The following is a 230,686-nucleotide window of genomic DNA, read 5'->3' as shown; positions in this document are numbered from 1 at the left end:
GGAGGGCGGCTCGGACGTGCTCCGCCTGGCCCTCGAAGCGGCCCGGCGCGACGCGCCGGACAAGGCGCAGCTCGCGCGTCTCGCGGCGCGGCTGCCGCTCCACCCTCCGGGCGGACCGGGAGGCGGCAAGGACCCCGGCGGCCCCGCGGGCGGCGGTGGACCGGCGACCGGCGGCGGCGCGGGCGCCCCGGCGACCGGCGCCGGCGTGAGCGCCCCGGCAACGCACGCTCCGGCGGGGATCGCCGCGACCGGGGCTGTCGCACCGCCGTCGGTGCTCTCCGGCCTGGCGGTCGGCGCGGCGCTCGGCGTCGTCCTCGTCGGGGCGGTGTGGCTCATGCCGTCGCGCTCGCAGCCGCCGCCCGCCGCGCCGCTGGCGCCGCCCGGCGCGGCGGTGGTCGCGGCCGCAGCCACGGCGGGGGCCGCGGCGGCGTCCGCCGCGGGGGCGCCGGAGGTGCCCGCGGAGGCGCCCCCCGCTGCGGAACCGCCGCGCGCGCGTGCTCCGGAGCCGCCGCGCGCGCGCGCGTTCGCCGTGACGAGCGGCGCGCCGCTGCCCGCGCGCGCGTTCGCTGTGACGAGCGGCGCGCCGGCGGCGGGCGGCTCGGCGCAGGCGGCGCTGCCCGACGCGGAGACGGAGCTCGGCCTGCTGCAGCGCGCGCAGGAGGCGCTCGCGGCGCGGCCTGCGGAGGCGCTCGCGCTCGCCGACGCCCACCTCGCGCGCTTCCCGGGCGGCGCGCTCGCCCAGGAGCGCGAGGTGATCGCGGTCGGCGCCCTGAAGGCGCTCGGCCGGGGCGGCGAGGCGCTCGCGCGCGCGAACCGCTTCGTCGCGGCGCACCCGAGCTCCGCCTACCGCCGCAGGCTCGAGATCCTCGTTCCGGAGCTGAGAGGCGCGCAGCGGTGAAAGCAGGCCGCGGGCTGCCGTCGCCCCGGCGAGGCCAGGGCGCTGATCGGTGGATCTCTCGAGGTCCCCGGCTCGCGGCGTTGCCACACCGGACGCCGGTTGTAACGACTGCTCTGCTCGCGGCAAAGGCGGCTTCATCCACGGCACGGTCGAGCTCGTGGGCATCGATGCCGCGGAGCTCGTGGTGAAGCTCGAGGGGACAGACACCTTCGACATCGACGTCAGCGGCGTCCACGACGCGCTCCGCTGCCCCTGAGCGCCGCTCGCCGCTCCTGCGCTGCGGCTCACCGTTCTCGCCGGCGCGGCCTCGAGGGGATCCAGCGCCACCGCCTTGTTCAGGCCCACCGTCGTACCCGAACGAAGATCGATCAGGAGATCATAAAAACAGACGAACGACGCCATTCATGGAATGACAACGGGCTGCGCTGACAGGCCCGGGGAGATACGAATGCGACGCCTCGTGAACACATCCATTTCATTGTTCTTTGGGCTGATGATGCTCCAGACCTTCGGCGCCGGATGCACCGCCCTGGTGGAGGTCGGCGATGACAGCGACGACGGCGGTCAAGAGGCCGGGCCCGAGGAGGACGCCAATGGGACCGGCAGCGGCGGCGTCGGCGGCAACTCCAGCACCGGGGGCGGCTCGTCGGTCGGGAGTGGCGGCGACTCCAGCACCGGGGGCGGCTCGTCGGTCGGGAGTGGCGGCGACTCCAGCACCGGGGGCGCCTCGTCGGTAGGCGCCGGCGGTTCCGCCTCGACCGGGAACGGCTCCGGGCCGGCGACGGCCGGCGCGATCGCGCTCTTCAGGAATGAGTTCCCCGGAGAGTACGGGAGCAGTTCGTCCGCCGGGCCGGGCACTTCTCCGGACGATCTCTTCATCATCTTCGGCTCCCCGGTGAGCCTCTGCTCGGATCCATCCGGGACCACCGGCTGCGACAACTGGCAGCTGGGCATCAGCATTCCCCCTGCGCTGCAGGTGCCCGGCATCATCGATCTGAGCGCGCCGGAGGTGTTGTACTCGTACTACACGGTGACCCGCTCTGACAGGGGCGACGGCTGCTGGTCGGGCGACGGCTCCTTCAGGTCCGGCACGATGGAGATCGTGAGCATCGACGCCGCGGAGGTCGTGGTCCGGCTGAGCGGCACCGATACCCACGACATCGACGCCAACGGCGAATACACCGCTGCTCGATGCCCCTGACGTCGCTGGCTCCGTGACGGAGAAGAATCCTCTCGTTGAGGGTCTGGCGATTCCCAAGCGAACGAGACGTCCGCTCATTTCGATCTACGTCACGAGCTGATCGACGTTCCTGCGCGGTGGTTCAGCCGTGCGCGGCGCGCAGCTGCGCGCGGACAGCCGACGGCGTCGCCCCGGTCTCGCGCCGAAACGCGCGCTGAAACGCCTGCACCGTGGCGAACCCGACCGCGTGGGCGATCTGCTGGTTCGACAGCGTCGTCTCGCGGAGCAGGCGGCGCGCGTGCTCGGTGCGCAGCGTCGCCCGGTACGCCATGGGCGGCGCGCCCGTGGCCTCGAGGAACCGCCGGGCGAGCGTGGCGCGCGAGACGCCCACCGTTCGCGCCAGGGTGTCGACGTCCCACGCGCGCGCCGGGTCGTGCACGAGCTCGGCGATCGCGCGGGCGACGACGACGTCCTGCGTGGCGCCGAGCGCGGCGAGCTTCGCGGGCTCACGGTCGGCGAGCAGCCGCACGAGCTCGATGAGGATGAGCTCGAGCCAGCGACGGCGAGCCAGCCCCGCCCCCGGGCGCGTCTCGTGCAGCTCGCTCCGCAGGCGCGCCAGCGCGTCGGCAAACGAGGGCCGCGCCTCGACGGCCCGCGCGCCGGCGTGGATCACCGTCGGCAGGACCTGCAGCAAGGGGGCAAGCGCGTCGTGCTCGAACCGGAACACCCCGCACAGCGCGCGCGCCGTGGTGGCGCCGCGGCCGAGCACGCGCTCGCCGTCCTCCTCTCGCGAGACCTCGAGCCACCGGTCGAGGAGCACGGGCTTCGCCCTCGCGTCGCCGTGGTCGACGCGGTGCCCCACGTTCGGTCGCACCAGCGCCACGTCGCCCTGGTAGAGCGAGACAGCCTCTCGCCCGGCGCGCAGCACGCAGCTCCCCTCGGTCACGTGGTGGAGCACCAGGATCGGACGCGCCGGAAGCTCGAGCGCCCAAGCCCCTCGCGCAGCGGTCCGGCAGACGAGCTCGGACGAGAGTTTTGCCAGGAAAAATCGGCTAGATAGCGGATCATCCTGGTACATGGCGCGAGCCTAGCGATGATCCAGAGCGCGCGCAACGTGAGCGTCTGGGGACATTCGTTGCGCGCGCCGGCCACAGCGGGCGCGTCCGCCGAGGGCTACATCCAGCCCATGAACAACGCCGCTATCGCTTCCTCCGCCTCGTCCCTTCCGTCGCGCCGCCTCGGCGGCGCGGGCATCGCCACGCTGCTCACCGGCCTCACGCTGTGCTTCATCGGCGCGCGTTTCCTGGTTGTCCCCGGCGCCGCGGCTGCGGCCTTCGGCGTGCCGCTCGCTGGCCTCGCCGCGTACGCTGTCGCCAAGGGAGTGCGCGACCTCTCCGTCGGCGCCTTGCTCATCGCCTTCGCGCTCCTTGGCGAGCGGCGCGCCGCGGCGCTCACGCTGCTCCTCGGCTCCGTGATCCCCGTCGTCGACGGAGCCATCGTGCTCGCGTGGCGCGGCGCTCACCCGGGCTACCTCGCGATCCACTGGGGCACCGCCGTGTTCTGCATCGCGCTCGGCGTGCTGCAGCTCCGCCGCCGTGCGTGACCCTACCAGGTGCTTGAAGGAGTCCCATCGGGGCGATCGTTGATCACAGGGAGCGAGCGCCGAAATGCGGAAGTCGTACAACGCAGCACACGTCTACATGATCGTCGGAGTGGTCTCCGGGCTGTTCTACCGGGAGTTCACCAAGGTCAATCACTTCACCGGCGAGACCCAATTGGCCCGCGAAAACCTCGGCCTGAACCGTCGCGGCGCGTAGGTAAAAGAAGCCGGATCGCTGCGCGAGGAAGTGTGGCGCGGCGAACCGATGTGGCGGGACCGCGCGCGTCGCGACGCCTCGTTCATGGGTCGAAAGAGCGGCCCCGCGCGGCGCAGAGCGCGAAGAGGGGCGCAACAGACGCCGCGCCTGCGTTTCGGAGCGGGCTCATCGCCCGCCTTCGCGGGCTCTTCTGGCTTCGCAGGGCGCGGTCCGATGCGCCTCCGCGCCAACGTGGGCGGCTTTCGGACGCGAGCACCCCCGCGTACTTGACCGTGTGAAAGCGCGGCGGCGGGACGCCGGTTGCGAGCCGGCACAAGAGCGAGAGCCGGCGACGGCATCGTCCTGCCGGTCTACGCACGCATCGACTGGGCTTCCCTCATCCGCCGCGTCTATCTGGAGGATGTGCTCGCGTGTCCGTGCGGTGGGCGCCGGCGGCTCGTCGCCGACATCGGTCAACGTGCGCAGCGCGAAGCCATCGTGGCGATCGTGACCCATCTCGGCATCCCCACCGAGCCGCCGCCCATCGCCAGGGCCAGAGACCCGTCGTTCGACGCGGCGTGAGCCTCTCGGCCTCGTCCGTCCGCGTGCCGCTCGCGCGTGGCCGTTGGCCAACCTCTGCCCGCAGCTCGACCCCACGCGAGCGGCGCCCTCGTTCTTGGGCCTTTTCGTGCCACGCACATCCCCGAGCGCCAGCCCGCGTTGGTGGCCCGCGCCGTTCTGCCTTTCGTGATCCGGCCGGCTCGTTCTAGCCTCCCCGCTCCGGGACGTGTCGGGGATGCTGCGCTCGTTCGACTACGTCGGCGCCTCGGCGCTCCGGGACAACCGCGTCCGGCCGGAGGACGTCGCGGTGCTCAAGCCGTGGACCGACGCCTGGGTGGCCTGGGTCTCCGCGAGCTACCTCGCGGGCTACCTGGAGACGATCGCGCGCGCACAGGCCACCGCAGAGGCGCGGACCGACGAGACGGCGCCGTTCGTGCCCGCAAACGACGCCGACACGGTGCTCCTGCTCGACTTCTACATGCTCGAAAAGTGTATCTACGAGGTCAGCTACGAGCTCAACAACCGGCCCGACTGGCTGGACATCCCGCTGCGGTCGCCGCCTGCAATATCGGGGCGCTCGCCTATCGGATCGGCGACGCGCCTGCTGCCGTGCGCTGGTTGTCGCTCTGCAAAGAGATCATGCGGCCGCCGAGCACGCCGGAGGAGCGCGACCTGTACGAGTCGCGGATCTTCGACCTGGCGCGCGCGCGCCAGCTCGTCGGCGAGCTCCGCATCGTCATCCCTGCCGGGGCTACCTGCGCCATCGACGGCGAGCAGGTCGCGGTCGAGCGCGACAAGCCCATTCCCGTCGACGCGGGGCGCCACGCCGTGGTGGCGACGCTGAACGGCGCCGCCGTCCGGGTCGAGGCCGCCGGCACGCTCGGGTTTGCGCTCTTCACACACCCGCGCGCCGAGATCACCGCGTCCACCACCGGCATGACGCTCCGCGGGGTGTGGTGATCCTGGTCCCCCGCTGAGCGCGCCGGCGCGCTGGACGAAGCGGGATGCGCCGTTATCCTCGAGGGCTGGTGGGGCGATGATCCGGCTGGAGCTCGCAGGCGCGCATACGCGATTGCACTCGACCTTGTGCGGCGCATGCCCGCAGGGGGCGACCGGCTGCTGCGCCAGCCCGCCGGGGGTCGAGTGGTCGGACATCGGGAGGATCGTGTCGCTCGGCGGCGCAGGCTGGCTCCTCGCTCAGATGACGGCAGGCAACCTGCGCCCCGGTCGGCGCGGCCTGCTCATCCTGCGCGTCGAGCCCCAGGGCAGCGACGGCCACGCGCTGCCGAAGAGGTGTGCTTTCCACGGTCCCGAGGGCTGCACCATCCCGCCGCAGCGGCGCGCGGCGACGTGCAATTACTATGTCTGCGACGACGCCTTCGCGCACGGGGGCGAGCCTCGCGGCGCCCCTGAAGCGCTGGCCGGCCGCAGGGCCCATGACGCGCTCGTGGACCTCTATGGGGGCTGGGATCTCGAGCTCGCCGATCGCATCCGTGCAGGCTGGCCAGACGGCCCTCCCTGGACCCAGGATTTTCTCGCCTGGCTCGGTCGAGAATACAATCGTCTCGCTGCCAGGGCAGCCTCCTCCACGCCGGCGCTGAGGGCTGGATAGCCCCGCCGCGCGCGCCGGAACGCTGAGACGGAGCAGCAGGATCACATTTTTCGATAATCGTCGCAATTCCGTTACCGAATAGGTGCTCGATGCGAAATTTTTTGACGTAGCTGCTTGGACGCTCGCCGTGTTAGGACATCCTCGTGCCCTCGATGGCTTGGTGGCGTCCGGGGGGCAACTGCCTGCCCGCTCGGGTCGCGCCGAGAAAAGGAGACTTATGTCACGGTGGTTGAAGCTCTCATTGGTCGCCCTTGGCGCCAGCGCTCTCTTGGCCGCGTGCGGGGATGACGGCGACTCGCCCGCTGGTTCCACCAGCACGTCGAGCGGCGCGAGCACGTCGTCCACGACCGGCTCGGGCGGCGGTGATGGCGGGAACGGCGGCGGCGGCGACGGCGGCGGCGGCGACGGCGGGAACGGCGAGGGCGGGAACGGCGAGGGCGGGAACGGCGGCGGCGAGGGCGGGAACGGCGGCGGCGAGGGCGGGAACGGCGGCGGCGCGTCCCTGCGGGCCGAGGCGGAGATCCAGGGGTTGAACTCGAGCGGCCTGACCGGGGCCGCGGCCTTCACGCAGGTCGGAGAGGAGGTGACGCTCACCATCACGCTGTCAGGCTGCCCTGCCGGCGAGCACTCCGCTCACATCCACGAGAACAAGAGCTGTGGCAGCAACGGTAATGATGCGGGCGCCCACTGGGTGCCCAACGGCGAAGGACTCGGCAGCTTCGCGTGCGATGCGAGGGGCCAGGGCACGCAGACGGTCAAGCGCGGGACCGACGTCTGGACCGTCGGCGACGGCGCGGACACCGACGTGACGAAGTACGCGATCGTCGTGCACGCCGCGGCAGACCCGGCCGCGGGCGGCCGCATCGGCTGCGGCCTCATCGAGCTGGAGTAACCCTCCGCGGAGCTCGTCTATCCGGACCCGCCGGGGGGCGCATCGGCCCCCGGCCGGCGCGCTCTCCCTGGGCTCGGGGCCGCTCGCGCCGTCCGTACACACTCAGCGTGGGACTCGGCCGCGCCGGATAGGGCGCTCCAGACACGAAAACCGCCATGGCGCCACGCGCGCCAAGAGAACCGAGATGATCCTCTTCTTGGCGTCCATGGCGCCATGGCGGTTCAATCTCTCCTCGCAGGAGCACCGCGAACCAGAGCGCAGCGCGGGCTTCCCGGGGCTGTCTATTTGGAGGATGTGCTCGCGTGTCCGTGCGGTGGGCGCCGGCGGCTCGTCGCCGACATCGGTCAACGTGCGCAGCGCGAAGCCATCGTGGCGCTCCTGACCCATCTCGGCATCCCCACCGAGCGGCCGCCCATCGCCAGGGCCAGAGACCCGACGAGGCGGAGGCGCTCGTCGACGAGCTCGACGACGAGTCGCTCGAGGAAGCGGTGGCCGAGCTCCGCGTACTCACAGGCATGACGACCTGGGCTTCTGCGGCGGGTGGGTGCGCTCCGCGCCCCCGTCGTGCCGCCCCCGCGAATCGTGATGAGTGGCGTATCCGACGCCTACCCCGCCGCGTCGAGGAGACCGAGGCAGGAGCGTGAAGGCTCCACACCGGAGGACCGCGCGGGCGGGTCTCCACGCCTCCGAGCGCGCGAGAGCGCGGCGGACCGCACGCCAGCGCCGCGGCGCTCACGCCCTCGCGACGGCACGGTGACGAGATGCACAGGATGCATGACGGACATGCAGTATTCGATTTGGAAAATGTATTTACAATGATCCACATGTCCGTCGAATCTACGCTGGGCGCCGCGTGCCCGCGGGCGAGCTGGCTCGCCGCGATGGGCATTTCAATCCGTACGCCCGCCCTCCGCGCGCGCTGGGCCCAGCATCTCCGAGAAAGGCAGTATGTTGGACAACAGCATCTCGTCGACGCACGTCACGTCTCGTCGCGCCCGGCGCGCCGCCCGCCACGGCGACGCGCTGGCCCTCTTGCTCCTCGGGGCTATCGGCCTGATCGTCGGGTGCTCCGACGACGAGCTCGCGCTCGAGGCCCCGGTCGAGACCTCCGCTCAGGAGCTCACAAGCATCCCCACTATCCCGGACGAAGCTCTCCAGAAGACCCTGGCGCCCCTCCGAGCGCTCGAGATCCCTGGCAGGGTCTACATGAAATCCGTCGAGGAGACGTTCTCCGGCTCGGGGACCTTCTCGCAGGTCGTTCACGTCTATCAACCAGACGCGAACGGAGAGAGGATCCGGTTCGAGCTCGCCGCGAAGACAGCGGCGGGACAGGTGGACACGAGCCACAGGTTCGAGTCCGCCAAGGTCACCTCGCGCCCGGGAGAGCCGGACCAGACCCAGCAAACGCTGTCGAACAGCAGCGGCCAGCAAGTGTACGAGCTCTCCAGCTCACGCCAGGGCTGGTATCGCTTCGAATTCACGTACGTCGCCCCGAACGCGGGCCGCACCCAGAGCTTCAAGGCCACGGACGTCTCCGGGAACTCCCTGAAGATCGTCTGGGTCGACCCCCCGAGCGCCGCCGTGCAGGTCCGCGCCAAGGTCGCCGTGGACAGCTCGGCGTCCCAGGTGTTCCTCAAGGGAGGCGCTTACCGGAACACCGATTCCAGCCAGTCCGCCTATGCCGACAACGTCAAGCTGAACGGCAACCTGCTCTATCGCCGCGGGTTCGATCAGGGCCGCTACAACTTCCCGCTGGGGCAGCTGAACGCAGCGGAGCACACGCTCGAGTTCTCGCTGGCCGCGAGCGGCTACAATCCTGCCAAGTTCTGGTTCGGCGTCAGCGAGAAGAGCTTCGCGCCGGCGGGCACCAAGACGAGCTGGGACCGAGTCCAGTTCCTCTACCACGGCGCGATGCGCACGGGCGACTATGACGCCTGGAGCGAGGGCGTGGCCTTCGCGCAGGGCGCCACCGTCGTGAACGGCGTCCGTCCTCCGCCCGTCCGCCGCGGCACGACGTTCGCGGTCGCCGTCGAGGACTCGAGCCTGAACGGCGCCGCGCAGAACGCGACGCTGCGGGTCATCTCGAACGCCACGGGCGCCGAGGTGTCCTGGGCGAAGTCTCTGCCCGCCGAGGGCGACTACACGGGAGGCATCTTCACGAGCGGCGCGTTCTCCAGCCGGAGCCGCGAGCACTGGCGGATCACCGTGCCGAGCGACGCGCCCATCGGACGCTACCTTGTGCGCGCCTTCGCCCCATCGGGCACCCGGATCGGTCAGGACGTCGTGTTCTACGTGATCCACAACCCCTATCCGCTCGTCGCCAGCGGGGCCATCTCCAAGGCAGAGCTCGAGACGTATGGCTACGACGAGGACGAGGACGGCGTCAATCTGAACGGCGGGTACGGCACCGATCAGGACAACATCCGCGATCACTTCACGGTGCTCTACGAGTGGTCGCCGCCGTACGCCGTGTACCCGAAGCTCACCGCGGCGTTCCGCCGGACGACAGACGAGTCGAAGTTCTCGTTCCTGGATCACGCCGTGGCGGCAGCGCAGGGGACCACGAGCGAGTTCGAGACGATGCGCCGGCTGTATCGCCTCGTCACGCAGCGATACCGGTACAGTCAGGCGACCAACCAGGGCGATGTATCGTCCATCTTCCTGAGCGATGGCCTGGATCCCGCTGAATCGCTCCAGTACGGGAAGCCGGGCTCGCAGCTCAGCTGGGACGACGGGGTGATGGGCGCCCAGTGCTACGACTACGCTCCGGTCCTGGCGGCCATCGCCCGCAGCGCCGGTGTCCTTTCCCGGGTCGTGTCCAGCCAGGGCTTCCTCGGCGGCTGGGGGAACCATTTCTTCACGGAGGCGTACACCCCGGGCGTGCCCCATCACGGCGGCAAGCAGCAGAACAGCAGCTCGAGCCCGAACAGCGACACAAGTCCCTGGTACGTGTTCGATGCGACCAATCCGGATGCGTCCGGCAACACCCCGTATCAGTATCTCTGGGAGCGCTACTCGGAGGGGATCGCGCCGCAGGCGCAGTACGGCAAGGCGACGTTCGTGCTCTCGGGATACAAGCCTCTCGGCACGACGACCAACACCGTCACCTGGGATCCGCTGGGCCCCACGGACGATATAGGCGCGGACGACGTCCTGTCCCTGCAGGCCCAGTACGAATCCGGACCGGACTTCTGGCTGACGCAGAGCGGCGTCACGGGCTTCCTCGGGCGCGGCGAGAAGGACGTCTATCGCATCAGCAAGGCGACCACCGGGGCAAGGGCGGTCTCCGTCAGGACGGCGCCGGGCGGCGGGAACACCCTGCAGCCCGTGCTCTGCGTGGGGCCCTACGTCGATCCCAACGGCCCTCCCGTCGAGAGCGAGCCCGGCGTGGCGCCCAGGTGGGCTGCCTCCGTGCCGGTGCGTTGCGCGGATCGGGCGACGACCTATCCCCTTCCCGAGGGGGAGTCGTACGTGGTCGTCTTCCACGACCATGGTCAGCCGGATGACGCCTACCCCGACCAGAACGACAGGCTCAAGCTGGGAGACTCTGTCCAATACGTCCTGGATCTTCAGTACTGAACCTGCCGAGGCCCTCCCGTCGTGGCGGAGCGCCGCCCTCGTTCTTGGGCCTTTTCGTGCCCCGCGCATCCCCGAGCGCCAGCCCGCGTTGGTGGTCCGCGCGGTTTTGCTTTTCGTGATCCGGCCGGCTCGTCCTAGCCTCCGTCATCTGCCCACCGATGATCTACGGGCGGGGGACGGGATTGAAGCGCGACTCCGCCGGCGTCACGCAGCGGGAACCGCACGGGCTCGCGCCCCCGCGCGCCTCCTCCCGGGCCTATTTGTAAAGAATCTTTAAAAATGGAGCTCCGGGCCGCGCCGAACGTTGAACATCGTTTTTGTTCAGCTACATCATCGGTCGCCTGAGGTCGCTCCTGGCACCGCCTGACGCCCCCAGCGCGCGGCCTCGCGCGCCGGGCGGCGAGGGCTGCCTCCCCGGCGGTTTCCCCGCCGGGGCGTGGCTCACGAGGTCCACGCCGCACCGCCGGGCGGCTCGGATGGCTCCGCGACCACAGCTGAAGAGTGGATGAAACGCGCCGCTTTCCTGCTCGTGGCCGCTCGCCACGGCCGGGCGCTGCGCTTGTAACGGAGAAAGCTTGATGGGACGCTCGAAGATGGGGCTGCTGCTCGCGTGCGGGGTCGGAATGGCGCTGTTCGCCGGGGGGTGCTCGGAGGCAGAGGACGAGATTCCGGAGCCCCTCGACGAAGCTTCGCAATCGCTCGCCCTGGCGGATCGGCTCGCTGAATGCGCGCAGGATCCGCGCGTGGTCGCCGGGCTCGTCTCGCAGGACATCTGCGCGGGCGCAGGTGTCTTCTTCCACGAGACGTTCGAGGGCAACGGCCGCACCTGCGGCACCTGCCACCCCGTGGCCAACAACACGACGCTCGACGTGCCGTTCATCCAGGCCCTCGACCAAACCAACCCCAATGACCCGCTCTTCGTGTTCCGGCAGGTGCCGGAGCTCGCCGAGCTCGAGACCTCGGATCTGCTGGACGACGCGGCCATCCTCGAGAACGTGGACGGCTTCGCCGATCCGACGCACCGGTTCGTCTCGCGCGGGGTGAACCACGTCCTCTCGCTCAGCACCAGCATCCGGGCGGATTCGGGGGACGGCACCACCAATCCCCCCACGGAGCGGACCGGCTGGGGCGGGGACGGCTCGAGCGACGGCACGCTGCGCGGCTTCCTCAAGGACGCGATCACCCAGCACTTTCCCAAGCGCCTCGCCCGCGAGCCGGGCGTCGATTTCCGGTTGCCGACACCGGAAGAAGAGGACGTGACCCTGGCCTTCCAGCTCAGCCTGGGCCGGCTGAACGAGCTCGATCTGGCGAGCGTTCGCCTGTTCGACGCGGAGGCGGAGGACGGCCGGCAAGCGTTCATGGACCCGAACCGCGGCCGCTGCAACTTGTGCCACCACAACGCCGGCGCGAACTTCCAGGACACCGGCAACAACCGCAACTTCGACACCGGCACGCGCACCAAGGGGTCGCCGCTCAACGGGGGCAGCTTCGGGGGCGAGTTCCTCGCGGACGGCGGCTTCGGCGGGCGAGACCTGCCGGCGCCCAACTTCGACGCCACGGGCATCGGCTTCCCCAACTCGTTCGGCAACGGCACCTTCAACCCGCCGCCCCTCATCGAGGCCGCGGACACGCCGCCCTTCTTCCACAACAACCTGCAGATCAACGACAAGGCGGATCCGGGCCTCACCGACGCCGTCACGTTCTACGCCTCGACGCCCTTCCTCTTCTCTCCCGCCGCCCAGGAGCTCGAGCAGCGCTTCGGGACGCCGCTCAACCTCGTGCCGCTCGACGCGATCGCCATCGCTCGCTTCCTGCGCGCGCTGAACGCCGCCTTCAACGCCGACATCGCGAAGCAACGGCTGGACGCCGCGCGGGTGCTCGTCGACCAGTTCGCGAACACGCGCGCCGACGTGCAGCAGAAGCTGATGGAGCTCGCCCGCGTCGAGATCGACGACGCCATCGAGGTGATGGCCCCGATGACGCTGTATCCCGCCGCGGCGCAGCAGCTCGACCTCGCGCGCGCCGAGATCGCCCAGGGCCTCGCGGCGAGCTCAGCGGTCGAGCGCCGCAACCGCATCGTGAACGCCACCGCGCGCGTGACGACCGCCCGGGCCCAGTTCGGTCAGAACATCACCTTCGTGCTCGGCCAGGGCAACCTGATGTACTGAGCGCGGCCGTGGCGCCGCGCCCCCGCGCCGCCACGCCCTCCCGCCCACCGAAGAGCCCGTCACCCGTCGGGAATGACAGCGGCGCCCTCGTTCTTGGGCCTTTTCGTGCCCCGCGCATCCCCGAGCGCCAGCCCGCGTTGGTGGCCCGCGCGGTCCTGCTTTTCGTGATCAGGCCGGCTCGTCCTGGCCGCCAGGCGATGGCCGCGCTGCCCATCGCCTTTCGCCCGATCATCGCGTCAGAAGACGTAGACGCTCTTGGGAACGAACGGCAGCGGGCTCAGGCCGCTCTCCCCGTAGACGGGGTACGGGTAGCCGATGCAGTTCTCGTTCTGGAAGATCGCGGCGCCGGCGCCGTTGGTGTTGTAGGCAGAATGTGCCCTTCCCTCCCAGCCGTGCTCCGGAAGGTTGACGCACGTGCCCACCTGCGGGTTCAGCGCCCGGACGTTGAAGATTTCCCCGCCGTAGCCCTCCTCCTCGAACAGGCAGAGGACGTTGTCGAACGGGCAGGGAATGGGGTCCTCCTGCGCCGAGGCCACCTCGGGGAGCAGCAGGCCTGCCCCCGCGAGGAGGCCGACGCCCACCAGGGCACGCAAGCCCAGGGAGCGGGACGGAGTGAAACGACGGAGCTTCTGAACGTGCTGGAGCAAGTGCATGTGGTTTCCTCCTCCTGCCCACCCACGGGCAGGTACTGCGGAGGGACCTAGCACCGGAGGCTATTCACGCATCCCCGTCTTCGACTGTTGTTAACATGATTTAGCATAAGAACCACGCGGGCTCGCATGTGCCTGGAATCTTTCATCCATCCCGGATGGCGGCTTCATCGACATGGAAGTTCTTGTGGCGCCTGCCTCGAACTCGTTGCATGGGCGGCACGCGAGGCACACGTTCTCGTCGATCGAGGCCGCAGGGCGCGGAGAGTTCTGACTGCTCCGTCGCAAGCATCGCATCGTGGACCTCGACTTGGCGCGCTTCTTCGATACCCTCCGGCACGACCGGATCTTGGAGAAGGTCGCGCGACGGGTGCTCGACGGTCGGCTGCTCGCGATGATCAAGCAGTTCTTGAAAAGCGTGGGCGCTCGGGGTCTGCCCCAAGGCTCCCCGCTGTCCCCCTTGCTCGCGAACTTGGCGCTGAACGACCTCGATCACGCTCTGGACCGAGGACGCGGCTTTCTCACGTATGTGCGTTACCTCGACGACATGGTCGTGTCTCGGCGAGCTAGCCTCCGGCCCCACCGTGACGAGCAAGCGTGGCATGTCACGGTCGCACCGTGACGAGCAAGCGTGACATGTCACGGTCGCACCGTGACGAGCAGGCGTGACATGTCACGGCCGTCTGCGTGACGCGCGCGGCCCGCGGTGGCCTTCGCCGCTCGCGAAGGTCAGGGCTCCCGCGCCGTCGACGAGCGCCATTCGGCTGGAATCGCCGCGTCCCCGCGGGGGACAGGGCCTCGCTCCGGCGCGGAGACGGCGGCGGAGAGCGCGCTTCCTCCTGGTATGCGCGTTGCTCTACGGGGCTCCCGGACGGTGCGGGGCACCAGAGTCGCGCCGCCTCAGCCGGGATAACGGCGGGAGCGAACGCCTTTCCTTTCGCCGGCCCTGCGCGAGCTCGACGAGCTCATGGCCGCGCCGTGAGAAACCAACCCGAACAAGAGAGACCGGAGAGACCCATGAACACCACGGTTCGAACGTTGCTGCGCGGCGCGGTGGCCGCCTCCATAGCGCTCGGCGCGATGCTGTCGGCCAGCCCTGCCAGGGCGGCTGCGAGCTGCTTCGTCGGCTTCGACGATTTCGATGCGCTGAACGGCATGTGGGCCGACGCGAGGGCGACGTTCACGTATGAGACGGGGTACGCGGACGGCCACCTCGTTCCCTGCGAGGAAGCGGAGGGCTCGTGCTGGACGTATCGCCAGTATTGCGAGGGCCTGCAGCAGAACGCCAATTACATCAACGTGGAGGACGAATCGGGGTACGGTCACTACCACCTGTCCTTCACCAACCCGGGCTTCACGGGGTGTGGCTTCGTCGACCCCGGCGACGGCCAAGGGCCGGGGACCGCCAAGCTGATTGGCGGTGCGTGCGGAATACCGAACTGGCCGGCGGAGCCGCGCAAGCTCCAGTCCCACGTCGCGGACCAGTGGATCAAGGTCTGGAACGGGACCAACGAGAGCTTTCCGCGGCCGTTCAGGATGTCGACCATCACCGTGGGGGACATGCCCATTCAGCTCTGGTACCGCAGGTTCAGCGACGGGCAGTGGTTCGTCTATGAATCCCTGGCGGCAAACACGATCCACACGCTGTTCATGGATTACTCGACCGAGGTGTTCTTCAAGGCTGCCAGCGAAGATGCCGTCGGTCCTTACACGATCTGGAACTTCGAGGTCACCGCCCTCTCTTGAGGCCAGCCGGGCCTCACGACCCCGGACGCTCGACCGCCCGGCCGCGCAACGTGATGGTCGTCGAGCTGCAGGGCAACCTCGTGAAGCACATCGACTTCGGCCTCGCGATCGCGCGCTCGGGCACCGGCTCGCCGTGGAGTTCTACCTGCACGCGGCGGAGCAGGCGCTCGCCGGGAGCGACCCGGCCGCCGCGCACGCTCGCGGACCGGGGGCTCGCCCTGGGCGCGGAGCGGGACGTCGAGGCGGTGCTCCGCGGGATCCTGGAGGGGGCGTCCCGCGCGCTGGGCGTGGCGGACGAGCGCGCCGCGCTCTCGTCGCGCTCGTGAGCGCTCAGGGCGACCGCTTCCGCGGCCGCGGGATGCCGTACTCGTCGATGCGGTTGATCAGCGTGCGCAGCGAGATGCCGAGGAGCTTGGCGGCGCGCGTCTGGTTGCCCGCGGACCGCTCGAGGGCCTCGATGACGCGCTGCCGGTCGGCGGCCTTCATCTCGAGCCGGAGCCTCGCCAGGGCGTCGCCGCTCGGCGGCGGGGCGTCGGACGGCGGCAGCCCGGCGCCGCTGGGAGGGGGCGCGGCGCCGCTGGGCGGCGGCGGGGGGATGGCGCCGCTGGGAGGGAGCGCGGCGCCGCTGGGCGGCGGCGGGGGAATGGCGCCGCTGGGCGGCAGCGCGGCGCCGCTGGGCGGCAATGGCGGCGGCGGGGGGATGGTGCCGCTGGGCCGCGACGCGGCGCCGCTCGACGGGGGCGCGGCGCCGTTCATCAGGTGCGGCGGCAGATCGGCGGGCAGGACCGATTCCCCCGCGCACAGGACCGCCGCGCGCTCGATCACGTTGCGCAGCTCGCGCACGTTGCCCGGCCAGGCGTAGGCCTCGAGGGCGGCGAGCGCCTCCGGCGAGATGCGCGGCGCGCCGCGCTGGTCGAGCTGCCGGCACGCCTCCTCGAGGAACCTGCCGGCGAGCGGGCCGATCTCGGCGACCCGCTCGCGGAGCGGCGGGACGACGAGGGAGATGCCGTTCAGCCGGAAGTAGAGGTCCTGGCGGAAGGCGCCGCGCGCGATCTCCGCCTCGAGATCGCGGTTGGTCGCCGCCACGAAGCGGAGATCGAGCCGGCGGGGGGTGCGGCCCCCGATGCGGAGCACCTTCCGGTCCTCGAGGACGCGGAGCAGCTTCGCCTGGAAGGCCAGGGGCAGCTCGCCGATCTCGTCGAGGAACAGCGTGCCGCCGTGGGCCGCCTCGAGCAGGCCGGGGCGCGCGTGGCTGGCGCCCGTGAAGGCGCTCTTCTCGTGGCCGAAGAGCTCGCCCTCGAGGAGCGACGGCGGCAGCGCGGCGCAGTTCAGCTCGACGTAAGGCCCGCTCGACCGCGGGGAGCGCGCGTGGAGGGTCCGGGCGAGCACCTCCTTGCCCACCCCCGTCTCGCCCAGGATGAGCACGCTGATGGGGCTCCGCGCGGCGCGGGCGGCCTGCTCGTAGAGCGCCAGCATCGCAGGGGCCAGCAGCACGATGTCCGCGGGCGGCTTTCCGCGGTCGGGCTCCTCGGCCGCCCCGCCGGGCGCGCGGCCGACGACGACGGTGGTCGCGCCGAGGTTGAAGCGCTCGCCGACGCCGACCTCGGCGCTCTCCCGCGAGAGGCGCCGCAGGCGGTGCGTGCGCGCCGTCAGCGCGCGGGCCTGCGGCTCGCCGACGAAGGTGCCGTTGGCGCTCCCGAGGTCCTCGATCCGGAGCGGCGGGCCGACGTGGAGGAGCGCGTGCCGGCGCGACACCGAGCGATCGTCGATCCGCACGTCACACCCCTCGTCGCGGCCGAGGACGACGCGGCCGTGGGGCGGCAGCGGGGCGAAGGTGATCGTGTTGCCGGCCACGATCGCGAGCCGGAGCGTCGTCGCGCAGGAGCCCTGCACATCGCTGCCGGGAAAGCCTTCGTCCACGAGCACATCCTACGCGGCGCCGCGCGCCGCCGTGCGCTGGTTTGCAGCTGGTTTGCACGAATCATGCAAAACCGTGCAGAGCGCCAGGGCCGCGCGGCCGATCGTGCAGGCGGGTGCACGATCGGCGCACCGGCCCGCCGGCGCCCTCGCGCGGCGGCGCCGCGAATCGCTGGGTCCGCTGCTCGGCACGCCTCCTGCTGTCCAGGAATTCGGGCGCTCGCGAGCGTCGATGGCGACCTCAGCGACGGCGCGCGAAGGCGCGCCCGAGCGGGCTCTGCAGCGGCACGACCCGCCCCCTACGGATCACGGATCAGGAGTGAGCATGTGCACCGAGCATGGATTTTTGAATCGCAGACGCCTTCTCCAGGGGCTGGGCCGTACGGCGGCGGTGGCCGCGTTCGCGCCGGCGGTCCTGTCGGCCAAGGTGGCTGAGGCGCACATCCAGACGACGTACGAGCAGCTCGTCCCTGGGCTGCCCGAGCGCGTCGGCCTGTGCTCGGAGCGCATCGAGGACGTCTTTGCGCGCATCCAGCGACGGGTGACCGACGGCCTGTTCCCGGGCGCGGTCGCCCTGGTAGCGCGGCGGGGGAGGATCGTCGGGCACCGGGCGTTCGGCTCCCGGGTCCGCGGCGCGGACGAGCCGATGACGCTCGACACGCTGTTCGACCTGCTCTCCATCACCAAGGTCCTCGCGACGTCGACGTCGGCGGTGATCCTCGTGGAGGACGGCGTGCTTCGGCTGAACGATCGGGTGGCCGATTTCATCCCGGAGTTCGCGGCGAACGGCAAGGAGGCCATCACGGTGCGCGACATGCTCCGGTACACGGCCGGCTTGCCGCTGGACAGCCAGTTCCTGGACGACCCGGACGCCGAGCGCGTCTGGCAGCGCATGGCGGAGGCGCCGCTCGAGTACGTCCCTGGCACGCAGGTGCTCTACAGCGATCTCACCTACCGCCTCCTCGGGCGGGTGATCGAGGTCGCCTCGGGCATGGATCTCGACGCCTTCGCGAAGGCGCGCATCTGGGGCCCGCTCGGCATGAGCGACACGACCTTCAACCCGTCGGCGGACCTCATCTCGCGGACCGCGGCCACGGGCTACTCCGAGCTCCGGGGGAGGGTGCTGCGCGGCGAGGTGCAGGACGAGCAGGATCACGCGCTCGGCGGGATCGCCGGCTGTGACGGCGTCTTCTCGACGGCGCGGGACATCGCGGTGTTCTGCCAGATGATCCTGAACGGCGGCAGGTACGGCGGCGCCCGCGTCCTGAGCCGCCAGGCCGCCGCCGCGATGGTGAGCAACCAGACGCCCCAGGTGAAGGCGTCGGAGACCGACGTATCGCCGATAACGAACCTCCTGATGACGCCCAAGGGCTATGGCTGGGAGCTCGCGACCCACCGCTTCTCCAACGGCGGGTCGCGCCTCTCGAGCGGCTCTTACGGCAAGGCGGGCGGCACCGGGTGCTTCCTGTGGATCGATCGCCGCCGCGAGCTGATCGGGGTCATCTTGACGAACCACGGCGTGCCGACGCCGTTCGATGAGATCGGCTGGAACCGGATGCTCGACGCGGTCGGGAACGGGGAGTTCTTCGACGGGATCGTCAACGCCGTCATCGACGACTGAGCCCGGCGTCGGTCGGTACGGGGGGCGCCGTCACACGGTGATGACGATCTTCCCGCGCGCTCTCCCCTCGCCGAAGTAGCGGAACGCGTCGGGGACCTCGCCGAGCGGAAAACAGCGATCGATGACGGGGCTCAGCTTGCCCGCCTGGAACAGCTCCCCCAGGGCAGCGAGGTCGTGGTTCGCCTTCGCTGCCAGGAGGCGCATCTTCTTTTGCTCGCTCCTCGATATCCACGGCCCGACGAGCAAGAGCTGAAAGATTCGACCGATGGAGCCCCCGAGCATCACGTAGGTCCCCCCTCGGTTCAGCGCGCGCGCGTAGTCGAACATCGAGCGGTGCGCCGCGGCGTCGAGGATCAGATCGTAGGTCTTCCCGCCGGCCGTGAAGTCCTCTTTCGTGTAGTCGATGACCTCGGCTGCGCCGGCCGAGCGCATCGTCTCCAGCTTCTCCGTCCGGTCCACGCCGGTGACCTCGGCGCCGAGCGACGCGGCGATCTGGATGGCGAAGGTGCCGACGCCGCCGCCTGCGCCGTTGATCAAGACCTTCTGCGCGGGCCGGAGCCCTCCCTCGTCGCGGAGCCCCTGAAGGGCCATCGCGCCTGCCTGAGGGAGGGCCGCGGCTTGCTCGAACGTCATCCCGGCCGGCTTGGGCGTCAGCGCGCTCTCGCGGGCGCGCGCGTACTCGGCGAAGCCGCCCCAGCCACACTGGCAGAGATCCCCGAACACCTCGTCACCGGGCCGGAACCGGGTCACGTTCTTGCCGACCGCCTCCACCCGACCCGCGATGTCCGCGCCCGGGACCTTGTGCTTGGGCCTGAGCAGCCCCCAGAAGCGAAACAGCACAGGCGTCCCGGTCACGAGATCCCAGTCCCACGAGTTCACGGAGGCCGCGTGGACCCTCACCAGGACGTCGTCGTCGCCGATCTCGGGCCTCGGGATCTCCTCGAGCCGCAGGACGTCGGGTGAGCCGTATCGGTCGTAGACAATCGCCTTCATCTCGTCTCCGCGGCGTTCCCGCGGCCCCTCAGGCTCACCCGAGCGCCGCGCGGCGCGGCCTCACTTGCCGCAGCCGACGCGCTCGGAGTGGAGCGCGAGGTCGTCGTACCACATGGTCTTGGCCCCGCCGTGGTACTTCTCGAACCCGAACTTGAAGAGCTTGTAGTCGTACGGGCCCCAGTCCGTGACGTGCATCGCGTTGACCTCGGTGCCGTCCACGAACACGCTCACCGAGCGGCCCGGCCCGTCGTAGTGGAACTCGAGGCAATACCAGGTGTTCGCGACGAGCTTCACGCCGCCGCTGCACATGTACATTCCGCCGTTCGAGAGCATCTCTTTGTCGTCGCTCCTGCGGTTCAGCTCGAGCTGACACTGGTGCTCGCCGATGCGGATCTGCTCGCCGTTGTTGGGATCCCCGTTGCCTTCCGCGGCCGCGACATACGTGTTGTGGCCCATCTGGATGTCGGTGGCGCTCTTGAGGTAGACCCTGCCCCAGAAATTGCTCGGCACGGCCACGCCGAGCATCTGGCTGAAGTCCGTGCCCGAGACCTTGACGGAGCGCGTGCCGCTGTGACCGGTGCTGTCCAGCGTCACGAACTCGCTCATCCTCGGCCGCAGGTACTCGGGGAAGAACTGGATCTCGGAAGGCAGCGAGCCGCCCTCGAAGTCGGAGCAGAAGATGCTGCACCCGCCGGGATCCGTGCCGCCGGTCGCCGCCGTGCTGGTCGTCGTGTCGCCGGCTCCGGTGCTCGTGGCGCTCGTGGTGACGTCGCCTGAGCCGCTGCTCGTGGCGCTGCTGCTGGTGGCGCCGCCCGAGCCGCTGCTCGTCGTGGCGCTGCCGCTGCCGCTCGTGGCGCCGCCGCCGCTGCCGCTGGTCGCGCCGGGGCCGGAGGAGGTGCTCCCGGGGCCCGGGCCCGCGGCGTCGTCGCCCGACCCGCCGGCGCCGCCGGCCCCGGAGCTGGATTCGCCGCCGCACGCGGCCACGGACGCGAGCGTGTACATGGCAAAGAAGGCAAAGGAACGAGCCGAGAAGGACATACTGGAAGATCTCCTCAAGAACGGGCGCAGAACGGCCCAAGCGATGCGCGCGATTCTATCAGTGAACCCTGCGCGTGTCAGGCAGAACCGGAGGAGTGCGCCGAGGCCAGCTCAGGCCTGCCGGAGCCCCATGGCGCGCCCGACCCCATCCCGGTACGCCAGCCAGGCCGCGTGCGCTGCGGCCACCGCGGACGCGACCGCGTCCGCCATCGGGCCCTCGTCCGGCACGTGCCCCAGCACCATCTCCCACGCGTCCCGCCGGTGCCCTCCTTCGACCGCCCGGTGCGCCCTCGCCAGGCGCATGCGCTCGGGCGGACACCCGTAGTGCCGCACCATCGGGTGCGCGCGCAGCGCCTCCTCGATCGGCGGCGCCTCGCGCTGCCCGAGGAGCTCCGCGCGCTCGTGCACGCTGCCCTCCACGAAGATGGTCAGCACCGCCGCGCCCACGACCCACGGCGGCGCCGCGCTCGCGCGGTCGAGCAGCGCCCGGTAAGCGTGGGCCTCGGGCTCGAGCGGGATCGACTCGTCCTCGATGGCCGCGCGCGGGATGCCCAGGCCGTCGATCATCTCCAGGAAGAGCGCCGGGTGCGACACGCCCAGCGAGAGCTTGCCCGTCTGCTCTTCGAAGAGGTTCTCGGCGAGGGCGCTGCGCACCGCGGCCGGCGGCGACTGGCCGAGCACGCGCGCGAGCAGCACCGGGAAGTCGCGCACGTAGACCCGGTATTCGTGCCTGAAGTGAACCGCGAGCTGGTCTCGCGTGAGGCCGGGGCCGGTGAGGTGCGCCCAGGCCCAGTGGTTCTTGCGGTCCATGATCGCGAGCAGGCGCTCCTGAAGACGACGCGTCATGCGGCAGCTCCTCGGCAAGGGGTGAGCCTTGGTTGTACAGCACCGACGGCGTCTGCCCAGCGCCGTCGTCGCAGGTCGCGCGGAGGGCGGCGCGCCGCCAGGGCAGGGCGGGGAGGAGCTCGAGAGCCTGGGGCGCTCGTGCGCCGTCCTTGTCACAGATCGCCCGCTCCGGCCGATGACGCGCCATGAGCTCACGTTCCTGGGGATTCGTCGCCGCGGTCACCCTCGTGGCTTGTGGCTCGCAAGGGCCTGCTCCGCGCGAGAGCCGCCACGCGTCGGCCGCTGGGCCTGGACGCGCAGAGGCGCCCGCGCCGCTCCCCGCGCCCGCGCCTGCTGCTCCGGCGCCTCCTGCCGAGCCCGCCATCGCACTCGCGTCCGCCGATCCGATCGTCGCCCGCGCACGCCTCGAGGTCGCCCGCGGCGTCACCTACGATCCTGCGTGGGTCGCGATCGGCTACCCCAACGGCGATCCGGCCCCCGATCGTGGGGTTTGCACCGATGTCGTCGTCCGAGCCGTCCGCGCTGCGGGCATCGATCTCCAGGAGCAGATTCACGAAGACATCCTCGCGCGCCGGGCGGTCTACACGACGGTCGAGCGTCCCGATCGCAACATCGACCATCGGCGCGTCGGGCCGATGCTTACCTACCTGCGCGCCCACGCCACGTCGCTCCCCAGGACGTTCGACAAGGCCGCGATGAGCACCTGGGAGCCTGGCGATATCGTGGTCTGGGCGCTCAAGCCGTGCCCTTCGTGCACGCCGGATCACGTGGGCATCGTCAGCGATCGCAAGGGGCCGCGCGGCGTCCCGCTCGTCCTCCACAACATCGGGCCGACGCCGAGCGAGGAGGATGTACTCGACGCCTGGACCGTGCTGGGCCACTTCAGGCTCCGTCTGAGCCGCTCAGGGACAGGCAACAGAGCAAGAGAGAGTGCACAGGGAGACGGGGAGACGGGGAGGAGAGAGAGATAGACAGACCAAGGTGGAGAGGCGAGAGGTGGGGATCATCCTTCGAGCCCGCTCGCCGCCCGGCATCGCTGCCGCCCGAAGCCGCCGGCGCCGAGCCTGATGGTTCGAACGGCTGACCCCCATCTCTCACCTCCCCGCCTCCCCGTCTCCCTGTGAATCTCTCCTTCTTCCTCTCCTCCCAACAATTTTTTCGCCCCCCGTATCCTCCCGGCCGCGCCGTTCGTCGGTGGGCCATGACGACGACACCCCCGACCGAACGACGCCTCTACGTCTCCATGATCACGTCCCTCGACGGCTACATCGAGGGCCCGGGCCGCGAGCTCGACTGGTTCCAGGACGGCAACCCGCAGTTCGAGCGGTACTGCGACGAGATGATCGACTCCGTCGGCATGGCCGTGTACGGGCGCACCTCCTACGAGCTCATGCTCCAGTACTGGCCCGACGCCGAGGCGCGCCCGCGCTCGCCCCAGGACCTCGCGTTCGCGCGCAAGATGAACGCCCTGCCCAAGGTCGTGCTGTCCCGGACCCTGACGCACGCCGCGTGGGCCAACACCCGCGTGGCCCGTGACCCCGAGGAGATCGCCGCGCTCAAGCGGCAGCCCGGCAAGCCGATCGTCGCCTGGGCCGGCGCCGCCCTGGTCTCGACGCTGATCGAGCACCGCCTCGTCGACGAATTCCGCCTGATCGTGCACCCGGTGGTGCTCGGCGGCGGCACGCCGCTGTTCGCGCGCCGCGACCATCGCCTCTCGCTGCGGCAGATCCGGACGCAGAACCTGGGCGGCGGGCTGTCGGTCCTGTGCTACGAGCCGGTCTGGTCATGAGCGACGAGCCGCGCGACCTCGGCGAGCTGAGCAATGACGTGAAGGCGTCATGGCAGCGGTTCCTCGACGTGTTCGAGCCGCTCCGGCCCGAGCTGTACCGTTACTGCCGCTACCTGACCCGGAGCCCGTGGGACGCCGAGGACCTGGTGCAGGACACCATGGCCCGCGGCTTCGTCACGCTCGGCACGCTGTTCCACGAGGTGCCCAACCCGCGCGCCTGGCTGTTCCGGGTGGCGTCGAACCTCTGGATCGACCGCGCCCGGCGGCAGCGGCTCGAGCGCGACGCGCTCGGCGAGCCCTCGGCAGCACACCCGGCGCCAGGGCACGCGCCCGACGAGCGGGCGTCGCGCGAGGCCGCCGGCACCCTGGTCGCGCACCTGTCGCCCCAGGAGCGCGCGGCGGTCGTGCTGAAGGACGTGTTCGATTTCTCGCTCGAAGAGGTCGCCGCGTCGCTCTCGACCTCGGTCGGCGCGGTCAAGGCGGCGCTGCACCGCGGCCGCGGCAAGCTCGTCGCGCCCGAGGCCGACGAGCCCCGGGCGCCCGCGCCGGGCGTGCTCGACGCCTTCTGCGCCGCCTTCAACGCCCGCGACCTGCCGGCCCTGACCTCGCTGCTCCTCGACAGCTCGATCACCGAGATCGTCGGCGTGGTGACCGAGTACGGGCGCGAGCCCCCGGCCGATCCGCGCACCGGGTCGTTCGTCGGCAGCCTCTCGCCGATCACGACCACCGACGCCGGCGGGGTCGACGCCCGTCACCTGGTCGGCTACCTCGGCGGCCCGCCGCGCTGCGAGGTGCGCGAGCATCGCGGCGAGCTCTTGCTGTTCTTCTGGTTCGATCACGACACAGGACCCGCGGTGCGCACCGTCTGGACCGTCGAGACCGACGGCGAGCACATCGCCCGCATCCGCAACTACTTCTTCACCCCCGATGTGATCGCCGAGATCTGCCGCGAGCTCGACGTGCCCTTCCGCACCAACGGCTACCGGTACTGGATCCACGGGTAGCGCCCGGTCGCTCAAGGACGAAGGACCACGGCGGGGTGAGCGGCTGTCCACCGAGAGCACGTGGGGATACCCGGGAACGGCGATTTCGCCGCGGCGGCGTCCTCACATAGGCGGGTGAAGGTCGGGTCGCCGGTGCCGCCGGGCGTCGCCCTAGGAGCCGAGTCACGACATGTCGCCTGGAGGGGCTCACCTGTGACGTGGTTCACGTCCGCCGAGATGTCAGTCCGGGCTGATCTTGACAGGTCAGATGGAATGAGGTGTCCTGTCCCAGGGGCAGGCGTCGTCGAGGGCCGCCGGTCTGACCGGGCGGTATCAGGGGGGATCCATGAGGGTCGTTATCAAGCAATCGACCGAGACACGAACCGGCATCTCCGTCGTGAAGACCGCGGGGGCCATCGATACGTTCAACATCCTCGGCCGCCGCATCCATACGATCGAGAGCGCCTATCGCGATCAGCGCATCCTCATCCACCGGTGGTTCGGTGAGGTCTTCGATGAGGAGATCAAGGAGATTCTCGGAGGGCACTTCGTGGAAGCCTTCGTCGAGAGCAAGTGCACAAAGATCCTCGCTGACCTGAGCCAGTGGGCCGCGAGCTGGGACGGCGTCAACGATTACCTGCGAGACGACGTGATGCCGCGGCTCTTCGCAGCCGGCCTGCGGCACCTGGCCGTGTTCGTCAAGCGAGACGAGAGCATGGAGGACGACGCCAATCGATTCGCGCTGGAGCGATTCGCGAACGAGATCGACAACGTGAACGCCTCGTTCTTCTCCGAGCAGAATGCCATGGAATGGCTGAGGACGCGCGGTTGAGCAGCGCGATGAACGCTGAGCGAGGGGCGCCGGGATGCAGGAGCACAACGATATAGCACGCAGCGAGGCCGCTCCTGGGCACAGGCAGCCGGACCGCTCACTGGCGAGGCTGGGCGAGATGTTCGATCAGCTTCGCGACGCCGTCATTGTCTATCGACTCGACGGCTCCGTCGCTGATTACAACGCCCGCCTGCTGGAGATGTTCGAGGTCGGGCACGAGGGCGTGCGCCTCTTCGAGGTCGTCGAGGGCAGCGCCGGCGTCGCTCATCCGCTCGATCCGCTGCGCAAGCTCTGGCCCGAGCTGCTGAGCGACGTCCACAAGAGCTTCGAGTGCCGTCCCCGTACGCTCCAGGATGGCAGCCTGCTCCACGTGGAGTGCTACGCTCGCAAGGTGGATCTCGCGTCGGACCAGGCGATCCTCGTCGATATCCACGACGCGGCGCGGAGGCGGCGAGCCGAGGAGGCTTTGCGGGAGAGCAAGCGACAGCTCGAGCAGCTGGTCCTGAGCCGCACGGCGGCGCTGCAGGAGAAGATCCGGCTGATCGAGGAGCAGCAGGAGGCGCTGTTCGCGCTGTCTACCCCGGTGATCCAGGTCTGGCGGGGCATCCTCGTCCTGCCGCTCGTCGGCACGGTCGACTGCAGGCGCTCGCAGCAGATCATGGAGAGCGTGCTGTCGAGCATCGTCAGGACCGCGGCGCGGGAGTTGATCATCGATATCACCGGCGTGCCCTCGGTGAGCGACGAGGTCTCCCGTTACCTGCTCCAGACCATCGGGGCAGCGAGGCTCCTCGGCGCGACCTGCTCGCTCACCGGGATATCGGCGGAGGTCGCGCGATCGCTTGTCGCTCTCGACGTCGACTGGTCGTCCCTGCGGATCAGCGGGACCCTCCAATCGGGTTTGCAGGCCGCGATCGCGCGGGTCTGAGCGGGGTGCTGTGAGGCCCCCTCGCCCGCGTCGGATCGGGCTGCCCCGCCCTCATGCCTGAGAGCGCCGGCGCTGGGGATCCGCCTCTACCGAGCGGCCAGTTCGCGTCGCTCATGAACAGCGGAATCTCGGTGCTGGGAGCGGGCCCCGGACGCAAGGGGAGCACGACCCATGAGGCCAACGGACGAGCCGAGAAGTACGCGCTGGAGATCTCCCCGACAAAGAGCGCAGAATGGCCCGGGCGATGAGGGCGACCTCCCGATCTGGCTTCAGGCTCACCAGCCGCCGCGTCGCGAGGCGCCACGAGGCCCTCGGCCGCATCTTCGGAGGCCTCGCGCTGCTCGCGATCGCGGGGCCCTTCCTCGTCAGCGTGATCGCCTCGGTCCTCGCAGGCGTGCTCCACGATCCGAGCCTCGGCAGGTTCGCGGTCAGCGCTCTCTTCCTGACCCTGCCCGGCGTGCTCGCCGCCTTGGGCCTCTCCTTCTTGAGCGCCCTGTTCGCCACCACCGCCGTCGGCTGGAAGGGGCCGGCGCATGTGGCCGCCGACGCGGCCGGGCTGCGCTTCACCTACGGCGCCGTGAAGCGATCGATCCCGCGCACCGACATCCGCTCTGGCCTGGTCCTGTCGGATCCGCACGTCCGCGTGGAGCTACGCCTGCGCCGCGGGCAGGTGCTCGAGGTGCACGTCGCGCGCGAGGAGGAGGGCGCGCGCCTGCTCGCCGCCCTCGGGATCGGCCCCACGGAGCGGCGCGTCGCTGTCTCGCTCGGCGGCGTCCACCGCGAGCTCGCGGCCGGCTGCGTCGGTGTGCCGGTCTTCACGATCCTCTGGCTCATCGTGATCTCGGCGCTCACCAGGCCGCTGTCGAACGCCGGCAGCTTCTGGCCGGTCGTCGCGTGGGCCGCCCTCGCCCTGCTGTCGACGTGGCTCCTTCGCCGCGCTGCGCGCAGCACCCAGGTCGTGGTGGGCACCGACGGCGTGCGCGTCGAGCGGCCTTTCTCGACCGTCTGGATGCCCTACGCCGAGCTCGCCGCGGTCCGGACGCTCGGTGATCGGCTCCTCCTCCTCTCCCGCCGTGGCACCTCGGTCGTGCTCAGGACAAGGGACACCCTGACCGAAGCGCTCGCGCAGCGCATCCGCGATGCGCACGAGGGCGCCGTCGGCGGCGCTGCGCCGCGCGGCGCCGAGGCGCTGGAGCGGCGCGGCCGCGAGCCCGCGGTCTGGCGCGAGGACCTCCGCAAGATGCTCGCCGGTGGCGACTACCGCGCCGCCGGCCTGACCCCCGAGGACGCGCTCCACGCCCTCGACGACGCCAGCGCGCCGCGGGATCGCCGGGTGGGCGCCGCCCTGCTTCTGCGCGTCGCCGGCTACCCCGACGCGCAGGAGCTCATCCGCGTCGCCGCCGAGGGCACGGCCGACGATGCGTTGCGCGCGGCGCTCGAGCACGCCGCCGAGGAGGAGGTCGACGACGCGGCGCTCGCGCGGGCCCTGCGGTGAGCGGCGCTGCGGTGAGCCACTCTGGGCCATGCGCGGCGGGCGGCGCTGTAGAAGGCGTGATTTCCAGGGATATCCGGCGGTAGCGAGATGGCACATGTCCTGCACGCTGCCGTCAGCGGAGGTGTTCATGTCACGTAACTTTCTTTCGGACGATGCAGCCTTGTTATCGCCGCTGCCCACGCCGCCGCCTCGGACGGCGGCCCTGGTGCAGCGGGTGTCTCGAGCGGCTGTAGCGGCGGCTGCCGTCTTCGTGGTCGCCTGTGGTCCTCCGGGCGTGGACGAGGGAGAGGATCCGGTCGATCAAGGCGAGATCATCCCGCCGATGCCGCCGCCGCCGGACGGGGAAGAGGGGGAGATCATCCCACCGATGCCGCCGCCGCCTCCGGACGAGGAGGTCATCCCGCCGATGCCGCCTCCTCCGGACTGCGAGGGCGGCGAGATTGTCCCGCCGATGCCGCCGCCGGACGGGGAGGAGGGGGAGATCATCCCGCCAATGCCGCCGCCGCCGCCGGACGGGGAAGAGGGGGAGATCATCCCGCCGATGCCGCCGCCGCCGCCGGACGGGGAAGAGGGGGAGATCATCCCGCCGATGCCGCCGCCGCCGCCGGACGGGGAAGAGGGGGAGATCATCCCGCCGATGCCGCCGCCGCCGGACGGGGAAGAGGGGGAGATCATCCCGCCGATGCCGCCGCCTCCTCCCCCGTGCAAGTGAGGCGCTCGATCGTCGCACCGTTGCGCTCCCCAACATCGTGAGGTCGAAGATGGGCGAACAGGAACGCGAGCTGGAAGTTGCGCCCGAGTGGTGGCGCTGGGCCACGGAGAACCTGCTGCGCGGCGTGCCCGAGGGCGTGATCTCGGAGCAGCTCCAGGCGGCCGGCGTCAGCAGCGCACAGGCCGGAGAGCTGCTCTCGGCCATCGTCCGTTCGCCCATCTTCGTCGCCGCTCGGCCCTTTGCCAGGTCGGCGCGGCGGCACGAGATGCTGGCGCGGCTCCAGCAGCGAATGGCGTCGACCGCCTGCGACCCGACGGGGATTCCGCGGCGCTCCGGCGTGTCTGGCGAGGAGCTCCGCGACGTCTATGTCGCCGGCAACATCCCGGTCGTCCTGACCGACGTCGTGACCCGCTGGCCCGCCTTCGGCCGGTGGACCCCGGCGTACCTCTCCGAGCGCTTCGGCGATGTCGTGGTCGACGTCACGACAGGACGCCAGAGCGATCCCGACTACGACATGCACGCGGCGCGGCACACGGAGAGCACGCCGCTGCGCGACTTCGTCGCGCGCATCGTCGGCGCAGCGCGCGAGGAGACGAACGACTTCTACATGGTCGCCAACAACCGCGTCCTCGAGCGGACGAGGCTCGGCGCGCTGCTGGACGACGTGGTGCTCCCGGACGGGTACTGCGCCGCGCAGCGGCTGCTGGGCGCCTCGGCGCTCTGGCTCGGCCCTGCGGGGACCGTCACGCCGCTGCACTACGACACGTCCAACATCCTGTTCGGGCAGGTGTACGGCAGGAAGCGTTACCGCATGATCGCGCCGTTCGAGACGTCGCTGTTCGACGGCGCACGCGCGATGTACGCCGATCGGGACCCGGAGCGAGGCTCGATGGCCCCGGTGCTCGTGAAGGACGTCGTGCTCGAGCCGGGCGAGGCGCTCTTCATCCCGGTGGGCTGGTGGCACCACGTCCGCGCGCTCGACGCCAGCATCAGCCTGGGGATCAACAGCTTTCCGTTCCACAACAACTTCGACTGGTACCGGCCGAGCAACATCGGTTAGCGAGACGCTCGACCATCGCCGAGGCCACCCGGCCCTGGTTCGAGGCGCACCCGCTGGCCAGCTGGGCGGCGGCCAGCCGCTGAGACCCCGCGCGCGGGACGCGGTGCGGCGCCCCGGCGCTGGAAATTCTGCGAAATGCGGACGCTCGGACTCGGCGAGCGTCGCCGTGGCGCCGTGCCTGCCGCGCAGTAGACTGCACGGTGAAGGCAAAGGGGGTTGGCTCGAGGAAGCCCTCGGTGCCGCCCGATGGGTACACGTGCCGCCCAACCCGAAATGTGCTCTTGCGGCCGAGACACCCGGGCAAGCGCGAGCCGGACACGCGCACCTGCGGATCCTGGCAAAAGCCGCGAGTCGGCTCGTCCTCTGCGACGAGCCTTCGGCTCTCCTCGGATCCCTCTTCGAGGAGCTGGCAAACGACCTCGGCGTCGAGCTCTACTTCAATTACATGATCGGCGACGAGCCGAATACCCTCGTCCTCGAGTCGGCCGCGGGCATCTCGCCCGAGGACGAGCGGCGATATCGGACGATCAGGTTCGGCCAGTTCATGTGCGGGACCGTGGCTGCGACCCGGACGCCCCTCATCGCCTTCGATCTCCAGCGCTCGAGCCTGGAATGCGGGGCGGAGCTGAAAAAGGCGGGCGTGCAGGCCTATGCGGGATATCCGCTCATCTCGCACGACAGACTGCTCGGGACCCTGGCCTTCGCCACGAGCAAACGCTCGCACATGAACGCCGACGAGCTCTCGCTCATGCAGACGCTCAGCGTGCAGGTGGCGGCCGTCCTCGAACGCAATCGCCTCTGCCGGAGCTTGCGCGCGAGCGAGCAGGCCGCGCAGCGCCACCTCGCGCTCCTGCAGAACGTGTACTCGACGGCCCCCGTCGGCCTCTGCTTCCTCGACCGGGATCTCCGGTACGTGAGCGTCAACGAGACGCTCGCGCGCATCACCGGTCGGCCCATCTCCGAGCACATCGGCCGCACGCTCGGCGAGTTCATCCCCGAGGCCACGCCTTTCAAGGACCTCTGCAAGCGTGTCCTCGAGACGGAGCAGGAGGTGACGAATTGCGAGCTCCGGGTTGCGCGGCCCGAGGGGGACCACCATTGGCTGGTCAGCGTCCACCCCGTGCGCGACGAGGCGGGCACGATGCTCGGCATCAACGTCGTGGTGCAGGAGGTGACCGAACGAAAGCGGGCCGAGCAGGCGCTGCTCGCGAGCGAGCAGGCGCTCCGGGAGGCCGATCGCCGCAAGGACGAGTTCCTGGTGATGCTCGCCCACGAATTGCGCAATCCGCTCGCGCCCATCCGGACGGCCATCCAGGTCCTCGACATCACCGGCGGCGACGCGCCCGAGGCCGTCCGGACGCGCGACATGATCGCGCGCCAGGTGGCGCACATGGCTCGGATGATCGACGACCTGCTCGACGTGTCGCGTGTCGCCCGGGGTAAGATCGAGCTGCGAAAAGAGCCCTGTGATCTCGCGCGGATCGTCCGTCAGGTCACGGACGATTATGCGCCGAGCTTCCAGGACAATGGCATCGAGCTTCTGGTCTCCCTCCCGGACGAGCCGGTCTGGGCCGCCGGGGATCACACGCGCCTCGCGCAGGTCATCGGCAACCTCCTGCACAACGCGCTCAAATTCACGGACGCGGGGGGCCGGGTGGTCGCCTGCCTGGAGGCGGATCCGGCGACGAACACCGCGGTGATCGTGGTGGAGGATTCGGGGATCGGCATGGATCCATCGATGATCCCGCGCGTCTTCGAGACCTTCAGCCAGGCCGACAGCAGCCTCGATCGACGGCGCGGCGGCCTCGGCCTCGGGCTCTCGCTCGTGCACAGCCTGATCGCGATGCACGGCGGATCCGTCGAGGCCCACAGCGAGGGCCCCGGGCGCGGATCGACCTTCCGCGTCCGATTGCCGCTCTCCTCCACGCCAGTTCCTTCCATCCGAGGGCCGGAGCCCGTCCGGCCTGCGACCGCGTCGCGGGAGGAGTCGCTCCGGGTGCTCGTGGTCGAGGACAACCTCGACACGGCGGACATCCTCAAGCAATTGCTGGCCCTCCTCGGGTATCAGGCCGAGGTCGCGTACACGGGCCCCGCGGGGCTCGCCATGGGGCGCACGCTCGCGCCCGACGTGGTGCTCTGCGACCTCGGATTGCCGGGGATGGACGGGTATGCCCTCGCGCGGGCGCTGCGCGCCGATCCCGCCACGGCGGGGGCCTACCTCATCGCTCAGACCGGGTACGGCCACGCGGAAGATCGCCGCCGCGCCCGGGAGGCGGGGTTCGATCTGCACATGACGAAGCCGATCGATCCCACGGAGCTCGAGCGGGTCCTGTCCTCCGTCGGCACCCGCGCTTAGCACTACTGCGGGAAGTTGCCCCGGATCGGCAGAAAAACCGCCATGGCGCCAAGGTCGCCAAGGGGAGAGAGGACGCGCCGTCTCGGCATTATTTCCTACCATTCCTCGGGTTTCTTGGCGTCATGGCGGTTCGCTTCCCCGTCCGACTTCCCGCAGTAGTGCTAGCCCGCCCGCTTCAGGCTGCGGGGAAACGAACGCGCAGCGAGCTCGGCCCGCGGTCCTGCAGGTTCGAGCCGGCGTAGCTCAACGTCGGTTCGGCGAGCTCCCAGCGCGGCAGCGAGAGCAGGGCGCGCACCGACTCCTCCACTTCCATCCGGATGAGCGGGGCCCCGGGGCAGTAATGAGCGCCGCTCCCGAAGGTCAGGTGCCGGCTCTGCTGCCGGGTGATATCGAAGCGGTCCGGCTCGGAGAACAGCCCGGGATCGCGGTTCGCCGCGGCGATCATCGCGAAGACGAACTGCCCCTCGGAGACCCTGGTGCCCCGGATCTCCGTGTCCCTCGCGCACATGCGGCTGAGGGAGAGCACGGACGGCTCGAAGCGCAGGCTCTCTTCGACCGCGCCGCGGACGAGGCCCGGCGCCTCACGGAGCTTCGCGAGCTCGGCGGGGTGGTTGAGGAGCGCGAGCACGGTGTTCGCGATCTGGTTCACGGAGGTGACGAATCCCGCGGCGACCATCTGGAAGCATTGCATGGCCGCCTCGCCCGCAAGCTCGGTGTCTCCGCCTTCTGCCTCGATGAACCTGCTCGCGACGTCTTCGCCCGGCGCCTTCCGGCGCTCCTCGACGAGCCGCATCATGTAGTCGACCATGTCGCAGCAGCTCTGCTTCACCGCCCGCTTCTGCTCCTCCGAGGTGACCCCGCCGCCGGCGAGCTTCAGGAGGTCCGTCGACCATCTCATGAACTGCGGTCGATCGGCCTCAGGTATCACGAACATCTCGGCGAGCGTGTTGAGCGCGACCGCCTCGGAGAACGCCGAGACGACATCCATCTCGCCGTCGCGCCGCGCCTTCTCGGCGGCGCGCTGCACGAGCCCCACGACCCGCGGGCGCATCCACTCGACGGCCGACGGAGAGAACCCTTTCATGATGAGCTGTCGAAGCTTCGTGTGGCGCGGCGGGTCCTGAAAGAAGGCGAGCCGCGACAAGGAGTCGAACGTTTTTCTCGAGAGCTCGTCCTCGCCGAGCATGCCGAGGCTGCCGAGGATCGCCGTCGCCCGCCGCGCGGTGAAGCTCGGGTCCTTCACGAGCCCCTCGATATCGGCAGGAGCGGTGATGAGGAAGCACTGCAGCGGCTCGAAGAAGTAGACCGGCGCCTCGGTGCGGAGCCGATCGAGCGTCGGGAATGGATCGGCGAAGAAGCGCTCGCTCGTGAGGTCGAAGCCAGAGGTGACGGCCATGGTCCTTCTTTCCTTGTGGCGCTCGTGGCGCGGCGGAGATCCACGGCCAGGCTAGGGTATCGCCGCGCCGCCGTGAAGCGCCCTGCCCGCGCGTCAAACGCCGCGCGACGGCGGCCGAGGTGGGCGCGCGAGGCTCCTCGACGCCGCGGCGCAGCTCGACGACCCCGCGCGGCGCGCGCGGTCCCTCGAGCGCGTCGAGGAGAACGCCCGCACGCTCGAGCTCGCGCGGGCGTGGGTCGACGAGGGGAGCGCCGTCGCATGAGGTGAGGAGCCGTTGCCTCGTCGAGGAGAAGCGTTGTTCCCGGAGAGGCGCCGCTTCACGCCGTCGCCGGGAGCACGACGATGTCGGCGGCTCGGCCTGAGCGGGGCGCTTCCCGTGATCGGGCCGCCCTGATACGGTGGGGCCCCTCAAGGAGGAGCTAGCCTGATGGTCGCCATCAACGAAGCACGCGTGAAGGAGAGGTACGGCCGGCTGCCGAGCTCGGACGAGCAGGCGCTCTCGTACCTCAAGGCGCTCAAGGTCATCGTCGGCGCCGACGGGGAGATCCCCGAGGCCGAGCTCAAGGCGCTGCGCAAGGGCATGCAGCGCCTCGGGCTCCCGGAGTCGTTGACCCGCGAGGTCGAGGGCTTCGACTTCCGCAGCGGGAAGCTCGAGGTGCTCCTGCCCGGCTTCAAGAAGGGCGGGCTCCGCGCGCGCATGCTGCTGCGCGACGCCATCGAGGTGGCGCGCGCCGACGGCACCTACGCGGAGGCGGAGAAGGCCGCGGTGGCCAGGGCGGCCGCGCTGCTCGGCGTGGAGCAGGCGACGGTGAAATCCATCGAGGCGCTGGTCGAGCTGGAGCACGCGGCCAAGCACCTGCGCAAGGCGCTCTTCCCGAAGAAAGAGAAGTAAGCCGCGGATGGATGCCTCGGCGCGACCCCGGCTGACCTCGCGCCAGCTCGGGCTGGTCAGCGCCATCACCCGGAGCCCGCGCCTGAAGCGGGCGCTGGTCGAGGCCACGGAGGCGCTGCCCGAGGGCGCGGTGGTGCGCGTCGGCGGGCGGTTCCTGCGGGTCGGCGGCGCGCTGGGCAGCGGCCTCGTGGGCGTGGTCTACGAGGCGCGCTGCCTGGAGACGGGCGCCCGGCTCGCGTACAAGCGGTCGCGGGCGGGCGTCGCCTTCTTCCGGGAGGCGCTCCGGGTGGAGGCGCTCTCGGCGCGCCGCGCGGCGGCGCTCCGCGCGCTCCGGCCCGCGGCCATCGTGGAGACCGACGCGCGCGGCATCACCAAGGAGCTCTGCGCCCGGCCCACCCTGCAGGCGGAGCTGCTCGCGGGCGAGCTGGATCCGGCGCGGCGCGCCGCGCTGGTCGAGGCGCTCGGGGAGGCGGGGGATCTCTTCCGCCGCGAGGGGATCCTCCTCGATCTTTCCCCGAAGAACCTCTGCTGGGACGACGGGTGGGTGCTGCTCGACACGGGCCCCAAGCTGCAGCGCTCGGACCTCGTGGGCGTGCTGGAGCGGCCCGCGTGGTCGACCTACGTCGCGCACGCGCGCCGGAAGCTCGCCGCCGGCCCATCGGCCCCGTCGGCGGTCGCGCTGCCCGGGGGGCCCGAGCCGCCGCTCGCGGCGCGGCGCTGGGCGTTCGTGCGGGATCTGTGGCGGTGGTTCCCCGTCGATCCGGCGCCGGACGTGGCGTCGTTCCTGGTGATCGTCGACGACGATCACGCGGACGACGAGGCGGTGTTCCTGACCGACGAGGCGGACGGCCGGGTGGTGCCGGCGCCGGGCGCGGACGCGCGCCTCGCCGGGAGCGCGCTCGTCCGCCGGTGCGCCGAGGAGGCGCCGGACCGGCCCTTCCGGCCGCGCGGGGAGGCGCCGCTTCCGCTCCCGCTGGCGGCGCCGGTCGTGGATCTCCCGTCGCTCTCGCGCGAGGTGGCGCCGGCCTTCGCCGGGCGCGCGCTGAAGATCGCGGTCGCGCCGGGCGCGCCGCTCGCCGCGCCGACGCTGCCGGTCGGGCGCTACGCGCACTGGCGCGATCTCGCCGCCGCGGACAGCGCGCTGCGGCCCACGGACATCTTCACGCACGAGGTGCTCGAGGGCTCGCGCGCCCTCGCCGAGCGCGTGTTCCGGGCGCGCGGCGCCCGGCGCGTCGACGTCCCGCTGCCGCGCTCGGACGGGCCGTTCGCGGAGCTCACCTGCATGCAGGTGGGCGAGGCCCGGCGGGCCATCGTGCTCGTGCCCGGCTTCCGCGCCGGCCCGGACGCCGCGGCGGCGCTGGTCTCGGCGCTGGCCGAGCGCGGCGTCGCGGGCCTCTATGCGATCGCGTACGTGGGCGTGCGCAACCCGCGCGGCCAGCCGCTCGTGACGAGCGGCCGCTGGGAGGCGATCTTGCTCTGGAGCGCGATCGACCACCTGTGCGCGCGGCTGGGCGCCGGCAGCGCCGCGCTGCTCGCGGCGTCCCACGGCAACTTCGGCGCGATGATCGTCGCCGGGCTGCACCCCGCGGTCGACTGCCTAGCGCTCGACTCGCCGATCGAGCGCCCGCTCGATCTGCCGGCGAGCTTCGGCGCGCTGCGGGGCGTGCCGGCGTCCGCGATCCATGAAGAGCTCGCCGCGCACCACCTCCCGAGCGAGCCGGTCTCCTTCCGGATCCCCGACCGGCCCGGGCTGCGCGTGCTGACGCTGCGGCCGCGCGAGGACGCGTTCGCGCGCATCTGCGGGGGGCTGGAGGGCGGGGAGGTGGTCGTCTACGACGGGGGGCACGCGGCGACGATGCGCCACGACAGCGCGGAGCGCGGGGTTCCGGCGGTGTGCGTGGAGCGGATCGCGGGGCTGCTCGGGCCAGGATGACTGCGCGTTGGCAGGGGTCGGCCCTGGGCGGTTCGATGGTGCCGCACCCGCCAGGGTCCCCACGAGGGGCGTAGACAGCTCCCCCAGGCCGAAGAAGTGCGCCAGCGCGTACAGGCCCGAGCCGCTCACCGGGGGTGGCCGGCCGGGTGCTCCTGGTTTGACGGGGTGTTCAAGAACGGATCCCAGTCGCCCCCCGGATCATGGTGTTCGATCGCCGTGAGGCGATGTGCGCCGGGTCGTCGAAGCTGGGCGGCGGATCGACCGGGAACTGGTCATTCGATGTCATCGCCCACGGCAGCGCGGTCTTGGCAGGTGGCTGCTCGACGAGGAACATGGCTGCTTCTTGGGGGAGGACGACGGGAATCGAGCTGGAGCTGAATCTGGGGCCGCATGCGCGAAAGATGAAGATACGGCTGTCGGTGAGCGACACCGGCCCTGGAATAGACCGCGCGGCGATTCTCGCCGCTGCCACGCGCGCCGACGTGGCAGGACGATGCTCGAGCTCAGCTGCGACACCGCGCGAGGAGGGAGCGGCTACAGGCGAGGCGGCTGTGCAGGTGGCGGGAGCTTGGCCCATGGGCTCTTGGCTACTGTAGGCCGAGCAAGAACTCCTGTATGCGGGCCGATACCACGCCCCCTGCCTCGAGGAGCATCGCGTGGCCTGTGCGGAGCACGATCATCCACTCGGCACCCGGAATGAGGCGGCGCAACGCGTCGAGATCGGCCCGCAGGGCCATCACGTCGCGCTCGGGCGCGATCACCAGGACCGGCACCCGCACCTGGGGGAGGACGTCCGACGCGCGTGCCTCCATCAACGACCGCAGAGACTCCCAGTAAGCGCGAAGGTCCATGGTCCCGACGGCGCGGAGGAAATGCTCCAGCTCCTCGCGAGGCGCCTCGGGCCCGAAGACGCCCGCGGCCTGGCCCAGGGGGAAGAGGGCCTTGGACGCCGTGACGCGGCGCACGACCGGCGCAATACGAGGGACGATGGGGGCCGCCGTCCGTAGCGCCACACGGAGGGCCGCGCGCGCGCCGGGGATCCGGAAGGCGGCGTTCGACGCGTAGGGGTGATCGGCGCCGCCGGCGATGAGCACCATCGCGCGCACGAGATCAGGGCGGCGGCGGTAGAGCTCGAGCAGCACCGTGACGCCCATGGAAAAGGCGATGTGCACCGGCGCGCCGGCGAACGTACTACGAGCACGGACCGCCTCCGTCACCCGGAGAAGGTCGTCTGCGTGGGTCGGAATGGCGTAGTCGCCCGAGCGCGCCGTCTCGCTCTGCCCGTGGCCCCGGTAGCTCCAGTGGACCAGGTGGGTCGTCGTTGCGAGCGCGCTGACGAGGTGCTTCCAGAAGTTCTCCGTCGTGCTGAGGCCGTTCGTGAGGACGACAGGCGCTCGATCCCGCAGCTGCACCTCGTCGCCTGGGCGCTGGTGCGTGTGCCACGCGATGCGCGTCCCATCGCTTGCAACGATGTGCCGGAGGATCGAGCCTTCCATGATCGGAATGGACGGTAGCATGCGCGACCTCGCGACCAGCGCGCGACAGGTCAGCGTTCCACCTGCTCGGAGGTCACGCGTGAACGGCCTCGGGCGTCCCCGGGGCCGTGATTCAGCAGCCAGCGCTGCCGCTCGTGGTCCCCGCTACCGCGCCGGGCTGATGGTCACCTTCAGCATCTGGTTGGCCGCAGGATACAGATAACCGTCATCGACGGAGCGCACCCGGTCCGTGGGATCGTCGGCGCCCATCTGCGGCCCGGCCTGGCGCGGCGCCTGGTCGGGGCCCACGCCGGGCCACTGGTTGGCCTCGGTGCCCGCGTCCCAGATCGAGACCTGGTCGGAGACATCGCCGCTCAGCGGCTCGCCGCTCGCGTCGAACAGCGCGATCCCCTCCTCGCTCGGGGCGAAGAACAGATCGTTCGATTGCCCCAGCATCGACGCGAAGCTCAGCCGCTCGCCGGGCCGCGCGGTCACCCTGAAGCTGAACTTCGCGCCGGGCAGCAGCGGCCCCGGCATCGAGGCACCCGCGGGCGTGTCGTAGACCAGCACCGACGAGAGCCCGCTCTCGCCCCCGACCTCGGCCTCCAGCGACTCCGCGAGCGTGGTCGGGTTCCCGTCCTCGGCCAGCATCTCGAGTCCCTTGCTCCGGTCCGCCTCGCCCGACCTGAACAGCGGCGCTGCGGCCCCGTGCACCACCGCGACGCCCGGCGCCGCCGGCGAGGTCAGCCCCGCGCGGGGCATGACCCCCTCGTGCAGCATCATCGGGTTCCCGTCCTCGGCTTGCGCCTCCAGCCCGTTACCGGGGTACGCCTGCCCGACCGTGAACAGCGGGTTTTCCATCGTGTGCACCACGAAGAGCCCCGGCGACAGCGGCACGGCGGCCGGCTCCCCGCCCTCGGGCATCAGCGTTCCCACCTCCGACATGTTGGTGATCCGGATCGTGAACTCATTGCCCGGCTCCGGCGTCACGATCACCTGGATGACCTCCTCGACCGCCGGGTAGGTATAGCCATCCTGGACCAGCCGCACCGTGTTGTCCGGGTCCTTGGCGCCCGTGTTCGGGCCGCTCTGCCGGGGCGCCTGGTTCGGCCCCGCGCCCGGCTCCTCGTTGGCCTCGCTGCCTGCGTCCCACAGCAGGACCTGGTCGGTCACGTCCCCGCTCACCGGGCTGCCCGCCTCGTCGTAGAGCGCGATCCCGGCGCCATCGGGCGCATAGAACAGATCATTCGACTGCCCGAACATCGTCGTGAACGACAGCCTGTCGCCTGGCAGGGCGCCGACGCGGAACTCGAAGCTCTTCTCTGGGAAGAGCGGTCCGGGCATGCTCTCGCCCACGGGCGTGTTGAACACGCCGGCCACCCGGTAATCCCGCGCGGGCGTCACGTTCTCGATGGTCACCTCGAAGCTCGTGGCCGCATCCCCGGCAGCAGATCCGCCGGCGCCTCCCCCGCCCATGCCGCCGGCGCCTGTGGTATCGCCGCCTCCGCCATCGCTGCAAGCAGCGGCGAGGGTGAGGACAAGGGACATGGCCGACAGCGTGCGACGCCGAATCTTCATGACGATCCTCCAGAAGCAGTGAATGAGATGACGCGAACTGGATCGCCCCCGCCGCGGCGAGCGGCGTGCAGCGATCGTTCCTCCAACGCGCGCTGGAGACCGGAGCGGCCGCGGGCGCCCGCGTCGGCCCGCGATGGCCAGTGGCGCGTGGTTCGAGGGTGCTACGCGGGCGGGTGCAGATCGGTTTCGCGACCCTCGCACGCGCCTGCACGATCGCGCTCGGGAAGAATTGTTCAGCGCGGCCGTCGGTCGCCTCGAGCGCGTGGGCGCCTCACTTCGGACTCCTCTGTGATCGGCCCGGCGGCGCCCCGCTCGGCACGCCCGCAGCGCTGGCGAAACCGCGGCTCGCGTAGAGGGGTCAGCACGCCCGCAGCTTTCACCCGATCGCCGCGAGCGTGGCGCTCGGGCGCCGGCACAGGCGGCGGCACCGGCGCGGGCAGCAGCAGCAACGCGGGCGGCAGGGCCTCGTGGGCCGGGGGCGTGACCTTCGTCCATACCGGAGATCACAAGGCGGCCGGTTGGGCTCGCGTCGGGCCACACCGGAAGAGGGTTCAGCCGCCCGCGTCCCGTGTAGCCATTGAGAATTGTCAAAGTCTCCGCCGTTCGTTCCTCCGCGCCAGCGCCGTCGCCCAAGAACTTCCCCGGTTCCGCGCTCACGGCAGGCCCCCGGCGGCTTGGCACCACCTCACACGCAGCCACGCAAACACCTGGGCGACGAGCCGCTACACATCCGGAGCGCCTCCTGGGCTAGGGTAGCGATCCCTGGACCGAGGCGACGCCCCGCGCACCCCCGCCCAGCGCTGCGAAGGAGCCCCCGATGAGCCGTTACGCCGACCATGAACCCGCCTGCGTGGACTCGTCCGCGAACGCGATCGAGCTCGTCATCGACGCGCGCGCCCGCGATCTGGGCGGCTTCTCCGTGCGGCGCGTGCTGCCGTCGGTCCGCCGCCGGCTCGTCGGCCCGTTCGTCTTCTTCGACCACATGGGCCCTGCGCGCTTCGCGGTGGGGCAGGGCATCTCGGTGCGCCCGCACCCGCACATCGGGCTCGCGACGCTGACGTACCTGTTCGAGGGGGAGATCCTCCACCGCGACAGCCTCGGCACGGCGCAGCCGATCCGGCCGGGCGACGTCAACTGGATGGTCGCCGGGCGCGGCATCGTCCACTCCGAGCGCGGTAACCTGGCGCACGAGGCGCACCTCCACGGCGTCCAGTGCTGGCTCGCGCTGCCGATGGAGCGCGAGGAGGACGCGCCCCGCTTCGAGCACCACCCGGCGGCGACGATCCCCGTCGTCACCCGGGACGGCGCCGTGCTGCGCGTGATCGCGGGGGAGGCCTACGGCGCGCGCTCGCCGGTCGGCGTCCTGTCGCCGACGCTCTACGTCCACGCGGAGCTCGACCCGGGCGCGACGCTCCCGCTGCCCGAGGAGCACGCGGCGCGCGCGGCCTACGTGATCGACGGGTCGGTCGGCTGCGAGGGCCAGCGCTTCGGCGAGGGGACGATGCTCGTGTTCCGCGCCGGAGCGCAGCCGGAGCTCCGCGCGCTCTCGCAGAGCCGCGTGATGCTCCTCGGCGGCGCCGCGCTCGACGGCGACCGCCACATCCTGTGGAACTTCGTCTCGAGCTCGCCGGAGCGCATCGAGCGCGCGAAGCAGGACTGGAAGGCAGGGCTCTTTCCCAAGGTGCCGGGGGACGACATCGAGTTCATCCCGTTCCCCGACGGGTGAGGGGGCGCGAGCGCCGGAGCGGCGCTCTCAGGCGCCGCGTTCGAGGGAGCCGGAGCGGCGCGCTCAGGCGCCGCGTTCGAGGGAGATAAACGGGCCATGTTGAACGGAGCTTGTTATTGCGGTGCCGTGCGCTTCGAGGTCGACGACGCGTTCGGCTACGCCTTCTACTGCCATTGCTCGAGGTGCCGGAGGCGCACCGGCGCCGCCTGCGCCGCCATCGGCGGGATCGAGATCGACAGGCTCCGCGTCACCGCGGGGCGGGAGCACCTGCTCCGGGTCGGCGAGTCCGAGGACGGGTACCGCTGCGTCTGCCAGCAATGCTTCTCGCCCGTGTACGACGTCGTCCGCGAGCAGCGGTTCGCGCACGTGCAGCTCGGCACGCTCGACGGTGCGCCGGCGAAGGGGCCCGATCACCACATCCACGTCGGCTCGAAGGCGCCCTGGCATCAGATCACGGACGCCTTCCCTCAGTTCGAGGAGCTGCCGACGTAAAGCGCGGCCCGACCGGACCCGGGATCCCGCCGGCCGCCGCCCCGGAGCTCGCGCGACTACATTTGTAGTTGACGGACGGCCGCCCATGAACGACACTTGTCGTCGTGGGAACCGAAGCGCTGACCGATCTGCAGCTCGCGGTGATGAAGGCCCTCTGGGCCGTCGGGGAAGGCACCGTCGGGGACGTCGTCTCGGCGATGGCGGAGGACGGGCGGGAGCTCGCTCCCACGACGGTGGCGACCTTGCTGCAGCGGCTCAGCCAGCAGGGGTGGGTGGAGCGCAAGAGGTCTGGCAGGCAGTTCGTGTACCGCGCGTCGGTCGACCAGAAGGAGGCGGCCAGGGGCGTGCTCCACCGCGTGCTGCGCTCGTTCTTCGGCGGCAGGGCGTCGGCCCTCACCGCGCAGCTCCTCGAGTCGGAGCAGCTCAGCCCTGAAGAGCTCGAGGAGATGCAGCGGCTGATCAAGGAGAAAGGCGCGTGATCCTGGCGCTCCACCTGCTCGCAGGGCCGGGCGCCTGGCCCGGCATGGCCGCCCTCTGGCTGGCGCTGCTGCTCACCTCTTCGGTCCACGCCGCGGTGTGGACCGGGGCGGCGGCGCTCCTGGCTCGACGGAGATCCCTCTCGTCCTCCACGCGGCACCTGCTCTGGAAGATGGCGCTGTTCGGTCCGCTCGCGACACTGCTGCTCGCGGCGGCGATGTCATGGGGCTTCGAGCGCGCGCCCGGCGACACGGCATCTCCTGGAGAGATCGCCGTCCTGTCGCTCGAGGACGCCCCCACGCCGGCGGTCCTCGATGCCGCGCCGGAGGCCGGCTCGACCAGGGAGAGCGCCGGCGCCGGATCACCGGCGTGGCGCGCCGGGGGAAGCCAGGGGTGGAACCTGCTCGCCGCGTGCACGGCCGGAGCGGCCGCGCTGGGGCTGCTGCGGTTCGCCTCGTCGGCGCTGTTGCTGTGGCGTGGGCTCCGCGGGCGCAGGGAGGTGCAGGACGCGCGGCTGCTCCAGCGGCTCGAGCGGCTGCGCGCCCGGATCGGACTGCGCCGGGTCGCGCTGACGGAGAGCGCCGGTGTCGGCAGCCCGCTCGTCATCGGAGCCTCCGAGATCTGCGTCCCGCTGGCGAGGCTCGCCGCCCTCACCGACGCCGAGGTCGACGCCGTGTTCGCGCACGAGCTGGCGCACCTCGAGCGCCGCGACGGGCTCTGGTTTCCGGCCGCAGGCCTCGTGCAGTCGGTCCTGTGGGCGCATCCTCTCGTCCACTGGGCGTCGTCCCGCTTCCGCCAGACAGCGGAGCTCGCCTGCGATGATCGCGCCGTCGAGCTCACGGGGGATCCCCTCGGTCTGGCGCGCGCGCTGGTCCAGGTCGCGTCGGGCGCGTCGCTCGCCCCGCGGCGCGCGCTGGTCCCGGCCATGGCGCGCTCGGCGGGCGCGCTCCTTCCGCGCGTCAGGCGCCTCCTGGATGCGGGGAGCCGGGCGCGATCCACGCCGCGCCCTCGGGGCCGGCGGCGGGCCATCGCCAGCCTCGCCGCGGCCGGCGTAGCGGCTGCGGGCCTGAGCGTCCAGGTGGCGCGCGCGCGGCCGCCGGTGCTCGCGTCAGGCGCGGGCGGCGCGCTCGCGCGGGATCGTGGCGCTGCCCTCGACGCGACGGCATCGCCGCCCGACGCGGCCGCGGCGAGCGAGCAGATGGTCGAGCTCGCGCGTCGTGAGAGGGAGATCGAGGCGCGTCTCGAGGAAGCGGTGCTCCTCCCCGACGCGCAGCGCGCGGACACCCAGGCTGCCGTGCGGGTCCTCGAGCTGCGCCAGGAGCTGAGGCACGCGCGCGCCGCGAAGGCCTGGATCGAAGAGCGATTCGTCGACGAATGGACAACATGGGAGAGGCGCCCGCGGGCGTCCGGCAGCGCGCCTCGGTAGCGCGCTCCGCACACCGCACGGGCCTGTCCAGAGCAGGCCGAGGAATCCCCCTCATTTTGCCGCCGTTTTCAGCGGGGAAATTGAACAGGGAGGCGGGGAGGCAGGGAGTATTGTGAAGATTTTCCTCCCCGTCTCCCCGCCTCCCTGTGAATTTTCCGAAGAAACTGAGGGGATGTCTCGGCAGAACAGGAGCTGACATGTCGATCATGAACAGGACGCCGAGCGCGCGGCGCTCGGCGCGTGCGGGGTTGACCGCCCGGGCTCTGTGCGCGGTCGCGACGATGGGGCTGACGGCCGCCGGCTGCGCGCGCGCGGAGGTCGTCACCCTGGAGCGCACGGGACAGCCCATCACCGTCCACAGGCCAGCGCTGTATCCGGAGACGATCGAATTCGACGGCAGCCGAGGCAAATTCCTTGTGAGCTCGTTCAGGGAGGGCGCGATCTACGCGGTGGACGGCGATGGCGGCGTCTCCCGTGTCGTCGACGACCCACGCCTCTGCTCGGTGCTCGGCATCGCGGTGGACGTCGAGCGGGGGCGGCTCTGGGCGGTGAGCTCCGATCTCGGCGCGAGCATCAAGCCATCTGCCGCGGGGCCGAAGAACCTGGCCGCCGTGGGCGTCTACGATCTCTCCACGGGCAAGGCCATCCACTACGTGGATCTCGCGCCGCTGTCCCCCGGCGCTCACCTCGTGAACGGCATCGCCCTGGACTCGGCCGGCAACGCCTACGTGACCGACAGCTTCTCGCCGACCATCTACAAGGTCGATCCGCAGGGAAACGCGGCCGTCTTCCTGCGGGACGAGCAATTCACCGGCGATGGGATCAACCTCAACGGGGTGGTCGTCCACCCCGATGGCTATTTGCTGGTCGTCAAGAAGAGCGATGGCAGCTTGTTCAAGGTGCCGCTCGCGAACCCCTCGCGGTTCGCCAGGGTCGATGTCGCCGAGCGGTTCGTGGGCGGCGACGGGCTGACCCTGGTGGGGAAAAAAGATCTCGTGGTCGTCGCGAACCAGGCCGCTGGCGTCGCGTCGAACGCCGCGTTCTCGCTGTCGAGCGAGGACGGCTGGAGCACCGCGAGGTTGCGCGCGGTAGAGCGGCTCGGCGACGTCTATCCGACGACCGGCGTGCTCCGGGACGGAAAGCTCTATGTCATCTACAGCAAGCTGAACGAGCTCATCCAGTCGTCACCGGAGCAGCGAGAGCGGCTGCGGGTGGAGGCGACGATCCAGCAGATCGGCAGCGCAGCGCTGTAGCCGCGGCGCGCCTCGCGGCCGGATCGAGGCGGGCAGGGTCCTGCGGGGCGCGCCTTGCGGCGGCGTCAGGGCTGGTCTTCGCCCTGGCCTTGGCCGTCGTCGGTCTTGCCGAGATCGGGGCATTTCTGCGCGATGAGGTCACACGCCGCGACGGGGGCCTCGAGCGCGCTCGTCGCGGAATCGCAGCTGAGCGCTCGGACCTTCTCGGCGTTCGCCAGCATGCACGCCTCGTACTCGGCCACCGTCGCGGTGCAGCCGACGCGCGACTCGGCCGGCGGCAGACAGCTCGCCGTGGCCGTCTCGTCCGCTCGCGCCGGCGGCTGCTGGCCCTCGGCCAGGCACTTGTCCCTCACGACGGTGCACACCTGCCCGACCGTGGACCACAGGAGCCCGACGAACTCGCAGGTATCCTGCCTGGTGAGCACGAGGTTCGGCGTGAGCGACTGGCACGTGGTGCCTTCGTCCGCGGTCGTCAGGTCCTTGAGTTGCTTGCTGCTCAGCGCGGCGGGGATCGGAGCGGCCGCCACGTCCTTGCCGCCCCAGAGGACGAGCGACAGGAAGGCCGAGAGTGCTCCGAGTCGAATCAGTCGATTCATTCGTTCTCTCCCTTGTACGAGCGGCCGGCTCCGGCCGCGGACGGGCTCGGAGCAACCGACGTACCCGCACCCGCGTTGTGCACGACGGGGCCGCGCGGGTCTCCGTCGCCGCCCGCGGCGCGACGAACGAGGACCATGCGCTCGTGGGTCTTCCAGCCTTCCCCCCTTCGCGACCGCGCGCTCTGGCGAGATCCCATCCAATCCACCCTGGCCGCCTGTCCTTCGGTGTGGGTGCGCGCGCGCTCGCCGGCGCGGGCAGGATGGGTACAGGGCCGCTCGCCCTGCCATGGCGGCGGCGGGCTTACAGGGGACGGCGCTCTGGCGCTCGGACGAAGCGGGTCGGACGACGTGAAGTCGAGCCATCCGGCGCAAGGACGCCAGGGAGAGAAAATCCTGGCTCTCCTGGCGTCCCGGTGAACTCCTGGTACTGACGAATCATCTCATTGGGTCGGCATTGTAGCGGAATATGGAACAGGGAAGCGGAGAGACAGGGAGTTTTAAAAAATTACTCCCCGTCTCCCCGCCTCCCTGTGAATATTCCCGGAAGATTCGAGGGGGATGCTTCAGCTCCCGGCACGCGCTGCCGCGCCGGAGCGAAGGGCGGCCGGGGGAGGGGCCTTCAGAAGAGGTCCCGCTCTCCGCCCGGATACACGAAGGAGCTGCGGGGCGAGTACCACGAGGCGCTCTTCACCACCTGGATCGGGCTCCCGGGCCGCAGCGCGTACACCGGGTGATCCTTCGCGAGGAACTCGACGGCGAGGAGCTCGTACGGGTCGGCCATGTCCGCGATATAGGGGTAGTTGCCGGCGACGAGCCGTCCGTCGACCTTCGTCACGTAGGCGAGGTGGCCGCGCGCGACCACGCCGATCTTGTTGCCGACGAGCGCCGTGGTCCGGATGATGGGCACGCCGTCGACCGAGGTGGTCGCCACGAGCTCTCTGCCGTGCAGCTCGAGCGTCGTCGCCCCGGGCGACGCCGGCACGCCGCGCTCGCGCACGTACCGGCGCACCGTCTCGGAGGAGTTGACGTAGTGCGTGAAGAACCGGGCCGGGCTCGCGCCGTCGGGCGTCGTGTGATCCGCGAGATCCAGCCCCAGGTAGGTGAGCGAATAGGCGCCGAAGCCGGAGGTCTGCTCCGGTTTGTCGACCACGTACTGGTTCATGTAGATGGCCTTGTTCTCCGCCGGCCTGATCCCGTCCGGCAAGAGCGCCGCGGCGGCGGCCGGATCCGCTGGGACCCAGCTCGAATAGAGCATACGGCTGTCGATGACCATCTGCGGCGCGGCGAGCTTCGACTCCGACATGGTGCTTTCCTTCTCCCCCCGGGAGACGAGCAGTATCACAACTCGGCGCCCCACGACGCACGAGGCGCCGGGCCGACCCCGCGGCGAGCGCCGCAGCGCCCGGGCCGCTACTGGACGAGCGAGCAGACGTAGAACCGCTTGTTGTCGCAGTAGTCGCCGCTGCACTCCACCGCCGTGATGAACCGGTTCGTGCCGAAGTGTACGTACCACTCCTCCTCCGACAGCCAGTCCGACCAGGAGCAGCCCGTGAGGCGCCCAACCGCAGGTTTGGTGCACTCCAGCGAGATCTCGTCGCAGTAGCTGTCCGCGCAATCGATGCCCGTCACGATGCCCTTGCTCCCGCGGCCACCGAAGCAGTAGCGCACGTTGTCGCCGAGCTCGAACGCCTCGCAGCTGCCGCCGCTCGGGCCGTCCGAGCACACCAGCTCGCCGAGATCGCTGTCCCCCTCCTCGGAGAAGTAGCTCGTCCAGTACCTGGTGGAGATGTCCAGAGAGCTCCAGGAGGGCAATCCATTGCAGTGCAGCGCGACCTCGTCGCAGTAATCCCCCCAGCACGCGAAGCCGGTGGCGGCCTCGGGGCCGGGACAGTAGGCGGGGGCGTCTTCTTCCGAAACGTAGCCGGTCCAGCCAGCCTGGGCGGGAGAGGCCGCCGCGATCGACGCGAGCGCAACACAGCCTCCGAACAGCAGGGCGATCTTGTTCATGACAGCAAGCTCCTTTCTCTGTCGTGTCGGCAGGGCGTCGTCGGGCGGGCATCGGCCGGAGGATTCCGGCCAGACGTGCGTGGGTCGGGAACCTCCACGCGGCCTCGCCGTCTGCGTTCGAGCGCCTGCTGGCGACGTCGAATAGCAACCGATGCGCCACGCGCCGCGGGCGCGCCGGGCGCCGGCGTTCACGGGGGTGCAGGAGGAGATGCGCGCGGCGCGCGGCCAGCACCTTGAGCCAGCGTTGCGCAACTCGAGCGTCATCGGCCCGAGCTGGTTCGGTCGGACGATGGTATGGTAATTTTCCGGTAAAGCTGTAAGAAGAACAATCGACATCGACCCGTGCCCAAACCGGGACCCCTGCGGTCTCTCCAGGTCGAAGGGGCCAGCGAAGGCGGGTCCCCCTCTGGGGCGCCGCGCTGCACCGAACGGCGGGCGTCCCGCCGTGCATCCAGGAGAGCTCCGTCGGCGGCGCGACCGCACCACGGCGGTGACGGCGCGCGCTGCGCGCGGCGTCCTCTCGCGGATGGCTGGTTTGCTCGTTCACCATGGCTCGTTGTTCTTTTTCCAAGGAGAAATGTCATGAACTTTCGTTCGATGCTCTCTTGTGCTCTTCCGCTCCTGCTCGCCGCGTGCGGCGACCCCCAGGTGGGCTCCGAGTATCCGGGCGAGGCTCTGCTGACGGTCGAGGGGACGATCGTCAATGAGCTCGACGTCGCGCCTGCGGGGCCGGTCGACGCCGTGCTGGTCTGGAACACGGTACACGGCTCCAGCGATGTCGAGAGCTTCCCCGCCCGCGCGGCGGTGACCGGGAGCTTCCCCGCGAGCTTCACGCTGTCGATCCATGAGCCCCCGCAGGAGATCGCGCTCAACGATTTCAGCAAGGAAGGCCTCGTCGACACCCGGGTCGGCATCGCCACCATCGAGGCGGCGCTCGACGAGGCCTCCGCCGGGGAGGGCACCTCGCTCGGCGTCGATGAGGACCATGTGATCGTGTACGTCGAGAGCGAGATGGCCGAAGACGGCTTCTGGTCGAAATTCTTCGGAGGGCAGCTCTCCCCCGGATTCCACGTCATGGATGTGTTCCGCCGCGAGGGCGAGGTGGACGCAGAGCTGCAAGCGGCCTTCGACGCCTGCGACGCCGCGGCGACGACGGAGGCGGAGCACAAGGCCTGCTACGGGTATGACGCGAAGATCAAGATCCGTCCCTCCGCCGGCGGGTCGAGCACGATGCTCACCGTCCGGATGGCGCCCTCCGAGGATTTGACGTCCCCCGACTGGCACTGATCGTGGTACACGCTGGGACGTGGAGGATCGCGAGGCGCTGGTGTCGCTGATCGAGGCGGCCTACCGGCAGCATGGGCACATCGTGCTGCGCCGGGCGCGGCGGCTCCTCGGGAACGAGCAGGAGGCGCGGGAGATCCTCCAGGATGTCTTCGCCTCCCTGCTCGGCGAGCCCGGGCAGCTCGACGGCAAGGGCCCGATGGTGGGCTGGCTCTACGGCGCCACCACGCACGCGTGCCTGAACCGCATCCGCGATCACAAGAACCGGCTGCGGCTCCTCGACACCCACGTTGCACCCCTGCAGCAAGAGAGCGCGGCGGCGTCCGCCGAGAACGCCCTCCTCACGCGGGAGCTCCTCGCGCAGCTCCCGGGCGACCTCGCGCAGGTCGCCGTCCACTATTACTCCGATGAGATGACCCACGAGGAGATCGCGCGCGTGATGGGCTGCTCCCGCCGGCACGTCGGCAATCTGCTGGAGCGGCTGAAGGCCACGCTCTCCGACCGGATGAGAGAAGGGAGTTCGAGTCCATGACGCCAGCGCGACCCGAAGGGTGCCTCTCGGAGCTGAAGCTCGACGAGCTCATGGCGGGCCAGCTCGACGCGGCCGCGGCGCAGGAGGCGAGCGCGCACGTGGCTGGCTGTTCGCGGTGCTCGGCGCGGCGCTCCGAGATGGAGGCGGCGCGGGCCTCGTTCGCGGCGTCGGCGCCGCCCCTGCGGCTCGCCCGCGGCGCCTCCATCTCGGAGCGCCGCGCCGTGGCGAAGGTCCGCCCGCCGCGCCGATGGCTGGCGCCCGCGGCGGCGAGCGCGCTCGCCGCGGCGGCGGCGGCGCTCTTCTTCTTCCGCTTCCACGCCGCGCCGGAGGGACGAGACGCGGAGATCCCCGGAGAGCGCATCAAGGGAGCGGAGCACATCGGCTTCTACGTCAAGCGCGGCGGGAGCGTCCTGCCCGGCGGCGCCGGCGAGAGGCTCCATCCAGGCGACGCGATCCAGTTCACGTACTCCAGCGCGGAGGCGCGATATCTCGTGATCCTGAGCGTCGACGGGGCCTCCCAGGCGAGCGTCTATTACCCGAGCGGTCCTGTCGCGGCGCGGATCGAGCCGGGCCGGGAGGTCCTCCTCCCCCAGAGCACGGTGCTCGACGGCACGCTCGGCACCGAGCGGATCTTCGGGCTGTTCTGCTCGGAGGCGATCGCGGTCGAGCCGCTCCGGGCCGCGCTCGCGGCGCACCCCGACGCGCCGCCCGCCCCGCCGGGCTGCGACGTCGACGCGCTCACGGCGGAGAAGGTCGCGGCGTCGCCGTGATCCGCCGTCGCAGAGCGGCGCTCGCCGCCGCGGCGTGCGGCCTGGCCGCCGCCGCCGCCGCGGCCCCGGCCGAGGCGCGCATCGAGCGCTTCGCGGTGCTCATCGGCAACAACGCCGGAGAGAAGGGCGAGGTCGAGCTCCGGTACGCGGAGGACGACGCGTCGAAGATGTACGACGTGCTCAAGGACCTCGGCGGCTTTCCCCCGGCGAACCTGGTGCTCCTGCGGAGCGAGGGCGCGGAGACGGTCCGGCGCACGCTCATCACGATGAACGACCGTGTCCGCGCGGCCATCTCGAGCCCGGACACCGATGTCCTCTACCTCGTCTATTACTCCGGCCACGCCGACGCGAACGCGCTTCACCTCGGGCCGACGCCGCTCTCGCTGACGGAGTTCGAGCAGCTCGTCCGCGGCTCGGCGGCCTCGGCGCGGCTCTTGATCGTCGACTCGTGCCGGTCCGGGGCGCTGACGCGCGTCAAGGGCGGCACGAGCGCGCCCCCCTTCGTCATCAAGCTCGATCAGCGGCTCGCCGGGCAAGGGATGGTGACGCTCACGTCGAGCTCCGGAAACGAGGACGCTCAGGAGTCCGATGAGCTCAAAGGGTCGTTCTTCACCCACGCGCTCGTCTCGGGGCTGCTCGGGACGGCCGACGCGGATCGAGACGGCGCCGTCTCCCTCGAGGAGGCGTACCGCCACGCGTACGAGAGCACCTTGCGCGCCACGAGCCGCACGTGGGCCGGGGCGCAACACCCCACCTTCCGCTACGACCTCCGCGGCCAGGGCAAGCTCGTCCTGACCGAGCTGCCGGTCCATGCGTCGCTCCGGGGCGTGCTCCGATTTCCTGCCGGCAGGGCCTACCTCGTGATGCGAGACTCCAGCGAGGGCGCGGTGGTGGCCGAGGTGGGGGCGAGCGACGCGACGCGGACCGTCAGCCTGCGCCCTGGCCGTTACTTCGTGCGGGGGCGAGGCCCCGACTTTCTCCTGGAGGGGAGCGTCGACGCCGGGGCCGGGCAGACGATGGATGTCGGCGACGAGCGATTGAGCCGCGTCATGTTCGCCCGGCTCGTGCGCAAGGGCGGCGGCGTCCGCGAGGTCGCGCACGGGCCGGTGGCGGGTTATCAGCTCAGGACGCCCCTTGTCCCCGGGGATTCGCTCTGTCACGGCGGCTTCGTCGGGTACGGGATCGAGCTCCAGCACCTCGGCGTCGCGCCCCGGCTCAGCGCGTGCCGCAGCGCCTTCCAGAACGAGCACCTCACGGCGAGCGATGATGAGCTCGGCCTGGACGTGCGCCTGTCCCGCTCCTGGGACCTTCCCGTGATCAGCCTCGGCGTCGGGCTGAACGTCGGCCTCGCCGTCATGAGGCAGCGGTTCGAGACCGCCGGGCGCGCGCCCGACCGCCATGGCCTGGCAGGGGCGTTCGGCGTCGATACAGGGGTGAACATCGATCTGCCGGAGGGCTTCTACCTCGGTGTCGAGGCGGCGGCGCAGACGTACGTCTTCAAGCAGCAACGCGCGGGCAGCGACGAGGGCGAGGTCGGCCCCGCGGTGGCCATGCGGCTCCGCGTGGGCGTAGGCATGAGCCTTTGACGCGGGGGGAGGATGACCGGCTCCAGCTCGAATTCGCAGCCACGCTGTCAGGCGGTGCCAATCGATCCTCATTGCTAGATGCGCACCGCAACAACGAAAGGCACGGTGCTTCTGAGCCTGTGTTCGTGTGGGCCATCAAGCAGCCCGCGCCCGATCAGCCTCGCGATCCGCAATGGCGTCCCCTCGATCTCGAGCGAGACGTTTTCGAATCATGGGACGATCCGAACCACGCATGCGCGCCCAACGTCAACAACCAATCAAGGCATCGAAGGGGCCACGCATCCAGGAGCTGATCCGCGTCGCGACCCGAGGCGACGCCGCGCCGCTGGACGGCGCCCGCGGATACGGCTAGCTCGAGGCCATGAACCTCACCAACGTCATGCGGGAGCTCGCCGCGCTGAGCAACGAGAAGATGCGCGAGGTCAACGCACGCGCCGGAGACGCCCACGGCGTGAACCTCACCCAGCTCCGCGCGCTCGCGAAGCAGCTGAAGGCTGACCACGCCCTGGCTGGCGAGCTCTGGCGCACCGGGGACCCCGACGCCCGCCTCCTGGCGACGCTCGTGTTCAAGCCAAAGGCCTTCTCGGCGGACGAGCTGGACGCGATGGTCCGGGAGATCGGCTACCCCAAGCTGCTCGACTGGTTCATCGTCAACGTCGTAAAGGCGTCGCGCCACGTCGAGGAGCTGCGTGTCCGCTGGAAGGACTCCGCGAGCGAGCTGGTCGGGCGCGCCGGCTGGAGCCTGACGACGGACCGCGTCGTGAAGAGCCCAGCCGGCCTCGATCTCTCCGCGCTGCTCGACCAGATCGAGGCGGAGATGAAGGCGGCGCCGGGCCCGAAGCAGTGGTCGATGAACCACTGCCTCGCCGAGATCGGCATCCACAACCCCGGGTTGCGCGCCCGCGCAGTGGCCATCGGCGAGCGGCTCGAGGTGCTCAAGGACTACCCGGCGTCGCCGGGCTGCACGCCGCCATTCGCGCCAGTCTGGATTGCGGAGATGGTGCGGCGGCAGAAGGCGGCGAAGACGCGGGGCAAGTGAGGGGGTCGGCTCGCCCCGCTCCCGATGGCGTGAAATCCGCATGCTCCGCGCTCGCGCTCGGCTCGCCGCGAGGCGCGACGCGACGGAGGACAGCAGAACAATCCAATTGCAATAGGAGCAGACTGCGCCGGGGGGAAGGATGAACCCGCACTCCCGTGCTGGATGATTCCATGATGTGCTGTCAGACCATCGCGCGCCGGCATCGGGCGCACGGAATTGGTGCGGACAGATATTGCGCCTTGCGATGCTGCACACTAGACTCCAGCCAACGAGATGCAGTCACGGGGTAGGTGACTTGAAACGCCGTCTGTGACGAGCTGATCGCGTGCTCCTCGTGACTGGTGTGACGCTCGTGCTGGCGTTCGCGGCCGACCCGACGCCGGAAGGAGCGGACGAGGCAGGCGAATGGGCAGCCAGCTCGACGTCTAAACACGGCAGCTCGACATCTGCACAAGGGAATCAACTTCTACACGTGAGGGACCGAGCGAGTGCTCGCGCTGCAGCGGCCCATGGCGCGATCCGGCTTGGTATCGATCAGCCGCGTTGCAGCGTGCCGTCGCAGGCGAGTCGACATCTCCCAATCGGATTGCCCTCCTTTCTTCCTCGAAGCGGACGAGCCGCTGGAAGGCATCACACCCACAACAGCAAAAGGATGGAGAACATGCGAACACGGTCATTGGCAACAGCGTTCCTCGCGTGCGTCGCCCTCGCCAATGCGAGCTGCGTGATGGACGCGCCGGACGGAGATGAGTGGGACAGCACCGAGGAGACCGGTGACGCGACGTTGGCCTCGACGGTGTCGGGCTGGACGGGGTGGTCGTCGGGGAGCTGCGGAGTCGGTGGATGCACCCCTATCGTCTCGCCCACGTGCGCGAGCGGGAGCTTCGCGACCCGCTGGGAGAGCAATTCGTCTCGCTCCCAATTCCGGATCTACTGTACGCCCGGTCCATCGTCCACGACGAACCACGTCTGGACGACCGATTGCCCCAGCGACAAGGTCGCGACGGGGGTCCAGTGCGTCACGAGCAGTGGCCAGGGATTCTGCTCGCCGGCGACGGTCCGGTGCAGCACGCCCGTGGGGACGGGTTGGGGTACCGGCTCGCCGTCGTCCCAGAGCCCGACCACGATAGGGACGAATCGATACCAGTGTCCCGATACAGACGTCACGGGGTATGGATACGTGGACCGCATCAACTACACGGGTGGGGTTTGCGGCACGCTGTGGGGGCCGCTCCCCTGATGCGACCTCCGGCCGTTCCCGTCGAGCAGGTCCCTGCCGCGTTCACGGCTGACCGGCGCGCCCGCCGGTAAATGCTGCTGGGGCGCAGCGCAACCAGCCCTCGACCTCTGGCAACGACGGCGGGCCTCTCCTGGCCGCGCCGAGCCGCCGCTCGACCCGCCTCATTCGGCTCGATACCGGCGCACGTCTCCGCCGCTCGGTGAGCGCCTCGCCGGCTGCTAGGATCGCGGGCGTCACCGTGAACGATCGCCGCGAGAGCTTCCAGGCCATTCCCCACGACGAGATCCAGAGCGCCGAGGACCGGTCGTGGACCGATCGGCTCCTCGGCTGGCTGGTGCTGCCCGAGCTCCCCGATGCCGAGCGGGACGAGATCGCGACGACCCTGGCGCGCGTCGAGGACCCCCGCGCGGCGGCGCGGCTCATGCGCATCGTGGAGGCGCGCGAGCTACCCGAGGCGGCGCGCGAGGCTGCGGGCGCGATCCTGAGGGGCGCCGGGAATCCGCCGGACGGCGCCTGGCTCAGGGCCGCCTGGGCGGAGGGCGACATCGTGCTTCGCCGTCACGCGCTGCTCTTCATGGAGCGCGCCGAGGCGGACCTCGTCGAGCCGGTCGCCCGGGATTCCGCGCACCCGCTTCACAAGGAAGCCATACAGGCCCTCGCGCTCGGCTTCTCGGAGCCGCGCTTCCAGGCGCTGATGATCGCCGCCCTCGGGCACCCCGACGCGGGTATCCGCAAGGTCGCCGCCGACGCGCTGGTATGGGACGAGCCCGTCGCGGCGGAGGCGCCGCTCCTGCGCGCCGCCGCGGATCCCGCGGTCGACGTCGCCGTCGCTGCGCTGGAGACGCTCCACTATTACCCGAGCCGGCGCTGCCTCGATGCGGTCGCCGCGCTTTGCGGGCACCCTGAGGAGCGGGTGCGCGCCGCAGCGGCGGCGTGTGCTTTCGAGATCCGCGAGGGGAGGTTCCGGTGGGCGCTCGAGCGCGCCGAGCCGGCCGAGCGGCGGTTTCTCCTCGCGTGGATGGAGCCGGTCCGGCATCTCCTTGGCGTCCTGGGAGACGATGACGCGTCGGAGGCGGACGATCCCGCCGCGCGCGGCCGGATCTCGCCCGGCGGCGATCACGGATCGGGGGCAGATCTCGAGATGGCCGAGCTCCTCGCGCTCTATGCCGATCTCGACGGCTGCTGGGCGGAGAGGAAGCATCGGTTCGCGGACCGCTTCCGAGCAGCGGGAGTTGCGGCGGATCGCGGCGCAGCGGCGGCGTTCCTGGCGGCGCATCCGGATCCCTGGATCCGCGAGCGATCCACGTCGCTCCTCGCCGCGTGGGACGAGCAGGAGGCCCTCCTCGGGCTCACCCGCGATCCTGCCTTTCACGTCAGGAAGAGCGCGATGTACTGGCTCGGCGAGCTCTCTGCGAACCGGGCCCTCGCGGGGCCCGCCTGGGAGCACCTCGGTGAGCTCGGGACGACAGGTACGCATGCGCTCGAGACCCTGAACACGTACGTGGCCCATGCGCTCAAGGACGAAGCCATCCCCCGGCTGCTCGCGCTGGCGCGCAGCGACGAGCGCGAGCCGGTCCGGTGCGGCGCTGTCGACGCGCTCGCGAAGCTCGGCGCGCACGCCGAGGTCGAGGCGCTCCTCCCGTTGCTCGCCGAGCCGCCGCAGGTTACCTGGGCGGTTCACGTCGCGCTCCTCTCCGCGTGCGAGCGTCTCGGTCTCCACCCGGGACGGTGCGACGCGCTCCGCGAGGTCGACAACCTCGATGTTCAGCTCGCGCTCGCGCCCTGGCTGCGGACGCCGACGACGCTCAGCGGTCGGGCGCGCCTGCGCAGATCCAGTCGATGATCGTCTTCATGTCGGCCTCGGGCAGCGGCGCGCCCGGGGGCATCTGGATCTCGGCATCGCCGCACAGGCCGGTGCCGTTCAGCTTGTTGATGAGATAGCTGCTGCTGGGCATGAACGGCCTCACGAGCACCTGGTCGCCGGAGCAGCGGCCGGCGTCCTGACTGACGAGCTCGCCGACCGCCGCGCTCGCACGGAGGTCGAGCCCGCCGGCCGGCGTGCTGGCGTTGCCATGGCAGTACTCGTTCGAGCAGCTCCGCTCCAGGATGGGTTGCACATCGGCGAAGGTCGCCGTCGCCGTGCCGCAGGCGGGATCGAGCGGCGGCGCGCCGCCTGCGCCTGCGGTGGAGCCGTCGCCGCCCGCGCCTGCGGTGGTGGTGGAGCCGTCGCCGCCCGCGCCTGCGGTGGTGGTGGCGCCACCCTCGCCGCCCGCGCCTGCGGTCGTGGAGCCGTCGCCGCCCGCGCCTGCGGTGGTGGTGGCGCCGCCCTCGCCGCCCGCGCCTGCGGTCGTGGCGCCGCCTTCGCCGCCCGCGCCGCCAGAACCAACGGTGCCCGTGGCGCCGCCGTCTCCCTCGCCACCTTCACCGCCGCCGCCGCCGGTCGCCGCGGCGCCGCCCTCGCCGCTGCTCGCCGAGGAGCTCGCGGATGCGCTTGAGCCATCGCCGCCGTCGACCGATACGAGCGCGGGCTTCTCGGCGCCGTCCGCGCAGAACCCCCACGACGCCGTGGCGCCCGGGCTCAGCGTGCCGTTGTAGCCCTCATTGACGGCGCGCAGCTGCCCATCGGACGGCGTGACGCTGGCGGTCCACGCATGGCGCAACGACGAGCCGTTGAGCGCCACAACCACGCCCCAGGCGGTGGTGGTCCGGTCGGTGCTCTTGTTCCTCACCGTCACAAGCGCGCAGTATCCAGATTGCCACTGTGCCGGAACCGTGAGCTCCGCCTCCATCGTGCCATCCAGGCTGCTCAACCCCGAGACGAGGGAATCGCTGCGCTCGTCGTGCAGAGGCCCAGGGCTGCAGGCGAGCAAGAAGCATGCAAACGAAGCGAAGCAATGTCCAAGAAAGCGAGTTGTACGCATCAAATTTCTCCAAGCAAGATCAAGTGAGTCGCAGGGTTCCGTCCAATATGAATAAGTGAATCAGGGCGTGCCCGCGAGCTCCGTTGATCGATTAGGTGAAGTCGTCATTCCCGGCAAGCATTACTTTGATCGCGGCTGTGTCCGCCGATCGGCGCCCGCCGCATGCGACGATGACAATGTGGTCGTCGGGGCGCTCGTCGCGTACAGGCGGTCTCATCGATTCATCGCTCCGGCAGGCTGTGCAATGAAGGTGGCCACCTCGACGCATGGATAGGCGATCGAACGAACATCGCCTCTCCAGGAGGGGAGCCCGATCGTCCGATGGATCGTCGGTCAATCGTCGTGTGCGGCGTGGCGGCGCGACTGGATGAGAGCGCCGGACCATCCGTGATGGCGAGGAGGCGGGGATCTCGGCGGCTGGCGCGCTCAGGGGCGGGAACGACGGCCCTTGCGCGCCGGGCGCTGCGCGTTCATGCCGGCAGAAAGGCCTGCTTCGAGGAGAGGAGCGCGTCCATCAGGGCCTCCCGCTCGGCCGTCGGCTGCGCCGCGACCCGCTCCCACGCTTCCCTGCGGAGGCTCGCCTTGGCGAGGCGGAACGCCGCGGCGGGGCGGCCGCACGCCGTGGCGAGGAAGCGACGCGCGTCCTCGAGCGGCTCGGCGGAGAGCGCGTCGCCGACGCCCATGTCGAAGAGGCTCGCGGGGGAATGGAGCTCCGCGCCGAAGACGAGCCTCCGGAGCGCGCGGGCGGGAGAGGCGGTCCGGGCGATCTCGAAGGCGACGCGCGGGAAGGCGATGCCCACGGCGAGCTCGGGGAGACCGACCTTGTAGTCGCCGGCGCCCAGGGCGAGGAAGTCAGCGCACATCGCGAGCAGGAGCCCGCCCGCGATCGCATGGCCGTGAACGGCGGTGGCGAGCGGCTTCGGAAAACGGAAAGCGGCGCCGAAGGCGGCGTCGAAGTCGTCGAGGAAGCTTCCAAGCCCCTCTCGATCGAGCGACGCGACCTCGCGGAGATCGAGACCCGCAGACAGGCAGTTGCCGGCGCCGCGGACGAGCACGCCGCGCGCGGCGTCGTCCTCCGCAAGCCGCTGGAAGACGTCGGCCAGCTGGCGGAGCACCGCCTGGTTCATGGCATTGACCTTCGGTCGGCTCAGCGTGACCTCGGCGATGCCGTCTCTTGTGAGCACCTCGACGAATTGCATGGCGAGACGATCGCGCAGAGACGAGCGCGGCGCAAGCTCGCGCGCCCTGGCGCCCGGGCCGCGGCCCGCGGTGATCAGGCTGCGTGTGCGAGATCGCAAGCGATCCCTCCTGCAAACGCGGCGCTCTATCGACAGATGATCCATGCAACGAAGGGTTGCTTTCACTCCACAGCCACCCTGAGCGGACCTGTCAGAGGTCCCAGACGAGCGAGACGGGCACGGCGCGCTCCGCATCTCCTGCAAAATTTCCGTGCTGTAACCGCGCAGTTCCAGCACCCGGTCGTTCTTGACGCGGGATCGCGGTGAGCCCAACCTCGCGGCATGCGGAACCCGTGGTGGGTGGGCGTGTTTGCGGCGATTGCGCTCGCGTCGGCCTGTGGGGCCCGGGATGCGCTCGACATCGAGGGACCGTCGGCGGATGAAGGCGAGGTCGGATCGACGGCAGGGGCTGGCGGTGCCGGCGCCACGTCATCGAGCTCGGGCGACCCAGCGATCGGCGCGAGTGCCAGTTCAGGCGGTCAATCCTCGGGAGGTGGGCCGGGCGAGCCGGGCGTCGGTGGCGCGGGGGGCGCGGGGGGCGCGGGTGTCGGAAGCGCGGGTGCCGGTGGCGCGGGTGCCGGGGGCGCGGGGGGCGCCGAGCAGGGGTGCGACCCGGCCCGCGTGGAAAGCGGCACCTGGAATGTCAATCGCCAGGAGGATCTCGAGAAGCTGCGCGGCGTCACCGTGCTCAATGGCAGGCTCAACATCGGCGGCGAGGTCTCCGACCTGTCCCCGCTCGCGTGCCTGACGAGGATCTCGGGCCGCCTCGTGATCAGCGACACCAGCCGGCTGTCCAGCCTGAGCGGGCTCGACTCCCTTTCCTTCATCGGGGCGCGGCTGGAGGTGGCGCGGAACGCGTCGCTGCTGCGTCTCGGCGGGCTGCCGAGCCTGCAACGGGTCAAGGGGATCATCGAGATCCGTGAAAACCCGATCCTCGAGAGCGTCGCCGGCGTCGGGTTGACCTCACATGAGGTGCATGTGATCGACAACGATGCGCTCGATTCCTTGTCAGGCTTCGAGAGGCTCGAGGAGGGGGTGCTGTTGATCCAGGGCAATGACCAGCTCGTGTCGCTGGACGGGCTCCAGGGCCTCCGCCGGGGGACGCTCCGCCTTGTCGACAACGATGCGCTCCTGTTCTTGCCAGGCGTCGAGAATTTCGAGTCGGGGGAGCTCTGGATCGAGGGCAACGACGGGCTTTCGTCGCTGCGCGGGGTGGTGAGCCTGCGCCGCGGGCAAATCAGCGTGATCGACAACGACGCGCTGACCAGCCTCGACGGCCTCGGGGCCGTCGAGGAGCTCGATGTGCTCGACATCTCCGGGAACGACGGGCTCGTCAAGCTGGACGGTGCCTCGCGGCTCACGGCCGTCCAGAACCTCATGTTGGCGGAGAACCCGCAGCTGAGCTCGCTGAGCGGCCTCGACCAGCTCCGTCGTGCGGGATCCATCTCCATCGCTCGGAACGAGCGTCTCCGGGACCTGATCGGGCTCGGGGGGCTCGAGAACGTCGACGGCCTCATCATCACCGGCAATTCATCGATGGTCACCCTCACGGGCATGTTCTCGCTCCGTGGTGTCCTGAATGCCTATATCGAATCGAATCCCGAGCTGGAGATCGCCGACGCTCTCGCGTACATTGGCTCGGACTCGAGCGAAGTGCAGTCGCTTTATTTCACCTCCAACCCCAAGCTCACCAGGATCGATCTCGGCGGCCTGACGCGCCTGCGAGAGCTGTTCATCACCGATTGTGGCTCCCTGGCGGACCTGTCCGACCTCGCCGGCGTGACCGAGCTGTCGGTGCTCTCCCTGGGCCATAACGCCGGGCTCGTGAGCCTTACAGGCGTGGAGCAGATCTCGGATCTCTTTCTGCTGTCGATCGCGTACAATCCCCGGCTCACGGATCTGCGGCACCTGAGCGGCCTCCGCAACGTCCGAAACGGGATCGAGATCGTCGGTAACCCCGCGCTGACCAGCCTCGACGGGCTCGGTTCGTTCAGCGAGGGCGTCGGCGTGACCGATGTCGTGACGCTCGAAGGCAACGAATCGCTCGTGGACATCGACGCGCTACGTGGCCTGGTCCGCGTGAGCCAGCTCGTCATCAAGGACAACGACGCGCTGCTCGGGCTGACCGGACTCGAGGGCCTGGCTGATCTCGATAGCCTCATCGTCGAGGGGAACCGCTCGCTCGCGACGCTCCGCGGCCTGGGCGCCCGAACGGTCAATGGTTGGATCGAGATCATGGGCAACGAGAGCTTGCCGAGCTGCGAGGTCGATGCGTTCGTGGAGCGCCTCGACTGGGTGCCCGAGAGCGTGCGCGAGGAGGACAACGGCACCGGGACCTGCTCGCCCTGAGCCCGCGGGGAGCCCGCCGCCGCGCGAACGACGCGAGCGCGCGCCGGGCTCGGACGCGCGCAGCGGCGCTTCGCAGCGGCGCTGCGCTGGCGGGATCAGCGGGCCGCGAGGCTCCGCATGCAGAACTTGAGGGCCTCGCGCAGGGTGGCGTGCGTGCCGAGGGAGCGCAGATCGACGTCGAGAGAGGTCATGGTGCGCGCGACCGCGGGGCGGATGCCGGTGACGATCGGCCGGACGCCCAGGAGCTCGACGGCGCGCATGATGCGGACGAGGTGGTCGGCGACGGCCTCGTCGATGGTCTCGACGCCGGTGGTGTCGAGGAGGGCGAAGCGCACATCGCCGCGCGAGACCGCGTTGAGAAGGCTCTGCATCAGCTCGCTGGCGCGCTCGCCGTCCAGGGCGCCGATGAGCGGCACGGCCAGGACGCCATCCCAGACCTGGAGGATGGGGGCGGAGAGGGCGTGGATGACCTCGCGCTGCTGCTCGATGAGGGCGCGCTGCTCCAGCATCCGCTCCTCCTGCTCGCGCTCCCGCGCGGCATAGAGCACGCCCAGCTCGGCGTGCGCCGCGCGGAGCTCGGCCGTGCGGGCCTCCACCTTGTCCTCGAGCTGGGCGAAGAGGCGGGCGTTCTCCAGCGAGACGGCGACCTGCGAGGAGAGCAGGCCGAGGAGCTCGACGCGATCGTGCGTGAAGACCGCGCTGGCGAGCGCGTTCTCGAGGTAGACGATCCCGAGGACGCGCCCCTGGTGGAAGATGGGCGTCGCGAGGAGCGATCGCGGCTGTACGGCCTTGATATAAGGGTCGGATCCAAAGGCGGGATCGCTCGGGGCGTCGGCCATGACGACGCTGTCCTCGGTCCGCGCGACATACTGGACCACGCTGGCGGCCAGATCGGAGCGGGAATCCAGAGGGGTCGAGGCGATCCGCTCGACGCCGCCGGCGATGTCGCCGGCGGCCTCGATGGTGAGGCGCCCGTCGTCCTTCAGGATCAAGAAGCCGCGGCGCGCGCCGGCGCTCTCGAGCATGATGCGCATCAGCGCCTCGAGCAGCCGGGACAGGACGATCTCCCCGGCGAGGGCCTGAGAGGCCTTGAGCACGCTGCGCAGGTCGAGGTCTTCCCTGACGCCGGTCCTTGCGCCGGTAGGGGCGGGCAGCAGCACGAGATCGGGATGGTCGCGCTCGAGGCGGGCCATGGCGCTCGCGGCGCCCCAGCGCGCATACTGGGCGTGGGCCTCGGTCATGTAGGCGCGCGCGCTCGTGGTCCTGCCGAGAGCCAGGTAGCAGCGCGCGCAGAGCTCGTTGCCGAGGGCGCTGTCGTGGAGATAGCCGCCCTCGACAGCCGCGCGGATGCCCTCGTCGTAGAGATCCAGCGCCTCTCGCCTGTCGCCGCTCACGCGCGCGAGCTCGGCCGCGAGCAGGAGGTGGCGGTGCCTCATGTTGTCGGGCGCATGGCTCGCCCAGAAGGCGACCTTCTCGCCGAGGGCACGGGCCTTGTCGAGATACCGCTCCCGGGTCTCCGGATCCGCGCTGTCGGCCGCCTGGACGAGGGCGACGCCGCCGTAGAAGTGGAACGGCGGGTTGCCCTGCCAGCCGGCGATCCCGATGATGGTGGGGTTCGCCTCCATCGCCAGCGCGGCCGCCCCCGCGTAGTCGCCCTGGAACACGCGCAGGAAGAGGCGGTAGAAGATGGTGAAGAAGAGCGAGGCCTGGTTGTTGACCTGCACCGCGCTGTCGACGAGCTCTTTGATCTGGACCCACTCGCCGGCCAGCTCCGTCGGCCCAGGATCCGGGCTCATGAGGTTCTCGCAGATCTGGCCGACGCAGGAGACCATCCAGGTGATGAAATTCCACCTGTCGAACTTCCTGATGGGCAGCAGCGACTGCGATTCGGCCTTGATCTCGGCGAGGGGGCGGCCGAGCAGGAGGGTCGCCGTGTTCGCGTTGGTCATGCAGTAGAAGGTCCAGACGTACTGTCCTGTCTCCAGGCCGGCATGGATGCCGGAGAACAGGACCTCTCGCCCCTTCTCGTAGCTCGTCTGCCAGTGCATGACGAACGCGCCCCACATGCAGGCGAGGATCGGGTCGTTCCGCTTGTCCGGATAGCGCCGGAGGATCTCGCCCGCGGCTTCGCCGAAGGCGTAGCCGAGCGGGATCCGGCCGCTGACGCACAGGATCTGGCCGAAGACGACGTAGGCGAAGACCGAGCTTTGCGAGACGCCGTATTGCACGGTGTCTCGCAGGATCTTCATCACGCAGAAGCCGAAGTTGTTGCTCGCGAGGAAGTAGCAGGACGAGATCATCTCCTCCAGCACGCTGTGCAGGACGGCGACCTCGGGGTCGGCGAGCCGCGGCAGATCGCAGAGCGACTCCATCGATCGGCCGTCGAGGAACCTGAGCGTCGCCTCGACGTCGCCGGCGACCGCCTCGTCTGACGGGAAGGGCGGGAGATCGATCCCGAAGGCGCGCAGGGCCACGAGCCCCTCCTCGAGGGCGGCGTGCAGATCGGCCTTGAGGATGTGGACCCGCACCTTGAGCCCGTGGGCCCGCGTCTTGTCGAGCCGGCTCCTCGCGTGGACCACGGCCCCTTCCAGCGTGGGGAGGGCGTCGTCCGGGCGGCCGGAGAGCCCCTGCATGAGGCCCATCTTCGTGGTGAGCGCGAAGCTGAGCTCGTACTCCGTCGCCCACGGATCGCCGGGGAGCCTGGCGATGCCCTCGGCCAGGTACTTGAGCGCGGCGTCGAACGCCGCGCTCTCCTCGGCCCGCTCGGCCGCGGCGAGGTTCATCCGCGCGAGATCGACGCGGGCCGCGGGGTCCTGGATCAGGTCGCCGGCGAGGTTCAGGTGGTTCACGACGTCGAAGAGAGAGCGCGCGTCGGACCCGAGCTGCTGCCGCAGGAGCACCCCGATGCGGTGGTGGAGCCCCGGCCGCTCCTCGACGGGGATCATCGCGTAGGCGGCCTCCTGGATCTTGTCGTGGACGAAGCGATGGCACGCGCCGTCGCCCGTGATGAGCTCTTCCCTGAGCGCCGGCTCGACGCGCCCGTAAAACTCGTCGATGGAGCACTCGCTGACGGTCGAGAGCGTGCCCAGATCGAAGCGGTTGCCGAGGGCCGCAGCGAGCCTGAGCGCGTCCTGCGCGGCGGGGGGCAGGCGGCGGATGTTGCTCCCCATGAGGTCGAGGACGTTATCCGTGTACTCGAGGGCGCGTATCGCCGCGAGATCCCACGACCAGCGGCCGGCCTCATCGAAGGACAGCGCGCCGCTGTCATGGATCGATTTGAGGAAGCGCTTGATGAAGAACGGGTTTCCGCCCGTCTTCTTCAGCACGAGGGCCGCGAGCTGCGCGCAGTCCGAGCGCCCGAGGCTGTCGCTGATGAGCGCCTTGACGTGCGGGAGCTCGAGCGGGGTGAGCACGATGGGCTCGATCTCGACGCCGCTCTTCCGGAGCTCCTCGACGGCGCGGATGAAGGGGTGCGTGGGGCTCACCTCGTTGTCGCGGTAGGCGCCGCAGAAGAAGAAGGCCCCGAGCCCCTCGGCCTCGAGCAGCGCGTTGACGAGGCTCAGGCTCGCGGCGTCGATCCACTGAAGGTCGTCGAGGAAGAGGACGATGGGGCGCCCCTGCCCCGTGAAGACGGAGACGAAGCGCTGGAAGGTGAGGTTGAGGCGGTTCTGCGCCTCGACGGGGCCGAGGGAGGGCACCGGCGGCTGCTCGCCGACGAGGAACTCGAGCGCGGGGAGGACCTCGCAGATGACCTGCGCGTTGCTCCCCAGCCCCTCGATCATCGCCGCTCGCCAGCGCGCGATGCGCGCTTCGCTCTCGGACAGGATCTGCCGGAGCAGCGCGTCGAACGCCTGGAGCACCGGGCCGAGGGGCCGGTCCCGATTGAACTGGTCGTACTTGCCGGTGATGTAGTAGCCCTTCTCGCGCGCGAGGGGCTTCAGGATCTCCTGCACCAAGGATGACTTCCCGATGCCGGAGTAGCCCGAGACGAGGACGATCTTGCGCGTGCCGCCCAGGACCCCGAAGAACGCCTCGGTGAGGCGCTCGATGCTCTCTTCGCGACCATAGAGCTTCTGGTGGATCTGGAGCATGTACGCGGCGTCGCGCTGGCCCAGGTCGAAGCGATCGAGCTGGGCATGGTCGAGGCGCCGCCGACACTCGTGAAGATCGGCGAGGAGGCCGCTCGCGGATTGATAACGGTTCTCCGCGTTCTTGGAGAGCAGCTTCATGACCACATCGCCGAGCGCGGCGGGCACGGCGGCGTTTCGCGCCGCGGGGTGCTCGGGGATGTGGGCGATGTGGGCGTGGATGAGCTCGAGCGGATCGCTCGCCTGGAAGGGGACGGCCCCGGTGAGCATGCGATAGTAGAGCACGCCGAGCGAGTACAGATCGGAGCGGTGGTCGACGCTGCGGTTCATCCGGCCGGTCTGCTCGGGCGAGATGTAAGGGAGCACGTCGGAAATGACAGCATCGCTGTAGAGCGACTCGCGCTCCCGCGTGACCGCGGCGTCGACCCCGTAGTTCAGGATCCGGGCCTGACCGTCGCCAGAGACGAGGAAGCTCTTCGGCCTGACGGCGCCGTGCACGATCCCGTGCCCGTGCAGCACGCGCACCGCCTCGGCCATGGAGATGGCGAGCTCGAGGCACCTGTCGACGTCGAGGCTGCCGCACGCCGCGAGGTAGTTCTCGAGCTCGTCGCCGGCGGTGTCCTTGAGGACGAGGACGAGCTCCCCGTCATGCTCCTCCAGGCCGTAGACCTTGACGACGCGCTCGGACTCGATTCGCGCGATGTGCTTGTATTCGTGCTTGACGCGGGCGCGGTCCACGATGCGCGACCCGCCCGCGCCGAGCACCTTGAGCACCACGGGGGCGCCGTCGTTCTCACGGACGGCGCGGTATCGGGCGGAGTCGCCTTTCGGATCGAAATGGCTGACGGAGTGGTAGCTGGGTAGAGTGAGCATCACCGAATCGCAGAGGTGCCGCGCTGGCCGGCAGGTGCTTGGAGGGGAGACAGCGACCCTCCCTCACCGTGCTGGCGGGCGGCAGGGCAGTAGCGGTCTTGCCACGACGAGAGCCGAAGGTGGCTGACGGAACGAAGGCAGGAAATAGCAGAGCCTGCTTCGGCGTTTATCGGAGCCAGTCGACCCCCCCGAACTCCGAGTCATCAAAAAAATTATCACAGCGCCAGCGCGCCGGGCAAGGGCGACGGAGCGAGGGAGGTGCTCGCGAGCGCTCCTGCTCCTAAGGCTCGCCGGGCATGACGGGGCGTCGCGGGCGAGCCGGCCCAAGATCGCGCCGCCGTTTCCCGTGGCAAAGCGCGGTCCTTCGGACAACATCATCAATCGGCCGGCGCCTCGGGTCGCTCCGGCGCTCGACCCTCTCCACATATGTCCGATAGCCCACGTTACCGCGTACTGGAAGTGCTGCACCGAGGCGCGGATACGATCCTCTATCGCGCGAGACGCGAGGAGGACGGCCTGCCGGTGGTGCTCAAGGCCCTGCGGCGCGACCACGCGAGCCGGCGCGCCCTGGGGCGCCTGCAGCACGAGCTCGAGATCGCCAGGGCGCTCGAGTCGCCGGTCGTCGTCAAGGCTTACGGGATCGAGACGTTCCGCGACCAGGTGACCCTGGTCCTGGAGGACTTCGGTGGCCGCTCGCTCGACCGGGGCCTCGGCGGCCCCATGCCGATCGAGCGCTTCCTGCCCCTGGCCATCGGCTTCGCCGGCGCGCTCGCCGAGCTGCACCGGCGGCACGTCATTCACAAGGACATCAAGCCCCAGAACCTGCTCCACAACCCCGACACCGGGGAGGTGAAAATCACCGATCTCGGCATTGCCTCCCTCTCGCCCCGCGAGGCCGAGGAGCTCGCACACGACGGGCTCATCGAGGGCACGCTCGCGTACATGGCGCCCGAGCAGACGGGCCGCATGAACCGCTGGATCGACGAGCGCACCGACCTTTACTCCCTCGGCATCACCTTCTACGAGATGTTGACCGGCACCTTGCCCTTCCATGCAAGCGACCCCGTCGAGTGGGTCCACTGCCACATCGCCCAGGCGCCGCGGCCGCCGCACGCGCTCGTCCCCTTGATTCCCCTGCAGCTGTCCGCGATCGTGCTCAAGCTGCTCGCCAAGGCCGCCGAGGCGCGCTACCAGAGCGCGCTCGGCCTGCGGTACGACCTCGACCGGTGCGTCGGCCGGCTGCGCGCGAGCGGCACCATCGAGGCCTTTCCGCCCGGCCAGCGCGACGTCCCCGCTCGGTTCCAGGTCCCGCAGCGGCTCTACGGCCGCGAGCGCGAGCTCCAGGCCTTGCTCGCCGCGTTCGGTCGCGTGGTCGCGAGCGGCCGGCCCGAGCTCGTGCTCGTGTCGGGCTACTCGGGCATCGGAAAGTCGTCGCTCGTCGCCGAGCTGCGCAGGCCCATCGTGCGTGAGCGGGGCTTCTTCCTCTCCGGCAAGTTCGATCAGCTGAAGCGCGACATCCCCTTCCACGCCTTCATCCAGGCCTTCCGGGCGCTTTCGCGGGAGATCCTGTGCGCGAGCGAGGAGCAGGCCGACCGCTGGCGGCAGCGCCTCCGCGAGGCGCTCGGCCAGAACGGCGGGTTGCTCGCCGACCTGCTCCCCGAGCTTGCGCTGCTCCTCGGCCCCCAGCCGCCCGTGCCCGAGCTCCCGCCCGCCGAGGCGCAGAGCCGGCTGCACGCGACGCTCCATCGGTTCGTCGCGGCGTGCGCCCAGAAGGAGCACCCCGTCGCGCTGTTCCTCGACGATCTTCAGTGGGCCGACGCGGCCAGCCTCCAGCTGCTCGAGCAGCTCGCCACCCGCGCCGACGCCGCGCACCTGCTGCTGATAGGCGCCTACCGCGACAACGAGGTCGGCCCCACGCACCCGCTCCGGCTCACGCTGGCCGAGGCGCAGAAGCAGGGCGTCCCTGTCGACGACATCGCCCTCGCGCCGCTCTCCCCCCCCCACGTCGGCGCCCTCGTCGCCGAGGCGGTCCACGCCCCGGCCGCGCCGCTCTCCCGGCTCGTCTACGAGAAGACCGGAGGCAACCCGTTCTTCGTGCTCCAGTTCCTCATCACCCTGCACGAAGAGGGGCTCATCACCTTCGACGCCGACGAGGGCGCGTGGCGGTGGAACCTCGCCGCCATCCGCGACCAGGGCTTCACCGACAACATCGTCGAGCTGATGGTGGGCAAGCTGAAGCGGCTCCCCGTTCCCACGCGCGACGCCCTCAAGCTCGCCGCGTGCCTCGGCAGCAGCGCGGACCTCGACGCCCTCGCGATCGTCGCGAGCCGCCCGGCGGAAGAGCTCCGCGAGGCGCTCGAGGAGGCCGTGCGGGAAGGGCTGCTCGTCTGCCGGAGAGGGTCCTCCTACCGCTTCCTCCACGACCGGGTGCAGCAGGCCGCTTATTCGCTCATCGCGGCGGGACAGCTGCCCGAGGTGCACCTCCGGATCGGCCAGCTGCTCCTGAAGGCACGGCGCCCGGAGGAGCGCGAGGACGCGCTCTTCGACATCGTGGACCACCTCAACCGCGGCGCCGTCCTCCTGCGTTCCCAGGCGGAGCGCGACGAGCTCGCCGCCCTCAACCTCCGCGCCGGCAGGAAGGCCAAGGCCGCCGCCGCCTACCAGTCCGCCGCAGCCCTCTTCGCCGCCGGCATAGCCCTCCTCGCGAAAGATCCCCGCGAGCGCTGGGAGACCCGGTACGAGCTGACCTACGACCTGAGCCTCGAGCGCGCGCGCGCCGCGTACGTCACCGGCGGTTTCGAGGAGACCGAGCGGCTCCTCGAGGAGCTCTTGGAGCACGCGAAGACCAAGATCGAGCGCGCCGCCGTCGTGGAGCTCGCGGTCGTCTTCTACCAGACCCGCGGGCGAAGCGACCACGCCGTGGAGATCGGGCTCTCGTGGCTCCGCACCTGGGATATCGATCTTCCTCCCCATCCCACCGAGGCACAGGTCACAGAAGAGATCAAGAGCGTCTGGCAGGCCCTGCGCGACCGTGCGATCGAGGATCTGCTCCACCTGCCCCCCATGGAGCACCCGGCGAGCAAGCTCCTGATGGCCGTGCTGCACGGCGTGGCCGGCCCCGCGATCTTCGTGGACCAGGACCTCCACTGCCTCGCCATCGTTCGCATGGTGAAGCTCAGTTTGCGCCACGGCAACGCCGAGAGCTCCGCCCATGCCTATGCGGCCTTCGCGCGGATGCTCGGCCCGCGGCTCGGGCGATACCGGGAAGCGTACCTGCTCGGAAAGGTCGGCCACGACCTGGCGGACAGGAGCGGCCTCCTCACCATGAAAGCGCTGGTGTTCACCCTCTTCGGCCAGCACGTCGTCTTCTGGACACGCCACTACCGAGAGACAACTCCGTACACGCGCGCCGGTTTCAGCGCCGCGGTCGAGTCCGGCGACCTGAACATGGCGTGTTTCAACTGTATCTGGGCCCCGCTGTTCCAGCTGCTCTCCGGCGGGCCGCTGGAGGACGTGCTCCACGAGGTCGAGGAGCGCCTCGGCTTCGTGCGCAGGACGCGCTACGCGTTCGCGCACGGACCCCTCCTCAGCGGCCACGCCATGATCCAGACGCTGCGAGGGAGGCCGGTCGGCTACGCGACGGTGGACGGCTCTGATCTGGCCCCGTCGGCCTTCGAGGCGCGGCTCGACGAGGGCGACCTGCGGGGCGCTCGCGGCCTCCATTACAGCATGAAGGCCCAGGCGCTCTTCGTGCTCGGCCCGCCCGGAGAGGCGCTCGCCGCGGCGACGCGCGTGATCGTCGACCACCCCCTCAGGACCGAGCCCTCCGCGCTCATCGCCGAGAACTGCTATTATTACGCGCTGGCGCTCGCGGCCGTCTCGTGCGACGCGCGCGCGCCGCACGTGCAACACGGGGCGTGGCCATCCCCGGCAGAGGAGCTCCCCGCGGGTCTACTCGACAGCGAGCGGCAGCTCGGCGAGTGGGCCGCGAGCTGCCCCGACAACTTCTTCCACAAGCACGCCCTGATCCGCGCCGAGATCGCCCGGCTCCGCGGGCAGGAATCGGAGGCGATGCGGCTTTACGAGCAGGCCATCGCGTCGGCGCGGGAGGGCGGCTTCGTCCAGCACGAGGCCATCGCCTGCGAGCTCGCCGCTGGGTTCTACCGCGCTCGCGGCCTGCCCACGCCCGCCGACGCCTACCTGCGAGACGCCCGCGCCGCCTACTTTCGCTGGGGCGCCCACGCCAAGGTCGAGCAACTCGACCAGCGCTATCCCCACCTCGTCGAGCGCAGGCCGATCGCCCCCACCGTCACCTTCGCCGTCCGGGCCGAGCAGTTCGACGTCCTGTCCGTCGTCAAGGCCTCTCAGAGCATCTCCGGCGAGCTCAAGCTCCCGCGCCTGCTCGAGATGCTCCTGCGCACGGTGATCGAGCACGCAGGTGCCGAGGAAGGCTATGTGCTCCTGAGCCGGGAGGATCGCATGTCGGCCGCGGCGGCGATCGCCGCGTCCGGGGGCGCGGCGCGCCTGTTCGATGCGGGCGAGGCGCCGGGGGCGCTGCCGCAATCCATCCTCAACTATGTCCTCCGCAGCCACGAGCGCGTGCTGCTCGACGACGCCACGGTCAGGCACACGTTCTCCGAGGACGAGTATTTCACGGAGAAGAGGCCGAGGTCGGTGCTGTGCCTCCCGATCATGCGCCAGGCCCGGCTGCTCGGCATGCTCTACCTGGAGAACGGGCTCGTGGCCGGCGCGTTCACCCCAGGGCGGCTCAGCGTGCTCGAGCTGCTCACCTCGCAGTCGGCCATCTCGCTCGAGAACGCCATGCTCTATGCCAAGGTCGAGCAGGAGAACGCCGAGCGGCGGCGGGCGGAGCAGGCGCTGAAGGCCAACCAGGCGACGCTGCAGGCCATCGTCGACAACTCCGCCGCGGCCATCTACCTCAAGGATCGCGAGGGCCGGTATCTGCTTGCCAACCGCCAGGCGGGCAACCTCTTCGGCCTGCCGAGCGATGAGCTCCTCGGAAAGACCGACGCCGAGCTCTTTCGCAATGCGAGCGTCGAGGTGCTCCAGACCAACGACCGGCGGGTGCTCGACGCGGGCGAGCCGCTGGAGTTCGAGGAGGAGACGCTGATAGAAGGCGATCAGCGCACCTTCCTGTCGGTCAAGTTCCCTCTCGGCGAGGAGGTCATGCCCGGCGTCCTTTGCGGCATTTCCACCGACATCACCGAGCGCAAGCGGGCCGAGATCGCCGAGCGCTTCCTCGCCGAGGCGAGCCGCAAGCTGATGGCCCTCGGCTACGGCGCGACCCTCGAGAGCGTGGCGCACCTCGCGGTCCCCGAGCTGGCCGACCGGTGCGTCATCGACGTGGACCTCGCCCAGGGCACCCCTGGATCCACGGTCACCGCGGTCACCGCGGGCGTGCCGGCCGAGCTCGCCGGCGCGGTGGTCGAGGCGCTGCGGCCCCTGGCAGCGACCGCGCCGGACCGGCTCGAGGTGGGCGACGTCCGCGTGGTGCCCCTCCTCGAGCGGCTCGGCGTTCACTCCTTCCTCCGCGTCCCGCTCCTCGCGCGCGACCGGCGCTTCGGGGTCATGACCCTGCTGGCGACCGCGCCCCGGCGCCGCTATGGCCGCGCCGACCTGTGGCTCGCCGAGGAGCTGGGCAGCCGCGCCGCGCTCGCCCTCGACAACGCGCGCCTGTTCGCCGAGGCCCAACAGGCGATCGAGCGCCGGGACGAGTTCCTCCTCGTCGCCTCGCACGAGCTCAAGACCCCGCTCACCTCGCTGAAGATGCAGGCCCACCTCCTCGCGCGGCTCTTGCCTCGCTACCGGCGCGCGGAGATCGCCCCGGAGCGCATCGACGTCGCGCTCCAGGTCCTCGATCGCCAGATCGCGCGGCTCGCCCACCTGGTCAACGAGCTGCTCGACGTCACTCGCCTGAACGCAGGCCGGCTGACCCTCGCGCGCGCGCCGGTCGACCTGGCGGCCCTGGCGCGCGAGGTCGTCGAGCGCATGCACCAGCAGCTCGACGACGCCCGCTGCCGCACCGAGCTCGAACTGGACGAGCCCGTGATTGGAAGCTGGGATCCTTCTCGCATCGAGCAGGTCCTCATCAACCTCCTGTCCAACGCGATCAAGTACGGCGCCGGAGGCCCCATTCACGTCGCCGTGCGCGGCGAGGGCGATCGCGCGTTGCTCGTCGTCCGCGATCACGGCATGGGCATCGCCGAGGCCGATCAGGGCCGGATCTTCGAGCGCTTCGAGCGCGCCGTCTCTGTCCGCAACTTCGGCGGCCTCGGCCTCGGCCTCTACATCGTTCGCTTGATCGTCGCGGCCCACGGCGGCACCATCCGCGTCGAGAGCGCGCCAAGCGCAGGTGCCACGTTCATCGTCGAGCTCCATTTGCTCCCGGCCGAGGCCGAAGCGGACGCGGCGACCGACGACCAAGGCGCCCTGCTCCCACCGGCGTAGGGCGGACGCTTCCCTGCGAGGATGCTGCGCATCTCCTGGTGCCCAGCGGAGGACCGTCAAGTTGCCCATCGCGCTGACCTTGAGTCAGCGATTCAGCGTCTTCAAGGAGTGAGGGGGCGGCGACGCGGAGCACACGTGACGCGTAGGACGCCTGTGCATGCCCTCTAGGGAACTGCGTAGGACGGATCGCCCGCGAGCACCCTGGCGAGCAGACCGCGCACCTCGAAGCGCTCGCGGCACAGGTCGAAGGGGAAGTTGAGGGTGCCGGCGCGGCAGACCGGAATGCCGATCGCGGCGTCTGCTTCGGGGCCGAGGAGCTCGATCAGGGGGGCCAAGCCCGGTGTGTAAGCGTAGGAAGCGTCGCGGTGCGAGACGGCTCGGAGGAAGATCAAAGGGGCGCCGGCAGCCCAGAAACGAATGAACCCGTCCTCCGAGGAGGAGGCGAGCGCCTTGCCGTGCGGCGAGAACGCGACGGCCGTGACGGCGCCCGTGTGCCCCTCGAGTCGGCTCATCTGCGCGCCTGTCGCGATGGTCCAGAGGCGCACGGTCTGGTCGGTCGAGCCCGAGGCGAGGGTGGTGCCATCCGGCGAGAACGCGATGGTCGTGACGTCGCCCGTGTGCCCTTTGAGCTTGCGCTTCTCGCGCCCTGTCGCGGTGCTCCAGAGCCGCACGGTCTCGTCCGCGGAGCCCGAGGCGAGGGTCTGGCCGTCCGGTGAAAATGCGACGGCCGCGACCGAACGGGTGTGCGCTTCGAGCTTGCGGTTCTCGCGCCCTGTCGCGGTGCTCCAGAGCCGCACGGCACGATCCTCGGCGCCCGAGGCGAGGGTCCGGCCGTCCGGCGAGAATGCGACGGACCGAACCCAGCCATCATGCCCTTCGAGCTTGCGCATCTCGGCGCCTGTCGCGACACGCCAGAGCCGCACGGTCTCGTCCCAGGAGCCCGAGGCGAGGGTCTTGCCGTCCGGCGAGAACGCCACGGTGATGACTGGCCTGGTGTGCCCTTCGAGCTTGCGCATCTCGGCGCCTGTCGCGACATTCCAGAGCCGCACGGTGTGGTCGAACGAGCCCGAGGCGAGGATCTTGCCACCTGGCGAAAATGCGATGGATTTGACGTCGCTCGTGTGTCCTTCGAGCCTGCGCATCTCACCTGTCGCGACATGCCAGAGCCGCAGGGTGTTGCCCTCGGAAACCGAGGCGAGGGTCTTTCCATCGGGCGAGGACGCGAAGGACCTGAACGGTTCCGTCTGCGCTTCGAGCTTGTGCATCTCGGCGCCTGTCGCGACATGCCAGAGCCGCACGGTCCTGTCCATGGAGCTCGCGGCGAGGGTCTTGCCATCGGGCGAGAACGCGAAGGAGTCGACCGGCTTCGTGAGCCCTTCGAGCTGGCGTACCTGGGCCCCTGTCGCGACGTTCCAGAGCCACGCCGTCTGATCGTCGGAGCTCGAGGCGAGGGTCTTTCCATCGGGCGAGAACGCGACGGATCTGACGTTTTCCGTGTGCCCCTCGAGCTTGCGCTTCTCTGTTCCTGAAGCGACATTCCAGAGCCGCACGGTATCGTCCCAGGAGCCGGAGGCGAGGGCCTTGCCATCGGGTGAGAACGCGACGGAGGTAACCGCTCGGAGGTGCCCTTTGAGAGCGCGCGTCTCGGCCCCCGTCGCGACGTTCCAGAGCCGCACTGTATGGTCCCAGGATCCCGAGGCGAGCGTCCTGCCATCGGGCGAGAACGCGACGGAGTCGATGAGGCTCTTGTGCCCTTCGAGCGCGTGCAACTGGACCCCTGTCGCGACGTTCCAGAGCCGCACGGTCTGGTCCATCGAGCTCGAGGCGAGCGTCTTGCCGTCGGGCGAGAACGCGACGGATCTGACGTCGTCCTTGTGCCCTTCGAGCGCGCGTATCTCGACCTCTGTGGCGAGGTCCCATAGCCGGACCGTGTTGTCGATGGAGCCCGAGGCGAGGGTCTTGCCGTCGGGCGAGAACGCGAGAGAGGCGACCGTGTCGGTGTGCCCGGCGAGCTGCGCCGTCTCTTGAAGGTTCAGGGCCTGATCCCTGATCGACACGAACGTGCCGGTCGCGATGGCAAGCCAGCGCCGATCCCTGCTCCACGCGACCGCCAGGGTGCCGTCCAGAGATCCGATCGGCAGGTACGGGACGACCTTCTTTCCAGCCACCTCCTCCAGCTCCACGAGCGCCCTGTCGAACAATCGCTGTGCCCCCGCCGCATCTCCGGTCTCCTTCGTCACGAGCCCGGCGGACCAGAGCGCTCGCCCATTCGGCCTGTACAGCGACCAGGCCTCCAGGAATCCCGTCCTCGCCGCCTCGTACTCCTTGCCCTCCCACGCCGTCGTTGCCGCGGAGTAGGCCCTGCGCATCGCCTCTTTCGCCTTGTCATCGAAGGTCTTGCCCTCTTCCTCGGCGATCAGCTTGCGCGCGTGCTGCGCCGCGACCCGCGTCGCCGGCGTCGCGCCCGCGCTGGCGTCGATGGCGTCGGCGACCTTGCGCGCCTCGTCCCCTCTCCGGAGCTCTGCGAGCGCCGTGACCAGGGCCGCCCACGTCTCGCCCGCGCTGCTCGGGCACTGCGCATCCGCGCGCTCGATCACGCGCACGGCGCGATCGAGCCTCCCCTGCTCGAGCAGCCCTGGCACACGGGCGCGCTGCTCGGCCGCCATCTCACAGGGCGACAGCTCCGGAGGTTCGGGTGGAGCGGAGGCGGACGCGCGCGCAGGCGGCGGCGTCGTGACGACGGCAAAGGCGGCCGGAGCCTGCGACCGGCTCGCTCTGCCATCACCGGAAGCGCAGGCGCAGAGCGCGGCAGCCGCGAGACACGCCAGGACGGGGGGCACCAGCGCGCGAGTCGGGCGAACCACGCTGGCCAGCGTAGACCCCCGGGGCACATGCCGTCGGAAAAGCTGCCAGCGCGGGAGCCCCATGCGAGGGCCGAGCACCCCGCTGTCGACCTGGCCACCATCCCTCGATGCGATCATCGAGCCGTGCAACCGACCCCAGCAGTTCCGTGAGCCCGTCCCTCCCGCAACGGGCGCCGCAGCGCCGCCGTGCAGCCCGCCGCGGTCCGCCATCAGGACGAACGCGCGTGCCACCGCTGTCGCATCTCCTCCTCTCTTCTGCTCCGCCAGTGCTCGACTCCACCCTCCCTCACGCTCACGCGCCTCCCGCGCCGCCGCCCGCGACGATCGGGCCTCCCGCCCGAGCCACGGCCCCGTCGCCGAGCCCATTTACCCAATTTGGGAAACGCTCCTGTTACCTTGGGCAGCGCTCCGCAGCGCACTGCGGGCGCAGGTTCGACGGAAGCGCCGGCACGCCGGCCCCTTGCACCACCGCCAGCCGAGGTCCGGATCCACATGCAGCAGGACACGAAGAGCGCGCGCGTCTCGTTCCGTATCGACAACCTCGAAGCCGCGCTCGAGCAGGGGATCGACAACGAGGCGGCCGCGCTCGACGTGCTCGTGGCCGCGGCGGCCAAGGGGAGCCTGCACCCCGAGCTCTGGGCGAAGCTCCACGAGACCTCCGCCCGCCACGACCGGTTCTCCGAGCTCGCGTTCGCCTACGAGCGCCTCGTCGGCGAGCGGCGGTTCGGGATGCTCCCGCAGGCCGCCCAGGCCGAGGTCCTCGTGCGCGCCGCCGAGTTCCTCGCCGACTCCTTCGGCGACCCCGGCGGCGCTCGCCCCTACCTCGAGCGGGCGCTCTCCGTGCTGCCCTCGCACCAGGAGTCCTTCTTCCGGCTCGAGCGCATCCTCCAGGAGGCGAACGAGCCGGCGAAGCTCGCGGACCTCTACGCCCTCGCGGCGGGCCACCGCCCGGACCGCGCCGAGCAGCTGTCGCTGCTCCGCCGCGCGTTCGAGCTCGTCGACGTCAACGGGAACGGCGCGAGCGACGAGGAGCGCGCGATCAAGCTGCTCCAGCAGATCCTCAAGGTCGACCCCGCCGACGCCTCGGCGCGCTGGGAGCTCGAGGCGCGCTACGCGCGCGCCGGGCGGCACCAGGAGATCGCGAGGATGCTCGAGCAGGCGCTCACCGCGGAGGCGCCCCCGCCCGACGCGCTCGAGATCCGCGCGCGGCTCATCGATCTCTACAGCGGCCCGCTCAAGGAGATCGAGCGGGCGCTGCCGCACGTCGAGGAGGTGCTCGCGCAGAGCCCGGGCCACGAGGCCGCCCTCCGCGCCGGTGAGGCCCTGCTCGCGCGCAAGACCGTCCTCGTGCGCGCGGCCGCGGCGCTCGAGGCGGCCCACGCGCGCCGCGGGGACGCCCCGGAGGCGGCGCGGATGATGGCCCTCCAGATCGAGAACCTGCGCGGGCCGCGCCGCGTCGAGGTGCAGAAGCGGCTCGTCGAGCTGCAGTTCCAGCGGCTCGGCGATCTCGCGTCGGCGTTCTCGCTGTCGGAGCAGATCCTCGCGGTCGACCCGTCCGACGAGGCGGTGCGCGAGCGCTTCGTCGCGCTCGCGTCGGCGCTCGACCGCCAGGCCGACGCGGCGCGCGTGCTCGTGCGCGCGTCGGCCGGCGCCAAGGACAAGCCGCTCAAGGCCCGCATCGCCGCCGAGCTCGGCGAGCTGTACGAGGGCCTCGGGGACGGCAGGAAGGCGCGCGCGTCGTTCCAGCAGGCGCTCGACGGCGAGCCCGACGACGCGGCCGCGCGGCGCGCGGCCCGCGGGCTCGCGAAGCTCTGCGAGCGCGAGCGCGACGCGCGCGGGCTCGCGGGCGCGCTCGAGCGGCTCGCCGAGGCCGAGCCGGAGGCCGAGGCGCGCGAGGCCGCGGCGGAGCGGCTCGCGCGGCTCTACGAGGAGGAGCTCGGCGACGCCGCGGGCGCGATCGCGGCCTACCGCAGGCTCGCGGAGCCGGGCTCCTCGCGCGAGCCGGGCGCGCTCGCCGCGCTCGAGCGGCTGTACGAGGCCACCTCGGCGCACGAGGGCCTCGCGTGGGTCCTCGAGCGGCGCGCCGAGGCGGAGCCGGACCGCCGCGCGGCGCGGGAGCTCGCCTTCCGCGCGGCCGAGCTGCGCACCCGGCTCGCGGATCTGCCCGCCGCCGTCGCCGCCTGGCGCCGCTACCTCGCGGCGTTCGGGCCGTCGCGCGAGGCGCACGCGCGGCTCGTCCCGCTGCTCGAGCAGGAGCGGCGCTGGGCCGAGCTCGAGGCGCTCCTCGAGGCCGAGGCGGAGCTCGCGGCCGGGCAGGACCGCGCCTCGGTGCTCGCCCGGATCGGCGCGATCCGCATGGCGCGGCTCGACGATCCGGCCGGCGCGATCGCCGCGTACCGCGAGGCGCTCGCGCTCGATCCGACCGACCGACCGAGCCGGCTCGCGGTCGAGAAGATGCTGGGCGCGCCCCCGGGCAACAGCGCCGCCGGCGCGGAATCGTCGCGGCAGAGCTCCCACCTGCTGCTGACCGACGATCAGCGGCTCGCGGCCTGCGCGGTGCTGGAGCCGATCGCGCGCGCAGAGAAAGCGGCGCCGCTGCTCGTGCGCGTGCTCGAGACGAAGGCGGAGCTCGGGCCCGTCGCGTGGGCCCCCGGCGCGTCCGCGCCGACGCCGGCCGACGTGTCGGGCAGGCTCGCGGCGCTCGAGGAGGCGGCCTCCGTGGCCGAGCGCGAGCTCAGGGACCCGAAGAAGGCGCTCGATCTCTCGGCGCGCGGGCTCTCGCTCGCGACCGCGTACGCGCCGGAGCGGCTCGCGCGGTGGGTCGCCGAGGTCGAGCGGCTGACGGAGCACGGCAGCGAGTCCGCGCGCCGCGCGCCGGCGCTCGCGGGGGCGCTCGGGGATCGCGCGGTGGACAGCCCGGCGCTGTCGCACCTCGCGCGGCGCGCGGGCGAGGCGCTGCTCGCGAGCGGCGACGTGACGCAGGCGCTCGCCCTCTACCGCCGCGCGCTCGCCTTCGAGCCCTCGTCGCTCGATCTCATCGCGCGCGTCGACGCGCTCCTGCGCGAGCAGGGCAGCCCCGAGGAGCGGCTCGCGCTCTACCGCGAGGCGCTCGCGCAGCCGTGCGCGCCCGCGCGGCGGCGCGAGCTCCTGCACGCGATCGGCACCATCCAGCGCCGCGACGTCGGCGACCTCGCCGGGGCGGCCGCGACCTACCGCGCGGCCATCGAGGACGACGCGGGCGACGACGCGGCGTACGAGGCGCTGCTCGATACGTACGCGGCGGGCGGCGCGTGGGGCGCGCTCTACGGCGCGCTGGCCGAGCGGCTCCCGGGCGTGGCGCCCGACGCGCGCGTCGCCCACGAGCTGCGCATGGCGGACGCGGCCGCGAGGGGCGGGGAGGTCCCGAGCGCGGTCGCGCACTACCGCGCGAGCCTCTCGAGCGGCGCGGCGCTCGACGGCGCTGCGCTCGCCGCGATGGAGGCGCTCGCGCTGTCCGCGGGCGACCCGGCGCTGCTCCGCGAGGTGCTCGAGCGGCGCGTCGCCGCCGCGGGCGATCCCCAGGACGAGGCGCTCTGGCTGGAGCGCCTCGGTGAGCTCGCGGCGTTCGGCATCCGCGCGCCCGACGCGCCCGACGCCGCGCGCGCGGCGGACGCCCCGGCGGCGCAGGCCGCTCCGGGCGACCTCGACGCCGCGGTGACGGCCTGGCAGCGCGCCGCCGGGCTCGCCGAGGGGCCGCTCGCGGATCCGGAGCGAGCGCAGAAGCTCTACGAGCGCGTGCTCTCCGTCGCGCCGAAGCACCGCGACGCCGCCGCCCGCCTCGCGGCGCTCTACCGCGGGCAGGGGGCCTGGGCCCGGCTCGCGGCCGTATGCGAGGTCCTGCTCGACACCGCGGCGTCCGACGACGAGGCGCTCGCGGCGCTCGCGGCGCTCGAGGACGCGGCGATCCGGGCGCGCGCGACGTCGCGCTTCGTCGACGCCGCGCTCGATCTCCGCGATCGCATGAGCGCCGAGGGGGAGGGGGGCGCGGCCGCCGGCAGGGCGGCGGCGCGCGCCCGGGCGATCGAGGCGGCGCTCGCGCGCGTGCTCGCCGCCGATCCCGAGCGGCAGGACGACGCCGCGTCCGTCTACCGGCGCCTGCTCTCGCCCCAGGACGACGGCGACGCCGCGCTGGGCGCGCTCGACGCCGCCGCCCTGGAGGCGTTCCGCGCGTTCCTCGCGCAGAGCCCCGACACGCTCGCGCGCCGCGTGGACCGGCGCTGGCTCTTCACGCTCCTCGTGGAGCGCGGGCGCGAGGGCGAGCGCCCGAGGGCGCTCTCCGCGTGGGCCGCGTGGGAAGAGGAGATCGGCAACCGCGCGGCGGCCGCGGCGCTCTACGCCCGGCTGCTCGAGGCGGATCCCGAGAACGACGACGCGCTCGCGGCGCGGGGGCGCCTCCTCGCCGAGGTGGGCGATCACGAGGGCGCGGCGGAGGTGCTCGCTGCGCGCCGCGACCGGAGCCAGGGCAGCGCGCGCGTCGCGCTCGACGTCGAGCTCGCGACGCTCCTCTTCGATCGGCTGGATCGGCCGGCGGACGCGCTCGACGCGGTCGCGCCCGCGATCGAGGCCGGGACGATCGAGCCCGCGGTGATCGAGATCGTGCAGCGCGCGCTCGGGCGCCCCGAGACGCAGGCGCGCGCGGCGCTCCTCCTCGAGCGCGCGTGCGACGCGCTCGACGATCCCGAGGCGCGCGTCGCGCTGCTGGAGGCGCTCCTCGCGAGCTCGCCGGCGGACGCCGCGCCGGGCGCCCTGCTCGACGCGGGCAGCCTCGCGGCCGCGCAGCGCGCCGCCGTCCGCCGCGGCTGGTTCGAGCGCCTGCTCGATCACCACGACCACGACGCGCCGCGCGGCCTCGACGTCGCCCTGCGCGCGGTCTCCGAGCTGCCGGGCGAGCTCGCCCTCTGGGATCGGCTCGAGGAGCTCGGCCGCCGGGCGAAGCAGCCCGAGCGCGTCGCGGCCGCGCACGCCGCGGCGCTCGACGCGGGCGCGGCGCTCCCGCCCGACATCGTCGAGGAGATCGGCCGGCGGGCCGTCGAGCACCACGAGGAGTGGTTCGACGCGCCGGAGGCCGCCCTCGCGCTGCTCCGCCGGCTCGTCGAGCTCGTGCCTGGCTCGCTCTGGGGCTTCGAGCGGCTGAAGCTCGCCTACAACGCGGCCGAGCGCTGGGAGGACCTCTTCGCGCTCTACGACGCGATGCTCGAGCGCACCTCGGCGGCCGACGAGCGCGTCTTCCTCCTGGAGGACGCCGCGGCCGTCGCGCGTGACCTCGCCGGCGACGGCGAGCGCACGATGCGCTACCTCGAGCAGCTCCTCCCGCTCCAGGACGACGCGCGCACCCGCGCCGCGCTCGAGCGGCTCTACGAGCGGCACGGCAGGCACCGCCCGCTCATCGATCTCCTGTCGGCCGAGCTGCCGAGGCTCTCCGGCGACGCCGCGGATCGGCTCCGCGAGCGCGTCGCGCTCCTCTGGATCGAGGGCGTCGGCGACGCCGCGTCGGCGCTCCCCGTGGTCGAGAAGCTCCTCGACGCGCCCCCGGAGCCGCGCGCCGCCCGCGCGGCGCCGCGCCCCGTCGACGCCTTCGCGCTGCTCGAGCGGATCCTCGGGGGGCTGCCGCCCGAGCAGGCGCCCGCCGGCGAGGCCGGCGCGCTCGCCGCGCGGCAGCGGTCGGCCGCGCTGCTCGCGAAGCACTACCGCGAGGAGGCGAGGCCCACCGACCTCGTGCGCGTGCTCGAGATCCAGCTCGAGGGCGCCGACGTCGGCGACCGCCCGGCGCTGCTGCGCGAGATCGTGCGGCTCCGCCGCGACGCCCTCGGCGACGAGCCGGGCGCGTTCGCGCGGCTCGCCGAGCTCGTCGAGCTCACGCCGTCGGAGGCCGGCGATCGCGCGGAGCTCGCCGAGCTCGCCGAGCGCCTCGGCCGGCACGACCGCCTCGCCGAGGTCCTCGCCGCGGCCGAGCCGCGCGCCGGCGACGCGCGGCAGGCGCTCTCGCTCGTGCGCGACGCCGCGCTCCTCCGCCGCGACCGGCTCGGCGACGCCGACGGGGCGATCGCGCTCTTCCGCCGGCTCTTCTCGCTCGCCGAGGCGAGCGGCGACGCGGAGTCCGCGCGGGACGCCGCCCGCGCGCTCGATCGGCTCTTCGCGGAGGGCGACCGCGTCGCCGAGCGGTGCGACGTGCTCGACACGCTCGCCGCGATCGAGACGGACCCGGCGGCGCGGCGCGAGGCCCTCGGCGAGCTCGCGCGGCTCGCCTCCTCGTGGCTCGGCGACGAGGCGCGGGCGATCGCGGCGTACTCGGCGCGCCTCGTCGACGACCGCCAGGATCTCGCGGCGCTCGACGGACTCGCGGCGCTGCTCGAGGAGGGCGGGCGGTACCGCGAGCTCACGGCCGTGCTGGAGCGCCGCGCGGCCGTGCGCGGCGGCGCGGGCGGCCGGCGCGATCTCGGGCGCGTCGCGCGGCTCTTCGAGCGCGAGCTCGGCGACGCCGACGAGGCCATCGCCACCTGGCGCCGCATCCGCGAGGAGCTCGCGCCCGACCCGGAGAGCGGGGACGCGCTGGCCGCGCTCTACACGCGCGCGGAGCGCTGGGGCGACCTCGTCGCGCTGCTCGAGGTCGAGGCGTCCGCGGCCGGCGCGCTCCCCGGCGGGGCGGGCGCGGCGCGCAGCGTGGAGCTCTTCCAGCGCCTCGGCGACACGCACCGCGATCGCACGCTCGCGTGGGAGCTCGCCGTGAAGGGCTACCGCCGCGCGCACGAAGCCGAGCGGGACGCGCGCCGCGCGGGCGTCGAGGGCGGGGGCGGGGAGGGCGAGTGGGGGGCGGCCGAAGGGGGCGAGCGGGACGCGCGCTCGCCCGCGCCGCGCGCGGGGCTCGAGGAGCTGCTCCGCCGCATCGACCCGGCGTCGGCCGAGCACCGCGGCGCGCTGGTCGCCGCCGTCGGCGCGTTGCTCGAGATCTGCGCCGACGCGGACGACTGGCGCGGCCAGATCGCGCTGCTCGAGCCGCGGCTCACCGCGGCCGGGACGGACGCCGAGCGGGTCGCCATCCTGAAGGCCTCCGCGGCGCTCCTCGAGGAGCGAGGCGACGATCGGGAGGGCGCCTTCGAGCTCGCCTTCCGCGCGTTCCTCCTGTCGCCCGGCGCCGAGCCGCCCGAGGGCCTCCTGCGGCTCACGGACCTCGCGGGCCGCTGGCACACGATCGCCGACGCGCTGCCCGAGCTCGAGCGCCGCGGCGACGTCCCTGCCGCCACGCTCCGCGACCTCACGGCCCGCGTGGGCCGCTGGCACCGCGACGCGCGCGCCGACGAGGACGCCGCCGAGCGCGCGTTCGAGCGCGCGCTCCTCCACGACCCGGCGAACCGCGCGATCCTGCTCGATCTCGCGGAGCTCCTGCGGCGGCGGCGTGGGCCCTCGCTCGTCCCGACGCTGCTCCGGCTCGCCGCGGCGACCGGGCACGACCTCGCCCTCTACCGCGAGGCCGTGGAGGCGGCGCGCGACGCGGGCGACGCGGCGCGGGCCCGCGAGATCGCGGCGGAGCTCCTCGATCTCGCCGTGCAGCGCCTCGTCGACGAGGAGGAGCAGCCCCCTGCGCCCGGCGCGTGGCCGGCCTCGCGCGCCGCCCTCTGGGCGATCGACGCGCTCGTCGGCATGCTCGCGGGCGCGGGCGACAGGCCGCAGATCGTCGCGCTGTGCCGGCGCGGCGCCGCGCTCCCGTTCGCGTCGAGCGAGCGGCGCCGGCTGCTGCGCGTCGCCGCCGAGGCGGCGGAGCCCGGCGAGGCGATCGCCCTCTACGGCGGGCTGTTCGCGGACGATCCGACGGACGAGTCGGTCGGCGAGAGCCTCGCCGCGCTGCTCCGTGCGGCCCGGCGGCGCGAGGAGCTCGTGCGCCTGCGCGAGCTGCAGATCGAGGTCTCTGGCGATCTCGAGCGCCGCGTCGCGCTCCGCTACGACGCCGCGGAGCTCCTCGCGGACGCCACGCGCGCGTCCGAGGCGATCGCGCTGCTCCGCCGGAACCTCGCGGAGAGCCCGGGGCACGGCGCGTCGATCGACAGGCTCGCCTCGCTCCTCGAGGCGGGCGGGCTGCACCGGGAGCTCATGCTGCTCCGCGAGGAGCAGGCGGCCGCGCGCGGGTCGGCGGACGCCGGCACGGCGGCCGCCGAGCTCTGGCTCCAGGCGGCGTCCCTCGCCGAGCACGAGCTCAACGAGCCCGAGCGCGCGATCGTCAGCTACCGCCGCGCCGCGGACATCGGGTCCGTCGAGGCGCTCGACGCCCTCGCCCGGCTGCTCGCGCGCCGCGGCGAGCACGCAGCCGCCGCCGAGGCGCTCGAGCGGCTCTGCGCCGGCGCGGCGCCCGAGGAGCTGCACCAGGCGGCGCTCCGCCTCGCGGACGCGTACCTCGCCGCCGGCGAGCCCGATCGCGCCCGCGCCGCCTTGGAGCGAGCGCTGCCCCGCGCCGCGCAGCCCGCGCCGCTGCGCGAGCGGCTCGCGTACCTCTACCGCGCGTCGGGCGCGTGGAGCGCCCTGGCCGCGCTCATCGCGGGCGACGCCGCGCGCGCCGACGAGGCGCCGGCCCGGCTCTCGCTCCTCCGCGAGGCCGCGGACCTCTACCTCACGCGCGGCGGCTCGCCCGCCGCCTCGATCCCGCTGTTCGACGAGGCCATCGCGCTCGCGCCGGACGACCTCTCGCTGCGCCTCGCGCGGAGCCGCGCCCTCTCCGCCGCCGGCAGGACCGACGACGCGACCGCGGCCCTGCGCGGGATCATCGCCGACTTCGGCGCCCGCCGCCCCAAGGAGCGCGCGCTCGTCCACTACGAGCTCGCCCGCGTCGCGCTCGCCACGGGCGATCGCGCCCGCGCGATGGCGGAGTTCGACCTCGCGCTGCGCGTCGACCCCGCGCACCCCGACGCGCTCCACGGCCTCGCCGGCCTCGCCCTCGAGGACGGCCAGCTCGAGCGCGCGCACCGCGCCTACCGCGCGCTGCTGCTCGTCGCGCGCCGGCCCCGCGACGAGGGCGAGGGGCTCGTCGGCGCGCGGCGCAGCACGATGCCGCCGATGCGCTCCAGCGTGGGCCTCCCGCCTTCCACCTCGTTCAGCCGGGCCGAGGTCCTGCTCGCGCTCGGCGAGATCGCGCGCCGGCAGGGGGCGCCCGAGCGCGAGGCGGAGTACGTCGAGTCCGCCTTCGAGGCGGCGCGCGAGAGCGACGCCGAGCACGAGAAGCTCCTCGCCGCGCTGCGCGCCCGCGGGCGCCACGACCTGCTCGCGCGCGCCCTCGAGGCGCGGCTCGCCGGCCCTGCCGAGGGGCCCGCCGAGGACGCCGCCGCGGCGCTCGGCGAGCTCGCGTCGCTCTACGAAGGCCCGCTCGATCGCCCGGAGCTCGCGCTCTCGGCCCGCCTGCGCGCCCTCGATCTCACCCCGGGCGCCGGCGCCGCGCACGACGCCGCCCTCGAGCTCGCGCGCCGCTCGGGCCAGATGCAGCGGTACCTCGATCTCGTCGAGCGGCTCGTCGCCCGGGCGGCCTCCGAGCCGTACGAGGTCGCGCTCCTGCTCCGCTTCGGCCGCGCCCTCGAGCTCTCGCCGGCCGATCAGGAGCGCGCCGCGGCCGTCTACCGCCGTGCGGAGGCGAAGATCGCGGCCGGCGCGCCGCCCGCGGGCCGCGACGCGGACGCCGACATCGAGCAGCTGTGGAGCTCGCTCGAGGCCATCTACGCGCGCCTCGGCGATCGCGCCGCGCAGGCGGACGTGCTCGGCAAGCGCATCGGCCTCGCCGACGCGCCGGCCGCTTCCACGGGCGGCGCGGATCGCGCCGGGCCGCGGTACCGCCTGGCCGCGCTGCTCGCCGCGGACGCGGCGGACGTCGATCAGGCGATCTCGCTCCTCGAAGAGGCGCTCGACCTCCACGCCGATCCGGACCGGGCCGAGGCGATCCTGCGCGACGCGCTCCGCACCGATCCGAGGAACCCGCGCGCGATCCGCCTCTTCGAGCGCCTCGCCCGGCAGAGCGGGCGGCCGCGCGCCCTCGTGGACGCGCTGCTGCTCCTCGCCGAGATCGAGGGCCCCGGCGTCCTCGAGGAGGCCGTCCGCACCGCCCGCGCGCTCGGCGATCGCGGGCTGGCCGAGTCGATCCTGCTGCGCATCGTCGGCTCGGGCGCGCGATCTTCGTCCGGTTCGTCCGATTCGTCCGATCCGTCCGGCTCCGCGTGGGCGCTCGTCGCGCTCGCGGAGCTCCGCGAGGAGGCCGGCGATCTCGCGGCCGCCGCGTCGCTCTGCGAGCGCGCCGCGCGCGCCTCGGCGCCCGAGGAGGAGCGCGCGCTGCTCCTGCACGCCGCGGAGCTCGCCGCCGGCCCGCTCGCCGACCTCTCCCGCGCAGCGCGCCTCTACGAGGAGCTCCGCGCCCGCGAGCCCGCCGAGCGCGAGATCTGGACGCCCCTCGCCGGCGTGTACCGGCGGAGCGGCGACGCCGCGCGCCTCTCCGCGCTGCTCGAGGAGACGGCGCCCCTCGTCGACGATCTCTCCGAGCGCTGCGCGCTGCGCCTCGAGCGCGCGCGCCTCCTCGCGCGGGAGTCGCCGGAGGAGGCGGCGGTCCTGCTCCGCGACATCCTCGACGAGGATCCGACCCAGGTGGAGGCCGCCATCCTCCTCGCCACCATGCTCGAGGAGGCCGGCCGCACCGACGAGCTCGGCGAGCTCTTCGCGCAGCAGCTCGACGCCGCCAAGGATCGCGCGGACGTGGCGTCGATCGCGTCGATCTCGATGCGCCTCGGCGCCCTCCTCGAGCAGCGCGGCGACGATCGCGGCGCGCGCGACGTCTACCTCGGGGCCGCGGACTGGGACGGCGCGAACCGCGACGTGCTCCGCGCGCTCGTGCGCCTCAGCCGGAAGCGCGACAACGCGGACGACCTCATCGACGCGCTCGAGAAGCTCCTGCGCACCGAGCAGGGCGCCGAGGCGGCCCAGCTCGCCCTGGAGCTCTCCGAGCTGCACGGCGCGCGCGGCGACGACGCCGCGGCGGAGGCCGCCCTCAAGGCCGGGTACGCCGTCTACCCCGCGAACGACCGGCTCCGCGAGGAGCTCGCGTCGCGCTACGCGGCCCGCGAGGCCTGGCACGCCCTCGCCGAGCTCCACGTGCTCACGGCGCACGGCGCCGACGGCGACGAGGCGCGCGTCGAGTCGCTCTGCCGCGCCGCCGAGATCCTCCGCGATCGCGCGGGCGACGCCGCGGCGGCGGCCGAGCTCCTCGAGCGCGCCCTCCGCGTCGCGCCCGGGGATCGCGACGTCTTGATCGCGCTCATCGACGCGTGCGGCGCGGTCTCCGATCACGCCCGCGCGGCCCGCGCGCTCACGGCGACGCTCGAGGCGAGCCCGGACGACCCGTGGCTCTACCGCGCGCGGGCCGAGATCCACGGCGCGCTCGGCCAGGGCGACCGCGCCGTCGCCGATCTCGAGCGCGCCTACGCGCTCGGCGGCGCCGAGTACGCCAGCGAGCTCGTCGCCGAGCTCGAGCGGGCGCTCGGGCGCGCGGCGGCGCGGTCCGCCGAGGCCGAGGCCGCGGGCGCGCCCAGCGAGGCCGCGGCGGAGGCGGCGGGCGCCGCCTCGCCGCGCGCGCTCCGGCTGCGCCTCGCCGAGATCCTCGCGCGCTCGGGCGACGTCGAGCGCGCGCGCGCCCACCTCGGCGATCTGCTCCACGCCGACTCCAAGGACCGCGCCGCGCTCAAGGCGCTCGCCGGCCTCGAGGAGTCCGCCGCGCGGTGGGACGCCGCGAGCGCCGTCTACCGCAGGCTCATCGCGCTCGAGGAGGGCGACGCCCTCGTCGCCACGGCGCTCCTCCTGGCCGGCGCCTGCGCGCGCGCGGGCCACCTGGGCGACGCCCGCGGCGGGCTCGAGCGCGCGCTCCGCGCCGCGCCAGGCAACGCCGAGATCCGCGACCGCCTGCGCGCGCTCTACGCCGAGATCGGCGCGAACCGCGAGCTCGCCGCCATCACGCTCGAGGACGCCGCCGCGGCGTCCGACGTGGCCGGCCGCTTCACGCTCCTCGTCGCCGCCGGCCGCCTGCTGCTCGACGTCGGCGACGCCGCGCAAGCGGCCGCGGCGCTCCGGGAGGCGCGCTCCCTGCGCCCCGAGGAGAACGAGGTCGCCCTCCTGCTCGTGGACGCGCTGATCGCCGCGGGCGACTCGAGGGAGGCGCGCGCGGTCACCGCCGAGCTCATCGTGGCTGCCAAGGGGCGCCGCTCGCGGCACCTCGGCGCCGTCTACCACCGCGTCGCGCGGATCGAGGACGCCGAGGGGAATCTGCACGAGTCGCTCACGGCGCTCACGAGGGCGCTCGAGAACGATCCTCAGAACGGCGAGATCGCCATGGAGCTCGGCGAGAGCGCGCTCGGGCTGGGGGAGGAGGACATCGCCGCGCGCGCTTACCGCGCGGTCACCCTGATGAAGATTTCCCCCGAGCCCGGCGAGGGAGGCACGACGCCCGCCGCGCGGGCGCTCGCCTATTACCACCTCGGCGCGATGGCGCTCGCGGCCGGCGACCGCCGGAAAGCGCGCCTGATGCTCGACAAGTCCGTCTCGGAGGACGGCTCGCTCGAGGCAGCCCGGGCGCTCCTCGACGAGCTGCGCGCCGGCTGAGGGCCTGTCCCGCGCGTCTCCGCGGGTATGCCCAGGTCGCGGCGGCCGCCTCCGCGGCCGCCCCAGGCGGCGCGCGCAGGACGTGGAGCGCGTAAAACCGCGCGACTCCAGGCGTTTTTTGACGCTCTCCGGACCGCGACGGCGCCGCGCCGCCGCCCTTCCCGGCGGCTGGTTCCCCCTCTGGCGCGCCGCTCCGGCGCGGTCTTTCAGGGGTCCGCGCGATGCCCCGTCTCAGAAATCGCTATTTCTCCCCGCATTTTTGTCTTTTTTTGTCCTGTGCCGTGTGTAAGGTTCACTGAGGCTGTGCGCGGCGAGGTGTCGCGCGCGAGCTCATGTCCGAGGAGAGTGCCATGGCAAGTAAGAAGACGGCCGGGGGCGGCGCGAAGAAGACGTTGAGCAAGAGCGGCCTGATCCAGGCCATCACCGAAGCTGCCGGTGATGAGCTGAGCCGCAAGCAGGTCAAGAACGTTCTCGAGTCCCTCATCACGATCGGTCATCGCGAGCTGAAGAAGTCGGGCGTGTTCACGCTCCCCGGCTTCGCGAAGTTCCGGGTGGTCAAGCGCCCTGCGACGAAGGCGCGCCAGGGGATCAACCCGTTTACCAAGCAGCCGATGACCTTCGCCGCGAAGCCGGCGAGCAAGTCGGTCCGCGCTCGGCCGATCAAGGCCATCAAGGACGCGCTCCTGTAGTCTTACGGGATCTCCCAGCGGAGCGCAGGGCGGCCACGGCGACGTGGCCGTTCTTGCTCCATGGCCCCGGCGCGCCATCGCCGGGGCGGCGGTGGGCGTCCAGCGCGCGCACCGGGGGGCCCGCGCGGCGCGCCGGCAATGCGCGCTGCCGGGGGGCCCGGGCGGCTCGACGCCGCCGCCGCCCCCGCGGCGAGGTCAGCTCACTTCTTGCGGCTGTAGGCCTGCGCCGCCACCGGTCCCGAGCCGGTGCGCGCCTTGACAACCAGCTTGGCCGTCGCCGCGATGGGGAACGGCCATTGGTAGCAGCTCTGCTTGGCTCCGATGGCGGCAGTCGGGCCGGTGTCGGAGTCGACAGCGAGCACCGGTTTCAGGTTGAACGCAGCGAGCCCTGGCTGTCCTCCGGCGTTCAGGTCGATCTCCAGCTGGATGTCCACCTCGGTGACGGTGGGGAGCGCCTGCGCCAGGAACGTGTAGCAATTGCCCGGCTGGAGCATGAAGGTCTGCCCAGAGGCCGTCTGTCCCTCGGGCACCACGCTGCAGACGGGCGCCCCTTCCGGCTGCATCTTCGGCGCCTCGCCGGCGGCGCGACCCTGGAACATGGTGGTCATCGCGAGCGACTGGACTCCATCGCAGGGCGCCACCGTGGGCACCGCGACCGGGGGCAGGCCGGCGTCCGGGGGCGGCACGGACGCTGTCGGCTGCGGGGGCGGCGGCGTCCCCGCGTCCGGGGCGTCGTCCGCGAACTCCGACTCCTTGCTGCTGCCGCCGCAGCCCAGCGCTGCCACCGACAGCGCCAGGAGCACTGCTGAACCCAACGACCTACCCGTCACCGTCATCTGCGGCCTCCTCGCGCACAGCCCTGCCGCATGCCGCGGCCCCTCGTTGGGACAGCTGTGCTCGCGGCGCTCATACACCCGCCAGGGGGCGGGGGCTATGCGCGAGGCGTCTTGCGCGGCTGCGCCGGCGGCGCAAGCCCGCTGGCAAGCCGGCGCGAGCGTCCGAGTGTTCGCGCCGTCCCGCCGCTCAGCCGCCGGGCTCGCCCACGAACTCGCGCAGGATGCACATGCGCGCAATGAGCAGCGCCTCGGGTCGGATCGCCTGATCGAGGTACGCGGCGGAGTTCGCCTCCACCAGCGACTCGCGCAGCATCCCCTGCTCCAGGAACGTGACCGCGCGTCCGAGGTGCAGCCGCGCCCTGTCGGCCGCGAGCCCCATGCCGGCGCTCGCCAGCATTTCTCGTTCCAGGAACCACTGAGCAAACTCTCCGGGACGATCGAGCTTCGCTCGGGAGCCGTGGTCGGTCATGCCGTAGGCTACCTCACTTTTTGACCCGAGCCAGCCGCGCCTGGCCGCAATAACCCGGGAAATCATGGCAGAAGCAGCATCAATCCGTCGGATGGGCGCGATGAAAGCGAGGGCGTGCCACGTCCAAAGCGACATCCGGCGGACGGACCTGGAGCCCGGTTGAGCGGGCTTCGGGGGGGCGCGCCGGGGAGCTCCCGCGAGCGACCCGTTGCGTCGCGAGCCCGTCAGTGAGATTGAACGCGGCGTTCTGCCGGAAATTCGAGGAGGTTCTTTTGCTCCGTACGATTGGCGTCCTGTCCGCCCTGGTCCTCACCGCCGCCCTCGCTGCTGGTTGTCAACAGCGGGAGGCATCCACGCCGCCGAGCTACGCGAACCAGCCCCCGCCCGGCTACTACCAGCAGCCCGGGTATCAGCAGCCGGGGTATCAGCAGCCCGGCTACCAGCAGCCGGGGTATCAGCAGCCCGGGTACCAGCAGCCCGGGTACCAGCAGCCGGGGTACCAGCCTGCTCCGACCCAGCCTGCCCCCACGCAGCCCGCCCCCACGCAGCCTGCCCCGACGACGACGCAGCCTGCCCCGACGGCGCAGCCTGGCGGCTTTCCCTGGCCGTTCCCGCTCCCTGGCCAGCAGACCACCGGCGGGCAGCAGCCGGCCCCGAGCGGCGGGAGCAGCTCCGGCAGCGCGTCGGCGATCGATCCGAACCTCGCCTCCGCCGCGACGATCCCGCTGAACAACCTCGCTGCGACCGAGGCGCCCGGCATGACGAAGGAGGGAGGGCCGATCGCGGGGCAGTTCAGCGCCGGACAGACCCTCGAGCAGCAGATCCAGCTGATGCCCGGCAAGTGCTACACGATCGTCGGCGTCGGCGCGGGGATCACCGAGCTCGACATCAGCCTCGTCGCGCTGACCCCGATCCCGATGGGCTCATCGGTGCTGGCGCAGGACAACTCGAGCGGCGCGAACGCCGCGCTCGGCGGTCGGGGCAACTGCTATCGCTGGTCGCTCCCCGTCGGCATCAACGCCAAGTACATCGTGAAGGCCACCTCCGGATCGGGCGTCGCCGCCGCGCAGCTCTACGTGAAGTGACGGCGCCAGGACGCCGAGGACGCCAGGAGATCGCTCTCCCCGGCGTCCTCGGGTATCGGCCACAAAAGCGCCGAGGACGCCAGGAGATCGCTCTCCGTGGCGTCCTCGGTCGCAGCGCCGTGGCTCGCCGCAGGGCCGGCTAGAGCCGGATGCCGGGCGCCGGGAAGCCGCGGCAGAGCTCCGCGACCTCGGCGGCGATGCGCGCGATGCGCGCCTCGTCGTTCACGTTCTGCGCCACCTCATCCATCCACGCCGCGAGGCGCTCCATCTCGGCGACGCCCATCCCGCGCGACGTCACCGCCGGCGTGCCGATGCGGAGCCCCGACGGGTCGAACGGCTTGCGCGGATCGAACGGGATCGAGTTGTAGTTCGCCACGATGCCCGCGCGATCGAGCGCCTGCGCGTACGGCTTGCCCGCGATCCCCTTCGGCGTCATGTCGATCAGCAAGAGGTGGTTGTCGGTCCCGCCGGTGATGAGCCGGAAGCCGCGCGACTCCAGCGCGCGCCCGAGCGCCTGCGCGTTCACCACGATCTGCTTCGCGTAGGCCCGGAACCCTTCCTCCGAGGCCTCCTTCGCCGCGACCGCGATGGCCGCGGTCGTGTGGTTGTGCGGGCCGCCCTGGAGGCCGGGGAACACCGCCTTGTCGATCGCGCCCGCGTGCTCCTTCTTGCAGAGGATCATCGCGCCGCGCGGGCCCCGGAAGGTCTTGTGCGTCGTCGACGTCACCACGTCGGCGATGCCCACCGGCGACGGGTGCACCCCCGCGGCCACGAGGCCCGCGATGTGCGCGATGTCCGCCGCCAGGATCGCCCCCACCTCGTCGGCGATCGCCCGGAACGCGGCGAAGTCGAGCGTGCGCGGGTACGCCGTCGTCCCGCACCAGATGAGCTTCGGCCGGTGGGCGCGCGCCAGGTCGCGGACCTGATCCAGGTCGATGCGGTGATCGCTCTCGCGAACCCCGTACGGGACGCTCTTGAAGTACTTCCCGGTGATGCTCACCGACCAGCCGTGGGTCAGGTGCCCGCCCGCCGGCAGGCCGAGGCCCATGATCGTGTCGTTCGCCTGCGCGAACGCGAGGTAGACGGCCAGGTTGGCCGGGCTGCCGGAGTAGGGCTGCACGTTCACGTGGTCGGCCCCGAACAGCTTGGCCACCCGCGTCCGCGCGAGCTCCTCGACCACGTCGACCTGCTGCTGACCCTCGTAATACCGCTTGTGCGGGTACCCCTCGGAGTACTTGTTCGTCAGCACCGAGCCCGTCGCCTCGAGCACCGCCCGAGACACGTAGTTCTCGCTCGCGATGAGCCGGAGCGTGTCCGCTTCCCGCCGCTCTTCCAGGCGGATCAGCTCGGCGATCTCCGGATCGACCTCGTTGAGTGCCCGCAGGCCCTGCACTTCGCTTGTCGCGCTCATACCTCGAACTCCCCGCGTGTGAGGATGTCGGTGACGCGCCAGAGGAACGAGTTCGCCAGCACCCCGTCGATGATGCGGTGGTCGTACGACAGCGCGAGGAACATGACCGGATGGATCGCGATCGAGTCCTCCTTGTCCTTCGTGACCACCACGACGCGCTTCTTGATCTCCCCCATCCGGAGGATGCCCACGTTCGGCTGCGAGATGATCGCGCCGCCGAAGAGGTTCCCCTTGAGGCCGGGGTTCGAGACCGTGAAGGTCGTGTTCGCGAGATCGTCGGCCGTGATCTTGCCGGACTTCGCGCGCCCGGCCAGCTCGTCGATGCTCCTCGCGATGCCCCGCAGCGACAGCTCGTCCGCGTGCTTGATGCTCGGGACGATGAGGCCGCCGGGCGTGTCCACCGCCACGCCGAGGTTGACGTCGCGCAGCACCACGTACGAGTTCTCGAGCACTCGAGCGTTGAACTCCGGGTGCTCGCGCAGCGCGCGGACGGCCGCGGCGCAGATGAAGGACAGGAACGTCAGCGACACGCCCGCCCGCTTGAACTCGTCCTTGTGGAGGTCGCGCAGCTTCGACGTCTCGTGCAGGTCGACCTCGGCGACCGTCACCACGTGCGGCGACGTCACCTTGGAATAGACCATGTGGTCGGCGGTGATGCGGCGGCGCCGGCTGAAGGGCACCACCTTGTCGCCGGGCTTCGGGGAGTAGGGCGGCACCTTGTACGCGCCGTACCCGACGCCGGGCACCGGCGGCACGAACCCGCCGCTCGCCTGGATGAGCTGCGAGAGCTCCGCGGCCGCGCTCGCCGGCTGGGCCGCCGCGCTCGGCTGAGGCGCCGGCTCGGCCGACGCGCCGTGCGCCGCGCGCATCACGTCGTCGCGGGTGATCCGGCCGTGATCGCCTGTCCCGTGCACGTCGCGCAGGTCGACGCCCGACTCGCGCGCGAGCTTCTTCGTCGACGGGCTCGTCAGGGGGCGGGCGCTCTCGTCGTGTCCGTTGCTGCCGGGCGCCGGCGCGGCGGGCCGCGCTTCGGACGCCGCCGGCGCCGGCGGCGCGCTCGCGCGCTGGGCCGTCGCCTGGGCCTCGCCCTGCGCCGTCTCGTCGATCCGACAGAGCAGACCTTCCTTGGCGACGACGGTGCCCTCGGCCACCGCGATCTGCGAGACACGACCCGCGACGGGCGCCGGGATCTCCGTGTCGGCCTTGTCGGTCGCAACCTCGAGCAGCGGCTGCTCGCGCTTGACGAAATCGCCCTCGCGCACGAGCCACCTCGAGACGGTTCCCTCGACCACGCTCTCACCGAGCTGTGGCATGCGGACTTCGACCATCGCTTCTCGCGCCTCCAACGCGCGCCGCCGTGAGCGCCCGTTTCACCTCTCCGGGCAAGGCGGCACGGTCGTATACGCCGCCCGCCCTTCGAGAGCAACGACACAGTGTTCGTCCGGTGTGTATCCTTTTTGTGGGTCGCGTCGGCGCGTTGGTTGCGTCGGTCTCGGCCACGGCGAGCCGCCTCCACCGAGGCCAGGGCGGCTGGAATCGTATGTCGACGCACGTAGACGCTGGCGGGCCCCAGCCGGTACAAGGGCCCCGTGCGTGACGCCGCGCCGGATGCGACCGCAGCCCCCGCCCCCCTGGCCCCCTCGAGCGAGAGCGCGCGCGAGCTCCTCGCCGCCGGGCCGCCGCGCGTCGTGGGGGCGCGGGCGATCCGGGCGGCCTCGCTCGGCGTCATCGCGTTCCTGCTGCTGCAGGTGCTGACCTACGGCTTCGGCCGCGATCAGGGCATCTACGCCATGGTCGCGCGCGCGGTGCTCGACGGCGGCATGCCTTACCGCGACGCGTTCGACTTCAAGCCGCCCGGCATCTTCCTCATCTACGCGCTCGCCCGCGCCCTCTTCGGCCCCGCGCAGTGGGGTATCCGCGTCCTCGAGGTCCTCGGCCTCGCCGGCATGTGCCTCGCGATGGCGTCGCTCGCCGCCCGCCTCTTCGGCGACCGGCGGATCGGCGTCGTCGCCGCGGCGCTCGCCGTGCTGGTGCACGCCCAGCTCGATTTCTGGCACACGGCGCAGCCCGAGTCGTTCGGCGGCATGCTCACCATCGCCGCGCTGCTCGTGGCCACGCCGCGCGGCCGCGACGGCGAGCCGCGCCCGGCGCCCCGCGGCGCCGCGCTGGTCCTGTCGGGCGCGCTCTTCGGCGCCGCCGGTCTCCTCAAGCCGCCCCTCGCCGGGGGCGGCGTCGTGCTCGCGGTCGCGCTGGCCGCGCCCGCCCTCGCCGAGCTCGCGCGGCGCGCCTCGGAGCGGGCCGCCGTGCAGCGCTGGATCGGCGCCGGTCCGACCGCGCTCCAGGGCGAGCCGGCGCGCTCTGCGCCGCCTGCGCCCGGGCCGGTCCGCTCGACGGCGGCCGCGCTCCTCTGGGCGGCGCTCCGGCCCGCCTTGCTCATCGCGCTGGGCGGCATGCTCCCCGTGCTCACCTGCGCCGCCTGGTTCGCCCTGAGGGGCGCGCTCGGCGATCTGTGGGAGGTCCTCTTCGTCTTCACGCCGCACTACACAGCGCTCGGGTGGCGCGGCGCGAGCGTGCTCGGCATGGCGTGGTACGGCGCCTGCGAGTGGCTCGTCCACTACTCCGGCCCGCTCGCGTTCGGCCTCGCTTGCCTGGTCGCGCTGCACCCCGAACGCCACGAGCGGGCGGGCGTGGCGCTGCTCTCGGGCGTGATCGCCATGCACCTCGTCGGCGTCGTGATGCAGGCGAAGTTCTTCCCCTACCATTACGGCGCGACGTGGCCGCTCACCGCGATGCTCGCCGCGCTCGGCCTCTGGAAGGCGTGGCAGCGGTGCACCCGGTCCGGCGCGAAGGCGGCCGCGGCGGCGCTCCTCGCGGCGCTCGTCGCGACCGCCTTCGCTCGCTCCGCGACCAAGGACGTGGCCGACGACTACATCGAGCGCTGCGCCAAGCGGATCGCGGTGCTCGCCACGGGCGCGAGGGACCAGGCGCGCCTCGACCGCCTCGCGTCGGTCGCCGACGTCAACGCCGCGGCGAACCGGGAGGTCGCCATGTGGCTGCGCGAGCGCGTCGCGCCGGGGCGCCCCGTGTTCGTGTGGGGCTTCGAGCCGGTGATCTACGACCTCGCCGATCGCCCGCCGGCGACGCGCTACCTCTACAACGTCCCGCAGCGCGCGGCGTGGGCCCGGCAGGAGGCGCGCGACGCGCTGATGCGCGACCTCGCCGCGAGCCCGCCGGCCGCGATCGTGGTCGAGCGCCACGACGTCTTCCCCTCGGTGACCGGCGACGTGATCGACTCGCGCGGCACGCTGAACGGGTTCCCTGAGCTCGCGGGGCTCATCGAGGAGCGCTACGAGCTCGCCGCGAGCATCGAGGATTTCGAGATCCACCTCGAGCGCTGAGCCCCGGAGCCCAGCGCCGGGCGGCGGCGGCGCGGCGCGCTGCCAGCTGCGCCGCGCCTTCAGGGGCAGGGGAGGGTGTTGGGCCTGCGAGGGGTGGGCGCCGCCGCCCCGAAGCGGCGGCCGTCGCGGAGGCCGTCGGCGCAGCGCTGGATCGACTGCGCCTGCGACAGCGCGGAGGTCGCGCCCTCGTTGACCTGGACGCGCCCCGGAGCGCTGGAGATCAGTGAGCTCAAGAGCTGCGTGTCCGGCTCGGCCGCCGGTCCGTAGACAAGCGCGTCGATGAGGTGCGCCGCCGTGGCCGGCGTGGACGTGGGGAACTCCGCGGGCAGCCCCTGGTACAAGGCGACCGCGTCCGGGCCGTTCTGCAGGGTGTTGGTCGGGAATACGAGGGTGGGCGTCGGTTCGACGCCGCTGGTGCCGACGAGCAGGAGCCCGCCCACGTCCGTCGTGCCGTCGAGCTCGATCGCGCGGTAGGAGCCGTCGGTGGCCCCGCTGTAGAGCACGAGCGTGTAACCGGCGAGGCTCGCGTACCGCCAGCCCGTGCTGATCTCGATGAACTCGAGCACGTCACCGCTGTCCGCCGTGTCGGCGTCGACCTCGTTGATCTGGAGCTGGATCACCGTCACCGGGAACGACGTCCACCGCGCCCCCGGCCGGTTCACGACGATGTCCCCCGGGCCGATCGGCGTCGCGCCCGAGAGCGCGGGGATCGTGATCTGCGTGTCGGAGTCGATCGTGAAGGGCTGCGCCGCGAAGCCCACGGTCACCCCCGTCGCCCCGGTGAAGCCGGAGCCGGTGAGCACGAGCGCGCCGCCGACGGCGATGATCGGATAATCGACGGAGGTCACCCTGGCCGGCGCTCCGCACGCAGGGCAGGCGCTGCCGCCGCAGTCGATGCCGCCCTCGTCGCCGTTGTGCAGGCCGTCCTCGCACGAGGCGGCCTGGCAGACGTAGGCGATGCAGACCTCGGTCGGGCAGTCCGAGTCGACGAGGCACTGCACGCAGACCCCGGCGGGGTTGCACCGCCCGCCGTCGGCCAGGGAGCACCAAGTGCCGGCCTCGACCGGGTCGTTGATCGGCGAGCCATCGCGGCAGGAGTCGACCGTGCACTGGCTGTGGTCGTCGCGCAAATCGTCGTCGTCGTCGACCTCCGTGACCGCGCCGTCACCGTCGCAGACGCGTTCGCGACAGTCGCCGGCCATCTGCACCTTCACGGGCGTCCCCGAGGCCACGGGCTCGGTCGCGCATCCACCGTCGATGCACCTCGCGATCGCGCACTCGCTGTCAGGCGCGGGGCAGTCGGCGTCGCCGGTGCACGGGACGCTGCCGCCGCCGCCGCCGGAGCCGTCGATGCCGCCCGCTCCGCCGTCCCCGCCGGCTCCAGCGTCGCCTCCGTTGCCGCCGTTGCCATCGACTCCGCCGGCGCCACCGTCGCTCCCGCCGTTGCCACCGCCGGAGCCACCATCGCCACCGCCGGAGCCACCATCGCCACCGCCGGAGCCACCGCCGCCGTCGCTGCTCCCGCCGCCGCCGTCGCTGCTCCCGCCGCCGCCGTCATTGCCGCCGGAGCCACCGCCGCCGCCCCCTCCGCCCGTTCCTCCCTGTCCGCCGCTCCCTCCCGTGTCCTCATTGATGAGGCCGCGATCGGGCATCGTGGCCACCTGGCAGCCCGCGGTGGCCACCAGCGAAATGCTCAACGCGAGCGCGGATCCGTAACGATTCGATCTCGAAGTCATTGACCACCTGTGTGCAGATTGGCAGGGCGCTCGGGCTCTCGACGCTTCCCGCGCTGCCCCGCGCGCAGGAGCGAGCGGGAGGGCGCATCCTAGACGCACGGGACGCCTGAAGAAAGCGCCGCACCGCCGCGCACCGGTCCGGATCGCGCTGGCTCGGCGGGCGCCGCGCTGCGTCTGCTGCGCAGCAGCTGTCCTCGCGCGCTCCCTCGGCCGGGCAGGTGGGGAGCAGCCCGCTGGCATGCTCGTTGATGGGTCCCGAGTGCGGGTATGCGCTCCGCGGCGAGCGGGGGCGAGCATGGCGCCCGGTCGCGGCGCGGCGACCGAGGAGCAACGAGCATGCGGATCGCGATCGTTTCCACCCCGTTCATCCGGGTGCCTCCCTCCGGGTACGGCGGGACCGAGCTGTTCTGTCACGAGCTGGCCGAGGGGCTGTCGGCGCGTGGACACGAGGTCACGCTCTTCGCGACGGGAGATTCGGTGGTCACCTGCCGTCGCCGGTCCCTTTACGGGAGCCCGAGCTGGCCTCCGGCGCCGGAAGACGAGGTCAACCACGTCGCCTGGGCCTTCTCGGAGATCGCGCGCGAGGACGGGTTCGACGTGATCCACGTGAACAGCCCGATCGCCGTCCCGTTCACCCGCTTCGTCCGCGTCCCGGCGGTGCACACCCTGCACCACGCGCCCTGCGGCGAGAGCTCGCGCATCTACGCGCGCCACCCGGAGGTCGCGTACGTGGCGATCAGCGCGCGGCAGCGCGCCCTGGAGATCCCGCTCCCGCGCTCGTGCGTCATCCATCACGGCGTCACGCCGGCGCGTTATCCGCCGAGCCTGAGCGACGAGGGCTACCTCGCCCACCTGGGCCGTTACGCCGAGGAGAAGGGGACCCACCTGGCGCTCGACATCGCGAGGGCCGCGGGCCTGCCGATCAAGCTCGCGGGCCGCGCGCACCCCAAGGACCGGATCTATTATCTCCAGGAGGTCGCCCCGCGCCTCCGGGAGAGCGGGATACCGGACCTCGGGGAGATGGGCCACGATCGCAAGGTCGCGCTCCTGCGCGGGGCCCGCGCCGTCCTCTGCCCGCTCCAGTGGGAGGAGCCGTTCGGGCTGATCGCCATCGAGGCCATGCTCTGCGGCACCCCGGTGCTCGGCTTTCGCCGCGGCTCCTTCCCCGAGATCGTCGACGAGGGCGTCACCGGCTACCTGGCGCCGCCGGGCGACCTGTCGCGCCTCGCCGCGCTCGCGGCGGGCCTGGCCCGCTTCGATCGCGCCGCCTGCGCGCGCCGCGCGCGCGAGCGCTTCAGCAGCGCCGTGATGGTGGGCAAATACGAGGAGCTCTACCGGACCGTGACCGGCCCGCGGCGCGCCGAGGGCTCCCGGGCGGCGTGACCGCCGCGCGGGAGGTCGAGGGGCTCAGTTGACCTGGGGTGGGATGGCCACCTGGCACTCGTTGGCTGGCGTCATCCATTTGATGGCGTTCAGCCAGAAGCGCTCGACCTGATACTCGGGATGATCGACCCACTCGGTGTTGTAGGTGATCCACTCGTCGCCCCAGACCAGGACCCGGCCATCGCCGACCTCCAGCGCCTTCAGCACGTCGTTGCCGTCGCCGGTCGCCAGCGTGGCGCCCTCGCCGACCACCGGGTAGCCGGTGTCCACGCCGACAGCCTCGATCCCGTCGAGCACCGGATGCCCTCCGCTCCACTCCGTGATGGGGACCGTGGCGCCGCCTCGCCTCGGGAGGATCTGCGCTTCGTCGTAGCCGACGCCGAGCGGAGCGAGCAGCGTGTTGACGTTCTCGCGCTCCTCGGTCTGGCCGTACCCGATCAACGTCATGAGGCCGCCGCCCTTCGAGAGCCAGTCGCGGAGCGCCTCGACCTCGGCGTCCGAGTACGTGCGCCCGATGTCGCTCACGTCCTGGATGACGATGACCTGGTGCTTTGCGAGCTCCTCCGCGGTGAGCTCGGCGCCGTTCAGGCCCACGGCACCGTTGATGCTGCGCTGGTTCAACCAGGACTCGAAGACGTCGCCGTCGCCCCACCGGCCCGGCTCGCCCAGCGTGGCGATGCGGAGGCAGTCGCAGACGCCGTCGCCGCCGACGTCGACGTCGTCGACGATGCCATTGCCGTCGTTGTCAAGGCCATCGCAGGTGTCCTCGTTGCTGGGCGTGCCGCTCCCCGAGCTGCTGTTGCCGCTGCCGGCGCCCGTGGCCAGGCTGCCGAAGTCGTCTCCGCCGCTGCCCGCGGCCACGCCGCCGAGGTTGTCTCCGCCGCTGCCCGCGCTGCCCGCGCTCCCCGAGCTCCCCGTCGTGCCGCCGCTGTCCCCGGCGCTGCTGGGGCCGTCATCGCTGGAGCACGCGGCCGCTTGCAGCGCCGCAGCGATGCACGCGACCCGCAGCAGATGTCCGACCGGAACCCGACCGAAGGACGACAGGCGAGATCTCGAGTTCATGGCTCTCTCCAAGAAGTTAGGCGTTGATGGCGGCGGACCGTGACGAGCCGCCGAAAGCACCAGAGCGAGGCTTCATGGTGTCTTCCGGGCGGGGCTTTGCGCAACGCGAAATAGCGGTTCTCATGACAGACATTTGGGTCGGCCGTGAGTGCCATGGCCTCGTGGTGTGGCGTCGCACCGTGAAGCACTGTAAATTTCAAGCCCGACGCGGCCTTCGAGAGAGCTCGCGCCCAGGACCTCGTCGTCCAGGTTCATTCATGGTCGCGCGTCTCCGGTAGGCCCCCTCCCAGGGGGCCGGGCAGTTCAGCGGGACCTCACGCCCGACCAGGAAGAACCTGGCCTCGCGCCGCCAGGGCTCCGCTCAGGGTTGCACGAGCTCGACGCCGCTGAACTCGATGGGAAAGGTGATGACGGTCGTCACCCCGCCTTGCGGCGAGGGGAACTGCATCTTCTCGAAGGTATCGGCCACGCAGCGATCGACCTGCTGATTCTTCGCCGTCGACCTCACCACGTCAGCTTTGTTCACCCTGCCGGTCGGACCGATGGTCGCCTTGACGGTCACCTTCCCCGTGAACTTCGGCGAGCTCTTGACGCCGATCTTGTAGCACTCGTCGAACAGCTCGCCGTGCTTCTCCACGACGTCGCGGACCTGCGATTCGGAGATGTTGCCCCCCAGCGTGCCGGTCGCGGTGGCCGCGCCGGGCCTCACGTTGCCGTCCGGTCTCGAGGTGGCTGGCGGCGGGGGCGCCTCGACCGGCGTCGCCGCCGCGGGGGCCTGCGCGTCCGGCGGGGGCGCCGCGGGCTTCGGCTCCGGGGGGGCCGAGGTCGTCGGCTCCGGGGACGCCGAGCCGGTCGGCCCCTCCGACGCGGGCTGCGCCGGCGACTGGGCGGCTGGCGGCGGAGCGCCGCAGCCCGCCGCGAGCGCGAGGATCAGAACCAACCCTGTTCGGCGAGAGCTCATGCCCGAAGGTAAAACCCGAACGCGGGGCCGTGTCCACGGGGATAGCGGCGTGTGCTCGCTCAGCGCAGCCGCAGGACCTCGACCTCCGACGCGCCGCCGCGATCCACGAGCTTCGGCGCGCGGCCGCGCCCGCGCGCCGTCATGGACGCCCAGAACACCTCCGTCCCTGGCCGCTTCTGGATCGGCACCGGATCGGCATAGAGGAAGCCCGTCCTCCAGCGCTGCGGCGAGATCGCCGTCGGCGGTCCGACCTCGCGGACGACCGGGTCCGCCATCGTCGTGGACAGCGGGGCGCGCTCGACGACCCGGGAGCGCACCGCGAGCGCCACGTCGCTCGCCGCCGGGCCCCCCGCGCGCACGAAGATCGTGAGGAGCGAGCGGGCGCCTTCGTGGAACGTCGTCCCGAGCAGCTCCGTGCCGTCGTCGAACCGCGCCTCGATCGGCGCGAGCGCGGCGCGGATCTCCGCGAAGAGCGCCGCCGCGCGCGCGCCGTCGCCCGCGCCGAGCGCCATGTTGTGCGCGATCCGCTTCTGCTCCAGCGTCTCCGGCGGCGCGGCCGGCGGCTCCGCCGGCTGTCCGAAGTGCGCGCGGAGCTCCCACGTGAGGAACGGATCCGGCACGATCTCGCGCTCGGGCTCGGTGCCCGAGACGAGGTACCAGGCGAGGGGCCCCGGCTCTCGCTCGCGGAACGAGAACGCCTCGATGCCGCTCGCCGAGAGGGTGCGCGCCCCGGCGCCCGCGCCGAGCGCCCAGAACGGGCCCACCGCCGTCACGTCGAAGCGCTGCGCGAGGCTCGCCTGATCCCGGTCGAGCATGAACCGCGTGTCCACGAGGTAGGCGCCGCGCGGCGGCGCGTCCTTCGGCGGGGGTCGGTTGGGCGTCACGACGCGCCCGCCGAGCGCCCAGACCTGGGCCCAGGTGGCCTTCATGCTCTCGTGCATCGCGACGGGCGCGTCGGTCGGCGCCCCCGGCAGCCTCGGCGCGAGCCATCGCAGGAACGCCGTCTTCGCCCCGTCGGAGTCGATGAGGTGCCCCCGCTCGTTGAAGCGCCCGCCTGTCTCGCGCGCATAACGCAGCGCCGGGAGCCCGTCGCGCAGGATGGCGGCGAGCGGCACGAGCCACAGCGCGAGCGCCGCGAGCGCCGGCCCGCCCGACGGCGCCGCGAGCGCCGGCCCGCCCGGCGGCGCGTCGAGCGCCGCCCCGCCCGGCGGCGTCGCGACCCGGGCGGCTCGCCGCGCGGCGGCGGCGCGCTCCAGGAGCGCCGCGCCGGTGTCGACGAGGGCGGCGGCGGCGAGGGCGAAGTAGGCCGCGAAGTAGTGCGGCCAGAAGATGTGGATGTCGGCGCCTTGCCGGAAGACGACGTACTGCACCGCCGCGGTCGCGAGGTAGAGCAGCGGCAGCGCGTCGTGCTCGCGCCGGAGCAGGACGAGCCGCGCCGCGCAGACGATCGCGGCGAGCTTTCCGGCGGCGATGGCGATCGGCGTGAACGAGAGCTCGAGCCAGTACCGCCGGCTCTCGAGCACCCTGCCGAGCGGCTCGGCGTTCCCCGAGGAGCGGAGCCCGTAGCTCGTCAGGAGGTCGCCGAGCTTGCCGGCATGCTGGAAGAGGGCCAGGTAGAGCGCGGCCGTCAGCGCGGCGAGCGAGGCGGTGAGCACCCACCACGCGGCGTAGCGCCGCTCGGGGAGCGGGCCGAAGACGCGCCTCGGGAGCAGGTAGGCCCGGATCGCGCCGAACGCGAGCAGCCCGCCCGTGAGCACGAACGCGGGCCAGTCGGCGTGCATCCCGAGCGCGAGCCCGAGCGCGCTCACCGCGAGGTAACGGCGCCTGGATGTCTGTAACAGGCGGACGTAGCCGAAGAGCCCGAGCAGCGTCCAGGCCATGACCGGGACCTCGAGCGCGTTGAAGTTCGCGAACGAGAGCGTGATCGGCAGGACGACGAACGACGCCGCCGCGGCGGCCCCTGCGGCGGGGCGGTAGACGCTCCGGCCGAGGGCGTAGAGCAGGGGCGGCGTCGCGGCGCTCAGGAGGACGGCGGGCAGGCGGCAGATCACGTCGTGCCGCCCGAAGACCTTCATGAACGCGGCCGTCGTCCAGAAGATCCCCCAGGGGTGGTGGCAGTAGTACATCCCGGGCGCTGGCCGGCTCGCTGTGTATTCCCACACGGGTCCGGGGATCTTCCAGCGGAGCATGTTCTCCGCGATGATCCCGACGCTCGCCGACGACGCGTAATGTCCGGCGAGGACGGGTCCGAACATCTCCCACGCCGCCGCGAGCGCGAACCACGCCGTGGCGAGCGCGGTGACGGCGAGCGCCGCGCGGGCCTCGCGGCGGGACGCGGCGGGGAGGCCGCGCAGGTCGGTCGGATGGGGGGCGAGGCGCGTGGGCAGCAACGTGGGCGCAGCCTATCTCGGCGGCGGCGCCGCGCGGGCAGGCGAAGCGCCGAGGGGCGAGCGCCGCGCCGCTGCGGCGCGGGTCGATGCGCGCGCCCCGGTCGGGTAGGATGGGGCATGTCGACCGAGGCGCACAGGCAGGTCCATCGGCGGGCGCACCGTGACGGCAAGGAGCGTGATCCGACGTTCTATCCCGTGGAGAAGAAGATGGGGGAGGACTCCCTTCAGACGTGGATCGTGGAGCTCCTCCGTCCTCTCATCGAGCGCTGGTACGAGGCGCTCGGTCGGCCGAGGTTCGTGGGGGCAGACCAGTTCATCTATTATCGGCAGTTCGATCCCTCCAAGGTCGTGGCCCCGGACGTGTACGTGCTCCCTGGCGTGCCGCCGGGCCGGCGCGTGCGGAGCTGGAAGGTGTGGGAGACGGGCATCGCCCCGAGCTTTGCGCTCGAGGTCGTCTCGTCCGACGAGCCTTACAAGGACTACGTGGACGCGCCCGAGCGCTACCGGGAGCTCGGGGTGAAGGAGCTCGTGATCTTCGATCCCGACTGGGAGCGGGGCCGCGATCGGGTGCGATGGCAGCGCTACCGGAGGCTGAAGACGCGCGGCTTCGTCCGGGTGGAGACGACGAACGTCGACCGGATCCACGCGCGCGTGCTCGGCTGCTGGCTGCGGGTGATCGGCGCGGGCGAGGAGGCGCGCCTCCGGCTGGCCACGGGGCCCGAGGGCGAGGAGCTCTTCCCGACCGCCGCGGAGGCGGAGCGCGCGGCGAAGGAGGCGGAGCGCGCGGCGAAGGAGGCTGCGCTGGAGCGCGTGGCGGCGCTCGAGGCCCAGATCGCGAGCGCCGCGGGGGCGAGGGGCAAGGGACCCGGGGCGCCATGAGCCTCGCGCGGCCCGCGGCCGTTCAGGCCCGAGCAGCGTCACCCGCGGAGGGGGGCCGGCACATCGCGACCTCTCCAGGCGGGCATCCGAGGCCGCTTTTCTGGTTCAGGATCGACCGAACCCGCCTCGGGGAGGGGAGCCGGCACATCGCGACCTCTCCAGGCGGGGAGCTGAGGCTCCGTTTTCGGTTCCAGATCGACCGAACCCCCCTCGGGAGGGGGAGCCAGCACATCGCGACCTCTCCAGGCGGGCATCCGAGGCCTCGGCTCGGCTCCGAGATGGTAGCTTCCCGCCACCTTGGGTACCCCGTCCCCTCCGGCGGAGCCTCTGGCGGCGCCCGCTCCCGCGCGCCACGCGCTCTCCGGCCTGCTCCGCCGCGCCGCGGGCGCCGCGCGCCGCGCGCTCTCTGGCCTGCTCCGCCGCGGCGCGTGTCGACCGCGCGCCGCGCGCCGCGCGCCGCTCAGCGCGGCGCTCGCCCTCGTCGTCGTCGCCGCGTCCGTCTATGTGATCGCCGTCCCGCTCGCGGTCGTCCGCTATCCGCCGATGACCGATCTCCCGTTCCACGCGGCCGAGACGGCGGCGTTCAGGCACTACCTCGACCCGGCGTGGCACTTCCGCGAGCAGTTCACGCTCCAGCCGCTCGCCGTCCCGTACATGTCCATGTACGCGCTCGGCGCCCTGCTGATGCTCGTCTTCCCTCCCGTGGCCGCGGTGAAGGTCGCGGCGGCGGCGATGCTCGCGCTCCTGCCCGCGGGCCTCGCCGTCCTCTTTCACGGCCTGAAGCGGAGCCCGCTCCTCGGCGTCCTCGGCCTGCTCCTCGTCTGGTGCAACCTCACCCACTGGGGCTTCCTCAACCACATGGGCGCGCTCGGCCTCTTCGCGATGGTCGTCGGCCTGACGCTCCTGCTCCTCGATCGCCCCTCGCGCGGCCGGCAGATCGCGCTCGCGCTCGCGCTCGTCGCGCTGTTCTTCACGCACATCTTCCGCTTCCCGTTCGCGCTCGCCGCCGTCGTCGGCACGGCGATCGTCGTCTTCCCGGCGACGCGGCGGCTCCGCCCCATCGCGCTCCCGCTCGCGCCCTCGCTGGCCCTCTTCGCGGCGTGGCTCGTGGTCCGGACCGACACGCTGCACGCGGCGCCCATCGCGCCCGCGCTCCACTGGGAGCGGCTCGGCGAGGTCCCGTCGCTCCTCTTCACGAGCTTCACCGACCCCGCCGAGGCGGCGGCGGCCGGCCGGGCAGCGCGCTTCGTGCTCGCCGCGCTGCTCGTTTGCGCCGCCGGCGCCGCCGCACGGCTCGCCGGCGCCGGCACCGATGCGGCGCGCTCACCCGCAGGCGCCAGCGCCGATGCTGCGTGCTCACCCGCCGGCGCCGGCGCCGGCGCGGCGCTCTCGCCCGCGGTGGACGCGCCGCAGTGGTCCTTCGCGCGCCTCGCCGCCCTCGCCCCGGTCGCCTGCGCGATCGTGTTCCTGGGCCTGTTCCTGAGCCTGCCGCTGCAGATCGGCCTCTGGTGGTACGTCTACCCGCGCGAGATCGTCGCCGCGCTGTTCCTGGCCCTCGGCGCCTTCCCGGACCTGCCGCGATCACCCTGGCTCAAGGTGCCGGCCGTGCTCGCGCTGTCGGCCGCCGCCGTCTCCCTCGGCGCCGTGGTTCGCGACAACTACCGCCGATTCGACCAGAGCACGCGGGACTTCGACGCCATCATCGCCCGCGTCCCGCAGGCGCCGAGGCTGCTCTACCTCGTCTTCGATCACGGCGGCTCGACCCGGACGACGACGCCGTTCATCCATCTCCCCGCCTGGGTGCAGGCCACGCGAGGCGGCTGGCTCAGCTTCCACTTCGCCGTCTGGGATGCCTCGCCCGTCGCCTACAGGCCCCGCGAGGAGCCGGGCGCCGTCGTCCCGCCGCCCACGCCGCTCCGGTGGGAGTGGACGCCGGAAAAATTCGACGTGCGCCGCCACGGCGCCTTCTTCGACTGGTTCCTCGTCCGCCGGCGAGCGGGGGCGAATCACCTCTTCGCGAAGGACCCGAGCATCGTCGCCGTCGACCACGTCGGAGACTGGTGGCTCTACCAGCGCAGCGGTGCGCCCTAGCCGGCACGCCGGCTCCGACTTTGGGTTACGATGTCGCCCATGCGCACCTCGACTGCGTCTCCCCTCGTCGCCGCCGGCCTCGCCCTCCTCGCCGTGTGCACCTGCGGCTCCGAGGACCCCGTGGGCCCTGGCGGCGCGGAGGGCGGCGGGCTCCCCGCCGGGCCCGTCTGCTCGGAGCCCACGCCGGTGCCCTGCGAGGACGAGGTCTTCCAGCAGATGAACCTCCAGGACACCGTGGCGCCCGGGGAGATCCTCAACGAGCAGGACGGCGCTGGCATCCGCTCCATCGTCGACGCCACCGCGGGCGGCCCCTTCGCTTCTGAGCCCGACGCCTACGTCTATGCCCGGTTCACGGACGCCGGCCTCGAGAAGGTCGAGCTCTCCGACGAGGCAGCGCTCGAGTCCATGGACTGGGACATCGCCTTCCGGCGCTACATCGTGCGCATCAACAGCGGCCACTCCGGGCCGTCCTGCGTCACGGCGGCGCGGCTCCCGGGCACCCCGGACTACGATGGGATCGCGGAGGCGCCCGGCGAGCCGAGGCTCCGCAGCGACGAGTATTTCACCGAAAGCTGCGAGCTCATCCCCGACGGCTCCGGGCTGGACTCCCCGGCGACGGCGCTCTCCGGCTACTGGACCTACCCCGGGTGCGTGAAGATGACCGGCCTCGTCTACGTGCTCCAGCTCGCCGACGGCCGGAGCCTCAAGCTGACCGTCACGCACTTCTACAACGAGCAGACGCAGGCGCAGTGCCAGGAGACCGGGATGGTCCCGATGGAGGACACCGGCTCCGCCAACTTCCAGATCCGGTGGGCGTTCCTGCCGTGACGCGGACCGCCGGCGCGGTGCCCGCGTGGCGCGGCGGCCTGGGCCGCGCCGCGGCCCCATGGCGCCGCCTGGGCCGCGTGGCGGTCTGGCTCGCGCCGACGCTCGCGGCCTCGCTCGCGCCGGCGCTCGCCGGCTGCGGCGCGGACGACACGGCCGCGCCGCCGCTCGACGGGCCCGCCGCGGCGCCGCTCGAACGGCCCGACGCGCGCGGCACGAGCCTCCAGTTCCGGTTCGATCCGGACGACGTCGTCGAGACCTTCGCGTCGGCGTCCGGGAGCTTCCTCGTCCATTTCGCGCGCGAGGGGCGCTGCGCGGTGCCCGCCGAGGACGGCGACGCGACGGGCGTCCCCGACTTCGTCGAGGAGGTCGCCGCCGTCTACGACGAGGTCATCACCCACTACCGAGACGTCCTCGGCTTCCGGCCGCCGAGGAGCGACGAGGACCTGCCCGACAACGGCGGCGACGGCCGCTTCGACGTCTACCTCGTCGACTTCGCCGGCGTCGGCGACGGGGCGTTCCGGGTCGACGCCTGCGCCGAGGACGCCGGGGACCGCTGCGCCGGCTTCATGACCCAGGAGAACGACTACAGCGGCTACGGCTATCCGTCGACGCTGACGGCGAACCGGATCCTCGGCAGCCACGAGCTCTTCCACGCGGTGCAGGCGGGCTACGACCACGGCCAGGACACGCTGATCACGGAGGGGACCGCGGTCTGGGCGACCGAGTCGTTCGACCCCTCGCTGAAGGACTTCGAGGGCTTCGTCGACGGCTACCTCGCGAACACGGATCGGTCGCTCGACGTGCCCTTCACCGGCCCTGTGGACCCCTTCAGCTACGGGAGCGCGCTCTTCTTCCAGTTCCTCGAGGAGCGCTTCGGAGACGGCACGGTCCGCGCGCTCTGGGAGCGCCTCGAGGACGGCGCGAACGGCGAGGCGGATCCGGTGTGGTTCGAGCAGCTCGACCCCTTGCTCTCGTCGCGGGCGCAGGCGACGTTCGCCGAGGCGTTCGTGGAGTTCGCCGCCTGGAACCTGCTCACCGGATCGGCCGCGGATCCCGAGCGCTCCTACGCCGCCGGGTCCGGCTACCGCGGGCTCGCCCCGGAGGAGGTCGCCGCGCCCTACGCGGACGGGCTGCGCGTCTTCCACGCGTCGGCGCAGTACTTCAGCGTCTCCCCCGCCGGGCGCGCGACCATGACGGCCGCGCTCCCGGCGCCCGCGGACGATCCGGCGCAGCTCTCCGGCCTCGCGCTGCTGCTCGCGGCGCGGCGCGGCCGCGTGTACGGCGAGGTGGTGCGCGCCGGCGACGTCGCCTCCGGCGCGGCGCTTGTCGATACGGCGGGCGCCGATGACCTCGCCGTGATCGTGGTGAACGGCCTGCAAGAAGGCGAATCGCGCAAGCCGACGCTGTGCATCGGCACGCCGGACGAGGTCGCCGCGTGCCGGGCCGCCGCGGAGGGCGCCGGCGGTGGTGGCGGCGGCGCCGGCGGCGAGGCGCCCGCCGAGGGCGCAGCGGGCGGCGTCGACGACGTCGGGTGCGGCTGCCGCGTCGTGGCGCCGGCCGCCGCGGCCGCGAGCTCCTCCGCGTCCTTCGGCTGCGCGCTGGGCGCCTCGTTGCTCGCGCTGGCCGCGCGCCGGCGCAGGCGCTGAGCGGGGGCTCACGCGCCGGGCGGCGCGCTCGGCGGCGGCGCGCCGCGCGGCGCTCGGTGAGGCGCGTCACCCGGCGAGCGCTCTCCCGCGCCGGCCCCGCGAGCGCTCGCCGTGCCGTGAGCCGGATGCGCTAGCCTGCGGGAGATGAGCGAGCCCCGTTCCGAGGACGCATGCCCTTTCCTCCGGGAGGACGCCGACGGCATTCTTTGTTTCGCCATCGAGGGCGACATCTCGGACGAGATCGCGCGCTCTCTCTGCGCCGTGTTCCGGCGCGTGTCGGACAGCGGTCGCGAGGTCTTCGTGCTCTCCGACGCGCGCCGCGTCGGGACCCTGACGGCGGCGGCGCGCAGCGCGCTGGCGGAAGAGCTGCGCGGCGTGCGCTTCAGCGGGGTCGCGGTCTTCGGGGCGAGCTTCTCCCTGCGCGTCGTGACCACGCTCGCCTCGAGGAGCGTGCAATTCTTCACGGGCGAGGTCTATCCGCTGGCGTTCTTCGACACGGAGGGCGAGGCCCGCGCGTGGCTGCTCGCCCAGCGAGGCGCGCTCCGGGCCACGCAGCGGCAGGGCGCATGACGCCCGCCGCCCTCCGAGGCGCGCGCCATCGCGCAGCGCCGGCGCGCAGGACGCGCGTCGCGGGGATGGGCTACCATGCCTGGCATGAGCGATCCCCGTCCGGCGGGCGCGCGCTTCGAGCTCCGTGAGGAGCCCGATGGCCTCCTGGTCATCGCGACCGACGGCGATGTCCTGGAGGACAACGCGCGCGCGCTCGTGGACGCCTTCCAGCGCCTGACGGACAGCGGCCGCGAGGTCCTGGTGCTCGCCGACGCGCGTCGCTGCGGGGCGGTCACGCCGGCGGCGCGGAAGGTGTACCTGGACGGGCTGCGCTCGGCGCGCCTCGACGGGATCGCGGTCTTCGGAGCGAGCTTCTCCATCCGCGTCATGGCGACGCTCATCGTGAAGAGCATCAACCTCCTCACGAAGCGGTTCCCCTTGCTCGTGTTCTTCGAGACGGAAGCCGAAGCGCGCGCGTGGCTCCTCCAGCAGCGGGGAGCGCTCCGGGCCGGGCGGCGGATCCAGGCGTGACGTCACCCTCCGCGGCGCGCGGACGACCCGGCGCATGCGCGGCCTCGATCCGCGACCCACGCGCTCGATCGGCCGCTTCGCCGGTCGTCGCGGGTGGCGTCCGTGATCGAGCGAACGTCGTACCGCCGCGCAAACGAGCTACCGTGCAACGCCATGAGCGACCCCCGCATCGACGACGCAAGCCGGGCCCTCCGCGAGGACGCCGAGGGGATCCTGTGCACCGCCATCGAGGGCGATATCTCGGACGACACGGCGCGCGCGATCGCCGCCGCGTGCAGGCGCCTGTCGGAGAGCGGCCGCGCGGTCCTCGTGCTCTCCGATGCGCGCCGCACCGGGACCATCTCGGCGTCGGCGCGCAAGGTGATGGCGGACGAGCTCCGCGGCGTGCGCTTCGACGCGATCGCGCTGTTCGGCGCGAGCTTCGCCGTGCGTGTCGTCTCCACGCTCGCCGCGAAGAGCGTGCAGCTCCTGTCGAGGCAATCCTATCCGGTCGAGTTCTTCGAGACGGAGGGCGAGGCGCGCGCGTGGCTCCTCGCGCAGCGGGATGCGCTCCGGGCCGGGCGGCGGCCTGGAGCGTGACGTCCCCCTCAGGGGCGCGCGCGGGCCGCGCCGCGCCGGCGCGCCGCCGCGGCCAGGCCGAGGAGCGCCGCCGCCGCGAGGCCTCGCCGCTCGCCTGAGCCCGCGCCGGCCGAGGCGCACCCGCAGCCGGCGCGCTGGTCGTCGGCGCCCTCGCCGCCTCCCGAAAGCGGCGGCGGCTCGTCCCCGAGCACCTCCGTGAGCGCCGCGACAGGGTCGATGATCCCGTGCCCGAAGATGGGATCGTGCCCGCTCTCGTCGGGGACCGCGTAGGGCGCCAGCCGCGCCGTCCGGATCATGACGTCGTAGAGCTCGCCCGCCGTCCGCTCGGGCGCGGCGCTCACCAGCAGCCCCGCGACGCCGGCGGCGACCGGGCACGCCGACGAGGTGCCGCCGAACCGCGAGGTGTAGTCGCTCGCGTCGTCCCCCTCGCTCCCGGCGATGTCGGTGCTCAGCGTCCCCGTGGGCGCGACGAGATCGATGGATCTCCCGCGGTTCGTGAACGACGTCGCGTCTTCCAGGTGGTTGACGGCGCCCACGGTAAGGACGCCCCGCACGGCCTGGAGCTCGTCGTCGAGGATCTCCCGGTCGTCGTTGCCGGCGGCGAACAGGACGAGCGCCCCCTTTCCGTTGCGCCCGGCGTCGAACAGGCGGTTGATCGCGGCCTCGACCACCCTGGGGACGGGCATCGGGTCGGCGTACCCCCAGCTGTTCGACACGACGGCGGCGTTCACCTGCAGGGCGAACTCGAAGGCGTCGACCGAGGCGGAGATCGGCCGCGGCTCGTCGTCGATCAGCCGCACGCACCGCAGCCTGCAGGCGGGGCAGCCGCCCGCGATGCCCACGCCGTTGTTGGTGTCGGCGGCGATCAGGCCCGCGCAGGCCGTCCCGTGGTTCACGCTCTGCTCGCCCGGCTGGTAGGTGGGGTCGTCGTCGTCGTCGATGACGTCCAGGCCTGGATCCATCTTCGCGGCGAGGTCGGGGTGATCGAGGTCGCAGCCGGTGTCGATGACGACGATGGACGTGGCCGCGTCTCCCTGCGTGCGCCCCCAGGCCTCCTGCATCCGGAGGTCGTCGAAGTACCACTGGTCGGGCAGGCGCGGGTCGTCCGGCGCGAACGGCGCGCCGTGCGCCTTGAGGCGCACGTGGAGGTCCGGGATCGCCTCGCGCACGGAGGCCGGCCGCGCCGCGCCCTGGAGGCGCTGGGCGAGGTCGAGGCCGTCGCCGCCGCCGGTGTCCCTGACGAGCCACAGCCCGATCGAGGGCATCAGCGGCCTCACCAGCTCGACGCCGGCGGCGCCGAGCGCGTCGAGCGCGTCCTGCGCGCCGGGCTCGACCTCCACGATCGCGGTCGCGCCGACGCTCGCCTCGACCGTCCGGCCGCCTGGATAGCGGAGCCGCACCGGCGCGAGCGCGCGCGGCGTCGAGGACGCGCCCAGCGCGGCCGGACCGAGCCGCTCGACGGCGACGTGGCGCCCGCCGTCCATGAACCACGCGTCGCTCGCTTCCTCCGCCTCCTCGCGCACGGCCGCGCGCGGGCTGGCGAGGCCGTCGCCCGTCATGGCGGCAAGGAGGAGCGCCGCCGAGGAGAGCACCACCGTCGGCTTGCGTCTCATGGCTCTCCTGGATCTACCGGACCCCGCCGCGCTCGGTCTACCGGAGAGCGCGCCGCGCTCGGTCTACCGGAGAGCGCGCCGCGCTCGGGCTAGCCCTTCCCCGGGCCCCGGATCACCATCGACACGAGCAGGTCCCTCATCTTCGAGAGCTCGTCCCGCACCGCTCCGTCGTCGGGGAGCGACGTGAGACGCAGCGTGACGCGCTCCAGGAACTGCTGCCGCGCCCTCTCGAAGCCCGGCACCTGCTGGTCGTGCAGCGCGCAGGTCACCAGCTCGTGATCGAGCAGCCGCCAGAAGAACTTGCCGTCGACGGTCGTGGCGCCGAGCCTCCCCGTGAAGCCGACCACCGCCCGCGCTCCCGCGTCGAGGAGCCTGTCGAACAGCGGGCCGTTCGCGGTCTCGCCGCAGCAGAAATAGAGCACGCGATTGCGCGCCCAGAGCTCGATCTCCTGCGCCGGGCTCTCGTGCGACAGCAGGATGCCATCGGGCGACTCGTCGTCCACAACGCAGCTCGTCTTGCCGTGGGACGACACAACGATCGCCCGGAATGGATTGCCGGTGCTTTCGGCGCGCGCGATCTGGCGGAGTATCCGCCTCCGCTCCGCGCTGGCGCGTCCGAACGGTACGATGGAGAACTGCTCTCCCATACGCCCGTAGAGCTGCGTGCGTCCGGCCGCGAACCACGCGCTGTCCGGGTCGAAGGATGTGTCAATCGAGAGTACAGGTCGAGCCGTCATCCTACCTCCGTCGAAGATCCCCCGGTGAGCGTTGGACATCGCTCGTTCGCGCGCCGGACAGCGTCCGCTGCGCCGAGCAGCTGGCGTACGGCATCAGGCCCTGTCCATCGGCTTCTTCGCAGCATGCTCTCTTCCCGCGGCCATTCCGGACCCCTGCCACGAGACTCGCAGCAGTCTAGAATAACAACCGTAGGGAAACTCCTACTAGAAAAATCGCATTCGCTCCGACGAATTTCTCGGGTTTCTCTGACTTGTAGGGTGGCGCTGGCGCGCGCGTGCGGCTCAGGTTTTTACGTCCGGCTTCAGCACGCGCGTGTTGCGCGAGGGTATCGTTTCTAACAGTCGTCCAGCCGTCCAGCCGTCTCTGAGCTGCGTGTCCGGGCGCTCACGGCACCGGGGGCCACCGGGGAGAGGGGGCTGGAGAGGCAGCGCATGGTTCAGGGGAGGGGCGCTGCGGCGTCGGTCTGGCCCAGGACGAGCCTGCGGGGCTCCCCCTGCTGCAGCGCGCGCATCCTCGCGTGCATCTGCTGCCCGAGCGCTTCGCGCGCGCCGTCGTCAAGGAGCTTCCTGACCTTGGGGAACAGGTGCTCTTCCTCCTCCTTGTGGTGGTGCTCGAGCTGCTCGGCGAGCACATGGAGCTTGGCCCCGAACGTCTCGTCCGCGGCGTCGAGGGCCACGAGATCGGCCAGCACCCGCTTGATGGACAGGTGCTCCTCCAGCGACTCGAGGAGGATATCCTCGGTGCGGCGAGCCCGGACGGCCGGGTAGAAGTCCTGCTCTTCGATCGTGATGTGGGTGGCGAGGAGGTCGGCGGCAGCGGAGAACTGCGCCGCGGTGACGGAAGAGGCCTCCTTCAGCTCGGAGAATCGCTGCTCGAGCTCGCGGTGGTGGCGTACGAGGAGATCGATGGCGTCCATGAGATCTCTATGGAGCGTATACCGCCGGCGAGCAAGCGGGAGAGACGCGCAAAGCCTGCCAGATCGAGATTCACGGATTCAGCCGCCTCGTGGCGCCGGAACAGCAGCGCGGCGGCGGCATGGCGCGTCTGCGGGGGTCGAGCGAAGAGGGATGACGATCATGGCAGTATGTCGCGCCGCCGCCCGCAAGGTGCCTGTTTGCCCCAGGGAGCTCCCTTGCAGGCGGCAGGCCTCTCCTGACGCCGTGGATCATGGGCGCGATCTCCCGCTGTCTCCTCTGTCTCATCGAGCCGCCGGCGAGCGGAGCGCGCGAGAGCCGCCCCTCAGGCGAGGTCGAACAGCAGCACCTCGCCCGCGCCCTTCCCGACGAGGTGGAGCGACTGACCTGCTCCTCCCGCGCCGGGTGCTCCGATGGCCGCCGCGTCGCCGGCCTCGAGCAGCGTCCCGTTCAGCTCGACGCTCCCGCGCGCGACGTGGACCCAGGCGTTTCGGCCGGCCGGGAGCTCGTAGCGCGCCTCTTCGCCTTGCCCGAAGAGCCCCGCGAACAAGCTCACGTCCTGGTGGACCGTGACCGAGCCCTCGCGCCCGTCCTGCGAGGCGACGAGCCGCAGCTTGCCCTGGCGCTCTTCCTTCGAGAACGCCTTCTGCTCGTAGCTCGGCGCAACCCCGCGCCGATCCGGCACGATCCAGATCTGCAGCAGGTGGGTCGGGCCCGCCTTCGAGGTGTTGTGCTCGCTGTGGTACACGCCCGTCCCAGCCGACATGCGCTGCACCTCGCCTGGGCGGATGATCGACCCGTTCCCCATGCTGTCCTTGTGCGCGAGCTCCCCCTCCAGGACATAGGTGATGATCTCCATGTTCTGGTGCGGGTGCATCCCGAACCCCCGCGACGGGGCGACGCGGTCGTCGTTGATGACCCGCAGCGCACGGAAGCCCATGTGCTCCGGATCCTGGTAGTCGGCGAACGAGAACGTGTGGAACGACTGCAGCCACCCGTGGTCGGCATAGCCCCGCTCGCCAGAGCGCCGGATCACCATCGAAGAAGTGTTGTTGCTCATGGCCTCAACATGCGCCTGCCGATCCATCTTGTGAATCGGCATTGTTCTCATGGAAACCATCTGTAATGTAGATGGATGCCCCTGGGACACCGTTGCGTCAGACGACCTCGAGGTTGGTCGTCTCGGCGTCCAGCCAGGGCCCGCCCTTCGGGTGGATCACGAATGCGTCGAACGTCGCGGCCGTCGCGCGCACGCCGGCCGGCCTGAGCTGGTCCTGGGGGACGATCGCCAGGTTCGGCGCGCTCACCGTCGGCGCGGTCGTCTTTCCGCCGAAAGTCTCCGACGCCGCGCGCATCACCGCCGCGAGCCGATCGGCGGTCGGCTCCGGCAGGAAGAGCGCGCCGAGCGTCGCCACGCGGTCGATCCCCCGGGCGGTCGCGATCTCCGACAGGAACACCACCGCGGCGCCGACGGCGCGGCCCGCCTCCTCGACGAGCAGCAGCCGGCGCGGCCGTGGATCGCGGAGGGCGTGCTCGAGGTGCGCCGCGTCGGGCGCCGACCACAGCACGCGCTCGCCGCTGCACGCCGCCATCACGGCGAGCACGTCCTGCACGGCCGATGCCGGCGCGGCCACGGCCCGCGGCGGCGCGGCGCTCGCCCGGGGGAGAAAGCCGTGGTTCCGGCACGCGGTGAGCTGCTTCAGCTCGAGACCCACCGCCGCCACCGCCTTGAAGAGCACGCGCTGCGCGGGCGCGGACCGCGCCTCCACGAACACAGCGATGGGCAGGCGAGTCGCCCGGAGGCCGGCGAGGAGCTCTGTGTACAGCCGGCTCGCCAGCCCTTGCCCCTGGAACTTCGGCCGCACGCTCACGAACGAGAGGACATATCCCTCCGACGTGGCGCCCCGGAACCGGAAGCGGCGCGGCGCGACGCCGATGAAGCCGGCCGGCTCGCCGCCCTTTCGCGCGAGCACGGCCTGCGGCGACGGGCCGGGGAAGCCGAACTGCCATCTCAGGTAGCCGGCCGTGTAATGGAGGGTCGGCGGAGGCCACGCCTCGCGCAGGACGAAGCTGGCCTCCTCCGCCGCCGCGACCGGATCGACGCGCTCGAGCTGCATGGACGCGAAGCCTCTCAGATCCCCCGGGAAACAGAACTGCGAGCAAGCGACGAAGCGGCGATGCGCCGCTCTACAGGGTTGCCATTTCGGGAGCGCGCCGCACGACATCGGGCCAGCCGGTCGGATCGTCGCCGTGCTGGGCCAGGAACGCGTAGACCCACCGCTCCAGGCCGAACGCGATGCACACGCTGTGCATCGGGCCCGCGCCCTCGACATCGCAGCTGAACGCGCGGCCGAAGAAGTCGGTATGGTAGTTCAGCGAGCCGGCCGCCACGCGCTCGCCCTCCGGGAGCATCAACGAGATCTCGTATTTCGTCTCGCTGCTGATCTGGAAGTACGTCTTGGCGGCCGCGTCCGGCGCGATGAAGAACGGGTCGCTCGCCGTCCGGATCTCGCCGGCGAGCCGGTGCTCGTCGAGGTAGCGCGCCACGATCTCGTTCCCCTGCTCGCGCAGCGCGAGGACGTCCTCCCGCGACCCGAGGAAGACGATCTCCCGCATCGTGAACTCCCAGAGCCGCCGCAGGTCGACCATCTTGCTCGACTCGTAGCGGAAGCAGCGGCCCGCGAGGGCGTAGCGCGCGCCGCCAGCCGGCAGCACCCGGTCCCGGTTCGCCGCGTACACGTGGTAACAGACCGCCGGCGAGAGGCACACCTCCGGCTGCGCCATGTCGCTCAGCGCGCGCTCGTCGAGCGTGTCCCGGTCCTGATGCCGCGCCCGGAAATCCTCGATGAGCGGCATGTCCTCCGGCAGATGGCACGTGAACGTGACGATGTGAGGGAACGAGCGGAAGTAGTCGCACTTCGCCAGCGTCGCCGCCGGGATCAACGTCGGCACGAGGATCGGGCTCGGCGAGAACGGCGCGCCGAGCGCCTCCAGCGAGCGATCGAAGTAGCGGTAGAGCCGCAGCGGGATGCCCTCGAGGGCGACCTGGCCCTGGCCCATCTGCGTGATCCCGGCGGGGAGCGCGCCGCCCCGGAACTCCACCCGATCGCACGCCGGGCTGCGGTACACGAGCTTCCGCGTGAGCTGGCGCAGGCTGCGCTGCATGGTGCGCGCGAGGCCCTCCGCCGCCTTCGCGAGGTCGGCCGCGCGCTCCTCAGGGGCCTCGAACTCCAGCGCGGCGCCCTCGCGGACGAAGCGGATGTTCGCGATCTCCTTCGAGAGGAAGGCGATCTGCTTGGGTATCTCCTCCTGCGCCATCTCGGTCGCAGGCGCCGCGAGCTCGACGGTGACGACCCTCCTCACGGCGCGAGCTCCTGGATGAGGGAGCTCAGCGCGCGCGGCGTGCGGGCGACGCTGAACCGGTCGTCGGGGAGCGCGACGTTGAACCGGTCCTCCAGCTCGGTGAGCAGCTGGAGCGCTCGAACCGAGGAGAACCCCGCGTCGTAGATGTCGTCATCGGGCTTGATCGCGGCGGGCAAGCGGCCGACCGTGACGATGACATCGATCACCTTCTCCACCTCGATCACCATGAAAGAACTCCAGGGTTAAGATGCGCTGTCGGAGCCCGAGCGACGCGCAGCGTCGTCCGCGCTGTTCCTCATCACACTCGCATCGGCGCGGTCCGCCGCGGGCCCGATGGGCGGCGGCGGCTCGGTCGTCCGGAGTGATGCCACCCGTCGGGCCGGATTGCCAGCGACGACGGTGTACGGAGGGACATCGGCCATCACGATGGAGCCCGCCGACACCACGCTGCCTTCGCCCACCGTGACCCCCGGGAAGATCGTGGACCGGGTCCCGAGCCAGACGTTGTCCTCGATGACGACCGGCCGCACCTCGGCGTCCGAGGGAGGCAGGCCCCGCCTCCGGGCCTCCGGATCGCTCGGGTGGCCGCTCGAGTCGAGGATGAATACGCCCGCCGCGATCATGCAGTGCTTGCCGATGGTGACCGACTTGCCGACGACGATCCGGCAGCCGTGCCCGATCCCGGTGTTGTCGCCGATCCGCAGCGTGGGGCGGTCGCAGAACCGCGCGGCGAAGATGAAGTCGGTCTTGCCGTCGAGCACCACGTTATCACCGAGGATGATGTCGCCCCGCCCATTGATGAAGTGGATGAAGGTCCCCGTCCGGACACCCTTGCCGTACTGCGCGCAGTGCGACTTGAAATGCGGCTCGCAGACGAGCACACGCGCACCGAAATAATACACCTCGCGCGCTGCCTCGAACGCCATGCGCATCGGGACCACGAGCGGTCGCGGCGCGGGCAGGGTGAAGCTGAGGACCTGCCGGCGCACGTGGCGTATGGCGCGGGCGACGTCGTGATCGGAGGAGGCGAGGAAACGAACCAGATTCTTCATAGAGGGTCGCTCGGCGCGGACTGGTCCAGTCTGCGATGTTCAGCGGGTCGCACGCGGCCAGAAGGACGAAACGAACGCCAGGGGGCCGGAGACTATAACCCGAAACTCGCCACGCCGAACCTGCCCTTGGCCGACCTATCTCTCTTCGGCCTCTGCGGGGCCTCTTTGGTCTCTGCTGGGCCTCTCATTGGCCTCTGCTGGGCCTCTGCTGCCGCTCTTCCGCCGCTCTCCGGCTCCATGGCAAACCATGCGCCAATCGACGTTGGCGAGTAGCCTGGTTGCAAGATTCCAAATACCGTGACGGCGAGCCGCGTTACGCCGCGTCATGGCCGGACGGGGGAGCGTCCGTGGGGCGCTTTGCCTCCCTATGGGGCAAAACGCCCCGGAGCAGGGCCAGGCCGAGCGCGGCCTCGACGAGGGTGAGCGCCACGGCCCACGTCGTCGTCGAGGCGGCGATCGCGGCCAGGCGTGCGTCGCGCGTCGCGCCGGCCGCGAAGCCCTCGAAGAGCGCGGCGGCGAGCACGTCGCGCGTGCCGAAGCCTTGCGGCGTGATGGGGAGCGTCACCGCCACCATCAGGATCGGGATGTACGTGAGGGCGGCTCCAAGGGGAATGCGCACGTCGAAGAACCAGAAGGGGAGCCAGGTGCCGGCGAACAGGACGAGGAGATGCGGGATGCGCGCGGCGAGGGCGACGAGGTGGCCGCGCACGCCCGCCTCGAAGAGCGGGGCGAGGAGCTTTGCGCGGGCGAGCCGGGCCGGGCGCAGCGCGAGGATCGCAAGGTAGAGCGCGCCCGCCGCGAGGAGCAGGGCGGACCCGGCGAGCGGCCCGCCGTTCGCGGGCACGGCGACGGCGCCGAGGAGGAGCAGGCAGCCGAGCCACGACGCGTACACGACGAGCGTCGCGCCGGCGACGCGCGCGAGCGGCACGGCGTGCACGCGCGCGAGGAAGACCGTGATGAAGGCTTGACCGACGTGGTGGTTGAGCAGCGACGGGAGGTAGGAGGCGCCGCGGAGCACGAGGAAGTCGCGGAAGGCGACGGGCGCGATCAGGCGGCGGTAGACGAGGACGGTCGCGAACGTGTCGGCGCCGAGGAGCGCGAGGACGAAGAGGGCGGCGAAGGCGACGAAGAGCGGGGCGTCGACGCGCGACAGGGCGGCGCGGAAGGCGTCGAAGTCGAGCCGGCCGAGGACGAACGCGACGAGCGCGGCCGCCAGCGCGAAGGGCAGGGCGCGGCGCGCGCGTCCCGCGAGGCGCGGCGCGGGACGCTCCTGCAGGTCGCCGTCGCGCGGGCGCGGTGGCGGAGCGTCGGCGAAGGTTCCAGTGTGGGGCGAGGAGCGCAACGGCGGGACCGTAGCAGAATCCCCGCGCCGGTGGCCGAGGCGAAGCCGGAGGGAGCGGAGCCCGTCGCGCGCGACCGCACGGCGCGCGGCGACCGCGCCCCACATGGGGCATAGTCGTCCGCCATGTCCAAGTACGATTACGATCTGTTCGTCATCGGCGCCGGCTCCGGCGGCGTGCGCGCAGCCCGCATGGCCGCTTCCTACGGCGCCCGGGTCGCCGTCGCCGAGTCGCGCCACCTCGGCGGCACCTGCGTCAACCTGGGGTGCATCCCGAAGAAGCTCCTCGTCTACGCCTCGCACTACGCCGAGGACTTCGAGGACGCCGCCGGTTACGGCTGGACGGTGCCCGGCCACGGCGCCAGCGGGAACGGGCACGCCGGCCCGTCGTTCGACTGGTCGACGCTCCTCCGCAACAAGGACAAGGAGATCGAGCGCCTGAACGGCGTCTACGAGAGACTCCTGAAGAACTCGGGCGCCGACGTCCGGCGGGGGCACGCCCGGGTCGTCGATCCCCACGCCGTCGAGATCGACGGCGCCAGGATCACCGCCGAGCGGATCCTCGTCGCGACCGGCAGCTATCCCTGGATCCCCGATCTCCCCGGGCGCGAGCTCGCCGTCACCTCCGACGACCTGTTCCACTTCCAGACGATGCCGCGGCGGGCGGTCATCGTCGGGGGCGGCTACATCGCGGTCGAGCTCGCCGGCATCCTGCACGGCCTCGGGGCCAAGGTGTCGCTGATCCACCGCGGCCTGCACCTCCTGCGCGGCTTCGACGACGACATCCGGGCGTTCCTGGCCGCCGAGATCCAGAAGAAGGGGCTCGACCTCCGCCTGGGCGCGAGCGTCGAGAGCATCGCGCGGCAGGGCGACGCGCTCGTCGCGACGCTCGCCGACGGCACCGAGCTCGCGGCCGACTGCGTGCTGTACGCGACGGGGCGCCTGCCGAAGACCAAGGGGCTCGGCCTCGAGGAGGTCGGGGTGAAGCTCGACGAGGAGGGCGCCGTCGTGGTGGACGACGCGTTCCAGACGTCGGTCCCGTCCATCTATGCGCTCGGCGACGTGATCTCGCGCGTGCAGCTCACGCCCGTGGCCATCGCCGAGGCGATGGCGCTGGTGAAGACGCTCTTCCGCGGCGAGCGCGCGCGCGTGGACTACGCCGGCATCCCGACCGCCGTCTTCAGCCAGCCGAACGTCGGCACGGTCGGCCTGTCCGAGGCGCAGGCGCGAGAGCACCACGACGTCGCCATCTACCTCTCGACCTTCCGCGCGCTCAAGCACACCCTCTCCGGGCGCGAGGAGAAGACGATGATGAAGCTCGTCGTCGACCGCGCGACCGACCGGGTGCTCGGCGTCCACATGGTCGGGCCCGACGCCGGCGAGATCGTCCAGGGGTTCGCCGTCGCGCTGAAGTGCGGCGCGACCAAGGCGCAGTTCGACGCGACGATCGGCATCCACCCGACCGCAGCCGAGGAGTTCGTGACCATGCGCGAGCCGCTGCGGAACGCAGATCGCAGCCCCACGCCGATGGGGATCGCGCCGAGCTCCGCGTAGCCCGGGGTCACTCGGGGCGGCTCCGTCCGCGCCCGTCCGCTTCGGTCCGTCTGCGAGCGCTGGCGGTCGTCTCCGTCCGCTTCCGTCCGCTTCCGTTCGCTGATCCGAGGTCGCCCGCTCGCGTTCGCGCTCGGCGCGCTCCTCTGGTATGGACCGCGCGATGTCGTCCCACGCCTCGAGCCACTTGAAGCCGGTCGGCCTGCTCGCCCGCACCAGCGACCGATCGTTCTACGCCTTCAATGCCGTGCTCTCCGCGGCCGCGCTGGCGTTCCTCGCCTACATCCTCATCATCCGGCGGGGCGCGGGCGGCGCGGATCTCCGCTTCATGCCGCCGCTGAACGCCGCCTTGAACGCGACGGCCGCCACGCTCCTCGTCGCGGGCTGGATCGCGATCAAGCGCCGCGCGATGGTCGTGCACAAGTACCTGATGGTCTCGGCGTTCGCCGCCTCGTCGCTGTTCCTCGTCGGCTACCTCGCCTATCACTTCGTCCACGGCGACACGAAGTACCAGGGCACCGGGCCGCTGCGCGCCGTCTACTTCGCCGTCCTCATCTCGCACATCGTGCTCTCGGCGGGCATCGTGCCGCTCGCGCTGACGTCGTTCTACTTCGCCTACAAGGCGAACTTTGCGAAGCACGCCAAGGTCGCGCGGGTGACGCTGCCCCTCTGGCTCTACGTCTCCGTCACGGGGGTGCTCATCTATTTCATGCTGCGTGGGAGCACCCCCGCGGTGCCGTGAGCGGCGGTCACCCGCTTCGGATACGGGCCCATCTCGACGTTTTCGGTGCTCAGCGCACCGGAGTGCGCTTCCGCGCCGAAAACGCCGATCTGGGCCCGTCTCCTGTGCGGGTGACCGCCGCTCTGCGACGCTTGTACCAGGGGCGAGTGGAACCGCTCTAGAAGTCTTTGATGCTGCCGCGGCGCCCCTGGAGCCCTCCGAAGACGTACCGGTAGGCCGAGAGCACCGCGTACGAGAGCTCCTCGTACTGGTAGATCTCCTCCATCAGCGGGATCGGGTCCTGATAGAGCGTGTCGCTCGCCACGATCCTGGGCCACGGCAGGCGGTCCGGGTCGGCGCCAGGGACGCCGGCCTCCTTCATGACCTTGAGGAACTCGTGGGCGAGGAGGCCCTGGCCGATGACGCTCGGGTGAACGCCGTCGAGGCTGACGATGCCGCCGGCCTTGCGGCGCCCGGCGCGATCGACGTGGTAGAAGCGGGTGTCCATCGGCGGCGCGACGTTGGCCGCGAAGTACGCGGGGAACTCGTACGACGGCTCGCCGCCGGTGCGCCGGTACGCGAGCCGGTCCAGGCCGCCGGAGACGTCGACGAGGTGATACCGGGGCGTGCGGTGGCGGGCGTTCCTCTCCTCGATGAGCCGGACGAGCTGCGCGTTGCAGGCGTCGACCGTCTCGTCGATGCGCCGCGCGTCCGCCGCGGTGAGGTGCGGCGCGCCCGCCTCGATCAGGCGGGTGCCCCGAGCGAGCGGGGGATAGGTGTAATAGGGGTAGTAGCGCGGTAGGCCGGGCAGCGGGTCGCCGACGCCCGTGGCGATCGGCACGATCGTCACGTGAGGCACGTTGGCCACGAACACCCGCCAGCCCGGGCTCTCGTTGCGCCGCATCAGGGTGTCGACCCGGTCGAGCAGCTCGCCGTACTCGGCGACGAAGTCGTCGGGCATCCAGAGGTTCCACTGCGCCCGGGTCCGCTCGTCGAAGCTGAGCGAGGCCGGCCGCCGCTCGGGCCTGTCCTCGGTCGCCGCGACGCTGAGGAGGATCGCCGAGCCGACCGCGTTGTTGGGGCCGAGCCAGAGGAGGAGGTTCTCGACGCCCTCGCCGCGCGCGTGGTGGCCGAGCCAGTCGAGCTGGCTGTACCCGTCGAGGCGCTCATCCCGCGACGGGTTGAGGACGCGGAGCGCGGTCCGGTAGAACGCCGCGTTGGGCCCCTGGAAAAAGCCGTCCTTGGCGCCGGGCGCCGCCGCGATCCGCTCCCTGCAGAGCCTCGGGGTCACGAGCCACGCGTCGGCCACGTCGAAGCCGTACACCGAGACGTTGTGGAACCAGGGCACGCTCCCGCCGCGGTAGCGGCCGGCCCCCTCGCCGCGCTCGTAGTACTCCTCGGCCACGTCGAGCACGCGGTTGATCTCCAGGAGGACGGCGGCCCACTCGAGCCTGTCGATCGTGGTGCCAAAGGCGAGCTGGAGGCGGCGGAGCACCACCTCCAGATCGAGCAGCAGCCCGTGGGCCGGGTAGTCGGGCACGCGGTACGCCGGGCTCGACAGCGCGTCGCCGACGTCGACGCCGAGCGCATGCGCGATCCACGTGGAGTAGGCGAGCTGGGTGCGCGCCGCGCCGAGCGACATGAAGCCTTGAGAGATGCTGTCCCCGATGGTGAAGAGCCTCATGATGCCGTCCTCACGCGTTCCACGTCGAAGCCCCATGGTATCCGAACGCGCGGAGCCGCGCGGCAGTTCGTCGCGCGGCGACGGCGCGACGCTGGCGCTCAGCGCCGCGCCGCGCGTCTGTGCAGGATGGCGCTCGCGACGCGCACGGCGAAGAGGAGCGCGAGCAGCGCCGCGTAGATCATCGGCTCTGTCGCGTCCTTCTTCACGCGGAGGAAGAAGTGCACGATCCCGAGGACGGCGGCGGCGTAGGCGAGGCGGTGCAGGCGCTTCCAGCGCGCGGCGCCGAGGCGCTTCAGCATGCGCGCGGTCGACGTGGCCGCGAGCGGGACGAGCACGAGGAGCGCGACGAAGCCGGCGAGGATGAAGGGGCGCTCCGTGATGTCCTCGACGATCGCGCGTACGTCGAGGCCCTGATCGACGATCGCATACGTCAGGAAGTGGGCGCACGCGTAGAAGAACGCGAGCAGCCCGAGCGCCTTGCGGATACGCAGCGGAAAGGTCCAGCCCGACACGAGCTTGAGCGGCGTCGCCGCCAGCGAGGCGACGAGCAGCACGAGCGCGAGCAGGCCGAGCTGGTTCAGCGCCTCGGCGACGGGGTCCGGGCCGAGCGCCCCGGCCCCGGCGCGCAGGCCGAGCACGACCAGCGGGATCAGCCCGCCGGCGACGACCGCGGGCGGGAGCCAGCCGAGCTTCCGGCCAGCCGGTACACCGGCGGCGACAGCGCGCGGCGGCGACATCGTCCTCGCTTGCGCGCGCATCGTCAGAAGCTCTCCCGCAGGTCCATCCCGCTGTAGAGGCCGGCGACCTCCTCCGCATAGCCGTTGAATGGCAGCGTGGGACGGCGACGCAGCTCACCGATCCTCCGCTCCGTCGCCTGGCTCCAGCGCGGGTGATCCACCGCGGGGTTCACGTTCGCATAGAACCCGTACTCGTCCGGCGCGGCGCGGCTCCAGCTCGTCGCCGGCTGCCGCTCGGTGAGCTTGATGCTGACGATCGATTTGCACCCCTTGAAGCCGTACTTCCACGGCACCACCAGGCGAATGGGCGCTCCGTTCTGGCCGAGCAGCGATTTGCCGTAGAGGCCCACGGCCAGCATCGTGAGAGGGTGCATGGCCTCGTCGATCCGGAGCCCCTCGACGTAAGGCCACTCGAGCACGTCGCTCCGCTGGCCGGGCAGCTGCTCCCGATCGAGCAGCGTGGTGAACTGGACGTACCGGGCGCGGGAGGTCGGCTCGAGGCGCCTGAGCAGCGCGCCCAGCGGGAACCCGAGCCAGGGGATCACCATCGACCACGCTTCGACGCAGCGCATTCGATAGACGCGCTCCTCCAGGGGAAACCATCGGAGGAGGGTGTCGAGGTCGATGACCTCGGGCTTCTTCACCTCTCCCTCGCACGCGATGGCCCAGGGGCGGAGCCTGAGCCGTCCGGCGTTCTGGGCCGGCTCCGACTTGCTCAGGCCGAGCTCGTAGAAATTGTTGTACGAAACGATGTCCTCGTAGGAGGTCCGCGCTTCGTCGGTGACGAACGGGTCTCTCGAGGTCGTCCCGGCGGACGACGCGCCGGCGGCCAGCGGCCCCGGCGGCGCTGCCGCGCTGCCGAGCGGCGTGGCCTCGCCGCCGGGGGCGCCGGCCGCCGAGAGGCGCGCCGCTCCGCCCGTGAGCCAGACGAGGCCGCCGCCGATGGCCGACGCGGTGCCGGCGAAGAGCGCCGCGTTCTTGAGGAGCTCGCGCCGCCGCAGGTAGAGCGCTGGAGGGGTGATCTCGCCGGCGGGCGGTTCCTTGGGCAGCTTGCTCATGCCCCCATTCTACGATCGGGCGGGGCTCCGGTTGCGGTCGGCCGCGATCACGCGGCCCTTGACAGGAGGCGGAGCGCCGTATGCGGCGCCTGGTAGAGCGAGGGCAGCGCGAGCATCTGGGCGATGCGCGTGGAGCGCCGCTCGATCCCGCGGGAGAGCGCCGCCCGCTCGCTCCCGCTCCGCGCGGCGAGGAGCGCCAGGACGTCGTCCCAGACCCGCTCGCGCCACCGCGAGAGCATCTCCATCGACACCCAGACCGCGACCTCCGGCGCGGTCTCCAGGAAGAACGCGCTGAGGGGGCAGCCATGCCGCGCGGTGAGGCGCGCGAGCGCCTCGATGACCGAGGCGCGGAGCAGCGCATTGATCTGATCGTGATCGTGCTTGAGCCGCGCGAGCATCGCCCGGTCGGCGCCGTGCCCGAACTCGACGATCGTCGCGTGGATCCCGAAGATCAGGTCGTAGTTGATGTGGGCGCTGAAGCCGAGCAGCGCGTTCTGCACGGGGGGCGTGAACCGCGACGCCGTGCTCGCGTACGCGATGTGCCAGGCGCCGCAGTCCTGCGCCGCGCCCCGATCGTACGAGCCGAGCGTCTCGAGGTACCGCTCGCAGAACCGGCCCGCGAGGCGCGAGATCCACGCCGGCTCGAGGAACATGCCATCGCGTCGCTCGACCTGCGCCGCGACCGCGCGCGTGACGATACCGTAGACGTCGGTGAAGGCCGCTCGCCGATCCCCCGCGGCGAGGAGCCGATCCGTCACGGTGTCGAGAACAACGGCAGCATCGTGGACGCTCGTCGGATGCAGATTAAGGCCGTCGATGCAGCACCTCATGAAGTTCCCCTCCTACTTCTTCGCTCGTGCAAGAGACCTGTCTGATGTTCGAACTCCCGCATCCGACCAGCCTCGCAGACCCCGGCGCGCGCCGAAGGCGCGCAGCACGAACGGTGCAGCAGGGCGCCGTCAGGCGATCTGCCCGGCCCCCGTGGGTCTGGTCTGTGGTCCCGGTGCGCGTCGTTCCCATGTGGAAAGCGGATCTCCTGACCCGCCGGGAGAAAGGTCGCCGCGGCCGTTGCCTCTGGCTTCTCCTCCTGCCGGCCCTCCCCTCGAACCGGCTTCCGCAGAAGAGCGATACTCGATGCGATCCTCGACGCGCTCGCCGCGGGATGCCCCCCCTCGCTGCGGCGCTCTAAGTTCGACCTAGTCTACGACATGGTGTGGGGTGACCACAATTGTCTTATGACGTCTGATCCCGTTCAGGACAATTTCGAGGTTATTCCAACTCGTGACCTCGAACAAGTGCCTGTTGACCCTGACACGTTTCATTGCGGCGCGGGAGAGCGCCACGGCATCTTCGCGGTTGCGCTGCTACTGGAGCGACGGCTCGTCACACTCGGAAAGCCCTCACTGGCATGGGCGCGAGTCGCGACGAGATGTTCTCGAAACATGCCGAGTGCTTATCCCACGTTGACTGTACGGTTGGTGCTCGCGATGTGAAGATTGTTTAGGAAGTACCTGAGTCGATGATCAGGAAACTCCCGGTCTGTTTTCCACAGGTGGCCCGCAAAATCTTGTGTTTTTGGTGAAAAATTGTACGAAAACGGGGGATGACGGCGGTCTCGTGCCACACCTGCGGCGGCCGTCGGGATCGTGCTGGCGCACCCGCGGCACCAGGGCTCGCCTGTCATGCCGCGGGGCCCTGCTCGGGTGAGCCTCGCGCCGAGGCGCTGCAGCCTGCGCCTGCAGGCACCGGGGGCCGGCCGTACGGGCGGTGATGGGCCGAAGGGCCGGCCTGCCCCCGCGGGCCACAGGCGCACCCTTGGCGCGGCGCGTCGGGCGGCGAGCCGGTGGTCAATCGGGGGCGCGCCCGCCCTGGCGGCGGGGTGACGGCGACGGAGCGCCGCCGTTCATGACGTGCGGGAGGAGAGCGTGCGCTGTCGAGGAGAGGGGAGGGAGGGGAGGCGCCGCCGGCTTCGGGCGAGGCCGGCGGCGCGGCGCCTCAGCCGGTGCCGCCCTTGGCCTGCACGTCGCGGTGGACCAGCGTCGCGCGCAGGTAGTCGCGGTTCATCTGCGCGATCATGTCGAGGGGGATCTCCTTCGGGCAGACCGCCTCGCACTCGCCGACGTTCGTGCAGTGGCCGAAGCCCTCGACGCGCATCTGGGCGACCATGTTGAGGCTCCGCTGATCGCGCTCCGGCTGGCCCTGCGGCAGGAGGTTCAGGTGCGTGAGCTTCGCCGCGGTGAAGAGAGAGGCGGACGCGTTCGGACAAGATGCGACACAGGCGCCGCAGCCGATGCACGCCGCCGCGTCCATGGCGCGCTCGGCGACCACCTTCGGCACCGGGATCGCGTTCGCGTCCGGCGCGCTGCCCGTCGACACCGAGACGAAGCCGCCCGACGCGATGATCCGGTCGAACGCGCTGCGGTCCACCGCGAGGTCGCTTACCACCGGGAACGCCTGGGCCCGCCACGGCTCGAGCCACAGCACGTCGCCGTCCTTGTAGTGACGCATGTGCAGCTGACACACGGTCGTCCCACGGAGGGGGCCGTGCGCCTGGCCGTTGATCATGAAGCCGCACATGCCGCAGATGCCCTCGCGACAGTCGTGATCGAACGCGATTGGCTCCTCACCCTTGAGGATGAGCCGCTGATTGAGCACGTCGAGCATCTCGAGGAAGGACATGTGCTCGCTGACGTCGGGCACCTCGTACGTGACGAACCGGCCCGCTTCGTACTTGCCCTTCTGCCGCCAGACATGGAGGGTGAGGCGCATTATTTGTAACTCCGCTGCGTGGGGTGAACCTCGTTGAACTGGAGCGGCTCCTTGTGGAGCTCCTGGGCCTGACCTTCGCCTCGCCATGCCCAGGCGGCGACATAGGAGAAGCGGTCGTCGTCGCGCTTCGCCTCGCCCTCGGGCGTCTGGTGCTCCTCGCGGAAGTGCCCGCCGCACGACTCCTCCCTGTCGAGCGCGTCACGACACATGAGCTCCGCCAGCTCGAAGAAGTCGGCGACGCGCGCCGCCTTCTCGAGCTCCTGGTTCAGGCCGGTGCCGGTCCCCGAGACGCGGACGTCGCGGTGGAACTGCTCGCGGAGCTCCGGGATCCGCGTGAGCGCGCCCTTGAGCCCGGCCGCGTTGCGCGCCATCCCGCACGCCTCCCACATGATCTTGCCGACCTCGCGATGGAACGAGTCGGCCGTGCGTGAGCCGTTCGCGCCGAGCAGCTTGTTCAGCCGCGCGCTCGCGTCGCGCTCGGCGTCCCTCACGGCGGGGTGGAGGTCGTCGACCCGCTCGAGCTTCGTCGACGCGAGGTAATCGCCGATGGTGTAGGGGATGATGAAGTACCCATCCGCCAGGCCCTGCATCAGCGCGCTCGCCCCGAGCCGGTTCGCGCCGTGGTCGGAGAAGTTCGCCTCGCCGAGCACGTACAGGCCGGGGATCGTGCTCATCAGGTTGTAGTCCACCCAGAGCCCGCCCATCGTGTAGTGGATGGCCGGATAGATGCGCATCGGGACGCTGTACGGGTCGTCGCCGGTGATGCGCTCGTACATGTCGAAGAGGTTGCCATAACGCTCGGCGATGGCCGGCTTGCCGAGGCGCCGGATGGCGTCCGAGAAGTCGAGGTACACGCCGAGCCGCGTCGGCCCCACGCCGCGGCCCTCGTCGCATACCGCCTTCGCCGCCCGCGACGCGACGTCGCGCGGCACGAGGTTGCCGAAGCTCGGATAGCGGCGCTCGAGGTAATAGTCACGCTCGCCATCGGGGATGAGCTCCGGCGGGCGCGTGTCGCCCGGGTTCGCGGGCACCCAGATGCGGCCGTCGTTGCGGAGCGACTCGCTCATGAGCGTCAGCTTCGACTGGTAGTCGCCCGAGACGGGGATGCACGTCGGGTGGATCTGCGTGAAGCAGGGGTTGCCGAAGAGCGCGCCGCGCTTGTGGGCCCGCCAGATGGCCGTGGTGTTCGACCCCTTCGCGTTCGTCGAGAGGAAGAAGACGTTGCCGTAGCCGCCCGACGCGAGGACGACCGCGTCGCCGAGGTGCGTCTCGAGCGCGCCGGTGATCAGGTTGCGGGTGATGAGGCCGCGCGCCTTGCCGTCGATGACGATGAGGTCGAGCATCTCGGTGCGCGGGTACATCTTCACCTTGCCGAGGCCGATCTGCCGCTCGAGGGCCTGGTAGGCGCCGAGGAGGAGCTGCTGCCCCGTCTGGCCTCTCGCGTAGAACGTGCGCGACACCTGCGCCCCGCCGAAGGAGCGGTTCGCGAGCACGCCGCCGTACTCGCGCGCGAACGGCACGCCCTGCGCGGCGCACTGGTCGATGATGTTCACGCTGATCTGCGCGAGCCGGTACACGTTGGCCTCGCGCGCGCGGTAGTCGCCGCCCTTCACGGTGTCGTAGAAGAGGCGGTAGATGCTGTCGCCGTCGTTCTGGTAGTTCTTCGCGGCGTTGATGCCGCCCTGCGCGGCGATGCTGTGGGCGCGGCGCGGAGAGTCCTGGAAACAGAAGCTCTTCACGTTGTAGCCGAGCTCGGCCAGCGTCGCGCTCGCCGCGCCCCCGGCGAGGCCGGTGCCGACGACGAGGACCGTGTACTTCCGCTTGTTCGCCGGGTTGACGAGCTTCAGGTTGAAGCGGTGCTGGTCCCACTTCTTCTCGATGGGACCTTCGGGGATCTTCGCATTGAGCTGCATGATGACGGAGGCTCCGGGCTCAGCGGACGATGCCGAACAGGACGGCCAGCGGGACGGATGAGAAGCCGGCGAAGAGCAGGATCGACGACGCGGCCGCGAGCTTCTTGAGCGCCGGCGTGTAGCGCGGATGGCTGAAGCCCACCGACTGGAACATGCTCCACGCGCCGTGGTAGAGGTGCAGCGCGAGCAGGCCCATCGCCACGACGTAGGCAATCGCCGCGGGCGCCGAGCTGAAGCCCTTCACGACGTTGTCGTAGGCGTCGAGCGGCACGAAGTCGGGGTGCACGGTGCCCGTCGTCAGGTGGAGCAGGTGATAGACGATGAAGGCGGCGAGGACGCCGCCGCTCAGCAGCATCGTCCGCGCGGCGACGTTCGGGCGCCGCTGCCCCTTCACCTGGTAGGGGACCGGCCGGGCAGCGCGGCTGTGCTGCGCGAGCGTCACGCCCGTGTAGACGTGGACGATGAGGGAGGCGAGGAGGACGATCCGCGTCCCCCAGAGCAGGGAGGGCGTCCCGTGGAGGAAGGCGGCGTAGTCGTTGATCTTCTCCCGGCCGAGGAAGACCTGCAGGTTGCCGGTCATGTGGCCGATCACGAAGCCGAAGAAGATGACGCCGCTCAGCGCCATCGCGATCTTCTTGCCGACGAGGTCCCGGTAGAAGGTCGCGGCGCGCTGGGCCCTGGCGGGGAGAGTCGATGGTGCAGCGGTGGAGCTCATCGCTCCCCTCCTTTAGTGGGGTGCGAATGCGTTCGCCAGAGGGAATCTTGAGCTCGATCGCCGAAGAATTTGCGGGCGCTCGCCGCAGATCTCGGCCCGGACGAGCGCCGCGCGCGGCCGCGCGCCTCATCATCCATCCCGCGCGCGCGTCAGGCGGCGCAGGGGCCGAGCGAGCGCCGTACCTTGTGACCGTAAAAGGCGAGCGCGAGCTCAATCGCGAAGATGCCGATGGCCTGCTCCTCCTGGCTGGTGAACGCCGGCAGGCGCTCGTCGCGGAGCACCACGAGGCCGCCAAACGAGCTCTCGCCCAGGCGGAGCGGCGCGACGATGGCGGCGCCGAAGCGATCGCCCTCTGCGGTGCAGAGCAGATCGGGCGCGTCGTCCGCGGACAGGCGGACAGGCGCGAGCGCGCCCTCGATGCGCCCGGCGAGCCGAGCGATGAAGGCCGCGGACACCTCGGCGCCGGAGGCCGCCTGGTACAGGGCGGCCCCTTGATCGAGCGCCAGGGAGAGCGCCGCGCTCGTCGTATAGACGACCTTCGCCGCGAGATCCACGGCGCGCTCGGGGAAGTCGTCCCGCGACAGGGACGCGACCAGGGCGGCGCTCGCCTGGTGGACGGCCGCGACGGCGTCGAGGTGGGTGCGCAGCATCGCCGCCTCGAGCAGCCGCTTCAGGTCGTCGATGTCGTAGGGCTTCTCCAGCATGTCGTACGCGCCGCGCTCGATGCACTCCACGGCGGCCTGCGCGCTCGAGCACGGGGCGCCGACGATGATCTCGAGGTCCGGGCCGAGCGCCTTGAGCGCGGCGATGGTCCCGGCGCCCTCCATGCCGAGCGCCCCCACATCGGCGACCACGAGGTCGAAGCGGCGCGCCTTGACGAGCTCGATCGCCGCGAGCCCGCTCTCGGCGCAGGTGACGTCGAAGCCGCCCTGGTTCAGCTCGAGCGCGAGCCTGTCGAGGACCCTCTTCTCGGCGTCTACCACCAGCACATGGGGTCGGGCCTGGCTCACTGATGCCTCCTCCTCTCGTCTCCAACGGGTGCGCCGCGCCGCCTCGCCATCCGGCGCTGCCGTGATCGCGTGGCGACCGCGGCGGTCGTGGTGGAAGCCGCTCCGCCCGGCGGAGCCCTCTCCGCCCTCTACCACCCGTCCGAAGTCCGCCTACGGTCCAATAGAACCGGTATTCCAGCGAAACGGAAGTCGAAGCGGCGTTGCCGCTGCCCTCCTCTAACAGGGTACGGCGCCGCGCGCCCGGCGCGGATGTGCTCCGGTATGCCGACTCCTGTGGAGCGTGAGCGCTTCTCGCAGCGGGAGGCGCGCGATAGAGGCCTATTTCGCGGGAGGCGCCGTGGTGGTCGCGCGGCGCATGGCGGAGAGGATGTGGTCAATGATCTCGGGGACTCCTTGGCTCCGGTTGCACTGCGCGAACAGGAACGGCCCGTCGCCCCGCATCCTCCGGGCGTCCCGCTCCATGACGCCGAGGTCGGCGCCGACGTGCGGAGCGAGATCGGTCTTGTTGATGACGAGCAGATCCGACTGCGTGATCCCCGGTCCCCCCTTGCGCGGCACCTTGTCGCCGCCGGCGACGTCGATCACGTAGATCGTGTAGTCGACGAGCTCCCGGCTGTACTGGGCGGCGAGGTTGTCGCCGCCGCTCTCGACGATGAGGAGCGCGGGCGCGACGTGATCCATGAGGTCGTCGAGCGCGACGAGGTTGTGGCTGATGTCCTCGCGGATCGCCGCGTGCGGGCAGCCCCCGGTCTCCACCGCGCGGATGCGCTCCGGCGGCAGCGCCTTGTTGCGGTGCAGGAACTCGGCGTCCTCCTGGGTGAAGATGTCGTTCGTGACGACGCCGAGCGGCATCCTGTCGCGCAGCGCGCGGCAGAGCGCGAGCACGAGCGCCGTCTTGCCGCTGCCGACGGGCCCCCCGATCCCCACCGTGAACGCGCGCGCCGAGAAATCGCGGTCCTTCGGCGCATCCCGCTCGCTGAAGAGCCCCGGATGCGCCCAGTGCTCGTGCGTGTGCCCGTGCTCGTGCGTGTGCCCGTCTCCGTGCGCATGCGCGTGCCTGTGGCCGCCCCCGTGAACGTGGTCGTGGTCGTGAACGTGGTCGTGGTCGTGGTCGTGGTCGTGGTCGTGGTCGTGGTCGTGGCCGTTGTGCCCGTGCCCGTGCTCGCCGGGGTCGTGCATGCTGTCACCTCACGATTGAAAGAGACGCGAGTAGAGCCGATCCTGCGTGGCCCCGAAGAGATCGAGGAGCGGCGCCGGCTGCGCGAGCTCGTCGACGCCGTGATCTCCGCACTCATGGAGCACCGCGTCGAGGAGCGGCGCGCTCTCGAGTTGCAGTCGCTGTGCCTCCAGCGGCCCGATGAGCCCGAGGCGCACCGCCGCCGAGACGACGCCGCGGAGCGAGGCGTGCAGGTAGACGGCCTGCGCGTCCTCGCGCGGGACGCCGAGCGCCGCGAGGGTCGCGCCGAACGCCGGCGCGTGGTGGCCCAGCGCCTCCCGCGCCCGCACGGCGGCGTCGAGGCGGCGGATCTCGGCGGAGGGGAAGACGCGCGCGCTCGTCGCGAGGAACGCGCGGCCCTGCGTCCGGCTCGCCCGGTTCGCGACGTGGTTCACGAGGAAGGCGTCGCAGGCGTCGTCGACGGCCGCGATGTCGAGCGGGCGCTCGTGCGCAGCCCGCACGAGCGGCAGCGCGCCGAGGCCCACCTGCCAGAGCGCGCTCGCGACGAACGACGAGAGCGCGCTCCCGGGTCCGACCTCGCCGAGCTGCACCGCCGCCTCCAGGCCCGCGGAGTGCGCGAACCCTCCGACCGGGAACGCGGAGTCGGAGAGCTGGAGGAGGAGCCACCTGTTCATGCGCGCGGATGGAATCAGACAGAAGCAGAGGGGAGCGGACGGAAGCGGACGGAAGCGGACGGAGAGAAGGGTGAACCCGCAGGCGCGGAGCGGCCGAGAGCGGGCTCCCCGCCTCAGAAGAGGCTGTACCTCTGCGCGAGGGGCAGGATCTTCGCGGGGTCGCAGCGGAGGAGCTCGCCGCCGGCCCGCACCTCGTACGTCTCGGGATCGACCGTGATCGGCAGGAGCGTGCTGTTGAGGCGCATGTCGGCCTTGCCGATCCGGCGGCACCGGCGGACCGCCGAGAGGCGCTTCTTCAGGTCGAGCCGGCGGATGCTCCCCTCGTCCATGGCGCGGCTCGACACGAACGCGATGCTCGTCTCGCCGACCGCCGCGCCGAGCGAGCCGAACATCGGGCGCATGTAGTACGGCTGAGGCGTCGGGATCGACGCGTTCGGATCGCCCATCTGCGCCCAGGCGATGAGGCCGCCCTTGATGACGAGCTCCGGGCGCGCGCCGAACATCTGGGGCCGCCACAGCACGAGGTCCGCGAGCTTGCCCGGCTCGACCGACCCGATCTCGTGGGACATGCCGTGCGCGATGGCCGGGTTGATCGTGTACTTGGCCACGTAGCGGCGGATCCGGAAGTTGTCGTTGTCGCCCTGCTCCTCGGGCAGCCGGCCGCGCTGATCCCGCATCTTGTGCGCGGTCTGCCAGGTCCTCGTGATCACCTCGCCGACGCGGCCCATCGCCTGGCTGTCGCTCGAGATGATGCTGATCGCGCCGAGGTCGTGCAGGATGTCCTCGGCCGCGATGGTCTCGCCGCGGATGCGGCTCTCGGCGAACGCCACGTCCTCCGGGATGTTCCGGTCGAGGTGGTGGCAGACCATGAGCATGTCGAGGTGCTCGTCGAGCGTGTTGACGGTGTACGGGCGCGTCGGGTTCGTCGAGCTCGGGATGACGTTCGGCTCGCCGCAGATGCGCAGGATGTCGGGCGCGTGCCCGCCGCCCGCGCCCTCGGAGTGGTAGGAGTGGATCGTCCTGCCCTTGAACGCCGCGATGGAGTCGTCGACGTAGCCCGACTCGTTCAGCGTGTCGGTGTGGAGCGTGACCTGGATGTCCTCGTGCTCGGCGAAGCTGAGGCAGCAGTCGATGGCGGGCGGGGTCGTCCCCCAGTCCTCGTGCAGCTTCAGTCCGACGGCGCCGGCGCGCACCTGCTCGAGCAGCCCCTCGGGCGACGAGGTGTTCCCCTTGCCCGTGAGGCCGATGTTGAGCGGCAGGACGTCCGTCGCCTGCAGCATCAGCGAGATGTGGCGGGCACCCGGGGTGCACGTGGTCGCGTTCGTGCCCGTCGCCGGGCCCGTGCCGCCGCCGACGAACGTGGTGACGCCCGACGCGAGCGCCTCGTATCCCTGCTGCGGGCAGATGAAATGGATGTGCGCGTCGACGCCCCCGGCCGTGACGATGTGGCCCTCGCCCGCGATGACCTCCGTCGTCACGCCGACGATCATGCCCGGCGTGACGCCGGCCATCACCTTCGGGTTGCCGGCCTTGCCTATCGCCGCGATGCGGCCGCGCTTGATGCCGATGTCGGCCTTGTAGACGCCGGTCCAGTCGACGATGAGCGCGTTCGTGATGACGCAGTCGAGCGCCTCGTCGTTCGAGACGCCGGGCATCTGCCCCATGCGATCGCGCAGCACCTTGCCGCCGCCGAACTTGCACTCGTCGCCGTAGGACGTGTGATCCCGCTCGACCTCGGCGATGAGGCCGGTGTCGCCGAGCCGCACCCGGTCGCCGACCGTCGGCCCGTAGATATCGACATAGTGCCGCCGCTGCATCCTGTGGCTCATGCCTGCTGCTCCTCCCGCGCGGCGTGCGCCGCCCCGTGCGGGCCGACCTGCACCAGCGTGATCGTCCTCTCGTCGCCCGGCTCGAAGCGGACCGCGGTGCCCGCGGGGATGTCGAGCCGCATCCCCGCCGCCGCCGTCCGGTCGAACTCGAGCGCGCGGTTCGTCTCCGAGAACGGGTAGTGGCTGCCCACCTGGATCGGCCGGTCGCCCAGGTTCTTCACGGGGAGGGAGAGCCGCCGCCGGCCGGGGGAGAGCTCGATCTCGCCGGGCTTCACGAGCACCTCGCCGGGCGTCGGCTCGGCCGTCACCTCTCCCTGACCTGCGGGCTGGAAGAGCGACACGTCGGGCACGGGGAGGAAGCTGCCGTGGAGCGCGAGCGCGAGATCTCCGTGCTCGAGCGCGATCGGGTGGTGGACGGTGACGAGCTTCGTCCCGTCGGGGAAGGTCCCCTCCACCTGGACCTCGGCGACCATCTCGGGGACGCCGGCCATCACCTGCGCGCGCCCGAGCAGGCGGCGGCCGACGTCCATGAGCTCGGCGACGCTGCGGCCGTCGCGGATCAGCTCGAGGATCTGCGTCGCGATGAGCGCGACGGCCTCCGGGTAGTTGAGCCTGACCCCGCGCGCGAGGCGCTTCTGGGCGAGGAAGCCCGCGCCGTGCAGCACGAGCTTGTCGAGATCACGAGGCGCAAGGTGCATGTTCGCCCTCTCTCCGGCGCGGCGACGCCGCGGCTTTGCCGGCGCGGCTTTGCCGGCGCGGCGCGACGCTACCACTTTCGTGCGAACGGATCATCACCGAGCTCACCCGCGAGGAAGCCGAGCGCGCCGCGGAGGAAGCCGGCCACGCGCTCGACGCTCGTGCCCGCGACGCGCACGACGGCGCCGCCGCCCCGGAGCGGGCTGGCCGACGCGACGAGCTCGGCGCGCCGCTCGGGCGGCGGCCGCGGCGCGAGCAGCGCCTCCGCCGCGCTCGCGGCGCGCGGGCCGAGCGCGACGAGCGTCGCGAGCGCGTCGAAGCGCCCCATGCGCTCGGGCAGCGCGCCGTGCGCGGGATCGAGCCGCGTCGCGTCGAGCAGCACGGCCCGCCCGCCGCGGCTCACCCGGGTGCGCGACGCGTACCGGTCGAACGCCCAGCGCTCGCCCCGCGCGCTCCGGCCCGAGGACAGCGCGTCGACGAGCACGAGCGACGCGTCGTCGGCGAGCGCGACGTCGATGTCCTGCTCGTACCGCGAGCCCGCGAAGCAGACGACCGGATCGGGGATCGCGACGAGGAGCCCGCCTGCTTGAACCTCGGCCTCGAGGCGCTGGCGGCTGACGAGGGGCGAGCGGTAGACCTTGGTCGAGGCCTGGGTGCTGAGCAGCGCGGCGGCACCGCGACCGACGCGCGCGTGGAGGTGGAGCTCGTCGCCGCCGACGAGGCCGCCGCCGAAGCTCGCGACGAACACCCACGCTGCCTGCCCGTGGTTCCTCGGAGCGAGCAGCTTGAGCGGGCTCCTGGCGAGCGCCTTCTCGAGCACGGTGCGCCCCGCGACGCGCGTGAACACGAGCTCACCGCTGCCGGCCTCCCCTGCGCGCCGCGCGGGCGGCGGCGGGTCTCGCAGGGCGGCGGGAGGATCGCTGGGCGTGGTCACGGGCCGGCGTGCGTACCACGGACCGCGCCCCGGCCGCGAGGGAGCACAGGCACGTACCGGGCGCGAGGGGGCGCAGCGCACACAGGGGATGGGTACGTCACGCGACCAGGAACACGACCAGGAAGGTAGGGAGAAATTCGAATCATCTTCCCGATTTCCCTCCTTCGCCTGGAACATGAAACATCCCGGACATGTGAGCATGTTGTCAGGACTCTCCCGAACACCACTACGGTGTTATGAGCGAGCCAGCCACTGCGTTCCTCCTGTCCCTGACGACAGCGCGTGTCCGGGGTGTCCGCCGGCCGCTGTGGGCGTTCCGTGACTCGCTGTGATGTCGTTTGCATGGATGACATGTTGCTTGACGGGAAAGCCCAGCTCGGGTCAGCTCGTCGGGCGGCCGGGGGGCCGCGGAGGGGGTCCGATGTTCATCGTCAGGAAGGGCGAAATGCCGCCGTGGTCTCGTCGGTTCAAGGAAGCGGCGTCGCGCCTGCTGGAGCGCCACGGCGGGACCCCGTTCGAGCTGCGCTTCTGGGGCGGCGAGCGGCTGCGCTTCGGCGCGGGCGCGCCCGAGTTCGCCGTGACGTTCAGGACGCGTCGGTCGCTCTGCGAGACGGCGTTCCGGGGCACGCTCGGCCTCGGTGAGGCGTATGTCCGGCGCGAGGTCACGTTCGAGGGAGATCTCGAGGACTCGCTCGCCGGGCTGTTCCAGCTCGCGCGGTCCGTGGAGGCGCGCCTGCCGCGCCTCGTGCCCGCGTCGTCGTCGTTCGACCGCGGCCTCTCGGGCGTGCTCGACGCGCTCCGGCTCGGGCTGCTCTCCGGGGCGGCGAAGCGCGAGAGGCTCGCCGTCGAGCGTCACTATGGGCTAGGCAACGACTTTTACCCTCTTTACCTGGACAGGCGCCTCCAGACGTCGTGCGGTTACTTCAGCTCTCCGGGCGAGACGCTCGACGACGCGCAGGCGCACAAGATCTCCCTCGTCGCGCGGAAGCTCGCGCTCCGGCGCGGGCAACGGCTCGTGGATCTCGGCTGCGGATGGGGGCACCTCATGTTCCACGCCGCGGAGGCGTACGGGGTGCAGTGCCTCGGTATCACCCTCTGCGAGAACCAGGCGAGGTACATCCGCGAGCAGGCGGCGGCGCGGCGGCTCCCGGTCGAGGTCCGCGTGATGAGCTGCGACGAGCTCGAGGACGAGCCGCGGTGGGATCGTCTCGTCTCCCTGGGCTCGATGTGCCATGCCGGCGAGCGCCGTATCGAGGTGTTCTATGACAGGGTGAAGGCGCTGCTCGCCCCGGGCGGCGTGTGCCTGCTCGAGAGCGTCACCAGAGAGCAGGAGTCGTCGCGGACTGACCCCTTCCTGCAAAAGCACATCTTCCCGGGGTACTGGCCTCCTTCGCTCGAGGGGATGGCGACGCGCGCCTCGGCGCGCGGCCTCGACGTGCTCGACGCGGAGAACCTGCGGCGACACTCCGCGCTCACGGCGCGCTGCTGGCGCCGTAACTTCCTGGAGAACAGGGAGAAGATCGAGCGGGTCACCGGCTTCGACGGCGCCTTCATGAGGACGTGGGAGTTCTATCTCGCGTGCGCGGCCGCCGCGTTCCGCAGCGGGCACCTCGGCGCCATCCAGATGGTGCTGGCGAACGGGGCTCCACGCGACTACCCCCTCGCACGCGAGCCCCTGTATGCCACGGAGGAGCCCTCGTTGCGGGAACGCGCGCCGATCGTCCCGGCCGTGCAGCTCAGTTCGTGGGGGGCGGCGCTGCCGTCCTGATCTGTCGGGCGCGCCCGCGCGCCCCCCGCGTGCCGGTGGGGCGCGCGGGGCGCGCGTCCATTGCGCGGAAGAGCTTGTTAAGCCCGCGCGGCCAGCTATCAGCTAAGGATGAGCGAAAGGCTTGCGGCCAGCGCCCGTCGCGGCGCCGCGCGCTCGTGGTCCGTGTCGCGCCCTCGCTCCGCGGCGCGCCTGGTCTGCGCCGCCGCGGGGCTCGTCGCGCTCTGTCTCCTGCTCGCATCGTGTACCCAGGTCCGCTACATCGCGCAGGCGGGCGTCGGCCAGCTCTCGATGGCCTGGCGCGCCGAGTCGCTCGAGGACGCCGCCTTCGACGCCCGCAAGCCGTGGCGGACGCGCGCGCTGCTGCGCGAGGTCCCGCACATCAAGCGCTTCGGGGAGCGCCACGGGCTGACCCCGACCGGCAATTACAGGACGTATGTCGAGCTCGATCGCCCAGCCGCGGTCTGGGTGGTGAGCGCGTGTGAGCCGCTGCGGTTCCGCTCGAAGACATGGAGTTTTCCTATCGTGGGTACGGTCCCCTACATGGGGTGGTTCGATCTCCAGGATGCCAAGGCGTTCGCGGCGCCGCTCAAGGCGGCCGGCTGGGACGTCGACGTGCGTCCGGCGGGCGCCTACTCGACGCTCGGCTGGCTCGAGGATCCGGTCCTGTCCACGATGATCTCGGACGGGGACGAGGCGCTCGGCGACCTCGCCAACGTGGTGCTCCACGAGTCGCTGCACGCGACGCTGTACGTGAAGGGGCAGACGAGGTTGAACGAGAGCCTCGCGAGCTTCGTCGGGGACGAGCTCACCAAGCATTACCTGGACGAGCGGGTGGGCCCCTTCTCCGCGGAGAAGACGGCCTACATGAGGGAGATGGAGAGGAGCGAGGTGCGGACGCGCGCGCTGCACGCGGCCTACGTCCACCTCAATCGGCTGTATGCGTCCCCGGCGCCCGACGCCGAGAAGCGGGCGGAGAAGGACGCGGTGCTCGCCCGGCTCAAGGCCGACATCGGGGCGCGGCGTCCGATCAACAACGCGTCGCTCGTGCAGTTCCGTGTCTACAACTCGGGGACTCCGGAGCTCCGGGCGCTGCTCGCGACCTGCGGTGGCAGCTGGCCGAGGTTCCTGGGCGCGTTGCGGAGGCTCGAACGCCACAGATTCTCCGCGCCCCAAGAGAACATCGCCCGGGTGGTGGAGCCGCTGATCGAGGCCGGCTGCAGGTAGCCCAGCGAGCTGCGCTGTGCGCCGCGAGCTGCGCTGTGTGCCGTGCGCTGCGCTATGTGCCATGCGCTGCGCTATGTGCCATGCGCTGCGCCCATGTGCGGTGAGCTGCGCGCCGCGCTGCGTATTGCGGGCTGCGCCGCGTAGCGCGCTGCGCCTTTGGCGGGGGGAGTACGCCGTCGAGATACGACGCAAAGCGTCGGTGGCAGTCATCCTGCCCTATTGCACTTCTTCGCTTCCACGGTGCAATGCGGGGCGTCCAGCGGCTCGAGGATGAACATATTCATGTCCAGGTAGTATTTGCGTTCTGGATCTGAACCCATCCCTGGATCGGACCAGTCCCTGCGGAAATGTATGACCGGTGCAGGCCTCCGGGGTCGCGCGCGCGCCTCGGAGGGAGGGTTTCAGCGGCAATTTTGGCTGCTGGGCGCCAGGACCGCGGCCCCTTCGCCGTTGGCCCGCCGGTTGCTCTATGTATCCACCAGATGTCGCCCCTGTTCGTCGTCCTGTTTCATGGGGACTCGAAGGGGGCGACCCCTGGCATAACCTTCGCAATGCTGCCCCGGTCTTCGGGGGGGACGCCAAGCGAGGTGATCGGCGGCGCTAGCCGAGCGATCGCGACCCCGCCGTCACCCGAATGCCATGGCCCTTGCGGTATCGGGCTCCTTGATTGACTTGTCGCCGGGTGCCGGCGGACAGCTTCGGTTCACGTGACGACAGACGCCTTACGAGGCGATTAAGGAGGGATGGTCGAGGCACGCGCGACGCGCGTCGCCCGTTGCGTTGGCTTAGCATGACCAGCTTGTCAGACCTCGGTCTGAGCTTTTCTTATCTGTTGTGCCGCTCTCGATGTTGACCCTGCTTACCGCTTCGCTTCAGCTTCTCCCCTGCTTCGCTTGAGCTTGCCCGTTCGATTCCGGTTTGCACTTCGCTTCAGCTTCATCTTTCGGTTTGACTGGCTTCTCGGATTGTCTTAGTCTTCCGCCCGTCTTCGCTTTATCTTCGCTCTTTACTTGATTGCGCTTCGTATTGCTTTCCTGACTTCTCTCTTCTGACTTCTGATCTCTTCTGATCGCGGGCCTCTCCAGGACTCCGGTGGACTCCCCTCCACCAGCGCGCCTGTGCGGTCCCGGTGGGTCCGCGAAAGCGGGCCTCAGGCCGGCGGGTTCTTCCCGACCGGCCTTTCTTTTTTGGTGCGCACGAGCGCTTCCCTGGCGGGCCCTCGACGCCCTGAGGACCCCCTCCTCTTACAGCCTTTTTCAGCGGGAACTTTGAACAGGGAGGCGAAGAGACAGGGAGTGTTCGAAGAGTGCCTCCCCGTCTCCCCGTCTCCCTGTGAATTCTCCGAAGAATCTGAGGGGATGCCTCGGCTGGACGCCGCGAAGCTCGTGGCCGGTTGCGCCTCGAGTCTGAGCGCGGTTGTCAGCGGCTCTGAGCGCGGTTGTCAGCGGCCGTCGTCGCCGGGGGTGTGCCTGGGGTGGACGGTGGCAGAGACGATCTTCCACTCGCCGTCGATCTTCTCGAGCCGCAGCACCACGGGCAGCTCGTCGCGCCGGACCTCTTGTCCATGCCGGGCGCCCGTGACCGTCGCGGTCGCGGTCACCTCCGCCGTCATGCCGGCCGGATCGACCTGGATCTCCGTGCCACCCAGGCTCACCTCCGCGGTCTGATAGACGACCGCTGCCTGGGTCGCCGCGTTCGCGAGCTCGTCGCGGCCGCGGAGGCTGTCGCCGATCTCGGCGATGCGGGCGCTCGCCTCCTTCGCGAAGATCTCGGCGAACTCACCGCGAATGCGGCCGTGGCGCACCAGCGGGTTCCGCTCGCCGTCGTCGATGCGCACCGCGTTCTCGAGCTGGGTGAGCCGGTCGCGGATCCGTTCCTCCTCGGAGGGCGACAGCAGCAGCGCCGCCGCGCCGAGGACGGCGCCGGCGGCGATGAGCCCGAGCGGGATCCAGCGTTTCATGCTGCAAGTATAGGCGAAGGCGCCGCGCGAGCGCGCGGAACCGCGGAATCGCGGGACCGATTCCGCTGGCGCCCTCTGTGGGCCATCGCAGCTATCGCCCCACGATCGGCTCGAGGCACCGATCGCGCGCCTCGCGCAGGGCGCGGAGCTCGACGTCGATCCCCTCGCCGCTGCCCGCGTCGATGGTGAGCCGGTCGCCGCCGGTCGTGCCGAGCTCGGTGCAGGGCACACCCGCCGCCTTGGCCTGCCGCGCGACCTCGGCCGCGTCCTCGGGCCGGACGCTCACGACGATCCGGCTCGGCGCCTCGCCGAACAGCGCCTCGGCGAGCGGCTCGGGCGCGCCGCCGTCCGGCGCGCCCGGCAGCCGCACCCGCGCGCCCACCAGCGCCGCGGGATCGTCGGCGGCGGCGCAGCACTCGCCGAGGGCGATCGCCAGCCCGCCCTCCGAGACGTCGTGCGCGCTCCGGAGGAGCTGCGGCCGCGAGCGCGCGAGCGCGAGGCAGAGCCCCTGGAGCCGCGCCTCGCGGTCGAGATCGAGCGCGGGGGGCGGCCCCTTCACCTCGCCCGTGTGGCGCGCGACGTACTCGGAGCCGCCGAGCGGGCCGCCGCGCGGATCGCCGAGCAGCAGCACGGTCAGACCCGCGGCGGGGAACGAGGCCCGCAGCACGTCCCCCGCGTCCGCGATGAGCCCCACCACCGCGACCGTCGGGGTCGGCAGGATCGCGCGGCCGTCGGTCTCGTTGTAGAGCGACACGTTGCCGCTCACGACGGGCACCGACAGCGCGCGGCACGCCGCCGCCATGCCGTCGATGGCGAGCGCGATCTGCCGCATGATCTCCGGCCGCTCCGGGTTGCCGAAGTTGAGGCAGTCGGTGAGGCCGATCGGCTCCGCGCCGGCGCACACCACGTTGCGGCACGCCTCCGCCACCGCCATCGCCGCGCCCTGGAACGGGTCGAGCTCGCAGAGGCGCCCGTTGCAGTCGCTCGAGAAGGCGAGGAGCTTCTGGTGACGCTGGCCGTCCTTCTCGCAGGGGACGCGCACCACCGCCGCGTCGCTGCCGGGCCGGACCTCGGTGCCGCCCCGCACGATCTGGTCGTACTGCCGCCACACCCACGCGCGCGAGCCGAGGTTCGGGGAGCCCGCCATCTCGAGGAAGAGCGCGGACCACGAGGCCGGCGCCGGGAGGGAGCGCGGGTCGAACGCCCGGCGCGCCGGCAGCGAGGCGTCGTCGCGCTGCGGGCGGTCGTACTTCGGCGCCGCGTCGGTCAGGAAATCCACGGGCAGGTCGCAGACGACGACCGGGTTCCGGGCCACGCCGGCGGCCGCGCCGCCGAGCGGGTCGTAGCCGGGCGTGGCGCGCACGACCCACCGGCCGGTGTCGGTCACCTTGCCGATGATCGCCGCGTCGAGCTCCCACTTCGTGCAGATCTCGATGACGCGCGCCTCGCACCCGGGCTTCGCGACGAGCAGCATGCGCTCCTGCGACTCGCTCAGCAGCATCTCGTACGGCGTGAGCCGGGCCGCGCGCCGCGGCACGAGGTCGAGGTCGAGGTCGAGGCCGCTGCCGCTCCGGCCCGCCATCTCGACCGACGACGAGGTGAGCCCCGCGGCGCCCATGTCCTGGACGCCGACGAGCAGGTCCTCCGCGAAGATCTCGAGGCACGCCTCGAGCAGGAGCTTCTCCATGAAGGGATCGCCGACCTGCACCGTGGGGCGCTGGCTCGGGCCGCCCTCGGAGAACTCGTCGGAGGCCATGGTCGCGCCGTGGATGCCGTCGCGCCCCGTCTTGGCGCCGACGTAGAGCACGTTGTTGCCGACGCCGCTCGCGCGCCCGTAGAAGATGCGGTCGGAGCGGACGACGCCGCAGGTGAAGGCGTTGACGAGGATGTTGCCGTCGTAGGCGCGATCGAAGAAGAGCTCGCCGCCCACGGTCGGCACGCCGATGCAGTTGCCGTAGCCGCCGACCCCCGCGACGACGCCGCGCAAGAGCTGAGGCGTGCGCGGGTGCTCCGGCCGGCCGAAGCGGAGCGAGTCGAGGTTCGCGATGGGGCGCGCGCCCATCGTGAAGACGTCGCGCAGGATGCCGCCGACGCCGGTGGCCGCGCCCTGGTAGGGCTCGATGTACGACGGGTGGTTGTGCGACTCCATCTTGAAGACGGCCGCGAACCCGTCGCCGATGTCGACGACGCCCGCGTTCTCGCCGGGCCCCTGGATGACCCGCGGGCCGGTCGTGGGCAGCCGGGCGAGGTGGACGCGCGAGCTCTTGTACGAGCAGTGCTCGCTCCACATCACGCTGAGCACGCCGAGCTCGGTGAACGTCGGCTGCCGCCCGAGGCGCTCGCGCGCGCGCTCCCACTCGCTCGCCGAGAGCTTGTGCGCTTGCGCGAGCGCGGGGTCGACCGGCGGATCGCCGGGGAAGGGGGAGGGGGCGTTGACAGGGGCGGCAGCGGCGGCGCTCATCGCGGCCTAGCTAGCGCAAGGACGGGGAGAGGGGAAGAGCGGGGCCCACCCGCTTCGGATACGGGCCCACCTCGGCGTCTTCGGTGCTCGGCGTACTGGAGTACGCCTGTGCGCCGAAGACGCCGATCTGGGCCCGTCTCCTGTGCGGGTGGGCCCCGCTCCGGGTGAGCCCCGCTCGGGTTTGCTCTAGGCGTCGCGCTTGACGAGCAGCGCTGTCAGGTCGTCGATCTGCTTGGCCGAGCCGGCGAAGCGGCGGACCTCGGCGAGGAGCGCGCCGAGGATGTCGGACGTGGGGCGCGCGTGCAGGCGGTGGATGAGGTCGCCGACGCGCTCCTTGCCGAACACCTGCCCGGCGGCGTCCTGGTACTCGTAGAAGCCGTCGGTCAGCAGCACGAGGAGATCGCCCGGGGCCATCACGAGGGGCGGCGTCGGGGGCAGGTCGAGATCCTTGAACATGCCGAGCGGGACGGTCGACGGATCGCGCCACACGACCTGGCCCTCGGCCGCCCGGTAGTGGAGCAGCGGCCCCTGCCCGGCCGCGTGGAAGCGGAGCTGGTGCGTCGTCGGGTCGAGGACGCCGAGGAACGCCGTGATGAAGCGGTCGTTCGGCAGGTCCTCGAGGAGCTGCTGGTTCACGTGGTGCATGAGCGCGTCCATGTCGGCCGAGAGGCGCAGGCCGATGCGGAGCATCGCGCGGAACTGGGTCACGCTGAGGGCGGGGCCGATGCCGTGGCCGGCCGCGTCGGCGAGCAGCAGGATCATCGGCGACATGTCCGCGCGCTCGTCGAGACGGATGACGTCGTAGATGTCGCCGCCCGTGTCGTCCGCCGGCTTGCTGAACGCCGACAGCGAATAGCCGGGGCAGCGCGGCAGCCGCCGCAGGAGGATGTTCTGCTGGATGTCGCGCGCGATCGTGAGATCGTGCTCGAGCTTCAGCTTGATCATGCGCTCCTCGAGCAGGAGCGTGCGCTGCACGGCGACGGCCGCCTGCGCCGCGAGCAGCTCCGCCACGTCGCGCTCGTCCGGGCCGAAGTGGTCCGCCTTCGAATTCAGCATCTGGAGCACGCCGACGAGCTTGTCGTCGAGCCCGATGAGCGGCACCGTGATGAGGGATTTCGTGTGATACCCCGTCCGGCGGTCGATCTCCTGATTGAACCGCGGGTCGGAATAGCAGTCGTCGACGAGGATGGTCTGGCGCTTGCGCGCGCACTCCCCGGCGATGCCCTTGTCGATGCTGACGCGGATCTGGGCCTCGCCCGTGGCGACACGGGAGTAAAGCTCCTTGGCCTCCTCGTCGTAGAGGAAGACGCTCCCGCGGTCGGCGCCTATCACCTCCCGCCCCGTCTTGATGATGAGCTCGAGCAGCTCCGTGAGATCGCACGGCGCTGCGAGCTTGCGCGAGACGTCCAGGATCAGGATGAGCGACGACGCATCGATCAGGGAGGGAGTGCCGGCGCGCATGCGGCCGGAGAGTTTGGGCTACGTGGAAATAGGGGTCAAGACATGGTCTCGCCCCGGGGGCCCGTGACGACGTCGTCGCCAGCGCGTGCCCCGGCGCGCGTCGGCGTTCCTGACCTCGGCGCAGCCCAATTTTCGAGCGACGACGGTCGCGAGCGTCCCGGCGACGCTGCGAGATCGCCATCGATGCCGTCGGCGCGGGGCTCGGGGTGGTGGAGGTCGGCGCTACCACCTCGGCCCTACCTGTCCTAGAACACGCGACGCACTCTCCTTGAAAGCGAGCTCTTCGATGAACCGCCTCCGCCTCGTCGCCCTCGTCCCGGCCGCTGCCCTGGTCGTGGCGGCCTGCGACGCGCCGCCCGCGCCCGTCGGCGCGGCGCCCGACGCCTCGCCCTCCGCCGCCGCGCCGGCCCAGCCGCAGCCGGTCGACGCGACGCCGCACTCGGTCGACGCGCCGCCGCAGGCGAGCGCCCCCGCGGCGGCTGCCAGCGCGGGCGCTCCGGCGGCGACGGACGCGGCGGGCGGCGGTGCGTCGACCGACGCGGGCCGGAAGCGCGAGGACGCGGGCGCCGCGACGGCGGCGCGCGACGCGGGGACGCCCGTCGGCGACGCGGCAGCGCGCGACGCGGGCGGAGGGCGCGCCGAGGCGCCGGCGGCGACCTCCGCGCCCGCGCCCGGCACGGCGGCGCCGCCCGCGGTGCCGCCCGCCGAGGCGGGATCCGCGGACGCCGTCGCGGCCGAGGTCGACGCGATCTTTGTGGGCAAGAAGACGTACTCGGCCCGCTTCAAGCAGGAGCACACGCAGAAGGTCTCGGGGGCCGTCAAGAAGCAGAGCGGCGCGCTGTCGGTCCAGAAGCCGGACAGGATCTCGTTTCGCTACGATCCGCCGAACCAGAACCGCATCGTCTCCGACGGCGTGTCGCTCAAGGTCTACGTCGCCGAGGACCGGCAGATGTTCGTCACGCCGGTGCAGAACTCGGAGTATCCGGGCGCCCTCTCGTTCCTCATGGGCCACGGGCTCCGCCCGTCGTTCACGTTCACCTTCAACGAGAAGGCGAAGTTCGAGGGCGGCCCCGTGCTCGTCGGCAAGCCGCGTGCGCCGACTCCCCACTACGAATTCGTGATGTTCTATATCGACAAGGCGCTCCTCGCGAAGAAGGACCCTGGCGTCGTGCGCCGCGTCCTCATCGTCGACGCGCAGGGCAACCGGAACCGGTTCGACTTCGAGAACGCGTCGCAGCCCGCGTCGATCGATCCGGCGGAGTTCCAGTTCACGGCGCCGCCCGGCACCGACGTCAAGCAGAACTGATGACCCCGCGCCTCTCGCTCTCGGAGCTCTTTCCCGACATCCATCCGGAGTGGATCCTCGCCGAGGATGCCGATCTCATCGTCGTCGACAAGCCGGCTGGCCTGTCGACGCACGCGCCGGAGGCGGAGCGGATCGACGACATGGTGACGCGCCTCCGCGCCTTCCTCCGCGGCCGGGGCGACGCGGAGGCGTACCTCGGGATCCACCAGCGGCTCGATCGCGACACGTCGGGCGTCCTCCTGTTCACGCGGCGGCGCGAGGCGAACGCCGCCGTCGCGCGGCAGTTCGAGGGGCGCACGGTGCAGAAGACGTACGTCGCCTCGGTCTCCGGCTTCGGCGATCGCCCGCCGCGCGGCACCCTGCGGCACCGCCTCGTCCCGGCGCCGGGAGGTGCGATGCGCGCGCTCGCCGAGACCGGCGGGGCGCGAGAGGATCGGGCCGCGAAGCGGGAGGATCGGGCCGCGGGGCGGGAGGATCGGGCCGCGAAGCGGGAGGATCGGGCCGCGGGGCGGGAGGATCGGGCCGCGAGCGGCGTGCTGGCGATCACCCGCTACCGCCTCCTCGAGCGCCGCGGCGACCGCGCCCTGCTCGAGCTCCGGCCCGAGACAGGCCGCACGCATCAGCTCCGGGTGCAGCTCGCGGCGATCGGCCTCCCCATCGCCGGCGATCCGCTCTACGGCGGCCCCGAGGCCCCGCGCCTGCTCCTGCACGCCGCCGAGCTCCGCCTCGATCACCCGGCCACGGGCGCGGCCGCGACCTTCCGCTCGCAGCTGCCAGCAGTCTTCGAGGCGTGGCTCGCGGCCGCGCCGGCGGACCCGTACGCGGGCGGCGTCGCGGCCGTCGAGCGCGCCATGCGCGAGGCCGCCGAGCGGCGGTACGGGATCGCGCGCGCCGGTGACACCACGGCGCTCCGGCTCGTCCATGGCGCGGGTGACGGCCTCCCCTCCGTCTCCGTCGACCTGTACGGCGAGCACCTCGTCGTGTCGCTGTTCGGCGCGGGCGAGGGCGAGCCGGGCGCGCCGCCCCGGGACCTCGTGCTCGACGCGGCCCACCGGCTCGGGGCGAAGGGCGTCTACCTCAAGGCGCGCCCGAAGCACGCGAGCGTCATCGTCGACGCGCGGCGCGAGGAGTTCGCGCCGCGGCACGCCGTCCGAGGGGAGGACGCCCCGGAGGAGTTCACCGTCCTCGAGCACGGCTTGCCGTTCAAGGTGCGGCTCGGCGACGGGCTCTCGACCGGCATCTTCCTCGACCAGCGCGAGAACCGGCGGCGGGTGCGGGAGCTGGCCCGGGGGGCCCGGGTGCTGAACCTGTTCGCCTACACGGGGGCGTTCACCGTGGCGGCCGTGGCGGGCGGCGCGCGCGAGAGCGTGACGGTCGACGTGTCCCGGGGCGTTGTCGCCTGGGCGCGCGACAACCTCGCCGCGATCGGCGCGGACCCGGCGGCGCACGTCGTGGTCGAGGCCGACGTGTTTCCGTGGCTGAAGGCCGCCGCCCAGTCCGACCGGCGCTTCGACCTCGTCGTGCTCGATCCGCCGAGCTTCGCGACCACGAAGAAGAGCCGCTTCAGCGCTGCGAGCGATTTCGGCGCGCTCGCCGCGCTCGCCTTCCGCGTGCTCGCCCCGGGCGGCAGGCTGCTCGCCTGCACCAACCACCGCGGCATCGCGCGCGCCAGGTTCCGGCGTCATTTGCACGAGGCCGCGCGTGAAGCAGGATGCGACGTCGTGCAGATGAAAGATCTCCCCGATCCCGTCGATTTTCCCAGCGAACCAGGCGCGGAGCCCCACCTGAAGAGCGTCCTCGCCAGCGTGGGCGCGCCGCCCGCGAGGGCCCGAGAGGGCGCGCCGCCCGCGAAGGCAGGGAAGGCTGCGCCGTTCGCGAGGGCGGCGAAGGCTGCGCCGCCCGCGAAGGCAGGGAAGGCTGCGCCGCCCGCCAAGCCAGGGAAGGCTGCGCCGTTCGCGAAGGCAGGGAAGGCTGCGCCGTTCGCGAGGGCGGCGAAGGCCGCGCCCGCCCGGGGCGCGCGCCGAGGGCCCGCTCCGGCCCGGACGACCCGCCGAGGTGCGCGATGAGCCAGCGGCGCCTGCTCATCACGATCAGCTCGTACAGCTACCTCGAGCCTGCCTTCCTGGCCGCGGGCGACTTCGAGCGCGGCCTCGTCGAGCGCAAGAGCTTCCCCGACGGCGAGCGCTACCTGCGCGTCGCGGTCGACTGCTGGGGGCGCGACGTGGTCCTGCTCGGCGGCGCCCCCCGGGACCTCGACTGGCTGGAGATCTACGACCTCGGCTGCGCCATCTCGCGCGCAGGCGCGCGGTCGCTCTCCATCGTGATGCCTTATTTCGGCTACGCGACCATGGAGAGGGCCGTGAAGCCGGGCGAGGTGGTGACCGCGAAGACGCGGGCGCGGCTCATCTCGGCGATCCCCTCGTGCGACGCGGGCACGCGCATCTTCCTCTTCGATCTGCACACCGATGGCATCGAGTTCTACTTCAGCGACTCGCACGTGACGCGCCACCTCTACGGCGCTCCGCTCATCACGCAGGCGGTCCGCGAGCTGATGGGCGATCGCCCGTACGTGCTGGCGGCGACGGACGCCGGTCGGGCCAAATGGGTGCAGAGCCTCGCCCGCGGCCTCGGCGTCGAGCCGGCGTTCGTGTACAAGGAGCGGAGAGGCGACGGCGTCGGCGTGACCGGCATCAACGCCGATGTCTCGGGCCGCGAGGTCGTCATCTACGATGACATGGTCCGCACCGGCTCATCGCTCGTCCAGGCGGGGCGCGCCTACCTCGCCGCCGGCGCATCCAAGGTCCACGCCGTCGCGAGCCACCTCGTCTTGCCGGGCGACTCGCTCGAGAAGATCAGGAAGGCTTCCGTGTTCACGACGCTGCTCGGGACCGACTCGCACCCTGGCAGCCAGCAGCTCGCCGATGCGCCCGGCGCCCTCCACTCGGTGGCGCCGCTGCTGGTGCGCGCGCTCGAGCGGGAGACCTAGGGCACCTCCGGCCCTACGTGAGGTTCGTGAGCGGCCCGGTGCAGTACTCCAGCCCGCCGAACCTGGTGCGAGTGTCGCCGAACAGGTTCAAGATCGAGACGAGCAGGTTGTTGTGCGGGAGATTCGGGTACCGGACCCAGCGCCCGGTGCGCAGGCCCCCGCCGCCGCCGGCCAGCAGGAACGGCATGTCCGTCTTCGCGTGGGTCGCCGGATCCGAGATCTCGGAGCCGAAGAAGACGACGCTCTCGTCGAGCAGCGAGCGCCCGCCCATGTCGACCTTCTCCATCTCCTGCAAGAGATGGAGGTGCTGCTCCGAGTACCAGGTGTGGATGATCTCGCACTCGGCCGGCCTGAAGCCGCCGTTGTGCTGGTAGAAATGGTGGTTCTCGGTCAGGTTCAGCCACGGCAACGTGTGCTTCGCCTCGGTGTCGCTCCATTGCAGGGTGCCGACCGCGGTGATGTCGCAGGCGAGCGCCATCACCAGCATGTCCGTCATCAGCTTGCCCACCTTGGGGATGGCCGCGTCGGTCGAGCTGTCCACGATCGCGCCGTCGTCGGACGAGTTGAGCCCCGTGCTCGGGTCGTAGTCGGACGTGTCGATCATCGTCGGGGCCCGGCAAGCGCTCGTCGCAGCCGGCGTGCTGCTGAGGCTCTGCTCGATCTCGCGGATCTTCGTCAGGTGCTGGTCGATCTTCTGCTTGTCGGCCGCGCCGAGCCCCGCGGAGACGGCGGCGTAGCGCCGGTCGACGAAGTCGAGGATCGATCGCTTCCGCGCGAGGCGGAGGGCGGCGTCGTTGCGGGCGCCGGGGTTCAGCGTGCCAAAGAGCTCGGTGAAGGCCTCGACCGGATCGAGACGCGGCGGGATGGGGTTGTGCGTCGCGGTGTCCTCGAAATTGACGACGTTCATCGGCGACATCAGGCCGTGGGACTTGCCCGTCGCCCAGCGCACCGCGAGCTGGAGGCTCGCCTTCGCCTTCTGACCGGCGGAGATCCGGGAGGCGATCACCTGATCGATGGACGGCCCGCTCCCGTAGCCGCCGCTGCTGGAGCCGTCTTGCGCTTGCGCCGTGCCGGTGAGCCAGGCGATGATCCCGCTCTGGTGCTGCTCCCCGCGCGCGCTCTTCATGTCGAGGCCGTCGACGACGAGCAGCCGGTCCTGCACCGGCGCGAGCGGCGCCAGGATGGGGCCCAGGGTGAAGCTCGTCTCGGTGCCGGTCGGACGCCAGCGGTCGATCAAGGTCCCGCCGGGCGTGTAGACGGCGAGGAAGCGCCGGGCGGGGGCGGGTTGCGCGCGCGCCGGGCGCTCGGTTCCCATGATCTCCAGCCACGGGAGCGCGACGGCGATGGCGCCGGCGCCTCGCAGCATGGCACGTCGGCTCAAGCGGAATTTCGACATACCCCTCGCTCCTTTCAGGCAGCCATGTAGAGGAGACCGGCCGTCTGGGTGAGCTCGACGAGGAGCGCAGGTTCGTGACTTGCGGACCCAGACATGGTTCTCCCTCCTCACCCGCATCGGCCAAGCCGAGATCCCCTGATTCAACAACACCCTTTACGAAATGACCAGGGGGATTGTCGCGCGGGGCCCACCACGATGCGGCTCACCACGAGGGCACATGCCGCCGCGCGCTGGTGCGAGGGGCCACGTCGTCGAGCGCGCAGCGCGCAGCGCGCGGCGCCGAATTCCCTTGCCGGCGCCGATCGGCGCGTGGATGCTCGCCCCGGATGCGCGGCTCGCGCAGAAAGGATGAGCGTCGAGGCCATGGACGAGCTGGTACGACAGGTCGCAGAGAAGGTTGGTATCTCGGAAGACAAGGCCCGCGTGGCCGTGGAGACGGTGGTCGGTTTTCTGAAAGAGAAGCTCCCCGCGCCGCTCGCCGCCCACGTCGACACCGCGCTCGGCGCGGCGGCCCCCGCCATCGCCAACCTCGACGTCGGCAGCCTCGCAGGCTCGCTCGGCGGCCTTTTTGGCAAGAAGTAGCGGCATCTCCGCCGAGCGCGCCGCCGGAGCGCTCTCGACCGAAGTCCATCTCTCCTCTCCTGATCCTGACCTGGACGACGCCGCCTTCGCGCTTTGCGCGGAGGTGCGCTCATGTCCAGGACGTGCTCGCGCTTCGCTGCCTGGCGCGGCGTGAGCATGCGCCGATCGCGCCCCGGCACGTCACGGCTCCGTCCTGGTCCGGCGCGCGCTCGACCCAGCGCCGCGACCGCGGCCTCGATCTGGGTTGAGTCTTCGCATCCCCTCGAGCGCGGGCCCTGGAGCGGGCCGTCTCGGGCGCGGCGGCGGGCGACAAGCGTGGAGAACCGCGGGTTTCCTGGACGACGCGCGCGCAGCGATGGATAGCGGCTGCACAGGCGGGCTCCGGCACCGGGCTTGCGAGCATCGAACGCCTGGAGAAGCACCCGCCCACCTCTCTCTTCACGCGGGCGGTCCGCTTCCGCGAGGAGAGGAGCGATATTCCATGGCGTCCGTGATCGGCGGCGAAGCCGCGTTCATCGGGTCCTTGACCGAACTGATCGAGCTCAACTGGTCCACGGTGGACGCGCTCGCAGCAGCGCTCTCGCGGATGAACCGACCAGGCGACAAGAGCCGGCTCGCGAGCTTCCTTCACGATCACGAGCGTCACCTCGAGGTGCTCGCCGCCCTGGCCCACGAGCTCGGCGAGCCGCCGATGGAGAGCGCCGTCCGACCCAAGCTGAAGAGCAAGGCGCTGACGAACGGGATGGTCGGAGATCGCGCGATCCTCGAGGCGATGAGGCATTACGAGGAGGACAGCTGCGCTGCTTACGAGCGGATGATATCCTTCCGCGAAGGCCTCTCCGAGCGCGCGCGCGACGTCCTCCGGCACTCGCTCGCGGTGGAGCGGCGCCACCGGGACTGGTTCTCCGAGCAGCTCGACTCGCGACAAGGGCTTTTGCTGTTGCCGCTGTAGCGCGCGAGCGCCCTTTGGAAGACGCGGCCCTCTTCCGTCGTCTCGTGTATCATCGCGGCGATGATTCGCCCTCTCGTCCTTGCATCCCTTGGCGTCGCCCTTCTCCTCCTCGGCTGCGACGAGCCCCCGAAGCCCGTTGCGGGAGCGGCCTCGGCCGCGCCTTCTGCGGCGAAACCCGCCGACGCGCCTCCTGCCGCGAGCCCCGCAGCCACGGCCAGCGCGCCGCCGAAGAAGCAAGAGGTGGTGTGCACCAAGAGCGATCCGGTGACCTTCTCTCATCCGGCGCTCGAGGCCAAGGTGCGGCAGCAGCTCCAGAAGCCCGAGGGGCCGATCAAGCGCGCCGAGCTCAAGAACATCAAGACGATGAACCTGTCGGACGCCCAGGGGCTCGACGAGCTCGATCCGTGCATTTTCCCCGAGCTCACGGGCGTCAAAGGGCTCTACCTGCCGCCGGGCAAGATCGACGACCTCCGCCCGATCAAGGGCCTGCTCCGGCTGGAGTCGCTGCGCGTCTCGGCGACCCTGGTCAAGGACCTCTCGCCGCTCTCCGGCCTGGTCAAGCTCGACCGGCTCGACATCGGCCGCACGCCCGTCGCCGACCTCTCGCCGCTCGCCGGCCTCACCAGCCTCACCGAGCTCCAGCTCGATGAGACCGAGGTGACCGACGTGAGCCCGCTCGCCGGCCTGAAGAAGCTCGAGATGCTCCAGATGAAGCGGACGCGGGTGAGCGACGTGTCGCCGCTCCGGGAGCTCAAGAGCCTGAAGAACGTCTACCTCGAGGGCTCGCGGGTCGAGGACGCGAGCCCGCTCCGGTCGATCCCCGGGATCAAGATCCACGAAGGCTGAGGCGGCCGGCCCTCGCGCCGCCACCTGCGCGCCGCGCGGAGCGCCGCCGCGTGCGGGCCGCGCCGAGCGCCGCCATCGCGAAGAGCCCGAGCTGCCAGCCCGCCCCAGCGGAGCCCGCGGCGCCCGCGCCGGCCGCGCCGCACTCGCAGCGCAGCTGCCCGTGAACGCCGACGTTCATGCCGGGCGCGCCCTCCTCCGCGTCTCCGGTGGCTGGAGCGCCCCCGGAGCCGGCCTCGCCAGCCCCGCCGCCGCCTTCGCCCGGCGGCGGCGCGTCGATGACGTGGAGCGCCGGCCCGGAGCCCTGCACCAGGAACGGGCGCGGCCGCAGCGCCGGCCCGAGCGGCAGCGCGGCGAGCCTCGCTGCCGGCCACACGACGGCCTCGCCCGGATCGAGATGCCAGGCGGCGGCCACCTCGGCATCCGGCACGGCCCGCCGATCGGCGCCGTCGATCAACCAGAGGGAGGCCGCGCCGTCGTCGCCGCGCACGAGCAGCGGCGACGACGGGAACGCGTCGCCCTCCGGCAGCGCCAGGAGCGCCGCGTCCGGCGCGCTGGCGACGTCCCAGAACCGCGAGAACCCCCAGGCGTCCAGCGCGCCGTCGCCGCCGAGCGGCCGCCTCACGCCGGAGGGCAGATCGAGCGGGCACTCGAGGGCCCTCGGGCTCCCCTCGAGCTCCACCTCCTCGCCGCTCGAGCCGTCGACCCCGTAGGCGTGGACCGCGTGGTCGCCCCCGAGCAGGCTGAGCGGCATCGGCGCCTCGAAGCCGTGCGCGCACGAGCCGAGCGGCTCGCAGAGGTCGTCGCGGCGCACGTCCGCGGGGAAGCTGTAGCCCTCCGCGCCGTCCTCGGTCGCGGGCACGTCGAAGTAGAGCCGCGCGTCGCCCGGCGCGCTCTCCGCGTCCGGGTCGCGGGTCCATCCCGCGATACCGCTGCAGCCGGCGGTCTCGAGGGCGCCCTCGGGGGGCTCGTTGAGCAGCGCCTCGTACGAGGCGACGAGCGATGTGTAGGGCGGCACGTAGACCACGCCGACGCCGCTCACGGACTGCCGCACGTTGAAGTGCAGGTGAATGGTCGTCGGCGTGCTCCCGTAGACGTTGGACACCCGCCCGATGCGCTCTCCCCGCGACACGTCCTGGCCGGGCGAGACCTGGACATCCGACATGTGCAGGTAGTCGTAGCGAGTCCCGTCCTCGCCGGTCAGGTAGACAGAGTAGCCGCCGACGCTCGTGATGGTGCCATCCACCACCGCGACGACCCAGTGTCTCCCCGCCTCGCACGTCGCCGGCCGGATGTCCTGCCCCTGGTGCCCTGTGCCGGAGGGGCAGAGAGGCATCTCCCACGAGCGCAGCTCGCAGTAGTTGTCGCGCCACGGATAGGCGTAGTTGTCCGTATCGCACTGTCCACCGGCCGGGCCCGCGCTCCCGCCTTTGCTGTAGACCTGGGAGTTGGCGAACGCCGGGCCCTCCTCGAACGGAAAGCGCATGGAGGGCGCATACACGACGTCGTCGGCGCGCCCCTCTCCCGAGCCTGAGAGGAGCTCGCCGGCCGGACGGTACGAGAACGGATCGGCCGCAACGGCGCTCGGCGGGAGCGCGAGCGCGGCTGTCGCGATCAGCGAGGCCAGCGCGGCGGGGCGGGGGCGCGGCGGGCGGAGCGGCGCGATCATGGCATGTCCCCCGCGGCCCTGGGCTCGTCGCCGCCCACATAAACGAGCGCCGAGGCGAGCTCGAGGACGAGCGCGTCCGAGGCGCAGGCCGGCGCCTCCGGGGAGGCGCACTCGACGTCGAGCGCGTACGAGACGCCGTTCTCGGTCCACGACGCGCTCCAGATACCCTCGTTCGCCGTGACGAACGCAGGCGCCCCGCGCACGGCGCGGGCCCCCCGGAACGGTGGAATGCTTGGATACTTGCGCGATAGGCGGGTCATCGTGAGCGAGACGGTGATTGCGTCCGTCTTTGCCCAGAACGAGGTCCAGTGCTCCCTGGCGACGAGGACCGGCGCCGCGAGGAGCTCGCGCCGGGACGGCACGAGCACCGGGACCCGCGAGGTCCTGGCGGCGTGAGCCGCCGTCTTGGGGAGCGCCGCGAGCGCGGTCCGGTCGAGCGAGGCGGAAGGGGGCCAGGTAACGGCGGAGATCACCGGGGTTGCCGCCGCGGACAGCGGCTGGGCGGCCGCTGGATCGGGCGGCGTCTCGGCGGGAGGCGCGGCCTGGTCGCACGCGGCGACCGCGACAGAGAGGAGGATGGATACAGAAAGAGGCACGCCGCGCATGGCCCCTCCCGAACGGGAGATCATCGATTCTAGTCGAGAACCTGCATGCGTCGCCAGGGGATGGCGGCACGCGAGCGCGATGTCGCTCGGGTGTGATCCGGACGACCAAACGCCGTGCGAGACGGTTTCATGAGCCAGCGTGTCAAGCGAGGCCAGGGTCGATCAGACAGCGGATGCCGCGCCGGGTGAGCCTTGGACGTATCCCAGGAACACGACCCGTTCTTCGGTGTCTGCGGCGACGTCGTGCTGGATCAGCCCTCGATGACGCTGTATCGGGGAGCCCTCGCGATCGTGCTCGAACTTCGGATCCTTCCTGTGATGGGTGACGGGAGGATTCATGAACCACGTAGGCACCGCTGCCCCTCCGGTCCTCGCGCCAGATGAACAACTGAGGCTTGAATGAGTCGCTCTGCCTCGATCGATATCCGCATTCCGGGACTCAGGTCGAAATTCCAGGACGTCGTGGCCGCGTTGCTCGAAGCTGGTTGGTCCTACGATGATCATGGGCATATAAGCTACTTGCCGGCCGGAGATCGAGGGGATTTCGACTGGCAGTGGGCGCGGCTCGATCGCTGGTCGGATGTCCTTGCCGTGATCAAGCACAAGGAGGACGTGGGCGAGCTTGTGGGGGTCTCCTTGGTACACAAGGATGCTGGTTCCGGCGGAGAATCCCTCCTGGATCCCAGCGACGACTGGTTGCTGATCAGCCTCACCATCAACGTGCGCGACGTGCACGAGGTCGCCGGTATCGTCGATTTTACCTGGTATCTCGAGCGTCTCGTCCCTGCGATCTCGCGTGCGGGGCTCTCCATCGAGCAGGTGGAGTGCAGCCAGTTCTGACGCTGCAGCTCCAGCAGACTGCGCACACCGGCGGGGGAGGGGTGATGCCGTGAGGCCCGGCAGACAAGGACTCCGCCAGAGGAGGGGATGGCGGAGCACGAGATAGGGCCGCTTTCGAGCGGTCAGCGAGCGCAGGGCTGCGGCCCGGGCCGGCCACGCCCCCCGCGACCCGAGCCGGCCATGCCCCTGACGAGCGCGGAGGCCCGCCGTGGCTGCCTCAGAGCGTCGTCCCGCCCGCCGCCCGGGCGAGCGCCTGGTCGATCGCCCCCGGGCTGAACCCCACGAGGATCTGCCCCCGCACGTCGATGATCGGGATGCTGCCCCCGCGCTGGTGGCTCTTCGCGAGCTTGTCCTGCATCTCCGCGGCCGCGCCCGCGTCCTCCTCGATGTCCTTCACCACCGCGGCGATCCCCTTCGAGCGCAGGTAGTCCGCGGCCTGGTGGCACGGCTTGCACCACGAGGCGCCGTAGATGATCACCGTGACCCCCGCGAGGTGGCTCGGCGCGCCCGGCGCGCCGGCGCCCGCCGAGCCGCCGGGGCCCGGCGCCGCGGGCGGCGGCGCCGTCTTCGCGATGTGCTCGGCGCGCCGCTTCTCCAGCAGCGACTCCCATTCCCTCCGCGGCATCGTCCGGACCGCATACGTGCCGTCCGGCCGCTTCTGCGTCAGATCCGCGACGTAGAACGCGTCCCGCGTCCCCTCCGTCCGGTCCGAGAGCATGGCGCGCACGAGCGCGCGTCCTTCGGCCGGCACGTCGGCCGGGTGGAGCTCGACGTGCGTGTCGCCCTTCTCGTCGATCCACGTCAGCATCAGGTTCGCCGTGTCGTCGCGGAGCTCGAGCGGCGGCAGCTCGGCGACGGCCTGCGCGGGCGTGGTGCCGTCGTCGCGCTTCTCCTTGCACGCCGGGCCGAGCGCCGCCGCCGCGAGCGCGAGCAGCACCCCCGCGACGCGAGCCCCCCGCGCGCCCCCCGCCCGCCGCTTCACGCCTCGCCTCCCGCCGTCGCCGAGGCCCCGAGCTCCTCGCTGAGCGCCATCCACTCCGCCATCGCCGCGTCGACGCGCTTCGCGAGCGCCTGCTCCTCGCGCGCCGCCGCCGCGAGCTTCGCCCAGTCGCCGCCCGGGTCCTGCTTGAGCGCCTCGCGCATCTCCGCGAGCCGCGACTCGCCCGCCGCGATCTCCGCCTCCAGCTCCTTGATCCGCTTGCGCTTGCGCTCCGTCGCCCGCGCCGTCGCCTTGTCGCTCTCGAACGCCCGCCGGCGCGCCGCCGCGTCGCCCGCGCCCGCGTCGGCCGGCGGCGGCATCGTCGCGCCGCTCCGCCGCACCGCGCGGCCAGACGCCTTCGCGCCCCGGTCCGCCGCCTCCGCCCGCGGCTCCTCGCGCGGCGGCGGCGCGCTCGCCGCCTTCCGCGCTCCGCGCGCGCCCTTCGCCCTCTCGCCCTCCTCGCGCGCGCGCTCCGCCTCCTCCGCCTCGGCCGCGAGCTTCTCGAGGTTGTCGCGGTAGTCGCGGAAGCCGCCGGGGTAGATGTCCACGCGCCCCTCGCGCACCGCGACGACGCGCGTCGTCACCGCCTCCAGGAACCTGCGGTCGTGCGAGACGAGCAGCACCGTGCCCTCGAAGCCCGCGAGCGCCTCCTCGAGGATCTCGGCGGCGGGGATGTCGAGGTGGTTCGTCGGCTCGTCGAGGAAGAGCAGGTTGCGCGGCTCGAGGAGCAGCTTGCCGAGCGCGAGCCGGCTCCGCTCGCCGCCGGAGAAGCCCTGCACCTTCCGGAGCGCGTCGTCCCCGTAGAACCGGAAGCGCGACAGGTACTGGCGTGTCGCGTCGACGTTCATGTCGGCGCGCACGCTGCGGATCTCCTCGACCGCGGTCCTCGACGGGTCGAGCGAGCCGAGGTGCTGGTCGAAGTAGCCCTGGCAGAGGTTCGTCCCGCGCCGCACGTCGCCCGCGTCCTCGGGCGCGCCCGCGCCGGCGAGCAGCTTGAGCAGCGTCGATTTGCCCGTCCCGTTGGGCCCCACGATGCCGACGCGGTCGCCGCGCCGCAGGAGGAGGTCCACGCCGGAGAAGAGCGTGCGCCCGCCGCGCGAGGCGCCGAGCCCGCGCGCGTCGAGCACGATGTCCCCGCTGCGCGGCGCGGGCGCGAACCGGAACCGGACCCTCTCGGCGGTCGCCCACACGTCCTCGGGCCGGTCGATCGTCTCGAGCTTATCGAGCATCTTGCGCCGGCTCTGCGCCTGCTTCGTCTTCTGGCCGGCGATGTTGCGCCGGATGAAGTCCTCGGTCTTGGCGACGAACGCCTCCTGCCGCTCGGCGAGCTCCCGCTCCCGGGCGAGATCCTCCTCGCGGGCGACGGCGTAGTCGCTGTACTTGAGCGGGTAGGCGCGGAAGCTGCGCTGCCCGAGCTCGAACGTGTGCGGGCAGACGGCGTCGAGGAACGCGCGGTCGTGCGAGACGCAGAGGAGCGCGCCGCCGAGGCCCGCGAGGTGCTTCTCGAGCCAGGTGATGGTCTCGATGTCGAGGTGGTTCGTGGGCTCGTCGAGCAGCAAGAGATCGGGCTCGATGGCGAGCACCACGCCGAGCTGCAGGCGCCCGCGCTCGCCGCCGGACAGGCTCGAGACGGGGCGATCCATGTCGGCGGGCGAGAACCCGAGGTGGGCCGCGATGATCTCCACGCGGCGCTCGAGGTCGTCGCCGCCGGCGATGTGGTAGCGGTCGGTGAGATCGCTGAGGCGGGCGAGATCGGCCTCGCTGCCGCTGGCGGCCGCGTGCTGCGCCGCGGTGAGGGCGTGGCGCAGCTCGAGCACCTCCGAGAACCCGGAGAGGAAGGCGTCGAGCACCGTGCCCTGGGCCGCGAGCTCGTGCGACTGCCGGAAGTACGCGAACCGGATCCCCTTGCGGATCACGACCGAGCCCGTGTCGGGGGTGAGCTCGCGGGCGACGAGGCGGAGCAGCGTCGATTTGCCCGCGCCGTTCGGGGCGACGAGCGCGGCGCGCTGGCCTTGCTCCAGGGAGAAGGTGATGCCCTGGAAGAGCCTGTCCGCGCCGTAACCGAAGCTGAGGTCGGCGACCTGGAGGACCGTCATTGCGGCCGAGTTCTAGCATGTGTCCGGCGCGCGCAAGGGCGCTCGGGGCGCGGGGCCCACACCGCGCGGACAGCGTGGATGACCGTGGGCGCTCGCCGCGTGGGCGATGAAGAGGCGGGGGCGCGCCTCGCCCGCCCGGGCGAGCGAGGCGCTCGGGCTCAGCTCTCGGCCATGATCGCCTTCACGGCCGGGCGCTCCATCATGCGGCCGAGCCATCCCTTCAGGTTCTTCAGCTCGGAGATGTCGATCTTGGCCGCCTGAAGGCCCCAGCCGAGCACGGACGCGAGGTCGAGATCCACCAGGGTACAGCGCTCGCCGGTGACGTACTGGCGGCCGTCGAGGCGGCCGTCGAGGATGCGGAGCAGGCCGCGCGCCTCGGTCATCGCCGCCTCGGCCTGCTTCGCGTCTTGCTGCTCCTTGGGGAACCAGTCGCTCGTGTTCTTGATGTAGCGGAACAGGGCGCTGGTCAGGTTGACCTGGCCCCAGAGGAGCCACGTCAGGGCCATCAGCTGCTCGGGCGAGCCGGGGGCCGGCCACAGGCCCTTCTCGACGCCGTAACGCTCGCCGAGGGCGATCTGGATCGCCACCGACTCGAATATCGGGGTGCCGTCGATCACGAGGGTCGGCACCTGGCCATTGGGGTTGAGGGCGAGGAACTCCGGCTTCTTCTGGTCGCCGGCGCGCAGATCGACCCGGACGGCCTCGTGGGGGACACCGAGCTCGGCGAGCGTCAGGCGGATGCGCCCAGCGCTCGATTGGGGGGAGTAATAGAACGTGATGGTCATGGTTCGCCTCCGGCGCCCCTTGTAGTGGATCCGATTCGCAGCCGTCACGCTCATCGTGCATGGGACCGCCAAGTTTCCTCGGGGCCCCGTCGAAACAGCGATGTTCCCATTTTGTCATGGGGAGCAAGAAATCGACAGAATCGGGCGGGGAGCGCGGGTGAGCGAGGGGGGTCGCTCAGGCGCCGATCGGCGTGAACGCGAAGAGGACAGTCGTCAGGACAACACGAGCGCTTCTTCTCTCCGGCCGTCTTCACGGTTTCACCACGCCCTCTCCGCGCGAAGCACAGATCTCGAACGACCGGACCTGATCCCGGCGCGGTGACATCACGTCAGTTCTCCTCAGCGGCGCATCCGTCGCGATGGTGTCGTATCCTGCTGCACTGGAGCAGATCTTTCCTGTTGCGGGCGAAGAGGGGAGCGCGCCTCGCTCCCGCGGCACCGTCCTTGCCCGCAGCGGGGGCGCCGCGCCCCGCGCACTGCACTGGAGGCGCGCTCTGGAAGGAAAACACGATGCGCAAAATGCTTCTTCACTTTCACGTCGTTCCGATCCTCCTTGCCCTCGCCGGCGGCTGCTCCGGCGAGAGCAACCAGCAGCCCGACACCGGCGGCACGCAGACGGGCGGCACGCAGACGGGCGGCACGCAGACCGGCGGTACGCAGTCGGAGCAGCCGCCGGGGCCGCTCGGGCCCGAGCAGCAGGCGGAGCTCAGCGCGCTGCTCGACGAGAAGGAGTCCTCGGCGAACATGACCGCGGAGGACTTCGCCTCGAGGTACGCTGTCCCCTTCGCCTCGGGCCTGCCCTACGCGCCTGCGGACGCCGAGGGCCTCTCGGTCGTCCAGAGCACCTCGCTCGCCCTCGACCAGGACGAGCTCGCGAAGCTCTCGGCGAACGGCTTCGTCATCTCGGAGAAGAAGACCTTTCCGACCTTCGCTTACGGCTACGCGAGCATCTACGCGCTCGACCTGCCGCTCTACGTCTCCGCCGACTCCATCCTGTACGCGGTCCACCGCTCGTACGACGCGATCCTGAAGGGCGTGGAGCTCGCCGCGCTCGCGCCCGAGCTAGCGGCGATGCTCGAGGAGATGCGCGCGCAGCTCGCCGCAGGGGCCGGCGGCGAGCTCGGCGCCGAGGCGCGCGCCGACGCCGACCTCTTCACGGCCGTGGCGCTCTCGCTGCTGAACGACGCGCCCGTCGCGCCCGTGGCGGGCGCCGACGCCGCGAAGATCGACGAGCTCGTCGCGGGCGCCAAGGCCCACCAGGGCGCGGGCAACGTGCGCCTCTTCGGCTCCGAGCGGATCATGGACTTCTCGCAGTTCGAGCCCCGCGGCCACTACACCGACTCGCCGGCGCTCCAGCGCTACTTCCGCAGCATGATGTGGCTCGGCCGCGTCGACTTCCGCTTCCTCGAGACCCAGCAGGACGGCGCGCAGGTCCTGCAGCGGCGGCAGCTCGAGGGCGCCTATGTGCTGCGCGCCCTCGCCGACGAGACGACCCTCGCCCGGTACACGCGCATCGACGACGCGGTCCAGGCCTTCGTCGGCGAGAGCGACTACATGACCCTGCCCGAGCTCGACGTCCTGCTCGCGGACCTCGGCCTCGCCGACGCCGCCGGCCTCGCCGGGCTCTCGGACGAGCAGATCATCGACGTCGTGGTGAAGAAGGGCCACGGGACGCAGCGGATCTCGAGCCACATCATGATCAACGGCCTCGGCAAGGGCACGATGCCCCTCTCGTCGAGCTTCGCGCTGCTCGGCCAGCGGTACGTCGTCGACTCGCACGTCTTCTCGAACGTGGTCTACGACCGGGTGAAGGGCGGCACCGTCAAGCGCATGATGCCGAGCCCGCTCGACGTGGGCTTCGCCGCGCTCGGCAACGATCAGGCGGGCCTGTTGCTCGCGCCCGAGCTCGGGCAGTTCCCCTACGCGCCGGACCTGCACATGATGCGCGTGCTCGTCGACGCGCACCCCGGCGACTTCTGGAGCAAGAACATCTACAATCACTGGCTCGGCGCGCTGCGGGAGCTGTCGCCGTCGAAGGCGCTCGCCGACAACGCGGGGCTGCCGGCGGTGGCGAAGACCGAGGCGTGGGGCCGGCGCCTCCTGAACACCCAGCTCGCCTCGTGGGCCGAGCTCCGGCACGACACGCTGCTCTACGCCAAGCAGTCGTACACGAGCGGCGCCACGTGCGAGTTCCCGGACGCCTACGTCGACCCGTACCCGGCGTTCTTCGCGCGCATCGCCGATCTGGCCGAGCAGGGCGCCCGCGTGGTCGAGACGCTCGATCTGTCGGGCGGGCCGTCGCTGCCGGGCGCGCCGTCGTCGTCGCTGCTGGAGCAGCGGGTGCCGGCGTACTTCGCGCTCCTGCAGCGCGTCGCGCGGACGCTCGGCGAGATGGCCGAGAACGAGCGCGCCGGGGTGCCCCTCACGGCGGAGCACCTCGATTTCATCAACCAGGCCGTCCGGATCCAGAGCGGCTGCGGCTCGGACGTGGGGGCGGATGGCTGGTACGCCGAGCTCTTCTTCGACATGTCCCAGACCGTGATCCAGGACCCGACGATCGCCGACGTGCACACGCAGCCGACCGACGCGGGCGGGGCGCCGGTCGGGCGCGTGCTGCACGTGGGCACCGGCCTGCCGCGGCTCATGGTCGTCACCGCCGATCCCTGCGGCACGCCGCGCGCCTTCGTGGGGCTCGCCTCCTCGTACTTCGAGAAGATCACCGGGGACTTCCAGCGCATGACCGACGAGGAGTGGGCCGGCGAGCTCCACCAGGCGACGCCGGACGACGTCGCCTGGATGAAGGACCTCGTCTCCCGCTGAGCCTGCTCGTGGAGGCGCGCCGGAACGATTCCACTTCGCTGGAATTGTGTCGTGTTGTGCCGGCGCGTCAGGGTGATCATGGTTTGTCTGCCCGCTCGCTTCGAGGCGCGAACAGACCGTCGTGTACACATCTCCATTGCAATTTTGCATCAGGCTCTGCGATACCTGAACAAGGGGGATCGCTGGCGTTGCCGCCCGGTGCAGGGGAGAGACCGGGCGAGCGAACGCTGCGGGAATGCGCATGATCAGCCTGTCCGAGTACGCGCTCACGGACGTAGTTCACGAGGGTAGAAGCGTCGTTGTTCACCGCGGCTACCGGAAGCAGGACGGCGCGAAGGTCATCGTCAAGCGGCTGAAGGCCGAGCTCCCCGATCCTAAAGAGCTCGCGACGCTGCGGCACGAGCACGCGATCCTCAGGGATCTCGCGATCGCCGGTGTCCCGAGGGTTCACGGGCTCGCGACGTCCGAGCGCGGCGTGGCGCTCGTCATGGAGGATACCGGCGGGCGGGTGCTCTGCGACATCCTGCGTGAAACAGGCCTCGACCTCCGGACCGCGCTGGAGGTCGCCATCGCCCTCGCGGCCATCCTCGAGTCCCTCCATCAAAGGCGCATCGTCCACAGGGACGTCAAGCCGCACAATGTCCTCCTCGATCTGGAGTCGAAGGCGATAAGGCTCATTGATTTCGGCATCTCGGCGCGCCTCGCCCAGGAAGTCCAGGCGATCGGCAGCCCTGAATCGCTGGAAGGTACGCTCGCGTACATCTCGCCCGAGCAGACCGGCCGCACGAGCCGCCTCGTCGATCACCGCTCCGACCTCTACTCCCTCGGCGTCACGCTGTACGAGATGCTCACGAGGTCTCTGCCTTTTCGAGCGGTCGACTCTGTGGAGCTCGTGCACAGCCACATCGCGAGGACACCGGCCTCGCCGTGCAAGGTGTCGCCCGACGTCCCCAGGGCGGTGTCGGACATCGTCATGAAGCTCCTGTCCAAGGCCCCCGAGGACCGGTACCAGAGCGCTCACGGCCTCCGCGTCGATCTCGAGGCCTGCCTGTCTCAGCTCGTGCGGGCGGGGCGGGTCGAGCCGTTCCGCCTCGGAGAGCACGATCTCTCCGCCGAGCTCTGCATCCCGCAGAAGCTCTATGGCCGCGAGGCGGAGACCGCCGCGCTCCTGTCCGCCTTCGAGCGCGCAGCGCAGGGGGCGACCGAGCTCGTGATGGTCAGAGGCCCTGCCGGCGTCGGCAAGTCCGCGCTGATCAAGGAGATACGGCACGCCGTCGCGCACCTGCGCGGGGGGTACTTCATCGCCGGCAAATCCGATCAGCTCGACCGGAATGTCCCGTATGCCCCTTTCCAGCAGGCGCTCCGGGAGCTGATCCGGCAGATCATGGTGGAGCCGGCGGAGGCGCTGAAGCGCTGGAGAGACCGGATCACGGCGGCGCTCGGGGAGAACGGGCAAGTGATGGTCGATCTCGTCCCCGAGCTCTCATGGCTGATCGGGCCGCAGCCGAGCGTACCGGAGCTCGGGCCGACCGAGGCGCAGGGCCGCTGCCACATGGTGTTTCAACGCTTCATGAGGGCGCTCGGGTCCTCCGAGCGCCCGTTCGCCTTGTTCCTCGACGACCTGCAGTGGGCCGATCCAGCCTCGCTGAACCTGCTCAAGGTCATCCTGAGCAACACGGGCGGCGCTCATCTGCTGGTGATCGGCGCGGCCCGGGATCAGGAGGTCGACGAGGGACACCCGCTCTCGTTCGCCCTCAGCGATATCCGGAGCGCCGGCGCGACCGTCTCCGAGCTGCCCCTCGGGCCTCTCGGCCTCGCCGACGTGAACCAGCTCCTGTCCGACACCCTGCACTGCGAGCCCGAGCGCGCGGCGCCGCTCGCCGCGCTCCTGTTCGAGAAGGTGCACGGCAACCCGTTCTACCTGACTCAGCTGCTCCGGCGGCTCCGTGAGCAGCAGCTCATCACCCTGGACCGGAGCGCGGAGGCATGGACCTGGGACCTCCGGCGTATCCAGGACACGCCCATCGCGGAGAACGTTGTCGAGTTCATGGTGGACAGCCTGCGAAGGCTCCCGGCCGAGACCCAGGAAGCTTTGAAGCTCGCCGCGTGCTTCGGGCACCAGTTCGATCTGGAGACGCTCGCGCTCGCTCGCGAGAGGCCCCTTGCGGAGACGGCCGCGCACCTGTGGGGGGCGATGGACGAGGGGCTCGTCCTGCCCCTCGGCGCCGACTACCGGTTTTACCATGATGGCGTCGCGCGAGACGCGGACATCCCGGAGCAGCCGGCCTGCAACGTCTCCTATCAATTCCTCCACGATCGCGTGCAGGAGGCCGCGTACGCCCTGATCGAGCCGGCGCGGAGGCCAGAGGTGCACCTCAGGCTCGGACGGCTCTTGCTCGCCCGCCGCGAGGGAGCGAGCGGCGACGGCGAGACGTTCGCGATCGTCGACCACATGAACCAGGGCGCCAGCCTGCTTGGCTCCGAGGACGAGCGGATCGAGCTCGCTCGGATGAACCTCGCGGCCGGCCGGAAGGCCAGGTCTGCGGCGGCCTTCGAGGCGGCGTTCAGGTACCTGGACGCCGGGATCTCGCTCCTCGACGGGCTCGCCGACGGATGGGAGCAGGGCGGCGAGCTGACCTTCGCGATGCAGATGGATCTGGCCGAGTGCGAGTTCCTCACCCGCCGCTTCGAGCGCGCGCTCGCGCGGTGCGACGTCCTGCTCGGCCGTGCGCGAGAGCGGATGGAGAAGGTGCGCATTCACGAGCTGCGCATGACGGTGCAGATGGCGCAGGGGCGTTATGCGGACGCCATGGCCGCCGGGCTGGCGGGCCTCGCGCACTTCGGGATCGAGCTGCCGGAGAGCGGCGAGCAGATCGCGGCGGTCGTGGGGGCGGAGCTCGCGGACGTGGAGGCCGGCCTCGGCGGGCGCCGGATCGAGGAGCTCATCGATGCGCCCCTGATGACGGACCCGGACAAGCGGGCGCTCATGAAGTTCCTCCTCGTCATGGTCAACGCCGCGTTTGCCTCGAAACACCCGCTCTTTGCTTTCCTCATCGGCAGGCAGGTCAACATCTCCCTCAGGTACGGTCACTCGGAGGGCTCCGCGAGCGGCTATGTCGTCTACGGGTTCCTCCTCTCGGTGGCCCAGGCGCGCTTCCGGGAGGGCTACGAGTTCGGCAAGCTCGCCATCGATCTCAACGACAAGCTCAACCACCGCGAGATGGTCTGCAAGTTGAACGTCCAGTTCGCGGGGTTCATCCATCGCTGCAGGCATCTGCGCGAGGCGCTGCCTTACTTCGAGCGGGCCTACGACGCCGGCGTGCAGTCCGGCGATTTCTTCCTGGCCTATGGCTGTTACCAGATCGCCGAGACGCGGCTCGCCCTCGGCGAGGAGCTCGGGACCGTAGGCGAGGTGATCGAGAAGCTCCTCGCGCTCGTGCAGCGGCTCAAGGACAGCCCGAGCGCAGCGACGCTGCAGGTCATGCTGCAGATGGTCGCGAACCTCACGGGACAGACCAAGAGCCGATACAGCCTGAGCGATGACGCGTTCGACGAGGCTTCCTTCGTCGCGACGCTGGCGGAGCTGCCGCTCGCCGCGTTCTGGTACCACGTGACCAGGGCCCGGCTCGCGTTCCTCTACGAGGACCCGCAGGGGGCCCTGGCGATGGCGGACCTCGCCGCGCCGATGGTGGCCATCGCCGGAGGCACGCCCATCGTGGACATGCTTCCCTTCTACGCCGTGCTCTCGATGCTCGCGCTGCCGGACGCGGCCGAGCGGGAGCGGCGCGGCGCCGCGATCGCCGCGCACGAGGCCCGGCTCTCGCTCCTCGCGGCGAGCTGCCCCGAGAACTACCGGCACCGCCATCAGCTCGTGCTCGCCGAGGTGGCGCGCGTGGCCGGGAAGGAGGTCGAGGCGATGGCGCGCTACGACGAGGCGATCTCCGGCGCGCGCCAGGGCGGGTTCGTCCACGAGGAGGCCCTGGCGAACGAGCTGTGCGCGAAGTTCCTCGCGGCCGCAGGGAAGGTGAAGGCGGCGCGCGTCCACATGACCGAGGCGTACGACGCCTATCGGCGCTGGGGGGCGATCGCGAAGGCGTCGCACCTCGCGGAGCATCATCCCCATCTCCTCCAGGACTCCGCGGCGCCGCCGTCAGGCGAACGGTTGACGTCGGTGTCGCTGCCCACCACCACCACGTCGAAGAGCGCGGCGCTCCTCGACGCGACGACCATCCTCAGGGCGGCGCAGACCATCTCCGGCGAGCTCGTGCTGGATCGCGTGCTCGAGCGCCTGATGGGGCTCGTCCTCGAGAGCGCCGGCGCGCAGCGGGGCGCGCTGCTGCTCGCGCGCGAAGGCCAGCTGCTCGTCGAGGCGACCGCCACGGTCGAGCCGAGCAGCGTGCTCGTGGGCCTCTCGCTCCCCCTCGAGCAGAGCGGCGACGTCGCCCAGGCGGTGGTGCGCTACGTGGCCAGGACCAAGGAGCCCGTCATCCTGAACGCCGCCGCGCAGGACAGCCGCTTCGCCGCCGATCCGTACGTCATCGCGCGCCGCCCGCGCTCGGTCCTGTGCGTCGCGCTCTCTCACCGGGGCCGCCTCACGGGCGTGCTCTACCTGGAGAACAACGCGGCGTTCGGCGCGTTCACCGCGTCGCGGCTGGAGGTGTGCGAGATGCTGTCGTCGCAGGCGGCGATCGCGGTGGAGAACGCGCTGCTCTACGCGAAGGTCGAGGCGGCGAGCGCCGAGCTGCGGCGCGCCAACGAGGGGCTGGAGGGCGAGGTCGGGCGCCGGACCGCCGAGCTGCGGGAAGCCAACGAGCGGCTCGCGCGCGAGCTCGTGGAGCGCGAGCGCACGGAGACGATGCGCACGGCGCTCCAGGAGGAGATCCTGCGGGTCAAGGACGAGCGGCTCGCGGAGATGTCGACGCCGCTCATCCCGATCTCCGATCGGGTCGTGGTCATGCCGCTCGTCGGGACGGTCGACCCGCCGCGGGCGCTCCAGCTGATGGCGACGGCGCTGGAGGGCGTCCAGGCGAGGGGCGCCGGCGTCGTGATCATCGACATCACCGGCGTGAAGCTGGTCGACACCGAGGTCGCGAGCCTTCTGATCCGCACCGCAGACGCGCTGAGGCTGCTCGGCGCCCGCGCGGTGCTCACCGGGATCAGCCCCAGGGTGGCGCAGACGCTCGTGGCGATGGGCGTCGACCTCGGCCGCATGGTGACGAAGCAGACGCTCCAGAGCGGCATCGCCTACGCGATGGGGAGACCCGCCGCGGCATAACGCGCGCTCGCGCGACGCCGCCGCGGCGATCTCGCCCGCGGTCGGACCACCGGTCTCCGGATAATGCGATGCGTTATGCCGCTGCGGCCGCCGCCAGGAACGCCTGCGAGAGCTCCGACGGCGCCGGCAGCGCCGAGCTCGCGAGCCCTCGCCGCGCCACCGCGAGCCAGCGCATCGGGTCGGCGACCGCGCCGCTCGCGATCGCCGCGAGCAGGCGGCGGCGCATCCAGTCCTTGCGGCGGTAGAAGCTCGTGCCGTGCTCGGCCGTCGGGCGCGGGACGTAGCTCGCCAGCGAGACGTGGGTCTTCTCGTGGAGCAGGAGATCCGCCAGCGCCGTGAAGGCGACCGCGTCGTCGCGCAGGAGCACCGCGGTGAGCAGCGCCCGCACCCGCGCCGACGCGAGGTTCACGCTGATCCCGCTCCCGTCGGTGTGCGCCATCTCGTCGGGGCCGTAGAGGTCCTGGTGCACCCAGATCGGCGACGCCGGGAGGTCCGCGGACTCGGAGATCGCCGCGTCGAGCCGCTCGATGATCGTCATGGCCGCGGCCACGGCGCGGACGCCGGGCACGTCGATCGCGGTCTTGAGGAGCGCCTCGCGCGAGGTGCGGGGCATCGGGCACGGCGCGGCGCCCGGCGCCCGCGGAGGCGCCCCGGCGGCGGCCTGGAGGGGCTGCGACGCCGCGCCCTCGCTCGCGAGGCGCCGCCAGAACGCCTGGGCGAGCGGCTCGTCGAGCGCGAGGTACACGAGATCCCCGGGCCGCACGCCGGCGGCCTCCCGCCCCATGGCGGCCTCCGGCCCCGGACCGGAGGCGCCGAGCGGCCAGCGGGCGGTGCTGCGGACCTGGCTCGACGACAGCGACGGCGCGGCCTCGAGGGGGCGTAGCGCGCCGGTCCGGTGCGCCTGGAGCAGCTCGCGCAGCGTCAGCGGCGCGCTCCGGTAGTGGACCTGGCCGAGCGGGGAGAGCGCCGCCCCCGAGGGCCGCTGGCCGGAGTCGACTACGATCGACCGGAAGAGGGGCGCGTCGAGCAGCCCGCTCGCGAAGCGGATGACCTGCTCGGGCGCCGCCACCGTGGGGGTGCGCGCGACCGGATCGAGCTCGTCCACCGCCTGCGCGGACGCGATCGTGATGCTCTCGCCGAGCAGCGCCGCGTGGAGGAGCCGGTCGAGGACCGAGGAGAGGCGGTGATCGACCGCGCGCAGAAGCTCGCGGTCGTACAGGGCGTCGCGCAGGACGAACCGCTCGAAGGCCGCGACGAGCGCCGCCTCGACCGCCGTGGACGCGGTCGCCGCGACCGCCGAGCGGCCCTTGTTGAGCGGCACGCCGAGCGGCAGCTCCGCGACCAGGCCGAAGCCCGCCGCCGTGATCGCCCGCGCCAGCTCGCGGTGAAGCCCGAGCTCGGGGCCAGGGAAGGGATCGATCCGCGTCGTCACCGTGAGCCCCTTCTGGGTGATCGTGAGCTGCGGCTCGATGCCGTCGCCCCGGCCGACGAACAGCTCGACCGCGCCGCAGAGCTCGCCCGACGGCGGGAGCCGGAGCGGCACCTCCGCGGCGCGGCGGAGGCGCCCGCGCGCCGTGTTGACGAGCGCGCCGTCCACGTAGATCCGCGCGACGGTCGCGTCGACCAGCCCCACCGCCGCGGTGACCTCCGCGGCGAGCGCGGGCCGCGAGATCGGCTGCGCGAGCGACAGCCTCACCGAGGTGCCCGTCGTCGGGCGGCGGGGCGGCTCGGAGGCGCGCTCGTCAACACGGCGCGCAGGGGCGCCCGCGCGGGCGCCGTCCGCGTACGGCGCGGGCGGGGGGCGGGGCAGGGACAGGAGCGTCCACGAGAAGTCCTCGTAGGGCGGCCCCCCGCCGAGCGGCGCGACGAGCAGCCGGTGCCCGCCCGAGGGCGTCGCCGTGACCACCTCGATCCACGGCGCGATCTCGAGCACGGAGAAGAAGCCTATCCCGTGCTCGCCGATCGCGTCGGGCTCGCCCGCCTTGCCGCTCCGGAAGGGCACGAGCAGGTCGGCGAGGAGCTCGGTCCGGCTCATGCCGCGGCCTTGATCGGTGACCGAGATCTCGCGTCCGTCCTCGGACGAGCGGACGTCGATGCGAGCGCCCGGCGGCGACGCGTCGAGCGCGTTCTGGAGCAGCTCGCGGAGCGGGCCGATCCGCGACGACGCCTGCGCGTAGATGGTGCGGGAGAGGATGCGCTGCGCGAGGTCGGGCACCGTCGCCTCGCCGCGGCAGGCGGCGACGAGCGCGAGGCGCTCCGCGCTGCTCGCCTGCAGGTAGGCCTCGGCGCGCCCGTGGATCCGCACGAGCAAGAGCTCCGAGAAAAGCCCGTACGAGATCTGGGTCATGGCTCGCCTCCAGACGTCCTTTCGCCGGGCCGGGGCGCCGCGAAGGCCGTCCCGTCCACGGGTTCGCCGACGATGAGATCGCGCTCGAGATCGGCCTCGCGCACCCCGGAGGCCCGATCGAAGGCGGCCCGCAGCGCGTACCAGTCGCTCCAGCCCGAGGGACGCCGCATCGCCGCGCTGTCGTCGCGGATGAGCAGGAGCCGGCGCGTGCCGAGGCACGGCAGCGGCCCCGCCGGCCGCCGCCCCGGCGCGTCGGGGAGCGGCGGCGCGCCCGGCGCCCGGCGCGCCGCCGCGCCCGCGCCGCGGTCCGGCTGGAGCCGGCTCCGGCAGAGGGCGACCATCGTCGTGTGCGGGCTCGTCGCCCGCGCGACGAGCAGCGGCAGCCCAGAGAGGTCGCCGCGGCGCCGCGCCAGGGCCGAGAGCGTCTCCGGCGGGTCGATCTCGAGCTCGTCCTCGAGCAGCTCGCGCTCGCCGGGCAGGTGCGGCTGCCACTCGCGCTCCGCCCAGAAGCTCTCCGGCACGAACAGCCGCTCCGCCACGCTCGGCCCGAGGAACCCGAGCAGCGCCTCGCGCCGCTCGGGGGTCACCATGCAGCGCCCGGGGCCGAGCAGGGCGCGCGCGAGATCGAGGGCGACCTCGTCCCAGCCCGCGGATTGCAGCATGAGCGCGCTGATCTGGGCGGCCATCTCGGCGAGCCTGTCGCGCGTGCGCCGGCCCTCGCCGCTCGCCGCGGCGAGCTCGATGAGGCGCCGGTAGAAGGCCGTCGCGACCGCGGTGAACTCGGGCCCGACCTTGAGCGCGTCCCGCCCCTCGGTCAGCTCCACGGCGGCCGGGAAATCGATGAGCGCGAGCTCGGCGAGGGCGAGGCAGGCGTCGACCTTGACCCCGGCATGGAAGGTGGCCGCCGAGATGCTCGGGAGCAGCCCTCGCCCGCCGACGTGGAAGCGCGCGAGGAGCGCGTCGCCGAGGTGGGTCCGCGCCTCCAGCGCGGCCGCGCCGGGGGGCTGGGGCGCGACCGCGACCCGCTCCTGGATGAGCTGCCCGCCGGAGATCAGCCGGCCGTCGTTCACGGCCGCGCCGTCGAGCAGCACGAGGGCGCGGCTCGCGGGGAAGAAGTGGAGCGCGTCGCGCAGGTACGCGCGGACCGTGGCCGTCTCGAGCAGCGCCGAGGTGACGCGCACGCGCGTCCCCAGCAGCGGCGCGATCCGGCGCACCGAGCACATCAGGGCGGCGGTGAGCTCGGGCGACGCGCGGCCGCGGGCTTGCCCGAGCTCCTCCGAGGCGCTCGCAGGCGCGCTGCCCGCGTCGCCCGCGCTGGGCCAGGCCACGACGCGGATCGCCCATCCCTCGACGCCGTCGCCGGTGGTGACGTGCAGGCTGAAGCTCTCCGGATCCGAGAGCCCCAGCCCGAGCACGGAAAAGAACCCGACCCCGAACCGGCCGAGATCGATCCCTGGCCGCTTGTCCGTCGCGAACGGGATGAGCAGCCGTGAGAGGATTGCCCGGAGCCCCATGCCGGCGCCGGCGTCGCTGACCTCGACGCGCCCGTCGGTGACGGCGACGTCGACGACGGGCTGCGGCGCGCGGGCCGCGTCGGCGGCGTTGAGCACGAGCTCGATGAGCGGCCGGAGCGGATGCCCGAACTGCCGGCAGATCTCCTCGTCGAGGATCTTGAGCAGGTAGGCGCGGTCGATGGGCGGCTCCGCGAGGTCGCGCTGCCCCGCGCACAGCGCCTCGAGCGCGGGGCGGTGCAGGCCGACGGCGACGAGCTCGTGCAGCGCCCCCAGAAAGTACAGCCCGGCGTCGCCCGGCAAAGGCGCGGCGCGTCGGTCGCCGCCCCCGTCACCCCCCGCTCCGTACTGCGCGTGCACGCTCGACTGCTCCCCCTCACGCCCGCCCTCGACATGCCCCTGCGCGAAGTGCGCGCACCCACCGTGCGAATGCGCGCCGAGTGAGCGTCGAGTGGCGGACGAGCGACGGCGCTTTCACCGCCCGTGCCGAGCCGAACCGTCGGGCGTCGACCGTCCGTCCTTCAGCGCGCGGCCGCCGGGGGCGTCGGCCTCCCGCCGCCTCGACCTACCCGGCGGCTTGGTGCTCGCGCGGCGAGCTCGGTGCGCCGCGCGCTTCGTCCTCGTCCGCGCTGCCCGCGCCCTGGGCGTCGCCGAGCCGCGCCGCGGCCCCGCGGGGGAGCGCTGCGCCCTGGGGGAGGGTGGTGCTCAGGGGCAGCGGCGTGACGCTCTGGGGCGGCGGCGTGACGCTCTGGGGCAGGTCGGAGAGCTCGGGCAGCTCGGAGAGCTCGAGCGCGCTCCACTTGCCGGGGGGCGGGATCGACGTCACGCCGGCGCGCTCCCGCTCCAGGCGCGCGTTCAGCTCGCCCCCGATGAGCAGCGCCAGCGCCAGGAGCCACAGCCAGAACAGGAAGATCGCGACGGTCGCGAGGCTCCCGTAGAACGTGGCGTAGCGGCCGAGCGTGGCGACGTAGAGCGAGAAGAGGGTCGACACGGCGGACCAGAGCACCACCGTGAGCACCGCGCCCGGGAAGATCCGGCGTCGCTCGATGTTCGGGCGCTGGATCGAGATCCTGAAGAAGGCGGCGACCATGCAGATGACGAGGCCCCCGGGGAGGGCGAAGGCGACGATGCGGGCGCCGGTCGATCCGGAGAGCGTGCCGATCAGCACGCCCACGCCGGCGACCACGGGCACCACGGCCAGGCTGGCCATCACGCACGCCGCCGCGATCGCCCTGCGCACGTACCAGGGGCGCTCGCGCGTGTTGTAGATCGTGTCGAACACGCCCATGGCGGTCGAGAGCCCGGAGGACGTGATCCAGAGGAAGCCGGTGATGCTGATCGGCGCGACCGCCGACGACTGCGAGAGCCGGATGAGCTCCTCCGAGACGAGCTTCGCGACGTCCGGGGGCGCCGCCTGCAGGATGGGCCGCACCACCACATCCGACCACTGGTGGATCCGGCTGAGCACATAGCCGGCGAAGGCGGCCAGCGGGATCAGGCTGAGGAACGCGTCGAAGGCCATCGCGCTCGCGGCCCGCGGCCCGTTGTGGCGATCCAGGCTGACGATGACGCTCCACACCGCCTTCGCTGCGTGGTGGCGCGCGATCTGTTGCCGGATCGGAGCAGGCACGGAGGGCAGCGTCGCTCTCCCTCGTGCGGGGCGCAATACCATCCGCCCCGCCGCCGCGCGCGGCCGATCTCGGCACAGCGGCGATGTCCGTGCAGCGGCGCTCCGGCGCTGCGGCGCGCGCCTAGGCGTCGGCGTTCCTGTCGGCGGCGAGGAGGCTCTGTACGGCGTAGGGCACCGACTCGACGCCGGCGAGCTCGGCGAGGGCGTAGGCGATGTGCTCGCGGCTCGCGTGCGGCGGGATGCCGACGATCGCCCAGGAGCCGCCCTCGCCGCGCTGCAGATTGCTCCCGCGCTCGACGCGCATCGCGGCGATCGCGGGGTAGACGGCCACCGTCATCCGCTTCGGCCGGAGGCGGTCCAGCGTGCGCATGGCGAAGGCGATCCGGTCGAACTCGCTGGGGTCCCGGTACTCGACGTGCCGCGCCCGGTCGATCTCCACATGGTGGGCATCACGCTCGCGCACGTCGTGAGCATAGCCCAAGCAGGCCGCCGCGCCGCTCCGGCCTGCGGCCCCGGACGGCAGATCGAGCTGGCTCGAGCGGGCCGCGGGTGCCGGCGCCGGCCGGCCATGCTACGCGCCGAAGCGCCATGGACAGCCTCCCCCTGCTCGCCGATCACCCGTACGCCTCCTTCCTCGATCAGGTCGAGAAGCCCGCGCGCTACGCGGGCGGCGAGGTCGGCTCGGTCGTGAAGGACTGGGCGTCGGTCGAGGCGCGCGTCTGCCTGGCATTCCCGGATGTCTACGACATCGGGATGAGCCACCTCGGCTTCAAGATCCTCTACAAGCTGCTGAACGACGACCCGCGCACGCTGGCCGAGCGCTGTTATACGCCCTGGGTCGACATGGAGGCCCAGCTCGTGAAGCGCGGGCTGCCGCTCGTGTCCCTCGAGTCCGCGCGCCCGCTCAGGGACTTCGACGTCGTGGGCTTCTCCCTGCAGTTCGAGCTCACGTACTCCAACATCCTCACGATGCTGCACCTCGGCGGCGTCCCGCTGCGCGCGGCGGACCGCGGCGAGGACGACCCGATCGTGATCGCGGGCGGCCCGACGGCGACCCACCCCGAGCCGATCGCCCCCTTCCTCGACGCCATCGTCATCGGCGACGGCGAGGAGAAGGCGACCGAGGTCGCCCTCGCGTGGGCGCGGCTCAAGCGCGAGGGCGTGCCGCGGCGCGAGCGGCTCGCCGCGATCGCGCGCCTCGGCGCCGTCTACGTGCCCTCGCTCTACGCGACCCGGCTCGATCCCGACACCGGCTTCGAGGTCGTGGACCGCCCGCTCGCCTCCGGGATCCCGTTCCCGATCGAGCGCGCCCTCGTCGACCTGAACAAGTACCCGTTCCCCGACGAGAGCCCCACGGGCGGGCCCGAGGCCATCTTCGACCGCATGTCGATCGAGATCGCCCGCGGCTGCACCGAGGGGTGCCGCTTCTGCCAGGCCGGCATGATCTACCGGCCCGTCCGCGAGCGCGATCCCGAGCAGATCGTCGACACCGTGATGCGCGCGGTGCAGAGGTCCGGCCAGGACGAGGTCTCGCTCACGGCGCTGTCGACCGCCGACGTCTCGTGCATCTCGCCGCTCATCAAGAAGGTCACCGAGCGCCTCACCGCGGAGCGCATCTCGCTCGGCGTCTCGTCGCTGCGCGCCTACGGGCTCGAGCCCGACCTGCTCGACGAGCTCAAGCGCGTGCGCGCGACCGGCCTCACCTTCGCGCCGGAGGCGGGCTCCCAGCGGATGCGCGACGTCGTGAACAAGAACGTCACGGAGGAGCAGCTCCTCGAGACGGCCGAGCGCGTGTTCAGCCGGGGCTGGGGCAAGATGAAGCTCTACTTCATGATCGGCCTGCCGACCGAGACCGACGAGGACGTGCGCGGCATCGTCGAGACGGGCGCCCGCGCGGCCGGCGCCGGGAGGAGGGCAGCGGGCAAGGGCAAGCCGGTCGACGTGACGGTCAGCGTCTCGACCCACGTGCCGAAGCCTCATACGCCCTTCCAGTGGGCGGCGATGGACACGCTCGGCGAGGTCGGGCGCAAGCAACGGCTGCTCAAGGACACGGTGCGGCCCTATCGCGCCGTCACGCTGAAGACCCACGAGGCTCACGCCAGCGTCCTCGAGGGCATCTTCGCCCGCGGCGACCGTCCCCTCGCCGACGTCCTCGAGCGGGCCTGGCGGCACGGCGCCCGCTTCGATTCGTGGGAGGACAAGCTCGATCTCGCCGTGTGGGAGGAGGCGTTCACGCACGTCGGCGTCGACCGCGAGAAGTACCTCGGCACCCTCCCGGTGACGGCGCGGCTGCCCTGGGATCACATCGACGTCGGCCTCGAGGAGGGCTTCCTCGCGAAGGAGTACAGGAAGGCGCTCCAGAGCCGCCTTAGCCCGCCGTGCGGAAAGGTCGCCGGCACGTTCGTCCACCACACGAACCTCGACGACGCCAAGGCCGACGCGCGGCGGCTCGTCTGTTACGACTGCGGCGTCGCCTGCGACATGACGCAGATGCGCGAGGAGCGGCTCACCTTCCTCGATCGGCTCGGCGCCCACCGGCGCTCGCTGCCGGTGCTCACCGACGCAGGCGCCGCGCCGCCCGCGGCCGCCGCGGGTCCCTCTGGCGCGCCGGCGAGCGACGGCGGCGCGGAGCGGGAGAGCGTCGGCGGCGCGGAGCGGGAGAGCGTCGGCGGCGCGGAGCGGGAGAGCGTCGCTGCCACGGAGCCGAAGAGCGGCGACGACAGGGAGCCCTCGCGCGCCGAAGGGGAGGCGCCCCACCGCGCGCGGCGGATCGCGCCTGCGCCGAAGGGCCGCGGCGGCTTCCGCTACCGCTTCCGCTTCGAGAAGGCCGGGCCGATGGCGCTGCTCGGCCACCTCGACGTCGTGCGCGAGCTGCCCCGCGTGCTCCGGCGCGTCGGCGCGCCGATGACCTACACCGCGGGCTTCCACCCGAAGCCCGACATGACCTTCTCGCCGGCGCTCTCGCTCGGCGTGATCAGCCTCGACGAGTACGTCGACCTCCGCCTCGAGCGCGACCTCGATCCCGCCGCGCTCGACGCGCTCGTCGCCGCGATGTCGGCCGCGAGCCCGCGCGGGCTCGTGTTCAGCGGCGCCGTCAAGCTCGGCCCGGAGGACCCCTCCCTGAGCAAGCTCATCGCCGGCGCGCGCTACGCGCTCGCCTTCGCGCGCTCCGCGATCGGCGGCGACGCGGAGGCGCTCCTCGCCGCCCGCTGCAGCGCCGCCCTCTCGGCCGCGTCGCTCCCGATCCGCCGGGAGATCGACCGGCTCGCCAAGATGGTCGACGTGCGCCAGTACCTCGTGCGGGCCGAGGTCGGCGGGCCCGAGGTCCACGCGGCGCTCGCGCGCGCCGGGCTCGTCGGCGATCTCGTCGCCCTCGAGGTCGAGGTCGATATCCGCGGCTCGGGTGCGGTGAAGTCGTCCGAGGTCGCGGCGGTGATCACGGGAGAGCCGGGGGAGGCGCCGGGCGCGATCACGCCGCCGCCGCACCGCGCCGTGCGGCTTCAGCTGTTCGGCCGTACGTCGCCGGCGGGCTCCGCAGCGGGCGAGCGCTTCTCGCTCTTCGATCTCGAGCGGGCGCGCCGCGTCAAGCCGGCTCCTGAGCGAACAGCGGCCCTCCCGCTCGCCGCGGACGCCGAGTGAGCCAGCCCGGGACGGTCGTGTCGTAAAGATCCTCCCGGCGACGGCGGCGGCGGGGCGCGGAGCGCGCGCGGGCTATCGCTCGGGGATCGGCTACGCTGCGCTTTGCTTTATGGCAAAGGAGGCTCACGAGATAGCGTGCTGCGCGGCGCGCCTGGCCGCGGCGGGGGCGGTCGGCGCGAGCGTCGCCCACGAGCTGCGCAACGCCCTCGCTGTCGCGGAGTCGTCGCTCTACCTGGCGCAGCGCGACCTCGACGATCGGCCTCGCCTGCTGCGCCACCTCGACCGGGTGACGTGCGAGATCCGCAAGGCGCACGAGGTCATCGGCAGCGTCCTCGGGCTGGCGCGCGGCGAGCCGCTGCGGCGCGAGCCGGCGCACCTCGGCCGGCTCATCGAGGGCGCGCGGCACGCGCTGGTGCTGCCCACGGCGGTCCGGTTCGAGGTCGCCGTCGCGCCGGCCGACCTCACGCTCCTGTGCGACCCGATCCTGCTCGAGCGCGTCTTCTCGAACCTCTACCTCAACGCGATCGAGGCGCTCGACGAGGGGCCCGGCGGCGTGATCGTCACGCGCGCGTGGAGGGGCGACGAGCGCACGCACCTCGAGATCGAGGACAACGGCCCTGGCGTTCCTCCGTGCGTGGCCGACCACCTCTTCGAGCCGCTCGTGACCGCCAAGGTGAAGGGGACCGGCCTCGGCCTCGCGCTGAGCCGGGTCATCGTCGAGGCGCACGGCGGCGAGATCACCGCGACGGCGGGCCGGTGCGGGGGCGCGGCGTTCCGCATGTGGTTGCCGAACGCGTGACGGGCGCGGAGCGTGGCGAGCTCCTCGGGGCGCGTCCCCGGCGTGCTATCGTCCTCTCATGCAGGTGAAGCGCCGGACGGCGGAGCGCGGCCCTTTTCGCGCGGAGCACCTCCGCGCGGGGGATCCGTACGAGCTGTCGAATGGCCACCCCGTCTACTGCGCCCCCACGGGGGGGCGTGCCTCGGGGCCGAACCACCTGGGCAGCTCGGTCGTGGGGTGGGACCCGGCGGTCAAGGAGGTGGGCGTGGATACGGGGTACTCCCCGGATCCGGGCACCCTCCGGGCGCCGGACGTCGCGGTGGGGAACGTGCCCGACAGGCCGGGCTGGGTGAAGGGCGTGCCGGAGCTCGCGATCGAGTACGCCGACGTGGGACAGGACGAGGAGGCGCTCAAGGAGAAGATCGCCGACCTGCTCGCGGCCGGTACGAAGCTCCTGTGGGTGGTGCGCCTCACCGGTCCACGGCGGGTCGAGGTGCACGAGCCGCGCCGGAAGGTGCGCGTCGCGCTCCCCGGGGAGCTGCTGAGCGCGCCGGGCATCCTGAAGAACGCGGTCCGGGTCGAGGCGCTCTACGACCGAAGCGAGGCGGAGAAGAGCACGCTGACCAACCTCCTCCAGCGGCGCGGATACGAGGATCTCGACGCCGTGCTCGATGCAGGGCGCGAGGAAGGCCGCGAGCAGGGGCGCGAGGAAGGCCGCGAGCAGGGGCGCGAGGAAGGCCGCGAAGAGGGGCGCGAGGAAGGCCGCGAAGCGGGGCGTGAGGAGGGGATCCTCGAGGGCAAGCGCGACGCGCTGAGGCGTGTCCTCGCTCGGCGAGGATTGCGGCTCACGAAGGCGGCCGCGGCGAAGATCTCGTCGTGCAGGAGCGAGCGCGAGCTCGACCGCTGGCTCGACCGCGCCCTCGTCGCGTCGGCCACGGCGGAGGTGTTCCGCCGCGCGGGCCGTTGACCCGGGCCGGCGCGCCGCACGGATCAGGCGCGGCCGCGGCCGCGGACGAGCTCGGCGATGGCCTCTCCCAGGCCCTCCAGCGTGAGCGCGAACATCGGGAAGATGCTCTTGACCGCGTCGACGGTCGGGTGGGGGTAGGGGCCAATCCCGTCCGGGTTCAGCCACACGGCGCGGTCGAAATGGTCGCGCAGCATCATCAGCCAGGCGACGCCGGGCAGCCGCGCGTCGGGATCGAACGAGGAGCCCGCGCCGCCGCCGGAGCCGGACGAGCCGAGCAGCTCGTAGGGCGCCATCGAGGCGTCTCCGACCATCACGAGCTTGTGGTGCTTGCCGCACTCGCGGAGGAGCTCGCGCACCGGGACGGGGTCGAGGAGCCCCTCGGTCCTGAAGACCCTCTCGTAGACGCAGTTGTGGAAGTAGTAGCTCCTCAGCTCCTTCCAGTGCGTCGCGCGCTTCGCCGCGCTGAAGAGCTGCGACACGAGCGCGGCGCTGGGATCCATCGAGCCGCCCACGTCCATCATCAGGATCACGCGCGTGTTCGGCCGGCGCGGGGGCCTCGTGACGATCTCGATCTCGCCCGCGTTCCTGGCCGTCGCGTCGATCGTCGCCTCGATGTCGAGCTCGCGATCGCCGCCCTCGCGCGCGAAGGCGCGCAGCTTGCGCAGCGCCACCTCGATCTGGCGCACGTCGAGCGTGACATCGCTGCGGTAGGGGCGGTAGCGGCGGGCGTCGGCGTTCTGCACGGCGCCGCTGCGCCCGCCCGCGGGGCCGCCGACCTGGATGCCGCTCGGATGGAAGCCGCCGCGGCCGAACGGTGAGGTGCCGCCGGTCCCGATCCACCGGCTCCCCCCGTCGTGGCGCTCGCGCTGCTCGCGGAGGCGCTCCTCGAACCGCCGGAGCACCTCCTCCAGATCGAGCTCCTCGATCATCGCCCTCTCCTCGTCGGAGAGGGCGCGCATCTTGATGGGATCCCGGAGCCAGGAGAGGAGCTCCTCCGTCACCGCCTTGGCCTCCACGTGCACGCCGCGGAAGTGCTGGGCGAACGCCAGATCGAAGTCGTCGAGGTGCGCCTCCGAGTGGACGAGCATCGCCCGCGCGACATGGTAGAAGCCATCGAGCGAGCTCTCGTGGAGGCCCGCGGCGAGCGCGCGCGCGAGGCCGACGGCCTCCTGGGCGCCGACCGGGACCTTGCGGGCCCGGAGCTCGTAGAGGAACGCGACGAACATCGCTACGACCGGAACCGCCTGCCGCCCGCCAGCTGATCGGCCAGCGCGACCAGGTCCTGCTCCTTCTTGAGCAGCGCGCCGAGGAACGGCAGCGCCTTGTCGAGCTTCACCTCGCCCACGCCCGCCCTCCGCAGGACGGCGATCCAGTCGATGAGCTCGCTCGTCGAGGGGCGCTTCCGGATCCGGGTGTTCTTCCGGATCTCGTAGAAGACCTGCATCGCCTGGTCGGCGAGCGTCCGATCGAGATCGGGGTGGTGGACGTGGAGGATCTCCCGCATGAGCTCGGGCTCCGGGAAATCGATGAAGTGGAAGACGCAGCGGCGCAGGAACGCGTCCGGCAGCTCCTTCTCGTTGTTGCTGGTGATGATGACGACGGGCCGCTCCCGCGCGGCGATCTCGTCGCCGGTCTCGGCGATTCGGAAGCGCATCCGATCGAGCTCGTGGAGGAGATCGTTCGGGAACTCGAGGTCCGCCTTGTCGACCTCGTCGATGAGGAGCACGACGCGCGCCGAGGCGTTGAACGCCTTACCGAGCGGGCCGAGCTTGATGTACCGGCGGATGTCGCGGACGTCGCCGTCGCCGAAGCGCGCGTCGTAGAGCCGCTGCACGGTGTCGTAGACGTAGAGCCCGTCCTGGGCCCGCGTGGTGCTCTTGACGTGCCAGGTGATGAGCTCGGCCGACAGGCTCCGCGCGATGGCCTCGGCGAGCAGCGTCTTGCCGGTGCCGGGCTCTCCCTTGACGAGCAGCGGCCGCTCCAGGACCAGCGCGCAGTTGACGGCGGCCTCGAGCGCCTCGCTCGTGAGGTAGCGTTCGGTGCCGCGGAAGCGGCGGAAGTCGGACATGCCGGAACGGTAGCATCCCCCGCCGAGCGCGGCGGACCGCGCGGGATCAGAGCCAGTCGCGCGCGAGGTAGGCCGTCCACGAGGCGGCCCGCTCCCAGAGGGGGCGCTGGGCCCAGCCCGCGGCGGTGATCTCGCGGCAGTGGGCGAGGTCGTCGGCGAACATCCGCTCCATCGCGCCCGCGAACCCGCGGTGCGAGACGACGGCGTTCACCTCGAGGTTCATGCGGAGCGACTGGCTGTCGAGGTTGGTGGAGCCGACGGTGGACCAGAGGCCGTCGATGACCGCGGTCTTGGCGTGAAGGACGCGGCCGCGCCACTCGAACATGCGGGCGCCGGCGTCGAGGAGGTGGCCGTAGATCGCGCGCGACGCGAGCAGGACCGCGGGCACGTCGGTGGTGCCGGCGACCATGATCCTGACGTCGACGCCGCGGCGGGCCGCGGCCGAGAGCGCGTGGATGATCCGGAGCGGCGGCAGGAAGTAAGCGTTGGTGATGAAGATCCTGCGCCGGGCGCGCTCGATGGCGTGCCGGTAGGCGTCGCGGATGCCGTGGCGGTGCCTGCGGCGGGGGAGGTCGTTGCTGATGATCTGGACGGCGGGGTCGGGCCTGCGCTCGGCGTAGCCGTAGCGCTCGTCGTCGATGGGGGCGCCGCCTGTGCGCTGCCACGTGCGCAGGAAGAAATACTGGAGCTCGGCGGCGGCGGGGCCCTCGATGCGGAGATGGGTATCGCGCCAGTCGGCGCCGCCATCCTCCGGAGCCGCGTAGTCGTCGGAGAGGTTGAGGCCGCCCGTGAAGGCGATCGCACCGTCGACGATGAGCGCCTTGCGGTGGTCGCGGCGGGCGACCTTCCCGAGCGGGGCGGAGAGGTCGAGGGGGCGGAAGGCGTGGGGCCGGACGCCCGCGCGGCGGAGCCCGTCGAGGAAGGACGACGAGACGGAGGAGCCCCAGGCGTCGAAGAGGACGTTCACCTCGACGCCGGCCGCCGCGCGCTCCATGAGCGCCTCGGCGAAGCGCTGGCCGGTGCGATCGACCCGGAGGATGTACGTCTCGAGGCAGATCGTGCGCCGGGCGCGGGTGATGGCCTCGAGCATGGCCGGGTAGGTCTGCGCGCCGTCCTTGAGGAGCGCGAGGCGGTGCGCGCCGACGGTCATCTCGGCGAACGCGGGCGCGGGAGGGGGCTGGGACATGCGGCGGGGGCCAGGCTGCCCGGGACGAGGCGGCGCGATGATAGCGCGGACGGGCGCGTGACGCCCCGGCGTGATGCTTGGCCGGCGTCGGTCAGCGGTCGATTCCGCCGGCCCCGCCTCGGGCCCGCCATCGCGCCCGGCGGGCCAGGGGCGACGCTGCGCCGCGCGCCGAACATTCATGTCCTGGGGCAGAAGCGGTGTGCGGAGCTACCCGCGTGTCTCGGGGGCTGAGACGTGGCGCTTCTGTTCTTTGAATCGCCGCGGCGCCGGAGGGAGAACCGGAGGGAGAAGAGGAGCGCCGGAAGGCGTTATTGTCCTCTCGGCGTCCTTGGCGCCTCGGTGATCCGGGCTGTCGAGCGCCCCGATCAACCCGTCTTCTCGATGTACGTCATCACCAGGTACAGGATGACCTGCCGATCGGTCGGGTTCCTGTACTGATGGGGTACGTCGGCGTCGAACATGATCGCGTCGCCGGTCGCGAGCACATGGCGCTCGGCGCCGACGACCATCTCCAGCGTCCCGGCGGTCACCACGAGGTTCTCCACGGTGCCCGGCGGGTGAGGATCCGCGTGTTCGGTGGCGAGGGGCGCGAGCGTGATCTCGTAGAATTCGACGGTCCTCGGCACGTCGAACGGGAACAGCGCGCGGGACGTGAACGAGCCGTCATGCGACGTCAACACCTTGGCGCGCGCGGCCAGGATGAGCGATGTGCCGCCGAGCGACTGGTCGCTGATCAGCGCCGAGAAGGGCACGCCGAGCGCCCGCGCGATCTTCCAGAGCACGTTGATCGTCGGCGTGCTCTGGCCGAGCTCGATCTGGCTGAGCATCGCCCGGCTCACGCCAGACGCCTTCGCCAGCCGCTCGAGGGAGAGCCCACGCTTGGTCCGGAGGCGACGCAGGTTGGCCCCGACGATGCCGGTGAGCGCCGAGGAGGCGTCCTGCGGGGCCATCTCGTAGGCCCAGGCGTCTCCAGACGCCTCGTCCACGTCCCGCTGCGGCGCTTCTCCGTTTGTTCCGTTGGTGCGGCTGGAGTACGAGCTCGCGGGGCCAGCGAAGCTCTCCGGCCTGCGGTGCGAGCGCGGTCCAGCAGGCGAAGAGGGGCGCCCCGTCGATGCGGCGGACGCTTGCACGCCGTTTTGATAGCCCTCCACGGGCAACGACGCGCCGAGCCCATCGCCGCAGACCAGCCCGGGCGAGCTCCGTGGCGTGTTCTGACGGACGGATTTCATCGCACCTGCCAGACGGGCATCCACGTCCAGATCGGGAACCACCAGAGGGCGACCGGCATGGTCAAAGAGCTCCCCGATGACATCGGCCTGTTGCTCTCGGGAACATGCTTGTTCCGAGCCGCCCGCCGCTGCTGCCGGTATTCCTCGAGGTCGATCACTTGAGCACTCTGGGGGCGCATCCGCTTCACCTCCAACCCGTAGGTACATCATCCGTTATAACGGATTGTCTGTCAAGAGACAGCTCGGCCATGACGCACGAGGGGCGGCACGCTGCGTTGACCCGAGGGCGGCACGACGCCCCGTCGTCCGTGGCGCAAGGCTGCCGCATCTTCGCCTATGCCGAAGAAATCGAGCTTCTCGTCTGCCCTTTCCATGTTCAGGGCGTCCGATGATGAGGCTGCTTGACAACGACGCGTTGCGTCTTTCTGAGCTGGGCGGATCGAAGCGCCTCCGAAATAGTGGACGATGCGGAGCGTGGGCCGCCCGAGGGATCGCTCGTCGCGGTCTTCCCCCATCGGGATCGCCGGCGCGGCCCACGCGCGCGAGTGGTTCACCCGTGGCGAGGGGAGCGGACGTTGGTGCTTTCCAGGAACATCCGGCGCGCGCCGCGCTCTGTCCTCCTATCGCAGCGCGGCCGCGGAGCTGGCGAGTGCGCGGCGACAACACGAGCACACAAGGAGGCAGCCATGGCAGGCGTCGACGTGGGAGGTGGCGAGAGGCGGGCGCGAAACAGCGAGATCAACATGATTCCGTTCATCGATCTGCTGATGGTGACCATCGCCTTCCTGCTGATCACGGCGGTGTGGGTCACGAACTCGCGGCTCAAGACCAGCGCGGAGGTGCCTGCCGCCGCGGGGTGCGGGGAGGAGTGCCAGAAGGAGCCTCTCAGGACGATGCACGTCCATGTCGGCGAGGACCGGTTCAACCTCGTGTGGAAGCAGGGCGCGACCGTCCTGAGCGAGGTGAGCGTCCCCAAACGTCCTGTCGAGATCGGCGGGGCGGGAGCCACCGCGATCCGTTACAGAGAGCTCGGCGAGGCCATCCGGCGCGAGTGGGAGCGGAGCGGCGAGCACCGCGCCCCGAGCGACCGCCGCGCCGACCAGGCCGTGCTCCACAGCGACAACAAGACGCCGTTCCGTGAGCTCGTCGCCGTGCTCGACGCGATCAATGCCCCGCGCCGAACCGTCCTCCTCGAGGATGGCCGCAGCGCCGAGATGCCAGCTTTCCTGGCCACCTTCTCGGCACGTTAAGAGCGGTGGTTGCGAGACGGGGGAGACGCGTTACGCGGTGAACTCGGTCGTCAGCGCTACCCAGTTCGAGGGCGGGCGGACGGCGTAGCTCAGCGCCAGGATCTCGATCAGCACCACCCGGTAGATCGCGTGGACGTCGTCGACGTCGACCTCGTGCGCGTTCGCCTCGAGCGCCGCGTCGAGGTGCTCCTGCACGAAGGCGAGGACGTCGGGCTGCTCCATCGCGATGACGTCGTCCGAGTCGACCGCCTCGGCAGGATCGTGGAGGCGGATCTGCTCGTCCAGGTTCAGCGACTCCTCGACGCCCGTGAGCGCCGTCTCGGTGACCTCGTCGAGGTCCTGACCGAACAGCTCGTCGAAGGCGAGCCAGATCGCCAGCGTCAGGAAATAGCCGAGGGCGAGCGCCGTCTCGTCGAGCGGGCCGGACAGCACCGAGGAGATCCGGTCCGCGAGCGCAGGCTGCGTCTGCTCGAAGCGCGTGAACGCGTCGTCGAGCTGCTTGCGCGAGTCGTCGTCATCCTCGGCGAGCTGATCCTCGATCTCGGACAGGACGCGCGCCGGCACCTGAGCGTACGAGGGGACGGGGCGAATGGCTGCGCGGCGTACCCACACGCGGACAACCTAGCACACGATGGCGCGGCTCATGGAGCGAGCAACCGGATGCTCGACGCCGGAACCCAGCCCTCGGTGGCGCCCCAGCGGACCTCCGCGAGCCCGCCCGATCTCCTGCCGACCTCGACCGACGCACCCTCGGGGATCGCGCTCTGCTCCGCGCGGGGCAGCGCGCGCCCGTCCTCGTCGAGGAGCCGGACCTCGGGGACCACCACGACGCCAGCCCGGGTCGTGAGGCGGAGGTGCCGCGCCGCATAGGTGAGCGGCACCAGCGCGAGCAGCGCGACGAGCGCCGTCGGCGCAAGGACGCTGCCCGCGACGTGCGCAGGACCGGCAGGGCGGCGCCGCAGGACCACGCCCAGGGCGAGGAGCAGCGACGCGAGGAGCGCGGCCGCCGCCCAGGTGCGCTCCGAGGCGAGGCCGACGATGACCCGGCCGAGCGTCGGGCGCACGTCGACCGCATCCGTGGCGCGGCGCGAGCGCCGGCGGGTGAGCTCGGCGCGCACGAGATCCAGCGCGCGATCGGCGTCGGCGTCGCCCGGGCGGAGCCGCAGCGCCTCCTCGAACGCGGCCGCCGCCCGGCCGAGGTCTCCCGGGCGATCCGCGCCCTCGCGGACGCGCGTGACGTAGGCGAGCCCGCGGTTGTAGCTGGCGTCCGGGTGCACGAAGCCGCGGTCGGCGAGCAGCTCGAACGTGTCGATCGCCGCGCCGTACTCGCCGCGGCCGAGCGCGGCCGTGCCCTCCTGGAACAGCACCTCCGGGGGCTCCGCCGGCTGCGCGCGCGCCTCGCTCGACGGCAGCGCCGACGCGAGGCTTCCGGCGAGGAGGAGCGCGCCGGCGAGGAGGCGCCTGCGGCGGCCGTTCACGCGGGCTTCCATCGCGCGAGCTCGGTCACGACGGCGCGGCTCTGCTCGACGAGCGCCGCGGCGGCGGCGCCGCCGCCCTCCTGCGCGGTCGGCTCGAACCGGATCGCCTCGCACGCGGCCAGCGCCTCGCAAGCGCGCGACGAGAGCGGCCCGGGGACGCCGCGCCGGCCGAGCTCGCCCGGGAGCTCCGCGAGCAAGACGCCCCGCGAGCGGAGGCCCGTCGCGGACTCGATCGCCCGGTGCACCGCGCGCTCGATCGCCGCGGCCGTCGCCCCGAGATCCCCCTGCGCGGCCGCCTCCTCCGCTTCGCGCTGGGCGAGCGCCGCGAGCCGGGCGGGCGAGGTCGCGCCCGCCGCGCGGCGATCGCGCGCCCGGCGCAGGAGCCGATCGCCCGCGCCGAACAGCGTGACGGCGAGCGGCGGCGCGGCCAGGAGCAGCCAGAACGGCGCGCCGTCGAGGGGCAGCGTCGCGGGCGGGGCGTGCGGGCCGAGCGACGTGCGGAGCCCCGGCATGCCGGCGAACGGCTCGCCCCGGCCAGCGCTGTCGCCCTCGGCGCGAGGCGCCCTGGACGGCGGCCCGGACGACGCCGGAGGGGCCACCGGGCTGACCTGGACGACGCCGAGCTCGGCGCGCTCGACCACGTAGCGCTTCTGCGCTGGATCCCAGTAGGGGAGCTCGACCTTCCCGAGATCGACCGCGCCGCTCTCCTGGATCCGGACGACGTAGCCGAACGATCGGGTGCCGCCGATCGCGCCGCCGCGCGGCTCGATTGCGTCGCGCTTCTCCGGGTCGAGCCACTCGAGCCCGGTCCGCTCCGGCACCCGGAGCGACTGGGGGAAGTTGCCGGTGCCCGCGATCTGCACGGTCACGGCCACCGAGCCGCCGTGCTCGATCTGGCGCGGCTGCACCGTCGCCTTGAGCGTGAACTGACCGACGTCGCCGACGACATAGCCGGACGGGCGGCCGGCGAGGGGCGGCTCCGTGACCTTCACGACGACGTCGTTCGATTCACGCAGCACGCGCGCGCCGATCCGGCGCCCGGTGATGCGCGTCTGCATGCTGCCCGTGTGCAGCTCGCCCGTCTTCAGCGGGAACAGCGCCAGCTTGTCGACGAGGCGGGCCGCGTAGCGGTGCCCGCCGACCCGCGTGTACACGGGGCGCTCGTTGCGGGGGTCCTCGAGGAGCGGGTGGCGAAGGAAGTCCGCGGCGGGCGCTGCGCGGGGCTCGGTCATCTCGGCGTTCTCGCGGAAGTACAGGTAGAACGAGACCGTGACCTGCTCGCCGACCACCGCGGCCGTCTTGTCGGGGATGGCGCGAAGGAACACCACCGGGTCCGGCTCGCGCGGTATCGCCAGCTCTGTCGCCTCGGGCTCGGGCTCGTCCTGGGTCGCCTCGTCGTCGAAGAGGCCGCCCGAGCCGCCGAACGGCCACGGAAAGCCATGCAGCGGGCCGCCGGGCAACAGGAACGGGTTGCTCGGCCGGCGAGGCCGCCCGCTCGCCGGCGCGACCTTGATCATGATCGGAGCCGCCGGCAGGCGCCTGCCGTTCCACGAGATCGTCGGCCCCGGGATGGTGTAGCGGCCGGGCTTGTTCGCGACGAGCTGCCACGTCGCGCTGATGCCCAGCTGCGTGATCATGACGCCGCCCCCGAGCTGGGTCTTCATCTGCGTCCCGATGCTCGGGCCGGAGACGATGGAGAGGTCGGGCGGGACACGCAGCTCCGGATCGGAGGGCATGCCGGCGCCGCGCTCGACCAGCGCCTTCACCTCGACCGTGAACGGCTCGCCGACCTCGACGTCGGTGGAGCTCGCGCGCGCCGAGAGCTCCGGCTGCTGCTGGGCGCGCGCGCGGAGCGGGGTGATCAACGCGAGCAACGCCACGAGCAGCGCGGTCGCGAGCGGCGCAAGGCGCGGGGGGGCGAGCGCGAGCGGGCGCGTCACTTGTCCTCCATGCCGCGGCCGCGCCGCATACCGGCCTTGTTCTTCGCTTCCTGCTCCTGGTACGTCGGCGCCTCCTCGAGCTGGTCGAGGATGCGATCGTCCTGCCGACCGGTCTGCGGCGGCTCCTGGGGCTGCTCGCGGGGTGGCTCGGGTTGCTCGGGTGAGCCGGCGTCGGGCGTCTGGTCCTGCGGGTCAGCGTCAGGGCTCTGATCCTGGTCGCCGCCGTCGTTGCCCGCGTCCTGGTCACCGCCGTCGTTGCCCGCGTCCTGGTCGCCGCCGTCGTCGCCCGCGTCGGGCTCGGCGTCGGGCTCGGCGTCCGGCGGCGCGTCGGGCTCGGCGTCCGGCGGCGCATCGGGCTCGGCGTCCGGCGGCGCGGCGTCCTTCTGGTCCTCGATACGCCGCAGGGCGATCGCCCGGTTCCAGGCCGCGTCCCGGCCGACGCCGTCGCCGCCGGCCTCCTCGAGGACCCCGGGGATGATGGCCAGCGCCTGGTCGTAATACGTCACGGCGTCCTCGTACTTGCGCCGCAAGAACTCGAGGTTGCCCGAGAGATAGCGGGCCCGCGCGCGCAGGTCGGCCGGCACGCTCGGATCGGCCCCGATCGACTTCAGGAGGACCAGCGCGCAGTCGATCTCGATCCCGCGCAGCGCGTCGCGCTGCTCCTGCTCCGGCCCGCCGTCCGCGAGCTCCTCGTCGCCGAACCGATGACCGTAGCGCTCGGCCAGATGGAACAGCGTCAGCCCGAGATCGAACGAGCCGTTCGGCTTCTGGCGCACGGAGTCCGGCAGCCCGATGCCTGCGTCGCTGCACGGCCCCGTCCCCAGGTAGCTCTCGAGGGCCTGCTCGGCAGACTCGAGGTTGCCCGCGTCGAGATCGCGGATCGCCTGGTCGACCGCCGGCGCGTTCCGCTCGAACGGGGACGTCGGATCCCACCCGCTGCACCCGGTCGCCGCCGAGAACGCGGCCCCGGTGAGGCACGCGGCGGCGAGCCCGATCGCGATCCAGCGCCCGCGGCGCGCGAAGAACCCGGCGAGATCCACGCGCTTGCGATCACGACGCGGCATGCGGCCCTCCCGCGTTGCCCCCGGAAGCCTGCCCCGCTCCCGCCGCGAGGTCCGCGCCGAGCGGGCGCCCCTTCAGCAACGCGGCGCGCTTCGGCGCGGCCTCGGGGCGCGTCGCCACGAAGCGACGGCGCGGAGCATCCTTGAGGAACACCTCGGCGATGAGGAGCAGGATCGCGAGGCCGAGCGGGTAGAAGTAGACGTCCGCGTAGACCGTCTCGACCCGCTCCGAGAGCTCGCTCTTCATCTGCCGCCTGAGCTCCGCGGCGATCGTCTCGATGCCCGTGGTCCCCTTCTCCGCGCGGATGATCTGCCCGCCCGGCGTCGCCTGCGCGATCGACGCGAGCTGCTGCTCGCCCGACAGCGACAGCTCGGTCGTGAGCGGCTTGCCCTGGCGATCCGTCCGCCACCCGACGATGCGGCCGTCCTGGCCGATCTCCGGGATCGGCTCCGGCGTGCGCCCGCCGATCTGAACGACGTGGATCGTCGTGCCCTGGGCGCCGATCGCCTGGGCGACGCTCAGCGGGTAGCCCTCGAGGTCCTCGCCGTCCGTGACGAGCAGGATGATCCGCTTGTGCTCGGCGGACTTCGGGTCGCGCTTCAGGAGCTCGTTCGCCTGGTCGAGCGCGCGCGCGATCGCCGTGCCGCCGATCGGCATGTCGTTCGGGTCGAGCTGGCGGAAGAACTGCGCGATCGCCGCGCCGTCGGCGGTCAGCGGGAAGCCCATCGGCTCGCCGGCGAACGCGACCGCGCCGAAGCGCGCGCCCTCGAGATCCTTGATGAGGCGGGCGACCTCGACCTTCGCCCGGAAGATGCGGGACGGCTCGACGTCGCGCGCGTACATGCTCTTCGAGTAGTCGAGCACGATCACCACGTCGACGTTGGTCGCCGGCACGAGCCGCGTGCCTTTGCCGTACTGGGGGCGCGCCGCGGCCACGAACGCGAGCGCCGTCGCGAGCACGAGCAGCACGCCCTTCCAGGCGCGGCGCTTCGCCGGATCGGCGGTGGTGAGCGCCTTCACGCGATCCTCGTCGCCGAAGCGCTTGATGGCGCGCGCCACGCCGAAGCCGCCCAGGATGAGCAGGAGGCCGATCAGCGCGGCGAACGCCGTCCCGAGCAGGAACCAGGGGGCCGCAAAGTTCACGGGAACCTCCGGAGCAGCCAGGCGCGCAGGAGCGCGTCGAGCCCGATCAGGAACACCCCGGGCAGGAGCAGGAACGGGAAGAGATCCTCGTACGCGGCGCTCGACGCCTCGAAGCGGGTCTTCTCCAGCCGGTCGAGCACGTCGTGCATGCTGTCCGCGAGCGCCTTCGCGTCGGTCGCCACGTACGACGCGCCGCCGGTCTTCTGCGCGATCTCCTGGAGCAGCGCGGGGTTCACCGGGAAGCGGTGGCGCACGTAGCGCGGCTGCCCGAAGAGATCGATGCCGTCCTCGACCTCGACCTCGTCGTCGGTGCCGATCTGGATCGTGTAGACCTTCGCGCCGAGCGAGGTCGCGAGGTGGGTCGCGTACTCGGGGGAGATGGCCCCGGCGTTGGAGTCGCCGTCGGTCAGGAGGATGACGACCTTCGACTGCGCGTCGCTCCTGCGCAGGCGGGCGACCGCGGTGCCGAGCGCGTCGCCGATCGCCGTCGCGCTGCCGTCGATCACGTTGAGCGTCATCTGCGAGACCATCTGCGTCAGCAGGTGGTAGTCGAGCGTCGGCGGCGACAGCACGTAGGCGGCCTTGCCGAAGACGACGACGCCGAGGCGATCGGTCCTCCTGCGGCTGATGAAGTCCTGGAGGACGAGCTTGGCCGTGTCGAGCCGGGTCAGCCGCTTGCCGCGCGGCAGCTTCGGCTGGCCGGGTAGATCGCTCGCCCGCGCATCCAGGATCGCGCGCATCGAGCCCGACAGGTCGAGCGCCACGACGATGTCGATGCCCTTGTCGTCCGAGCGCTGCTCGCGGAGCACGCTGACCGGCCGCCCCATCGCGAGGACGAGCAGCGCGAGCGCCACGGCGCGCAGCACGCCCGGCAGGTCGCGCAGGTGGCTGCGCAGGCCGCGCGGCCCGCGCGCGAGCGGCGCGACCGTGCCGAGCCGGAGCCGCGGCCTGCGCGCGTCCTCCGCGAAGATGCCCCAGTACCAGACGACGGGCACCGCGATGAGCGCGAGCAAGAACCACGGGTTCTGCCAGCTCGCGGAGGACCAGGCGTCGCGGCGCGCGAGGTAGGGGTACACGCAGGCGAGCGCGGCGACGACGAGCGTCGCGATGAGGGCAAGCGATGCGCGCTTCGTGCGGCTCAAGGCGCCTCCTCTGGCGCCCGGGACGGGCGAGCGGGCGGCTGCTGCCCGCCGGCGGGCGAGCTCCGGGGGCCGGCGCCGTCGCCGGGACGCACCGCCGGCGGGGTCGTGCGGTGCACGATGCTCTCGCCGTCGTCGAGCGCCGTGAGGCAGTCGGCCTCGCTCGGCTGGAGGCGCGCGAACTTCACGAGGTCGCAGTCGGCGAGGAACCGCGCGATCTGCGGCAGCACCGGCACGGGCGGGCGCACCCGCGCGAGCAGGTCCCGCATCTCGTCGCTCGTCGTCTCGAGGCCGTCGAAGCCGTACCGCGCGCCGAGGTACTTGCGCACGCAGTCGCTCACGCGGTCGAAGTACTCACCGGTCCGCCCCTCGCCGAGCAGGTCGGAGCGCCGGAGCGCCTCGAGCTCCTCGAGCGCGGCGATCCACGGCAGCTTGGGCGGCGGCGCGGCCACCACGCGGGGCCGGCGCAGCCAGCGCCGGACCAGCCAGGCGACGAGCAGCCCGAGCGCCGCGCCGATGAGGATGCCGGCCGTGAGCTGCTTCGCGAGCACCCACTCCTCCCGCTGCGGCCGCGGCGGCGGGTTCGGCTTGACCTTGGGATCCCGCTCGTTGGCGATCGGGTCCTCGATCACGATCTCGTGCGGCCGGGTGCAGACGGTGACGAGCTCCCCGCTCGCGCGGGACACGGCGATCGGCACCGGCGGCAGCAGGAGGGCGCTCCTCCCGGGCTCCTTGGGCAGCGGGACGAACGGGATGACGAGCTTGGTCGTGGCGCCGTCGTCGGTCGCCGTCGTCGTGCTGGTCGGCCCCGCGCCCGCGTCGGCCTCCGGCAGGACGAACCCCGCCTTCTGGATCGCGCGCGCGGCGTCGCTGTCGCCCTGGACCTTGAAGCCCTCCGGCAGCACCGTCTCGCCCTTGCCGTGCGTGACCGTGATCTCGAGGTGGGCCGCGTACCCGCTGAACCCGTTCTTCGGGAACGTCTCCTCGATCCGGGGGCGCGTCGCGCCGGGCGGCACGTGCTCCGCGCACGAGGCCCACACGCTCTCGCCGCGCTCCGTGGCTGCCGGGGCCGGAGGCGGCGGTGGCGGCGGCGGGGTGTCGTCAGCGGCGGGCCCTCCGGCGCCGCCGGCGTCCGGCTGCGATCGTGCCGGCGACGCGCACGCGAGCGCCGCCGCCAGCGCGGCCCACGCGAGCGGGCTCGCGCCGCGCGCGGCGTGGACCGCGGAGCGACGCGTCCTCATCGCCTGAGCCTCCGCGCCCGCTTGGCGAACAGGTCGCGCAGCGGGCTCACGAAGCTCTCGCCGGTCTTCACCACCACGGCGTCGAGCGCGAGCTTCTTGAACAGCTTGTCGCGGTCGCTCCGGAGCTTGCGCATCGCGGTGCGGTAGTGGTCGCGCACCGCCCGGTCGCCGGTGTCCACCACGACCTCTTCCCCGGTCTCCAGGTCCTCGAACGTCGCGAGCCCGACGTCGGGCAGCTCCTCGTCGCGCGGGTCGACCAGCATCACCGGGATCACGTCGTGCTTGGCGCTCGCGAGCGAGAGCGAGCGCTCGAAGCCGGAGGCGAAGAAGTCGCTGATCACGAAGGCCACGCTCCTCCGCTTGGCGACCTTCACGAGCGTCTCGAGCGCGAGCTTCAGGTTCGTCCCCGTGTACTTCGGCTCGTGCCCGAGGATCTCCCGGATGACGCGCATCACGTGCTTGTCCCCCTTCTTCGGCGGGACGAGCTTCTCGATGGCCTCGGTCGCGAGCACGAGGCCCACGCGATCGTTGTTCTTGATGGCGCTGAAGGAGCAGAGCGCGGCGATCTCGGCGGCGACGCGCGCCTTCGACGCGCGCCGCGTGCCGAACTGCTCGCTCTGCGAGGCGTCGACGACCAGCATGACGGTCATCTCCCGCTCCTCGACGAACACCTTCACGAACGGCTCGCTCATGCGGGCCGAGACGTTCCAGTCGATCCAGCGCACGTCGTCGCCGGGCAGGTAGGCGCGCACCTCGCGGAACGAGAGCCCTTGCCCCTTGAAGACGGACGAGTACGTCCCGGAGAGCTGCTCGTTGGCGAGCCGTCGCGTCCGGATCTCGATGCGCCGGAGCTGCTTCAGGAGCTCCGGCGGCAGCGGGTTCTTCGAGCCGGAGGCCTTGATCACGGCACCTCGACCACCTCGAACACGCGCCGGACGATCTGCTCGGACGTGACCTCCTCGGCCTCCGCCTCGTAGGTCAGGACGACCCGGTGCCGGAGCACGTCGGGGCCGATCGCCTTCACGTCCTCCGGCGTGACGTAGCCCCGGTGGCGCAGGAAGGCGTGCGCGCGCGCCGCCAGCGCCAGCGCGATCGAGGCGCGCGGGCTCGCCCCGTACTCGATGAGGCTGCTCAGCTCCCGCATCCCCTTCTGCCCGGGCTCGCGCGTCGCGAAGACCACGTCCACGATGTAGTCCTTCACGCGATCGTCCATGTACACGTCGCGCACGACCTTGCGCGCGGACACGAGCTCCTCGGGGGTCGTCACCTTCGCGGCCTTGCCCTCGATCACGGCCGTCGTGCGGTCGATGATCTGCCGCTCCTCGGCCCGCGCGGGGTACCCGACCTTGACCATGAGCATGAACCTGTCGACCTGCGCCTCCGGGAGGCGGTAGGTCCCCTCCTGCTCGATCGGGTTCTGGGTCGCCATGACCACGAACGGACTCGGCAGCGGGTAGGTCGTGTCGCCGATCGTGACCTGCCGCTCCTGCATCGCCTCGAGGAGCGCGCTCTGCACCTTCGCCGGGGCGCGGTTGATCTCGTCGGCGAGCACGAGGTTCGCGAAGATCGGGCCCAGCTTCGAGGTGAAGTCGCCCTTCTGGTGGTTGTAGATGACGGTGCCGATGAGGTCGGCGGGCAGCAGATCCGGCGTGAACTGGATCCGCGAGAACTTCGCGTGGATGGCGTCGCAGAGCGTCCGCACCGTGAGCGTCTTGGCGAGGCCCGGGACGCCCTCGAGGAGGACGTGTCCCCCGGTGAGCAGCCCGATGAGGATGCGCTCGATCATGTACGTCTGGCCGACGATGACCTTGCCGACCTCGTTCAGCAGGGTGTCGATGAAGGCGCTCTCTTTGGCGACCAGCTCGTTCAGGGCGCGTACGTCGTGCATAACGGGTGGGAGCTCATAGCAAGCCCGGCCGCCCGAGGACAACCGGCGCCGATCGAATATTCCTCGGCGCGAGGCGGGGCCGCGGCGCGCGCCCTGCGGCGCGCGCTAGAAGCCGGGCTCGCGGAATTTGGCGCGCCCGGTCTCGGCAGGCGATCGGGAGCGAGGCGGGCTCGCGCTCGCGGCGGGGGTGGAGGACGGCGGCGCCGCGGGCGCGGTGGACGGGGCCGGTTCTGACACGCGCGCGGGCTCCGGGGCGCGCGGCTCGGCGGTGGCGACCCCCGGGCGCGGCTCCACCGTGACGGCCGGCGCCGCGGGCACCGCGACGGGCGGCGCGCCGGGGCCCTCCCCGAGGCCGATCCACAGGAGCGTCGCCGCCCCGAGCAGCGCGCCCGAGGCGACGAGCGCCGCCGCGGTGGCGATCGTCCGGGCGCGGCGGCGCGGGTCCAGGCGCGAGGGGGTGCGCCCCCGCGCCCGGCCCTCCGCGGCGCGCAGGGCGTCCTTGATCAGCGCCGTGCGACGCGAGGTGCGCGCGGCGAGCGCGTTGCGGATGTACCCCGTGACCTCGCCAGGGCGGCTGCCGAGGGCGGCGTCCACTGCCTCGAGCGCGTCCGCGAGCTCGGCCATCGTCGCGAAGCGCTCGGCCGGATCCTTGGCGAGCGCGCGCATCACCGCCGCCTCGAGCGCGGGGGGGTACCCGGGGACGAGGGGGCCCGGCGGATCGACCGGCTCGGGCCGCGCGATGCGCGCCATCGTCGCGAGGTCGTGGCTGGCGGCGAACGGGTGCGTGCCCGTCGTCAGCTGATAGAGCACGATCCCGAGCGCGAAGACGTCGGACCGTCGGTCCAGCTGCTCGCTATAGACCTGCTCGGGCGCCATGAAGAGGATCTTGCCCTTCATGTGCCCGGTGTTGGTCGTCGGGTTGTCCACCTGCGCCATGGCCTTGGCCACGCCGAAATCCGCGATTTTGACCGAGCCGTCCCGCGTGATCAGGATGTTGTGCGGCGAGACGTCCCGGTGAACGAGCCCGACCAGCGCGCCGCCGTCGTCCCGTAGCTCGTGGGCCGCATGCAGCCCACGCGCCGCCTCGATCGCGATCCTCACCGCGACGGGCAGGGGGAGCGGGCTGCCCTGCTTGCGGGTGCTGCCGCCGAGCAGCGCCACGAGCGCGTCGCCGTCGATCCACTCCATCACGAAGTAGAGCACCCCGCTCTGCTCACCTTGATCCAGGATCGCGCACACATTGGGGTGCTTGATCCGGGAGGCGATGCGCGACTCCGTGAGGAACATGCGCTTGCAGCGCGGATCGCTGGAGAGCGCCGGCAGCATCGTCTTGACTGCCACGATCTTGTCGCCCGCCGCCCCGCCGCGCTCTCGGGCCGCCCACACCGTCCCCATTCCGCCCTGCGCGATGGCGATCAGCAGCTCATAGCGGCCGAGAAGCTGGCCTGGCACAAGATCGACGGGCGCTATCACAGCTCGTACCTGCGACTCCTGTGTCGTCGTGAGTCCGACCATGCTGAAGCTCTCACCGACAGTGGGAGAGCGTTCCAGGCGGGTCGTGCAAGAGCGTTCCAGGATCGGACGCTAATCTCAAACAATTTTCCAGTTGTCGAGGATCGGTCGGCGTGAGTACGGTTAGACTGCCTCTATCGCTTGGTGATGGAAGGAGGCGTGGGTGAAGCATCGGATCCCCATCGGCGGAGTGGTATTCTTCGCCCTGGTCGGCGTCGGTCCGGCTGCGTTCGCCGAGCCTTCCCCGGAGGACGCCAGCCGCGCGCCGCCGGCCGCGGTCGCGAGCGACACTGCGGCTCTCGCTGCGGCCCACAAGCCGAGCGCCGCGGAGCTCGCGTCCGCGCGGCACCTCTTCGCGCTCGGCCTCGCCGCGGAGGACGGCGGCCGGTGGGCAGAGGCGCTGGAGACGTACGAACGCATCAGCAAGATCGTCGTGTCCCCACCTCTCTGGTATCACCTCGGCGTCTGTCACGAGGCGCTCGGCCACGTCGTCGAGGCGCTCAACGCATTTGAGCTTGCTGCGTCCGGCGCGACCGCGCGGAACGAGATCGCGCTCGCCAGGGAGTCGCGGGCACGACTAGAGAAGCTTCGCGTGAAGACGTCGCAGATCGTCCTGCAGCTGCCCGAGGACGCGACCGGCGTGCGCGTCGAGATCGATGGTGAGCCCATCCACGCAGCGCTCGTCGGCGCGGCCATCCTCGTGAGCCCCGGGGCGCGGCGGGTCGTGGTGGCGGCCGAGAACTATGCGGCGCGGTTCGAGGCGACGGTGCAGGCCGAGACGGGCGCGGTCGTCGAGCTGCGGGCCGAGCTCGGCCGCAAGCGCTCGCTCGCGGTCCTGCGGTCGAGCGCGCCCGCGCGCCAGGCGCTGCCCAGCGCGCCCGCGCCCGGCCCGCGCATCTCGCCGGTGGTCGTCGTGGGGACGGCGGCCGCGCTCGCCGCCGGCGCCGTGGTCACGGGCGCCATGGCGTACGACGTGCGGCACAGCTTCCTGAAGAAGAACGAGAACCCTGCCCCGGGCTCGCTGGGCGAGCGGCAGGCGCTGCACGATCGCGGGCAAGCGCTCGCCGTCACGAGCACGGTGCTCACCGGGGCCGCCGTCATCGCGGGCGGCTTCGCCGCCTACCTCTTCTGGCCCTCGTCCTCCTCGCCCGTGGCTCCTCCGGACGCCGCCGGGCGGCGGCTTGCGCCCGCGGCGCCGCGCGCCCCCCGCCCGACGGCGCTCTCGCCATGGGTCGGCGCGCACGGCGCCGGGGTCGCCGTGCGGGGAGTGCTGTGAGCGGCGCACCTCGCCCCGGAGCGGGCGTCGTCGCCGCGCTCGCCCTCGCCTGCGCCGGCCTCGGCGCGTGCGCCTTCATCGCGCCGTTCCCCGACGTCGCGGCGGATCCCGTGCCGGTGGGCGCGGGGGGAGGCGGCGGCGGCGGGGCGGGCGGTGGCGGCGAGGTTCAGGAGATCTGCGTTCCCCTCACCGAGGCGGCCTGCTACGCGGGGCCGCAGGGCACGCAGGGCGTCGGCCTCTGCGTCGCCGGCGTCGCCGCGTGCAATGACGACGGGACGGACGTCGGCGCCTGCGTCGGCCAGGTGCTGCCCGCGTTCGAGAGCTGCGCCACGCCCGAGGACGAGAACTGCGACGGGCGAGCGTGCACGGGCGACCCCGTGCACAGCGTCGCGCTCGGCGGGGCCGGCGCTCAGCAGGGCCTGGGCATCGCCGCCTCCGCCGACGCCGTCGTGGTGGTCGGCTCGGCGTCGGGCAGCACCGATCTCGGCGCGGGCCCGTCGGACGAGCTGGGCGCGCTCGGCGAGCCGGACGCTTTCCTCGTCTCGTTCTCCCGCGACGCCTCCACGCGCGAGGGGCGGTTCCGGTTCGGCCGCCGCTTCGCGGACAGCGTCGCCCGGGCGGTCGCGCTCGCGCCGGGGGGCGACGTGGTGCTCGCGGGCAGCGCGGCCGGCGACGTCGATTTCGGCGGCGGCGTGCTCGAGGGCGCCGGCCGCCGCGCCGACGTCGTCGTGGCGCGGTTCGACGCGACCGGGGCGCACCAGTTCAGCCGGCGGTTCGGCGACGACGCCACGCAACACGCGGCGGCGATCGCCGTGGACCAGGCGGGGAACGCCTTCATCACCGGCGAGTTCTCGGGCACGCTCGACTTCGGCGAGGGCCGCCGGGGCGAGCGGTTCACGCTGGAGAGCCACGGCAGGAGCGATGCGTTCCTGGTCAAGCTCGACGCCGCCGGCCACGTCGACTGGGCCAAGCGGTTCGGCGGCCAGGGAGATCAGGCCGGTACCGGCGTCGCCGTCGACGGCGACGGCGACATCGTCGTCGTCGGCTGGTTCAGCGGGGAGGTCGATTTCGGGGGCGAGAGGCCGCTCACCACCGACGCCAAGACCAACCTGTTCGTCGCGAAGCTCGACCCCTCGGGCGATCACGTCTGGAGCAAGGCGGCCGACGCGACCAACGCGGCCGAGGCGCTCGGCGTGGCCGTCGATGGAGCGGGCAACATCCTCGTGACCGGCTCGTTCCGGAGAGCGATCTCCCTCGGCGAGTCGCTGCTCACGAGCAATGGAGACAAGGACGTCTTCCTCATCCGTCTGGACGACAACGGCGTCCTGCAGTGGTGCGAGGACTTCGGCGACGACGCCGACCAGGAGGGCGCCTCCGTAGCGGTCGATCTCGCGGGCAACATCCTCCTCACCGGCTCCTTCCTGGGGAACCTGGACGTCGGAACGGAGGCGCACTCGGCCACGGGCGCCGCAGACGTGTTCGTGGCGAAGCTCGACCCTGCCAGCAACCCGATCTGGTTGCGCTCGTTCGGCGACTCGGGCGAGCAGCGCGGCGCCGCCGTCGCCGTCGATCTGCTCGGCGATGGCTGGGTGACCGGCCGCTTCGACGGCGTCCTCGATCGCGGCGCAGCCACGGCCGTGAGCCAGGGCGCCGGCGACGCGTTCCTCGTGCAGATCGGGCCGTGAGCGCCGCTCGCCGGCGGCTCACTCGCCGGCGAGCGGGTAGATCGGCCGGATGTCGATCGGGATCCCCTCGAGGCCGCCGAGCGCGTGCTGCATCGGCTCCGAGACCTCTCCGTATCTGGCGAGGAACTCGCCGGCGGCCTGCCTGTCGCCGCGGTGCTGCACCATGCAGAGATCGCGGACGAGGCGGGTGATGGCGGCCTCGAGCTCCTCGGCGTCGACGGTGAAGCGCCGTGTCGCCGGGTCGAAGCGGGCGGCGCGCTCCTCGAGGAACCGGTTGATCTGGAGCGCGGCCCCCTTGCCGTGCGCCTCGGCCACGCCGAATCGGGTGCTCCTGAAGAGCCCTGCGAAATAGGAGATGAGGAGCTTTCCCCTGAAATCGGCCGCGAAGTGGCCTCGCTGGATCATGAAGAGGACGTTGTAAGCGCCCATCACATCGGCCTTGGCCTCCTCCAGGGCGGAGTACGTCGGGCCGAGCGCGATCCGCACCTCGACCCGCTCCCCGCTCACGGTCGTGAACGCAGGGCCGAGGCTGTGCGAGAGCTCGTGGAAGAGCGTCTCGTTGAAGAACGCGTCGGAGGACAGGTGATCGAGCTGCGCCGGGTCGAGGATGCGCTCGGCGATAGGGCGCATGATCAGCTCGAACTTCGTCTCGATGACGTTGCGGAGCAGGACCTTCTTGGCCCCCTTCTCGGCGCGGACGCGCTCGTCGTTCGGCAGGTTGAACGCGATCGTCTGGACCGATTTGCGGGCGTCGCCGGCGCTGAACACGAGGTCGACGACCTGGATGGGGCTCTCCCCGCCGCGCGCCGTCTTCACGTCCTCGGGGACAGGCAGGTTGCGCTCCATCTCCGGGAGGAGCTCCTTGTACTTCGAGAGCTTCCGGGAAGCGTCGGGGTCGCTCACCGTGACGAACGACTCGAACGAGGCCTTGAGGCCGAGGAGCTCGTCCTCGTAGGTCTCGTAAGGGCCGATGGTCACCTCGACGCGGCTGTCGAGGTCCATCCAATCCTTGTCGGATGCATAGTAGTCGTCGGAGCGGAACGCAGCGGCCCGGGACCTCAGAAACCGCCTTAGGCTCTCGCTCGCGGTGAGCGCCGCGGCCTCCTCGAGGAGCGCGCCGGCGGGGCCGAGCCACGCCGCGTAGGCCTGGCTGTACGGCACGGCGACGAGCCGGCCCTGGTCCCGGCGGATGAGCGTGAACAGGCTGTTGAAGGCCTCCTTGTCGCCCGGGTGCTGCTCGACCCACGCGTTGAGCTCGTCGGCCGAGAGATCCTCCGGGTAGAAGCCAGCGCCAGGAGGATGGGGCCTGTCGATGGCGAAGGGGCGGTGGTGATCCTGCCTGTCCCAAGGGCCGCGCATGATGTCGAAGTAGGCGAGCCTGTCCCGCCCCTCCGGGGTGCCGTCCGCGACGAGCTTCTCGCGGAGCTCCGGGTTCCCGGCGTAGGCCTGCCGATCGAACACGGGATCGAGCTGCCGCGAAGCCTCGATGAGCTTGCCGAGCGCTCTCCTCTCCGGCTCGGGCAGATCGTCGATGTCCGCGGTGAGCCTGGCCGGCGCGAACTGCTTGACCTTCTCGGACAACATCGGGACCTCCTTATCTCATGATACCTTATCCCGGGCTCAGGGGCGGCTCGCTGGGACCGGGTGGGCGTCGCGGTACTCGCGGATGGCCTGGGCTTCGTCGATGGCGTGCTTGAACCCGGTCGCGGCGCGGAACGCGGCCCCGTCCACGACGACGGGGTACTTGATGTGGGTCAGCGCCGCGCGAGGGAGCTTCGGCAGGCCGAAGCGGCCGAACGCGTTGCGCAGCACGAACTCGGGGAGGGGCACCGCCACCCGGCCCGCCGCCCGGATGATGAGCGACAGGGGCACAGGCTGCGGACCAGAGACGTTGTAGACGCCGCGGATGCGCTTCTCGAGGGCGAGGCAGATGGCGGTCACGACGTCCTGCTCGTGCATGAACTGGAACAGCGGGTCGAACCCGAGCACGTACGGGACGCGGGGGCCGCGGAGGAAGCTCGCCAGCGTGCCGTGGCCTGTCGGGCCGAGCGTGTAGCACATGCGGAGAACGGTCGTGCAGAGCTCGGGGGCGCGCCAGAGCGCCGTGCAGGCGTAGAGATCGGCCGCGACGAGGTCGGCGAGCTCGGGGAAGGTGGACACCGCCATCGGAGGATCCTCCTCCGTGTGGTAGAGCGGCGACTCGGGGCCGGCGCCGTAGTAGGTGTGTCGGCCGACGAAGATCACGTGTTCGACCCCGCAGGCGCGGCTGTTGTCGAAGACGACGCGCGTGCCGCCGAGGTTGATCCGATACCGCTCCTCCGTCTGCTCCACGAGGTGCGTCACGGTCGCCATGTGGATGACGGCCTGGGGCCGGGTCTTGCGGAACACGTCCTCCGCGGCGCGCTTCTGCAGATCCACGTTGTGCATCTCGATGCCGGCCGGGGCGGTCGGCCACGGCCGCCGGTCGATGCCGATCACCTCGTGCCCCTCCTCGAGGAGGCGCGTCGCGACCATGCGGCCCAGCTGGCCGGTGATCCCTGGGATGAGGACCCTCATGCGTGCTCCTTCGATGAGGCGGGCCTGGGCGGCGTGGCGCCGCGAAAGTCCACCGAAAGCTTCCCGCGGCGCCGCTTTCGCCCGGCTTCGATGAGCTCTGCGATCCTCGCCTTCACCTGCTCGACGTGGCCAAGGATCACCTCGTCTTCTTCGGCGCCGGTCCCGGCGAACGTCATCGGCTCGCCGTACGTGATCTCCAGCTGGACCGGCAGCGGCGCCGGGATGAGGTACGGGGTGATCGGGATGTACGGCACGCCGAACAGCCGGCCGATCGTGTACGAGTTGGCGATGGTCGGCACCGCCTCGCCGCCGCCGACGAAGCCGAAGGGGATGACGGGCGTCCTCGTCTTCATCGCGAGCCGGACGAACCCCGATCCGAAGTGCACGAGCGAGTTGCGCTCGCTGTAGAGCTTGGCGGTGCCGCGCGCCCCCTCGGGGAACACCATGAGCAGCCGCTCGTCCTCGAGGAGGCGGCTCGCGTGCTCGGGGAGGCCGGTGAACTGCCCTGTGCGGCTCGACCAGAGCGAGGTGAAGGGGAGGCGATTGATGAACTTCTCCGCCATCCCCTCGGCCAGACGCGGAGGATCCATCGCGAAGAACATCGACGCGACCACCATCGCCCCGTCGATGGCGACTCCCCCGCAGTGATTGCCGACGAGCATCGCCCGCCCGCGCGCGGGGACGTTCTCCAGGCCCGTCACGCCCACCGAGAAGTAATGATGATAGAAGAAGTCCAGGAGGGAGAAGAAGAGACCCAGGTGCTTCTGGGAGATGCCGTAAGGATCGACCCCGAAGCTGTTGAAAGGGATCTCCAGCCGCTGGACGCGCTGGGCAATCGAGTCGCTGACGAGCAGTGTCAAGGGTCACCCTCCGGGAGGCTTCGGCGCCCGGAGGGTATGCGCGATCGGGCGAGGAGCACAACCTCCGCCAACCGCCGCAAGAGGCAGCCGGCGCAGCGGAGCCATGGACCACGCGCCGAGCGCCGGGCGCGCTCGTCGAGGATCGCTCCTCGAAACATAACGCGCCGCGGCGACGCCTTCGCGGACGGTCGTCACCGGCCCGGCCGCGCGCTCGTCGCTGGATCGTCGCTGGATCGAGGCGCCGCGCGTCGTGTGCGTGGTGCGTGTGGTGCGCGTGGTCATTGAGCAGCCGTGCTGCCCGCGGTATGGGGTCGGCCATGTCGATCCGTTGCCGCGCTTCCGCGCTCTCCGGCCGTACGGCCGGAGAACGTCCCTGCGACGCCCGCCGGGAGGTCGCCTCGTGACAGCGCTCGTGATCCGCCGGGCGGCGCCCACCGACGCCGCGCTGATCGCGGCGAACAACCGGGCCATGGCGCTCGAGACGGAGGGCAAGGTGCTGGAGGCCGCCACCACCCTCCGCGGCGCCGCCGCGCTGATCGCGGATGCCGCCAAAGGGTTCTATCTGGTGGCCGAGCACGCGTCCGAGATGGCCGGGCAGCTGATGGTCACCTACGAATGGAGTGACTGGAGAAACGGCACTTTCTGGTGGATCCAGTCCGTCTATGTGACCCCCGCGCAGCGGCGCAGCGGGGTCTTCCGGGCGCTGTATCGGCGAGTCCACGAGATGGCGGCGGACGCGGGGGACGTATGCGGTATCCGCCTGTACGTGGAGACCGCGAACGCGCGAGCGCAGTCGACGTATGTCGCGCTCGGAATGCGGCGTTCGCACTACGAGCTCTACGAGCTCGATTTGGCCTTCGGCTCGTCCTGAGGGGTCCGGCTCTCCTGGTTCGAACCAGGGGGGACGACCGCGGCCATCGACGGCCAGGAGCCCTTGACGAGGGCTCGCATCGCGGCCGTCTTCAGCGCCACCTCCCCAGGATCGAGGAAGACGCCGAGGGCCTGGCGGATGTGAGGGAGCGTGCGGATGAGATCGGCTGGCGTCATCGCTTCGGGCGGTGACACATCGCTCCGCTCGCAGGCCTCCTGGATGATCTTTCTGGCGAACGCGGGTGCGAGGCCACAGCACTCGACGACCTGCTCAAAAAGCGAGCGCATGAGCTGGTTCCCCCCGGGGTAACGTCCGACGCGCGGCGCGTCTTTCACTTGGGCGAGCACATACCGCCCTACGACAAGAATAGCCTACCTCCCCTATCGCGCTCGTGAGGCGACCACTGACGTTCTGCTGTCTTCCGTGAGCATGTAGGCGACGCCGTGCGTTCAATGTGCGATAGCGCGACCCGACGTCGCGTTATCGGCGCCGAGGTCGCGGGTGCTCGCGGTCGTCGGGGTGTTGGACGTGTCTCCATGGTCGGAGTGTTGGACGAGGCGGCGAAAAGGATCATGGCTCGCCCGGGGGGGCGCGCTGGATCCATGCGCACGTACCGTCTTGGGCTATCTCCGCGGTGACGTCGTGCGTCACAGCCCTGCGTGCGTCACAGGCCGGATGGCTTGAAGGGCGTCCGGGAGGTCGTCCGCGGAGCGCTCCGCTTCGGCTCTGGCGCCTTTGGCGCGGTCTTCGGCGCTGCGCTCCGAACGGTCGATGAGCGGGTGGCCGGCTTCGCCGTCGGGGCCGTGGATCCGCTGGTCGTGCGCGTGTCGGGCCGGCTCGTCCTCGGCTTGACGGCCGCGGGCGGGGTCGCTCTGGAGCTCGGCCGCGGGGCGGGGCTCGTCGCACGGTGGGCGGTGGGGGCAGGGACCTGCGCGGGCCCACCGGGCGCGGAGCCCTGGGTGGGCCGGTCAGGGGCGGGGCTCTGGGCGGCTCCGCCGGGAATCACGCCCTGAGCGGAGCTGTCGGGAACAGCGCCCTGAGCGGAGCCGCCGGGGACCGCGGACCCGGCCAGCTCGCCGGGATGCCCAGGCGCGGCCGCCTGGACCGGCCCGCTGGCCGCCGCGGCGGCGGGGAAGAAGGACGAGATCCGGGAGGCAGAGGCGCTCTCCGCCGTGAAGGGCGCGGCTGGCTCTTGCTGGCCGGCGGCGAGAAAGGCGCCCGCCCCGACCGCGAGCGCGACCGCGCAGGCGCTGGCGAGCACGCGGCGGCGCACGATGTGGTGCCGGCCGCGGGAGACGGCCTCGGAGACGACGGCGCCCAGCCCCGGCGCGCTGCCCTCGGCGCCCGAGTTGTCCTGCGCCGCCTCGACGCTCCGCTGGGTCAGGGGAGCGCGCTGGCTCAGGGGCAGACGATCGCTCAACGGAGAGCGCGGGCTCAGGGGCAGAGGATCGCTCAACGGAGAGCGCTGGCTCAGCGGCGATCGCCCCGACCGGGGCGCCGACGCGGGGCCGCCCCGCGCGCTGACCGGCGCGGTGAGGCTCTCCGGCGGCCCGCGCAAACCGACCTCCTTGATGAGCGCCTCCACCGCCCGGGGCGACGACACAGCGAGGCCCGGCGTCTGCGTGGCTGCGTCTTCCAGCGCCTCGGCGAACGCCGCGGCGGTCGGGAAGCGATCGTCGGGGTCGGTGCGCAGCGCGCGCATGCAGATCTGGTCGAGCGCGGCCGGCACCGACGGGACCACCCCGCGCGGACCCGTGGGCGCGCCCTGGAGGATCTGCGCGAGCAGCGCGCCGTCGTTGTCGGCCTTGAACAGGCGCTCCTCCGTGAGCATCTCCCAGAGCACCACGCCGGCGGAGTACACGTCGCTGCGACGGTCGACGTTCGCGGCCCGGATCTGCTCGGGCGCCATGTAGGCGAGCTTGCCCTTGAGCGCGTTGCCCCGCGTCGACATGAGCCTCGTCTCGGCGCGGGCCACGCCGAAGTCGGTGATGCGCGCGATGCCGTCGACGCCGACGAGCACGTTCTGCGGCGAGACGTCGCGGTGCACGAGGTTGAGCGGCTCGCCCTCGCCCCCCGTGAGCTCGTGCGCGGCGTGGAGACCCGCGAGCACGTCGAGGAAGATGCGGAGCACGATCCCGAGCGGGACGGGCCGCTTCGCCCGCGCGCACGTGCGGAGCAAGCTGTGCAGCGACGGCCCCTCGATGTACTCCATGACGAGGAACAGCGGGTCCTCGACGAGATCGAACGTCGCGACGACATTGGGGTGGCGGACCCGCGCCGCGAGGCGCGCCTCGTCGAGGAACATCGCCACGAACTCGGGCTCCGCCGCGATGTGCGGGTGCATCATCTTCAGGGCGACGAGGCGCTCGAACCCGCCGGCGCCCAGGGCCCGCCCGAGATACACCGTCGCCATGCCGCCTGACGCGATGGCGCGCAAGCTCTCATAGCGGCCCGCGTGCAAGGTCACGTGACCAGACTACACCATGCGTGGTGCGTTCTCCACGACTCCCGCGCCGCTCACGCGAGCCTCCTCCCACACGGCAGCGAGGAGAACCGGATTCTGTGTCGATGTGAGGTGCCCTGCGACCGATCGCCGAGCCCAGCGGCTCACGTGACCTGTCTCTCGGCGATCCGGGGCAGCGCTGCGCTGCGCTGCCCTGGCCGCGCGCGGGGTGGGAGCGCGATCAGCTCACGATCGGCAGCCGCCTGGCCGTCCGCCGTGAGCGCGCGTCGCCCTGCTCGCGCTCGCGCAACGCAAGGTCGTGCTCGATGATCGTCAGGGGGTTGTCGTAGGCCGGTAAAGGAAGATCCTGATTCTTCGCATAGACAGGGTGCCTACCGTGCTTCTTGTACCACTCGGCCACCGTGGCGTTGGCCTTCATCTTCTCGAGGATATTCCGCCATCCAGCCCCGGTGTTGTACGCACAGAAGCTGATCTCGCCGAGCTGCGTTCCGTACGGAATGATGCACATCTCGGTGCGGCGGAAGTCGTAATTGAACAGGTCCTGGAACCACATGCCCGCGACGAAAAGGACACGCCACTCGTACTCGCGGGCGTCGCCCTCGCCGGCGTGCGCGGCGCCCGTCTGGCTCATGAACTGCTTCACGAGCGTCGCGAGGTGGAAGCCGGGCGGCGCCTTGTCCGGCTGGTAATGGCGCAGCAGCGCTGCGACGACCTGCGCCTTCGTGAGGGCGCGGCTGTGCCCCGCGTCGAAGATCGCGCGCAGGTCGGAGAGCAGCCCTTCGACATCGATGAAGTCGAGCAGCGGGACCATCTGCTTCGTCTTCTTGTGGACGAACAGCGCGGTCCCGATCCCGCAGTTCGGGTGGCAGCCGCAGTTGATTTGCCCCCAGTCCTTGTCGGGGCCGTCGAGGAGGTCGGTCACGTTGCCGAAGGGGCTGAGCGCCGACAGGGGGAACCAGTCGCGCAGCGGGTCGGTCACGCCGGTCTGCCGGGCGATGTCGTGCGCGAGGTGGCTCAGCGTATAGCGCTGCTTCTCGCGCAGCTCGTCGGAGATGTCCTCGTCGCGGCCGGTGAAGCTGACCGGCTGGAAGCTGACGACGGTGATCTTGTCGGCGTTCTGGACCGCAAAGTCGATGATGGGCCCCACCTGATCGTTGTTGACCCCGTTGACGATCGTCACGACCAGGATGACGTCGATCCCGGCGGCCGAGAGCTCCTCGATCGCCCGCAGCTTCACGTCGTAGAGGTTCCCGATCTTCCGGTGGCCGTTCGCGGCGTTCGTGACCCCGTCGAACTGCAGGTACGCCATCCGGAGGCCCGCTTCCTTGGCCTTCCTGGCGAAGCCCGGCTCGTCCGCGAAGCGGATCCCGTTCGTCGCGCACTGCACCGCGAAGTAGCCCTTCTCGCGCGCGTACCGGATCGCGTCGAGGAAGTGCGGGCTCAGCGTCGGCTCGCCGCCGGAGAACTGGATCGACATCTGGCGGCGCGGGCGCACCGCCGCCGCGTCGTCCAGGATCCTCGTGATCTCCTCCCAGGAGAGCTCATGCACGTAGCCGACCTGATTGGCATCCATGAAGCACGGGTCGCACATCATGTTGCAGCGGTTCGTCAGGTCGACCGTGAGCACCGCGCCGCGACCGTAACGGATGGTGCTGGATCCGTGGTTGTGGATCCTGTCCTTCGTCATCTCGACGTCGCGGCCGCCGAAGAGGCGCTCGATCCGCGCCAGGAACGCCGGGTCGATCGAGATCGTGTCCGAGAAGAAGCCATGCTTCGGGCACGTCTTCTCCATGACCACGCGCCCTTCGCGCGCGACGATGCTGGCGCGGATCTCCCCGGGCTTGTCCGTGATGAGCTTGGTCCAGTCCGCCCTGCCACTCAGGATCTCGTCGCGCGCCTCCTTGACGCAGCGCGGGCACAGGCTGTCCGTCTCGCGAGGCCAGCCGAGCGGGGGCTTCGTGCGCTCGCCGCCCCTCGGGATCGGCTTGTCGCTCCACTTCGGGTGAAACGGCCTGGGCTCGCCGCCGAGGCGGCTCAGTCGCTGCAAGACCGGCCACGCCTTGTCGGCGGAGACCGTGATGGCCTTTTCCAGTGTCCGTACCAGGTCGATCAAGCGTCACCTCTCTCACAGCCGCATTTCGCGGCTGCACGGTAGGTCGACCTAGCGCGTGCTTCCATCAAATTCCAGGCTGTCACGCGGCGCTGACACGGCTCGGCCTGGGGCGTGACAGCGGGCCGTCGATCGCGGGATAGTGCGGCGCAGCGAATGCGATTCCTCCCTGGAACCCCCCGCGCCCTGGGCCTCGCCGCGGCGCTCGCGGCCACCGCGATGGCGGGCCCGGCAGCGCCTCAGCCGGTCGCGCGGACCGCCCGGGCGCCGCAGGCCGCGGAGGAAGGCGGCAAGGCGTCCGCGGGGGCCGAGGCCGGCGCGACGCCGCTGCGCGGCAGCCTCGGCGTGCCCGTCGCCGAGCGGCTGCTCTCGTCGAGCGACCCGGCGGCGCGGCTCCGCGGCATCGAGCGCCTCGGGGCGATCGGCACCGAGGAGGCGGTGAGCGCGCTGCTCGCCGCGCTCGAGCAGCACGGCGCCCCGGGGGCGCGCGATCCCAGGACGCGCCTCGCGGCGGTGCGGGCGCTGGCGCCGCACGCGCAGCGCGACAGCGTGCGCCAGCTCCTCGCGCGCGAGCTCTCGGAGAGCGCGCCCGCGCGCGGCGCCGCCTCGCCGCTCGGCGAGGTGCTGCGCGGCACCGCCGCCCTCGCGCTCGCGCGCACGGGCGAGCGGCGCGCGCTCGGCGTGCTCGTGAACGCGATCGTGCAGGGCGGGGCCGCGGGCGAGGCCGCCGCGCGCGCGATCAAGGCGCACCCGCCAGCGTCGCTCCAGCTCCTGCTCGGCAGCCGCAAGCGGCTCGAGCCGGCGCTCGCGAGCTTCCTCGGCGATCTCGGCGATCTCCGGGCGATCGCGGCGCTCCGGCCGATGCTCGAGGGCGGCGACAGGGCGGCGCAGGTGGCCGCGGCGCGCGCCCTCGCGCGCCTCGGCGACGAGGCGGCGCTGGCGAAGGCCCGCGCGTGGCTCCGCAAGCCAGAGCCGGGGCTCTTCGAGCCGACGGCGGAGATCCTCGTGTACCTCGGCGCGCCGGAGGCGGCCGACGCCGTGGCCGCGCTGCTCGGATCCGAGCTCGGGCGGATGGAGGGGCTCAGGCTGGCCGAGCTCGGGCCGGCGGCGCGGCTCGTGCCGGCGCTCGCGCGCGCTCTCCCGCTGCTCCCCGACGACGCGCGGCCCCGCGCGGTCGCGGCGATCGGCCGCGCGGGCGGCGCGGAGGCGGCGCGGCAGCTGCGCCGGGTCCTGAACGAGCGCCCCGAGCTGGCGACGGCGGCCGCGTTCGCGCTGGCGACGATGCCCGGGGCCGAGGCGCGGGCCGCGGTCGCGGAGCTCTTCGACGGCCCGCGCGCCGCGAAGGACGCGGACCTCCGCAGGCTCGGCCTGCGCGCCGGGGTGGTCCGCGGGCTCGTGCTGCACGACGCGCCCGAGGCGCTCGAGGAGCGGCTGCTCGCCGCGCTCGCCGCGCCGAGCGGGTCGAGCGATCGCGCCGTCGGGGTGTTCGGCGCCGTGGCGCTCGGCCTCCGCGACGCGGTCGATGTCGTCGGCGCCTGCTCCCCGTCCTCCTGCGATCGCGCGGCGGTCCACGCGGCGGCGCGCGGCGCGCTCGCTCGGGGCGAGCGCGCCCTCGCCGCCCTCGCGCCGCTCTTCGCGGCGCTCGCCGCGTCGGGCGCCGGGTCGCCGCCCGGCGCCGCGAGCGCCGCGAAGAGCGGCGACCCGGCGCCCGACGCGGCGGCGATCTCCGCCGGCGTCGCGCTGCTCGCGGAGCCCGGGGGCGGGGCGATCGCGACCTCGCGGCTCGCCGCCCTCGCGGAGGCGGGCGGACCGCTGTCGCCGCTCGCCGCCCGCGCGCTCGCGGCCCGCGACGACGAGGTGGTCCGCGGCAGGATCGAGCGGCTGCTCGAGGGGGGCGATCCCGTCGTGCGCGCGCACGTCGCGCTCGGCCTCGGGAGCGACCCCATGCCCGACAGCGTCTCCCTTCTCGCCCGCGCGTACCGCTTCGAGGACGACCCCGCGGTGCGCCGCGCGATCGTCCGCGGCCTGTCCCGGCGCACCGAGGTGCAGCGCAGGCGCGTCCTCGTCGCGGCGCGGGACCTCGATCCTGACGAAGGGGTGCGCGCGCTCGCGCGGGCCGCCCTCTCCGGCGCCGACGCGCGGGCGCTCGATCGGCCGCGCTCCGCGCTGGCGACGGGCGTCGTGTGGGTGGCCATCGTCCCGAACGACCGGAGCGCGTCCGGGAGCGCTTCCTCGCGTCCGGCGCGGCTCGTCCGGCCGGATGGGCTGGCGGTCCCCGTCGTGGCCGATCCCGACGGCGTGCTCCTCGTGCCGGCGGTGCCGCCCGGCGCGAGCGCCGTCCTGCTTGCGCCGGCCGCACCCCCGGGGGACGCTGGCTCATGACGACGATGAGCAACGCGACGGACGAGGGCGGCGCGGGCGTGGAATCACGCGCCGAATCACGCGTCGAATCGAGCGCGGAGCCCGGCGCCGCCGGGGCGTCGGCGAAGGCCGAGGCCGACCGCGCTCCGCGGAGCGGCGACGCGGGCGCCGGCGCGATGTCGTTCGAGGAGTCGACGCGCCGCCTCGCGAAGATCGTCGCGGAGCTCGAGGGCGGCGATCTGCCGCTCGAGCGCGCGCTCTCGCTCTTCGAAGAGGGCATCCGCCTCTCGCGGTCGGCGCAGGAGCGCCTCGATCGCGCGGAGAAGCGCGTCGAGGAGCTGCTCGGGATGGACGCCGACGGGCGCCCGGTGACGCGCGAGTTCGAGAGCTGAGCGGAAGAAGGGTGACATGAGGACCGCAGCGGCGCTGATCATCGGCAACGAGCTGCTCAGCGGGAAGATCGCTGACGAGAACCTGTTCGTGCTGGCGGGCACCCTGCGCGCGCTCGGCGTCAGGCTGGAGCGGGCGGTCATGGTGCTCGATGAGATCGAGGTGATCGCCGCCGAGGTGCGGGCGCTCGCGGCGTCGCACGACTGGGTCTTCACGAGCGGCGGCGTGGGCCCGACGCACGACGACCTGACGATCGCGGGCGTCGCGCGCGCGTTCGGCGTGCCGGTGGTCAGCGCGCCCAACATCGAGAGCCTCCTGCGCGATTACTACGGCGATCGGCTCACCGAGGGGCACCTGCTCATGGCCCGCATCCCGGAGGGCGCGCGGCTCGTGACCGGCGGCAGCGCCGCGTGGCCCGGCGTGGTGATGCGCAACGTGTGGATGCTGCCCGGCGTGCCGCAGATCTTCCGGGCGAAGCAGGCGCTCATCCAGGCGGAGCTCTCCGGCGGGGCGCCGTTCGTCTCGCTCGCGGTGTTCACGACCCTCGACGAGGGGCAGCTCAAGCCCATGCTCGACCGCGTGGTCGAGGCCCACCGCGACGTCGACATCGGCTCTTATCCGAGGTGGTCCGGCGTCGAGTACCGCACGAAGCTCACGTTCGACGGCCTCGTCGAGGCGAGGGTGCGCGCGGCGCGCGACGCGTTCGCCGAGAGCCTCCCCGCGGAGACGATCGTCCGCGTCGAGTGACGCGCGCGCGTCTCCGTTCCCGCTCCGGGCGATGGCGCGCAGCCCTGGCGGCCGCCACCCTCCGCCGCCGTTCCGCCGCCTCGCCGGCGCGCGCGCCCCCGCGGCGCCCCGGGCCGGCAGGCGGGCCCGCCGCGTGCTTGTCGCTCGCGCATGAGCCCGTGGAAGCGCGCCGCCCTGCTGTCCGATCATCTCCCCGAGACGTGCACCGACGACCCCTCTGCGCTGGCCGCCTTTGTCGGCCCGCGAGAGCGAGCGCTCGAGGAGGGGATCTGGTCGCTGGGCGACGCCGACCTGCTCGCGATCGTGCTCGGCACAGGGCTGGTCGGCACCCCCGTGACGCTCGTCTCCGCCGCGCTCCTCTCGCGCTTCGCCGGGCTGGAGGGGCTCGCGCGGCTCGGCCCGCACGCGCTCGCCGAGCACCCCGGCCTCGGGCTCGCGAAGGCGCTCCGGATCGCCGCGTCGCTCGAGCTCGGGCGGCGCGCCTTCGAGCGCGCGGTGCGCCCGCGGCCTCCGGTGCGCACCTCGGCCTCGATCGCGGCGTGGTGCGCGGCGCAGCTCGGCCCGCTCGATCACGAGCAGATGTGGGTGATCTCGCTCGACGGCCGCAACGGGATGAGGGGAGCGCGCAGGGTCGCGCAGGGCGGGCTCCACGGGTGCTCCGTCACGGCCAGGGACATCCTGCGCGCCGCGCTCTCGGACGCGGCCTCGGCGCTCGTGCTCGTGCACAACCACCCGAGCGGCGACTCGGCGCCGTCGCCCGAGGACGTGGCCATGACCAACGCGGTCGCCGCCGCCGGCGAGGTGATCGGCGTGCCGCTCGTCGACCACGTCATCCTCGCGCCGGACGGGCACTACTCCTCGCTGCTCGATCTCGGGATGATCGCGCCCGGCGACGCGCCGCGCGGCGCCACCCCGCCGAGCCGAGGCTAGGCGCGCTGGCCGACCAGGAGGCCGTGCCGCTCTCCGCCGGGCGCCCCGCCGGTGCCTGGCACGCTCGCGAACCGCAGCGTCGCGCCGCCCCAGTCGACCGACGGGCTCCCCTTCAGCAGCGAGGTATAGAGCGCGCTCGCCTGCGTCATCGGGCAGCCGATCGCCTCGCGCACGAGCGTGAGCGACGCGCCCGTCGCGTAGCTGACCGGCGCCTGCCGGCCGTCCTCGCCGATCACCGTGACCTTGAAGACGTCGTCCTCTGCGCGCGCGGCGCGGTCCGGATCGGTCAGCGCGAGGTGCAGCGCCTCGATCGCGCCGCTCCCGGGGCCCCTGCTCGGGTCGAGGGTCACGTGGAGCTCGAGGAGCGGCGCCGTGTAGCGGACGATCTGCCGCGCTGCAGCGCCCTCCGCCGTCGCGGGCGCCGCGCGCGCCTCGCGGCGCCTGAGCTGCGCCTCCATGACGAGCGCCGACCGCGCGAGCTCCCGCTCCGTCTTGCCGAGCAGCCGGCGCGCGCGCATCTCGGCGAGCGCGCGCTGCAGCACCTCGCGGTTCCTCGCCGCCTGCTCGTGGCTCCGCTCGCGCGCGAGCAGCGCCTCGAGCTCGCCCAGCGCTCGCTCGTGCTCCCCGATCGACGCGAGCGCGTCCGCGAGCGTGAGCCGGGCGTCGGCGAACGAGGGCGCGCGCCTCACCGCCTCGCGGTAGGCCGCGATGGCCGGCGCGATCTCCCGCCGCGCCTCGTGCGCGAGCCCGAGCGCGAAGGCCGCCCGCGCGTCCTCCGGCGCCGCCTCGCACGCGCGCGCGAGCCAGCGCGCCGCCTCGTCGTAGAGGCGCAGATCGTAGAGCACGACCCCGAGCTCGCGCAGCGCCCGCGGATCGGGCGGCTCGATCGCCGCGCCCCGCCGGAGCTCCGCGGCCGCCTCGTCGAGCCGGCCGAGGCGGACCAGGGCGCGGGCGTAGGCGAGGCGCGCCTCGATCAGCTCCTCCCCTCCCTCCTCCCCTCCGCCGGGTTCCACCCCGCGCGCGAGCGCCCTCGCCGCGTCCGCCCAGCGCTCTTCCGCCGCGTACGCGGCCCCGAGCGCGAGCCACGCTCCCACGTCGTCCGGCGCGCCCGCGACGTGCCCCTCGAGCCCGGCGATCCCGCCCGCCATGTCTCCGCGGCCCAGCAGATCGAGCGCGCGCGCTCGCTGCGCTCCGGACGACGTCATGGCGGCAGCGTACGCCGGCGCGGCGGCGCGGGTCGAGCGCCCGAGCGGGCGGGGCCTCACCCGCGGCGGGCCTCACCCGCGCCTTCGGCGTCAGTAGCCCTGCGGGAGATCGCCCGCCAGGCACGAGACGGTGTTCGGCGCCCCGCGCGACGACCACTTGGCGCCGGTCGGCACCCCGCCGTCGAAGCGCACGCCCTCGTGTGGATCCCACGACGGCGTCTCGCCCGGGCGCAGGGAGTGCGTCCCGCTCTGGTAGAACGCGATGATGTACGTATGCCCCGCGACGCGGCAGCCGAGCCGCCTCGCGAGCGCCTGCGCGAAGGACCGGCCGGTGTGGCCGAAGGCGCTGCAGCAGCGGAGCCACACGAGGGCGTCCGGCCCCGCGAGCTCGGCCCTCAGGGCGTCGAGCGCCTCGTCGAGCGGCGAGCCGGGCCGGAGCGCGGCCTCGTCGAGCCGCGTCGCGCCCATGCGCATGTACCCCCAGCCGCCGTGCCCCCAGGCCTGCAGCGACGCGATCTTCCGGCCGCGCTCCCGCGCCGCGCGCGCCGCCCAGCCGAGCGCCTCGGCCCAGCTCGCGGCGGACTGCCACGCGTCGGCCGCGCCCGTCATGCGGTGCAGCAGCGCGCCGGCGCGCCAGATCGGCGTGAGCCCGATCGTCGCGCCCACGGCCTCACCCAGGACCTCGAGGTCCCCGGTCTCGGCGGAACCGGCGGAGTCCGCCGCAGCTGGGTGCGCGCGCGCCGCCGCGCCATCGCGCCGCCTCGCGCCGTTTGCCCGCCGCGCGCTACCCCACCCGACGTCGGTGTTATCGAAGAGGACGAGCCGCATACAACCCCCCATTCTACGCGCTCCGAATGTACCGCCGCTCGCAACAGCGGCCACGCGGTCGATTCCCCACCCGCCCCCCGAGCGCCTCCCGACGCCGCACGCGGCGCGCCGCACGCGCCGTACGCCAGCGGGCACGCCCCGGGCGCGGCGAGGGCGCGATGGACGGGAGGAGGTCTTCCGTCGACGTCCTCCACCGTCTAGTTCGCGGTGGGCGCAATCGGTAGTGATTTCCTCCCGCGCCCTCGGTTAGCCTGCCCGAACCGATGGGCCTGTCCGAAAACATCAGGTTTTATGCGGCCACTGACGTCGGCCGCATGCGGGACCACAACGAGGACAACTACCTCGTCGACAAGAAGCTCGCGCTCTTCGTGGTCGCCGACGGGATGGGCGGGCACGCCGCAGGCGAGGTCGCGAGCGCGCTCGCCGTCCGCATCATCCACGAGGAGCTGAAGAAGGAGCGGGACCTCATCGAGAACCAGGCGCGCAGCAACGTGCGGCGCGCCGCGATGAAGGAGGTCCTCAGCCTGCTCGAGCACGCCGTCCAGCGCGCGTGCGCCCGGATCCACGAGGAAGCGAAGGCCGACACGACGAAGCGCGGCATGGGCACGACGCTCTCCGCCCTCCTCATCGCCGGCTCGCACGGCTACATCGCGCACGTCGGCGACAGCCGCATCTACCTCCTCCGCGAGGGGCGCATCCAGCAGGTCACCGAGGACCACACCGTCTACAACGAGCTCATCAAGCGCGGGAAGCTCACGCGCGATCAGATCGAGAAGGTCGCGCAGAAGAACGCGATCACGCGCGCCGTCGGCGTGTACGAGCGCGTCGAGGTCGACACGCTCACGATCGAGGTGCTCCCGGGCGATCAGTTCCTCCTCGCGTCGGACGGGCTCCACGGGTACATCGCGCACACCGCGGAGCTCGAGCCGTTCTTCGAGGAGGAGAACGGCGAGATCGCCGCGAACGGCCTCATCGATCTCGCGAACAGGAAGGGCGGCAAGGACAACATCACCGCGATCCTCGTCCGGCTCGGCCAGGGCGACCACCGCGACAGCGTCCGCGCCCGGCTGCTCGCGCTGAAGCGCGACGTGCTCGCGAAGATGCCGCTCTTCGCGCGCCTGCAGGAGCGCGAGATGCTCCGGGTCATGCAGGTCGCCGAGGTGCTCTCGTTCGAGCCCGGCCAGATCGTGGTGCGCGAGGGCGATCGCGGCGACGAGCTCTTCATCGTGCTCTCGGGCCTCGTCCGGATCATCCGCGGCGAATCGGTGCTGAGCGAGGTCGGCCCGGGCGAGCACTTCGGCGAGATGGCCCTCATCCGCAGCATGCCGCGCTCGGCCACCGTCTCGGCCGTGGAGCAGAGCGAGCTCATCGCCGTCCGGCGCGCCGATTTCTTCGAGATCCTCCGCAAGGAGCACGAGCTCGCCGTGAAGCTGCTCTGGCAGTTCCTGGGGGTGCTCGCCGACCGGCTCGATCAGACGTCGCGCGACCTGAGCACCGCCCGCGAGGAGCTCGCCGCGGAGGACATCACGAGCGAGATCTTCCCCGACAGCGAGGAGGGGAAGAGCCCGTTCGCCCCCGAGGAGCGCTCCTCGGCGCGCTGAACGGCGCCCCCGCGGCCGTGGCCGAGCGGAACGGAGCGGAGCGGAGCGGAACGGAGCGGATTGCCGCGGCGGGAGCGGCGGGGCGGGACCGCGCGAGCCGGGCGAGCGATTCGCGGATTGACACCCTCCTACCCCGGCCGGTAGCGTCCGTCCGACGGATAACCATGAGCATGCACGGCAGAAGGTACTGCGAAGGCCATCTCGCTCGCGTCGCCATCAACGTGGCTGGGGGCTCGGCGTTCGCGTCGCTCGCGGCCCTAGCGGCGGCTCTCCTCGCGGCGTCCCCCGCGGCCGCCGACGAGCCGCGGAGCGCCACCGAGCCGCGGCTCATGATGGAGACCGGCGAGATCACGAGCGTCGTCGACGCCTTCGACGACGGCGACACCTTTGATCTGAACTTCAGCTTCGGCTTCGAGTACGCGACGAAGAGCGCGAAGATCCGGCGCGAGACGAGCATCGCCGGGCCGGGGCTGTCGTCGGGCGGCTACACGTCGAACCTGCTCAACGTGGCGACCTACAACGAGGCGACCTCGAAGCTCAACTTGCGCCTCGACGTCGGCCTCTACCGGGACCTGGCGCTCTACCTCAGGATGCCGCTCATCCTGAACCACGCGCGCGAGCTCACCGATCTCAACGGCAGCGCCGGGGCGGAGGCGCAGGCCGTCGCGCTCGCGGGGGCCCCCGGGGAGCAGCTGTTCCAGATGCCCTTCACGTCGCCGAACCGGAGCGGCATCGAGTACCTCGCCGTCGGCCTCGACGTGAACATCATGAACCAGGCGCGCGACCGGACGAAGCCGACCTGGCTGTTCGGGGTCGAGGGGCGCTTCCCCGTGAGCGAGCCGATGCACGCCTGCACCGAGTCGCCGAAGAGCGGCCAGGTGAAGTGCGCCGATCCGACGGACGTCAACCGGAACAACAGCAGCGACAGCGAGTTCGAGGGGCAGAGGGTCGCCCAGCGCGACCCCGGCGTGTCGCGCGGCACCATCGGCCTCGAGGTCCACACGTACCTGTCGAAGCGGATCAAGTACGTCGAGCCGTACGGCGGGTTCAAGGCGCTGTTCGAGTTCCAGCAGGAGTCGAGCGACTACGGCCTCACCGACCTGAAGACGTCGCTGGTGAACCACCCGCCGCTCGTCGGCAGCGTGATGCTCGGCGTGCTGATCGTCCCCTGGGAGAACCGCGAGAAGTACACCGGGCTCACGCTCGATCTGCGCTTCACCGGCGAGTACCACTCCGAGGGGCGCGACTACTCGGAGCTGTTCGACGCGCTGGGCTCGAGCGACGCGAGCTCGCTGCGCCAGCCGCAGTGGGCGGCGTTCCGCGACAACGACGCGTACGACCCGGACCTGTGCAGGACGGGCGATGCGAGGGCCTGCTCGCCGTCGATCGTCGACGAGGGCTCGCAGCGGACGTACTTCACGGGGCTCAGCGACGTCCAGCCGTACGGCTCGTACCGCGCCTCGGCGAGCGTGACGTGGCGGGCGGCCGAGCTCGTGAAGTTCCAGATCGGCGCGGGCTTCCGCCACGACGGGGGGCACGGCATCGGCGGCGACCAGCCGTGCAACTCCCAGTTCAAGGACAGCCTCGGGGCGGCAGGGCCTTGCCGCCGCCAGGACGCGGACGGGCGCCTCACCGTCACCGGCAGCCCGAACCCCAACTACCGCCCGACCATCAACGCGGTCGGCCGCCGCTTCTACGTCAACGACAGCAACACGTTCGACCTCTTCGCGAGCGGCACGTTCATGTTCTGATCGACGCCCCGAGCGGCGTGGCCATCGCGGCGAGCGTCGCCGTTGGCCGAAGCAGCAACCCCATGATCGACCCCTGGCACCTCCGCGGTGGCGCGGGCGCCCTGGCGCTCGCCGCGGCGCTCGCCGCGGCGCTGCCAGCGTCGGCTCAGCCTGAAGGCGCGGCGTTGCCCGCGCGCTCCGGAGGAGACGAGCGATCGGCGCAGCCGCCGCGACCCGATCGGCCGTCGCGATCGGCCGTGGTGCTCGCGACCGCGGTCGCGCCCGGGGCCGAGGAGCGCGCCGCGCCGCTCGCCAGCGCGCTCGACGCGCTCCTGTCGGACACGGCGCAGGACCTCGGCCTCTCGGTGGATCTGGCGGGCCGCGTCGCCTCGCGATCGCGCCCCGACGAGGCCGAGCTCATCGAGCGCGCGCGCTCCGGCGACGAGCTCTTCATCGCGCCGAGCCTCGAGCTGCGCGGCGACGAGGTGGAGCTCAGGCTCGCCGTTGCGTCCGGCGGATCGAGGTCGCTGAGGGTGCGGGTCGAGCGCGTCGCGCGGGACGACCTCGCGGCGCGCGCCGCGGTGATGCTCCGCGATCTCCTGGCCGAGCTCGACGCCGGCGCCGCCGCGGCCCCTGCGTCGGCCCGCGAGGCGCCGTGCCCCGAGCGGTGCCGCGGGCGCCTCGCCACGCCGGCGCGCAGCATGGGGAAGGCGACGCTCGCGGCCAACGCGACGCTCTACGGAGGCCTCGTGGGCTTCTCGATCCAGCGATCGAGCGGCTCGGACGATCCGCGCCTGCTCTATCCGCTCCTGGCGGTCGGCGCCGGCATCGGGCTCGGCGGCGCGATCATCATCGCGGAGGAGTGGGACGTCGGCGTGGCCGACGCGTGGTACCTCGGGTCCGGCACGTGGTGGCCGACGATCGCGGGGCACCTGATCTACCAGGGCCGCTTCGCGCAGCACGCGGCGGATCCGGCCCAGGAGCGCTGGGCGTCCGGGCTGATCGGCGGGACCGCCGGGATCACGCTGGCGGCGCTCGGGCTCTCGCTGGGCCGGATGTCCGAGGGCGGCGCGCTGATGGCGCAGTCGGGCGGCGGGCTGGGGCTCATGCTGGGCGGGCTTGTCGAGTGGGCGGGGCGGGGCGACGTGCAGCGCACGCCGATCGCTGGCATGGGCTACGGCGCGGCGCTCGGCTGGCTGGCGGCGGCCGCGGCGGCCACGCAGCTCGACGTCACGCCGTCGGAGATCCTGGCGATCGACGTGGGCGCGATGCTCGGCGGGCTGGGCGCCGCCGCGCTCGCCAGCCCGCTCGTGTTCGAGTCCCCGACCGAGGCGCAGCAGCGGGCCTGGGTCGGCGCCACGGCCGCGGGCTTTCTGCTCGGGGCGGGCGTAGCGTGGCGCGTGACCCGCCCTGCCGGCGCCGGAGCCCGCAGCGCGGGCCCCTCGTGGAACCGGTTCGGCCTGCCCATGTTGGGAGTGATAGGAGAGAGCGTGGTCGGGAGCCGGCGAGCGCCCGCGCTCGGCCTCGGGTGGCAGGGGGCGATTCCGTAGGAGCTATGAAGATCACGATCACCGAGCTGGATGCAGGGACGCGCCTCGACAAGCTGCTCGTGCAGCTTCTCCCCGGGCTGGGGCGTGCGGGCGCGAAGCGGCTGTTCTCCGAGGGGCGCGTGCGCGTCCTCGGCGTGGGGAAGAGCGGCGCTGGCCGGCGCGCGTCGAAGGGCGACGTGGCGGCGGCCGGCGAGGTGCTGGAGGTCGACGTCGAGCCGACGGAGGCCTCCGGCGCGGCGACGCCGGATCCTTCCGCGCCGCTCGACGTGGTGCTCGAGCGCGACGACCTGGTGGTGGTGAACAAACCCGCCGGGGTGCCGACGGCGCCGCTCCATCCGGGCGAGCGCGGGACGGTCGCGAACGCGCTCGTGGCGCGGTACCCCGAGATGGCGGGCATCGGCTTCTCTCCGCGGGAGCCCGGGCTGTGCCACCGGCTGGACACGGACACGAGCGGCCTCGTGCTCGCGGCGCGCACGGCCACGGCGTTCGCGGCGCTCGGCGCCGGGCTGAAGGAGGGGCGGCTCGACAAGCGCTACCTGCTGATCTGCCAGATCGGCGATCTTCCCGAGATGGGCTCGATCGAGGTGCCGCTCGCGCCGCACCCGAAGGACAAGAAGCGGGTCTACCCGTGCATCCACCCGCGCGACGTGGCGCGATACGCCCCGAGGCCGGCCGCGACGATGTACAAGCGCGTGCGGCAGGTGGGGCTCTGGGAGCTCGTCGAGGCGCGGGCCCCGCGGGCGCTGCGGCACCAGATACGGGCGCACTTCGCGTCGGTGGGGCACCCGCTGGCCGGCGACGTGCTCTACGGCGGGCCCGCGGTGGAGGGGCTGAGCCGCCACGCGCTGCACGCGCACTACATCGGGTGGGGCGGCAGCGACGCGGTGCCTGCGTTCGTGGTGACGTCGTCGCTGCCCGCGGACATGGCGGCGCTGGTCGGCGAGGCCTGAGCCGCGCGCCGCGTCGCCTCAGGGCGCGCGCGCCTCGACGACATGGCCGTCGACGTCGCGCGCCCGCGCCGTGATCTGGAGGTCGTCGGCCGACGCCGTCCCGCCGAGGTCGCTGAAGCGGAACGCGATCACGTACGCCGCGGACTGCGCGTTGAACTTCGCCGGCTCGATCCGGATGCCTCCGAGGCTCTGTTCGTCGATGGTCGCGGCGTCTCCCTCCGCTGTATATTTGCGGTTCCACTCCTCGTAGTTGAACACGCGCTCCTCGATGACCTCCCCGGTCGACCGGCTGGACGTCGCGACCGCGAGCTCGACGAGGCCCGGGGAGATGCCTGGCAGGGTGGCCTCGACCTCGACCGACACGCTCGACGTGGAGTCCTCGTCGGTGCGGCGCACGGAGAGCGCCGGGGGCAGCCCGCCCGGCGTGGGGAGGAAGCGGAGCGGATGCACGCAGTACACCTTCTCGTGCCCTCCCTCGCGGATCTCGAAGTGCAGGTGGGGGAACAGGCTGCTGGCGGCGAGCCCGGTATAGCCGATGTGCTGACCGCGCCCGACCTGATCGCCGGTCTCGACGAGCGGCATCGCCAGGTGGATATAGGTGCTGTAGAGGCACGCGCCCGGCTGATCGCAGTGCTCGATCTGCACCACGACGTCCTCGAAATCCTGGTAGCGGCCTGCGCGTATCACCTTTCCGTCGGCGACCGCGTACACCGGGGTGCCCATGACGGTGGGGATATCGATGCCGCGGTGGAAGTCGTAGACGCCATCGCGCGAGGTCTGCAGGCGGGGACCGAAGCTCGACGACATCGGCTGGATCTCGTCCGTCCCCCCGATCGGCCACACGAGGTCTGGGCCTTCAGGCTCCGAGCCGCAGCCGGCAGCGAGCGCGGAGAGGGCCAGCACGGGCGCGAGAGACGATGGCTTCATGGTGGCGAGTCCGTGGCGCGTGGGCGCAGCGCAGATGGCGAGTCCACGGCGCAGCGCCCACACGCAGGCTATCGAAGCAGCGCGCGGAAGTCGAGGTCAGGGGTGCTGTGATGGATCCATGCGGCACCGCCGTCGACGCCGCTCGATTCTTCGCCCGCGGAGCAGCCTTTCGGCGCTGCACGCGTGTACGATGGTGCGATGTCGCCGCGCGCGCGCCGAGCGAGGTGTCCTCTCCAGGCCGTGCCGATCCTCGCGGCCTGCGCGGCCGCTCCGGCCGTGCTGGCGCCGCGCAGCGCTTCCGCGCAGCAGCTGGCGGACGCGGCGCCCGGGCGCGCCCCGCCGCGGTCGGCCTGGCCGAGCGACCCGTCCGGCGCCGGCGGCGCGGGCGGCGAGCCTGTGCGCCGCGGCCCGGAGACGCCCTATTTCCCCGTCAACCTGTCGCTCATTTTCCCGCTGAGCACCAACGCCACGGCGCCCGATCTCGCCACCCACCTCGATCTCGCGCTCCTGCTCGGGCGCGTCGGGTTCGTGGACGGCGCCCAGGTCGGCCTGTTCTCGTGGACGTCGGGGGATCTGCGCGGGCTCCAGCTCGGGATCGCGAGCGTCGTCTCGGGGCGCGCCGAGGGGCTGCAGCTCGCGGGGGGCTTCGCCTTCGCGGACGCCCCGCTCGCGGGGGTGCAGCTCGCGGGGCTCTTCGGCTGGGCGAGCACGACGGTCACCGGCGCGCAGATCGCCGGCGTCGCCAACCAGACGTACGCGGACGTCGACGGCCTGCAGGCGGCCGGCGCCGTCAACGTCGCTCGCGGGCAGGTGACGGGCGTGCAGGCGGCCGGCGTCAACATCGGCCGGGTCGATGGGCTCCAGATCGGCGCCATCAACGTCTCGCAGGAGCAGCGCGGGCTCCAGATCGGCATCATCAACGTGGCCCGCAAGATCGACGGCCTCCAGATCGGCGTCATCAACGTGACCGACAACCTCAAGGGGGAGTCGCTCGGCCTCCTCCCGCTGCCGCGCGAGGGGGGGATCCGGCTCGCGCTCTGGGGGAGCACCGGCCTGCACGGCAACGTCGGCCTCAAGTTCTCGAGCCGGTATGCCTATACGATCCTGAGCTTCGGGCTCCACAGCGAGCCGCGCGCGCTGGAGGCGCCGGACGTCGACGACGGGCGCGCGGCGGAGCGCGAGCCCCTGTACGCCGTGGGCCTCGCGATGGGCTCGCGCCTGCCGCTCGACGTCGAGGACCTCTCGCTGAGCGCCGACGTCGGCGCCTACCACCGCGGCCCATTCCAGGGGGATCTCCCCGGTCGAAACGAGGTGCTCAAGGCGCGCGTCTCGGCCTCGTACGCGCTGGCGGAGCGCCTCTCGCCGTTCGTCTGCGCCGGCGGCTACGTGACGTTGCGGGGCGAGGGCGCGCTCGAGATCGGCGGCGGGCCCGAGCTCTGCCTCGGCGTCGAGCTCGGCCTGCTCGACGCCGCTCGGCGTGTTCGCGCGCCCGCCGCGCCCGCTGCCCTCGCCGGCCGCGGCGGCGCGCTCAGGGCGTCGCCGGGGCCAGCGCGTACGACCGGTGCGTCATCGTCACGCCGAGGCTCGTGAGCGCCGGATCCGTGGCGGTGCAGCGCACGAAGCTCCAGTCGTTCGGCGTGGCGAACGCGAACCCGAGGGAGCTGTCGGCGACGGTGCCCTCCCACTCGATGAGCGACACGTCGTCGAGGAACGAGGTGGCCTCGCCGCTCGCCGGCACACCCGCCCTGAAATAGAACCGGACGGAGCCCGCGTTCGACGGCGGGGTCAGGTCGACGGTGAACGGCTGCCAGCCGTAGGTGCCAGCCGCGCGCGTGAACACGACGCTGTTCGACACGCTGGTCCCGCCGCTCGTGTACCAGTAGACCTGCACACGCATCGGGCCGGCGTTGTTTCCCTTCATGTAGCCGGTCAGCGTCAGCTTGCGGCCAGGCTCGAACTTGACGCGGTTGTTCATGGTTGTCGAGGCCTCGGTCGTGTTGCTCGACTTGCGCAGGAACACCATCGCGCCGGTCCCGCCGTGGACGACGCTGTTCTCGATGTAGCGGTATTCGCTCATCGACCACATCGAGCCTTCGTGGGAGGTGTCGTCGACGTCGCCGTCCTCGAAGTCGCCGTAGAGCATGATCTCCCGACCGTAATCGCAGCTCGCGGCGGCCGTCGTCCGGACGGCGGCGAGCGAGTCCGCCGGGTTCGAGCGCAGGTGCGCGAGGGGGCCTGTGCGGCGGCTCGTGAGCGGTACGCTCCGCGTCTCGACCGCATCGCTCGTCGTGTACTGCGAGGCGCTGCTCGCCGCGGCGGCCCGCGGGCCGCTCGCGAACACGACCGCCCCTGCGATGCCGTCCGCCGCCTCGCCGGGCGCGGGCGCCGCCGGCAGCGTCGTGGAGAGGTGACCGATGTGGCGGATCGCCCGGCCGAGCCAGGCGCCGCCCACGAGCTTCGGGACGTAGTCCTCGTTCTGGAACGGGATGAGCTGCACGCGGTGCACCGCGCGGTTGCCGCTCGCGTCCTCGTCGATGTCGATGGCGGCGAGGTACGACTGGTACGTCTCGAAGACGTCCTGATCGAAGACCATGTTGCCGAGCGACATGAAGATATAGCGGGGGCCGGCGCCGGCGTTGTACAGCCCGATGCCGTGGATCGTGTGCGGGTGGTGCGCCACGACCATGCCGGCGCCCTTCTGGACGAGCTGGGTGAACCGCCGCCGCATGCCGGACGACGGATAGTCGCTGTACTCGATGCCTCCGTGCAGCACCGGGATGGCGAAGCGCCCGACCGCGTCCTCCGCCATGAAGTCGCTGATCTCGGTGAGGCCGAGCTCGAGCGCGCCGGCCTTGGGAGGAGGCCCGTCGGAGGCGGTGAGCGTGTACTCCGGGAGCGTCGTCCCGTCGTTGACGAGCTGGTTGAACCCCTGGAAGGCCACGTCGACGCCGCCGAGCGTCCGGTAGAGCACGGTGCCCTTCGCCATCGTCTCGTCGAGCCCTGCGCCGAACCAGTCGAGGCCGGCGTTCGGGACGGCGGTGAGCGTGTCGGCGACGCCTGCCCCCAGGTAATCGAACATGTGGTTGTTGCCGAGGCTCACGGCGTCGACGCCGGAGAGCGCGAGCGCCCTGACCGTCTCGGGGTAGGAGAAGAACGTGAACGACTTGTAAGGGTGGGGCGTCTGCGGGTTGGCAGTGACGGGGCACTCCAGGTTGACCTGGGTGTAGTCGGCCGACGCGAGGACGTCGCGCAGGAAGGAGAGGATCGCGCTCGCGTCGGCTTGCCGTGTCGCGGGGCGGATCAGATCGCCCACCTCTCCCTCGATGCCGTCCTCGTCGCTGTCGATGAAGCGCCGACCGAACATCGTGTCGCCTCCCACGAGGATCCGGGCGCGGCCCGCGCGCTGCTCGGTCAGCACGACGCGGCCGACCCCGGCAGCCGCCTCGGCGAGCGGCAGGTGCAGATCGGCAGGGACGATCTCGCCGTAGTACCCGTCGACCTCGACGCGCAGCAGGACCGAGCGCCGCGCGAGCGCCGCCAGCGTGAACGCGCCCGCGCCGTCGGTGAACGCGATCTCGCCGTGGTTGACCGCGCCGCTCCCCCAGCCGATGGCCGTCACCTCCGCCCCCGCGATCGGCGACCCCGCCTCGTCGACGACGACGCCGGTCACGTCGATGGGGGCCGCCGCGTAGGTCGCGTCGTACGCGGCCTCCGTGGCGTCGAACTGGAACGCCGCCGACGCATCGCCCGCGGCGAGCCAGGTGCAGGCCGCAGCGCACACGGACAGCGGCGTGGAGGTGATGACGCGGACAAGGGGTCTTTCTGCCATGTTCGCTCCCGATCGGTTGGTGCCTGTTCGAGGACGGATGACCTCAACAGGCGTGATGGGCGCCAGAGCTCCTTCAGGGCCGGCTCAACACGTGCAAAACGTGCAAACGCGCAAACGTGCAAATATGCCGTGTGACCAAACTCCGAGGTGACCAAGGCCGACGATGGGGTCGCGAGCGTCGACGGCCGCTCAGCCCTCGCTGAAAAGGCCGCGAGAGCGCCGACCCATGCACGATTCGATCCGTTTCAGCGATGGCGCTGGAGACAAAGACGATTATCTCGAGACTATCATGCTTCGATCATCGCTCGCTATACGCTCGAGTGGAGCAGCCGGCGATTTGTCGTCTTGTCGGCCTGGCAGGTGTTCCTGCACGTGAAGGCGTGTGCATGGATGGTGCGCTGTGGCGATGCGCGCCTGTGTCGCATAGGGGCGTACTGCCCTGGGCTCGCTACCCGACCAGCGCCGAGCCCTTGGCGAGCTGCGCGCGGCCGATCACGGCCAGGAGATCGGTTTGGGTCACGATGCCGCGCAGGCGCATCTTGGCGTCGACGATCAGCGCTTCGTGCACGCGCCCGCGGGAGAGGAGCCGAAAGAGCTCGTTGATCGGCGTGTCCTCGCCGGCGGTCTCGAAGTAGATGGACGGCAGGTCGCGCACGGTGGCGTCGGGCATCGCAGACGCGATCGAGACGTCGATCGCGCCGTGCACGACACCTCGCTCGTCGACCACCGGCAAGACGCGCAGGGCGCGCTCGCGGAGGCGGCGGAGCGCGAGCGCGCTCGGAGCGTCGGGGTGAATCGTGACCAGATCGCGCGACATGATCTCGCCGCAGGTGACGCCTCCGCGCAGGCGCCGGTGCGCCTCCTCTTCGACGTGCCGGACGAGGGCGATCAGATCGTCGCGCTCGACGTCGAGCGGCGTACCGAGGCGCTCGAGGGCGGCGTCGATGTCGCTCGGCGAAAAGCCGACGCGGAGCTCGGGCGGGGCATCGGCGGTGCCGTGGGGCGAGACAGGCAAGGTCACGACGTGCGGGTAGCTGCGGCGCACCAGGTTGTTGAACACGAGCCCCGCTGCCACGAGCAGCAGGGAGTTGATGGCGACCGGCATGAGCGCGAAGTGATAGCCCAGGCTCGTCACGGCCGGGCCGCCGATGACCGCTGTGAGCGCCACCGCGCCCGCGGGCGGGTGCAAGCACCGGAGCAGGCTCGTGACGGCGATGGTGACCGCGACCGCGACGGCGCCGGCGCACAGCGGATCGGGGATGACGCGAGCCGCCGTGACGCCGATGACGGCCGCCAGCACGTTGCCGCCGAGCACGGACCAGGGCTGGGCGAGCGGGCTCGCGGGGACCCCGAACACGAGCACGGTCGAAGCGCCGATCGGCGCTATCAGGAGCGGCGCATGCGCGGTGGGGCCAAGGCAAGCGTGCATCACGAACCCGGTGGCCAGCAGCCCGAGCAAGCCCCCGGCAGCAGCGTAGATCCGCTCGCTGACGAGCAGCGGCGTGCGCATGGGCTGGAACCGCGTAAGAAAGCTCGAGCTCGCAACTCCAAAGCTCATCGCGCGGCCATATATCGAGATGTCCGCGCGCTGTCTACGAATGGTTACGACTGCTTACGAACGCTGACGAGGGGCTCGCGGATCGCGAAAGCGTGTCGGGACGGGGGCTGACCCGGCGCTACGCCGCAGCGGAGACCGCCTTCTTGCGGGGGCGCGGCGCGCGGGTCGCCCCGGCGCCGGACGGCTTCGTCGGCGTGGCGCCCGCGGGCGGGGTGGACGCGGCGCGGACCAGCGCGGCGGCGATGGCCGCCGTCATCCTCGCGGTCGGCAGGCGCGGCGTGAACGCGAGCACGCGCTCGCCGGGGCGCCGGCCGCGCGAGGAACGGCCGCTCTTCGCGAGCCCCTCGACGGCGCGCTCGCACGGAGAGCCGGGGGCGACGCGCAGCAGGACCTCGGGCAGCCCGATGGCGCCGCCGGCGCCGGGCGCGTAGACGACGCCGACCTCGATCCCGACGAAGCCGGGGAGCGCCGTGCGCGGCGAGAGGCCGAGCCGGAGCTCGTCGGCGTCGGGGCTGCCGTCCGGGATGCGGAGGCGGCCGACGACGCGGAGCTCCTGCGCCCCAGCCGCGGCGCCGGCGGGCGCCTTCCGCAGGCGCCGCACGCGCCGCGCGACGTCGCGCAGGAACGCGACCGGCCGCGCCGCCGGATCGGCGGGGAGCTCGGCGAGCCGGCCGGTGCAGAAGATCGCGAGCAGCGCCGTCGCGTCGAGCGCCAGCAGGTGGGCGTGGTACGGCGAGGCGGCCGCCACGGCGTGGACGCCCGCGCCGAGCCCGGCGAGCAGCGCGACGAGCAGCGCCTTGCCGGCGCGCGTCGACACGTCGAGGTAGACGCCGCGCGCCCGCGGCGGCTCGCGGAACGCCTCGGCCTCCGCGATGGGGAGCCACTTGCCAGGGCGCCGCAAGGTCGCGGCGGCGCGCTCCGGGCGGGGCGTGCGGTGCGCCGCGAGCGCGGTCGCCGCGGCCACGAGCGCGGCGCCCGGCGTGCCGTCCCTGAGCAGGAGCTCCAGGGCGACGCCGGCGACGAGCGCGAGCCCCGCGAGCGCGGCGCGCGGCGCGAGCGGGATCGGGACGAGGGGCCGCGGCAGGGCGCCCGCGGCGCGCGCGAGGCGCTCGTGCTCGCGCGCCTTGAGCGCGACGAGGGCGCTGTAGAGCGCGAAGAGGACCACGCCCGCGGCCACGTAGAGGGTGCGGCCGCGATCGGGGCTGCCGGCCGCGGCGTCCGAGATGCGGCCGAGCGTGTCGGCCCCGGGCTTCGCCGCGGCGGGCTCGGGCTGGAAGGCGCGCGCGTCGGCGCGGATCGCCCACCGGATCGGCTCGGCCTTGGGGGCGTACGGGCGGAGCAGCTCCAGCTCGTCCTTGTCGAGCGCGCGGCGGAGCGTGGAGAGCGTCGTCGGCGCCGGGAGCGCGTCGGGGGAAGGCGCCTCGCCCGCCTCGCCGGCCCGCGCCTCGTCGACGCGCGGCTCGTCGGGCGCGGCCGGGAGCGCGACGGTGAGCCGCGCCGAGTCGTAGCCGTCGTCCCAGACGGGGCCGCTCCAGGAGACGCGGGAGCTCGGGCCGTCCTGCCGGATGAGCCCGCGCTTCATGAGGTCCGTGCGGTAGCGGAAGAAGAGCACGAACACCCCGCGGCTCAGCCCCTTGCCGTCGAAGCGGGCCCGCATCGCCGCCGGCCGGCGCGTGCCGTCCTCGCGCGGCCGGGGGTCGGGCGGCAGGAGCTCGATCGCGACCGGCGTCGCGGACGCGAGCGAGCCCGCCTCCGCGGCCTTGAAGGGCACGGCGTAGCTGCCCTGATCGAGCTGGGCGTCCGGGTCGACGCCCTGGATGTCGAGCCCGCGGAGCGGCCCGCCCGAGATCTTCAGCGTGACCTTGTGCTCGACCGTGGCGGCGCCGGCCCGGTCGATCGACAGGCGCACGTCGTCTCCGGCGATGTGCACCTCGACCCACGCGCGCGCGGGGAGGGCGAACGCGATCGACAGGAGCGCCGCCAGGAACGGGAGCAGCAGCGCCGGCCCGGGGCGGCGGGCGATGCGAGAGGGCATGGTGCAGGAGTCCCACGTCGCCGCGCGCGGGGCCAAGTTCCAGGGACGCCGCCGGCCGTCCCGCGCGGGCGCCGCGCGCGAGGGCTCCGCCGCCGGTCGCCTTTCCCGTGGCAGGCGCCGCGCTCATCCGCCGGGCCGGCGTCGCGCGCGGATTGGCGACTACAAGGCGAGGGCGTCGATCAGAAGACGACGCCGAGCGAGAGCGACCCCATGAGCTTGATCTTCCCCGCCTTCTCGTAGAAGGAATACTGGTAGGGGCCCGCGGTGATCGTCACGGGATCGGCGAGCGCCACGCCGATCCCGAAGCCTCCCGACATGGCGAATCCGCCGTCTCGGCTGAGCACGTTCGTGCTCCCCACCATGCCGCCGAGGACGACGCTGCTCACATCGCCGCGGCCCTCGAGCCGCCCGGGAGGGGTGATGACCGCCTCGAACGACTCGTAGCCGAGGCGTCCTTTCACCCAGAAGCCCCGCAGCGCCTTGCCTTCGACGTAGACACCGACGTCGGCCGCGAGCGCGTAGCCGGTCGTGTCGAGCGACGCGTCCTCGAGCGAGCCCCAGATCCACGACGGCGCGATCCCGATGGTGAGCGGCCCGATGATCGCGACCTCGCCCTCGAACGTCATCTTCCCGAACAGCAGATCCAGGGCGTTGTAGCGGGCCGACCAGCGGCAGCAGGTGGACTCGGGGGGCTTCGGGGGCGGTGGGGGCCCGGCCGGCAAGGCGTAGCCCTGACCATAGCCGGGCGGTTGCTGGGGGTATCCCTGCTGAGGATAACCTTGCTGGGGGTATCCCTGCTGAGGATAACCTTGCTGGGGGTATCCCTGCTGAGGATAACCTTGCTGCTGAGGGTAGCCTTGCTGAGGATACCCCTGCTGCTGAGGATATCCCTGCTGCTGAGGATACCCCTGCTGCTGAGGATACCCCTGCTGCTGAGGATATCCCTGCTGCTGAGGATACCCCTGCTGCTGAGGATACCCCTGCTGCTGAGGATACCCCTGCTGCTGAGGATACCCCTGCTGCTGAGGATACCCCTGCTGCTGAGGATACCCCTGCTGCTGAGGATACCCCTGCTGCTGAGGATACCCCTGCTGCTGAGGATACCCCTGCTGCTGGGGATACCCGGACGGCGCCTGGGCAGCTCCGCCGGGCTGCGCCTGGCCCTGCGGGAGCGGCTGAGCGTTCTGTTGCGCTGTCGCCGCTGGGGCGAGGAGGAGCGCGCCGAGGCCGAGAAGGAGGCCGCAAGCTGCCGGGCGGAGAGCTGCCCTGGAGGAGGGCGCGCGCGCGGGGCCCAGACCCGTGGTGAAAGCGCAATCCATGGCGGTGGACTGTACCGAATCCCGAGCACGCCGGCTACACGCGCGCCGCGAACCGTCGCCGCGCTCGCGCGCGCGATCTCCAGCCTGTAATCTCCGTCCCGATGCCGCCAGTCCCCGAAGTCGTCGCCGTCACAGAACTCGCGCCCGGAAGCGCCGCCTCGAGCGGCGCCGCGGCCGTGCCGGCGGTCGATCCGCGCGCCGCGCGCGGCGCCGAGACAGCCTCGGCCGAGCTCGATCGTGCGCTGTCCGAGCTGGGCGACGCCGCGCTCGGGTTCGCTCGCATGCCGGCCCTCGAGAAGGCCTCCCTGCTCCGCTCGTCGCTCCCGGGCCTGCTCGCCGCCGCGCGCGCCGAGGTCGAGGCGTCGTGCGCCGACCGGGGGCTCGATCCCGGCTCGGCGGCGAGCGGCGAGGCGTGGCTCGCGGGGCCTTGCGTCACGCTCTCGCAGGTGCGCCGCCTGGCCGAGGCGCTCGAGGACATCGCCGCGCGCGGACGCCCCCGGCTCGGCCGCGGGGCGGTGCGCGCCCGCGCGGACGGCCGGATCGAGGTGGAGGTGTTCCCGACGCGCCTGAAGGACACCGCCCTGCACGGGCCCCTCCGCGTGCGCGTGCTGATGCAGCCCGGGGCGACGCGCGAGGGCGTCCGGGAAGAGCAGGCGCGCTTCTACCAGCAGCGCGACCCCGAAGGGGGCGTCGCGCTGGTGCTCGGCGCGGGCGACGTCGCCGGCGTCCCCCTCCGGGAAGCGCTGCACAAGCTCTTCGTCGAGGGGCGCGTCGTGGCGCTCGCGATGAGCCCGCGGAGCGCGCCCCTCGGCGCGCTGGTCGAGCGCGCCCTCGCGCCGCTCGTCGCGCGTGGGCTCCTCCGCTTCGTCTACGGCGGCGCCGAGTCGGGCGCCTACCTCGCGGCTCACCCCGCCGTCTCGGAGGTCCACGTCACCGGCCCGGCGGGCGCGCACGACGCGCTCGTCTGGGGGCCACCGGGCCTGCCGCAGGCGCGCCGGCGGGCGTCGGGAGAGCGGCTGCTGGACAAGCCCATCTCCTCCACGCTCGGCGGCGCCAGCCCGGTCCTCGTGATGCC

170 protein-coding genes (2 of these 170 only partly in view) are annotated in these 230,686 nt (G+C 71.9%); 82 read left to right on the top strand and 88 right to left on the bottom strand.

Annotation, left to right across the window (positions count from 1 at the left end):
• The 3 genes from WMF12_RS34325 to WMF12_RS34315 form a co-directional block, all read left to right on the top strand.
• Positions 1–898, top strand: partial view of a hypothetical protein gene (locus tag WMF12_RS34325; RefSeq protein ID WP_437852209.1) — the 3' portion only. Its footprint begins 32 nt before the window's first position; only the last 898 of its 930 coding nucleotides appear in the window; the start codon falls outside the window, past its left edge; the stop codon is at positions 896–898.
• Between the two features lie 49 nt (positions 899–947).
• On the top strand, positions 948–1,154 hold the full coding sequence (locus WMF12_RS34320) for a hypothetical protein (RefSeq protein WP_437852208.1): 207 nt from the start codon (positions 948–950) through the stop codon (positions 1,152–1,154).
• 192 nt (positions 1,155–1,346) lie between these two features.
• Entirely contained in the window at positions 1,347–2,099 is a 753-nt protein-coding gene (locus WMF12_RS34315; protein ID WP_437852207.1) for a hypothetical protein, read from the top strand.
• A 121-nt stretch (positions 2,100–2,220) separates the two neighbouring features.
• Here WMF12_RS34315 and WMF12_RS34310 read toward each other — a convergent pair whose 3' ends face one another.
• Positions 2,221–3,156, bottom strand: a complete 936-nt coding sequence (locus WMF12_RS34310) for a cupin domain-containing protein (protein ID WP_437852206.1) — start codon at positions 3,154–3,156, stop codon at positions 2,221–2,223.
• Positions 3,157–3,264: 108 nt separating this feature from the next.
• On the opposite strand from WMF12_RS34310, the gene WMF12_RS34305 reads away from it, so the two are divergent.
• From WMF12_RS34305 to WMF12_RS34270, 8 genes are all read left to right on the top strand, one after another.
• On the top strand, positions 3,265–3,681 hold the full coding sequence (locus WMF12_RS34305; RefSeq protein ID WP_437852204.1) for a DUF4267 domain-containing protein: 417 nt from the start codon (positions 3,265–3,267) through the stop codon (positions 3,679–3,681).
• 64 nt (positions 3,682–3,745) lie between these two features.
• Positions 3,746–3,895, top strand: a complete 150-nt coding sequence (locus WMF12_RS34300; RefSeq protein WP_437852202.1) for a DUF2871 family protein — start codon at positions 3,746–3,748, stop codon at positions 3,893–3,895.
• 300 nt (positions 3,896–4,195) lie between these two features.
• Positions 4,196–4,456 (top strand): hypothetical protein, encoded by a 261-nt coding sequence (locus WMF12_RS34295; RefSeq protein ID WP_437852200.1) that lies wholly within the window; start codon positions 4,196–4,198, stop codon positions 4,454–4,456.
• A 588-nt stretch (positions 4,457–5,044) separates the two neighbouring features.
• Positions 5,045–5,395: a hypothetical protein gene (locus WMF12_RS34290; RefSeq protein ID WP_437852198.1), complete on the top strand. Its 351-nt coding sequence runs from the start codon at positions 5,045–5,047 to the stop codon at positions 5,393–5,395.
• 76 nt (positions 5,396–5,471) lie between these two features.
• Positions 5,472–6,047: a hypothetical protein gene (locus WMF12_RS34285; RefSeq protein WP_437740915.1), complete on the top strand. Its 576-nt coding sequence runs from the start codon at positions 5,472–5,474 to the stop codon at positions 6,045–6,047.
• Between the two features lie 229 nt (positions 6,048–6,276).
• Entirely contained in the window at positions 6,277–6,939 is a 663-nt protein-coding gene (locus tag WMF12_RS34280; RefSeq protein ID WP_437852196.1) for a superoxide dismutase family protein, read from the top strand.
• A gap of 948 nt (positions 6,940–7,887) precedes the next feature.
• A complete protein-coding gene (locus WMF12_RS34275; protein WP_437852194.1) occupies positions 7,888–10,518 on the top strand; it encodes a transglutaminase-like domain-containing protein in 2,631 nt (876 codons plus the stop codon).
• 578 nt (positions 10,519–11,096) lie between these two features.
• Positions 11,097–12,686, top strand: coding sequence for a hypothetical protein (locus WMF12_RS34270; RefSeq protein WP_437852192.1), 1,590 nt, complete (start codon positions 11,097–11,099; stop codon positions 12,684–12,686).
• A 236-nt stretch (positions 12,687–12,922) separates the two neighbouring features.
• Here WMF12_RS34270 and WMF12_RS34265 read toward each other — a convergent pair whose 3' ends face one another.
• Complete coding sequence (locus WMF12_RS34265) at positions 12,923–13,339, bottom strand: peptidase inhibitor family I36 protein (protein WP_272095605.1); 417 nt, start codon at positions 13,337–13,339, stop codon at positions 12,923–12,925.
• A gap of 271 nt (positions 13,340–13,610) precedes the next feature.
• On the opposite strand from WMF12_RS34265, the gene WMF12_RS34260 reads away from it, so the two are divergent.
• The 3 genes from WMF12_RS34260 to WMF12_RS34250 all read left to right on the top strand — a co-directional run bounded on the left by WMF12_RS34260 (position 13,611) and on the right by WMF12_RS34250 (position 15,408).
• Positions 13,611–13,958 (top strand): reverse transcriptase domain-containing protein, encoded by a 348-nt coding sequence (locus WMF12_RS34260; RefSeq protein WP_437873917.1) that lies wholly within the window; start codon positions 13,611–13,613, stop codon positions 13,956–13,958.
• Positions 13,959–14,353: 395 nt separating this feature from the next.
• Positions 14,354–15,082: a hypothetical protein gene (locus WMF12_RS34255; protein WP_437852190.1), complete on the top strand. Its 729-nt coding sequence runs from the start codon at positions 14,354–14,356 to the stop codon at positions 15,080–15,082.
• 53 nt (positions 15,083–15,135) lie between these two features.
• Complete coding sequence (locus tag WMF12_RS34250; protein WP_437852188.1) at positions 15,136–15,408, top strand: hypothetical protein; 273 nt, start codon at positions 15,136–15,138, stop codon at positions 15,406–15,408.
• 4 nt (positions 15,409–15,412) lie between these two features.
• On the opposite strand, the gene WMF12_RS34245 is transcribed toward WMF12_RS34250, so the two are convergent.
• On the bottom strand, positions 15,413–17,002 hold the full coding sequence (locus WMF12_RS34245; RefSeq protein ID WP_437852186.1) for a sigma 54-interacting transcriptional regulator: 1,590 nt from the start codon (positions 17,000–17,002) through the stop codon (positions 15,413–15,415).
• A 343-nt stretch (positions 17,003–17,345) separates the two neighbouring features.
• Between WMF12_RS34245 and WMF12_RS34240 the strand changes: the two genes are divergently transcribed.
• Positions 17,346–18,620 (top strand): serine hydrolase domain-containing protein, encoded by a 1,275-nt coding sequence (locus WMF12_RS34240; RefSeq protein ID WP_437852184.1) that lies wholly within the window; start codon positions 17,346–17,348, stop codon positions 18,618–18,620.
• Between the two features lie 30 nt (positions 18,621–18,650).
• Here the strand turns inward: WMF12_RS34240 and WMF12_RS34235 are convergent, their stop codons facing one another.
• The 3 genes from WMF12_RS34235 to WMF12_RS34225 form a co-directional block, all read right to left on the bottom strand.
• Positions 18,651–19,613, bottom strand: a complete 963-nt coding sequence (locus WMF12_RS34235) for an NAD(P)-dependent alcohol dehydrogenase (protein ID WP_437852182.1) — start codon at positions 19,611–19,613, stop codon at positions 18,651–18,653.
• A 60-nt stretch (positions 19,614–19,673) separates the two neighbouring features.
• Positions 19,674–20,651, bottom strand: a complete 978-nt coding sequence (locus tag WMF12_RS34230; protein ID WP_437852181.1) for a hypothetical protein — start codon at positions 20,649–20,651, stop codon at positions 19,674–19,676.
• A 111-nt stretch (positions 20,652–20,762) separates the two neighbouring features.
• The gene (locus WMF12_RS34225) at positions 20,763–21,497 is read right to left on the bottom strand and encodes an iron-containing redox enzyme family protein (protein WP_437852179.1); all 735 of its coding nucleotides are present in this window, start codon (positions 21,495–21,497) and stop codon (positions 20,763–20,765) included.
• Positions 21,498–21,682: 185 nt separating this feature from the next.
• On the opposite strand from WMF12_RS34225, the gene WMF12_RS34220 reads away from it, so the two are divergent.
• From WMF12_RS34220 to WMF12_RS34180, 9 genes are all read left to right on the top strand, one after another.
• Positions 21,683–22,468 carry a DUF1287 domain-containing protein gene (locus WMF12_RS34220; protein WP_437852177.1) on the top strand — a complete coding sequence of 262 codons (786 nt, stop codon included), beginning with the start codon at positions 21,683–21,685 and terminating at the stop codon, positions 22,466–22,468.
• Positions 22,469–22,698: 230 nt separating this feature from the next.
• Positions 22,699–23,286 carry a dihydrofolate reductase family protein gene (locus WMF12_RS34215; protein ID WP_437852175.1) on the top strand — a complete coding sequence of 196 codons (588 nt, stop codon included), beginning with the start codon at positions 22,699–22,701 and terminating at the stop codon, positions 23,284–23,286.
• A complete protein-coding gene (locus WMF12_RS34210; protein WP_437852173.1) occupies positions 23,283–24,290 on the top strand; it encodes an RNA polymerase sigma factor in 1,008 nt (335 codons plus the stop codon). The genes WMF12_RS34215 and WMF12_RS34210 overlap by 4 nt, the downstream gene beginning before the upstream one ends.
• Before the next feature lie 325 nt (positions 24,291–24,615).
• Complete coding sequence (locus tag WMF12_RS34205; RefSeq protein ID WP_437852171.1) at positions 24,616–25,101, top strand: hypothetical protein; 486 nt, start codon at positions 24,616–24,618, stop codon at positions 25,099–25,101.
• A 118-nt stretch (positions 25,102–25,219) separates the two neighbouring features.
• Positions 25,220–26,026 (top strand): STAS domain-containing protein, encoded by an 807-nt coding sequence (locus WMF12_RS34200; RefSeq protein WP_437852169.1) that lies wholly within the window; start codon positions 25,220–25,222, stop codon positions 26,024–26,026.
• Positions 26,027–26,258: 232 nt separating this feature from the next.
• Positions 26,259–27,521: a hypothetical protein gene (locus tag WMF12_RS34195; protein WP_437852167.1), complete on the top strand. Its 1,263-nt coding sequence runs from the start codon at positions 26,259–26,261 to the stop codon at positions 27,519–27,521.
• A gap of 127 nt (positions 27,522–27,648) precedes the next feature.
• Positions 27,649–28,233 carry a hypothetical protein gene (locus tag WMF12_RS34190; protein ID WP_437852165.1) on the top strand — a complete coding sequence of 195 codons (585 nt, stop codon included), beginning with the start codon at positions 27,649–27,651 and terminating at the stop codon, positions 28,231–28,233.
• A gap of 49 nt (positions 28,234–28,282) precedes the next feature.
• Entirely contained in the window at positions 28,283–29,293 is a 1,011-nt protein-coding gene (locus WMF12_RS34185; RefSeq protein WP_437852163.1) for a cupin-like domain-containing protein, read from the top strand.
• Between the two features lie 166 nt (positions 29,294–29,459).
• On the top strand, positions 29,460–31,649 hold the full coding sequence (locus tag WMF12_RS34180; RefSeq protein ID WP_437852161.1) for an ATP-binding protein: 2,190 nt from the start codon (positions 29,460–29,462) through the stop codon (positions 31,647–31,649).
• Positions 31,650–31,824: 175 nt separating this feature from the next.
• On the opposite strand, the gene WMF12_RS34175 is transcribed toward WMF12_RS34180, so the two are convergent.
• The gene (locus tag WMF12_RS34175; RefSeq protein WP_437852159.1) at positions 31,825–33,045 is read right to left on the bottom strand and encodes a cytochrome P450; all 1,221 of its coding nucleotides are present in this window, start codon (positions 33,043–33,045) and stop codon (positions 31,825–31,827) included.
• Between the two features lie 427 nt (positions 33,046–33,472).
• Between WMF12_RS34175 and WMF12_RS34170 the strand changes: the two genes are divergently transcribed.
• Entirely contained in the window at positions 33,473–33,937 is a 465-nt protein-coding gene (locus WMF12_RS34170; RefSeq protein ID WP_437740893.1) for a TerB family tellurite resistance protein, read from the top strand.
• Positions 33,938–33,944: 7 nt separating this feature from the next.
• On the top strand, positions 33,945–35,870 hold the full coding sequence (locus WMF12_RS34165) for a hypothetical protein (RefSeq protein ID WP_437852157.1): 1,926 nt from the start codon (positions 33,945–33,947) through the stop codon (positions 35,868–35,870).
• Positions 35,871–36,039: 169 nt separating this feature from the next.
• Here the strand turns inward: WMF12_RS34165 and WMF12_RS34160 are convergent, their stop codons facing one another.
• The 3 genes from WMF12_RS34160 to WMF12_RS34150 form a co-directional block, all read right to left on the bottom strand.
• The gene (locus tag WMF12_RS34160; RefSeq protein WP_437852155.1) at positions 36,040–36,300 is read right to left on the bottom strand and encodes a hypothetical protein; all 261 of its coding nucleotides are present in this window, start codon (positions 36,298–36,300) and stop codon (positions 36,040–36,042) included.
• 157 nt (positions 36,301–36,457) lie between these two features.
• Positions 36,458–37,387, bottom strand: a complete 930-nt coding sequence (locus tag WMF12_RS34155) for an alpha/beta fold hydrolase (RefSeq protein ID WP_437852153.1) — start codon at positions 37,385–37,387, stop codon at positions 36,458–36,460.
• A gap of 123 nt (positions 37,388–37,510) precedes the next feature.
• Positions 37,511–38,923, bottom strand: a complete 1,413-nt coding sequence (locus WMF12_RS34150; RefSeq protein WP_437852151.1) for a spondin domain-containing protein — start codon at positions 38,921–38,923, stop codon at positions 37,511–37,513.
• 817 nt (positions 38,924–39,740) lie between these two features.
• On the opposite strand from WMF12_RS34150, the gene WMF12_RS34145 reads away from it, so the two are divergent.
• The 5 genes from WMF12_RS34145 (at position 39,741) to WMF12_RS34125 (ending at position 44,297) form a co-directional block, all read left to right on the top strand.
• Positions 39,741–40,649 (top strand): pirin family protein, encoded by a 909-nt coding sequence (locus WMF12_RS34145; RefSeq protein ID WP_437852149.1) that lies wholly within the window; start codon positions 39,741–39,743, stop codon positions 40,647–40,649.
• A 96-nt stretch (positions 40,650–40,745) separates the two neighbouring features.
• Complete coding sequence (locus WMF12_RS34140; RefSeq protein WP_437740869.1) at positions 40,746–41,141, top strand: GFA family protein; 396 nt, start codon at positions 40,746–40,748, stop codon at positions 41,139–41,141.
• A 104-nt stretch (positions 41,142–41,245) separates the two neighbouring features.
• Positions 41,246–41,620, top strand: a complete 375-nt coding sequence (locus WMF12_RS34135) for a BlaI/MecI/CopY family transcriptional regulator (protein ID WP_437524485.1) — start codon at positions 41,246–41,248, stop codon at positions 41,618–41,620.
• Positions 41,617–43,044, top strand: coding sequence for a M56 family metallopeptidase (locus WMF12_RS34130; protein WP_437852147.1), 1,428 nt, complete (start codon positions 41,617–41,619; stop codon positions 43,042–43,044). Before WMF12_RS34135 ends, WMF12_RS34130 begins: the two co-directional genes overlap by 4 nt.
• Positions 43,045–43,241: 197 nt before the next feature.
• Positions 43,242–44,297 carry a hypothetical protein gene (locus WMF12_RS34125; RefSeq protein WP_437852145.1) on the top strand — a complete coding sequence of 352 codons (1,056 nt, stop codon included), beginning with the start codon at positions 43,242–43,244 and terminating at the stop codon, positions 44,295–44,297.
• 65 nt (positions 44,298–44,362) lie between these two features.
• Here the strand turns inward: WMF12_RS34125 and WMF12_RS34120 are convergent, their stop codons facing one another.
• The 3 genes from WMF12_RS34120 to WMF12_RS34110 form a co-directional block, all read right to left on the bottom strand.
• Positions 44,363–44,893 carry a hypothetical protein gene (locus WMF12_RS34120; protein ID WP_437852143.1) on the bottom strand — a complete coding sequence of 177 codons (531 nt, stop codon included), beginning with the start codon at positions 44,891–44,893 and terminating at the stop codon, positions 44,363–44,365.
• A 619-nt stretch (positions 44,894–45,512) separates the two neighbouring features.
• On the bottom strand, positions 45,513–46,196 hold the full coding sequence (locus WMF12_RS34115) for a hypothetical protein (protein WP_437740865.1): 684 nt from the start codon (positions 46,194–46,196) through the stop codon (positions 45,513–45,515).
• Between the two features lie 107 nt (positions 46,197–46,303).
• Complete coding sequence (locus tag WMF12_RS34110; protein WP_437852141.1) at positions 46,304–46,900, bottom strand: hypothetical protein; 597 nt, start codon at positions 46,898–46,900, stop codon at positions 46,304–46,306.
• Positions 46,901–47,482: 582 nt separating this feature from the next.
• On the opposite strand from WMF12_RS34110, the gene WMF12_RS34105 reads away from it, so the two are divergent.
• The 5 genes from WMF12_RS34105 (at position 47,483) to WMF12_RS34085 (ending at position 52,111) form a co-directional block, all read left to right on the top strand.
• On the top strand, positions 47,483–48,187 hold the full coding sequence (locus WMF12_RS34105) for a hypothetical protein (protein WP_437852139.1): 705 nt from the start codon (positions 47,483–47,485) through the stop codon (positions 48,185–48,187).
• 19 nt (positions 48,188–48,206) lie between these two features.
• On the top strand, positions 48,207–48,716 hold the full coding sequence (locus tag WMF12_RS34100; RefSeq protein WP_272095554.1) for an RNA polymerase sigma factor: 510 nt from the start codon (positions 48,207–48,209) through the stop codon (positions 48,714–48,716).
• Entirely contained in the window at positions 48,713–49,486 is a 774-nt protein-coding gene (locus WMF12_RS34095; protein ID WP_437852137.1) for a DUF4384 domain-containing protein, read from the top strand. The genes WMF12_RS34100 and WMF12_RS34095 overlap by 4 nt, the downstream gene beginning before the upstream one ends.
• Entirely contained in the window at positions 49,483–51,072 is a 1,590-nt protein-coding gene (locus WMF12_RS34090; protein ID WP_437852135.1) for a caspase family protein, read from the top strand. Before WMF12_RS34095 ends, WMF12_RS34090 begins: the two co-directional genes overlap by 4 nt.
• Positions 51,073–51,433: 361 nt before the next feature.
• On the top strand, positions 51,434–52,111 hold the full coding sequence (locus WMF12_RS34085) for a DNA alkylation repair protein (RefSeq protein ID WP_437852133.1): 678 nt from the start codon (positions 51,434–51,436) through the stop codon (positions 52,109–52,111).
• A gap of 930 nt (positions 52,112–53,041) precedes the next feature.
• Here WMF12_RS34085 and WMF12_RS34080 read toward each other — a convergent pair.
• Positions 53,042–53,278 carry a hypothetical protein gene (locus WMF12_RS34080; RefSeq protein ID WP_437852131.1) on the bottom strand — a complete coding sequence of 79 codons (237 nt, stop codon included), beginning with the start codon at positions 53,276–53,278 and terminating at the stop codon, positions 53,042–53,044.
• 311 nt (positions 53,279–53,589) lie between these two features.
• On the opposite strand from WMF12_RS34080, the gene WMF12_RS34075 reads away from it, so the two are divergent.
• Entirely contained in the window at positions 53,590–55,194 is a 1,605-nt protein-coding gene (locus WMF12_RS34075) for a hypothetical protein (RefSeq protein WP_437852129.1), read from the top strand.
• Here the strand turns inward: WMF12_RS34075 and WMF12_RS34070 are convergent.
• Entirely contained in the window at positions 55,157–56,140 is a 984-nt protein-coding gene (locus WMF12_RS34070) for a cellulose binding domain-containing protein (protein WP_437873916.1), read from the bottom strand. The genes WMF12_RS34075 and WMF12_RS34070 overlap by 38 nt on opposite strands.
• 602 nt (positions 56,141–56,742) lie before the next feature.
• A complete protein-coding gene (locus WMF12_RS34065) occupies positions 56,743–57,471 on the bottom strand; it encodes an enoyl-CoA hydratase/isomerase family protein (protein ID WP_437852127.1) in 729 nt (242 codons plus the stop codon).
• Between the two features lie 660 nt (positions 57,472–58,131).
• On the opposite strand from WMF12_RS34065, the gene WMF12_RS34060 reads away from it, so the two are divergent.
• The gene (locus tag WMF12_RS34060; protein WP_437852126.1) at positions 58,132–59,859 is read left to right on the top strand and encodes a leucine-rich repeat domain-containing protein; all 1,728 of its coding nucleotides are present in this window, start codon (positions 58,132–58,134) and stop codon (positions 59,857–59,859) included.
• A 95-nt stretch (positions 59,860–59,954) separates the two neighbouring features.
• Here the strand turns inward: WMF12_RS34060 and WMF12_RS34055 are convergent, their stop codons facing one another.
• Positions 59,955–64,820 carry an AAA family ATPase gene (locus tag WMF12_RS34055; protein WP_437852124.1) on the bottom strand — a complete coding sequence of 1,622 codons (4,866 nt, stop codon included), beginning with the start codon at positions 64,818–64,820 and terminating at the stop codon, positions 59,955–59,957.
• A gap of 426 nt (positions 64,821–65,246) precedes the next feature.
• On the opposite strand from WMF12_RS34055, the gene WMF12_RS34050 reads away from it, so the two are divergent.
• Positions 65,247–71,288, top strand: coding sequence for an AAA family ATPase (locus WMF12_RS34050; RefSeq protein WP_437852122.1), 6,042 nt, complete (start codon positions 65,247–65,249; stop codon positions 71,286–71,288).
• 164 nt (positions 71,289–71,452) lie between these two features.
• Here WMF12_RS34050 and WMF12_RS34045 read toward each other — a convergent pair whose 3' ends face one another.
• A complete protein-coding gene (locus WMF12_RS34045; RefSeq protein ID WP_437852120.1) occupies positions 71,453–73,954 on the bottom strand; it encodes a hypothetical protein in 2,502 nt (833 codons plus the stop codon).
• A gap of 690 nt (positions 73,955–74,644) precedes the next feature.
• On the opposite strand from WMF12_RS34045, the gene WMF12_RS34040 reads away from it, so the two are divergent.
• Entirely contained in the window at positions 74,645–86,803 is a 12,159-nt protein-coding gene (locus tag WMF12_RS34040; protein ID WP_437852118.1) for a hypothetical protein, read from the top strand.
• A gap of 350 nt (positions 86,804–87,153) precedes the next feature.
• Complete coding sequence (locus tag WMF12_RS34035; protein WP_012239209.1) at positions 87,154–87,492, top strand: HU family DNA-binding protein; 339 nt, start codon at positions 87,154–87,156, stop codon at positions 87,490–87,492.
• 200 nt (positions 87,493–87,692) lie between these two features.
• Here WMF12_RS34035 and WMF12_RS34030 read toward each other — a convergent pair whose 3' ends face one another.
• Entirely contained in the window at positions 87,693–88,328 is a 636-nt protein-coding gene (locus WMF12_RS34030) for a hypothetical protein (RefSeq protein WP_437740847.1), read from the bottom strand.
• A 187-nt stretch (positions 88,329–88,515) separates the two neighbouring features.
• Positions 88,516–88,932, bottom strand: coding sequence for a hypothetical protein (locus WMF12_RS34025; RefSeq protein ID WP_437740846.1), 417 nt, complete (start codon positions 88,930–88,932; stop codon positions 88,516–88,518).
• A gap of 137 nt (positions 88,933–89,069) precedes the next feature.
• On the opposite strand from WMF12_RS34025, the gene WMF12_RS34020 reads away from it, so the two are divergent.
• Positions 89,070–89,882 (top strand): hypothetical protein, encoded by an 813-nt coding sequence (locus tag WMF12_RS34020; RefSeq protein WP_437740845.1) that lies wholly within the window; start codon positions 89,070–89,072, stop codon positions 89,880–89,882.
• A gap of 139 nt (positions 89,883–90,021) precedes the next feature.
• Here the strand turns inward: WMF12_RS34020 and glyA are convergent, their stop codons facing one another.
• Together glyA and WMF12_RS34010 are read right to left on the bottom strand one after the other, a co-directional pair.
• Positions 90,022–91,293, bottom strand: a complete 1,272-nt coding sequence (glyA, locus tag WMF12_RS34015; protein ID WP_437740844.1) for a serine hydroxymethyltransferase — start codon at positions 91,291–91,293, stop codon at positions 90,022–90,024.
• Entirely contained in the window at positions 91,290–92,606 is a 1,317-nt protein-coding gene (locus tag WMF12_RS34010) for a dihydrolipoamide acetyltransferase family protein (protein ID WP_437852116.1), read from the bottom strand. Before WMF12_RS34010 ends, glyA begins: the two co-directional genes overlap by 4 nt.
• Positions 92,607–92,882: 276 nt before the next feature.
• Here WMF12_RS34010 and WMF12_RS34005 point away from each other — a divergent pair, with 276 nt between their 5' ends.
• Positions 92,883–94,691 carry a glycosyltransferase family 39 protein gene (locus WMF12_RS34005; protein ID WP_437852114.1) on the top strand — a complete coding sequence of 603 codons (1,809 nt, stop codon included), beginning with the start codon at positions 92,883–92,885 and terminating at the stop codon, positions 94,689–94,691.
• A gap of 59 nt (positions 94,692–94,750) precedes the next feature.
• On the opposite strand, the gene WMF12_RS34000 is transcribed toward WMF12_RS34005, so the two are convergent.
• Positions 94,751–96,388, bottom strand: coding sequence for a hypothetical protein (locus tag WMF12_RS34000; protein WP_437852112.1), 1,638 nt, complete (start codon positions 96,386–96,388; stop codon positions 94,751–94,753).
• A gap of 375 nt (positions 96,389–96,763) precedes the next feature.
• Here WMF12_RS34000 and WMF12_RS33995 point away from each other — a divergent pair, with 375 nt between their 5' ends.
• On the top strand, positions 96,764–97,810 hold the full coding sequence (locus tag WMF12_RS33995; RefSeq protein ID WP_437852110.1) for a glycosyltransferase family 4 protein: 1,047 nt from the start codon (positions 96,764–96,766) through the stop codon (positions 97,808–97,810).
• Positions 97,811–97,834: 24 nt separating this feature from the next.
• On the opposite strand, the gene WMF12_RS33990 is transcribed toward WMF12_RS33995, so the two are convergent.
• The 3 genes from WMF12_RS33990 to WMF12_RS33980 all read right to left on the bottom strand — a co-directional run bounded on the left by WMF12_RS33990 (position 97,835) and on the right by WMF12_RS33980 (position 102,223).
• Complete coding sequence (locus tag WMF12_RS33990; RefSeq protein ID WP_437740839.1) at positions 97,835–98,872, bottom strand: hypothetical protein; 1,038 nt, start codon at positions 98,870–98,872, stop codon at positions 97,835–97,837.
• Positions 98,873–99,233: 361 nt separating this feature from the next.
• Positions 99,234–99,833, bottom strand: coding sequence for a TonB family protein (locus tag WMF12_RS33985; protein ID WP_437852108.1), 600 nt, complete (start codon positions 99,831–99,833; stop codon positions 99,234–99,236).
• A gap of 59 nt (positions 99,834–99,892) precedes the next feature.
• Positions 99,893–102,223, bottom strand: a complete 2,331-nt coding sequence (locus WMF12_RS33980; RefSeq protein ID WP_437852106.1) for an ArnT family glycosyltransferase — start codon at positions 102,221–102,223, stop codon at positions 99,893–99,895.
• A 117-nt stretch (positions 102,224–102,340) separates the two neighbouring features.
• Between WMF12_RS33980 and WMF12_RS33975 the strand changes: the two genes are divergently transcribed.
• The 7 genes from WMF12_RS33975 (at position 102,341) to WMF12_RS33945 (ending at position 109,326) form a co-directional block, all read left to right on the top strand.
• Entirely contained in the window at positions 102,341–103,102 is a 762-nt protein-coding gene (locus WMF12_RS33975) for a Uma2 family endonuclease (protein WP_437324431.1), read from the top strand.
• A gap of 297 nt (positions 103,103–103,399) precedes the next feature.
• Positions 103,400–105,193: a hypothetical protein gene (locus WMF12_RS33970; RefSeq protein WP_437852104.1), complete on the top strand. Its 1,794-nt coding sequence runs from the start codon at positions 103,400–103,402 to the stop codon at positions 105,191–105,193.
• 39 nt (positions 105,194–105,232) lie between these two features.
• Positions 105,233–106,021, top strand: a complete 789-nt coding sequence (locus tag WMF12_RS33965; RefSeq protein ID WP_437852102.1) for an HmuY family protein — start codon at positions 105,233–105,235, stop codon at positions 106,019–106,021.
• Positions 106,018–107,667, top strand: a complete 1,650-nt coding sequence (locus WMF12_RS33960; protein WP_437852100.1) for an MXAN_6640 family putative metalloprotease — start codon at positions 106,018–106,020, stop codon at positions 107,665–107,667. The genes WMF12_RS33965 and WMF12_RS33960 overlap by 4 nt, the downstream gene beginning before the upstream one ends.
• Before the next feature lie 144 nt (positions 107,668–107,811).
• Positions 107,812–108,237 (top strand): STAS/SEC14 domain-containing protein, encoded by a 426-nt coding sequence (locus tag WMF12_RS33955; protein ID WP_437740831.1) that lies wholly within the window; start codon positions 107,812–107,814, stop codon positions 108,235–108,237.
• Between the two features lie 84 nt (positions 108,238–108,321).
• The gene (locus tag WMF12_RS33950; RefSeq protein WP_437852098.1) at positions 108,322–108,747 is read left to right on the top strand and encodes an STAS/SEC14 domain-containing protein; all 426 of its coding nucleotides are present in this window, start codon (positions 108,322–108,324) and stop codon (positions 108,745–108,747) included.
• Between the two features lie 153 nt (positions 108,748–108,900).
• On the top strand, positions 108,901–109,326 hold the full coding sequence (locus tag WMF12_RS33945; protein WP_437852096.1) for an STAS/SEC14 domain-containing protein: 426 nt from the start codon (positions 108,901–108,903) through the stop codon (positions 109,324–109,326).
• Positions 109,327–109,334: 8 nt separating this feature from the next.
• Here WMF12_RS33945 and WMF12_RS33940 read toward each other — a convergent pair whose 3' ends face one another.
• The 9 genes from WMF12_RS33940 to WMF12_RS33900 all read right to left on the bottom strand — a co-directional run bounded on the left by WMF12_RS33940 (position 109,335) and on the right by WMF12_RS33900 (position 118,348).
• Positions 109,335–110,939: a S8 family peptidase gene (locus WMF12_RS33940; RefSeq protein ID WP_437852094.1), complete on the bottom strand. Its 1,605-nt coding sequence runs from the start codon at positions 110,937–110,939 to the stop codon at positions 109,335–109,337.
• An 89-nt stretch (positions 110,940–111,028) separates the two neighbouring features.
• Positions 111,029–111,676, bottom strand: coding sequence for a hypothetical protein (locus WMF12_RS33935; RefSeq protein ID WP_437852092.1), 648 nt, complete (start codon positions 111,674–111,676; stop codon positions 111,029–111,031).
• Positions 111,677–112,113: 437 nt separating this feature from the next.
• Positions 112,114–112,593, bottom strand: a complete 480-nt coding sequence (locus tag WMF12_RS33930; RefSeq protein WP_437524352.1) for a hemerythrin domain-containing protein — start codon at positions 112,591–112,593, stop codon at positions 112,114–112,116.
• 323 nt (positions 112,594–112,916) lie between these two features.
• The gene (locus WMF12_RS33925) at positions 112,917–113,630 is read right to left on the bottom strand and encodes a pirin family protein (protein ID WP_437748067.1); all 714 of its coding nucleotides are present in this window, start codon (positions 113,628–113,630) and stop codon (positions 112,917–112,919) included.
• A gap of 118 nt (positions 113,631–113,748) precedes the next feature.
• Positions 113,749–114,708, bottom strand: coding sequence for a GNAT family N-acetyltransferase (locus tag WMF12_RS33920; RefSeq protein ID WP_437852090.1), 960 nt, complete (start codon positions 114,706–114,708; stop codon positions 113,749–113,751).
• Positions 114,709–114,778: 70 nt separating this feature from the next.
• Positions 114,779–115,954, bottom strand: a complete 1,176-nt coding sequence (locus tag WMF12_RS33915) for a hypothetical protein (RefSeq protein WP_437852088.1) — start codon at positions 115,952–115,954, stop codon at positions 114,779–114,781.
• Entirely contained in the window at positions 115,951–116,181 is a 231-nt protein-coding gene (locus tag WMF12_RS33910) for an acyl carrier protein (RefSeq protein WP_437852087.1), read from the bottom strand. The genes WMF12_RS33915 and WMF12_RS33910 overlap by 4 nt, the downstream gene beginning before the upstream one ends.
• 15 nt (positions 116,182–116,196) lie before the next feature.
• Entirely contained in the window at positions 116,197–117,006 is an 810-nt protein-coding gene (locus tag WMF12_RS33905; RefSeq protein WP_437852085.1) for an acyltransferase, read from the bottom strand.
• Positions 117,007–117,319: 313 nt separating this feature from the next.
• Entirely contained in the window at positions 117,320–118,348 is a 1,029-nt protein-coding gene (locus tag WMF12_RS33900; RefSeq protein ID WP_437852083.1) for a lysylphosphatidylglycerol synthase domain-containing protein, read from the bottom strand.
• Between the two features lie 123 nt (positions 118,349–118,471).
• Between WMF12_RS33900 and gor the strand changes: the two genes are divergently transcribed.
• Positions 118,472–119,899: a glutathione-disulfide reductase gene (gene gor, locus WMF12_RS33895; RefSeq protein ID WP_437852081.1), complete on the top strand. Its 1,428-nt coding sequence runs from the start codon at positions 118,472–118,474 to the stop codon at positions 119,897–119,899.
• 148 nt (positions 119,900–120,047) lie between these two features.
• A complete protein-coding gene (locus WMF12_RS33890; RefSeq protein WP_437544022.1) occupies positions 120,048–120,638 on the top strand; it encodes a DUF420 domain-containing protein in 591 nt (196 codons plus the stop codon).
• Between the two features lie 157 nt (positions 120,639–120,795).
• Here WMF12_RS33890 and WMF12_RS33885 read toward each other — a convergent pair whose 3' ends face one another.
• The 13 genes from WMF12_RS33885 to WMF12_RS33825 all read right to left on the bottom strand — a co-directional run bounded on the left by WMF12_RS33885 (position 120,796) and on the right by WMF12_RS33825 (position 135,813).
• Positions 120,796–122,301, bottom strand: coding sequence for a hypothetical protein (locus WMF12_RS33885; protein ID WP_437852079.1), 1,506 nt, complete (start codon positions 122,299–122,301; stop codon positions 120,796–120,798).
• A gap of 98 nt (positions 122,302–122,399) precedes the next feature.
• Positions 122,400–123,059 carry a sulfite oxidase heme-binding subunit YedZ gene (locus WMF12_RS33880; RefSeq protein WP_437852077.1) on the bottom strand — a complete coding sequence of 220 codons (660 nt, stop codon included), beginning with the start codon at positions 123,057–123,059 and terminating at the stop codon, positions 122,400–122,402.
• A 2-nt stretch (positions 123,060–123,061) separates the two neighbouring features.
• Positions 123,062–124,096, bottom strand: a complete 1,035-nt coding sequence (msrP, locus tag WMF12_RS33875; protein WP_437852075.1) for a protein-methionine-sulfoxide reductase catalytic subunit MsrP — start codon at positions 124,094–124,096, stop codon at positions 123,062–123,064.
• A gap of 47 nt (positions 124,097–124,143) precedes the next feature.
• Complete coding sequence (locus WMF12_RS33870) at positions 124,144–124,926, bottom strand: DUF5995 family protein (protein ID WP_437740816.1); 783 nt, start codon at positions 124,924–124,926, stop codon at positions 124,144–124,146.
• A gap of 1,165 nt (positions 124,927–126,091) precedes the next feature.
• Positions 126,092–126,865 (bottom strand): succinate dehydrogenase/fumarate reductase iron-sulfur subunit, encoded by a 774-nt coding sequence (locus WMF12_RS33865; RefSeq protein WP_437294365.1) that lies wholly within the window; start codon positions 126,863–126,865, stop codon positions 126,092–126,094.
• Positions 126,865–128,778, bottom strand: a complete 1,914-nt coding sequence (locus WMF12_RS33860) for a fumarate reductase/succinate dehydrogenase flavoprotein subunit (protein ID WP_437852073.1) — start codon at positions 128,776–128,778, stop codon at positions 126,865–126,867. The genes WMF12_RS33865 and WMF12_RS33860 overlap by 1 nt, the downstream gene beginning before the upstream one ends.
• A gap of 19 nt (positions 128,779–128,797) precedes the next feature.
• Positions 128,798–129,493: a succinate dehydrogenase cytochrome b subunit gene (locus tag WMF12_RS33855; RefSeq protein ID WP_437740813.1), complete on the bottom strand. Its 696-nt coding sequence runs from the start codon at positions 129,491–129,493 to the stop codon at positions 128,798–128,800.
• Positions 129,494–129,642: 149 nt separating this feature from the next.
• Complete coding sequence (locus tag WMF12_RS33850; protein ID WP_437740812.1) at positions 129,643–130,503, bottom strand: response regulator; 861 nt, start codon at positions 130,501–130,503, stop codon at positions 129,643–129,645.
• 318 nt (positions 130,504–130,821) lie between these two features.
• A complete protein-coding gene (gene ureG, locus WMF12_RS33845) occupies positions 130,822–131,682 on the bottom strand; it encodes an urease accessory protein UreG (protein WP_437852071.1) in 861 nt (286 codons plus the stop codon).
• Between the two features lie 9 nt (positions 131,683–131,691).
• Positions 131,692–132,354 (bottom strand): urease accessory protein UreF, encoded by a 663-nt coding sequence (locus WMF12_RS33840; RefSeq protein ID WP_437740810.1) that lies wholly within the window; start codon positions 132,352–132,354, stop codon positions 131,692–131,694.
• 113 nt (positions 132,355–132,467) lie between these two features.
• A complete protein-coding gene (gene ureC, locus WMF12_RS33835; protein WP_437852069.1) occupies positions 132,468–134,183 on the bottom strand; it encodes an urease subunit alpha in 1,716 nt (571 codons plus the stop codon).
• Positions 134,180–134,881, bottom strand: coding sequence for an urease subunit gamma (gene ureA / locus WMF12_RS33830; RefSeq protein WP_437852067.1), 702 nt, complete (start codon positions 134,879–134,881; stop codon positions 134,180–134,182). The genes ureC and ureA overlap by 4 nt, the downstream gene beginning before the upstream one ends.
• Before the next feature lie 68 nt (positions 134,882–134,949).
• The gene (locus WMF12_RS33825; RefSeq protein ID WP_437852065.1) at positions 134,950–135,813 is read right to left on the bottom strand and encodes an urease accessory protein UreD; all 864 of its coding nucleotides are present in this window, start codon (positions 135,811–135,813) and stop codon (positions 134,950–134,952) included.
• Between the two features lie 421 nt (positions 135,814–136,234).
• On the opposite strand from WMF12_RS33825, the gene WMF12_RS33820 reads away from it, so the two are divergent.
• Together WMF12_RS33820 and WMF12_RS33815 are read left to right on the top strand one after the other, a co-directional pair.
• Complete coding sequence (locus WMF12_RS33820) at positions 136,235–137,581, top strand: class I SAM-dependent methyltransferase (protein WP_437740806.1); 1,347 nt, start codon at positions 136,235–136,237, stop codon at positions 137,579–137,581.
• A gap of 108 nt (positions 137,582–137,689) precedes the next feature.
• Positions 137,690–138,805 (top strand): aminopeptidase, encoded by a 1,116-nt coding sequence (locus tag WMF12_RS33815; RefSeq protein WP_437740805.1) that lies wholly within the window; start codon positions 137,690–137,692, stop codon positions 138,803–138,805.
• 1,441 nt (positions 138,806–140,246) lie between these two features.
• On the opposite strand, the gene WMF12_RS33810 is transcribed toward WMF12_RS33815, so the two are convergent.
• From WMF12_RS33810 to WMF12_RS33800, 3 genes are all read right to left on the bottom strand, one after another.
• On the bottom strand, positions 140,247–140,765 hold the full coding sequence (locus tag WMF12_RS33810) for a nuclear transport factor 2 family protein (protein ID WP_437852062.1): 519 nt from the start codon (positions 140,763–140,765) through the stop codon (positions 140,247–140,249).
• Positions 140,766–140,856: 91 nt separating this feature from the next.
• The gene (purL, locus tag WMF12_RS33805; protein WP_437852060.1) at positions 140,857–143,226 is read right to left on the bottom strand and encodes a phosphoribosylformylglycinamidine synthase subunit PurL; all 2,370 of its coding nucleotides are present in this window, start codon (positions 143,224–143,226) and stop codon (positions 140,857–140,859) included.
• Between the two features lie 186 nt (positions 143,227–143,412).
• Complete coding sequence (locus WMF12_RS33800; RefSeq protein ID WP_437852058.1) at positions 143,413–144,687, bottom strand: SpoIIE family protein phosphatase; 1,275 nt, start codon at positions 144,685–144,687, stop codon at positions 143,413–143,415.
• A 286-nt stretch (positions 144,688–144,973) separates the two neighbouring features.
• Between WMF12_RS33800 and WMF12_RS33795 the strand changes: the two genes are divergently transcribed.
• From WMF12_RS33795 to prs, 3 genes are read left to right on the top strand one after another with little or no spacing between them, the layout of a single operon-like run.
• Positions 144,974–145,993, top strand: a complete 1,020-nt coding sequence (locus WMF12_RS33795; RefSeq protein WP_437852056.1) for a LolA family protein — start codon at positions 144,974–144,976, stop codon at positions 145,991–145,993.
• Positions 145,993–148,059 (top strand): class I SAM-dependent methyltransferase, encoded by a 2,067-nt coding sequence (locus tag WMF12_RS33790; RefSeq protein WP_437852054.1) that lies wholly within the window; start codon positions 145,993–145,995, stop codon positions 148,057–148,059. The genes WMF12_RS33795 and WMF12_RS33790 overlap by 1 nt, the downstream gene beginning before the upstream one ends.
• On the top strand, positions 148,056–148,979 hold the full coding sequence (gene prs, locus WMF12_RS33785; protein WP_437524274.1) for a ribose-phosphate diphosphokinase: 924 nt from the start codon (positions 148,056–148,058) through the stop codon (positions 148,977–148,979). The genes WMF12_RS33790 and prs overlap by 4 nt, the downstream gene beginning before the upstream one ends.
• Before the next feature lie 13 nt (positions 148,980–148,992).
• On the opposite strand, the gene WMF12_RS33780 is transcribed toward prs, so the two are convergent.
• The gene (locus WMF12_RS33780; RefSeq protein WP_437873915.1) at positions 148,993–150,345 is read right to left on the bottom strand and encodes a DUF1552 domain-containing protein; all 1,353 of its coding nucleotides are present in this window, start codon (positions 150,343–150,345) and stop codon (positions 148,993–148,995) included.
• Between the two features lie 393 nt (positions 150,346–150,738).
• Here WMF12_RS33780 and WMF12_RS33775 point away from each other — a divergent pair, with 393 nt between their 5' ends.
• The 3 genes from WMF12_RS33775 to WMF12_RS33765 all read left to right on the top strand — a co-directional run bounded on the left by WMF12_RS33775 (position 150,739) and on the right by WMF12_RS33765 (position 152,755).
• Complete coding sequence (locus WMF12_RS33775; protein WP_437524272.1) at positions 150,739–150,957, top strand: hypothetical protein; 219 nt, start codon at positions 150,739–150,741, stop codon at positions 150,955–150,957.
• A gap of 481 nt (positions 150,958–151,438) precedes the next feature.
• The gene (locus WMF12_RS33770; protein WP_437740797.1) at positions 151,439–151,909 is read left to right on the top strand and encodes a ferritin-like domain-containing protein; all 471 of its coding nucleotides are present in this window, start codon (positions 151,439–151,441) and stop codon (positions 151,907–151,909) included.
• A gap of 60 nt (positions 151,910–151,969) precedes the next feature.
• Entirely contained in the window at positions 151,970–152,755 is a 786-nt protein-coding gene (locus WMF12_RS33765) for a leucine-rich repeat domain-containing protein (protein ID WP_437852052.1), read from the top strand.
• On the opposite strand, the gene WMF12_RS33760 is transcribed toward WMF12_RS33765, so the two are convergent.
• Both WMF12_RS33760 and WMF12_RS33755 read right to left on the bottom strand, forming a co-directional pair.
• Positions 152,736–154,421 carry a M23 family metallopeptidase gene (locus tag WMF12_RS33760; protein WP_437852050.1) on the bottom strand — a complete coding sequence of 562 codons (1,686 nt, stop codon included), beginning with the start codon at positions 154,419–154,421 and terminating at the stop codon, positions 152,736–152,738. The genes WMF12_RS33765 and WMF12_RS33760 overlap by 20 nt on opposite strands.
• On the bottom strand, positions 154,418–155,050 hold the full coding sequence (locus tag WMF12_RS33755) for a hypothetical protein (protein ID WP_437852049.1): 633 nt from the start codon (positions 155,048–155,050) through the stop codon (positions 154,418–154,420). Before WMF12_RS33755 ends, WMF12_RS33760 begins: the two co-directional genes overlap by 4 nt.
• Before the next feature lie 375 nt (positions 155,051–155,425).
• On the opposite strand from WMF12_RS33755, the gene WMF12_RS33750 reads away from it, so the two are divergent.
• Entirely contained in the window at positions 155,426–155,866 is a 441-nt protein-coding gene (locus tag WMF12_RS33750; RefSeq protein WP_437852047.1) for a hypothetical protein, read from the top strand.
• 217 nt (positions 155,867–156,083) lie between these two features.
• Here the strand turns inward: WMF12_RS33750 and WMF12_RS33745 are convergent, their stop codons facing one another.
• From WMF12_RS33745 to WMF12_RS33735, 3 genes are all read right to left on the bottom strand, one after another.
• Positions 156,084–156,848 (bottom strand): glutaredoxin domain-containing protein, encoded by a 765-nt coding sequence (locus tag WMF12_RS33745; protein ID WP_437852045.1) that lies wholly within the window; start codon positions 156,846–156,848, stop codon positions 156,084–156,086.
• Positions 156,845–158,941 (bottom strand): ABC-F family ATP-binding cassette domain-containing protein, encoded by a 2,097-nt coding sequence (locus tag WMF12_RS33740; protein WP_437852043.1) that lies wholly within the window; start codon positions 158,939–158,941, stop codon positions 156,845–156,847. Before WMF12_RS33740 ends, WMF12_RS33745 begins: the two co-directional genes overlap by 4 nt.
• Before the next feature lie 158 nt (positions 158,942–159,099).
• Complete coding sequence (locus WMF12_RS33735; protein WP_437852042.1) at positions 159,100–159,726, bottom strand: glutathione S-transferase family protein; 627 nt, start codon at positions 159,724–159,726, stop codon at positions 159,100–159,102.
• A gap of 510 nt (positions 159,727–160,236) precedes the next feature.
• Here WMF12_RS33735 and WMF12_RS33730 point away from each other — a divergent pair.
• Positions 160,237–162,546 (top strand): DUF3160 domain-containing protein, encoded by a 2,310-nt coding sequence (locus WMF12_RS33730; RefSeq protein WP_437852038.1) that lies wholly within the window; start codon positions 160,237–160,239, stop codon positions 162,544–162,546.
• 241 nt (positions 162,547–162,787) lie between these two features.
• Entirely contained in the window at positions 162,788–167,821 is a 5,034-nt protein-coding gene (locus WMF12_RS33725) for an AAA family ATPase (protein WP_437852036.1), read from the top strand.
• A 73-nt stretch (positions 167,822–167,894) separates the two neighbouring features.
• Here the strand turns inward: WMF12_RS33725 and WMF12_RS33720 are convergent, their stop codons facing one another.
• From WMF12_RS33720 to WMF12_RS33705, 4 genes are all read right to left on the bottom strand, one after another.
• Positions 167,895–170,168: an ATP-binding protein gene (locus WMF12_RS33720; protein WP_437852035.1), complete on the bottom strand. Its 2,274-nt coding sequence runs from the start codon at positions 170,166–170,168 to the stop codon at positions 167,895–167,897.
• On the bottom strand, positions 170,165–172,039 hold the full coding sequence (locus WMF12_RS33715) for an ATP-binding protein (protein ID WP_437852033.1): 1,875 nt from the start codon (positions 172,037–172,039) through the stop codon (positions 170,165–170,167). Before WMF12_RS33715 ends, WMF12_RS33720 begins: the two co-directional genes overlap by 4 nt.
• Positions 172,040–172,244: 205 nt before the next feature.
• Positions 172,245–173,309 (bottom strand): YihY/virulence factor BrkB family protein, encoded by a 1,065-nt coding sequence (locus tag WMF12_RS33710; RefSeq protein ID WP_437852031.1) that lies wholly within the window; start codon positions 173,307–173,309, stop codon positions 172,245–172,247.
• A 121-nt stretch (positions 173,310–173,430) separates the two neighbouring features.
• Positions 173,431–173,772 carry a hypothetical protein gene (locus WMF12_RS33705; RefSeq protein ID WP_437852029.1) on the bottom strand — a complete coding sequence of 114 codons (342 nt, stop codon included), beginning with the start codon at positions 173,770–173,772 and terminating at the stop codon, positions 173,431–173,433.
• A 125-nt stretch (positions 173,773–173,897) separates the two neighbouring features.
• Between WMF12_RS33705 and WMF12_RS33700 the strand changes: the two genes are divergently transcribed.
• From WMF12_RS33700 to WMF12_RS33690, 3 genes are all read left to right on the top strand, one after another.
• Complete coding sequence (locus WMF12_RS33700; protein ID WP_437852028.1) at positions 173,898–176,948, top strand: TIGR03960 family B12-binding radical SAM protein; 3,051 nt, start codon at positions 173,898–173,900, stop codon at positions 176,946–176,948.
• Between the two features lie 109 nt (positions 176,949–177,057).
• The gene (locus tag WMF12_RS33695; RefSeq protein ID WP_437852026.1) at positions 177,058–177,747 is read left to right on the top strand and encodes a sensor histidine kinase; all 690 of its coding nucleotides are present in this window, start codon (positions 177,058–177,060) and stop codon (positions 177,745–177,747) included.
• 58 nt (positions 177,748–177,805) lie between these two features.
• Positions 177,806–178,693, top strand: a complete 888-nt coding sequence (locus WMF12_RS33690; protein ID WP_437852024.1) for a Uma2 family endonuclease — start codon at positions 177,806–177,808, stop codon at positions 178,691–178,693.
• 23 nt (positions 178,694–178,716) lie between these two features.
• On the opposite strand, the gene WMF12_RS33685 is transcribed toward WMF12_RS33690, so the two are convergent.
• The 4 genes from WMF12_RS33685 to WMF12_RS33670 all read right to left on the bottom strand — a co-directional run bounded on the left by WMF12_RS33685 (position 178,717) and on the right by WMF12_RS33670 (position 182,933).
• On the bottom strand, positions 178,717–179,919 hold the full coding sequence (locus WMF12_RS33685; protein ID WP_437852022.1) for a vWA domain-containing protein: 1,203 nt from the start codon (positions 179,917–179,919) through the stop codon (positions 178,717–178,719).
• Positions 179,920–179,921: 2 nt separating this feature from the next.
• A complete protein-coding gene (locus tag WMF12_RS33680) occupies positions 179,922–180,761 on the bottom strand; it encodes an AAA family ATPase (RefSeq protein WP_437852020.1) in 840 nt (279 codons plus the stop codon).
• 46 nt (positions 180,762–180,807) lie between these two features.
• A complete protein-coding gene (locus tag WMF12_RS33675) occupies positions 180,808–181,947 on the bottom strand; it encodes a phospholipase D-like domain-containing protein (RefSeq protein ID WP_437740763.1) in 1,140 nt (379 codons plus the stop codon).
• A 365-nt stretch (positions 181,948–182,312) separates the two neighbouring features.
• Positions 182,313–182,933, bottom strand: coding sequence for a helix-turn-helix domain-containing protein (locus WMF12_RS33670; protein ID WP_437852018.1), 621 nt, complete (start codon positions 182,931–182,933; stop codon positions 182,313–182,315).
• A gap of 929 nt (positions 182,934–183,862) precedes the next feature.
• On the opposite strand from WMF12_RS33670, the gene WMF12_RS33665 reads away from it, so the two are divergent.
• A complete protein-coding gene (locus tag WMF12_RS33665) occupies positions 183,863–184,426 on the top strand; it encodes an ExbD/TolR family protein (RefSeq protein WP_437740761.1) in 564 nt (187 codons plus the stop codon).
• Between the two features lie 30 nt (positions 184,427–184,456).
• Here WMF12_RS33665 and WMF12_RS33660 read toward each other — a convergent pair whose 3' ends face one another.
• The 10 genes from WMF12_RS33660 to WMF12_RS33615 form a co-directional block, all read right to left on the bottom strand.
• Positions 184,457–185,038 carry a hypothetical protein gene (locus WMF12_RS33660; RefSeq protein ID WP_437740760.1) on the bottom strand — a complete coding sequence of 194 codons (582 nt, stop codon included), beginning with the start codon at positions 185,036–185,038 and terminating at the stop codon, positions 184,457–184,459.
• A gap of 29 nt (positions 185,039–185,067) precedes the next feature.
• On the bottom strand, positions 185,068–185,916 hold the full coding sequence (locus tag WMF12_RS33655; protein ID WP_437852016.1) for a hypothetical protein: 849 nt from the start codon (positions 185,914–185,916) through the stop codon (positions 185,068–185,070).
• The gene (locus WMF12_RS33650) at positions 185,901–187,844 is read right to left on the bottom strand and encodes a BatD family protein (RefSeq protein WP_437852014.1); all 1,944 of its coding nucleotides are present in this window, start codon (positions 187,842–187,844) and stop codon (positions 185,901–185,903) included. The genes WMF12_RS33655 and WMF12_RS33650 overlap by 16 nt, the downstream gene beginning before the upstream one ends.
• Entirely contained in the window at positions 187,841–188,908 is a 1,068-nt protein-coding gene (locus WMF12_RS33645) for a tetratricopeptide repeat protein (protein ID WP_437852011.1), read from the bottom strand. The genes WMF12_RS33650 and WMF12_RS33645 overlap by 4 nt, the downstream gene beginning before the upstream one ends.
• Positions 188,895–190,049, bottom strand: coding sequence for a vWA domain-containing protein (locus tag WMF12_RS33640; protein WP_437852009.1), 1,155 nt, complete (start codon positions 190,047–190,049; stop codon positions 188,895–188,897). Before WMF12_RS33640 ends, WMF12_RS33645 begins: the two co-directional genes overlap by 14 nt.
• On the bottom strand, positions 190,046–191,191 hold the full coding sequence (locus WMF12_RS33635; RefSeq protein WP_437852007.1) for a VWA domain-containing protein: 1,146 nt from the start codon (positions 191,189–191,191) through the stop codon (positions 190,046–190,048). The genes WMF12_RS33640 and WMF12_RS33635 overlap by 4 nt, the downstream gene beginning before the upstream one ends.
• The gene (locus tag WMF12_RS33630; protein ID WP_437852006.1) at positions 191,188–192,429 is read right to left on the bottom strand and encodes a hypothetical protein; all 1,242 of its coding nucleotides are present in this window, start codon (positions 192,427–192,429) and stop codon (positions 191,188–191,190) included. Before WMF12_RS33630 ends, WMF12_RS33635 begins: the two co-directional genes overlap by 4 nt.
• A complete protein-coding gene (locus WMF12_RS33625) occupies positions 192,426–193,334 on the bottom strand; it encodes a DUF58 domain-containing protein (RefSeq protein ID WP_437852004.1) in 909 nt (302 codons plus the stop codon). The genes WMF12_RS33630 and WMF12_RS33625 overlap by 4 nt, the downstream gene beginning before the upstream one ends.
• Positions 193,331–194,317 carry an AAA family ATPase gene (locus WMF12_RS33620; RefSeq protein WP_437740752.1) on the bottom strand — a complete coding sequence of 329 codons (987 nt, stop codon included), beginning with the start codon at positions 194,315–194,317 and terminating at the stop codon, positions 193,331–193,333. The genes WMF12_RS33625 and WMF12_RS33620 overlap by 4 nt, the downstream gene beginning before the upstream one ends.
• A 105-nt stretch (positions 194,318–194,422) precedes the next feature.
• Positions 194,423–195,769: a serine/threonine-protein kinase gene (locus WMF12_RS33615; RefSeq protein ID WP_437852002.1), complete on the bottom strand. Its 1,347-nt coding sequence runs from the start codon at positions 195,767–195,769 to the stop codon at positions 194,423–194,425.
• Between the two features lie 223 nt (positions 195,770–195,992).
• Here WMF12_RS33615 and WMF12_RS33610 point away from each other — a divergent pair, with 223 nt between their 5' ends.
• Both WMF12_RS33610 and WMF12_RS33605 read left to right on the top strand, forming a co-directional pair.
• Complete coding sequence (locus tag WMF12_RS33610; protein ID WP_437852000.1) at positions 195,993–197,105, top strand: hypothetical protein; 1,113 nt, start codon at positions 195,993–195,995, stop codon at positions 197,103–197,105.
• On the top strand, positions 197,102–198,790 hold the full coding sequence (locus WMF12_RS33605; protein ID WP_437851998.1) for a hypothetical protein: 1,689 nt from the start codon (positions 197,102–197,104) through the stop codon (positions 198,788–198,790). Before WMF12_RS33610 ends, WMF12_RS33605 begins: the two co-directional genes overlap by 4 nt.
• 18 nt (positions 198,791–198,808) lie before the next feature.
• On the opposite strand, the gene WMF12_RS33600 is transcribed toward WMF12_RS33605, so the two are convergent.
• The 3 genes from WMF12_RS33600 to WMF12_RS33590 are packed head-to-tail and all read right to left on the bottom strand — an operon-like array spanning position 198,809 to position 202,206.
• Positions 198,809–200,374, bottom strand: coding sequence for a dipeptidyl-peptidase 3 family protein (locus WMF12_RS33600; protein WP_437851996.1), 1,566 nt, complete (start codon positions 200,372–200,374; stop codon positions 198,809–198,811).
• Between the two features lie 36 nt (positions 200,375–200,410).
• A complete protein-coding gene (locus tag WMF12_RS33595) occupies positions 200,411–201,346 on the bottom strand; it encodes an SDR family oxidoreductase (RefSeq protein ID WP_437740747.1) in 936 nt (311 codons plus the stop codon).
• Entirely contained in the window at positions 201,343–202,206 is an 864-nt protein-coding gene (locus WMF12_RS33590; protein WP_437851994.1) for a lysophospholipid acyltransferase family protein, read from the bottom strand. The genes WMF12_RS33595 and WMF12_RS33590 overlap by 4 nt, the downstream gene beginning before the upstream one ends.
• Before the next feature lie 400 nt (positions 202,207–202,606).
• On the opposite strand from WMF12_RS33590, the gene WMF12_RS33585 reads away from it, so the two are divergent.
• Entirely contained in the window at positions 202,607–203,077 is a 471-nt protein-coding gene (locus WMF12_RS33585) for a GNAT family N-acetyltransferase (protein WP_437851992.1), read from the top strand.
• Here the strand turns inward: WMF12_RS33585 and WMF12_RS33580 are convergent.
• The 3 genes from WMF12_RS33580 to WMF12_RS33570 all read right to left on the bottom strand — a co-directional run bounded on the left by WMF12_RS33580 (position 203,044) and on the right by WMF12_RS33570 (position 207,654).
• Positions 203,044–203,364 carry a hypothetical protein gene (locus WMF12_RS33580; RefSeq protein WP_437294315.1) on the bottom strand — a complete coding sequence of 107 codons (321 nt, stop codon included), beginning with the start codon at positions 203,362–203,364 and terminating at the stop codon, positions 203,044–203,046. The genes WMF12_RS33585 and WMF12_RS33580 overlap by 34 nt on opposite strands.
• Positions 203,365–203,741: 377 nt before the next feature.
• Positions 203,742–205,544: a protein kinase domain-containing protein gene (locus WMF12_RS33575; RefSeq protein ID WP_437851990.1), complete on the bottom strand. Its 1,803-nt coding sequence runs from the start codon at positions 205,542–205,544 to the stop codon at positions 203,742–203,744.
• A gap of 217 nt (positions 205,545–205,761) precedes the next feature.
• On the bottom strand, positions 205,762–207,654 hold the full coding sequence (locus tag WMF12_RS33570) for a radical SAM protein (protein WP_437851988.1): 1,893 nt from the start codon (positions 207,652–207,654) through the stop codon (positions 205,762–205,764).
• A gap of 153 nt (positions 207,655–207,807) precedes the next feature.
• Between WMF12_RS33570 and WMF12_RS33565 the strand changes: the two genes are divergently transcribed.
• From WMF12_RS33565 to radC, 4 genes are all read left to right on the top strand, one after another.
• Positions 207,808–210,033, top strand: a complete 2,226-nt coding sequence (locus WMF12_RS33565; RefSeq protein ID WP_437851986.1) for a HEAT repeat domain-containing protein — start codon at positions 207,808–207,810, stop codon at positions 210,031–210,033.
• 5 nt (positions 210,034–210,038) lie between these two features.
• A complete protein-coding gene (gene xseB, locus WMF12_RS33560) occupies positions 210,039–210,404 on the top strand; it encodes an exodeoxyribonuclease VII small subunit (protein WP_437851984.1) in 366 nt (121 codons plus the stop codon).
• A 16-nt stretch (positions 210,405–210,420) separates the two neighbouring features.
• Positions 210,421–211,149, top strand: coding sequence for a competence/damage-inducible protein A (locus WMF12_RS33555; protein ID WP_437740741.1), 729 nt, complete (start codon positions 210,421–210,423; stop codon positions 211,147–211,149).
• Positions 211,150–211,299: 150 nt separating this feature from the next.
• A complete protein-coding gene (gene radC, locus WMF12_RS33550; RefSeq protein ID WP_437851981.1) occupies positions 211,300–212,079 on the top strand; it encodes a RadC family protein in 780 nt (259 codons plus the stop codon).
• On the opposite strand, the gene WMF12_RS33545 is transcribed toward radC, so the two are convergent.
• Together WMF12_RS33545 and WMF12_RS33540 are read right to left on the bottom strand one after the other, a co-directional pair.
• Positions 212,076–213,284 (bottom strand): tetratricopeptide repeat protein, encoded by a 1,209-nt coding sequence (locus WMF12_RS33545; RefSeq protein WP_437851979.1) that lies wholly within the window; start codon positions 213,282–213,284, stop codon positions 212,076–212,078. The genes radC and WMF12_RS33545 overlap by 4 nt on opposite strands.
• A 90-nt stretch (positions 213,285–213,374) precedes the next feature.
• Positions 213,375–214,112, bottom strand: coding sequence for a hypothetical protein (locus WMF12_RS33540; protein WP_437851976.1), 738 nt, complete (start codon positions 214,110–214,112; stop codon positions 213,375–213,377).
• Positions 214,113–214,375: 263 nt separating this feature from the next.
• On the opposite strand from WMF12_RS33540, the gene WMF12_RS33535 reads away from it, so the two are divergent.
• From WMF12_RS33535 to WMF12_RS33520, 4 genes are all read left to right on the top strand, one after another.
• On the top strand, positions 214,376–215,713 hold the full coding sequence (locus WMF12_RS33535; protein WP_012239102.1) for a Stp1/IreP family PP2C-type Ser/Thr phosphatase: 1,338 nt from the start codon (positions 214,376–214,378) through the stop codon (positions 215,711–215,713).
• Positions 215,714–215,883: 170 nt separating this feature from the next.
• A complete protein-coding gene (locus tag WMF12_RS33530) occupies positions 215,884–217,464 on the top strand; it encodes a hypothetical protein (RefSeq protein ID WP_437851974.1) in 1,581 nt (526 codons plus the stop codon).
• A gap of 62 nt (positions 217,465–217,526) precedes the next feature.
• Positions 217,527–218,993 carry a hypothetical protein gene (locus tag WMF12_RS33525; protein ID WP_437851972.1) on the top strand — a complete coding sequence of 489 codons (1,467 nt, stop codon included), beginning with the start codon at positions 217,527–217,529 and terminating at the stop codon, positions 218,991–218,993.
• Positions 218,994–218,998: 5 nt separating this feature from the next.
• Positions 218,999–219,943: an RluA family pseudouridine synthase gene (locus WMF12_RS33520; RefSeq protein ID WP_437851970.1), complete on the top strand. Its 945-nt coding sequence runs from the start codon at positions 218,999–219,001 to the stop codon at positions 219,941–219,943.
• Positions 219,944–219,961: 18 nt separating this feature from the next.
• On the opposite strand, the gene WMF12_RS33515 is transcribed toward WMF12_RS33520, so the two are convergent.
• Positions 219,962–220,870, bottom strand: a complete 909-nt coding sequence (locus tag WMF12_RS33515; protein WP_437851968.1) for a M23 family metallopeptidase — start codon at positions 220,868–220,870, stop codon at positions 219,962–219,964.
• A gap of 240 nt (positions 220,871–221,110) precedes the next feature.
• Between WMF12_RS33515 and WMF12_RS33510 the strand changes: the two genes are divergently transcribed.
• Entirely contained in the window at positions 221,111–222,460 is a 1,350-nt protein-coding gene (locus tag WMF12_RS33510) for an LA_2272 family surface repeat-containing protein (RefSeq protein ID WP_437851966.1), read from the top strand.
• Here the strand turns inward: WMF12_RS33510 and WMF12_RS33505 are convergent.
• The 4 genes from WMF12_RS33505 to WMF12_RS33490 all read right to left on the bottom strand — a co-directional run bounded on the left by WMF12_RS33505 (position 222,399) and on the right by WMF12_RS33490 (position 229,014).
• On the bottom strand, positions 222,399–224,699 hold the full coding sequence (locus WMF12_RS33505; protein WP_437851964.1) for a CapA family protein: 2,301 nt from the start codon (positions 224,697–224,699) through the stop codon (positions 222,399–222,401). The two genes, WMF12_RS33510 and WMF12_RS33505, sit on opposite strands and share 62 nt — an antisense overlap.
• A 448-nt stretch (positions 224,700–225,147) precedes the next feature.
• Positions 225,148–226,257: an HPP family protein gene (locus tag WMF12_RS33500; RefSeq protein WP_437851962.1), complete on the bottom strand. Its 1,110-nt coding sequence runs from the start codon at positions 226,255–226,257 to the stop codon at positions 225,148–225,150.
• Between the two features lie 118 nt (positions 226,258–226,375).
• On the bottom strand, positions 226,376–228,292 hold the full coding sequence (locus WMF12_RS33495; RefSeq protein WP_437851960.1) for a hypothetical protein: 1,917 nt from the start codon (positions 228,290–228,292) through the stop codon (positions 226,376–226,378).
• Positions 228,293–228,471: 179 nt separating this feature from the next.
• Entirely contained in the window at positions 228,472–229,014 is a 543-nt protein-coding gene (locus tag WMF12_RS33490) for a hypothetical protein (protein WP_437851958.1), read from the bottom strand.
• Between the two features lie 27 nt (positions 229,015–229,041).
• On the opposite strand from WMF12_RS33490, the gene WMF12_RS33485 reads away from it, so the two are divergent.
• Together WMF12_RS33485 and WMF12_RS33480 are read left to right on the top strand one after the other, a co-directional pair.
• Complete coding sequence (locus WMF12_RS33485) at positions 229,042–229,701, top strand: hypothetical protein (RefSeq protein ID WP_437851956.1); 660 nt, start codon at positions 229,042–229,044, stop codon at positions 229,699–229,701.
• Positions 229,702–229,712: 11 nt separating this feature from the next.
• On the top strand, positions 229,713–230,686 hold the 5' portion of the coding sequence (locus WMF12_RS33480) for a hypothetical protein (RefSeq protein ID WP_437851954.1). The gene runs 883 nt beyond the window's last position; only the first 974 of its 1,857 coding nucleotides appear in the window; it begins with the start codon at positions 229,713–229,715; its stop codon lies off the right edge, out of view.

Origin of the sequence: Sorangium sp. So ce363 (genome assembly GCF_051520435.1) — a bacterium.
Taxonomy (GTDB): domain Bacteria; phylum Myxococcota_A; class Polyangia; order Polyangiales; family Polyangiaceae; genus Sorangium; species Sorangium cellulosum_B.
Note: the sequence above shows the minus strand (reverse complement) of the source record. Positions and strands in the feature narration are given on the sequence as shown.

Excerpts from the sequence above, each read along its gene's own strand:
- WMF12_RS34315 (WP_437852207.1), top strand. The coding sequence starts at position 1,347 with ATGCGACGCCTCGTGAACACATCCATTTCATTGTTCTTTGGGCTGATG.
- WMF12_RS34310 (WP_437852206.1), bottom strand. The coding sequence starts at position 3,156 with ATGTACCAGGATGATCCGCTATCTAGCCGATTTTTCCTGGCAAAACTC.
- WMF12_RS34305 (WP_437852204.1), top strand. The coding sequence starts at position 3,265 with ATGAACAACGCCGCTATCGCTTCCTCCGCCTCGTCCCTTCCGTCGCGC.
- WMF12_RS34300 (WP_437852202.1), top strand. The coding sequence starts at position 3,746 with ATGCGGAAGTCGTACAACGCAGCACACGTCTACATGATCGTCGGAGTG.
- WMF12_RS34285 (WP_437740915.1), top strand. The coding sequence starts at position 5,472 with ATGATCCGGCTGGAGCTCGCAGGCGCGCATACGCGATTGCACTCGACC.
- WMF12_RS34275 (WP_437852194.1), top strand. The coding sequence starts at position 7,888 with ATGTTGGACAACAGCATCTCGTCGACGCACGTCACGTCTCGTCGCGCC.
- WMF12_RS34270 (WP_437852192.1), top strand. The coding sequence starts at position 11,097 with ATGGGACGCTCGAAGATGGGGCTGCTGCTCGCGTGCGGGGTCGGAATG.
- WMF12_RS34265 (WP_272095605.1), bottom strand. The coding sequence starts at position 13,339 with ATGCACTTGCTCCAGCACGTTCAGAAGCTCCGTCGTTTCACTCCGTCC.
- WMF12_RS34255 (WP_437852190.1), top strand. The coding sequence starts at position 14,354 with ATGAACACCACGGTTCGAACGTTGCTGCGCGGCGCGGTGGCCGCCTCC.
- WMF12_RS34250 (WP_437852188.1), top strand. The coding sequence starts at position 15,136 with ATGGTCGTCGAGCTGCAGGGCAACCTCGTGAAGCACATCGACTTCGGC.
- WMF12_RS34235 (WP_437852182.1), bottom strand. The coding sequence starts at position 19,613 with ATGAAGGCGATTGTCTACGACCGATACGGCTCACCCGACGTCCTGCGG.
- WMF12_RS34230 (WP_437852181.1), bottom strand. The coding sequence starts at position 20,651 with ATGTCCTTCTCGGCTCGTTCCTTTGCCTTCTTTGCCATGTACACGCTC.
- WMF12_RS34225 (WP_437852179.1), bottom strand. The coding sequence starts at position 21,497 with ATGACGCGTCGTCTTCAGGAGCGCCTGCTCGCGATCATGGACCGCAAG.
- WMF12_RS34220 (WP_437852177.1), top strand. The coding sequence starts at position 21,683 with ATGAGCTCACGTTCCTGGGGATTCGTCGCCGCGGTCACCCTCGTGGCT.
- WMF12_RS34215 (WP_437852175.1), top strand. The coding sequence starts at position 22,699 with ATGACGACGACACCCCCGACCGAACGACGCCTCTACGTCTCCATGATC.
- WMF12_RS34210 (WP_437852173.1), top strand. The coding sequence starts at position 23,283 with ATGAGCGACGAGCCGCGCGACCTCGGCGAGCTGAGCAATGACGTGAAG.
- WMF12_RS34205 (WP_437852171.1), top strand. The coding sequence starts at position 24,616 with ATGAGGGTCGTTATCAAGCAATCGACCGAGACACGAACCGGCATCTCC.
- WMF12_RS34200 (WP_437852169.1), top strand. The coding sequence starts at position 25,220 with ATGTTCGATCAGCTTCGCGACGCCGTCATTGTCTATCGACTCGACGGC.
- WMF12_RS34195 (WP_437852167.1), top strand. The coding sequence starts at position 26,259 with ATGGCCCGGGCGATGAGGGCGACCTCCCGATCTGGCTTCAGGCTCACC.
- WMF12_RS34190 (WP_437852165.1), top strand. The coding sequence starts at position 27,649 with ATGTCACGTAACTTTCTTTCGGACGATGCAGCCTTGTTATCGCCGCTG.
- WMF12_RS34185 (WP_437852163.1), top strand. The coding sequence starts at position 28,283 with ATGGGCGAACAGGAACGCGAGCTGGAAGTTGCGCCCGAGTGGTGGCGC.
- WMF12_RS34175 (WP_437852159.1), bottom strand. The coding sequence starts at position 33,045 with ATGGCCGTCACCTCTGGCTTCGACCTCACGAGCGAGCGCTTCTTCGCC.
- WMF12_RS34170 (WP_437740893.1), top strand. The coding sequence starts at position 33,473 with ATGGTCGCCATCAACGAAGCACGCGTGAAGGAGAGGTACGGCCGGCTG.
- WMF12_RS34165 (WP_437852157.1), top strand. The coding sequence starts at position 33,945 with ATGGATGCCTCGGCGCGACCCCGGCTGACCTCGCGCCAGCTCGGGCTG.
- WMF12_RS34155 (WP_437852153.1), bottom strand. The coding sequence starts at position 37,387 with ATGCTACCGTCCATTCCGATCATGGAAGGCTCGATCCTCCGGCACATC.
- WMF12_RS34150 (WP_437852151.1), bottom strand. The coding sequence starts at position 38,923 with ATGAAGATTCGGCGTCGCACGCTGTCGGCCATGTCCCTTGTCCTCACC.
- WMF12_RS34145 (WP_437852149.1), top strand. The coding sequence starts at position 39,741 with ATGAGCCGTTACGCCGACCATGAACCCGCCTGCGTGGACTCGTCCGCG.
- WMF12_RS34140 (WP_437740869.1), top strand. The coding sequence starts at position 40,746 with ATGTTGAACGGAGCTTGTTATTGCGGTGCCGTGCGCTTCGAGGTCGAC.
- WMF12_RS34125 (WP_437852145.1), top strand. The coding sequence starts at position 43,242 with ATGTCGATCATGAACAGGACGCCGAGCGCGCGGCGCTCGGCGCGTGCG.
- WMF12_RS34120 (WP_437852143.1), bottom strand. The coding sequence starts at position 44,893 with ATGAATCGACTGATTCGACTCGGAGCACTCTCGGCCTTCCTGTCGCTC.
- WMF12_RS34115 (WP_437740865.1), bottom strand. The coding sequence starts at position 46,196 with ATGTCGGAGTCGAAGCTCGCCGCGCCGCAGATGGTCATCGACAGCCGT.
- WMF12_RS34110 (WP_437852141.1), bottom strand. The coding sequence starts at position 46,900 with ATGAACAAGATCGCCCTGCTGTTCGGAGGCTGTGTTGCGCTCGCGTCG.
- WMF12_RS34105 (WP_437852139.1), top strand. The coding sequence starts at position 47,483 with ATGAACTTTCGTTCGATGCTCTCTTGTGCTCTTCCGCTCCTGCTCGCC.
- WMF12_RS34095 (WP_437852137.1), top strand. The coding sequence starts at position 48,713 with ATGACGCCAGCGCGACCCGAAGGGTGCCTCTCGGAGCTGAAGCTCGAC.
- WMF12_RS34085 (WP_437852133.1), top strand. The coding sequence starts at position 51,434 with ATGAACCTCACCAACGTCATGCGGGAGCTCGCCGCGCTGAGCAACGAG.
- WMF12_RS34070 (WP_437873916.1), bottom strand. The coding sequence starts at position 56,140 with ATGGAGGCGGAGCTCACGGTTCCGGCACAGTGGCAATCTGGATACTGC.
- WMF12_RS34065 (WP_437852127.1), bottom strand. The coding sequence starts at position 57,471 with ATGCAATTCGTCGAGGTGCTCACAAGAGACGGCATCGCCGAGGTCACG.
- WMF12_RS34055 (WP_437852124.1), bottom strand. The coding sequence starts at position 64,820 with ATGCTCACTCTACCCAGCTACCACTCCGTCAGCCATTTCGATCCGAAA.
- WMF12_RS34050 (WP_437852122.1), top strand. The coding sequence starts at position 65,247 with ATGTCCGATAGCCCACGTTACCGCGTACTGGAAGTGCTGCACCGAGGC.
- WMF12_RS34045 (WP_437852120.1), bottom strand. The coding sequence starts at position 73,954 with ATGGCGGCCGAGCAGCGCGCCCGTGTGCCAGGGCTGCTCGAGCAGGGG.
- WMF12_RS34040 (WP_437852118.1), top strand. The coding sequence starts at position 74,645 with ATGCAGCAGGACACGAAGAGCGCGCGCGTCTCGTTCCGTATCGACAAC.
- WMF12_RS34035 (WP_012239209.1), top strand. The coding sequence starts at position 87,154 with ATGGCAAGTAAGAAGACGGCCGGGGGCGGCGCGAAGAAGACGTTGAGC.
- WMF12_RS34030 (WP_437740847.1), bottom strand. The coding sequence starts at position 88,328 with ATGACGGTGACGGGTAGGTCGTTGGGTTCAGCAGTGCTCCTGGCGCTG.
- WMF12_RS34025 (WP_437740846.1), bottom strand. The coding sequence starts at position 88,932 with ATGTCGCTTTGGACGTGGCACGCCCTCGCTTTCATCGCGCCCATCCGA.
- glyA (WP_437740844.1), bottom strand. The coding sequence starts at position 91,293 with ATGAGCGCGACAAGCGAAGTGCAGGGCCTGCGGGCACTCAACGAGGTC.
- WMF12_RS34010 (WP_437852116.1), bottom strand. The coding sequence starts at position 92,606 with ATGCCACAGCTCGGTGAGAGCGTGGTCGAGGGAACCGTCTCGAGGTGG.
- WMF12_RS33995 (WP_437852110.1), top strand. The coding sequence starts at position 96,764 with ATGCGGATCGCGATCGTTTCCACCCCGTTCATCCGGGTGCCTCCCTCC.
- WMF12_RS33990 (WP_437740839.1), bottom strand. The coding sequence starts at position 98,872 with ATGAACTCGAGATCTCGCCTGTCGTCCTTCGGTCGGGTTCCGGTCGGA.
- WMF12_RS33985 (WP_437852108.1), bottom strand. The coding sequence starts at position 99,833 with ATGAGCTCTCGCCGAACAGGGTTGGTTCTGATCCTCGCGCTCGCGGCG.
- WMF12_RS33975 (WP_437324431.1), top strand. The coding sequence starts at position 102,341 with ATGTCGACCGAGGCGCACAGGCAGGTCCATCGGCGGGCGCACCGTGAC.
- WMF12_RS33965 (WP_437852102.1), top strand. The coding sequence starts at position 105,233 with ATGCGCACCTCGACTGCGTCTCCCCTCGTCGCCGCCGGCCTCGCCCTC.
- WMF12_RS33955 (WP_437740831.1), top strand. The coding sequence starts at position 107,812 with ATGAGCGAGCCCCGTTCCGAGGACGCATGCCCTTTCCTCCGGGAGGAC.
- WMF12_RS33950 (WP_437852098.1), top strand. The coding sequence starts at position 108,322 with ATGAGCGATCCCCGTCCGGCGGGCGCGCGCTTCGAGCTCCGTGAGGAG.
- WMF12_RS33945 (WP_437852096.1), top strand. The coding sequence starts at position 108,901 with ATGAGCGACCCCCGCATCGACGACGCAAGCCGGGCCCTCCGCGAGGAC.
- WMF12_RS33940 (WP_437852094.1), bottom strand. The coding sequence starts at position 110,939 with ATGAGACGCAAGCCGACGGTGGTGCTCTCCTCGGCGGCGCTCCTCCTT.
- WMF12_RS33935 (WP_437852092.1), bottom strand. The coding sequence starts at position 111,676 with ATGACGGCTCGACCTGTACTCTCGATTGACACATCCTTCGACCCGGAC.
- WMF12_RS33930 (WP_437524352.1), bottom strand. The coding sequence starts at position 112,593 with ATGGACGCCATCGATCTCCTCGTACGCCACCACCGCGAGCTCGAGCAG.
- WMF12_RS33925 (WP_437748067.1), bottom strand. The coding sequence starts at position 113,630 with ATGGTGATCCGGCGCTCTGGCGAGCGGGGCTATGCCGACCACGGGTGG.
- WMF12_RS33920 (WP_437852090.1), bottom strand. The coding sequence starts at position 114,708 with ATGCAGCTCGAGCGCGTCGATCCGGTCGCGGCGGCGGAGGAGGCCAGC.
- WMF12_RS33910 (WP_437852087.1), bottom strand. The coding sequence starts at position 116,181 with ATGGTGATCGAGGTGGAGAAGGTGATCGATGTCATCGTCACGGTCGGC.
- WMF12_RS33905 (WP_437852085.1), bottom strand. The coding sequence starts at position 117,006 with ATGAAGAATCTGGTTCGTTTCCTCGCCTCCTCCGATCACGACGTCGCC.
- gor (WP_437852081.1), top strand. The coding sequence starts at position 118,472 with ATGTCCAAGTACGATTACGATCTGTTCGTCATCGGCGCCGGCTCCGGC.
- WMF12_RS33890 (WP_437544022.1), top strand. The coding sequence starts at position 120,048 with ATGGACCGCGCGATGTCGTCCCACGCCTCGAGCCACTTGAAGCCGGTC.
- WMF12_RS33885 (WP_437852079.1), bottom strand. The coding sequence starts at position 122,301 with ATGAGGCTCTTCACCATCGGGGACAGCATCTCTCAAGGCTTCATGTCG.
- WMF12_RS33880 (WP_437852077.1), bottom strand. The coding sequence starts at position 123,059 with ATGCGCGCGCAAGCGAGGACGATGTCGCCGCCGCGCGCTGTCGCCGCC.
- msrP (WP_437852075.1), bottom strand. The coding sequence starts at position 124,096 with ATGAGCAAGCTGCCCAAGGAACCGCCCGCCGGCGAGATCACCCCTCCA.
- WMF12_RS33870 (WP_437740816.1), bottom strand. The coding sequence starts at position 124,926 with ATGAGGTGCTGCATCGACGGCCTTAATCTGCATCCGACGAGCGTCCAC.
- WMF12_RS33865 (WP_437294365.1), bottom strand. The coding sequence starts at position 126,865 with ATGCGCCTCACCCTCCATGTCTGGCGGCAGAAGGGCAAGTACGAAGCG.
- WMF12_RS33860 (WP_437852073.1), bottom strand. The coding sequence starts at position 128,778 with ATGCAGCTCAATGCGAAGATCCCCGAAGGTCCCATCGAGAAGAAGTGG.
- WMF12_RS33855 (WP_437740813.1), bottom strand. The coding sequence starts at position 129,493 with ATGAGCTCCACCGCTGCACCATCGACTCTCCCCGCCAGGGCCCAGCGC.
- ureG (WP_437852071.1), bottom strand. The coding sequence starts at position 131,682 with ATGCACGACCCCGGCGAGCACGGGCACGGGCACAACGGCCACGACCAC.
- WMF12_RS33840 (WP_437740810.1), bottom strand. The coding sequence starts at position 132,354 with ATGAACAGGTGGCTCCTCCTCCAGCTCTCCGACTCCGCGTTCCCGGTC.
- ureC (WP_437852069.1), bottom strand. The coding sequence starts at position 134,183 with ATGAGCCACAGGATGCAGCGGCGGCACTATGTCGATATCTACGGGCCG.
- ureA (WP_437852067.1), bottom strand. The coding sequence starts at position 134,881 with ATGCACCTTGCGCCTCGTGATCTCGACAAGCTCGTGCTGCACGGCGCG.
- WMF12_RS33820 (WP_437740806.1), top strand. The coding sequence starts at position 136,235 with ATGTTCATCGTCAGGAAGGGCGAAATGCCGCCGTGGTCTCGTCGGTTC.
- WMF12_RS33815 (WP_437740805.1), top strand. The coding sequence starts at position 137,690 with ATGAGCGAAAGGCTTGCGGCCAGCGCCCGTCGCGGCGCCGCGCGCTCG.
- WMF12_RS33810 (WP_437852062.1), bottom strand. The coding sequence starts at position 140,765 with ATGAAACGCTGGATCCCGCTCGGGCTCATCGCCGCCGGCGCCGTCCTC.
- purL (WP_437852060.1), bottom strand. The coding sequence starts at position 143,226 with ATGAGCGCCGCCGCTGCCGCCCCTGTCAACGCCCCCTCCCCCTTCCCC.
- WMF12_RS33800 (WP_437852058.1), bottom strand. The coding sequence starts at position 144,687 with ATGCGCGCCGGCACTCCCTCCCTGATCGATGCGTCGTCGCTCATCCTG.
- WMF12_RS33795 (WP_437852056.1), top strand. The coding sequence starts at position 144,974 with ATGAACCGCCTCCGCCTCGTCGCCCTCGTCCCGGCCGCTGCCCTGGTC.
- WMF12_RS33790 (WP_437852054.1), top strand. The coding sequence starts at position 145,993 with ATGACCCCGCGCCTCTCGCTCTCGGAGCTCTTTCCCGACATCCATCCG.
- prs (WP_437524274.1), top strand. The coding sequence starts at position 148,056 with ATGAGCCAGCGGCGCCTGCTCATCACGATCAGCTCGTACAGCTACCTC.
- WMF12_RS33780 (WP_437873915.1), bottom strand. The coding sequence starts at position 150,345 with ATGCTGCGAGGCGCCGGCGCCATCGCCGTCGCGCTCCCGTGGCTGGAG.
- WMF12_RS33775 (WP_437524272.1), top strand. The coding sequence starts at position 150,739 with ATGGACGAGCTGGTACGACAGGTCGCAGAGAAGGTTGGTATCTCGGAA.
- WMF12_RS33770 (WP_437740797.1), top strand. The coding sequence starts at position 151,439 with ATGGCGTCCGTGATCGGCGGCGAAGCCGCGTTCATCGGGTCCTTGACC.
- WMF12_RS33765 (WP_437852052.1), top strand. The coding sequence starts at position 151,970 with ATGATTCGCCCTCTCGTCCTTGCATCCCTTGGCGTCGCCCTTCTCCTC.
- WMF12_RS33760 (WP_437852050.1), bottom strand. The coding sequence starts at position 154,421 with ATGATCGCGCCGCTCCGCCCGCCGCGCCCCCGCCCCGCCGCGCTGGCC.
- WMF12_RS33755 (WP_437852049.1), bottom strand. The coding sequence starts at position 155,050 with ATGATCTCCCGTTCGGGAGGGGCCATGCGCGGCGTGCCTCTTTCTGTA.
- WMF12_RS33750 (WP_437852047.1), top strand. The coding sequence starts at position 155,426 with ATGAGTCGCTCTGCCTCGATCGATATCCGCATTCCGGGACTCAGGTCG.
- WMF12_RS33740 (WP_437852043.1), bottom strand. The coding sequence starts at position 158,941 with ATGACGGTCCTCCAGGTCGCCGACCTCAGCTTCGGTTACGGCGCGGAC.
- WMF12_RS33735 (WP_437852042.1), bottom strand. The coding sequence starts at position 159,726 with ATGACCATCACGTTCTATTACTCCCCCCAATCGAGCGCTGGGCGCATC.
- WMF12_RS33730 (WP_437852038.1), top strand. The coding sequence starts at position 160,237 with ATGCGCAAAATGCTTCTTCACTTTCACGTCGTTCCGATCCTCCTTGCC.
- WMF12_RS33725 (WP_437852036.1), top strand. The coding sequence starts at position 162,788 with ATGATCAGCCTGTCCGAGTACGCGCTCACGGACGTAGTTCACGAGGGT.
- WMF12_RS33720 (WP_437852035.1), bottom strand. The coding sequence starts at position 170,168 with ATGACCCAGATCTCGTACGGGCTTTTCTCGGAGCTCTTGCTCGTGCGG.
- WMF12_RS33700 (WP_437852028.1), top strand. The coding sequence starts at position 173,898 with ATGGACAGCCTCCCCCTGCTCGCCGATCACCCGTACGCCTCCTTCCTC.
- WMF12_RS33695 (WP_437852026.1), top strand. The coding sequence starts at position 177,058 with ATGGCAAAGGAGGCTCACGAGATAGCGTGCTGCGCGGCGCGCCTGGCC.
- WMF12_RS33690 (WP_437852024.1), top strand. The coding sequence starts at position 177,806 with ATGCAGGTGAAGCGCCGGACGGCGGAGCGCGGCCCTTTTCGCGCGGAG.
- WMF12_RS33685 (WP_437852022.1), bottom strand. The coding sequence starts at position 179,919 with ATGTTCGTCGCGTTCCTCTACGAGCTCCGGGCCCGCAAGGTCCCGGTC.
- WMF12_RS33680 (WP_437852020.1), bottom strand. The coding sequence starts at position 180,761 with ATGTCCGACTTCCGCCGCTTCCGCGGCACCGAACGCTACCTCACGAGC.
- WMF12_RS33675 (WP_437740763.1), bottom strand. The coding sequence starts at position 181,947 with ATGTCCCAGCCCCCTCCCGCGCCCGCGTTCGCCGAGATGACCGTCGGC.
- WMF12_RS33665 (WP_437740761.1), top strand. The coding sequence starts at position 183,863 with ATGGCAGGCGTCGACGTGGGAGGTGGCGAGAGGCGGGCGCGAAACAGC.
- WMF12_RS33655 (WP_437852016.1), bottom strand. The coding sequence starts at position 185,916 with ATGGAAGCCCGCGTGAACGGCCGCCGCAGGCGCCTCCTCGCCGGCGCG.
- WMF12_RS33645 (WP_437852011.1), bottom strand. The coding sequence starts at position 188,908 with ATGCCGCGTCGTGATCGCAAGCGCGTGGATCTCGCCGGGTTCTTCGCG.
- WMF12_RS33630 (WP_437852006.1), bottom strand. The coding sequence starts at position 192,429 with ATGAGGACGCGTCGCTCCGCGGTCCACGCCGCGCGCGGCGCGAGCCCG.
- WMF12_RS33620 (WP_437740752.1), bottom strand. The coding sequence starts at position 194,317 with ATGCACGACGTACGCGCCCTGAACGAGCTGGTCGCCAAAGAGAGCGCC.
- WMF12_RS33600 (WP_437851996.1), bottom strand. The coding sequence starts at position 200,374 with ATGTTGTCCGAGAAGGTCAAGCAGTTCGCGCCGGCCAGGCTCACCGCG.
- WMF12_RS33595 (WP_437740747.1), bottom strand. The coding sequence starts at position 201,346 with ATGAGGGTCCTCATCCCAGGGATCACCGGCCAGCTGGGCCGCATGGTC.
- WMF12_RS33580 (WP_437294315.1), bottom strand. The coding sequence starts at position 203,364 with ATGCGCTCGCTTTTTGAGCAGGTCGTCGAGTGCTGTGGCCTCGCACCC.
- WMF12_RS33565 (WP_437851986.1), top strand. The coding sequence starts at position 207,808 with ATGCGATTCCTCCCTGGAACCCCCCGCGCCCTGGGCCTCGCCGCGGCG.
- xseB (WP_437851984.1), top strand. The coding sequence starts at position 210,039 with ATGAGCAACGCGACGGACGAGGGCGGCGCGGGCGTGGAATCACGCGCC.
- WMF12_RS33555 (WP_437740741.1), top strand. The coding sequence starts at position 210,421 with ATGAGGACCGCAGCGGCGCTGATCATCGGCAACGAGCTGCTCAGCGGG.
- radC (WP_437851981.1), top strand. The coding sequence starts at position 211,300 with ATGAGCCCGTGGAAGCGCGCCGCCCTGCTGTCCGATCATCTCCCCGAG.
- WMF12_RS33545 (WP_437851979.1), bottom strand. The coding sequence starts at position 213,284 with ATGACGTCGTCCGGAGCGCAGCGAGCGCGCGCGCTCGATCTGCTGGGC.
- WMF12_RS33540 (WP_437851976.1), bottom strand. The coding sequence starts at position 214,112 with ATGCGGCTCGTCCTCTTCGATAACACCGACGTCGGGTGGGGTAGCGCG.
- WMF12_RS33535 (WP_012239102.1), top strand. The coding sequence starts at position 214,376 with ATGGGCCTGTCCGAAAACATCAGGTTTTATGCGGCCACTGACGTCGGC.
- WMF12_RS33530 (WP_437851974.1), top strand. The coding sequence starts at position 215,884 with ATGCACGGCAGAAGGTACTGCGAAGGCCATCTCGCTCGCGTCGCCATC.
- WMF12_RS33525 (WP_437851972.1), top strand. The coding sequence starts at position 217,527 with ATGATCGACCCCTGGCACCTCCGCGGTGGCGCGGGCGCCCTGGCGCTC.
- WMF12_RS33520 (WP_437851970.1), top strand. The coding sequence starts at position 218,999 with ATGAAGATCACGATCACCGAGCTGGATGCAGGGACGCGCCTCGACAAG.
- WMF12_RS33515 (WP_437851968.1), bottom strand. The coding sequence starts at position 220,870 with ATGAAGCCATCGTCTCTCGCGCCCGTGCTGGCCCTCTCCGCGCTCGCT.
- WMF12_RS33505 (WP_437851964.1), bottom strand. The coding sequence starts at position 224,699 with ATGGCAGAAAGACCCCTTGTCCGCGTCATCACCTCCACGCCGCTGTCC.
- WMF12_RS33500 (WP_437851962.1), bottom strand. The coding sequence starts at position 226,257 with ATGAGCTTTGGAGTTGCGAGCTCGAGCTTTCTTACGCGGTTCCAGCCC.
- WMF12_RS33495 (WP_437851960.1), bottom strand. The coding sequence starts at position 228,292 with ATGCCCTCTCGCATCGCCCGCCGCCCCGGGCCGGCGCTGCTGCTCCCG.